Origin of the sequence: Cobetia sp. D5 (assembly GCF_035666195.1) — a bacterium.
Classification (GTDB): Bacteria; Pseudomonadota; Gammaproteobacteria; order Pseudomonadales; family Halomonadaceae; genus Cobetia; species Cobetia amphilecti.
In genome coordinates this window covers 1,323,051-1,553,736 of the sequence record NZ_CP142020.1, presented here as the reverse complement: position 1 = coordinate 1,553,736, position 230,686 = coordinate 1,323,051, and the positions used below count along the sequence as shown (strand labels likewise).

General features: G+C 59.6%; 187 protein-coding genes, 3 tRNA genes, 2 pseudogenes and 1 riboswitch (2 of these 193 only partly in view). Of the genes and pseudogenes, 83 read left to right on the top strand and 109 right to left on the bottom strand.

Going from position 1 to position 230,686, the window contains the following annotated elements; translation table 11 throughout:
* From U0O11_RS06555 to U0O11_RS06515, 9 genes are all read left to right on the top strand, one after another.
* Positions 1 to 380 carry the 3' portion of a carbohydrate ABC transporter permease gene (locus U0O11_RS06555; RefSeq protein ID WP_324692242.1) on the top strand. It extends 595 nt beyond the left edge of the window, so 380 of the gene's 975 nt are visible here — the last part of the coding sequence; its start codon lies off the left edge, out of view; it ends in the stop codon at positions 378 to 380.
* Positions 377 to 1,234 (top strand): carbohydrate ABC transporter permease, encoded by an 858-nt coding sequence (locus U0O11_RS06550; protein WP_170877360.1) that lies wholly within the window; start codon positions 377 to 379, stop codon positions 1,232 to 1,234. Before U0O11_RS06555 ends, U0O11_RS06550 begins: the two co-directional genes overlap by 4 nt.
* Positions 1,235 to 1,260: 26 nt before the next feature.
* A complete protein-coding gene (locus tag U0O11_RS06545) occupies positions 1,261 to 2,901 on the top strand; it encodes an alpha-glucosidase (protein ID WP_324692497.1) in 1,641 nt (546 codons plus the stop codon).
* Between the two features lie 45 nt (positions 2,902 to 2,946).
* Positions 2,947 to 4,053 carry an ABC transporter ATP-binding protein gene (locus tag U0O11_RS06540; protein WP_215824241.1) on the top strand — a complete coding sequence of 369 codons (1,107 nt, stop codon included), beginning with the start codon at positions 2,947 to 2,949 and terminating at the stop codon, positions 4,051 to 4,053.
* A gap of 151 nt (positions 4,054 to 4,204) precedes the next feature.
* On the top strand, positions 4,205 to 5,854 hold the full coding sequence (locus U0O11_RS06535) for an alpha-amylase family glycosyl hydrolase (protein WP_052384621.1): 1,650 nt from the start codon (positions 4,205 to 4,207) through the stop codon (positions 5,852 to 5,854).
* Between the two features lie 38 nt (positions 5,855 to 5,892).
* Positions 5,893 to 7,560: an alpha-amylase family glycosyl hydrolase gene (locus U0O11_RS06530; protein WP_209443803.1), complete on the top strand. Its 1,668-nt coding sequence runs from the start codon at positions 5,893 to 5,895 to the stop codon at positions 7,558 to 7,560.
* Between the two features lie 125 nt (positions 7,561 to 7,685).
* Positions 7,686 to 8,957: an ABC transporter substrate-binding protein gene (locus U0O11_RS06525; protein WP_442872646.1), complete on the top strand. Its 1,272-nt coding sequence runs from the start codon at positions 7,686 to 7,688 to the stop codon at positions 8,955 to 8,957.
* Between the two features lie 136 nt (positions 8,958 to 9,093).
* Positions 9,094 to 10,812: an alpha-amylase family glycosyl hydrolase gene (locus tag U0O11_RS06520; RefSeq protein WP_324692236.1), complete on the top strand. Its 1,719-nt coding sequence runs from the start codon at positions 9,094 to 9,096 to the stop codon at positions 10,810 to 10,812.
* Positions 10,813 to 10,957: 145 nt separating this feature from the next.
* Positions 10,958 to 12,013 carry a LacI family DNA-binding transcriptional regulator gene (locus tag U0O11_RS06515; RefSeq protein WP_324692234.1) on the top strand — a complete coding sequence of 352 codons (1,056 nt, stop codon included), beginning with the start codon at positions 10,958 to 10,960 and terminating at the stop codon, positions 12,011 to 12,013.
* A gap of 200 nt (positions 12,014 to 12,213) precedes the next feature.
* On the opposite strand, the gene U0O11_RS06510 is transcribed toward U0O11_RS06515, so the two are convergent.
* From U0O11_RS06510 to rhmD, 20 genes are all read right to left on the bottom strand, one after another.
* Positions 12,214 to 12,939, bottom strand: a complete 726-nt coding sequence (locus U0O11_RS06510) for a FadR/GntR family transcriptional regulator (RefSeq protein WP_084589475.1) — start codon at positions 12,937 to 12,939, stop codon at positions 12,214 to 12,216.
* 408 nt (positions 12,940 to 13,347) lie between these two features.
* Positions 13,348 to 14,370 (bottom strand): Ldh family oxidoreductase, encoded by a 1,023-nt coding sequence (locus U0O11_RS06505; RefSeq protein WP_324692232.1) that lies wholly within the window; start codon positions 14,368 to 14,370, stop codon positions 13,348 to 13,350.
* A 43-nt stretch (positions 14,371 to 14,413) separates the two neighbouring features.
* Positions 14,414 to 15,211, bottom strand: a complete 798-nt coding sequence (locus U0O11_RS06500) for an NAD-dependent epimerase/dehydratase family protein (RefSeq protein WP_324692230.1) — start codon at positions 15,209 to 15,211, stop codon at positions 14,414 to 14,416.
* A gap of 92 nt (positions 15,212 to 15,303) precedes the next feature.
* Positions 15,304 to 16,173: an amidohydrolase family protein gene (locus tag U0O11_RS06495; protein WP_324692228.1), complete on the bottom strand. Its 870-nt coding sequence runs from the start codon at positions 16,171 to 16,173 to the stop codon at positions 15,304 to 15,306.
* The gene (locus U0O11_RS06490; RefSeq protein WP_324692226.1) at positions 16,174 to 17,310 is read right to left on the bottom strand and encodes a mandelate racemase/muconate lactonizing enzyme family protein; all 1,137 of its coding nucleotides are present in this window, start codon (positions 17,308 to 17,310) and stop codon (positions 16,174 to 16,176) included.
* Positions 17,311 to 17,353: 43 nt separating this feature from the next.
* A complete protein-coding gene (locus U0O11_RS06485) occupies positions 17,354 to 18,634 on the bottom strand; it encodes a TRAP transporter large permease (protein WP_191236837.1) in 1,281 nt (426 codons plus the stop codon).
* A gap of 2 nt (positions 18,635 to 18,636) precedes the next feature.
* Positions 18,637 to 19,197, bottom strand: a complete 561-nt coding sequence (locus U0O11_RS06480; protein WP_324692222.1) for a TRAP transporter small permease — start codon at positions 19,195 to 19,197, stop codon at positions 18,637 to 18,639.
* A gap of 59 nt (positions 19,198 to 19,256) precedes the next feature.
* Positions 19,257 to 20,264: a TRAP transporter substrate-binding protein gene (locus U0O11_RS06475; RefSeq protein ID WP_043334065.1), complete on the bottom strand. Its 1,008-nt coding sequence runs from the start codon at positions 20,262 to 20,264 to the stop codon at positions 19,257 to 19,259.
* 556 nt (positions 20,265 to 20,820) lie between these two features.
* The gene (locus tag U0O11_RS06470) at positions 20,821 to 22,398 is read right to left on the bottom strand and encodes an aldehyde dehydrogenase (NADP(+)) (RefSeq protein WP_324692496.1); all 1,578 of its coding nucleotides are present in this window, start codon (positions 22,396 to 22,398) and stop codon (positions 20,821 to 20,823) included.
* A 47-nt stretch (positions 22,399 to 22,445) separates the two neighbouring features.
* The gene (kdgD, locus tag U0O11_RS06465) at positions 22,446 to 23,360 is read right to left on the bottom strand and encodes a 5-dehydro-4-deoxyglucarate dehydratase (protein WP_324692220.1); all 915 of its coding nucleotides are present in this window, start codon (positions 23,358 to 23,360) and stop codon (positions 22,446 to 22,448) included.
* Between the two features lie 75 nt (positions 23,361 to 23,435).
* On the bottom strand, positions 23,436 to 23,591 hold the full coding sequence (locus U0O11_RS06460; protein ID WP_324692536.1) for a hypothetical protein: 156 nt from the start codon (positions 23,589 to 23,591) through the stop codon (positions 23,436 to 23,438).
* A 67-nt stretch (positions 23,592 to 23,658) separates the two neighbouring features.
* Positions 23,659 to 24,833 (bottom strand): IS3 family transposase gene (locus U0O11_RS06455; protein WP_324692218.1). Its coding sequence is split into 2 segments (ribosomal slippage): positions 23,659 to 24,578 and positions 24,578 to 24,833, totalling 1,176 coding nucleotides; the frame shifts between segments, so codons are not numbered across the junction.
* 258 nt (positions 24,834 to 25,091) lie between these two features.
* Positions 25,092 to 26,447, bottom strand: a complete 1,356-nt coding sequence (locus U0O11_RS06450; RefSeq protein ID WP_324692216.1) for a GntP family permease — start codon at positions 26,445 to 26,447, stop codon at positions 25,092 to 25,094.
* Positions 26,448 to 26,763: 316 nt separating this feature from the next.
* Positions 26,764 to 28,293, bottom strand: coding sequence for a purine-cytosine permease family protein (locus U0O11_RS06445; protein ID WP_324692214.1), 1,530 nt, complete (start codon positions 28,291 to 28,293; stop codon positions 26,764 to 26,766).
* Between the two features lie 57 nt (positions 28,294 to 28,350).
* Complete coding sequence (gene aldA, locus U0O11_RS06440) at positions 28,351 to 29,790, bottom strand: aldehyde dehydrogenase (RefSeq protein WP_043334070.1); 1,440 nt, start codon at positions 29,788 to 29,790, stop codon at positions 28,351 to 28,353.
* A 41-nt stretch (positions 29,791 to 29,831) separates the two neighbouring features.
* Positions 29,832 to 30,632 (bottom strand): HpcH/HpaI aldolase family protein, encoded by an 801-nt coding sequence (locus U0O11_RS06435; RefSeq protein ID WP_131431773.1) that lies wholly within the window; start codon positions 30,630 to 30,632, stop codon positions 29,832 to 29,834.
* Positions 30,633 to 30,667: 35 nt separating this feature from the next.
* Entirely contained in the window at positions 30,668 to 31,438 is a 771-nt protein-coding gene (locus tag U0O11_RS06430) for an SDR family NAD(P)-dependent oxidoreductase (RefSeq protein WP_043334072.1), read from the bottom strand.
* Positions 31,439 to 31,507: 69 nt separating this feature from the next.
* Positions 31,508 to 32,398: an amidohydrolase family protein gene (locus U0O11_RS06425; RefSeq protein ID WP_324692211.1), complete on the bottom strand. Its 891-nt coding sequence runs from the start codon at positions 32,396 to 32,398 to the stop codon at positions 31,508 to 31,510.
* On the bottom strand, positions 32,398 to 32,724 hold the full coding sequence (locus U0O11_RS06420) for an L-rhamnose mutarotase (protein WP_043334074.1): 327 nt from the start codon (positions 32,722 to 32,724) through the stop codon (positions 32,398 to 32,400). Before U0O11_RS06420 ends, U0O11_RS06425 begins: the two co-directional genes overlap by 1 nt.
* 34 nt (positions 32,725 to 32,758) lie before the next feature.
* Positions 32,759 to 33,943, bottom strand: a complete 1,185-nt coding sequence (gene rhmD / locus U0O11_RS06415; RefSeq protein ID WP_043334075.1) for an L-rhamnonate dehydratase — start codon at positions 33,941 to 33,943, stop codon at positions 32,759 to 32,761.
* A 244-nt stretch (positions 33,944 to 34,187) separates the two neighbouring features.
* Here rhmD and U0O11_RS06410 point away from each other — a divergent pair, with 244 nt between their 5' ends.
* The 8 genes from U0O11_RS06410 to U0O11_RS06380 all read left to right on the top strand — a co-directional run bounded on the left by U0O11_RS06410 (position 34,188) and on the right by U0O11_RS06380 (position 44,776).
* A complete protein-coding gene (locus tag U0O11_RS06410; RefSeq protein ID WP_324692207.1) occupies positions 34,188 to 35,129 on the top strand; it encodes a LysR family transcriptional regulator in 942 nt (313 codons plus the stop codon).
* A 456-nt stretch (positions 35,130 to 35,585) separates the two neighbouring features.
* On the top strand, positions 35,586 to 35,666 hold the full coding sequence (gene kdpF / locus U0O11_RS17625) for a K(+)-transporting ATPase subunit F (protein WP_064503340.1): 81 nt from the start codon (positions 35,586 to 35,588) through the stop codon (positions 35,664 to 35,666).
* Between the two features lie 10 nt (positions 35,667 to 35,676).
* The gene (gene kdpA, locus U0O11_RS06405; RefSeq protein WP_324692205.1) at positions 35,677 to 37,395 is read left to right on the top strand and encodes a potassium-transporting ATPase subunit KdpA; all 1,719 of its coding nucleotides are present in this window, start codon (positions 35,677 to 35,679) and stop codon (positions 37,393 to 37,395) included.
* 13 nt (positions 37,396 to 37,408) lie between these two features.
* Complete coding sequence (kdpB, locus tag U0O11_RS06400) at positions 37,409 to 39,448, top strand: potassium-transporting ATPase subunit KdpB (RefSeq protein WP_215824235.1); 2,040 nt, start codon at positions 37,409 to 37,411, stop codon at positions 39,446 to 39,448.
* Positions 39,449 to 39,458: 10 nt separating this feature from the next.
* Positions 39,459 to 40,076, top strand: coding sequence for a potassium-transporting ATPase subunit KdpC (gene kdpC, locus U0O11_RS06395; protein ID WP_215824234.1), 618 nt, complete (start codon positions 39,459 to 39,461; stop codon positions 40,074 to 40,076).
* Entirely contained in the window at positions 40,051 to 42,765 is a 2,715-nt protein-coding gene (locus U0O11_RS06390) for a sensor histidine kinase KdpD (protein ID WP_324692201.1), read from the top strand. The genes kdpC and U0O11_RS06390 overlap by 26 nt, the downstream gene beginning before the upstream one ends.
* Positions 42,755 to 43,453, top strand: a complete 699-nt coding sequence (locus U0O11_RS06385; protein ID WP_324692199.1) for a response regulator transcription factor — start codon at positions 42,755 to 42,757, stop codon at positions 43,451 to 43,453. The genes U0O11_RS06390 and U0O11_RS06385 overlap by 11 nt, the downstream gene beginning before the upstream one ends.
* Before the next feature lie 330 nt (positions 43,454 to 43,783).
* Positions 43,784 to 44,776: a nucleoid-associated protein gene (locus tag U0O11_RS06380; protein ID WP_324692197.1), complete on the top strand. Its 993-nt coding sequence runs from the start codon at positions 43,784 to 43,786 to the stop codon at positions 44,774 to 44,776.
* A 105-nt stretch (positions 44,777 to 44,881) separates the two neighbouring features.
* Here U0O11_RS06380 and U0O11_RS06375 read toward each other — a convergent pair whose 3' ends face one another.
* Positions 44,882 to 45,760, bottom strand: coding sequence for an ABC transporter substrate-binding protein (locus tag U0O11_RS06375; RefSeq protein ID WP_324692195.1), 879 nt, complete (start codon positions 45,758 to 45,760; stop codon positions 44,882 to 44,884).
* Between the two features lie 361 nt (positions 45,761 to 46,121).
* On the opposite strand from U0O11_RS06375, the gene U0O11_RS06370 reads away from it, so the two are divergent.
* Complete coding sequence (locus U0O11_RS06370; RefSeq protein ID WP_324692193.1) at positions 46,122 to 48,149, top strand: TonB-dependent receptor domain-containing protein; 2,028 nt, start codon at positions 46,122 to 46,124, stop codon at positions 48,147 to 48,149.
* 127 nt (positions 48,150 to 48,276) lie between these two features.
* Here the strand turns inward: U0O11_RS06370 and U0O11_RS06365 are convergent, their stop codons facing one another.
* Positions 48,277 to 48,882 carry a short chain dehydrogenase gene (locus tag U0O11_RS06365; protein WP_324692191.1) on the bottom strand — a complete coding sequence of 202 codons (606 nt, stop codon included), beginning with the start codon at positions 48,880 to 48,882 and terminating at the stop codon, positions 48,277 to 48,279.
* 170 nt (positions 48,883 to 49,052) lie between these two features.
* Between U0O11_RS06365 and U0O11_RS06360 the strand changes: the two genes are divergently transcribed.
* Positions 49,053 to 49,946, top strand: coding sequence for a LysR family transcriptional regulator (locus U0O11_RS06360; protein WP_324692189.1), 894 nt, complete (start codon positions 49,053 to 49,055; stop codon positions 49,944 to 49,946).
* Between the two features lie 76 nt (positions 49,947 to 50,022).
* On the opposite strand, the gene U0O11_RS06355 is transcribed toward U0O11_RS06360, so the two are convergent.
* Both U0O11_RS06355 and gcvA read right to left on the bottom strand, forming a co-directional pair.
* Positions 50,023 to 50,475, bottom strand: coding sequence for a DUF417 family protein (locus U0O11_RS06355; RefSeq protein WP_324692187.1), 453 nt, complete (start codon positions 50,473 to 50,475; stop codon positions 50,023 to 50,025).
* A gap of 233 nt (positions 50,476 to 50,708) precedes the next feature.
* Entirely contained in the window at positions 50,709 to 51,650 is a 942-nt protein-coding gene (gcvA, locus tag U0O11_RS06350) for a transcriptional regulator GcvA (RefSeq protein WP_324692185.1), read from the bottom strand.
* 157 nt (positions 51,651 to 51,807) lie between these two features.
* Here gcvA and U0O11_RS06345 point away from each other — a divergent pair, with 157 nt between their 5' ends.
* The 7 genes from U0O11_RS06345 (at position 51,808) to U0O11_RS06315 (ending at position 58,158) form a co-directional block, all read left to right on the top strand.
* Positions 51,808 to 52,527, top strand: a complete 720-nt coding sequence (locus tag U0O11_RS06345) for a cupin domain-containing protein (RefSeq protein WP_324692183.1) — start codon at positions 51,808 to 51,810, stop codon at positions 52,525 to 52,527.
* Positions 52,524 to 53,648, top strand: coding sequence for a flavin monoamine oxidase family protein (locus U0O11_RS06340; protein WP_324692181.1), 1,125 nt, complete (start codon positions 52,524 to 52,526; stop codon positions 53,646 to 53,648). The genes U0O11_RS06345 and U0O11_RS06340 overlap by 4 nt, the downstream gene beginning before the upstream one ends.
* Before the next feature lie 126 nt (positions 53,649 to 53,774).
* Positions 53,775 to 54,161 (top strand): DUF1360 domain-containing protein, encoded by a 387-nt coding sequence (locus tag U0O11_RS06335; RefSeq protein WP_324692179.1) that lies wholly within the window; start codon positions 53,775 to 53,777, stop codon positions 54,159 to 54,161.
* Positions 54,162 to 54,377: 216 nt separating this feature from the next.
* Positions 54,378 to 54,965 carry a carboxymuconolactone decarboxylase family protein gene (locus U0O11_RS06330; RefSeq protein WP_324692177.1) on the top strand — a complete coding sequence of 196 codons (588 nt, stop codon included), beginning with the start codon at positions 54,378 to 54,380 and terminating at the stop codon, positions 54,963 to 54,965.
* Positions 54,966 to 55,230: 265 nt separating this feature from the next.
* The gene (locus tag U0O11_RS06325) at positions 55,231 to 56,355 is read left to right on the top strand and encodes an ABC transporter substrate-binding protein (RefSeq protein ID WP_324692176.1); all 1,125 of its coding nucleotides are present in this window, start codon (positions 55,231 to 55,233) and stop codon (positions 56,353 to 56,355) included.
* Positions 56,348 to 57,415 carry a FecCD family ABC transporter permease gene (locus U0O11_RS06320; protein ID WP_324692174.1) on the top strand — a complete coding sequence of 356 codons (1,068 nt, stop codon included), beginning with the start codon at positions 56,348 to 56,350 and terminating at the stop codon, positions 57,413 to 57,415. Before U0O11_RS06325 ends, U0O11_RS06320 begins: the two co-directional genes overlap by 8 nt.
* Positions 57,409 to 58,158 carry an ABC transporter ATP-binding protein gene (locus tag U0O11_RS06315; protein ID WP_131431749.1) on the top strand — a complete coding sequence of 250 codons (750 nt, stop codon included), beginning with the start codon at positions 57,409 to 57,411 and terminating at the stop codon, positions 58,156 to 58,158. Before U0O11_RS06320 ends, U0O11_RS06315 begins: the two co-directional genes overlap by 7 nt.
* On the opposite strand, the gene U0O11_RS06310 is transcribed toward U0O11_RS06315, so the two are convergent.
* Entirely contained in the window at positions 58,136 to 59,035 is a 900-nt protein-coding gene (locus tag U0O11_RS06310) for a DMT family transporter (RefSeq protein ID WP_324692171.1), read from the bottom strand. The two genes, U0O11_RS06315 and U0O11_RS06310, sit on opposite strands and share 23 nt — an antisense overlap.
* Before the next feature lie 737 nt (positions 59,036 to 59,772).
* Here U0O11_RS06310 and U0O11_RS06305 point away from each other — a divergent pair.
* The 6 genes from U0O11_RS06305 (at position 59,773) to U0O11_RS06280 (ending at position 69,817) form a co-directional block, all read left to right on the top strand.
* Positions 59,773 to 60,552, top strand: coding sequence for a hypothetical protein (locus tag U0O11_RS06305; RefSeq protein WP_324692170.1), 780 nt, complete (start codon positions 59,773 to 59,775; stop codon positions 60,550 to 60,552).
* Positions 60,549 to 62,114, top strand: a complete 1,566-nt coding sequence (locus U0O11_RS06300) for a DEAD/DEAH box helicase (protein ID WP_324692168.1) — start codon at positions 60,549 to 60,551, stop codon at positions 62,112 to 62,114. Before U0O11_RS06305 ends, U0O11_RS06300 begins: the two co-directional genes overlap by 4 nt.
* A gap of 332 nt (positions 62,115 to 62,446) precedes the next feature.
* Entirely contained in the window at positions 62,447 to 63,394 is a 948-nt protein-coding gene (locus U0O11_RS06295) for a site-specific integrase (RefSeq protein ID WP_324692166.1), read from the top strand.
* Positions 63,395 to 63,758: 364 nt separating this feature from the next.
* A complete protein-coding gene (locus U0O11_RS06290; protein WP_324692164.1) occupies positions 63,759 to 64,592 on the top strand; it encodes a hypothetical protein in 834 nt (277 codons plus the stop codon).
* A gap of 18 nt (positions 64,593 to 64,610) precedes the next feature.
* The gene (locus U0O11_RS06285; protein ID WP_324692162.1) at positions 64,611 to 67,208 is read left to right on the top strand and encodes a hypothetical protein; all 2,598 of its coding nucleotides are present in this window, start codon (positions 64,611 to 64,613) and stop codon (positions 67,206 to 67,208) included.
* Complete coding sequence (locus tag U0O11_RS06280; protein WP_324692160.1) at positions 67,205 to 69,817, top strand: site-specific integrase; 2,613 nt, start codon at positions 67,205 to 67,207, stop codon at positions 69,815 to 69,817. The genes U0O11_RS06285 and U0O11_RS06280 overlap by 4 nt, the downstream gene beginning before the upstream one ends.
* Positions 69,818 to 70,254: 437 nt before the next feature.
* Here the strand turns inward: U0O11_RS06280 and U0O11_RS06275 are convergent, their stop codons facing one another.
* The 5 genes from U0O11_RS06275 to U0O11_RS06255 all read right to left on the bottom strand — a co-directional run bounded on the left by U0O11_RS06275 (position 70,255) and on the right by U0O11_RS06255 (position 75,556).
* Positions 70,255 to 71,028, bottom strand: a complete 774-nt coding sequence (locus U0O11_RS06275) for a nuclease-related domain-containing protein (protein WP_324692158.1) — start codon at positions 71,026 to 71,028, stop codon at positions 70,255 to 70,257.
* Positions 71,029 to 71,280: 252 nt separating this feature from the next.
* Complete coding sequence (locus tag U0O11_RS06270; protein ID WP_324692156.1) at positions 71,281 to 71,622, bottom strand: DUF427 domain-containing protein; 342 nt, start codon at positions 71,620 to 71,622, stop codon at positions 71,281 to 71,283.
* A 78-nt stretch (positions 71,623 to 71,700) separates the two neighbouring features.
* Positions 71,701 to 73,020: an ergothioneine biosynthesis protein EgtB gene (gene egtB, locus U0O11_RS06265; RefSeq protein WP_324692154.1), complete on the bottom strand. Its 1,320-nt coding sequence runs from the start codon at positions 73,018 to 73,020 to the stop codon at positions 71,701 to 71,703.
* A 288-nt stretch (positions 73,021 to 73,308) separates the two neighbouring features.
* A complete protein-coding gene (locus tag U0O11_RS06260; RefSeq protein ID WP_324692152.1) occupies positions 73,309 to 74,346 on the bottom strand; it encodes a TauD/TfdA dioxygenase family protein in 1,038 nt (345 codons plus the stop codon).
* 214 nt (positions 74,347 to 74,560) lie between these two features.
* Entirely contained in the window at positions 74,561 to 75,556 is a 996-nt protein-coding gene (locus tag U0O11_RS06255) for an ion transporter (protein ID WP_324692150.1), read from the bottom strand.
* Between the two features lie 213 nt (positions 75,557 to 75,769).
* On the opposite strand from U0O11_RS06255, the gene U0O11_RS06250 reads away from it, so the two are divergent.
* Both U0O11_RS06250 and U0O11_RS06245 read left to right on the top strand, forming a co-directional pair.
* Positions 75,770 to 76,243, top strand: a complete 474-nt coding sequence (locus tag U0O11_RS06250; RefSeq protein WP_324692148.1) for an META domain-containing protein — start codon at positions 75,770 to 75,772, stop codon at positions 76,241 to 76,243.
* Positions 76,244 to 76,353: 110 nt separating this feature from the next.
* Positions 76,354 to 77,188, top strand: a pseudogene (locus U0O11_RS06245) (IS5 family transposase).
* Between the two features lie 401 nt (positions 77,189 to 77,589).
* On the opposite strand, the gene U0O11_RS06240 reads toward U0O11_RS06245, so the two are convergent.
* Positions 77,590 to 79,116 (bottom strand): tripartite tricarboxylate transporter permease, encoded by a 1,527-nt coding sequence (locus tag U0O11_RS06240; RefSeq protein ID WP_324692146.1) that lies wholly within the window; start codon positions 79,114 to 79,116, stop codon positions 77,590 to 77,592.
* A 181-nt stretch (positions 79,117 to 79,297) separates the two neighbouring features.
* On the opposite strand from U0O11_RS06240, the gene U0O11_RS06235 reads away from it, so the two are divergent.
* Positions 79,298 to 80,299 (top strand): IS481 family transposase, encoded by a 1,002-nt coding sequence (locus U0O11_RS06235; RefSeq protein ID WP_324692144.1) that lies wholly within the window; start codon positions 79,298 to 79,300, stop codon positions 80,297 to 80,299.
* Here the strand turns inward: U0O11_RS06235 and U0O11_RS17620 are convergent.
* The 4 genes and pseudogenes from U0O11_RS17620 to U0O11_RS06220 all read right to left on the bottom strand — a co-directional run bounded on the left by U0O11_RS17620 (position 80,186) and on the right by U0O11_RS06220 (position 84,917).
* Positions 80,186 to 80,620: a tripartite tricarboxylate transporter TctB family protein gene (locus tag U0O11_RS17620; protein ID WP_442872645.1), complete on the bottom strand. Its 435-nt coding sequence runs from the start codon at positions 80,618 to 80,620 to the stop codon at positions 80,186 to 80,188. The two genes, U0O11_RS06235 and U0O11_RS17620, sit on opposite strands and share 114 nt — an antisense overlap.
* A 179-nt stretch (positions 80,621 to 80,799) precedes the next feature.
* On the bottom strand, positions 80,800 to 81,780 hold the full coding sequence (locus tag U0O11_RS06230; RefSeq protein ID WP_324692142.1) for a Bug family tripartite tricarboxylate transporter substrate binding protein: 981 nt from the start codon (positions 81,778 to 81,780) through the stop codon (positions 80,800 to 80,802).
* Positions 81,781 to 82,259: 479 nt separating this feature from the next.
* Positions 82,260 to 83,036: pseudogene (locus tag U0O11_RS06225) on the bottom strand (SDR family NAD(P)-dependent oxidoreductase).
* Positions 83,037 to 83,120: 84 nt separating this feature from the next.
* Positions 83,121 to 84,917, bottom strand: a complete 1,797-nt coding sequence (locus U0O11_RS06220; RefSeq protein ID WP_324692140.1) for an NAD(P)/FAD-dependent oxidoreductase — start codon at positions 84,915 to 84,917, stop codon at positions 83,121 to 83,123.
* Between the two features lie 400 nt (positions 84,918 to 85,317).
* Here U0O11_RS06220 and U0O11_RS06215 point away from each other — a divergent pair, with 400 nt between their 5' ends.
* From U0O11_RS06215 to U0O11_RS06200, 4 genes are all read left to right on the top strand, one after another.
* Positions 85,318 to 87,369, top strand: coding sequence for a sigma-54-dependent Fis family transcriptional regulator (locus U0O11_RS06215; RefSeq protein WP_324692138.1), 2,052 nt, complete (start codon positions 85,318 to 85,320; stop codon positions 87,367 to 87,369).
* Positions 87,370 to 87,911: 542 nt separating this feature from the next.
* Positions 87,912 to 88,901 carry a DUF1852 domain-containing protein gene (locus U0O11_RS06210; protein ID WP_324692136.1) on the top strand — a complete coding sequence of 330 codons (990 nt, stop codon included), beginning with the start codon at positions 87,912 to 87,914 and terminating at the stop codon, positions 88,899 to 88,901.
* Positions 88,902 to 88,998: 97 nt separating this feature from the next.
* Positions 88,999 to 90,033 carry a methionine synthase gene (locus tag U0O11_RS06205; protein ID WP_324692135.1) on the top strand — a complete coding sequence of 345 codons (1,035 nt, stop codon included), beginning with the start codon at positions 88,999 to 89,001 and terminating at the stop codon, positions 90,031 to 90,033.
* 289 nt (positions 90,034 to 90,322) lie between these two features.
* On the top strand, positions 90,323 to 90,847 hold the full coding sequence (locus U0O11_RS06200; RefSeq protein ID WP_324692133.1) for a flavin reductase family protein: 525 nt from the start codon (positions 90,323 to 90,325) through the stop codon (positions 90,845 to 90,847).
* A gap of 212 nt (positions 90,848 to 91,059) precedes the next feature.
* On the opposite strand, the gene brxL is transcribed toward U0O11_RS06200, so the two are convergent.
* From brxL to U0O11_RS06150, 10 genes are all read right to left on the bottom strand, one after another.
* Positions 91,060 to 93,120, bottom strand: coding sequence for a BREX system Lon protease-like protein BrxL (brxL, locus tag U0O11_RS06195; protein ID WP_324692132.1), 2,061 nt, complete (start codon positions 93,118 to 93,120; stop codon positions 91,060 to 91,062).
* Positions 93,121 to 93,134: 14 nt separating this feature from the next.
* Positions 93,135 to 95,468 (bottom strand): BREX-1 system phosphatase PglZ type B, encoded by a 2,334-nt coding sequence (gene pglZ / locus U0O11_RS06190; RefSeq protein ID WP_324692131.1) that lies wholly within the window; start codon positions 95,466 to 95,468, stop codon positions 93,135 to 93,137.
* Entirely contained in the window at positions 95,465 to 96,073 is a 609-nt protein-coding gene (locus U0O11_RS06185) for a hypothetical protein (RefSeq protein ID WP_324692129.1), read from the bottom strand. The genes pglZ and U0O11_RS06185 overlap by 4 nt, the downstream gene beginning before the upstream one ends.
* Positions 96,070 to 97,365: an AAA family ATPase gene (locus tag U0O11_RS06180; RefSeq protein WP_324692127.1), complete on the bottom strand. Its 1,296-nt coding sequence runs from the start codon at positions 97,363 to 97,365 to the stop codon at positions 96,070 to 96,072. The genes U0O11_RS06185 and U0O11_RS06180 overlap by 4 nt, the downstream gene beginning before the upstream one ends.
* 3 nt (positions 97,366 to 97,368) lie before the next feature.
* Complete coding sequence (locus U0O11_RS06175; protein WP_324692126.1) at positions 97,369 to 98,049, bottom strand: DUF4276 family protein; 681 nt, start codon at positions 98,047 to 98,049, stop codon at positions 97,369 to 97,371.
* Entirely contained in the window at positions 98,046 to 99,158 is a 1,113-nt protein-coding gene (locus U0O11_RS06170) for an AAA family ATPase (protein ID WP_324692125.1), read from the bottom strand. The genes U0O11_RS06175 and U0O11_RS06170 overlap by 4 nt, the downstream gene beginning before the upstream one ends.
* A complete protein-coding gene (locus tag U0O11_RS06165) occupies positions 99,155 to 102,595 on the bottom strand; it encodes an Eco57I restriction-modification methylase domain-containing protein (protein ID WP_324692124.1) in 3,441 nt (1,146 codons plus the stop codon). Before U0O11_RS06165 ends, U0O11_RS06170 begins: the two co-directional genes overlap by 4 nt.
* A 111-nt stretch (positions 102,596 to 102,706) precedes the next feature.
* Positions 102,707 to 106,150 carry a BREX system P-loop protein BrxC gene (gene brxC / locus U0O11_RS06160; protein WP_324692122.1) on the bottom strand — a complete coding sequence of 1,148 codons (3,444 nt, stop codon included), beginning with the start codon at positions 106,148 to 106,150 and terminating at the stop codon, positions 102,707 to 102,709.
* Positions 106,151 to 106,202: 52 nt separating this feature from the next.
* A complete protein-coding gene (locus tag U0O11_RS06155; RefSeq protein ID WP_324692121.1) occupies positions 106,203 to 106,754 on the bottom strand; it encodes a BREX protein BrxB domain-containing protein in 552 nt (183 codons plus the stop codon).
* Positions 106,741 to 107,487, bottom strand: a complete 747-nt coding sequence (locus U0O11_RS06150) for a hypothetical protein (protein WP_324692120.1) — start codon at positions 107,485 to 107,487, stop codon at positions 106,741 to 106,743. The genes U0O11_RS06155 and U0O11_RS06150 overlap by 14 nt, the downstream gene beginning before the upstream one ends.
* A 721-nt stretch (positions 107,488 to 108,208) precedes the next feature.
* Here U0O11_RS06150 and U0O11_RS06145 point away from each other — a divergent pair.
* Positions 108,209 to 108,562, top strand: a complete 354-nt coding sequence (locus U0O11_RS06145; protein WP_043335079.1) for a hypothetical protein — start codon at positions 108,209 to 108,211, stop codon at positions 108,560 to 108,562.
* A 267-nt stretch (positions 108,563 to 108,829) separates the two neighbouring features.
* Here U0O11_RS06145 and U0O11_RS06140 read toward each other — a convergent pair whose 3' ends face one another.
* The 6 genes from U0O11_RS06140 to U0O11_RS06115 form a co-directional block, all read right to left on the bottom strand.
* A complete protein-coding gene (locus U0O11_RS06140) occupies positions 108,830 to 109,744 on the bottom strand; it encodes a LysR substrate-binding domain-containing protein (protein ID WP_317292931.1) in 915 nt (304 codons plus the stop codon).
* Positions 109,745 to 109,882: 138 nt separating this feature from the next.
* Positions 109,883 to 111,427, bottom strand: coding sequence for an amino acid racemase (locus U0O11_RS06135; RefSeq protein ID WP_324692118.1), 1,545 nt, complete (start codon positions 111,425 to 111,427; stop codon positions 109,883 to 109,885).
* 91 nt (positions 111,428 to 111,518) lie between these two features.
* Complete coding sequence (locus U0O11_RS06130) at positions 111,519 to 112,841, bottom strand: dicarboxylate/amino acid:cation symporter (protein WP_324692117.1); 1,323 nt, start codon at positions 112,839 to 112,841, stop codon at positions 111,519 to 111,521.
* Positions 112,842 to 113,155: 314 nt separating this feature from the next.
* On the bottom strand, positions 113,156 to 114,115 hold the full coding sequence (locus U0O11_RS06125) for an ABC transporter substrate-binding protein (protein ID WP_284892439.1): 960 nt from the start codon (positions 114,113 to 114,115) through the stop codon (positions 113,156 to 113,158).
* A 341-nt stretch (positions 114,116 to 114,456) separates the two neighbouring features.
* Complete coding sequence (locus U0O11_RS06120; RefSeq protein WP_054555772.1) at positions 114,457 to 115,158, bottom strand: pseudouridine synthase; 702 nt, start codon at positions 115,156 to 115,158, stop codon at positions 114,457 to 114,459.
* Positions 115,158 to 116,072: a nitrilase family protein gene (locus tag U0O11_RS06115; protein WP_153635444.1), complete on the bottom strand. Its 915-nt coding sequence runs from the start codon at positions 116,070 to 116,072 to the stop codon at positions 115,158 to 115,160. The genes U0O11_RS06120 and U0O11_RS06115 overlap by 1 nt, the downstream gene beginning before the upstream one ends.
* A gap of 330 nt (positions 116,073 to 116,402) precedes the next feature.
* On the opposite strand from U0O11_RS06115, the gene U0O11_RS06110 reads away from it, so the two are divergent.
* The 3 genes from U0O11_RS06110 to U0O11_RS06100 are packed head-to-tail and all read left to right on the top strand — an operon-like array spanning position 116,403 to position 118,827.
* A complete protein-coding gene (locus U0O11_RS06110) occupies positions 116,403 to 116,756 on the top strand; it encodes a DUF1904 family protein (RefSeq protein WP_215824197.1) in 354 nt (117 codons plus the stop codon).
* Positions 116,753 to 117,703 carry an EamA family transporter RarD gene (gene rarD / locus U0O11_RS06105; protein WP_324692114.1) on the top strand — a complete coding sequence of 317 codons (951 nt, stop codon included), beginning with the start codon at positions 116,753 to 116,755 and terminating at the stop codon, positions 117,701 to 117,703. Before U0O11_RS06110 ends, rarD begins: the two co-directional genes overlap by 4 nt.
* Positions 117,704 to 117,750: 47 nt before the next feature.
* Positions 117,751 to 118,827: a YihY/virulence factor BrkB family protein gene (locus U0O11_RS06100; RefSeq protein ID WP_324692112.1), complete on the top strand. Its 1,077-nt coding sequence runs from the start codon at positions 117,751 to 117,753 to the stop codon at positions 118,825 to 118,827.
* Positions 118,828 to 119,007: 180 nt separating this feature from the next.
* Here U0O11_RS06100 and U0O11_RS06095 read toward each other — a convergent pair whose 3' ends face one another.
* Positions 119,008 to 119,439, bottom strand: a complete 432-nt coding sequence (locus tag U0O11_RS06095; RefSeq protein ID WP_324692110.1) for an OsmC family protein — start codon at positions 119,437 to 119,439, stop codon at positions 119,008 to 119,010.
* Positions 119,440 to 119,860: 421 nt separating this feature from the next.
* On the opposite strand from U0O11_RS06095, the gene U0O11_RS06090 reads away from it, so the two are divergent.
* On the top strand, positions 119,861 to 120,358 hold the full coding sequence (locus U0O11_RS06090) for a hypothetical protein (RefSeq protein WP_324692109.1): 498 nt from the start codon (positions 119,861 to 119,863) through the stop codon (positions 120,356 to 120,358).
* Between the two features lie 399 nt (positions 120,359 to 120,757).
* Entirely contained in the window at positions 120,758 to 121,921 is a 1,164-nt protein-coding gene (locus U0O11_RS06085; protein ID WP_324692107.1) for an NADH:flavin oxidoreductase, read from the top strand.
* Positions 121,922 to 122,036: 115 nt separating this feature from the next.
* Here U0O11_RS06085 and U0O11_RS06080 read toward each other — a convergent pair whose 3' ends face one another.
* The 9 genes from U0O11_RS06080 to rloA3 form a co-directional block, all read right to left on the bottom strand.
* Complete coding sequence (locus U0O11_RS06080; protein ID WP_324692105.1) at positions 122,037 to 123,203, bottom strand: NAD-dependent epimerase/dehydratase family protein; 1,167 nt, start codon at positions 123,201 to 123,203, stop codon at positions 122,037 to 122,039.
* A gap of 2 nt (positions 123,204 to 123,205) precedes the next feature.
* Positions 123,206 to 125,047, bottom strand: coding sequence for an ArnT family glycosyltransferase (locus U0O11_RS06075; RefSeq protein ID WP_324692103.1), 1,842 nt, complete (start codon positions 125,045 to 125,047; stop codon positions 123,206 to 123,208).
* A 56-nt stretch (positions 125,048 to 125,103) separates the two neighbouring features.
* On the bottom strand, positions 125,104 to 126,795 hold the full coding sequence (locus U0O11_RS06070; protein ID WP_324692101.1) for an ArnT family glycosyltransferase: 1,692 nt from the start codon (positions 126,793 to 126,795) through the stop codon (positions 125,104 to 125,106).
* Between the two features lie 101 nt (positions 126,796 to 126,896).
* Positions 126,897 to 127,373 carry a lipid-A-disaccharide synthase N-terminal domain-containing protein gene (locus U0O11_RS06065; RefSeq protein WP_240548732.1) on the bottom strand — a complete coding sequence of 159 codons (477 nt, stop codon included), beginning with the start codon at positions 127,371 to 127,373 and terminating at the stop codon, positions 126,897 to 126,899.
* Positions 127,373 to 128,257, bottom strand: a complete 885-nt coding sequence (locus U0O11_RS06060; RefSeq protein WP_324692099.1) for a glycosyltransferase family 2 protein — start codon at positions 128,255 to 128,257, stop codon at positions 127,373 to 127,375. The genes U0O11_RS06065 and U0O11_RS06060 overlap by 1 nt, the downstream gene beginning before the upstream one ends.
* 331 nt (positions 128,258 to 128,588) lie before the next feature.
* Positions 128,589 to 129,770, bottom strand: a complete 1,182-nt coding sequence (gene rlmF / locus U0O11_RS06055; RefSeq protein WP_324692097.1) for a 23S rRNA (adenine(1618)-N(6))-methyltransferase RlmF — start codon at positions 129,768 to 129,770, stop codon at positions 128,589 to 128,591.
* A 166-nt stretch (positions 129,771 to 129,936) separates the two neighbouring features.
* On the bottom strand, positions 129,937 to 130,818 hold the full coding sequence (gene fhuF / locus U0O11_RS06050; RefSeq protein ID WP_324692096.1) for a siderophore-iron reductase FhuF: 882 nt from the start codon (positions 130,816 to 130,818) through the stop codon (positions 129,937 to 129,939).
* A gap of 141 nt (positions 130,819 to 130,959) precedes the next feature.
* Positions 130,960 to 131,355, bottom strand: a complete 396-nt coding sequence (locus U0O11_RS06045) for a thiol-disulfide oxidoreductase DCC family protein (protein WP_225347842.1) — start codon at positions 131,353 to 131,355, stop codon at positions 130,960 to 130,962.
* Positions 131,356 to 131,424: 69 nt separating this feature from the next.
* Positions 131,425 to 132,021, bottom strand: a complete 597-nt coding sequence (gene rloA3, locus U0O11_RS06040) for a retropepsin-like aspartic peptidase RloA3 (protein WP_052384744.1) — start codon at positions 132,019 to 132,021, stop codon at positions 131,425 to 131,427.
* Positions 132,022 to 132,301: 280 nt separating this feature from the next.
* On the opposite strand from rloA3, the gene U0O11_RS06035 reads away from it, so the two are divergent.
* The gene (locus U0O11_RS06035; RefSeq protein ID WP_324692092.1) at positions 132,302 to 132,988 is read left to right on the top strand and encodes a DUF4396 domain-containing protein; all 687 of its coding nucleotides are present in this window, start codon (positions 132,302 to 132,304) and stop codon (positions 132,986 to 132,988) included.
* Positions 132,989 to 133,191: 203 nt separating this feature from the next.
* Here the strand turns inward: U0O11_RS06035 and U0O11_RS06030 are convergent, their stop codons facing one another.
* The 6 genes from U0O11_RS06030 to U0O11_RS06005 form a co-directional block, all read right to left on the bottom strand.
* Entirely contained in the window at positions 133,192 to 133,920 is a 729-nt protein-coding gene (locus U0O11_RS06030) for a YebC/PmpR family DNA-binding transcriptional regulator (RefSeq protein ID WP_054557332.1), read from the bottom strand.
* Between the two features lie 205 nt (positions 133,921 to 134,125).
* Positions 134,126 to 134,479: a TusE/DsrC/DsvC family sulfur relay protein gene (locus tag U0O11_RS06025; protein ID WP_043335059.1), complete on the bottom strand. Its 354-nt coding sequence runs from the start codon at positions 134,477 to 134,479 to the stop codon at positions 134,126 to 134,128.
* A 56-nt stretch (positions 134,480 to 134,535) separates the two neighbouring features.
* Entirely contained in the window at positions 134,536 to 134,826 is a 291-nt protein-coding gene (gene tusB, locus U0O11_RS06020) for a sulfurtransferase complex subunit TusB (RefSeq protein ID WP_043335056.1), read from the bottom strand.
* A gap of 121 nt (positions 134,827 to 134,947) precedes the next feature.
* Positions 134,948 to 135,358 carry a sulfurtransferase complex subunit TusC gene (tusC, locus tag U0O11_RS06015; RefSeq protein ID WP_240548730.1) on the bottom strand — a complete coding sequence of 137 codons (411 nt, stop codon included), beginning with the start codon at positions 135,356 to 135,358 and terminating at the stop codon, positions 134,948 to 134,950.
* A gap of 52 nt (positions 135,359 to 135,410) precedes the next feature.
* Positions 135,411 to 135,800, bottom strand: coding sequence for a sulfurtransferase complex subunit TusD (gene tusD / locus U0O11_RS06010; RefSeq protein ID WP_043335054.1), 390 nt, complete (start codon positions 135,798 to 135,800; stop codon positions 135,411 to 135,413).
* Between the two features lie 127 nt (positions 135,801 to 135,927).
* Complete coding sequence (locus tag U0O11_RS06005) at positions 135,928 to 136,596, bottom strand: Bax inhibitor-1/YccA family protein (protein WP_054557334.1); 669 nt, start codon at positions 136,594 to 136,596, stop codon at positions 135,928 to 135,930.
* A gap of 254 nt (positions 136,597 to 136,850) precedes the next feature.
* Between U0O11_RS06005 and U0O11_RS06000 the strand changes: the two genes are divergently transcribed.
* The 3 genes from U0O11_RS06000 to U0O11_RS05990 all read left to right on the top strand — a co-directional run bounded on the left by U0O11_RS06000 (position 136,851) and on the right by U0O11_RS05990 (position 138,685).
* A tRNA-Ser gene (locus tag U0O11_RS06000) sits at positions 136,851 to 136,941 on the top strand.
* A 219-nt stretch (positions 136,942 to 137,160) separates the two neighbouring features.
* A tRNA-Ser gene (locus tag U0O11_RS05995) sits at positions 137,161 to 137,251 on the top strand.
* 222 nt (positions 137,252 to 137,473) lie between these two features.
* Positions 137,474 to 138,685: a DEAD/DEAH box helicase gene (locus U0O11_RS05990; protein ID WP_225347839.1), complete on the top strand. Its 1,212-nt coding sequence runs from the start codon at positions 137,474 to 137,476 to the stop codon at positions 138,683 to 138,685.
* 180 nt (positions 138,686 to 138,865) lie between these two features.
* Here the strand turns inward: U0O11_RS05990 and U0O11_RS05985 are convergent, their stop codons facing one another.
* From U0O11_RS05985 to U0O11_RS05975, 3 genes are all read right to left on the bottom strand, one after another.
* Positions 138,866 to 139,990, bottom strand: coding sequence for a GGDEF domain-containing protein (locus U0O11_RS05985; RefSeq protein ID WP_324692087.1), 1,125 nt, complete (start codon positions 139,988 to 139,990; stop codon positions 138,866 to 138,868).
* A 191-nt stretch (positions 139,991 to 140,181) separates the two neighbouring features.
* Positions 140,182 to 141,891 (bottom strand): potassium/proton antiporter, encoded by a 1,710-nt coding sequence (locus U0O11_RS05980; RefSeq protein ID WP_131431696.1) that lies wholly within the window; start codon positions 141,889 to 141,891, stop codon positions 140,182 to 140,184.
* 137 nt (positions 141,892 to 142,028) lie between these two features.
* Positions 142,029 to 142,994 carry a hypothetical protein gene (locus U0O11_RS05975; protein WP_054556746.1) on the bottom strand — a complete coding sequence of 322 codons (966 nt, stop codon included), beginning with the start codon at positions 142,992 to 142,994 and terminating at the stop codon, positions 142,029 to 142,031.
* 200 nt (positions 142,995 to 143,194) lie between these two features.
* A riboswitch (TPP riboswitch) is annotated at positions 143,195 to 143,308 on the top strand.
* 58 nt (positions 143,309 to 143,366) lie between these two features.
* On the opposite strand from U0O11_RS05975, the gene U0O11_RS05970 reads away from it, so the two are divergent.
* The 3 genes from U0O11_RS05970 to U0O11_RS05960 all read left to right on the top strand — a co-directional run bounded on the left by U0O11_RS05970 (position 143,367) and on the right by U0O11_RS05960 (position 146,334).
* On the top strand, positions 143,367 to 144,119 hold the full coding sequence (locus U0O11_RS05970; protein WP_200906787.1) for an ABC transporter ATP-binding protein: 753 nt from the start codon (positions 143,367 to 143,369) through the stop codon (positions 144,117 to 144,119).
* A complete protein-coding gene (locus U0O11_RS05965) occupies positions 144,116 to 144,883 on the top strand; it encodes an ABC transporter permease (protein ID WP_054556747.1) in 768 nt (255 codons plus the stop codon). Before U0O11_RS05970 ends, U0O11_RS05965 begins: the two co-directional genes overlap by 4 nt.
* A gap of 146 nt (positions 144,884 to 145,029) precedes the next feature.
* Positions 145,030 to 146,334 carry an ABC transporter substrate-binding protein gene (locus tag U0O11_RS05960; RefSeq protein ID WP_324692084.1) on the top strand — a complete coding sequence of 435 codons (1,305 nt, stop codon included), beginning with the start codon at positions 145,030 to 145,032 and terminating at the stop codon, positions 146,332 to 146,334.
* Between the two features lie 138 nt (positions 146,335 to 146,472).
* Here U0O11_RS05960 and U0O11_RS05955 read toward each other — a convergent pair whose 3' ends face one another.
* The 3 genes from U0O11_RS05955 to U0O11_RS05945 all read right to left on the bottom strand — a co-directional run bounded on the left by U0O11_RS05955 (position 146,473) and on the right by U0O11_RS05945 (position 149,639).
* A complete protein-coding gene (locus U0O11_RS05955) occupies positions 146,473 to 147,741 on the bottom strand; it encodes an MFS transporter (protein WP_215824181.1) in 1,269 nt (422 codons plus the stop codon).
* Positions 147,738 to 148,562 (bottom strand): alpha/beta fold hydrolase, encoded by an 825-nt coding sequence (locus U0O11_RS05950; RefSeq protein WP_324692082.1) that lies wholly within the window; start codon positions 148,560 to 148,562, stop codon positions 147,738 to 147,740. Before U0O11_RS05950 ends, U0O11_RS05955 begins: the two co-directional genes overlap by 4 nt.
* A 168-nt stretch (positions 148,563 to 148,730) precedes the next feature.
* Positions 148,731 to 149,639, bottom strand: coding sequence for a LysR substrate-binding domain-containing protein (locus U0O11_RS05945; RefSeq protein ID WP_324692080.1), 909 nt, complete (start codon positions 149,637 to 149,639; stop codon positions 148,731 to 148,733).
* A gap of 215 nt (positions 149,640 to 149,854) precedes the next feature.
* On the opposite strand from U0O11_RS05945, the gene U0O11_RS05940 reads away from it, so the two are divergent.
* The 3 genes from U0O11_RS05940 (at position 149,855) to U0O11_RS05930 (ending at position 153,323) form a co-directional block, all read left to right on the top strand.
* Positions 149,855 to 150,907, top strand: a complete 1,053-nt coding sequence (locus tag U0O11_RS05940; protein WP_233593462.1) for a YeiH family protein — start codon at positions 149,855 to 149,857, stop codon at positions 150,905 to 150,907.
* 177 nt (positions 150,908 to 151,084) lie between these two features.
* Entirely contained in the window at positions 151,085 to 151,351 is a 267-nt protein-coding gene (locus tag U0O11_RS05935; RefSeq protein WP_043335038.1) for a GrxA family glutaredoxin, read from the top strand.
* A 214-nt stretch (positions 151,352 to 151,565) separates the two neighbouring features.
* Positions 151,566 to 153,323 (top strand): monovalent cation:proton antiporter-2 (CPA2) family protein, encoded by a 1,758-nt coding sequence (locus tag U0O11_RS05930; protein ID WP_107335164.1) that lies wholly within the window; start codon positions 151,566 to 151,568, stop codon positions 153,321 to 153,323.
* A 147-nt stretch (positions 153,324 to 153,470) separates the two neighbouring features.
* Here the strand turns inward: U0O11_RS05930 and U0O11_RS05925 are convergent, their stop codons facing one another.
* Entirely contained in the window at positions 153,471 to 154,370 is a 900-nt protein-coding gene (locus U0O11_RS05925; RefSeq protein ID WP_442872640.1) for a DMT family transporter, read from the bottom strand.
* Between the two features lie 116 nt (positions 154,371 to 154,486).
* On the opposite strand from U0O11_RS05925, the gene U0O11_RS05920 reads away from it, so the two are divergent.
* Positions 154,487 to 155,269, top strand: coding sequence for a DUF1338 family protein (locus U0O11_RS05920; RefSeq protein ID WP_043335032.1), 783 nt, complete (start codon positions 154,487 to 154,489; stop codon positions 155,267 to 155,269).
* A 473-nt stretch (positions 155,270 to 155,742) separates the two neighbouring features.
* On the opposite strand, the gene nhaD is transcribed toward U0O11_RS05920, so the two are convergent.
* Complete coding sequence (gene nhaD, locus U0O11_RS05915; RefSeq protein WP_324692075.1) at positions 155,743 to 157,032, bottom strand: sodium:proton antiporter NhaD; 1,290 nt, start codon at positions 157,030 to 157,032, stop codon at positions 155,743 to 155,745.
* A gap of 271 nt (positions 157,033 to 157,303) precedes the next feature.
* Between nhaD and U0O11_RS05910 the strand changes: the two genes are divergently transcribed.
* The 5 genes from U0O11_RS05910 to U0O11_RS05890 all read left to right on the top strand — a co-directional run bounded on the left by U0O11_RS05910 (position 157,304) and on the right by U0O11_RS05890 (position 161,961).
* A complete protein-coding gene (locus U0O11_RS05910; protein WP_215824176.1) occupies positions 157,304 to 158,206 on the top strand; it encodes an acyltransferase in 903 nt (300 codons plus the stop codon).
* Positions 158,196 to 159,149, top strand: a complete 954-nt coding sequence (locus U0O11_RS05905; protein ID WP_215824175.1) for a LysM peptidoglycan-binding domain-containing protein — start codon at positions 158,196 to 158,198, stop codon at positions 159,147 to 159,149. The genes U0O11_RS05910 and U0O11_RS05905 overlap by 11 nt, the downstream gene beginning before the upstream one ends.
* 236 nt (positions 159,150 to 159,385) lie before the next feature.
* Complete coding sequence (locus U0O11_RS05900; RefSeq protein ID WP_043335027.1) at positions 159,386 to 160,543, top strand: glycosyltransferase family 4 protein; 1,158 nt, start codon at positions 159,386 to 159,388, stop codon at positions 160,541 to 160,543.
* Positions 160,515 to 161,066, top strand: a complete 552-nt coding sequence (locus U0O11_RS05895) for a phosphatase PAP2 family protein (RefSeq protein WP_324692071.1) — start codon at positions 160,515 to 160,517, stop codon at positions 161,064 to 161,066. The genes U0O11_RS05900 and U0O11_RS05895 overlap by 29 nt, the downstream gene beginning before the upstream one ends.
* Before the next feature lie 85 nt (positions 161,067 to 161,151).
* Entirely contained in the window at positions 161,152 to 161,961 is an 810-nt protein-coding gene (locus U0O11_RS05890; protein WP_324692069.1) for an alpha-ketoglutarate-dependent dioxygenase AlkB family protein, read from the top strand.
* Positions 161,962 to 162,104: 143 nt separating this feature from the next.
* Here U0O11_RS05890 and U0O11_RS05885 read toward each other — a convergent pair whose 3' ends face one another.
* Positions 162,105 to 163,001 (bottom strand): LysR family transcriptional regulator, encoded by an 897-nt coding sequence (locus tag U0O11_RS05885; RefSeq protein WP_324692067.1) that lies wholly within the window; start codon positions 162,999 to 163,001, stop codon positions 162,105 to 162,107.
* A 372-nt stretch (positions 163,002 to 163,373) separates the two neighbouring features.
* Here U0O11_RS05885 and U0O11_RS05880 point away from each other — a divergent pair, with 372 nt between their 5' ends.
* The 3 genes from U0O11_RS05880 to U0O11_RS05870 all read left to right on the top strand — a co-directional run bounded on the left by U0O11_RS05880 (position 163,374) and on the right by U0O11_RS05870 (position 165,708).
* Complete coding sequence (locus U0O11_RS05880; RefSeq protein ID WP_279831014.1) at positions 163,374 to 164,075, top strand: CoA transferase subunit A; 702 nt, start codon at positions 163,374 to 163,376, stop codon at positions 164,073 to 164,075.
* Between the two features lie 127 nt (positions 164,076 to 164,202).
* Entirely contained in the window at positions 164,203 to 164,865 is a 663-nt protein-coding gene (locus tag U0O11_RS05875) for a 3-oxoacid CoA-transferase subunit B (RefSeq protein ID WP_324692064.1), read from the top strand.
* Between the two features lie 636 nt (positions 164,866 to 165,501).
* Entirely contained in the window at positions 165,502 to 165,708 is a 207-nt protein-coding gene (locus tag U0O11_RS05870; RefSeq protein ID WP_043334489.1) for a cold-shock protein, read from the top strand.
* A 264-nt stretch (positions 165,709 to 165,972) separates the two neighbouring features.
* Here U0O11_RS05870 and gcvT read toward each other — a convergent pair whose 3' ends face one another.
* Complete coding sequence (gene gcvT / locus U0O11_RS05865; protein WP_054556755.1) at positions 165,973 to 167,106, bottom strand: glycine cleavage system aminomethyltransferase GcvT; 1,134 nt, start codon at positions 167,104 to 167,106, stop codon at positions 165,973 to 165,975.
* Between the two features lie 240 nt (positions 167,107 to 167,346).
* Positions 167,347 to 168,708, bottom strand: a complete 1,362-nt coding sequence (locus U0O11_RS05860) for an alanine/glycine:cation symporter family protein (RefSeq protein WP_442872644.1) — start codon at positions 168,706 to 168,708, stop codon at positions 167,347 to 167,349.
* An 884-nt stretch (positions 168,709 to 169,592) separates the two neighbouring features.
* On the opposite strand from U0O11_RS05860, the gene gcvH reads away from it, so the two are divergent.
* On the top strand, positions 169,593 to 169,985 hold the full coding sequence (gene gcvH / locus U0O11_RS05855; RefSeq protein WP_043334495.1) for a glycine cleavage system protein GcvH: 393 nt from the start codon (positions 169,593 to 169,595) through the stop codon (positions 169,983 to 169,985).
* A 311-nt stretch (positions 169,986 to 170,296) separates the two neighbouring features.
* Positions 170,297 to 173,191, top strand: a complete 2,895-nt coding sequence (gene gcvP, locus U0O11_RS05850; protein WP_324692058.1) for an aminomethyl-transferring glycine dehydrogenase — start codon at positions 170,297 to 170,299, stop codon at positions 173,189 to 173,191.
* A gap of 182 nt (positions 173,192 to 173,373) precedes the next feature.
* Here gcvP and U0O11_RS05845 read toward each other — a convergent pair whose 3' ends face one another.
* From U0O11_RS05845 to U0O11_RS05815, 7 genes are all read right to left on the bottom strand, one after another.
* Positions 173,374 to 175,026, bottom strand: coding sequence for an ABC transporter substrate-binding protein (locus tag U0O11_RS05845; RefSeq protein WP_225348116.1), 1,653 nt, complete (start codon positions 175,024 to 175,026; stop codon positions 173,374 to 173,376).
* A 312-nt stretch (positions 175,027 to 175,338) separates the two neighbouring features.
* Positions 175,339 to 177,396, bottom strand: coding sequence for a DUF4955 domain-containing protein (locus tag U0O11_RS05840; RefSeq protein WP_324692056.1), 2,058 nt, complete (start codon positions 177,394 to 177,396; stop codon positions 175,339 to 175,341).
* A 167-nt stretch (positions 177,397 to 177,563) separates the two neighbouring features.
* Positions 177,564 to 177,836, bottom strand: a complete 273-nt coding sequence (locus tag U0O11_RS05835; RefSeq protein WP_043334560.1) for a DUF2160 domain-containing protein — start codon at positions 177,834 to 177,836, stop codon at positions 177,564 to 177,566.
* 73 nt (positions 177,837 to 177,909) lie between these two features.
* Positions 177,910 to 178,710, bottom strand: coding sequence for a carbohydrate ABC transporter permease (locus tag U0O11_RS05830; protein ID WP_043334505.1), 801 nt, complete (start codon positions 178,708 to 178,710; stop codon positions 177,910 to 177,912).
* Between the two features lie 11 nt (positions 178,711 to 178,721).
* Positions 178,722 to 179,591 (bottom strand): carbohydrate ABC transporter permease, encoded by an 870-nt coding sequence (locus tag U0O11_RS05825; protein WP_043334509.1) that lies wholly within the window; start codon positions 179,589 to 179,591, stop codon positions 178,722 to 178,724.
* Entirely contained in the window at positions 179,591 to 180,829 is a 1,239-nt protein-coding gene (locus tag U0O11_RS05820) for an ABC transporter ATP-binding protein (RefSeq protein WP_324692053.1), read from the bottom strand. The genes U0O11_RS05825 and U0O11_RS05820 overlap by 1 nt, the downstream gene beginning before the upstream one ends.
* On the bottom strand, positions 180,829 to 181,983 hold the full coding sequence (locus tag U0O11_RS05815) for an ABC transporter ATP-binding protein (RefSeq protein WP_324692051.1): 1,155 nt from the start codon (positions 181,981 to 181,983) through the stop codon (positions 180,829 to 180,831). The genes U0O11_RS05820 and U0O11_RS05815 overlap by 1 nt, the downstream gene beginning before the upstream one ends.
* A gap of 694 nt (positions 181,984 to 182,677) precedes the next feature.
* Here U0O11_RS05815 and U0O11_RS05810 point away from each other — a divergent pair.
* Positions 182,678 to 184,582, top strand: coding sequence for a sigma-54-dependent Fis family transcriptional regulator (locus U0O11_RS05810; protein WP_324692049.1), 1,905 nt, complete (start codon positions 182,678 to 182,680; stop codon positions 184,580 to 184,582).
* 187 nt (positions 184,583 to 184,769) lie between these two features.
* Here U0O11_RS05810 and U0O11_RS05805 read toward each other — a convergent pair whose 3' ends face one another.
* From U0O11_RS05805 to U0O11_RS05780, 6 genes are all read right to left on the bottom strand, one after another.
* Positions 184,770 to 185,621, bottom strand: coding sequence for an ABC transporter permease (locus U0O11_RS05805; RefSeq protein ID WP_324692047.1), 852 nt, complete (start codon positions 185,619 to 185,621; stop codon positions 184,770 to 184,772).
* 3 nt (positions 185,622 to 185,624) lie between these two features.
* Positions 185,625 to 186,926 carry an ABC transporter permease gene (locus tag U0O11_RS05800; protein WP_324692045.1) on the bottom strand — a complete coding sequence of 434 codons (1,302 nt, stop codon included), beginning with the start codon at positions 186,924 to 186,926 and terminating at the stop codon, positions 185,625 to 185,627.
* Positions 186,927 to 187,100: 174 nt separating this feature from the next.
* Positions 187,101 to 188,237 (bottom strand): extracellular solute-binding protein, encoded by a 1,137-nt coding sequence (locus tag U0O11_RS05795; RefSeq protein ID WP_225347830.1) that lies wholly within the window; start codon positions 188,235 to 188,237, stop codon positions 187,101 to 187,103.
* Positions 188,238 to 188,412: 175 nt separating this feature from the next.
* Entirely contained in the window at positions 188,413 to 189,561 is a 1,149-nt protein-coding gene (locus U0O11_RS05790) for an ABC transporter ATP-binding protein (RefSeq protein WP_082388792.1), read from the bottom strand.
* A gap of 368 nt (positions 189,562 to 189,929) precedes the next feature.
* Positions 189,930 to 190,091 (bottom strand): YqaE/Pmp3 family membrane protein, encoded by a 162-nt coding sequence (locus U0O11_RS05785; protein WP_043334518.1) that lies wholly within the window; start codon positions 190,089 to 190,091, stop codon positions 189,930 to 189,932.
* A 132-nt stretch (positions 190,092 to 190,223) separates the two neighbouring features.
* Positions 190,224 to 190,502: a hypothetical protein gene (locus U0O11_RS05780; RefSeq protein ID WP_216059876.1), complete on the bottom strand. Its 279-nt coding sequence runs from the start codon at positions 190,500 to 190,502 to the stop codon at positions 190,224 to 190,226.
* Positions 190,503 to 190,877: 375 nt separating this feature from the next.
* Between U0O11_RS05780 and U0O11_RS05775 the strand changes: the two genes are divergently transcribed.
* From U0O11_RS05775 to U0O11_RS05760, 4 genes are all read left to right on the top strand, one after another.
* Complete coding sequence (locus tag U0O11_RS05775) at positions 190,878 to 191,627, top strand: glutathione peroxidase (protein ID WP_107335176.1); 750 nt, start codon at positions 190,878 to 190,880, stop codon at positions 191,625 to 191,627.
* A 113-nt stretch (positions 191,628 to 191,740) separates the two neighbouring features.
* On the top strand, positions 191,741 to 193,225 hold the full coding sequence (locus U0O11_RS05770) for a dihydrolipoyl dehydrogenase (protein WP_324692043.1): 1,485 nt from the start codon (positions 191,741 to 191,743) through the stop codon (positions 193,223 to 193,225).
* Between the two features lie 158 nt (positions 193,226 to 193,383).
* On the top strand, positions 193,384 to 193,803 hold the full coding sequence (locus tag U0O11_RS05765) for a CBS domain-containing protein (protein ID WP_043334523.1): 420 nt from the start codon (positions 193,384 to 193,386) through the stop codon (positions 193,801 to 193,803).
* A 615-nt stretch (positions 193,804 to 194,418) separates the two neighbouring features.
* Positions 194,419 to 195,846 carry a D-serine ammonia-lyase gene (locus tag U0O11_RS05760; RefSeq protein ID WP_324692042.1) on the top strand — a complete coding sequence of 476 codons (1,428 nt, stop codon included), beginning with the start codon at positions 194,419 to 194,421 and terminating at the stop codon, positions 195,844 to 195,846.
* 4 nt (positions 195,847 to 195,850) lie between these two features.
* On the opposite strand, the gene U0O11_RS05755 is transcribed toward U0O11_RS05760, so the two are convergent.
* Positions 195,851 to 196,435 (bottom strand): YqaA family protein, encoded by a 585-nt coding sequence (locus tag U0O11_RS05755; protein ID WP_131431669.1) that lies wholly within the window; start codon positions 196,433 to 196,435, stop codon positions 195,851 to 195,853.
* Positions 196,436 to 196,592: 157 nt separating this feature from the next.
* Entirely contained in the window at positions 196,593 to 197,408 is an 816-nt protein-coding gene (glcC, locus tag U0O11_RS05750; protein ID WP_324692041.1) for a transcriptional regulator GlcC, read from the bottom strand.
* A 411-nt stretch (positions 197,409 to 197,819) separates the two neighbouring features.
* Between glcC and glcD the strand changes: the two genes are divergently transcribed.
* The 4 genes from glcD (at position 197,820) to U0O11_RS05730 (ending at position 202,476) form a co-directional block, all read left to right on the top strand.
* Positions 197,820 to 199,319 (top strand): glycolate oxidase subunit GlcD, encoded by a 1,500-nt coding sequence (gene glcD, locus U0O11_RS05745; RefSeq protein WP_324692040.1) that lies wholly within the window; start codon positions 197,820 to 197,822, stop codon positions 199,317 to 199,319.
* 117 nt (positions 199,320 to 199,436) lie between these two features.
* A complete protein-coding gene (gene glcE / locus U0O11_RS05740; RefSeq protein ID WP_324692039.1) occupies positions 199,437 to 200,639 on the top strand; it encodes a glycolate oxidase subunit GlcE in 1,203 nt (400 codons plus the stop codon).
* Between the two features lie 28 nt (positions 200,640 to 200,667).
* Complete coding sequence (glcF, locus tag U0O11_RS05735) at positions 200,668 to 201,990, top strand: glycolate oxidase subunit GlcF (RefSeq protein ID WP_324692038.1); 1,323 nt, start codon at positions 200,668 to 200,670, stop codon at positions 201,988 to 201,990.
* A gap of 78 nt (positions 201,991 to 202,068) precedes the next feature.
* Positions 202,069 to 202,476 (top strand): GlcG/HbpS family heme-binding protein, encoded by a 408-nt coding sequence (locus U0O11_RS05730; RefSeq protein ID WP_043334532.1) that lies wholly within the window; start codon positions 202,069 to 202,071, stop codon positions 202,474 to 202,476.
* A 126-nt stretch (positions 202,477 to 202,602) separates the two neighbouring features.
* Here U0O11_RS05730 and U0O11_RS05725 read toward each other — a convergent pair whose 3' ends face one another.
* Positions 202,603 to 203,508: a LysR family transcriptional regulator gene (locus U0O11_RS05725; RefSeq protein WP_324692036.1), complete on the bottom strand. Its 906-nt coding sequence runs from the start codon at positions 203,506 to 203,508 to the stop codon at positions 202,603 to 202,605.
* Between the two features lie 194 nt (positions 203,509 to 203,702).
* On the opposite strand from U0O11_RS05725, the gene mgrA reads away from it, so the two are divergent.
* Complete coding sequence (gene mgrA, locus U0O11_RS05720) at positions 203,703 to 204,731, top strand: L-glyceraldehyde 3-phosphate reductase (protein WP_213114295.1); 1,029 nt, start codon at positions 203,703 to 203,705, stop codon at positions 204,729 to 204,731.
* Between the two features lie 124 nt (positions 204,732 to 204,855).
* Here the strand turns inward: mgrA and xylB are convergent, their stop codons facing one another.
* From xylB to U0O11_RS05670, 10 genes are all read right to left on the bottom strand, one after another.
* The gene (xylB, locus tag U0O11_RS05715) at positions 204,856 to 206,373 is read right to left on the bottom strand and encodes a xylulokinase (protein ID WP_324692035.1); all 1,518 of its coding nucleotides are present in this window, start codon (positions 206,371 to 206,373) and stop codon (positions 204,856 to 204,858) included.
* A gap of 24 nt (positions 206,374 to 206,397) precedes the next feature.
* Positions 206,398 to 207,099, bottom strand: a complete 702-nt coding sequence (locus U0O11_RS05710; RefSeq protein WP_324692034.1) for a nucleoside/nucleotide kinase family protein — start codon at positions 207,097 to 207,099, stop codon at positions 206,398 to 206,400.
* Between the two features lie 59 nt (positions 207,100 to 207,158).
* Complete coding sequence (locus tag U0O11_RS05705) at positions 207,159 to 208,004, bottom strand: L-iditol 2-dehydrogenase (RefSeq protein WP_324692033.1); 846 nt, start codon at positions 208,002 to 208,004, stop codon at positions 207,159 to 207,161.
* A 21-nt stretch (positions 208,005 to 208,025) separates the two neighbouring features.
* Positions 208,026 to 208,796, bottom strand: coding sequence for an HAD family hydrolase (locus U0O11_RS05700; protein ID WP_324692032.1), 771 nt, complete (start codon positions 208,794 to 208,796; stop codon positions 208,026 to 208,028).
* The gene (locus tag U0O11_RS05695; protein ID WP_324692031.1) at positions 208,793 to 210,040 is read right to left on the bottom strand and encodes an ABC transporter ATP-binding protein; all 1,248 of its coding nucleotides are present in this window, start codon (positions 210,038 to 210,040) and stop codon (positions 208,793 to 208,795) included. Before U0O11_RS05695 ends, U0O11_RS05700 begins: the two co-directional genes overlap by 4 nt.
* A gap of 221 nt (positions 210,041 to 210,261) precedes the next feature.
* Positions 210,262 to 211,146, bottom strand: coding sequence for a carbohydrate ABC transporter permease (locus U0O11_RS05690; protein ID WP_043334580.1), 885 nt, complete (start codon positions 211,144 to 211,146; stop codon positions 210,262 to 210,264).
* Positions 211,147 to 211,177: 31 nt separating this feature from the next.
* Positions 211,178 to 212,065 carry a carbohydrate ABC transporter permease gene (locus U0O11_RS05685; RefSeq protein ID WP_043334545.1) on the bottom strand — a complete coding sequence of 296 codons (888 nt, stop codon included), beginning with the start codon at positions 212,063 to 212,065 and terminating at the stop codon, positions 211,178 to 211,180.
* 219 nt (positions 212,066 to 212,284) lie between these two features.
* The gene (locus U0O11_RS05680) at positions 212,285 to 213,628 is read right to left on the bottom strand and encodes an ABC transporter substrate-binding protein (RefSeq protein ID WP_324692030.1); all 1,344 of its coding nucleotides are present in this window, start codon (positions 213,626 to 213,628) and stop codon (positions 212,285 to 212,287) included.
* A gap of 878 nt (positions 213,629 to 214,506) precedes the next feature.
* Positions 214,507 to 215,463 carry a sugar-binding transcriptional regulator gene (locus U0O11_RS05675; RefSeq protein ID WP_324692029.1) on the bottom strand — a complete coding sequence of 319 codons (957 nt, stop codon included), beginning with the start codon at positions 215,461 to 215,463 and terminating at the stop codon, positions 214,507 to 214,509.
* A 181-nt stretch (positions 215,464 to 215,644) separates the two neighbouring features.
* Positions 215,645 to 216,238: a Yip1 family protein gene (locus U0O11_RS05670; RefSeq protein ID WP_082388794.1), complete on the bottom strand. Its 594-nt coding sequence runs from the start codon at positions 216,236 to 216,238 to the stop codon at positions 215,645 to 215,647.
* 322 nt (positions 216,239 to 216,560) lie between these two features.
* On the opposite strand from U0O11_RS05670, the gene U0O11_RS05665 reads away from it, so the two are divergent.
* Complete coding sequence (locus U0O11_RS05665) at positions 216,561 to 217,574, top strand: TRAP transporter substrate-binding protein (RefSeq protein WP_324692028.1); 1,014 nt, start codon at positions 216,561 to 216,563, stop codon at positions 217,572 to 217,574.
* A 168-nt stretch (positions 217,575 to 217,742) separates the two neighbouring features.
* A complete protein-coding gene (locus U0O11_RS05660; protein WP_324692027.1) occupies positions 217,743 to 218,741 on the top strand; it encodes a TRAP transporter substrate-binding protein in 999 nt (332 codons plus the stop codon).
* Between the two features lie 108 nt (positions 218,742 to 218,849).
* Here the strand turns inward: U0O11_RS05660 and U0O11_RS05655 are convergent, their stop codons facing one another.
* Positions 218,850 to 219,488 carry a LysE family translocator gene (locus U0O11_RS05655; RefSeq protein ID WP_324692026.1) on the bottom strand — a complete coding sequence of 213 codons (639 nt, stop codon included), beginning with the start codon at positions 219,486 to 219,488 and terminating at the stop codon, positions 218,850 to 218,852.
* Between the two features lie 351 nt (positions 219,489 to 219,839).
* On the opposite strand from U0O11_RS05655, the gene U0O11_RS05650 reads away from it, so the two are divergent.
* Positions 219,840 to 220,295 (top strand): HIT family protein, encoded by a 456-nt coding sequence (locus U0O11_RS05650; RefSeq protein WP_324692025.1) that lies wholly within the window; start codon positions 219,840 to 219,842, stop codon positions 220,293 to 220,295.
* 911 nt (positions 220,296 to 221,206) lie between these two features.
* Here U0O11_RS05650 and U0O11_RS05645 read toward each other — a convergent pair.
* The 3 genes from U0O11_RS05645 to U0O11_RS05635 all read right to left on the bottom strand — a co-directional run bounded on the left by U0O11_RS05645 (position 221,207) and on the right by U0O11_RS05635 (position 224,073).
* Positions 221,207 to 222,196 carry an IS481 family transposase gene (locus U0O11_RS05645; protein ID WP_324689533.1) on the bottom strand — a complete coding sequence of 330 codons (990 nt, stop codon included), beginning with the start codon at positions 222,194 to 222,196 and terminating at the stop codon, positions 221,207 to 221,209.
* Between the two features lie 604 nt (positions 222,197 to 222,800).
* Positions 222,801 to 222,874, bottom strand: a tRNA-Gly gene (locus U0O11_RS05640).
* A gap of 158 nt (positions 222,875 to 223,032) precedes the next feature.
* Complete coding sequence (locus U0O11_RS05635) at positions 223,033 to 224,073, bottom strand: adenosine deaminase (RefSeq protein ID WP_324692024.1); 1,041 nt, start codon at positions 224,071 to 224,073, stop codon at positions 223,033 to 223,035.
* A gap of 322 nt (positions 224,074 to 224,395) precedes the next feature.
* Between U0O11_RS05635 and U0O11_RS05630 the strand changes: the two genes are divergently transcribed.
* A complete protein-coding gene (locus tag U0O11_RS05630) occupies positions 224,396 to 225,463 on the top strand; it encodes a Bug family tripartite tricarboxylate transporter substrate binding protein (RefSeq protein ID WP_324692023.1) in 1,068 nt (355 codons plus the stop codon).
* 118 nt (positions 225,464 to 225,581) lie between these two features.
* Here U0O11_RS05630 and U0O11_RS05625 read toward each other — a convergent pair whose 3' ends face one another.
* Positions 225,582 to 227,234, bottom strand: coding sequence for an MFS transporter (locus U0O11_RS05625; protein ID WP_324692022.1), 1,653 nt, complete (start codon positions 227,232 to 227,234; stop codon positions 225,582 to 225,584).
* 617 nt (positions 227,235 to 227,851) lie between these two features.
* Between U0O11_RS05625 and U0O11_RS05620 the strand changes: the two genes are divergently transcribed.
* The 3 genes in view from U0O11_RS05620 to U0O11_RS05610 are tightly spaced (each overlapping or abutting the next) and all read left to right on the top strand, a layout consistent with a single transcriptional unit that may run on beyond the window.
* Positions 227,852 to 228,826, top strand: a complete 975-nt coding sequence (locus U0O11_RS05620; RefSeq protein WP_248379136.1) for a Bug family tripartite tricarboxylate transporter substrate binding protein — start codon at positions 227,852 to 227,854, stop codon at positions 228,824 to 228,826.
* On the top strand, positions 228,826 to 229,263 hold the full coding sequence (locus tag U0O11_RS05615; protein ID WP_043335453.1) for a tripartite tricarboxylate transporter TctB family protein: 438 nt from the start codon (positions 228,826 to 228,828) through the stop codon (positions 229,261 to 229,263). Before U0O11_RS05620 ends, U0O11_RS05615 begins: the two co-directional genes overlap by 1 nt.
* Positions 229,263 to 230,686, top strand: partial view of a tripartite tricarboxylate transporter permease gene (locus U0O11_RS05610; RefSeq protein WP_043335451.1) — the 5' portion only. It continues 97 nt past the right edge of the window; the window shows 1,424 of its 1,521 coding nt (coding positions 1-1,424); the start codon lies at positions 229,263 to 229,265; its stop codon lies beyond the right edge, outside the window. The genes U0O11_RS05615 and U0O11_RS05610 overlap by 1 nt, the downstream gene beginning before the upstream one ends.

Here is a 230,686-nt window from a genome sequence, read left to right as displayed (position 1 = left end):
AGACCATCCCGTTCGTGGCACTGCTGGTACTCGCCGCGCTGCAGATGCTGCCCAAGGATTGCTATGAAGCCGCTGAGGTCGATGGCATCCACCCGGTGAAGGTGTTCTTCCGCGTCACCCTGCCATTGATCACCCCGGCCCTGCTGGTCGCCGTGATCTTCCGCCTTCTCGATGCACTGCGCGTCTTCGACGTCATCTATGTGCTGACCTCCAACTCGTCCAGCACCATGACCATGTCGATCTACGCCCGCCAGCAACTGGTGGAGTTCCAGGACGTGGGCTACGGCAGTGCCGCCTCCACGATGCTGTTCCTGATCATCGCGCTGGCCGTCGTGGTCTACCTCTACCTTGGCCGCCGCCAACTGGGAGTGGATAAATGAATCAGCATCCGATGAATCGCTACCAGATGACCCGACTCGCCAAGCTGGTCGGTAAATGGGCCTTGATCGCCATCATCATCGTCTACGCCGTGTTCCCCTTCTATTACGCGGTCATCACCTCACTGAAACCGTCCAGTGAGCTGTTCGAGGTCAACTACTGGCTGACCTCACTGGACTTCAGCAACTACGCCCAGATCTTTGCGCAGAAGAGTTTCCTGCAGGCGATCGGCAACTCGATCCTGATCGCCTTGAGCGTCGTGTTGATCGCGCTGCTGCTGGGCATCACCGCCTCCTATGCACTGGGACGCGTGCGCTTTCGCGGCCGCTCCACCGTGATGCTGATCATCCTCGGGGTCTCGATGTTCCCTCAGGTCGCGGTGCTGTCAGGGCTGTTCGAGGTGATTCGCAGCCTGAATCTCTACAACAACCCTGGTGGCCTGATTCTCAGTTACACCATCTTCACGCTGCCCTTCACTGTCTGGGTGCTGACGACCTTCATGCGACAGCTGCCCATGGAGTTGGAAGAGGCCGCGATCATGGACGGCGCCACGCCGTGGGAGACCATCACCAAGGTCTTCCTGCCCCTGATGTGGCCGGCCATGGCCACCACCGGGTTGCTCGCCTTCATCGCGGCCTGGAACGAGTTCCTGTTCGCCTTGACCTTCACGCTGACCGACAGCGAACGCACCGTGCCGGTCGCCATCGCCCTGATCTCCGGCGGCAGCCAGCATGAGCTCCCCTGGGGCCCCATCATGGCCGCCTCCGTCACCGTCACCATACCGCTGGTCATCCTGGTGATGATCTTCCAGCGCCGCATCGTATCCGGCCTGACCGCCGGCGCCGTCAAAGGATAATCTTCATGTCATTGCTCGAAGCCCAAATGCAGACCTCCTCCAGCTGGTGGCGCGGTGGCGTCATCTACCAGATCTACCCGCGCAGCTTCCTGGACAGCAACGGCGACGGGATCGGGGATCTGCCGGGCATCACCGCCAGACTCGATTACGTGGCCTCCCTGGGCGTGGATGGCATCTGGCTGTCGCCCTTCTTCACCTCTCCGATGCTCGACTTCGGGTATGACATCAGCGATTACCGTGATGTCGACCCGATGTTCGGCACCCTGGAGGACTTCAAGGTGCTGCTGGAGCGCGCTCACTCGCTCAATCTCAAGGTCATGATCGACCAGGTGATCAGCCACACCTCCGATCAGCATCCCTGGTTCCAGCAAAGCCGTCAGGACCGTACGAATGACAAGGCCGACTGGTTCGTGTGGGCAGACCCCAAGCCCGACGGCACGCCGCCCAACAACTGGCTGTCGATCTTCGGCGGCTCGGCCTGGACCTTCGATTCACGTCGCCAGCAGTATTACCTGCATAACTTCCTGACCAGCCAGCCCGACGTGAACTTCCACCACCCAGAGGCCCGGCAGGCACAGCTCGACAACATGCGCTTCTGGCTGGAGCTGGGCGTCGATGGCTTCCGACTGGATACCGTCAACTTCTACTTCCACGACCAGGCCCTGCGCGACAATCCCCCGGTGCCGGCGGGCGAAGCCAAGACACTGGGCGCCCCGGATTCCAACCCCTATACCTGGCAGCGCCACGTCTATGACCTGAGCCGCCCGGAAAACCTCGACTTCCTGAAAGACCTGCGCGCCCTGATGGATGAATACCCCGGCACCACCACGGTCGGGGAAATCGGCGATGACAAGCCGCTGGAGCGCATGGCGGAATACACCGCTGGGGGTGACAAGCTGCACATGGCCTACGGGTTCGATCTGCTCAATGCCCCGCATTCCGCAGGCTATATCCGCGAAGTCATCGAGCGCTTTCAGCGTCTGGCCGGTGATGCCTGGCCATGCTGGGCCCTGTCGAACCACGACGTGGTGCGCAGCGCCACCCGCTGGGGTGCCGATGAAGACCCGGTGGCCTACCCCAAGGTCGCCCTGGCCATGGTGTTGTCACTGCGCGGCAGCGTCTGCCTCTACCAGGGTGAGGAGCTGGGCCTGCCGGAAGCCGAGGTGCCCTTCGAGCGCATTCAGGACCCCTACGGCAAGGTGCTGTGGCCGGAATTCAAGGGCCGCGACGGTTGCCGGACTCCCATGCCCTGGCGTCAGACGGCCCGGGGGGACTTCTCGAATGTCGAGCCCTGGCTGCCGGTCGATGAACGCCACCTGCCGATGGCCGTGGCCAATCAGGAAGACGACGCCAACTCGGTATTGCATGCCACACGCACCCTGCTGAATTTCCGCCGCCAACACCCGGTCCTGCGCGAGGGGAACATTGAACTGGTGGACGTGGGTGACGAGCTGCTGGGCTTTCAGCGCGAGCACGATGGCCAGCGCATGCTGTGTCTCTTCAACCTGACCGGCAGCGAACGGACCACCGCACTGCCGCAAGCCTACACAGGCGACGCGCGCCTTCTCGAGGGCACGGGTTTCACTGCCGAACTGGATGAGGCTCAGTCCCAGGCAGCGCACCTGGTACTGCCGGCCTATCAGGCTGCCTTCCTGGCACTCGACTAACCTTCTTTCGAATGCCGGTGCCGAGCACCGGCTGGGAGTCGCAAGATGACAAGCGTAACCCTCTCCAAGATCAACAAGACCTTCGGCAGCACGCACATCATCAAGGATCTGGACCTGAAGATCGGCAGCGGAGAATTCGTGGTCTTCGTCGGGCCGTCAGGCTGTGGCAAGTCGACCTTGCTGCGCCTGATCGCCGGGCTGGAATCGATCACCGAGGGTGAGATGCATATCGCCGGCGATCTGGTCAATGACCTCCCCCCGCGTGAGCGCGGCGTGGGCATGGTCTTCCAGTCCTATGCGCTCTACCCGCACATGACGGTGTACGAGAACATGGCCTTCGGCCTCAAGCTTGCCAAGGCCGACAAGGACAACGTCGAACAGCGCGTGATGGAAACGGCGCGCATCCTCCAGCTTGAGGAGTTGCTGAATCGCAAGCCCAAGGAGCTTTCCGGTGGCCAGCGCCAGCGCGTCGCCATGGGGCGCGCCATGGCGCGTGAGCCCAAGATCCTGTTGTTCGACGAGCCGCTCTCCAATCTGGATGCCTCGCTGCGCGTCCAGATGCGCAACGAGATCGCCCGCCTGCACCATCGCCTGGGCTCCACCATGGTCTACGTCACCCACGACCAGGTCGAAGCCATGACGCTGGCCGACAAGATCGTGGTACTGCGTGATGGGCGTATCGAGCAGGTCGGCAGCCCCCAGACGCTCTATCAGGCGCCGGCGACCCGCTTCGTGGCCGGCTTCATCGGCTCCCCGACCATGAACTTCCTGCCGGCAGAGCTACTGCGAAGCGAGGGCAATGGCTGTCGCATCACGACGCCCGGGATCGGCGAACTGGATCTGCCTCGCGATGCCGGCGACGAACGCACCGGCAGCCGCCTGACGCTGGGGATTCGCCCCGAACACCTCTGCCTGGAAGAGGCCCGTGGCGACAACGCCTTCGAGATCGTCAACGTCGAGTACCTGGGCAACGAAGTCTATGTCTATCTGGATCCGAAAGACGGCGACAGCCTGCTGATCCACCGCAGTGAAGCCCCAAGTCAGTGGAAGATCGGCCAACGCGTCGCGCTGGTGCCGGACCTGGAGCACGTGCATCTCTTCGACAGCCAGGATCGTGCGCTGAGCCTGACCCAGCAAAGCCAGGCAGCCTGACGTTCAGGGCCTGTTCTGCAGGGCTTTTCCTCGAGGACCTGGCAGCCAGGACTGAGTATCCAGCGCCTACTCACGGCGCCTCAGGCCAACCGCTTCATTCTCCGCAAGGACCGCACGGGCGGGAGCCATGGCTCCCGCCCTGGAGACTCGCATGTCCACGATTCAAGACACCCAGGTGTCGGCCCACGATTGGTGGCGCGGCGCCGTCATCTATCAGATCTACCCGCGCAGCTTTCAGGACAGCAATGGCGATGGCATCGGTGATCTGCCGGGCATCCTCGAGCGCCTGGATTACATCGCCTCGCTGAATGTCGATGCGATCTGGTTATCTCCCTTCTTTACCTCCCCCATGAAGGACTTCGGCTATGACATCAGCGACTATCGCGATGTCGACCCGATGTTCGGCACCCTGGAGGACTTCGACCGTCTGGTCGAGGCAGCGCATGCGCGCGGCCTGAAAGTCATCATCGATCAGGTGCTATCACACACCTCCGACGCCCACCCCTGGTTCGAGGAAAGCCGCCAGAGCCGCGATAATCCGCGCGCCGACTGGTATGTCTGGGCAGACCCCAGACCCGATGGCGCACCGCCCACCAACTGGCAATCGATCTTCGGGGGCTCCGCGTGGCAATGGGACACTCGCCGCTGCCAGTACTACCTGCACAACTTCCTGATCGAGCAGCCGGACCTCAACTTCCATCACCCCGAGGTCGTGACGGCCATTCTTGAAGAAGTGCGATTCTGGCTGGAGCGGGGGGTGGATGGTTTCCGCCTGGATGCCATCAACTTCTGTACACATGGTGAGCTAAAGGATAACCCACCGCGGCGTGAGATCGCCGAGGGCTTCATTGGCGTGCGCCCGGACAACCCCTACGGCTATCAACAACATCTTCACGACAAGACCCAACCCGAGAACCTCGCGGTTCTCGAGCGGCTGAGGAGTCTGCTCGATGAATACCCCGGCACCACCAGCGTTGGCGAGGTCGGCGACGATGACTCCTTGCGCGTGATGGCCGAGTACACCCGGGGCGACCAGCGGCTGCACATGGCCTATTCCTTCGATCTGCTGACCGAGAACGCCTCACCTGACCACCTCCTGGCGACCCTGCAGACGATGGAAGCGCAGATCGGGGACGGCTGGCCGTGCTGGGCGCTGGGAAACCACGATGTCACACGCCTGGCAACGCGCTGGGACGCCGAAGCCTCGCCGGCGCGCCTGCGCCTCTATCTCGCCTTCCTGCTGACCCAACGCGGCAGCGTCTGCCTGTATCAGGGCGAAGAACTGGGGCTGAGTGAAGCCCAGCTACGCCATGACCAGCTGGTGGACCCCGCCGGCATCACCTTCTGGCCACGCTACAAGGGGCGCGACGGCTGCCGGACGCCCATGCCGTGGCAGGCCGGTGAGTCACATGCGGGCTTCTCTCGCGTGTCTCCCTGGTTGCCGGTTCCCGACTTCCACCATGCCTTGGCCGTCGACCATCAGGAACACGACCCGGCATCGCTGTTGAATGCCAGCCGGGAGCTGCTCGCCTTCCGCCGCCGTCACCCCGCTCTCAGCCGAGGGGAGATCCACTTCCACTCGCTGCATGAGGAAGTCATCTGCTTCACGCGTCACTCAGGCGGCGAGTCGTTGCTGATCGCGCTCAACTTCTCTGCTCAGGCCCTGACTCTGAAGACCGCCTGGCGAGCGGAAGCCCTCGAGGATGCCCCCGGCATGATCAATGGTCACTGGCAGGCAGGTCGCCTGACGCTGCCGCCCCACGGCGTTGCCATCGCGCGCTGTGTAGGCGAGGCGCACTGAATCTCCCGCTTGCCGATCACGCGACTCACAAGGAGGTCATGATGACCCTGTCTCAACTCGACCCTCACGCACGCCTCGACTGGTGGCGTGGTGCCACGATCTATCAGATCTACCCCCGCAGTTTCATGGATGCCAACGGCGACGGCATCGGCGACCTGGCCGGCATCATCGAGCGCCTGCCCCATGTGGCCAGTCTCGGCGTGGATGCCATCTGGCTATCCCCTTTCTTCACCTCGCCGATGAAGGATTTCGGCTATGACGTCGCGGACTATCGGGATGTCGACCCGATGTTCGGCCACCTGGAGGATTTCAAGCACCTGGTCTCGCAAGCCCACCAGCTGGGGTTGCGCGTGATCATCGACCAGGTGCTGTCTCACAGCTCCGATCAACATGTCTGGTTCCAGCAAAGCCGTCAGGACCGCCACAACGCCAAGGCCGACTGGTATGTCTGGGCCGACCCGCTCCCAGATGGCAACCCGCCCAACAACTGGATGGCGGCCTTCAGTGGCCGCGCCTGGACCTTCGATGCCAAGCGCCGCCAGTACTATCTGCACAACTTCCTGGCCAGTCAGCCGGATCTGAATTTCCATCATCCCGAGGTGCGCCAGGCGCAGCTGGACAACCTGCGCTTCTGGCTGGATCTGGGGGTGGACGGCTTCCGCTTCGACGTCGTCAATTACTACTTCCATGACCGCGCCTTGACCGACAACCCGGCGATGCCACGCGAAGGCGTCAACCCGGGCAACCCGCAGAGCTATCAGCGGATGCAGCACAATATCGAGCAACCGGAGAATCTGGCGTATCTGGAGCGCATCCGCGACCTGCTCGATGAGTACCCGGGCACCACCAGTGTCGGCGAGATCGCCGGCAATGACCCTCTCCCGACCATGGCGGCCTATACCGCCGGCCAACGCCGCCTGCACATGGCCTACACCTTTGACCTGCTCAACAGTGATGGCGATGCCCGCGCGCTTTACGACGTGCTGACGCGCTTTGCCGAGCAAGGCGAAGACACCTGGCCTTGCTGGGCCCTGTCCAATCATGACGTGGAACGCAGTGCGACCAGCTGGGGAGAATCGCGCGCCCTGCTCGCCCTGACGGTGTTGTGTTCGCTGCGTGGCAGCCTGTGCCTCTATCAGGGAGAAGAACTGGGGCTTCCCGAAGCGGAGCTGGCCTTCGAGGACCTGCAGGACCCTTTCGGCATCAACCTGTGGCCCGAGATCAAGGGCCGCGATGGCTGTCGCACGCCGATGGTCTGGGATGACAGCCTGAACGGTGGATTCAGCCGCTGCGCGACGAAGTCCGGCGTTGAGGCCACGCCCTGGTTACCGGTCTCCCCACGCCAGTTGCCATTGTCGGTGGCGCAGCAGGAAAACCGTGATGACAGCTTCCTGTCGCGAGCGCGTCGCCTGCTGCGCTATCGCGGCACCAGTCAAGTGCTGCGCGAGGGTGATCAGACCCTGATTGCCCCCGAGCGGCTCCCGGACGACGTCTTCGCCAGCGTGCGCCAGCATGGAGCGCAACGCCTGCTGTGTCTGGCACACCTCGGGACAGGCGATACGCCGAGCGTTATCGACCCGAGTCAACTGGCGCCAGACATCACCACCTGGACCACCCTCGAGATCGCCGGTGTCACGGCGACACACGCCTCTCACTACCCCCTGTCGCTGATGCCAGGCAGCGCCATGTGGCTCGCCCTCAACTGACGCCCGGCAGATTCGATGCTTCACGGGATGCTCGGTGGATGACGGTCATTCCGGACGCCGCAACAACAATCACAATGATGGAGTCGCACGCCATGCCTTCTGTTATCAGCACCCCACGCCAACGGATGCTCACGACCCTCAAGGGTAGCGCCGGTGCCCTGCTGTTGAGCGGGGCCTCATTGACGGCACCCCTCGCACTGGCCACCGAGGTCACGATTGCCTGTGGCCCCGGTGGAGATTCCGACATGTGCCCGGAGCTCGCCCAGCAATGGGCCGAGCAGTCCGGCAATCGTGTCAATGTGATCTCCACTCCCAACGACACCACCGAGAAGCTCTCGCTGTATCAGCAGCTGCTGAGCAGCGGTTCCAGTGACATCGACGTGCTGATCGTCGACATGGCGTGGCCAGGGCTGCTCGACGATCACCTGGTCGACCTTTCCCGTTACCTGCCCGACGATGCCACCGAGGGCTTCTTCCCCGCGCTGGTCGACAACGGCACCGTAGCGGGACGTCTGGTGGCCATGCCCTGGTACACCGACGCAGGCGTGCTCTATTACCGCAAGGACCTGCTGGAAAAATACGACCAGCAGGTGCCGGAGACCTGGCAGCAACTCACCGAGACGGCGCGCACGATCCAGGCGGCGGAACGTGACGCCGGCAATGCCGATTTCTGGGGATACAGCTTCCAGGGGCGCGCCTACGAGGGGCTGACCTGCAACGCACTGGAGTGGGTCGCAAGCCAGGGCGGCGGCACCTTGGTGGATGATGCCGGTGAGGTCACCATCGACAACTCGCGCGCCGCCGAGGCACTCGATCTTGCCGCCTCCTGGATCGGCAGCATCGCTCCGGAAGGCGCGCTGAATCATACCGAGGAGGAGTCACGTGGGCTGTTCCAGTCGGGCAATGCGCTGTTCCTGCGCAACTGGCCCTATGTCTGGAAGCTCAGCCAGGCCGAGGGCAGCCCGGTGGCAGGCAAGGTCGGCATGGCGCCCCTCCCGCATGGCCCGCAGGGCGAGTCACGCGCAACCCTGGGCGGTTGGAATCTTGCGGTATCACGCTACTCGGAGCACCCACAGGCCGCAGCGGAGCTGGTCGCCTACATCACCGCCGCTCCGCAGCAGAAGGCCCACGCCATGAAGATGGGGCGCAACCCCACCATCGAACACCTCTATCAGGATGACGAGGTGCTGGCGAGCAACCCCTCGATGGGCGAGCTCTATGAAGCGCTCAGAACCGGCGTCGCGCGCCCGGCCTCGGTGACGGGCGATGCCTACGCTCGCGTCTCCAATGCCTTCTTCAACCGCACCCATCAGGTGCTGTCGGGCGAGGAGACCGGTGCTCAGGCGGTGGAAGCGCTCGGGAGAGAACTCACCCGCATCGGACGCCGCGGCTGGTAACGCCATCGACCTGGCCCCGCCAAGCCTTGCGCCTGCAGGCTGATGACACTCGGAAGGTCTCGCTCAGAAAGCCGGGGCCTTCCCGGCGCTCTTGCATGCCCGTGCCCCGTACCGCCTTAACAACAAGGATCGTGTAATGACATCTACCCAACTCCATCGCCATACCGCACACGACTGGTGGCGTGGGGCAACGCTTTACCAGATCTATCCGCGCAGCTTCATGGACGCCAATGGCGATGGTGTCGGCGATATCGCCGGTATCATCCAACGCCTGGATTACCTCGCGACCCTGGAGGTGGACGCCATCTGGATCTCCCCCATCTTCACCTCGCCCATGCAGGACTTCGGATATGACGTCAGCGACTACCGCGACATCGATCCCTTGTTTGGAACGCTGGAAGACTTCTCGCGGCTCGTCGCCCGCGCACATGAGCTCGGGCTGGGCGTCATCATTGATCAGGTGCTGTCACACAGTTCCGATCAGCATGCGTGGTTCCGGGAAAGTCGCCAATCCCGGGACAATGCCAAGGCTGACTGGTATGTCTGGGCAGACCCGCGTCCGGATGGCGGCGCGCCCAACAACTGGTTAGCCGCCTTCGGTGGCCCGGCCTGGACCTTCGATTCACGGCGCTGCCAGTATTATCTGCACAACTTCCTCACCAGCCAGCCGGACCTCAACTTCCATCATCCCGAGGTGCGTCAGGCACAGCTCGACAATCTGCGCTTCTGGCTGGAACTAGGCGTCGACGGGTTCCGCTTCGACACCGCCAACTTCTACTTCCATGACCAGGCGCTGACGGACAATCCGCCGTCCTCGGACGACTACCGTAGCCGTGGCCACCCCCGCAGCTATCAACTGCTGAAACACAATGCGGATCAGCCAGAGAATCTCGACTATCTGGAAGAGATTCGTGCCCTGCTGGAGGAATACCCGGGCGCCACCAGCGTCGGCGAGGTCGGGGGCAGCGACCCGCTTCCCGCCATGGCAGCCTACACCGCTGGCCAGCACCGCCTGCATATGGCCTACACCTTCGACCTGCTCAACAGCACGGGCGATGCCGTGGCCCTGCACGCCGTTCTCGCACGCTTTGCCGAGCATGGCGAAGACGCCTGGCCGTGCTGGGCATTGTCCAACCATGATGTACCGCGCAGCGCCAGTCGCTGGGGAAGCGCTCGCGCCTTGCTGGCACTGACGGTTCTCTGCTCATTACGTGGCAGCCTCTGCCTCTATCAGGGCGAAGAGCTTGGATTCGAGGAAGCAAAGCTGAGCTACGCCGAGCTGCAGGACCCCTTCGGAATCGCACTATGGCCCGAGGTCAAGGGACGCGATGGGTGCCGCACGCCCATGGTGTGGAGGCCCCAACGCAATGGTGGTTTCTGCGCCGACTCCCTGTCGCCCTGGCTTCCCGTCCATGCCCCTCATCAGTCACACGCGGTCTCGCTCCAACAAGAGGCGCCCGAGAGCCTGCTGAATCGCGTTCGCCAGCTGCTGAAACTGCGTCGCGAGAATGCGATGCTGAAGACGGGGCAACAGACACTCATCTCCCCGTCCGTGCTGCCGAAGGATGTCTTTGGTGTGATACGTCACACCCCTCACCAGCAGATGGTGTGCCTGGCCAATCTGAAATACGAGACAGGTCACTACCCGGAACACGACAACGCCCCCGTCATGCTCGACCTGCCTACCCTGATGGGCTCGCAAATGCCTCATGGCTACCATCATGACCCGATAGAGGTCGTCTCGTTGCCCGGCATGGCAACGCCCTCGCTTGAAGCAGGCCAATTGAGTCTGGCGCCGGGGATGGCAGCCTGGCTGATCGTGCCAGCTGATACCTCGCAAGCGCAGAACCGCTAGCAAGCGTTGCCCGGCTGGACACCTTGTGCGCAGTTGGCCGTTCGGTCGGCCAACTCCGTCACTTTCTGGGCATTTCTGGTACGCGGCGATATGCTATCTCTGCACTTAATCGTTCAAGCTTTTCATCTTCAGGAACCCGACGCCTGTGTCATCGCCTCGCCGCATCACTCTCAAGGAGCTAGCCGCACAACTCGGCGTCTCCACCGCCAGCGTCTCCAACGCCTTCAACCGCCCAGACCAGCTCTCGCCAGCATTGCGCGAGCGGGTGCTCGAGGAAGCCAAACGCCTTGGCTACCGTGGCCCGGACGCCAAGGCGCGCAGTCTGCGCACGGGGCGTTCACGGATCATCGCCGTGGTACTCGCGGAGACGCTGACCTACAGCCTCAAGGATGCCGTCGCCAGCGAACTGCTGTCAGGCATCGCGGAAGTGCTGGATGCTCACGGCCATACCCTGCTGCTGCTCTCAGGCCGCCAGAATGCCTCCCAGGTGCCCGGGTCTTCCAGCATTGCCGATGGCTTCATCGTCTACGGGCTTATGGCCAGCATGGCGCTGGTGGAGGAACTCCAGAGCGCGGGTCACAAGCCCATCGTGGCGGTCGACTTCGATCTTGGCGACCACCCCGCCATCCATGTGGATGATGAGCCCGCCTGCTACGCCATCGCGCAACATGCCTTGAAGACGCCTACCCAGCGTATCGGCATCGTCAACCTGCGCCTGACCGACACGCCCTGTAATGGCCCCATCACCGATGCCCACGCGCTACTTCCGGCCGGTCGTACCATTACTCGCTCGCGACTGGCGGGGTTTCATCGCGCCTTGGCTGAGAAAGAGATTCCTTTGCAAGACGTCGCGATGTGGAACATCGAGGAAAACACCTATGAGGTCTGCGCGCCGGTACTGGCAGAGATACTCGACCTGCCGGCCAGCGAGCGGCCAGATCTCCTGCTGTGCATGTCAGACCGTATTGCTCTGACCGCCGTGACCCTGGCCGAACAACGTGGCATCCGAATTCCCGAGGATCTGCGTATCACCGGCTTCGACGGCATCGAGGAAGGACAATATCGGTCACCGCGCCTGACCACCGTCCAGCAGGACAGTACCGAGAAAGGCCGCCTTGCCGCGCGAATGATTCTAGGACTGGAGCCCGCTTCATCACACCGGCAATCGACACAGCTGATCCAGGGCGAGACTTGCCCGTAACATAATTTAATTACTGATTAACAAGGGTTACACTATAAGAACACTAAAAACTCAAGCCATATATTATCGGTATAAAATAAAGCACGATAACAATGCGAGCTTTTGACTTATTATTTATTAAGGGCTGACTGCGCAGATCAGCCCCCAACCACATGCTGAAAAGCTAATAAACTTAAAAGTCAAGTCAGATAAAACACTAACTATCCTCGGTATTTAGCATACATATCCCTAGCTCGTCCGAGATGCTGAAACATCGCTTTATGTGCACCTTCCTCGTCCCTATTCAAAATTGATTCCAGAATACGGGTATGCTCTTCGTGAACGAGATATAAATAACGCTGTGCTGCTTCAATGTCGATATCTGTACTTAAGAGTTTTGAGCGTGGAATGACGCTATCGCTCAGTGGTTCATAAAAGCGTTCAAAGAATGGATTATGAGTCGCTTTGATAATTGCGCGATGAAAGGCAAAATCTTGTGAACCAGAATGAGACTGCGTAGCACGTGGAGTCAAAAAGTCTGCATGTAGTGATTCCAATGAACGCTGATCGTTCTCGTCATAGCGAAGTGCGGCAAGCCTAGCGGCTTCGGGCTCTAATATCAGCCTTAACTCCAACACTTCCAGAATATCTTCGACTGTTGTTGCACTGATTTGTTTCGCAGGGCGCGACTCAGCCAATGTATTGCGCAGAACTGTCGTACCCACGCCACGGCGAGTTTCTACCAACCCCGAAGATTTTAGATGAGTAATGGCTTCTCGAATCACTGTTCGACTGACACCAAATGCATTACACAGTTCACCTTCGGTGGGCAACTTACTTCCTACAGGCACTTCTCCCGAGGTAATACGACGCTCAAGCTGCTCTAGGACCGCTTGTGACAAGCTGCCTTCACGACTGACCCGTTGAACCTCCCAAAATCTCGTCATTTATTCACCTTCCATCCACCTTACTAAAAATACATTGTCTAGCTTGACGCGCTAGGATGACGTTTACGGATTGCACTTATCATACATCATACTGAAAAAAAACCAATAATTGAATAGACCCGCCATGCTGCCCTGCATTGGTCACCATGTGAAGCAAGTCGAGTGTGAAACAGGAAGCCCTCGCTCCTTCCAAAAGGCATTCCTGAATAATGCTAAGCATATAACAAACTCCAACCAACGCTATACTAGCGACCTCAGTTGTAGCAAGAATACTGACGCGCTAAAAAATTAGCTTCGATCTTGTGCACTTTCAAAATAAGATAGCCATATTCAGATCTACGATTATCTAACTTACAAAGCAATAATAATAATAAAAGCCATTATATAATGATGCAAAAAACAACAAGCTTAAAGAGAAGTATTACGCAACATCGTTAATTCCTTATATAAAGCTTCTGGTATATTGATACCGGTTTCTTTACTTCTCATACGAGCCTCATACCGGCGCTGTGATGGTAGACGTGCTCCTTGAGATAGCACTTCCTCGAATAATATTTCAGCGTGTTCCAAATGATAGTGCATCGTATCACCAAGTAGTTTATGAGGATCGATCGCTATAAGTAATTCACCGTGCCATGGTCTTCCTGAGTTCTCTGTAGTGGCCGGTCGAGTCTCATGGCCCAACACATCGCCGATCAAAGGACCGGCGAGCAACTCAATCATCATCGACAGTGCTGACCCCTTGTAAGCGCCAAATGTCAGCATTGCTCCTTTGAGAGCCTCCTCGGGATCAGTAGTGGATAGACCATCTTCACCAACCGCCCAGTTGTCGGGAATCGACTTACCTGCACGACGATGTAGCTCGATCTCTCCTCGTGCCACCATGCTAGTAGCAAAATCAAACGTAAAAGGATCTCTTCCGGGACGTGGCCAGGAGAAGGCTAACGGATTGGTGCCTAACAGAGGCCGACTCCCGCCAGCTGGTGCCACAAATGCATGGCTTGGGGTCATAGCCAGCGCCACTAACCCCTCCTCAGCCAGTGACTCGACCTCTGGCCAGAGAGCAGAAAAATGAAAGGAGTTATTTATCGCTAGCAGAGCAATACCATTCGTCCCAGCTTTATCGATCAGTAATGGACGTGCTTGCTCAAAAGCCAATAATGAACAGCCATTATTGGCATCAGCTCTAACTACGCTTGGCGCAGTATCCTCTATTCGAGGCACTGCATCGGGACTCACACCACCGCGACGAAGAGCGTCGACGCAACTGATGAGTCGGTATAATCCATGAGAGTGCCCCTCATCTCGCTGAACCGCGACAATATTACGAGTAATAGCAGCTGCATGAGGCTGACTATATCCGTATCTCGTTAAAATCTCATGACTTAGTTGACTAGCTTCTTCCTGAGTCAATGTAACGAACGTAGTCATCGATCCCTCCCCTTTTGCAACGAGTCAATTAGTTCAGAGGCTGTCAATCATCTGGGTGCCCTAAAGAGGTAAACTTGCCACCTTGATATATTACAGCCGAATCATTAGGATCAATGTCTCCTGCAGCTGCCTCAACCTTTGCACGCCATGGCTCGGAATTATCTTTAGGCGCCCAGCCCAGGAACGAGGATTTACTATTATCCCACCAAGATTCGTGATTATTTGAAACACCATATATCACGGTGTATGCAAGCTTGGGCGCTACAAATGCACGCTCGAGCAAGGCAACAAAGTCATCTACGCTCATCCAAGTAGCCATCATGCGAGTATCGGCCGGCTCAGGGAAACAAGACCCAATACGAACACTCAAAGTTTCGATGCCGAACTTATCGTGATAAAGGCTAGCTAGATCCTCTCCAAAACACTTCGACACCCCATAAAGCGAATCGGGACGGTGTACACACTGGGTATCGATACGTGTAGTACGTGGGTGGAAGCCGATGACGTGGTTAGAGCTAGCGAACACGACACGAGCTTGTCTAAAATGTCGAACTGCCTCGTATAGATTATATACACCAATGATATTAGACTGAAGAATATCTTCCCATGGTCTCTCCACAGAGATACCACCCAAATGAATTATTCCATCACACCCCTCTACCAGCGACATTACCGCTTTGGCATCGGAAAGATCACAAGCCACAAGCTCTTCATGATCATCAGCCTCACCCAGATCCGAGATATCTGATAATCGTACACAGTGAGCTAAACGGGAAAGATGAGGACGCAAAGCCTGACCAAGCCCACCAGCAGCTCCGGTTACTAAAAGACGATTAAGCATGATGAATCTCCTTGTTAAAATATCAGCCAACTCACAATTATTACGAGACCGTAATATAAGCGAATTGAAGATACTACTTGTCATGTAAATGCTTAGTTAATGTCAAATCCATAAAGTCTTGCTGGATTATCGACTAGTATTTTTTCGCACTCCGATTGAGTGGCCCATTGGAGTAAAACATCCAATTGCATGGCATCATTCGGATACTGGGAACGTGGCACACCAACGTGTGGCCAGTTGGAGCCCCAAATTACTCGCTCGGGTGCGTGTTCAATCACGCGTCGTGCAACTGCGCCGACATCTGAGTAATCAGGGCCTCCTACTAAACTCGTTTCATAAGGTGCACAAATTTTAAACCATGCATTCCCGCGATCTAACAATCTTAATATTTCATCTACTCGAATATCTTCACTCGGGACCGGATCCATGAACTTACCGAGATGATCAATGATAAAATCAGTCTTCAAGCATTTCAATGAAGTTAAGTGATCATTAAGGTGACGACCATTGAACTGCACCATCATGTGCCAACCCAGCTCTCGTATACGAGGCTCGATTAATGCCATATCAGCACAACTCTGAGCTCCCCCTGGCAGATCCATAATACGTGCGCCTCTCACACCCTCTGAGTGCCATGCCTCCAACTCGGCTTGCGGAGTTTCCGGAGTAACCACGGCGACGCCACGTGCCTTTGTCAGTCCAAGTTCACCAAGCGCGACGAGTAAAGCACTGTTATCACATTGATAGGCATTAGGTTGAACCACGACGACACGCTCCAGCGAAAGCCACTTTTGAATTTGATAGTAATCCTCTACCGTAGCTAACTCAGGAATCGACGGACCACCTGGCTGGGACTCATACCCAGGTAGGTAGACATGCATATGACAGTCGGTAGCCCCTGGCGGTGCTTTTAGGGTTGGCTCTGTACCGATCAAAGGACGAGTATTGTTAGGGAGATTCAATTAAATACCCCTTAAAGCGAAATGGGTTAGAGCATTTCGATCAATTTCAATTCCAAGCCCAGGGCCATTGGGGATCTCGACCCAACCATTGGTGTGCTCTAACGGCCGGCTAACAATCGCCTGACGGAATGGATTATCGGTACGATCAAACTCCAGAATGGGTTCTATGGGTTCACGCCTGGGCGGATTAGGAGGCAAGGCCGCCATTACCTGAAGGCTCGCGGCAATACAGACAGCAGTCCCCCACACATGAGGAACTACACGGACACCATGCAACGCCGCCAAGTCAACCACACGACGCATTTCGGTAAAGCCACCTACTCCGCAAATATCTGGCTGGCAGATATCAACAGCTCGGCTAGCCAGAGGTTCCAGCATTGCGTAACGCCCATGCCAATTTTCGCCGCTCGCTACAGGCAATGGCTGACCCTCACGCACTGCACGGTAAGTAGAGATCTGCTCGGGAAGGACGGGCTCTTCAAACCAATCAACGCCATATATAGACGCCCGCTTACCAACCTCGATAGCCTCCAATAAGTCATATCCGTGATTGGCGTCGATCATCAATCGACATTGGGGGCCGATCGCCTCACGTGCAGCAGCGATAACGCGAATATCCTCATCAACATTGAAACCAATCTTGATCTTGACTCCGTAAAAACCCTCCGCGGCGTAGCCGGCGACCTCAGTAGCTACGCTGCGGATGCGATCCACTCCTTCGCGACGAAATGAGCCTGTCGCATATGCATGAACGCGTTCGCGGAATCGACCTCCCATTAGCTCGGAGATACTAGCGCTATAGTATTTACCTTTGATATCCCACAATGCGATATCGATGCCACTGAGGGCAGTCATGGTCAACCCGCGTTGGCCTTGATCACGTAGACGGTTATAAAGATCAAGCCATAACTTTTCATGCTCTCGTGGGTCCATTCCTATTAAAGATTTAGCATAGATTGCGACAACCGCAGCATTAGCTTGTGCCGGCCCCAGGCACTCGCCCCATCCTACAGTACCATCCTCACACGTGATTTCTATTAGACAATGCTGGCGACGAGTAAAGTGCATGGAAGCACTCTCGAAGGCTTCTTCAAGTGGATAGTCCAATATATGAGCTTCGACCTTAGCTATCTTCATCAGCGCGTACCTCCACTGATAGACGGTATGGTATTAATCATAGTCATCCGAGCCAATTTGGTAATGCCATTGACAATGCCGGTACATAGGTCACCAACATAAGAGCAGCGAATAACGCTAGGTAAAATGGCCAAATGGTACGTACAGTCTGCTCAATCTTGATTTTTCCCACCACACTCCCCACAAATAAGCAGGCCCCAACCGGTGGTGTACATAAACCAAGTCCGAGATTCATCATCATCATGATACCAAACTGGATTGGATCCATACCAAATTGAGCAGCAATTGGAAGAAAGATTGGTGTGCAAATTAGGATCAGTGCTGCCATGTCCATAATCATGCCGAGTGCAAGTAGTATCAGATTTAGCATCAGCAAAATGATGAGCGGATTATCTGAGATACCTACCAATGCTTCAATCAACAATGTTGGAACATCATAGAGAGCCAGCAAATAAGAGAAAGCAGATGCACAACCTACTAAAATCATTACCAATGCTGTAGTACGGACGGACTGATAAACCGCCACTTTAAATGCTGACCAATGTAACTCGCGATAAGCTAGACCAGTCACTATAATCGCATATATAGCTCCAAAAGCACCAGATTCTGTTACGGTTAAGATGCCAGATAGCACACCGCCAACAATGATAACGGCAGTCAACAGACCAGGTAGGGCAGAGAAGAAACTAATGACCAGTGACGACCAACCAGGAAAACGTTCTCCTTGATAGCCACGTTTGACAGCCACAACATAGGCAGCCAAAGCCAGCAGTACACACATCAATATCCCCGGCACAATTCCAGCCATAAACAGCTTGGTGATAGAGAGCCCACCACCTGCGGCTACTGCATAGAGAATCATATTATGGCTTGGAGGAATCACAACACCAGCAACCGAGGATGTAACAGTGACATTCACAGCATAGTCTGCATCGTATCCCTTCTCTTTCATTACTGGGATTAAGATAGAACCAAGAGCTGACGTATCAGCTACCGCTGAACCTGAAATACCACCAAAAAGCATTGATGAAGTCACATTGACCACCCCAAGGCCACCTCGTACGCGACCAACAGCGGCAGAGGCCAGGCGCACCAATCTCTGGGATATCCCACCATGCAACATTAACTCACCGGCGAAGATGAAAAATGGGATGGCCAATAAAGAAAACACCGAGATCCCAGACAGAATACGTTGAAAAGCCACAAACAATGGCAGCCCTTCATATAGAAAACCACCCACCGCCGCCAAACCAACAGCAAAGGCCACTGGTGCCCCCACAGCCAGCCCTAGCACGAAAAGCCCAAACACAATTGCTAATCCCATGGTCAAACCTCTTCATCGGTGGGTAAATGGGCATTATGACGCTTGACTATACTGGCTAGAGAGAAAAGCACCATCAGCACACCACAGATCACAAGAGGGGCAAAACGCCAACTTTCCATAAGTCCCAGCATAGGAATTGGACGCGAATTGTTACTTAATAGCAGTATCCCCCCCTGCCATGCCATGATAGCCCCGAATATAGTGACAATGAGATCTGCCACATGATGCATCAAGGTCCTAAATGGTTCTGGCATATTATCTCTAAGCAAATCGATCGACAGATGGCTATTATTGCGAACCCCTGCTGCAGCTCCCAAACATGTAATGTAAGCTACACTCAGAAGTGCAAATTGCTCAACCCAAGTCGGGGTGTCATTAAGTACATAGCGGCCGAAGACCAACCAGCCAAAGCTAATGATTAGTAGAACAAGCAAGACACCTGCGACTACGACACAGCTATGCGCAATGTTATCAAGAGTTCGATCAATCCATGCTTGTGGCATGCATTTCTGGTGATCTACCCTATCAACGCCTTCGTCTAATACTTTACTGGATATTTTCATGCCCCGCCTCCCTACCCGCTTTCCGAAGCTCAGAAAGCGGGCATTGAAATCAAATATAGTTATTTGGTTTGGGCCATTTGAATATCTTCAACCAGTGATGCAAGGTCAGGGTGATCTTCCAAGAAATCATCGTATACTGGTTTCATTAACTCCTGGAAGGCTGCCTTATTTGACACTTCGTTTATCTTAGCGCCAGCATCAAGTACTTTTTTGCGTCCTGCCGTCGTACGCTCTTCCCACAATTTACGCTGTTCAGTGACGGCTAGTTCTGCAGCTGCTTTCACAGAATTACGATCTTGCTCCGATAGTTCATCCCAACTGCTTTTCGCTACACATAAGCATTCGGGAATCACTAGATGATTGGTCAATGAAAAATAGTTGGCCACTTCATAGTGCCCACTAGCTTCATAAGTTGGAATATTGTTTTCCGCACCATCGATCACCCCGGTAGTCAATGACTGATAGACCTCACTGGCAGCCATGGGAGTTGCGTTTCCGCCAAGAGCCTCGATCATATCCACATAAAGATCATTATTCATCACGCGGACTTTCATACCTTTTAAATCTTCAGGCGTCTCAATCGGATGGTCGCTGTTATAGAGACTTCTAGAGCCCGCTCCAAACCATCCCAGAGCAATCAATCCTTGATCCTTCATTGCACTTGCAAAGCGTTGACCAATTTCTCCGTCCATTAATTTATACATGCTCTCTTCACTATTAAAAATGAAGGGAAGAGACAGCACATTAGCGGCTGGCACCATCGGACCCATCGGCCCCATATTAAAGTTCCCAAAGTCCAAGGCACCATTACGTGTTTGCTCAATCGCATCTGGCTGTGCCCCGAGCACACCATTGTTATACACCTTAGGTTCAATACGTCCTTCTGTCCTTTCGCTGACCTCGCTCGCGAAAGTCTCAAGAGCAACCGTATTAGGATAACCAGGCGGCTGTATGTTCCAGCCTCTCCATTGCTCTGCTTGAACCGGGAAAGCCGTAGCGGTCATCAAACCGGCAGCTGCAGCGATCTTGAGAGAATGACGGGGCAACAAAATTTTCTGGGTCAGCATGGCGATCTCCTTCCAGAAGTACTCTGGAAATATTGTAATTATTCAATTGACGCTAGTTGTAGAGCCTCATTGTCATACCAGACAGCAAAGGCGCGAGTGCCAGACAGCGATACCTCACAAAACCATGAGCGATCGGAAGTAACGAAAGCTGGCCATCAAACGTCATACATCATACTAATGAAAACCTAATCAAGCTGCGTGGTCTTTACAAGTCGCCTCTCTCACTTCGCGACCAAAGTGCAACGTCATGATTCGATGTGACTGCACTTTCAGCTCAAAGCAATACACCTCACGCCCAACAGGCGGCTCAATAAACTTGGTACATTACCGCACAGACCATAAACCGAGTCGCCTGACAGGATTATTGGCTTATCGAGGACACTCATTAAAGGCGCTGAATCTCTAATTTCCCTATGGAGTCCAAGGTTTGACTTTGAATAGGTAGACGGTGCTGTGTGGCAGAGGTGGGAGAAGACATTTGAATCGCTCTCGCATAAGACCTTGGTAACATCGCGTGCCCCCTCTCCATCCCAGCCACACTGCATTATCGCGACCTTTAGCTTTTGCGCTCACCATCGACAAGGCGGCTAACGCCATACGGATTGCCGTCTCGCAAAGCTGCTGGCAGCAAGACATCGGGGAGATTCTGATAGCATACTGGCCGCAGAAAACGATGAATGGCAGCACTACCTACCGAAGTAGTACGTGAATCAGAAGTCGCCGGATAAGGGCCACCATGTACCATGGCGTGACAAACCTCGACTCCCGTTGGCCAGCCATTGGCCATAACACGCCCCGCACGACGCTCAAGTATCGGTAGCAAGCCACGAGCGAGTTCCATGTCGGCACTATCCATTTGCAACGTCGCTGTCAGCTGTCCCTCGAGTTGCTCTGCTACACGCTCCACCTCATCTTGATCGTTACATTCAATGACTAGAGACGTAGAGCCGAAAACCTCTTCCTGCAAAACTGCATCAGACAAGAAATCGCTCGCAGAAGTCGCGAACAAATTAGCTTGACAAGCATTAGCCCCTTGCCCGGCAGGCCCATGCGCCACGACCCGAACCTTGCCACTAAGCGTAAGATTAGCAACACCTTGTGTATAGGCCTCGTATATTCCCGGCGTCAGCATCGTGTGCGATGCAGCCTCTTGGATAGAAGCGCCCGCAGCCTGCAAAAAGCGATTCAACCCATCGCTCTTCTGGGCAATTATCAAACCAGGGTTTGTGCAGAACTGCCCTGCTCCCATGTTCAAAGAATCGACAAAGGCCTCTCCAAGCTCAGCGGCACGTGACTCTAGAGCTGCCGGCAATAAAAATACCGGATTGATCGAGCTCATTTCTGCATAAACTGGAATCGGCTCTGGACGCGCTTGAGCTGCTGCCACCAGTGCAGTTCCGCCACTGCGCGATCCCGTAAACCCTACCGCTTTAATACGAGCATCAGTGACTAGTCCTTGTCCTACCTCACGACCAGAACCATAGAGCAAGGAAAACACACCCGGAGGGAGCTGGAATTTCTTTACTGCTCGCTGAATCGCGCGACCCACGAGCTCTGAAGTTCCTGGGTGCGCAGAGTGAGCTTTGACCACCACCGGGCAGCCAGCTGCCAGGGCGGAGGCAGTATCACCACCTGCGACAGAGAACGCTAGCGGGAAATTTGATGCCCCAAATACTGCCACTGGACCCAGCGCTATGTGCCGCTGCCGCAGATCGACCCGCGGCATGGGCTGACGCTCAGGAAGTGCAGAATCGATACGTACATCAAGCCACTCACCGGCCCTTACAACGTTCGCGAATAAGCGCAGCTGAGAGCAGGTGCGCCCGCGCTCGCCTTCGAGACGAGGCCTTGGAAGGCCGGTCTCAGCCATCGCGCGCTCTATCAGAAGATCCCCAATGGCCTCAACCTCGTCAGCGATCCCTTCGAGAAACTGCGCCCGTATCTCCAGCTCAGCTTCGCGATAGGCGTCAAAGGCTTCCCAGGCCAATGAGCAGGCTTGCTCTACCTCCACTGTGCCGCCCGCCGCATAGCCCGGTTCGAGTTGCTCATTGGTCTGCGGATTTACAGCGTAAATCATTGTACCTGTGGCTGCGATAGCTTCAGCACCCACCAATTGTTTACCCTCTAGCCTCATCATTTTTCTCCTGTTAAGGAAAATCAAAAATTCATCTAGTACAAATCTCAGGTATTAGCGACCGCCACCAGTTCCTTCAAGACTCGCACTTCATTCTCAGTGGGCATTTCTAATGGCGCACGTACACTACCGGCAGGACGTCCAATAATATCGGTTCCAGCTTTAATCAAACTGACGGCATAGCCTGACTTGCGGTCTCGCAAGTTGACGAAAGGCAGGAAAAAATCTCGCGAAATATGATGTACGGTTTCAGCATCACCGGATCGCAATGCTTTATAAAATCTGACGGCCATGTCTGGCACAAAGTTGAATACAGCACTCGAATATGTGTTCACGCCGACGGCAAGATATGCTTCAGCGATGATTTCGGCCGTAGGAACACCGCCCACATATGCCAAACGGTTGCCTACCGTCTTAATGATTCGATTTAGGGCCTGCATATCGCCTTTGCCGTCCTTTAGCCCGATAAGATTTGGGCAAACGTTAGCCAGGCGCTGCACTGAGTTGGGGTTCATCACTCCATTACCACGGTTGTAATAAATTACACTGATCGAGGTAGATTGGCAGATCTGTTGAGCATAATCCACGAGCCCCTCTTGTGGGCACTCTGTCAGATAAGGAGGCATCAGCAGAATTCCATCTGCACCCTCTTCCTCAGCGATACGTGCAAACTCACTCCCCATCTCTACACTGAGACCGGCACTAGCTATAACAGGCAATTTCCCATCAACCGTCTGAACAGCCAAACGTACAATTTCTCGAAACTCGTCGATGGAGAGGCTGAAGAACTCACCTGTACCGCCTGCAACGAATACAGCGGAGATCTCGTGACTAATAAACCATTCCAAACGCTGTCGATAGCTTTCGGCATCAAAACGTCCCTGAGCATCGAAATCGGTTACGGGGAACGATAGCAATCCATCGCTGATCGCCTGCTTGACCTCTGTGTGTTGAAAATGCATTGAATCATCCTCTTGTCTTGTTTTCGAATGCCCGATGGGGAATCGGTGGTACAGGTAGCCTTCACCTCGTTGTTGTCATACATCATACAAACGGAATTGGAGAGCAGCCAACTTTTTGTGCGTCACCTTGACTAAAGTATCAATCCAAGGGAAATACGGCTCTTCGACGTTTCGTGTGGATTTAACTTCGTCCAGCGTGCGATCCACGAGGCTGCCGATCAGGTAGATCATTGCAATGAAATTGCTTTCGTTTCGGTAGCCGCGAGCCCGAGATCTGGCAGCCTGAAAGATGTAGTGGTCAAGTGCTTTTGGCCACCGAGCTTTGAGCATTCCAGTAGTTCTTTTCTGCCAAATTCGGCGGTATCCCATCGTTATGCTTGTGCGGCCGGAGGCTGCTGTAGTAACCGATCATATAATCAGTGACAGATCGCTTCGCCGCAGCAACATCGGGATAGCCGATCTCTGGTATCCATTCCGTTTTCAGGCTTCTGAAGAAGCGCTCTGTTGGGGCATTGTCCCAGCAATTGCCACGGCGACTGAGACTCAGTGTCATTCGGTAGCGCCAGAGCATCTGCCGGAATGCCCGGCTGGTGTACTGGCAACCCTGATCCGAATGAAACAGGATATTCCGTGGCTCTCCACGCGATTCGTAGGCCATGGTCAGCGCTTTCTTTACCAGCTCCGTGTTCGGCGATAGGGACAATGCCCACCCCACGGGTTTACGAGCATACAAGTCGATGACCACTGCCAGATAAGCCCAGCGTGCCCCTGCCCAAATATAGGTAATGTCGCCGGTCCATACCTGATTGGGCTGCTTTACATCGAACTCCCGATCAAGAACATTCGGTATATCCAGGTGTGGCTGATCAGCCTTCTTGTAGGCGTGCCTCGGCGGCTGCGAACTCATCAGCCCCAGTTGCTTCATCCGCCTGCTGGCCCGATAACGACTCAACTGTATTCCTGCCTGCGTGACCATTTTTGCAATGCTGCGAGCGCCGGCAGAGCCGTTACTGACGGTATGCGCCTCGACAACCTGATCCAGCAGCTTCTGCTCAGTCTCACAAGGTCTTCTATCCCGACTACGCCAAGCCCGGTAGCTACTGCGATGCACCCCAAACACCTGACACAAGTGCTGCACCGCGTAGCTCTCTTCAAGTCGCTCGATTATCGAGAATTGCTCAGGGAGTCCGACATCAAGAGAGCGGTAGCCTTTTTTAATATTGCCTTCTCTTCTTCCACTCGCCGCAGCTTGCGCTTCAGTTCCTGGATCTCACGCTGTTCCGGCGTCAGAGCCTCACCTTTCAGCGGCGCCTTGCCTGCCCGCTCAGCGCGAAGCCTGCGAACCCAATACTCCATGGTGGATTTGCCAACCCCCATGGCCTCACACGCCGCCTTCAGCGTGTAGCCCTGGTCGACCACGAGCTGGGCCGCTTCCAAGCGAAATTCCGGGCTAAACGTTCTCTTCTTCGTCATCATCTGCACCTGATTGTCTCTGTGAGCCATCATACACTCAAAGTCAGGTGGCCAGATTCACTGTGCCACTACAATCCAGATACTGGTCCTTGAGTTTCCAAGGCGCTTGCAAGCCCAAACCAAGGGTCAGGATCTGAGTACCGTCCATGTCAATTCTCCAGCCTGTTCGGGGGCCCATATCCTGGACCCTTCAGGGCACTAATTCCACACCTGACGTCGAAGAGCCTTTCTTTAAGTGTACGCATCAGACTACTTATATTACGGCCATAATGCAGCACCTAACATCGTTAAGCATAAAATCATTAATGAGACCATAGCTTCGGCTAGAGTATAGGTTTTAAATCCACCCCGAACACTAAACCCTGCTAGTTGAGTAGTAATCCAGAACCCACTATCATTAACATGACCAATACTAATACCACCAGACAATGCAGCTAAAGCAATCCATAGTGGATCAACAACTCCTGTAGATGCCGCTCCGGACATAATAGTCATAGCAGTGATACCAGCAACAGTACCGGATCCTTGGGCTATGCGAAAAATTGCAGCTAAAGAGTAGGTAAGCAAGATCATACTAAGTGCCGACTGAGTTTCATGGAAAAGGCTGTCAACTAAAACTTTACCTATCTGTGTTGTCTCTATCACCTTCCCGAAAGCGCCTCCTGCTCCTGTTACCATCAGTACAACACCAGCCATTTGTAGCCCCCGTGAAGCTGAAACATCTCTCTCCTGCCCTACCATTTCTCTCGAAGCAACCAAATAGGCAACCAAAGCTCCTGTCATAAGTGCAACAATACGATCACTTAAGAACTCAATAATAGGAGGCAATTCTTTACCGGCAACTATACCCAATTGCTGGCAGTAACTATAACCGGTACCACTCAGGATCAATAAAATAGGCAGAATTACTGGAGCTAAAGCCATCCATAGAGGAATATCGGGAATACTATCATCACTTTTAGCATCCTCATTATAATAAAGGTTACTTACTTCATCTTTACTCTGGTTCCATATGCCACAGTCTAATAATATAAAATAAAGTTTCATAACAATTAGCGCAGTTACAAGCCCCACTCCAAGCCCTGCAAAAGTCATAACGCCAATATCGAAATTTAGTATAGTGGCTGCAGCCAACGGATTAGGCGTTGGGGGGACTATAGTATGTGATGTAGCAGCTCCGATAACCAATGCGCCAATTGCATAGGGCAATGGCTTACCAAGAGTCTTGGCTAACGCCACCCCAAGTGGTATTAAAATCACAAAGGTAACATCGAAAAATACTGGTATTGATAGAAGAAAACCTGTTAATCCCAACACATAGAGCCCAGCACTACGAGGTGCACTTGCAACTAGTGTGTATGCGATTTTATGTGCTGAACCTGAGTCACTCATCAATTGTCCAATGATTACGCCAAAACCTATCGGAAGACCGATGCCTGCCATAATCTCACCAAATCCATTACTTATTGCATCGACCGTCCCCGTCATACCTAGCTGCATGGCAATCCCTAAATAAAGACTACCAACTATTAGACTAATAGCGGCATTTATCTTCACATAAAGAATTAAAAATAAGATTAACGCGATTGATACTACCAGGTGCAATACTTCCATAGAGAACACTTCCTAATTATTTGGAACAATCGTTTTTATTGTCAGATATTTATCAAGCATATAAATTAGGCGAGGATCGGAAAACGTTAAACCCTCGCACTTAACATGATCAGCGACAAAGTGAGTCATTTACTACGGTTAGATGTTTCTCGCCCCATCCAAAAAGGAGTGACGACGAACCAGACTATTGTAACTCCTAGAATACTGGTTTTCATTAATGACGCATCGATAGCGTCGATAAGATACAGCACAGGAAACAATACTGTCAGGACCAGCATTAACATTGAAATTGTTTGTAATGCTTTTCGCATAGCGATCACTCCTTCATCGAAGCATGCATTGTCCCAACCTGCGCACTATTGGAGCTACTGTCTCTTCCAATAGATTGAGTCGAATCTTTTCTCTGAGCCAGATAGCTCAATCCGATAAAAAGTAATGCGGCGATGAACCAGCCTGGCAAGGCAACGAAGAAGATCTCGATTTCCGCGTATTCCACTAGTCCCAAGCAAATCGCCAACGTGATCAGCCAAGTCGCCAAGACTGGATAAGTGAACTTGCGATCTACCCCTTCGGCATAGAAGCTGTTGAGCCCCAGCTTGGGGAGCACCCAGTAATCGATGACAATTACCGCCCCGATGGGCATCAACAACAATCCATATAGCGCCACGAAACCAAGTAGCTGCATCGCCACTCCCGGAAACATCGCTACGAATGTGGTCAGCAGTCCCGTGCCCAGGGTCACTTTGAAGCGCGAAACATTAGGGATGATCGCCTGGAAGGCCAAACCGGCTCGATAAATAGTTGGGTTAGCAGTAGTCCACCCAGCGATGATTACACAGATCAACCCGGCAACACCCAACGCTTGATCAGCCAGTGGTCCTGGAAGTGGGTTGGGGATTCGTCCTGCCTCGGCAGCAGCGATCATGGCACTGTCCGTGGTCAAGCCCGCATCGTACATCTGGAAAGCGAACAGCATTGAGGCGGCAATCCATGCCATGAAATGACCTACATACATCCCTGCAGCCGAGGCGATGCTATACCAGCTCTTGCGAGCAAAGCGCAGCACTGAAAGATCAGACATCCCTACATGCATGGCCATGTTGGCAAACCAGGCGAAGAATATTACGTGCCATAGGGTGAAATCTGGTTGCCCTGGCACTCGTACCCCTGTCCAGATCGCCGTTTCAGCCAAGGTCCAGAGTTCGGTAGCCGATCCGATCTCTGCCCCCGTTGCATCCATGAACCACTTCAACGAGACAATCCCAAAGCCAAGGAAGATTAATACCATCCAGGGCGCAGCAATATTGGCAAACCACGAAACAAAACGATAACCGTAGGCGGCCACCAAGGTGATCACTCCTCCGACACCAAGCACACTCAACACCCAGCCAATACTGTTAGGCGTCAGATCTGCAAGTGTTGGCAGTGGGAATCCGAACCAAACCCCGACGGCAGTAGCGGATACCGTGATCATGGCGCCTGCCAAGAAGCAGAATGCCAATCCGTTTGCCAGATTGTAGAGTACGACTGTATAGCGCCCGGCTATTCTCTCGATGTGGTAGTAAAGAGTCAGGCGTACTCGAGTCGCGATGGGCGCGGTAAGTAACAACCAACTCAATACCGCCAATGCATTGCCGATCAGCAACCCAACAACGACGTCGAATGCGGCCACCCCCGCCAATACGAACAGCGGCCCGATCATCAACTCAGTACCAGCAGTATGCTCCCCAGCGTACATGCCGAGAAAGCTCTTGAACCCCATTCTTGCTTGGTCAGGAACGACCTGTCGTTCGTATTCGCTACTAACGTCAGAGCCGCCCCCAGCAGCTTGTATATTATCGCTCATGGCGCGCACCTCTCATTATTTTAATAGCAGAAAGCCACTATTTCAGCGTTTAGGCTTTCAGGCCTCGAGGTAGACGACATGGCTATGGGTATACTCATAGAGTCCATGCTTTCCGTCGGCGCCCCCCATACCTGACTTGCGAACCCCTGCATGAAATCCTTGCATAGCCTCGAAGTTCTCGCGATTGACGTAGGTCTCCCCGTAGTCGATCTCGCGACAAGCTTGCATGGCACTAGAGAGGTTTCGGGTGTAGATAGACGATGTCAGGCCATAGTCGGAGTCATTGGCAAGCGCGATGGCCTCCTCCATATCCTCGACTACCTGGATTGGGAGTACGGGACCAAAGATTTCCTGACGCATAATTTGCATGTCATTGTGGCAACCGGCCAGGACAGTAGGCTGGTAATGATGGCCACGCGGCAAATCACCGAGCGCCCCGCCTGTTACCAGGTCTGCTCCGTCAGCGAGAGCTCGTTTGACCATAGCATCGACCTTGTCGAGACCGGCCTGATTGATTAGCGGCCCCATATCCACATCAGGCTGAGCCAGCGGATCACCATAGGTCGTCGTTCGCATGATCCGCCCCATTCGATCAATGAACTCGTCCGCGACACCTCGCTCGACGTAGACGCGTTCTGCACAATTGCACACCTGACCACTATTAATGATGCGTGATCCATGAATCGCCTTGACCGCCAAATCAATGTCGGCATCAGCGAGGACAATCGCGGGCGCCTTCCCCCCCAGCTCGAGGTTAAGCTTTGTGATGTTGCCAGCTGCACTGGTCATGATTCTCGACCCGGTAGCCACACTACCGGTAAAACTGATCATATCGACCTCGGCGCTTTTGGTCAGAGCATTGCCAGTGCTGGCGCCACTGCCGCTAACCACGTTGAACACGCCTGCGGGGAGCCCCACCGTGTCGAGCAACTTGGCGAACTCGAAGCAGTTATTGGGTGTCTCTTCACTAGGCTTAATGACGATTGTATTGCCGGTCACCAGCGCTGGGGCCATCTTTCGCGCAATAAGGAAGAACGGGAAATTCCATGGCAAGATGCCAGCCACAACCCCGAGCGGTTTACGAAATAGGAAGATATTTTCATTGGGGCGGTCACTCTCGATGATTTCTCCTTCAATACGCCGTGCCCACTCTGCCATGTAGTCCAGGTAGTCAGCCGTGAAATTGACCTCCGTCTCAGCAAGTGCCGAAACCTTGCCCTGCTCCTCGGAAATAATACGTGCTAGGCGTGGTACATTCTCTCTGATGCACGCAGCAATTTGGCGCAGGTAGGCGGCTCGCTCGACGGCGGGCTTTGCGGCCCAGCCTTTTTGGGCGCTGCGTGCCGCCGCCAAAGCACGATCAACATCCTCTACGCTTGACTCTGGAACCCGCGATATCTTCCCGCCGGTGGCGGGGTTGAAGACCTCGAGATGATCACTAGTGGTCTCGAAGGTGCCATTGATATAGTTCTGATAGATAGGCTGATGGCTAGACATGATGGCGTCTCCATTATTGTTTTTCGATCTGACTTTCTGGTTTAGTAGGTACTTGAGGGCACGCAGGACTTATCTTGTTTCCGATAGCGACTCAGGTTCGCGATGGCGGCCTGTCGCATCAGGCTGATATCGATACTGACGGCAATAAAATGGCAGCCTAGAGAGAGATAACGGTGAGCGTCGTCTTCTACAGGTGCCAATATACCGACCGGTTTTCCGGCATCGCGTACGCTATGAATGACCTTTTCAATAGCTTCCTGAACATCGGCATGCCCTGGGTTTCCAGGATGTTCTAGGCTCACCGACAGATCCGCTGGTCCGATAAAGACAGCATCGACACCTTCTACCGCTGCGATTGCCTCAGCATTCTCAACCCCTTGTTTAGACTCCACTTGGACGATCAGACATAGCTCCTCATGAGCGATCGCCAGATAGTCAGCGATACCGTCCCAACGTGTGGCACGAACCAGGCCACCGCCGACACCACGAATGCCATGCGGCGGATAACGCATGGCGCGCACTAGCTCCCGGGCTTGCTCTGCAGTCTCCACCATAGGAACCATTAGGGTCTGAGCCCCGATGTCCAGTAATTGCTTAATCAGTGCAGGATCTTGATTGACAGCCCGAACCACTGGCGCGGTGTCATAAGGGGTTACCGCCTGAAGCTGCTCAAGAAGCGACCTCACGTTATTAGGTGCATGTTCGCCGTCGATGAGCATCCAGTCATAACCAGTCGTGGCACAGATTTCTGCAGCGTACCCGGTACCGAATCCGGCCCATATGCCGTACTGTGGTTCCTGTTGACTCAGGGCAGCTTTGAAGGTGTTCGTTGGTAAGTGCATCAGGCATCCTCGATCCATGGTCTCGCGTGCGTGAGTTACTGCAGATTGACGAACATGCCACCGTCGACAAGAAGCGAAGCGCCGGTGATATACTGCGCCATATCGGATGCCAGAAAGACGATTGGGCCCGCCAAGTCGTCTGGGCGGCCCAATCGCCCCAGGGGAGTACGACTCACCATGTACTGGCGCTTCTCTTCGTCAGCCAGGTCATCCTTGTTAATGTCAGTCTCAATAGTGCCTGGCAATACAGCATTGCAACGGATGCCATAGCCCCCCAAGGCGACGGCACAGGATTGCATCAGCGAGACGAGCCCAGCCTTGGTCGGCGTGTAGTGGGTCTGCATGCCGCCACCGACCAGTGCACTGATGGAACTCACAGCGATGATCGAACCGCCCCGCCCTTGAATCTTCATCTGATTGGCAGCCGCCTGAACGGCGAAAAAGGCTCCATTCAGGTTCGTATCGACCGTTTCTTGATAGAGCTCTTTGGGCATATCGAGAAAGGCATGGAAAGGACAAATACCAGCGTTGTTGACAAAGATATCAACGCCGCCGAAGTGCTTTACTGCGGCATCGACCAATAACTCGCCTGTCTCGGGGTCACCTGCTGGGGCTCCTATAGCACAGGCACGACGTCCTAATGCCTCGATCTCGGCGATCAAAGCCTCGACACCGGGGCGACTGGATTCACTACCGCTGTAGCCAATGACTACGTTGGCCCCCTGGCGAGCACACTCCAGAGCCGCGGCACGCCCGATACCTCGGGAAGCCCCGGTGATGATGACGGATTTCTCATTGAGCAGCATAACGGCTCCTGAATCTGACAATGGCTCCCTGCCTTTGGCAACGAAACTTACAGGCAGGATAAGGTTGGCTTAAAGGCGATAAATACGCCGGGCATTCTCTACAAATAGTGCTTGCACCTCACTTGACGAAGCATCGACCACAATCTCGGCGTAGGCTTTCCAGATCGTTGGGTAAGAGGCATACAGGCTGTCTACCGGAAAGTTGGAAGCAAACATGCTTCTGTCCACACCAAAGGCATCAATAGCCTCAAGGATCAGGGGGCGGAGGCTACCAACTGTCCAGTGATGATCCAGCATGCCGAACCCGCTGAGCTTGAGGCTGACATTGTCACACGCGGCCAGGCGACGAAGCCCATCACGCCATTCTCGCCAACCGGTCATGTGATGACGGTCTACGTACATACCAGCATGATTCAGTATTATCGGGACTTCAGGATGATCCTCGGCAAGACGTGCCGCCTGTGACATCTGCGAGGGATAGATTTGTAGGTCAAAGGAAAGCTCGTAGCGCGCCAATAGAGCAAAATTGGCGCACCAGGTCGGCTCACCCATGTAATGACGACCGACATAGTCATACAGCGGATCGGCATGGACATTGAGGATCTGACGCACGCCTCGTACCTTCTCGGAGGCCTGACATTGCGCCGCGAGTTGCTCATCGGCATCCTGCCGCGACAGATCAGCACCTACTACCAGGGCAGATGGCAGCCTCGGCGCTCGTCCTTCCTCAATGCGCCCAGCCAACCAGTGGGTTTCGGCCAGTGGATCGACGGCATCGGCCTCAATGTGAACCGCACCGAGAAGTTCGATGTCGCCTGCGTCAACCAAAAGATCTTCCGGGCCGTAGTCCCGTGCCATCGGTGTGTAGTCACCAAGCAAGTTAGGCGATGGATGATCAAGCCAGGGCTGATTGCCCTGGCCAAGATTCCAGAAATGCACATGAGGGTCGATCACTTGCATCAGAGCTCTCCGGGATGGAACGCAAATACCTGGTCGAGTGGCACGCTGACAGGGGCATGGTCCTCGTATGTTTCCATGATATCGGCCATGTACTCCCACCAGCGACGCATTACCGGAAGGTCGGATAGCGCATCGACATGGTGATCTTCTCTTGAAAACATGATGGCAAATAAGTGACAGGTCTCGTGATCCAAGAAGATACGATAGTCTTCAATACCCGCCTCCTCTAACGCCGCCGCGAGCTCAGGCCACAATGTTTGATGCCGGCGCCAATACTCGGCTTCCTGTCCCTTATGTAGGTTCATGCGAAACGCGTGGATCGGCATCTTTAGCCTCCTTTAACTCTCGTGATCAGCTAACTCAGTGAGTGTAGGGACGCGCGAGCTCGCACTCGGGATTCAAACGAACCCCAAAACCTGGCTTATCCAACTTTGAGACTGACATGCGGCCGTTTTCCGGGACCGGCTCGTCGAGCAGCAGTGGATTGAACATCGGCACTACTTCATCTGCCTTGGGCGCCATCATCAAAAACTCAGCGAAGGGACTATTGTGACGAGTGATCACGAAGTGATAGCTGTAAACCGAGGAGCCATGGGGAACCACCAGCTTGTTGTGGGCATCCGCCAGCGCTGAGATCTTGATCAACTCAGTGATGCCACCACACCACCCGACGTCAGGTTGGATCACATCACAGCAATCCATCTCCATAAGCATCCGGAATCCCCAGCGCGTGGCTTCATGTTCGCCGGTATTGACCAACATGCCCTTAGGCACATCTCGCTTGAGCTGGGCATATCCCCAATAGTCATCAGGTGGAAGCGCCTCCTCGATCCATTTCAGACCATATTCCCGTGCACCTTGAGCCAGACGAGTCGCGTAGTTGAGATCAAGGCTCATCCAGCAGTCATACATCAGCCAGAAATCTTCGCCCACAGCACTACGCATCTCAGCCAAGTGCTCGAGATTACGTCGCAGTCCTTCTTCCCCCTCAGCAGGACCATGAATCAACGGCATCTTTCCGCCAATGAACCCCATGTCCTTGGCAAGATCAGGCCGTGCACCAGTGGCGTAAAAAGTCAGCTCGTCACGCACCGGGCCACCCAATAGTTGATGCACTGGCTCGCCACGAACTTTCCCCAGTAGATCCCATAGCGCTAGGTCAACACAGGAAATGGTGTTGATCACGACACCTTTGCGGCCATAAAACAGCGTGGCGTTGAACATCTGATCCCAGATCTTCTCAATATCAGTGACTCGCTGGCCTTCAATAAAACGAGCCAAGTGCTTCTCAACGATCCATGCACCGATCTCGCCACCAGTCGTCACCCCGAAACCGACGGTCCCATCGCTGGCTTCCAGTTCGACGACCAGGGTGCCGAGCACATTGAGCCCGAAGCTACGACGATTCATCCGGTACTCAGGATACTTGCTCATTGGCGTAGCAATCTGGGAATCGATCCAGTGCCCTTCAGTCTGATCGTGATAATCCGCCCCACCGCCTCGGACAGTAAAGGCGCGGACTTGCTTGATAACAACCTCACTCATGAACTTCTCCTCAGGGCTGAATGCAAAGAGATACTGAGAGAAGTTCTACCCAAGAGTCTTGAGTGAGACCAATGAGATTCACGCTTCTCCTGATACCTTTTCGGTATCGGAACGCTGAACCCCGCATGCTAGGCTGGTTGTCGGTGGCAGCTTAACCGCGGCTGGCCTTTGGTTGCACGACCAATGTCGCAGTCTAAAAACCTTGATCCGACGTCATAACGGATAGGTATCGATAAGGAGCACAATGGAAGGCTATCAGGCACTACTGGCAAGACTGCGCTACAAACATCTTTTATTGGTAGCAACACTGGGACGATTGCGTAATTTGCATCAAACCTCGACCGCTATGCACATGTCACAGCCGGCTGCTACCAGAATGCTCGGCGAGATTGAGAAAGTATTTGGCTGTCGGCTATTCGAACGGGGGGCTCGCGGGATGACGCCTACCACTATAGGTGAAATGCTCATCGACTTTGCCAACAATGCGCTCACACGCCTAGATCGCTGTGCCGAGGAAATTAATCGTTATCAGCTCGGTGGTCGTGGACAACTCACTGTAGGGACCATCATGGGAGCTGCACCGGATCTCGTCGCAAAGGCCGTGATTACGATGAAGCGCGACCGCCCCATGCTTCAGTTCCGCCTAATGGGCGAGACCAGCGACCAGCTCGTTGAATTACTCGAGCAAGGCAAGGTCGACATTGCCATAGCCCGTTATGTCACCTCTATTCAGCATAACCAGTTCGACTTTGAACCGCTGGGCAACGAGACGCTTGTTACTGTGGTGCGTAAAGATCACCCTTTATGTCGACAACAGCTTCCACCGTTGGCGAGTCTGATTGAGGAATGGCCTTGGATATTGCAGCCGACTTCTACGCCAGCACGACAGGCACTGGAGAAAGAATTCGAAGCGGCTGGCCTAGTGTCACCCCGCGATATCATCGAATGTGGTTCGATCTTTGCCGCTTTACAACTAGTACAGCAAAGTGATTGCTTGATGGTGATGGCAGAGACCGTATTACGTGATTATTTAGATGCAAATCTGATTACTCGTCTATCGCTATCACTGGGTCGCACTCTAGCCCCTTTTGGTCTACTAACGCGAAAAAACACCATATATGAAGAACCAGTCAACGAATTTTGTGAAATATTGCGCCAAACGGCTGTCGATTGGCCATCAGCCTGATAACAAATGCGGCCTTCACATTAGAAGCAGATACACTTACAATTTCTAATAATATCTTAATGACACTCTGGCCAACAATTATCTTACAAAATAATAGGTACACAAAAAAAACGACTCGACTACTGACTATTGATTAAAATACGAAAAGAAGTGAAATGTTTTGAGAAAAATCAATGGCGATAATAGAGCATATAGCTTGCTATATTCACATACATCGCCCTTAACTTCGTTTGAGAGCAAAAATAATTCTGCTTCATATGCTGCAAGGTACTCTTCAATGAGAGATACAAGTAAGACTAAACCAAGCACGGAAGGACATGCTTTGGACAGCTTATTCTAGATAGCGCAACACATCGTTAGTTTTTACGTTTTTTTTACGCCAATACTTCTAGAACACCGTAGATTTTTTACGCCTCACCTTTCTAAGCTTGCCTTATCCATCAAGGAGACAAGGCAATGCAAATACTGTTACTCGTAATATCCATGGCGCTAGGGGGTTATCTCCTCGCTGCTTTACTCTGGCCGGAACGGTTCTAGGGGAGGCACCATGAACGAGGTAATACTCTGCTATGTGCTGGTCATTGGGCTAGCGCTTCCTCTGGGTCATTACATGGCCCGTTCCTTGGATACTGAGTCCAAGGCCCCCTTTGACAACTTCTTCGGCCCCATCGAGGCGATACTGTATCGCTTGTCAGGAGTAGATGCCCGATGCGAAATGACTTGGCAAGGCTATGCTTGGGCCGTAACAAAACTACACGTCATACTGATTCTACTGGCTTGGGTCGTATTCATGTCACAAGACATGCTACCGCTAAATCCAGACGGGATACCCGGCATGCCATGGGATACAGCGCTTCACACAGCCGTCTCTTTTGCCACCAATACAAATCAGCAGCATTACTCGGGCCAGGCTCACCTATCATACCTTAGCCAGACTCTCGCCGTCGTGACTCTGCAGTTCATTACACCGGCAACGGCTCTCGCAGTGCTGTTGGCGATAGCGCGCATTCTCTTCAAGAAGCCATCGACTATCGCAGCCTCAGATGGGAATAGCACAGTGGTCAGCTTGGGCAATTATTATCGCGATCTCATGCGTACATTATTGCGTGTCATGCTACCAGTCGCCATCGTGGTCGCACTGTTACTGTCGTGGCAAGGCGTGCCTAGTACCTATCAAGGTGCACAAACGCTAGAGCCACTGGACAGCCAGGTCACCACCACTCAAGTCATTCCACTCGGCCCAGTCGCCTCGATGGTCGCTATCAAGCAGCTCGGCACTAACGGGGGTGGCTGGTATGGCGCGAACTCAGCCGTACCGCTGGAAAACCCCACCCCACTTTCCAACATGATTGAGACGGTTTCAATATTGCTGATCCCGATGGCTCTGCTTGTGGCTATTAGCATCCTGACGGGGCGACATAAGCTGATGCTCGGCATTGCCTTTATTATGCTTACTTTTTCTATCGTCTCGACAACATCAACAATCCTCTCGGAACGAGCGCCCAACGCCGCTTTTATAGGGCTATCTACTCCCGGCGCCTCCAACATGGAGGGAAAGGAGGTACGCTTCGGCCATGACATGTCGGCGCTGTGGGCTAGTTGGACGACACAAACTTCCAATGGCTCAGTCAATGCCATGCATGACAGCTTCAATCCATTGGGTGGCGCAATAACATTAATGGACATGTTCGTTAATGTAACCTTTGGCGGCATCGGAGTCGGTCTGATTGGCTATTTCCTCTACCTCATGTTGGCGGCTTTCATCGGTTCGCTGATGATCGGGCGAGCGCCGGAAATATTAGGTAAGCCCTTGGAAGCTCGTGAGATACGCTGGATCTCGCTGGCAATCCTCGCTCAGCCACTGGTGATTCTCAGTTTAACGGCGCTGACGGTATCTTTCCCTGATTTAGCTATCAGCTCTAACCCGGGATTTCACGGCCTGACTCAAATCCTTTACGAATATACCTCATCGTTCGCTAACAATGGTTCTGGATTTGAGGGTTTGGCTGACGACTCTCTCTGGTGGAATCTCACTGGCGTAGTCGCGCTTCTGATAGGACGCTTTCTCCCCCTCTTTGCTCCATTAGCGATCGCAGCCTGGCTTTCAGCTAAACGTACTGCCCCCTCTGGACGCGGCAGCTTGGATATGGAAAGCGGCGCCTTCGTCGGTCTCACAGCGGGTGTGATTGTCATCGTCAATCTTCTGGGCTTCCTGCCTGTACTCATGCTTGGCCCTGTGGCCGAACAACTTACTCTCGGCTTCTGAGGAGAAGGTTCGTATGTCTACTGCATCACAAACGCCTCGTTCTTCACACCGCGAAGATTGGCGACCTGATTGGAGCAATCTGGTCAAAGAGATGTTCCTCAGGCTAGCGCCACGAGCCATGTCCCGAAACCCAGTAATGGCCGTAGTCGGTGTAGGTACCCTGGTCTGCGGCCTATATACAGTGCTGGCTGCTACTCAAGGCAAGAATCTCGTTTTTTCGTTGGCCGTCACACTAGTACTGCTCGCGACCCTATTGTTCGCTAATGGAGCGGAAGCCTTAGCAGAATCACGAGGAAAAGCGCACGCTGGCAGCCTGCGGGCAACACGAGGTCAACTCAAGGCACGTAAGCAGGAAAAGGATGGTAGTGAAACCATGGTGGCCGCCGATACGCTGCGCCGTGGTAATTACGTTAGGGTCATTGCCGGCGAGTTAATTCCAGCCGATGGCGAAATCATTGAGGGCGCAGGCTCCATCAATGAATCTGCCGTCACCGGTGAGTCTGCACCAGTATTACGAGAATCCGGTACCGATAACAGCGGAGTTAGTGCCGGTACTAAGTTGCTCTCTGACGAGCTGGTGATAGAGGTCAGTGTCAATCCAGGCGAGTCACTCCTGGATCGTATGATCGCCCTTGTGGAAGGTGCCAACCGTCAGAAAACGCCAAGTGAATTAGCTTTATCAGTATTGATTACTACCCTCACACTGATTTTTCTGATTGTCGTTGTTACCTTGGTGCCCATGGCAGAATTTGTCGGTATCACACCATCGCCAGTCATGTTGGTGGCACTGCTAGTATGTCTAATCCCAACCACCATTGGCGGATTGTTACCGGCCATCGGTATTGCCGGGATGGAGCGGGCAATGCGCGCCAACCTCATTGCCAAATCGGGCAAGGCCGTCGAAATTGCTGGTAGCATCGATACTCTGCTGCTCGACAAGACCGGCACTATTACGCTAGGTGACCGCCAGGCTACTGAATTCACTCCTTGTGATAATGTTCCCAACGATCGGTTACGTGATATCGCGTTCCTGTGCTCGCTGGATGACCCCACACCGGAAGGGAAGTCCATTGTCAATCTGGCTCGTGATAAGGGTGCCGCACTCTCTCTAGACAATCGAGCCACATTCATACCCTTCTCGGCCTCGACACGCCTTTCCGGCATCGATTCTCCCGATGGTAGACAGCTACGAAAAGGCGCTACAAATGCCATCGCGACGTTCGTACAAGAACAGGGCGGCCATGTACCTGCCTCGTATCAGCGTCTTATAGAGCGTATTTCTCGCGATGGGGCTACGCCACTAGCAGTAGCCGAAAACGACCAACTGTTAGGGATCATCGCCTTATCCGATGTTATTAAGGACGGTATCGCGGAACGCTTTGCCCAGCTTCACGAGATAGGAGTCAAGACGGTGATGATCACCGGCGATAACCCAATCACGGCAGCAGCGATCGCAGCAGAAGCTGGGGTAGACGATTACGTAGCGGAAGCCACCCCAGAGCGCAAACTGGAGATCATTCGAAAGGAGCAGGCTTCGGGACGCTTGGTGGCAATGATGGGGGATGGCACGAACGACGCTCCGGCACTGGCCCAGGCCGATCTTGGCCTTGCCATGAATTCAGGTACCCAAGCAGCCCGTGAAGCCGGCAATATGGTGGATCTCGATTCTGATCCAGGCAAACTCCTGAGTGCGGTAGAGATCGGCAAGCAGCTACTCATTACCCGAGGGGCGCTGACTACTTTTTCGCTCGCCAATGATATCGCCAAGTATTTCGTCATATTGCCAGCACTCTTTGCCGCCAATATCCCGGCCCTACAAGCTCTGAACGTCCTCGAGCTGCATTCACCGCAGACTGCTGTGTTATCCGCTGTGATCTTCAATGCTCTCGTCATCCCGGCACTGGTGCCGTTTGCGTTGCGAGGCGTACGCTTTAACGTCTCTTCAGCGACAGAACTGCTTCGTCGAAACCTGCTGATCTATGGACTCGGTGGTATCTTGCTGCCCTTCCCTGCAATCAAGCTGCTCGACATGCTAATGGCTAGCTTTTACTAGGAGTTCGATCATGAACGCTATACCTATGACACGTATTTCAATGCTAGCGTCGCTGCGGCTAGTGATTGTACTGGCCAGCTTACTGGGATTGTTTTACCCCTTTGTGGTTACAACGTTAAGTGGCACCTTCTTTCCCCACCAAGCGACTGGCAGTATGCTATATGGTCCTCAGGGTAAGGTGGTGGGCTCAACGCTGGTGGGCCAGTCATTCAGGGGGGCCGAGTACTTTCATGGGCGTCCTTCAGCAGCCGAGTATGCCCCTAACGAAGTCTCAGGCTCCAACCTTGCACCGAGTAACCCCGCCTTACGAGCACGTGCTCTAGAGGAGGTACACCAACTGCATTTGCGCGATGGGCTTAAGCCTGGAGAAATCCCTATCGACTTGCTGGCCGCATCGGGTTCAGGTATCGACCCGCACATCTCTCCTGCTGCCGCCATGGCTCAAGTCCCTAGGATCAGCCGGGAGCGGGGCCTACAAGCATCGTCGATAAAACAGGCGATTCAGGCGGCAACTCAGTACGAAGGCTTTCTTGGCAGACCTTCCGTTAATGTCCTGACTTTGAATCTTGCCCTGGATACAGGTGCACTCGAGGGTACCTCAGATGAGCTACAAGAATACGACGAGTGACACCACGATTTCACGCCCTACCCCAGAAGCTTTTCTAAAGATCGCGCGCCAAGAGGGGCGCGGTCATCTACGAATTTTCCTCGGCGCCGCCCCTGGTGTCGGGAAGACGAGCGCCATGCTCCGAGCGGCCCATGAGCGAGCCGCCGAAGGCGAGAATATCGTGATAGGAGTTATTGAGTCTCATGGGCGGACGGAGACTGAGCAACTCTGCCATGGCCTCGACCGCATTTCGCTCGTTACGCGAGAACATCGGGAACATCAGTTTCAGGAGTTCGATTTAGATGCCACTCTCGAACACGCACCAGCAATCGTATTGGTCGATGAATTAGCCCATCGCAATATACCCGGCGGCCGTCATCCACGTCGCTATCAAGATATCGAGGAGCTTCTCGATATAGGCATTGATGTCTGGACAACTCTGAATGTCCAGCATATCGAAAGCTTGAATGACGCTGTTGCTCGTATCACTAACATTCGAATGCGCGAAACGATTCCTGATTCTCTCATTACCCGCGCCCGCGATATTACACTCATCGATTTGACACCCGAAGAGCTTATCCAACGACTAAAGCAGGGCAAAGTCTATATTCCCGAGCAAGCACGCGCGGCGTTAGATGGGTTCTTCAACATAGCGAATCTAACCGCACTGCGCGAGCTAGCGATGCAGACCATGGCAGAACGCATCGAGAACGATGTACGCGATTCCATGGGCATACATGGCGTACCTGGCCCATGGCCGGTACGTCCAAAAATTCTCGTTGCCTTGAGAGGCAGCACCGATGATGCCACGCTGATTCGTGCAACCCACCGCATGGCTGAACGAGGTAACGCTACTTGGCAAGCTGTGTATGTGGACATAGGCAATGCCGATTCTTCAGAACGCTCGGAACTTGAGAAAAGTAGCCAGTTGATCGAGCGCCTCGGTGGCGAAATTACTGTATTGTCCGGAGAAAGCCGTGTTGGCGAGCTACTTGATTATGCTCGTCGTCTAAATGTTACCACTCTCATGGTCAGTCGTTCTGAGAACTCTTTTTGGTGTAACTGGCAGCGCTCCTTCAGCAAACAACTTTTGCGGAAAGCTCATGAGTTCGACCTGATCGTCATCGCCGAAACTGAGCGATATAAGCCCTTGCATCGTATGAAGCGATCACTAGCACGATTGTCTATTCGTGAATGGCTCCTTCCAATATGTATATTGCCTATTACGCTGGGCTTGTCATTACTTATCGATCATATGATGGCACTTGCGAATCTATCGCTAATCTTCTTGACAGGGGTGCTAGTAACAGCTGTCTATAGTGGCACACGGTCTGCCATGCTTAGCGCTCTACTCAGCTTTCTGGTTTATAACTTCTTTTTCACCGAGCCTCGTTACACCCTAGCGATGAGCCATCGGGATCAATTTATTACAGTATTCTTCTTTCTTGTCGTAGCCCTGATTGGTGGCCAATTGGCAGGACGAGCTCGTCGTCAATTAGTTGCCTTGCGGGAAAGCCGTGACCAAACTCAGCGACTTTTGCAGTTCTCACGTGCTTTAGCAGTAGCAGCAGATCACGCCAGTGTCCGTACTATTGGCATGAGCACTCTAGCCGATTGGTTACAAGTCCCCACAGTCTACCTAGAACTAAGTCCAGAAGATGAAGCTCCGCAAGTGACCGAGTCATATCCCGGCTTGATAACGCTGGATAATACCGCCAAGCAAGCGGCTGCGTGGTCTTATCATCAACGGAGGCGGAGTGGCCACGGATCTCATACACTAGCGATCCAGCGGTGGCGATTTATCCCATTGGTCGAGGGCGATACTACCCTAGGGGTCGTCGGGTTGGCTCTAGGAGACAGGGAGGCCCCGCTCGACCATAGTCAGGAAATTTTGACCGATACTCTGATCAACCAGCTGAGCATGGCTCTCGGACGAACACGACTGGTCAATGACCTTGGTACAGCGAAATTGGCGGAGGAGAATGAACGGCTACGCTCAGCCTTGCTCTCCTCTGTATCTCACGATCTACGTACTCCTCTAGCATCTATCATAGGGTCAGCCAGCTCTCTGAGAGATCTCGACGACCAGCTCTCCCAAGATGACAAGCGCGAACTACTCGACGGAGTACTGAGTGAAAGCGAGCGTCTGAACCGCTATATTCAGAACCTGTTGGACATGACGCGTTTAGGCCATGGCTCTTTGAAAATCGAACGAGATTGGGTCAGCCTCAGCGATCTGATCAATGCCGCCTTGAACCGCTTGGGGTCAGCACTAAGTGATATCAGAGTCGAGCGAGACTGGGCCGATAACTTGCCCCTACTCTATGTTCATCCCGCGCTGATCGAACAGGCACTAGTCAACGTTATCGAGAATGCAGTCCGATTTTCACCTTACAATGGGCGGATCCACATTAATGCCGCCCGCCAGCACGATGATATGATTATCCGTATTACCGACGAAGGACCTGGTATTCCCGAGTACCTGCGCGAACAGGTTTTTGACATGTTCTTTACCGGTGGTGAAGGCGATCGTGGTAAACATGGAAGCGGCTTAGGATTGGCTATTTGCCGAGGTATGATCGGTGCGCATGGTGGCTCTATCGACGCCGAAGCCAATTCAGGAGACACAGGAACTCGTATTGTGATACGCCTACCATTGATTGATTCAGAAGGTATTAAACAGAAGACCGAGGGCGAGCATGGGCGCTGATCATCCCCGCATACTGGTTGTCGACGATGAAATGCAGATTCGACGATTTTTGCGTATCAGTTTAACCTCACAAGGCTATGTCGTGTCCGAAGCTGAAACAGGTGGCTTAGGACTACTCATGGCTATGAGTGACAAACCAGATCTTGTCTTGCTTGATCTAGGCTTGCCCGATATTGATGGCCAGGAAGTGCTTCGCACTATTCGCGATCAAAGCGATATTCCAGTCGTAGTCGTCTCGGTCCGTGCCTCAGAGAATGAAAAGGTCGCATGCCTCGATGCGGGTGCCAATGACTACATCACCAAACCATTTGGCATTCAGGAACTTCTCGCTCGAGTTAGAGCAGTACTGCGTCAGCGTCGCATTGTCAACGAAGTAGATATTTCGCGACGTCTGCAAGCGGGTGAGCTGATCATAGACCTCGAGACACGAAGGGTGACACTCTCCAGCCACCCGATCAAACTCACACCCAAGGAATACGCTGTGCTCACCATGCTCGCTGAGCATCCGGGGCGTGTCATTACTCAGACACAACTTCTCAAGCAAATCTGGGGCCCGGTACATGTAGCGGATACACATTATCTCAGGATCGTGATCAGTAAGCTTCGACATAAACTCGGCGACTCTTCTGATAATCCCCTGATTATCCAGACAGAACCGGGCGTAGGGTATCGACTTTCAAACGTCTAAATCGTCATACAAGTGAAGGCTCTCCTTTCCATGTAATTCATCAACTCTATAGAGATTAACTCACCAATACATAACAATTTAAATAGCCGACATGCCTAAGCATTAAAATATATAAACCCAGGATATTTAAACTAAAGAACTCCTGAAGACTATATTTAAACCCCAAAGATTGGTTGTATGGTGCCGGATGATCGGATTTAGAGTTGTCTGAAAGCGACACATCCAAACTGGTTCATGATAAAACTTACGCAAAAGAGGCGCGTAGAGTGACGCAATGGGGCGTGACGGGTATCATCCCCAGCCCGTTCATCGCAGCCGAGGGAGGTTTCCATGCCGATCCTGCACAGCATCATTCACCGCATCGACAAGGGCAACAGCGAGACGCCGGCCCAGCTGTTGCCTGCCGACAACACCTTGCCGGCATCCGATGCACTGGAGGATCTGGTGTCCGGGCTCAATGATGCCTACCACGGCAAGGCCAAGAACTGGGGGCGTTTCAATGAAGACGCGCCGGCCGCCTTCCCCACCGAGCTGGCGTCTTTCCTCGCAGGGGATAGCGATTTTGCGAGCCTGACCCAAACGCTTGCCGGCCGTCTCATGCCGTTGATCGATGACAACCTCCCAACCGGCGGGCATCTGCTGGTCGTGGATCACCAACAGGGAGAAACGCGTCATCTGTTCATGGCGTTGCTGCACCATCGTGATGGCTTTGCGATCGACGAGACCCTCGCGGTAACGCCTGCCCGTCAGCTAAACCTGACCCAGATGTCGCTGGCCGCACGACTGGATATCAGTCAGTGGCAAGGTAGCTCCACGTCTCACCCCTATCTGTCATGGGCACGTGATCGCGGACGCACCAAGCTCGCCGAGGCCTTCGCCGAAACGCTGGGGGCACAGGAGCAGCGGGATGCCGGTCAGGAAACCCGCACCCTGCTCAAGGCCTTCAGTGACTATGTCGAGAAGGAAGATATGGCCGAGGAAGCCAGCCGCGAGAAGACCGACACGCTGGTCGACTACGCCACTGACCAGGCCAAGCTCGGCGAGCCGATCACGCTGGATCAGCTATCTGAGCTGATCGATGAGGAGCGCCCGCAGGCCTTCTACGATCACATTCGCAACAGTGACTACGGACTGTCACCGGAGATCCCGCCGGACAAGAAAACCCTTAACCAGTTCAAGCGCTTCACCGGGCGCGCGGCAGGGGTCTCGATCAGCTTTGATTCGCACCTGCTGGGCGACTCGGTGGAATACGATGACGCCAGTGACCGACTGATCATCAAGCAGGTGCCGACGGGTCTGCGTGACCAGCTAAAGCAGCGCTAAAGCCTCTGATCAGACAGCATGGCCCGATGCATGTCCGTCACACACACGAAGGCCAGGCATTTGCCTGGCCTTCGTGTGTGTGACAGGAGCCATGTGCCCTGGCTTTTACAGGCCTTCGAGAATCTCATTCATCTGGGCGCGCACACTCTGCAAGCCATTGCCAGAGAGATACCAAAGCCCCGGGGATAGCACTGTGACACCAATATCCGCACCGCCCGCATCGGCCAGCGCGGCTTTCAGCGTATCAACATCCATCGGGGTCTGACCGATGGCAGCACTGCGATCAACCACATACAGTGCATCCGGTGCCATTGCAGCGATATTTGCCGGTGACAGCGGGTAGAAGGTCCGCTCGCCACGGCTGACCGGCTTCACGGAATCCGGCAGTGCCGGCTGGTCGATCTGGAGAAGCTCTGCCACGATCGGCTCTTTACGCAGGACATAGCGACCGTCGTTATGGATCACGACCAACGCTTCAAGATCTTCCGCCAGCCCATCACGAGCCGTCGCGATATCCGATTCAAGCGCTGCCAAGTGCTCACGTGCCTTTTCCTCAGCATGATACGGAGACGCCAGGCTCAGTACGTTGCCGCTTAGTGCTTCGAAGTAGTCGCCTTCTTTGAGAGTGACATCACGCGTTTCTGCCACAGCCTTGAGCGCCTCAAGTGATCCGGACTGACGGCCGGTGACGAGAATCAGGTCCGGCTCCAATCCCGCGATCGCCTCGACATCAGGCTCCTTGAGCCCGCCGACATCTGCCCGATCTTTGACCAGATGCGACACATAGGCGGGCGCAGACTGGTGTGGAAGCCCGACGAGATGCTCGGCTAACCCCAGCTCATCCAGCGTATCGGCAGCGCCCCAGTCCAAACTCACGACGGAAGGGCCATGCTCTCCCCCAGCGACTTCGTGTGCCTGTGCACTCAAGGGTAAAGCAGCCAACAACAGAGTAGAGACAGATAAGGTGAGCCCAGCGACGTTCATCGACATCCCCTTTATTGAATAATAATTAATATCATTTGCGTTTGCGATCCTAGCACGGCTTTTCCTCAAAATCATGCAACTGCGCGTTGCACAACCTGCAATTCATGAACGACCCCATGCCGCTGCAGGGGGTTGCGAAAAACGCAACCCTGTCAGTAATGAAACATGCCTAAACTAAAAAATACGAATGTTTATCATTTGTTTTCTCAATAACCAGAAGCAAAGATCGACGCTGATGCGATAGCGCCTGTCGCATCCCCCCCTATGCAAAGTCGACGTCAACAGAGCACGCACTGGCCAATAACATAAAAAATCTCGTGGCCCAATAACGACATAATCGCGACCTCAAGGATCCAGGAACATGACAGCCCCCGCACTCCCCTTTGCTCGATCAGCCTTGGCTATCGGTATCGCCGCCGCTTGCCTACCTGCCGGCGTACAAGCTGATGACTCCAGCCAGTTGGAACCGGTAGTGGTAACAGCCTCAGGCTACGAACAAGTGATCTCAGATGCCCCCGCCAGTATCTCGGTTATTACCGGCGAGCAGCTCAACAAGCAGTCGTATACGGACATCACGGATGCCGTCGATAATGTGCCTGGCGTCTATGTCACGGGGGGCGGGAATTCTCAGGACATCAGTATTCGAGGGATGGATAACAGCTACACGCTTTACATGGTCGACGGCCGCCCTCTCTCGGCTGGCCGCTCCGTCAATACCAACGGCAATGATGAAGGCAAGCAGATCGGCCTCCCCCCGATCTCAATGATCGAGCGAGTGGAAGTTATTCGCGGGCCAATGTCATCCCTATACGGCTCACAAGCCATGGGCGGCGTCATCAACATCATCACCAAAAAAGTGGCCGATGATTGGTCTGGGTCTGTCACGACGGAATATACCCACTCGCTCAACGACATCAGCAATGACGGTCAGCAGCTGAGTTTCTATACCAGCGGGCCGCTCATCGAAGGTCTGCTCGGCCTCAAGGTCCACGGCAACTGGACCGGTTATGAAGAAAGCGATTATCAGGGCAGTGATGACAATGCCGAAAGCACGCCTGACAGCGATATACGTCAAGGGGGAGCCGAATTCACGCTGACCCCAGATGAGGATAATGCGTTCACGCTCGGCTATACCGCGTCCAAGAAGGAATATACCCACAATGCTGGCGTGAGCATCGCAGATGACACCGAGACCAGTCGCTACCGCTATGACAAGGATGTCTACACTCTCGGTCACAAGGGGAATTACGGTAGTTTCCTTACGGACACCTATCTGCAGCACGACATCTCGGAGAACGTGCTGGACTCCGATGACGAAAAGCGCGAAGAAGTCACCACGTTCAACAACCAGACCACGTACTTCTGGGGCGATCACATGCTGACCTTCGGCGGTCAGTACAAATTCGAGCAACTGACCGATGAGACCAACGGCTTGCTGGACTCAAATGTCCCGGGGGCTGTTGATAATGTCGATCGCTGGATTGCCGCGCTATTCGTCGAGATGGAATGGAGTCTCACCGAAGATCTCAACGTCACCACCGGAGTCCGCTACGACGACGATGAACTGTTTGGGGGCCACCTCTCGCCACGCGTCTATGCCAATTATCACCTTGACCCGCAATGGACACTCAAGGGCGGGGTCTCCACGGGCTACAGTCAGCCGAGTCTATCCGCTGCGACAGAGGGCTTCGGACGTCGAACTGGCCAGGGCAGTGCCATCATCATCGGCAACGAGGAGCTGGACCCGGAAACCAGCACCAACTACGAGCTGGGTACCGTCTTCCAGAACCAGTCAGGGACGCTCAGTGCCGGTGCTACCCTGTTCTACACCCAGTTCAAGGACAAAATCTCTGAAGATCGCCTCTGCCAAGGTCCGGATGCAGGTTTCTCCGATCCTGCCTTCCGCGAGTGCAGCTATGCCGGCACTGATTACTATTTCGTCAGCACCTACCGCAACATCGACGAAGCTGTCATGCAGGGCATCGAGCTGTCACTGGACTATGCCATCACGCCAAGCGTGAACCTTAGCTCCAGCTACACCTACACAGACTCCGAGCAGAAAAGTGGTGAATTCAAGGGCGAGCCCTTGAACAAGGTCCCGGAACATATGCTCAACGTCGGGCTGGACTGGCAAGCGACTTACGACCTCAACCTGTGGGCACAGGGGAACTACCGTGGCGAAACCAGTGATTACCTGTCACGTACCAGCATGAGCGAAGGCACGCCGAGCTATACCTTCTTCGATGTGGGTGTCGTCTATGCCTTGAACGAGAACGCTCGCGTCAAGGCAGGCCTCTACAACATCGCCGACAAGGAAGTCACCAATGACACCTACGGCGTGGTGCTGGATGGCCGCCGGTTGAACCTTGGGCTGACCATGGACTTCTGACCTTCGATTAGATGCATTCATGCTTACACGACAAGGGGAGCCTCGGCTCCCCTTGTCGTGTTTCAGTTCAGAGCATCAGAAGGGACCGTCAGCCACGATGACAGGTGCCTTTACCAGCCCTCCCCTATCAGGCATCCACGAAGATCACTTCCCCGGTGATGAAGCCATCGACGGAGCGCTCGAATGCCTTGCCGACCAGCGCGCCAGGCACTGGCTGGAAGCCCGGCATCATCTCGCCATACACTTCCCAGGCCTCTTCCAGCACGGTGGGATTGATGGCGTTGATGCGCATGCCACGTGGCAGTTCATAGGCGACGCACCTGACGAAGGTGTCAATGGCACCGCTGGTGGTGGCATCCGCTATCGCCATGGGGATCGGCTTCACGTTGAGAATGCCGCTGATCAAGGTGAAGGACCCACCCTCGGCGATGTAGCGCTGACCAATGCGCACGAGATTGATCTGGCCCATCATCTTGCTCATCACGGTGGTCATCCACTGGGATTCGCTCATCTCGCCAAAATCCGCGTATTCGCAATAGCCAACCGTGTTGACCACTGCATCAAAGTGCCCCACCTGCTCGTAGAGATTGATGATCGACTGCTCGCTCGTGATATCGACGATATGGTCGACCTCCCCGGAACGCCCTGCGGTGATGACCTTGTGATTCTTCAGCCCGGTCAGTGCCGCTTGCCCCATCTTGCCCAGTGCACCGATAACGATGACGGTTTTCATATTGCGCTGCCCCTGTGGTTATCAAGTGATGTCTCCATCGAGTTCGCACAGTGTAAGAAGGCAGCAATACAAACAGAAACAAGCGTTTTATGTACATGCTACAAGCTATACTGGTATCACAAGCACCTCAGTGCGATTGCCCTGAAGCCACTGACACCACGAGGCAAACCATGGCCAAGCTGGAACGACTGGAAATCAAGCAACTGCGCGTCTTTCAAGCATTGCTTCGCGAGCAGAATGCTTCCCGGGCAGCGGGTCAGCTGGGACTGACGCAGCAGGCAGTGAGCGAACAACTCAAGAAGCTGCGCGATATCTTTGGCGATCGCCTATTCCTGCGCAAGACACACGGTCTGGTGCCGACCCCGCATGCACAGTCCCTGGCGCCCCAGATCGATGCGATCCTGCTCGAGCTTCAGACCCTGCTCACCCCCCAGAAGTTTGACCCGGCAGCCGCACGCGGCACCTTTGTCATTTCGGCAACCGACTACGCGCAGCAGATCGTACTACCGGCGCTTCTGGCTGAGCTGCGCCGTGACGCCCCGGGGCTCAAGATCGTGGTAAGAGATTTCGAGATTGATAGCCTGCATGCCCTGATGGAGAGCAATCACGTCAACCTGGCCATCGCTTTCCCTGACTATCTGCCGGAATCCTATCCCACTCAGCATCTCTTCTCCGATCGCCATATATGCATGACGTCGCGCCACTCCTCGATCGCCGACAAGGCCGTCACGCTGACGGATATCGCGCGCCATCCCAATATCATTGCCTCGCCCTCACGCCCGAACTTGAAAGGATCATTGGATGACTGGTTCAAGGCGCGCGGCCTGACACGCAATGTCGCGATCTCCGCCCCCTGCTTCTCGGTTGTCCCCGCCTACCTGGAGGCCACAGACTCAGTAGCCTTCCTGCCTGCCAGAGCCGTGACCGAGAGCGAATTGGTGGAGTTAGCACTCGAAGCGCTGCCGGAACCTTTCGAGGTCACCGCCGCCTGGCATCCTCGCTATAACGACGACCAGCTTCATCAGTGGGTCGTGACCAAGCTGATTGATGTGACTGGCTCATGACCTGCCAGGTAAGCATGAGGTAATCAAAAAGCGCCCGGCAATATTGCCGAGCGCCTTGAGGGTTTAGAGAGAGAAATCAGTCAGCGTTAATTGGTCGATTTCTTTCAATCATGCTGATGGAGATTGCCAGGAAGAGGATGTCCTTCACCAGGAAGAAGTTGGCGATCAGTACGCCATCCGTGACCTTCCAGACATCAGGTGTCGTGAACAGAAAGCTCAGGGTGGACAAGAAGATGATACTGCCGGCAATCCCTGCATAGTAGCCCACCTGGCGATACTTCAGACCGACAATCATGGCGATCGCCACCAGGATTTCTGACAGCCCGACCAGATTGGAGACCATCTGAACCGACATCACGTCATACAACCAGCTCATGGCAAAGTGATTGGCCACCAGCGGCTCGATCAATCCCGCCTCCGTGGGCGTAAACTTGTAGATACCCAGCCAAAAGAGCAGGAGCACTACGCCAAATACACCGACGTAGTAGCCATAACGTCCCTGATTCACTGCCTGAGAACCCTGCTGCATGCTGATATCTCCAATTGCATCACTTCGTGATAGAAGTCGATTGAGTATTCCGACAAGGCTGTCAGGTCAGCGTGTTGCACGGGCTGTCTCCATGACATCTTGCGTTCGATGCAGGGAGATACGGGCTTGCCGTACAACCGGATGCAGCGAAATAGGGTTTTCACCTTTCTCTTTATATCAGAGGACATCAGGCACCTTGGAGGCTCCCCCTATGTGCTTGACCACAGAGCCACTCACGACGCTGACGTCGAGGGTATTCGGCAGCTAAGCCCGGCTTCTTCCAGCAACCATTCCCGGAATGCCTGTACCTTGGCCACATGAGTGACCTCGGGTCGGTGGATCACGTAATAGGCTAGAGAGGAGGCACACATCACCTCATCAAACAGCCTGATCAGACGCCCCGATACAATGTCATCGTGAACCATTACCCCACGTGCCAACGCAATGCCCTGACCATCGATCGCGGCCTGCAGCACTGCGGCAGAGTTGTTGATCTGCAGACCACGCGATGAATCGGCATCTGCGAGACCAGCCTTCCTGAACCAGCCGCCCCACGATGGAAAGCCGTCATAGCCTTCCATGGACAAGTCATGGATCAGGGTCTCGTCCAGCAGGGCTGCGGGACTTTGCAGGCGATGAGGGTCACGCAACAATTGTGGCGAGCAGACGGGATAGACCGCTTCATGCATCAACGCCTGCGCCACCACGCCTTTCCACTTGCCAGGCCCGTAACGTACCCCGATATCCACCCGCTCCCGCGAGAAATCGACCGGCTTGTGGTTGGTGTCCAGGTGCACATCAATGTCCGGCCACGCCGCCTGGAACCGGTGCAATCGCGGCAGTAGCCATTTGGCGGCAAAGGCGGGGCTGACCGTCACCGTCAGCACACTACGCCGAGTGCCATCCTTGAGGCGCTCCACCCCGAGTGACAACTTCTCGAACCCGTCGCGGATGTCCGGCAATGCCTGCTCTGCAAGCTCTGTCGGGATAAGGCGTGTCTTGCCACTGCTGGCACGATGAAACAGCGAGTCACCCAGCCACTCCTCCAGTCCCCGCACAAGTTGGCCAACAGCGGCAGGGGTCACGTGCAGTTCCTCTGCCGCAGCGGCAAAGCTCTTGTGGCGGGCGCTCGCTTCAAAGGCACGCAAGGCATTCAGATGGATAGGCGATGTCATGTCGGTAAAGTTTTTCTTTCCCTATAGCCTAGTTAATCTCGTTTGTTGAATGTTCGATCAGCTTCCAGAATACGCCGCATTGACGGATCGTGACAGCTCATAGGTGTCTGTCCTGCCCTGCTCATGCCATGGCGCTCGAATGAGATGACCGCCAAACATGGAAAAAGGTTTTCTTCCCTCTCTCGCCTTCGTGGAGATGCCCTACATGCACCTCAATGCCGACTTCTCACAACGTGCCAGCATCACACCGGATCATTACCAGTGGGTTCCGTCCCCTGAGGGTGGGGTCGAACGCATGATGCTGGACCGTATCGGAGAAGAGAAAGCGCGGGCCACCAGCCTGGTTCGATATGCACCAGACTCCCACTTTTCAGCGCATGAGCATCCACAAGGCGAAGAGATTCTCGTGCTATCCGGCACCTTCACGGAAAATGGCTCGCTCCACTTCCCTGCAGGCTGGTACCTGCGCAACCCGCCAGACTCGCGACACACCCCCAGCAGCACCGACGGCTGCGTGATCTTCGTCAAACTGCGACAGATGCAGCCCGAGGAACAGGACGCGGTACGTATCAACACTCAGGACCCGGCCAACTGGCATGAGCAGGATGGCCGCGAGGTCTGCCCGCTGTATAGCAGCGCCACCGAACAGGTGAGCCTGCAGCGCTTGCCGCCACATGCCGAGCTTCCACTGATGACACACACTGGCGGTGCTGAACTGATGGTGCTGAAGGGTAGCCTGCACCCGGGACACGGGTCCTGCCCTGCCGGCAGTTGGCTGCGCTTGCCAGCTACCGAACCGCTGGCGCTCTCCGCCGGCACACAGGGTGCGACCTTCTACCTCAAGACGGGGCATCTGACCGCCATGGAGGATGCATGAACACGCCTTCGCCACGCATTGCCATCGTCGGGGCGGGGCTTTCAGGCCTCTATGCTGCCTGGCAACTGGAGCTGCACGGCATTCATGACTACCGGGTCTTCGAAGCCCAGCAAGTCATGGGGGGCCGTATCGCCTCCGTCGCGCCGCTCCTTGCCGAGACAGGGCAACAACACCGCCTGGACCTGGGCCCGACCTGGTTCTGGCCTGAGCATCAGCGCGAAATGGGGCAACTGATACAGACACTGGATCTGGAATGCTTTGCACAACATACAGCAGGCGACAGCATCCTGGAGCGCGCCACGGACAAGAGCCCTCTGCGCACCGCTGGCATCAGGGATTCACTGACCGCCATGCGTGTAGTGGGGGGGATGGAAACGCTGATCGAGCGACTGCGTCGCGATATTCCCGCGAACAAGGTACTGACTGGGCAGGTCGTCCGTCATCTCGAGCGCTTGCCAGTTGGGATTACGCTGAGCGCCGAGGATGGCAGCGGGCAACGCATGAGCTGCGAGGTGGAGCAGGTCTTGTTGGCCGTCCCGCCACGCCAGGCACTCCAGCATATCCAATTCACGCCGGCACTCCCGAGCACCTTGACAGCACGGTGGCAGCAGACCGCGACCTGGATGGCACCTCATGCCAAATACATCGCGGTCTACGATCGTCCCTTCTGGCGCGAGGCCGGCTTGTCCGGCACCGCACGCAGCGCGCGTGGCCCGATGGTGGAGATTCACGATGCCAGTCCAATGGAAGGCCTCGGTGCACTCTTCGGATTCGTGGGGGTACCAGCTGGTCACCGACGTCAGATCACACCGGAGGCATTACGTCAGCACTGCCGCGCACAGCTGGGTCGCTTGTTCGGTCCTCAGGCGGCCAGCCCCCAAAGCGATGTCCTCAAGGACTGGGCAACCTCACCGTTCATCGCTAGCCCGGCAGACCTGGAAGGCGTGGCATCCCATGTCTCGGTCCCGCCACCGGAAGCGAATGACGGTCCTTGGCATCAACACCTGTTCGGCATTGCCAGTGAATGGTCGCCGCAATTCCCGGGTCACCTTGCGGGCGCCATCGATGCCGCTACCCGGGGTGTCGAGCGGATGCTGGGCGCTCGCCAGTCAGGCACTTAGCCAGACACACAGAAGAAAGACACAGACAGATTCGGAGAGACCACCGGACGCACACCCAGACAGATATTGAGCAAGACCCTCTCACTTTTCTCACACATCTTTAGACGAAGACACACAAGGACTCACATGACTGCTGTATTTTCCCCCGAGACACTGAACGCGCTATGGACCTGCTTCGTGATGGCCCTGGCGGCCAGCAGCATTGCAATCTCGATCACCCAAGGTGAACTGTTCGCACCACTGCGCCAGCACGCACAACGCTTCGGCCACATGATCGGCCACCTCTTCCAATGCTTCTTCTGCATCAGCCACTGGGTGGTTTTCGCTGGCATGGTGTTCTATCACCCGACCCTGACTCACAGTGGCTTCGTGCTGGTGGACTGGATCCTGGCCGGTTTCTTCACCTTGACCCTCTCCACCCTGGTAAGCGGCCTGCTGTTCAAGGTGCTGCTGACCGGCATGGCAAAGAAAGTGCGCGACAAGGAAGTAAAGGAAATCTTCGCGGCTAAATGACCACCTGGTCATGCCCCTGAATACATCACACCAACTGCCCTGCGCAGCCAGATAATCCGTTTCATAGCTTACACGTGGCGATGCTCACACCACATCGCCCATCCCCGCAATGGCTACTTCCCACCATCATTGCCTCGCCCAACGACAAGCGCCACTACGACGTACGTGCGTGCATCCGTCCCGGGGCATGGCATTTTTCTAGACACAGGAAGCCCCATGTCACAGTCAAATTCCTTCCCGCAATCAGGCACCACCCTATCCTCCTCCTCCATGGCGGCAGGTCTTGAGACAAAACCACGTGTCACTCCCTGGCAAGACGGCGATGCCGTCCCTGCTGATCTGTTGGAAAGCATGCAAGCACGCCGCCCCAATCGAGAGCTGATCGGTATCGATCGTTATCTGCTCAAGAGTGTGCCTCTCGCCACGGGCTGGAATGGCCTGCTGGGCCGTGTACGAAAGGACTTCACGCTCAGTCTGGAATATCGCGAGTTGATCATGTGTCGCGTGGCCGTGCTCAATCGGGCCGAGTTTGAATGGCAGGTACACCAACCCGCCTACCTGGAGGCCGGCGGCACACAGGAAAAATGTGACGCGCTGCGTGAGGAAGGCATTTCATCTCGTTTCAATGAAGAAGAGCGTGCACTGCTGGCGCTGACCGATCAATCGACCCGCCAAGTGGAAGTCGATGGCGACATCATCGAGACACTCAAGACGCTGTTCGGTGAACAACAGACGGTCGAAGCCGTCGCCACGGTTGCCGCCTATAACATGGTCTCTCGCTTCCTGGTGGCCTTGGCGATCTGAGAGAGCTGCTGACACGAAACGCTCAGCAAGCAGTGCTCGTCGTGACAGGGGCCATGCCCGTGATGAGAGGTGAGTTGCCAGTCGTTACCGAGAAGATTTTCCTCTGCAGGCAAGCCGTCGCCCTATATCGACGCTCATTGGGAATTACTTCATAATCGCAACGCTGATGATAATGATATGCAACTGCTGGTGATGTGAACTCCTGTGCAAAAGTCAGCATCTCCCCATCGCTAGCGCTGTCCCTCCACTTCTCAACGAGCACAACATGAAGCCCTTTCTCACCACGGCCACCTGCGGCCTGTTACTAGCAGTCAGCAGCAGCGTCTCTGCCGAAGCCATCACTTTGACCGACATCGCTGGCCGTCAGGTTACCGTCGATGCTCCCGTGAAGCGCATGATTCTCGGTGAAGGCCGCCAGGTCTATCTGCTGGGGGCTCTGCAACCCGAAGCCCCCTTCGAGAACGTTGTCGGATGGCGAGAAGACTTCTCTCAGGCGGATCCCGATAACTATGCCCACTATGCCGAGCGCTTCCCCGAACTCGAGAAGATTCCAACCTTCGGTGGCTTCAAGGATGGCACCTTCGATGTCGAGCAGGCGGCAGCCCTGAAGCCGGATGTGGTGCTGATGAATCTGGAAGCGCGTCAGGCAACCGAAGACGCAGCCTATGACGACAAACTGGCCCAGCTGGACATCCCGATCGTCTATGTCGACTTCCGCGAGGATCCACTTGAGAACACCACGCCTTCCATGCGCCTGATGGGCCAGTTGCTGGGCAAGGAAGACAAGGCGGAGGCGTTCATCGCCTACACCGAAGAGCAGATGGCACGCGTCACCGATGTCATCGCGAAGCAAGACCCACAGCGCCCTGACATCTTCATTGACCGTGCCGGCGGTTACTCCGACGACTGCTGCATGAGCTTCGGGCCGGGCAACTTCGGCGAATACGTTGATCTGGCCGGCGGCCACAACATTGCTGAAGGCATCATTCCTTCCACCTTTGGCACCCTGAACCCCGAGCAGATCATTGCCGCCAATCCTGAGCATGTCGTCGTGACAGGGGGAAGCTGGGACGCCTATGTGCCGGGCGGTAAATGGGTCGGTGTCGGCCCGGGGGCCGATCAGGATCTCGCTCGCGAGAAGCTTCAGGCCCTGACCCAGCGCGTGGCCATGACGGGCATTCAAGCCGTCGAGGACGACAACTTCCACGCCATTTGGCATCAGTTCTACAACAGCCCCTACTACTTCGTGGCGGTTCAGAAGATGGCCAAGTGGTTCCACCCGGAGCTATTTGCCGATCTTGACCCGGAAGCCACCATGCAGGAGCTGCACGAACGCTTCCTGCCCGTGGACTATGCACCTGGCTACTGGATATCGCTGAAAGATGAATGATGTCACCTCTTCCACTCCCCTCTCTCAAGGGGGGAGTCACTACCGCGCCTCGGTGGTCAAGCGGCAGCTGATTCTGGTGTCACTGGGCGTGGCACTGTTATTGAGCCTGTGTCTGGATCTATCGCTCGGTCCGGCACGCTTCCCTCTCGACGAGGTCATCGCGGCACTGATCTCACCGGACTCCGTCAGTAATCAGGTGCGTGTCATCCTGTGGGAAATCCGCATGCCCGTCGCGCTGATGGCACTGGTGGTCGGTGCCAGCCTGTCGGTGGCTGGCGCCCAGATGCAGACCATCCTGAGCAACCCCCTGGCGAGCCCTTTCACTCTGGGCATCTCGGCAGGCGCAAGCTTTGGTGCAGCATTGGGACTCGCCTTCGGTGTCGCGATCATCCCGGCGGCCCTCGACTATGTCGTGCCGATCAATGCGTTCGTCATGGCCATGATCACGGCCTTCTTCATCCACGCCTTGAGCATGAAGCGTGGCGTGACGATCGAGACCATCGTGCTGCTCGGCATTGCCATGGTCTTCATCTTCAATTCGCTGATGGCCCTGATCCAGTTCTTCGCCAGCCAACAGGCCGTAGCCGCCGTGGTCTTCTGGACCATGGGCAGCCTGACCAAGGCCACCTGGCCCAAGTTCTGGGTCTCGCTCGGCGTTCTGGCGGTCGTGTTACCGCTGTTGGCGCGTCATGGCTGGGCACTGACGGCTATGCGCCTGGGAGATACCAAGGCGGAAAGCATGGGGGTCAAGCCCAAGGCGCTGCGTCTGGAAGTGCTGGTACTGGTCTCGCTACTGGCTGCCATCGCCGTGGCCTTCGTCGGCACCATCGGCTTCATCGGTCTGGTCGGTCCACATATCGCGCGACTGCTGCTGGGGGAAGACCAACGCTTCTTCGTACCCGGCTCTGCCCTGTGCGGGGCGCTGATTCTCTCGATCGGCTCGGTGCTGTCGAAGATCATCCTGCCGGGTACGGTGATCCCGATCGGTATCATCACCTCACTGGTCGGCATTCCCTTCTTCCTGTTCCTCATCCTGCGACAGAAGTCATCCTCATGGTAACGCTCACGCTTGATCGCTTGTCCGCCCACTATGGTCGCCGCCAGATTCTGGCGGAGGTCACGACGCCCTGCTTTGAAGGGGGCCAGGTGGTCGCCTTGCTGGGCCCCAACGCCGCCGGCAAGTCGACCTTGTTCCGGCGCATTCTCGGGTTGATCGACGGCGGTGGGGAGGCACGCGTCGAGGGCGCGACTCGTCAGCGCCCCATCGGCTATATGCCACAGGACACCGGCGTCAATGCCGTGCTGACGGTCTATGAATCAGTGCTTCTGGCGCGCATGCAGGGCCGCAGCCTGAAGGTCCAGCCTGAGGACATGGCCGAAGTGGAGCGTGCGCTGGACGATCTGGGAATCAGTGCGCTGGGCGAGCGGGATATCGGTGACCTGAGCGGGGGCCAACGCCAGTTGGTGGGCGCGGCCCAAGCACTAGTGCAATCACCGGAGATTCTGCTGCTGGATGAGCCAACCTCCGCACTGGATCTGCATCGCCAGCTGCAGCTGTTGACCATTCTGCGCCGCCTCGCCCGCGAGCGAGGCATGCTGATCATTGCCGCGCTGCACGACCTGGGCCAGGCACTGCGCTTCACGGACCAGGCCATGCTGCTTCAGAACGGCCGCCTCATCGCCAGCGGCCCGACCGCCGAGGTGGTCACCCCGGAGCGGCTACGTGAGGTCTATCGCGTGGCTGCCCGCATCGAACCCTGCTCCCAGGGGCAGCCACAGCTCATCGTCGAAGAGGCCATCTGATCTGACGCCCTTCGAAGGCGGCCAGCCCTGCTCCTGCCAGCATCAGGGGCAGGGCGAACATGAAACCGCTCGAGATGGGGGCATGGAAGATCAGCAGGTCTGCCAATATCGGCCAGAGCAACGCGACATACTCGAAGGGTGCCAGGCGGGAGGCTTCGGCGTAGCGCAATGCCAGTGTCATGCAGATATGCGCGGCCCCCCCGAACAATCCCGATAGCACCAACAATCCCAACGCCTCTTGGGAAAGCGGCGCCCACCCCATCGGTAGTGTCGCCAATCCTGCCAAGGCCGAGACCAGGATGAAGTAGAAGGCGATCGCCCCGGCCGTCTCGGTACGCGAGATACGCCTTACCGTCAGCAGCGCGCCAGTCGTCAGCAGTGCCGAGAGTACCCCCAGCACGTAGCCGGTCACATTGCCGGTACTGCTCTCGAAGTGCAGCGACGGCAGAATCAGCACCAATACTCCCACCAAGGCCAACCCCAGCGCCAACGCCCGCTGACGACTGAACCGCTCCCCCAGCAAGACCACACCGCCCACGGCCATCATGACCGGGGTCAGCTGTGCCAGTAGCGTCGCCTCCGAAATGGGCAGCAAGGCAACCGCCGCAAAGGAGGCAAACATCGCAGCCGCGCCAAAACCGGAGCGCAGCAGATGCCCTCCCGGTCGACGGGTCGCCAGACCACGCGGGAACTCCTTGCGCCACATCATGAAGATCAAGATCGGAATCAAGGCAAAGGCCGAACGAAAGAACACCGTCTGCCCCACTTCCACCGTCTCGCTGACCGCCTTCACACACACCATCATGCCGGTGAACAACACACCGGACAGCAATCTGAGAACAATTCCGGCCAAAGGCCGATCCGCCAACTCCGTCATGACTATCGATTCGCTACGCGGCTGAAAGAAAGGCAGCATTCTCCCGATTCCCTCGACGGAATGCCATGGCAAAGTGCCATGCTAGTGGCGAGTTTTCGCGGTAATGAGGCCGACCCAGTGCGAACGCCCCTTTTCCACCACTTTCATTCTCAGCCCTACCACGGATTAGAGAGAAATTGCTCATGATGCTGTCACATGGCCGCTCTCCCCTCATCGTGGTCACACTGCTTAGCAGCCGACAAGTCATCTCGCTAGCCAAGGCAGATCAATGGTTCTCGGACACTCAACATTCTCCAATGCCTCTGACGAAATGAAGTAGCGCACGAAACGAACCGACGGGTGATATTTACGACCTCTCATTCTTCTGCTAAATTTAGTTTATCGAGGCAAAATCCTCGATCGGGTTTGGCGACTCGAAACCACAAAGGCGCATAAGCGCCCCAAACCATGGTTGGCGCTTTTTTTGTGCCTGCCATGCGTTATGGCGGTCGTGCGCGGGAGACCCTCGGGTCTGCCGGTGTCCTTTGTGGCCGGTTCGCCAACCTGCGTACGGCCGCCCCCATCACTGTTTGGCGACAGCGGGAGCGGCTCCAACACAAAGGAGCTTCAACCATGGTCATTCAGACTACGGCATCCCCGCGTAGCCCCGATTTGCCTACCCCCTATGGCGGCTATCCCGATCCCCCTTCCCGAGACTGCCGTGCATGCGTCGTTAGCGACTGCAGCGAGGTGCTGTCATGACCTCGAATCCCTCTCACACCATCCCAACATCCTCATCTTCTTCTCTTGCGCCCTATGCTTCGGGCAAGACGACAGCTGGGTCTACCAAGACGCTTGAGACTTCAGCGTCACCTGATGACTCGTCATCTACTGCCATTTCAGAAAGTCAGCATCGCTCTCCTCCCTCTCACACCTCGAGCACTCCCACATTCCAAGGCTCCTCGGCTGCAGCAGCTTATCGACGAGGACAGTTGATCAAACAGCACTTCCAGCAGTGGCTGAAAGCACTGAAGGATAAACCGACTCATTTCACGAAAGTCAGCTGCCGCAACGAGCTGATGAAACATCCAGAGTTGGCGGGCTATAAACCCATTATTGTCCTGCAGCGTGTCGGTGACCTGATCGATCGCCTGGTTATTGATGGTCATGCTGTCCAGTCCGACACCATCGGCAAGCGTCGCCGCGTCTATCAACTCATCGATAGCACTTCGGAGCGTTCACCGGATATCCCACTGCCGAGCAATCGACAGGATCTTCGCACGTCGAAAACCGATGGCACATCGCACCTGTCACTTGATGAAGCACTGCAGGAACAACGTCGAGTCTTGAAAAAATCCATGCGGGCCGCGAAGGCGGAAGCCGAGCACCTCTATCAGTTGGCAAAGAACTATCCAGAAGCGAAACCAGACATCGTTCCACTTCAGGAAGATGCGATTCAGCGCGCCTGTGAACTTCAGGGACAACTATCCGCCGTGCTAGCGCTCTCTGCAAAACGCCATGCTGGAGGTGCATTATGACGCCGCGTCAGATCAATCGATTACTGCCCTCTCTGACAAGCCCGACACTCAGAGCCTGGCAAGCGCGTTGTGTTGAGACAGCGCTTCAACGCCTTTCGGATCAGCAGCCCCATTTCCTGTGCCAGGCCACCCCGGGTGCGGGCAAGATGCTGATGGCAGCCGTCCTGACTGAGGAGCTGATTCTCAACGGGAGCATTGATCACGTCATCTACCTCGGCCCCACCTCCGCCGTGGTAGAGCGTGCACGTGAGACGTTTTCGCAAATTCTGGGGCGCCCCATGCAGGGCCGGCTGGGGGATGTCGGTATCGCGCTGACCTATCAAGCGCTCAGCTTCCGCCTAGAGGAGCTCAAGCAACTCTGTCGCCAAGGACGTGTCCTGCTGGTCTGGGACGAAAGCCACCATGCCGCCGGCGCAACAGCATGCGCCGCAAAAAACGCCTACACCAGCTCGGCAGCCACCGGCGCCAATCAGTGGGGATTGGCGCTCTTGGCATTGGAGCGCGATGTTCGCTTTACGCTCGCCTTGTCAGGCACTCCTTGGCGCACTGATGGCAGCTGTCTCCCCATGCTGCGTTATATGGCGCCGAGTCATGAAGTCGCCACGACATCCGAGCAAGCGGTGCCAACACTGCCATCGGCTGACAGTGACCGCCTCGCGCTGATCCCAGACTTCACTTATACCCTGCGTGATGCCATCCAGGATGATGTCTGCCGTACTCCCCAGATATACCTGATAGATAACGACGACATACGTCTGGTGGCAGAACAGCAGGCGCAGCGTGAGACACTGTATTACCAAAGCATCCCGGCCTTGTTACGTCATCCCGGGGTGCATTACGCCGCCTTGCTGCGTCACCCGGGGCCTCAGCAGCATTTGCTGGACGTCAGCTGCCAACGCTTGCGACAGCTTCAGGAGAAAGACCCGACCGCCGCAGGATTGGTGGTGGCATCCAATATTTCTCATGCAGAAGACATTGCCGATTGTCTGAAACAGATGGGTCAGACGGTGTGCCTGGTAACCAGCCAGACGGAAGGAGCGCACGCACGACTTGAGGCGTTTCGCTACGGCCATACCTCGTGGATTGTCTCCGTCAACATGGTCAGTGAAGGGATCGACATTCCCCGCCTGCAAGTATGTTGCTACCTCAGCCACGTCAGAACCGAGCAGTATTTTCGCCAGGTACTGGGCCGAATCATTCGGCGTCGACATGCACAGGATGATGCGTGCTATTTCTATGCGCTCAACGAAAGCACGATACGGCACTACGCCTACCGGCTGTTTGACGACTTGCCCGACGAGCATGCTGCGATCCAACTAAATCCCTTCTCCTCCCCGACAGTACCCGCCCCAAACGTCTCTCCAGCCAATGATTCGATAGGCTCCAACAATCCTGGCACGAGCGTAGAACTACCCACGATTGAAATGAATGGCGCGCTACATGCTCAGGCCCCCATGAGTGAGTGTGTGAGCCTGTCAGAGGGAATACGAGAGATGACTCTCGATCTGGCAAATGATGTGGCGTTCTCCAACGCCTTCTTGGCGCGCCTGGTATCGCTTTGATCACAGGAGACGATTCGGCAGCCCCGCCTGCACAAAAAGCAGATGATTTAACTTTTTTATAGTCTATATACAAATATAACACTCATAATTTATGCGCCTGATAGTGGAATTACCCAAATAATCCTAAGCACACGTGACTCTCGACTCTCCATGCCTTTTGAGGCATGCATTTCGGGTTGGCTGATTTACGAAGGGTGATAGCGTGAAATTCGATGGCCGCCTCACAGCGCATATAGGCCATCATTCCAACTTTTCGACATCGATGGAGATCCCTCATGGTGTCCAGACCACCGACAGGTATCCACCCGCCTCAAAGACGGAGACATCAGGCAATGCAAGTGCTCCCCTATCAGGGAAACCAGGACTCTCTGCCGGGACTTTGCCTGACGGTCTCGGCACGAAAGCTGATCATGGCAAGCCTGGCACCGAGTACCATCCGAGCCTTCCAAAGCGACATACGGATGTTTCTCAGACGTGGCGGTACCCTCCCCAGCACCGACACGGAGATTGCCAACTACCTCACCCGGTGTTTCGAGGACGGCTATAAACCGAATACGCTCAAGCGGCAGCTGTGCTCGTTACGCCGTTGGCACCTTGTCATGAATTGCCCCACCCTGGGCAATGAGCAAATGATCAAGGGGGTCATGCGCGGCTGCGCACGCCTCAATAAAGTTCCGGTGAAACGGGCTCCAGCCTTGATGAGAGATGATCTGCATCAGCTGTTGAATAGCCTTGATTTGAGCGATTTGCGAGATCTGCGCGACGCCGCCATGTTCTGCCTGACGTTCTATGGCGCATTTCGTTACAGCGAAGTCCTCAATCTTCGTGTCGAACATCTCACATGGGATGCACGTGGCGTGCTGGTCAGGCTCGCCCGCAGCAAGACCAATCAAGAGGGACGACATGAAGTCAAAGCCATCCACCATGCGGATACCTCGCTCCCCTACTGCCCCGTCAATCTACTGTATCGCTGGCTGGAAGCCGCCCATATCCAGAGAGGTGCGGTATTTCGCAGCGTCTCGCTGGGCGGCAGGCCAGGAGGCTCGAAACTCTCTCGAACTGCCTTTCAGAATGCCTTGATCAGAGGTCTTGAGCGGTCAAACCTGGCCTCACGTGGATTTAGCACACATAGCATGCGTGCTGGCCTGATCACTGAAGCTCATCTGCGGGGGAAGAGCCTGGAGCAGATACAACGCGTGACAGGTCACAGACATCTCAGCACCTTGACGGAGTATATTCGGGTCGCAGACCCTTTCGAAAACAGCGCCAACGACTTTTGATGAACATGAGCAGCATATTACCGTTCAATAATCGATGAATTGACAAAAGCAATCGCTCAAGAACTCGTAATACAAAATATCTACCAAGTTTGACGTCAAAAAGCCCTAATGCTCTCGAAACGGTCGATTTTGACGGTTAAAAGATACCTTAGATTCTTGCCACTTGAGTTATGCTATTAGTACACACTGATTCAGCTTGGATATATCAGGAGGCGGCACTCCCAGAAATATCGTTCTACAGGTCGGGTGTATTGCTCGACTGATCATCACTACTCAAAGTTACTCGCGTTTGCTGGACATGAACTCGACGAATGATTCTCTCATACGTCTCGGCCCCCCTTTGCCTATCGTTGGAGTCATCAATATGCCAGATGCTACCTATACACCGTCACTAGTGAAAATCAGCGCTGACAAGACGCTTGTCATCCATCAGCGAGTACTCGAGGTGGACACCGCCGAGCTTATGAACGAGGAGCATGCTTTTCGACCAACGGTCGCGACAGAGAGCCTGCCCCTAGCGCCTGTCCGCTTCCGCAGCAACGTTCAGTCGACTCACACTTCCGAGGAGTTCGTGAATTTTCATGTCATCAAAGCCATCGTATCCACACATAAAGTGCCCGTCTCACAAAGTGTATTTTGCATCGAGATCGATATCGGCAGACTCAACGAAGATGAAGTCCAGGTGCTGAGATTCTATTACCAGATGCTACAGCCTCTGCTTGAGCTTGGCTGGGAATGGATCAATATCCACAACCTACATACCACTGGCGATATCAAAATTAACGAAAAGAAGTTATGGAACAATATACTCAGAAACTTCATTAGTGATGGAAGATTACAATACGCATGGAGCAATGTAGTCACTCAACAAAACTTGCCAATAAAATGCAAGCAAATCTCATCAATGTTCAGGCATCGTTATTCTGTTGACTCGATCAGGAAATTTATGAACGAAATAAATAAAAACACAAATACTCACCAAAGCGGTGTATCTAAAGATAGGAATACGGTACACGCCGCTACTGCCGCTGAAACAAATAATAAAAACGCTCATAGTAAACGAAAAGATAATAGGAAGCAGCAACCAGATATCAATAAGAAAAGCAACGCTAAAGAAAAAAGCAAGCACTCGAATAACAAGGAGGAAACCGACTCGAATCCGCAAATGGGACTTGCACTTTCAAGTTCGCTTGACTGATAAACAGGAGGCTTTCACGTGAGTGAACACCAACTACCTGACCAAATATTGGATAATTACGACCTCAATGCGATCGGGTCCCGCTGGCCCCTTATACCGGAGTGGCTCAAGGGGAGCCTCCCTCCCTTGATTGCCTCAGAATATCGCCTCAGCGCTCGACTCTTTGCCAACGATTACTCGGTGCCAGACCTTGTGTCCCAAGTAGAGGAGTTCCTAGGAAGCCAATTTTTTATGGAGGACGAGACACATCGAAATTATAGAATGTCTCACTGCCTTCATTATACGGTAAATTACCGATTTAAGTCGCTCACTGACCCTCGCGTAAGCAGTATCCGAAAGCTGCTTAGACTGATTTTCGGTCAGCCTTATCATACTGTGACACGTGGCTCTGCCATAAAATACTACACCCAGATACTTGAGCTTAGAAAGACGCTCAAGCGGCTACTTAACTGGGGTGATCTGGATGATATTCAAAACAGTTTCCCCAGACCCATTTCCCCTACCCTGGGGGAGCAGTTAGTTCCTCCTCCCGAGCATTTTTCCGATGCTGATTTGGAGCTGCTCGAACAGTTTCTTCATGCCTATGATACAGCAACTGATCGCCCATCGGAGCATCCCAACCATCTGCGCAATAAGGAAGCAACACGCGCTTTGCTTGACGAAATTTATCAACCGAGCCAGCTCACTCGTAGCCCAATAAGAAAACAGCATAGAGCTCGCAATGAAAATCAAAAAAGACGCCAACATGTCGACACCATTCTTCGTGATTCACCACTCTGGCTCAGTGAAGAATCTCATCAAATTCACGCTGAATATACCGACTCTTTCTCATTGGATAGGTCAATCCAAGCACTTGATAAAACCTTCATAGAAGATGATGAAGAGCTCACGTATGGCAATGAACATCAGAATGAATCATCATCTGATGACCTGAACCAAAGCAGCATCTCGCCCCTTGACCCAACGAAGGAGATATTCCATAACACGCTGCTTTCACAAGGCGATCAGGCGCTTCACCTTGAACGCGTTCAGCTCTTGCAACAGGCCCGCAGTCTCAAAACATCTGCAGACATCAGCATACGCCCACAAGAAGAGGTTTTAGCAGCTTTACGTATCTTCCAACCACCGAAAGATGAGGAATTTCTCATAGAATCTGAGAGTGCCATTGCAAACCGACAAGCCTTGGCATTTCTTAGCATTCTACTTTGCAGTGGACTAGCACCTGAGCGCTTGCTGCAGACGACGGTAATTTCCCGATCCCCCAAGCTGCCCCTCAATAGCGATAGCAATCGTGAGTGGATCATCTGCCAGACACTGGATCAAATTCCCAGCTGGTCACCGGAGGAGGGGCTACTCCATTACTCTGTCAACAAGGCACCTAACGAAACCATCATCACATTGCCCTTGCCCAACGCTCTCAATCAGTCACTCATGGCCGAAAAGGCATGGCTCCCCGGCGCCCAGCCCTTCAAAGCACTGAAATCACTGATCGAGAAAAAACTCAAGCGCTGGGGGGATAACCGTCCCGGAAGTACTCTGACGTTGAGACGCGTGTCCGCCAGTCATCATCATTGGGTGATACCTGCCTGTGAAGATGAAGTGATCGCGACTTGGTTGCGAGGCGAGCTCCCGCTTTCGCTCTCTGCCCCGGCAACGTATCGAACGATACCTTTGCACAAGATTCAGAAGGCTTTTCTCTCGGCTCAAGCTGCGCTTGGCCTATTCCCTTTGTTAGAAGAAGACTGTCGTACACCTCGCGAAGATCACACCGTGGGATCCACAAAATCCCAGGAGCCGAGCTATTTCAAACGGCCGCTTTTTTTGCTGACGCAACTTACCAAAAATCACGCCATGCTGGTTACCTCATTGATTACCTCGCAAAGGAAACGTAGTAGCAATTTACAAGCAGTCGGCGAAGCCATTGCCCGACAAGGTCAGATATTGGGGGCGCTGACCTTACTTGCATGGCAGCTCTGCACCTTGGCTCGCCCAATTGGATCCAAAACCCAGTGTGAGCTGCTGGAAAATACGCTCTGGCTACGTGACAAGGATTCGGCTCGAGCACAGGAAAGCCGCCAGATTCCACTTGTCCCTGCCCTTGGCGCGTTGCTCCGGCTTCAGCATGAGTGGCGGGAGGAATGGCAGCGATGGTGGAAACGCCACGGTGGCAAAGCAGACTTTCTTAGGCATGAGCAAGTCGCCTACCCCGTTCAATGGAAGTTCAATGCCTCGACAATGATGTTGACGCAGCAATGCATGCAGCATGCTGACTGGCGACAGTGGCTCAAGGATCTTCCGGCCTTCATGTCATCGCCTTTGGCAAGTGAATTGAGCCAGTGGAGCCGCCAGCCTTCCAATATCACGCGCCACAGCATGATCACCGCGCTCCAATCGCGACTTTCTCACGCTGAATTTAGTGCGCTCGCTGGGCACACCACCCAGGGACATTCACTCCAATCCCCGTCCAGTGATCGGAGCCTGATTCAATCGGCGACACGAAGCGCACTAACCGACGTTGCCAAACGATGCGGCTTGACGCCGGATCTGCTTCACAGAGACGACCTCCCATGGCCCATTGAGTACGCCACACCAGCCATTCAAGGAGATAGAGAATGAGCGCTGTTACCCCCATTGACCTTCGGAAGAAAACCGATGTACCTGCCCATGCCACGTTCCAAGAGTTTACAACTCCGAAGCTGTCTCCGATCGAACTTTCAAAAACACTAGGTAGGATATTCCGTCGCTGGGATGATCCAGATCATCGCCTTTTCTCCTCCTCTGAAGAGCTCAGACACTTCCGCAAGAATGTCGCACGCTACGCTTGGCGACGGCATAAGAAAAAGGTAACCAGGGCACAAGCCAGAGCGCAAAGTGCGTCCTCCACCAAGCCGTCTCGCGCTCGGCACAATACCACACGCTTGAACCAGCGAGATGTACAAGCCTTGATTCGCAACGCCATCCAGCTTGCCAAGGAAGCTGAACTCGACTTCAGCTCCCGAAAGGTCACCAAGGAAGTCGCGCTTGTACTGACTCACCTCAACCGAGAGCCTGACTTCGAAGCTACGATTCCGACCAGTATCAAACGCCCGGTCAGACCCTCATCCGCGGCTACCTCATCACGGGATATCAAGGTTCAGCAACGGGTGCTGGATTCGGTACGCGCCCTGCAGAGCATTCCCGCCAACCAATGTACGCCAGAGCAGTCTCTTCTCTTCCTGGCCCTGAGCATGGGTACTCTGCTAGGGATGGAGGAAGAAGTGATTCGCCATACTTTGCTGAACTTGAGTCCAGAGCATCTGCCACGCCTGAACACCAAGCGCGGCCCCCACCATTGGTTCATCGGCTGTCTCCCAGGGCTATCTCGAACACATCCTGCCCATTACCGGCTAAAAATCCCGAATCATCTCAGGAGGCTACTCAGGGCTTGCCGTCAGTCCCCTGCCCCATCACCAGCCCCCTCCTCCCAGCGAGCAGATGTATGGTGGTTCTCCTCGGATGCTACGCTGGATCTGAACAGTCCATTGGAAGCGCGAGCCGCCCATCTGGATCAGCTCTTGGTCACCGGTCTGTCACAGCTACTAGATAGCCAGGCACCACGCAGGACTGGTTCCTCCGCTTCGCTGAAGAGTGTTCGATCATTGCTTCGTCATGCCTTTCGGTGCACGACATTGTTGGGCCCTGCGCCCCTCTGGTCACAGCTGCTTCGACGCTATCCCCTGCCAGTGTGTAGCTGGCGTTCTCCTTGGCAGCATGACGAAAGCCTCTTTTTTTCGCCGGAAACTCTCCCTACCTCCAGTACGTCGAGCGCTTCCGGCGCAATGGATGCCTCTGAACCGGAAGACATCGAGACCGATCTTCACACCCCTGAACTCCTTATGGGAGGAGGTGCCAGGAGTAACGAATCGTCACCATCTACCTCTCCTCGGTACTGGCAGGATCAACTATCAACAGACTGGTATGTGAAAGCAGGCAATCAACTGTATGCGTATATCACCGAACTGGAGCATGAAGGTCTGATAACCCCCAGAGGGGAATCCGCGATCCAGCGGCATGACGCCATTACGTCTCGCTACGCGAAGAAGCTGATACACATGCTGGGCGAAGACAGCTACCCACTCTGGATACTGCTATGGCTGTCTTATCAATCGAGCACTCAAGGCAACAAAGCCAGCACGCTCAGGACTTACCTGAGTCGACTGACGCCCACCTCCATGATGATGTTGCCCGATATCCCATGGTTGACGCTCTGGGATGGAGAACTGATGGAGGCGATCAGCGAACAGCTACCGACTCAGAAAGGCTGGGACACCTCGACGTCCCACAACTTCTTCCAGACGTTCAATCAGTTCATCAGCTTCTGCCAAGGTAACGATCGATTAACGGGTATTCCCCCCGTACAGGGTGAGGGAGGTCGCTTCATCAGTACATTGCGTACACATCTGATCATGCCGCACGAGGCGGAACATCTGACCCGGGCGCTCTCCCGAAGACGGAGTGGATTGCGGCGCAGCTGGCTGATCGCCTTCCTCCTTGGCTACTACGGGGGCCTGAGAGCTGGAGAAGTCATGGCATTGACACTGCATGACGTCATCATCAATCAGCCGGGAGATGACGGCCCCACCTACTGTTACGTAGAAATCCATGCTGGGAAGACCGCAAATGCTCGTCGCAGCGTTCCTCTTCACCTTTTGATATCCCCAGAATTGATGACGCTGGTGAAAGAATGGATTGATAGGCGCCGAGAGTCCTTTGCTGGCCAGCATCGTTTGAAGAACATTGCCTTGCTGGGGCCAGAAAGCTCTCCGCTGGGCTATTCAAGAGAGAGCCTGCTGACCCCGCTCATGGCATGGGCCCGGCAGTCTCTCCGAGGTGCCCTCACGCCCGGACTGAAGTTGGAGGACATCCACTTCGATTTTCATCTCTTGAGGCACAACGCGATCTCGTGGCTCGTACTTCGTCTCTACAGCGACGACTACCCTCAGCTCCTGGATCGTCTTTCCTCCGCCTGCCGAGGGCATTGGTCCTTCACTCCCCCAGCACTGGCGAACTGCCGCCGAGCGGTCTACGACGTACTGGAAAGAGATGCCAAGGCACGAGGTCACCGTCTCGAGTTACTCGCCAAGTTGATCGGGCACCGCAACTCTCAAACACTGACACATCACTACACGCATGTGCTGGGTGAGATACATGGTGAGGTACTTCTAGAGCTGATGAAGCGACGCTGAAGGCGAAGGCCGCATACTCGAATACTGGCTGTCGTCTATCGAAGCCGAAGCGCAGGTGATCGGCGGGCTAGAGATAGCCCAACGCCGATGCATCACCCTCCATCACTTGCGGTGTTGCACTCAGAGTCTACCTGCGCCATCTCACGCTCGGCGGTCGGGATGAATCAGGAGGTGCAGTAGGCCGTCCGAGCCTGTACGCACGGATGGAGCATTAGCAGTTCATGCGTGGTGCGATGATCTCCTTGATACTTTGACAACCTGATCGCCCTCAATTGTCCTGAAAGCGAATAATCAAAGCGCACACAGCCCGCATACTAACCATTTTCCCTGCAGGGAAAATTTATGGATAGCTTCGCTATGTCTGGCTAATTATCCCTATAGGGATAATTTTCTGGATTCATAGAATAATTGCAGCACTTTTTCCCTAAATCCAAGCATCACAGTGCCTGGGTCGCACGACACTCCGGATAGCCCGAGCATCCCCAGAACTGTTGGCCCTCACGTGCACCTGCTTTGGCAGTGCGCAGCACCATCCGGCTACCGCATTTCGGGCATTCACGTCTCGCCTGTGGATCATTGCGCTGCTTGAGGTGCTGTACATGGGCGCGCTGCGTCGCCCGAGTCGATGCAAGACGACCCGTCAGCAGCGCCTCATGCATTGCCTCGACTTGTGCCTCGCTGAAGACGGGAATCTTGAACGACTGTACGAAGGGAACGAAGTTAGTCCCGCGCGTCACGTTGGCTGGCATTTCGCCCTTGAGCCTGGCACTGCCGACGAAGATGATCACCGAATGCAGGTGTTCGAATGGCACGCCAAGCGTCGTCTCCAGCGCCTTGAGATGCTTGTAGTTCTGACGTAGCGGGTTCTGGAAGCTGAACGACTGGCGGGGAAACTGCTGGGTCCAGTTCGCCTCGTGCTCACTGCCGAAGATCCAGCCTTTCATATTCTTGGTTTCCAACACGAAGCAGCCGAAACGCGACAGCAGCACATGATCGATCTGGGTGGTGCCGTTGGCGGTCTTGAGGGTGACATTGTGCAAGGCCCGATAGCCCTGCTTGCCGAGTCGGCGCGCCATCCAGCGCACTCGCCACTCGCCAATGCGACCTTTCATGCGGGGAGACTTAAGATAACGACTGACGCAGGAGGCCAGCACGAGGCATAGCAGTACACTCATCACCGGCGCGATGTTCGAAGGGACAACCACTGTCATGACTCCTGGTGCAGCCTGTACGGAAAGGAATCAAGCGAGGTGATTCGTCCAACCGGAGTACTGAGTCGTGATAAGGGAAAGGTAAGGCTGCACCGCACCCGATGGATGAGCGCAGTGCAGCAGGATGCAGGATTCTAACTATCTAGCGAATGCCAAGCTACTGTTCTCTATCGGTTTATCTCTGAAGCAGAGCACGATGGGACCTTTTGCATCGACGAGAGAATCACGTTGGCCGCGAGTCATTCATCTGGATCACTTTACTTCCAATGTGACCTTGTCAGTATCGAACGCCAATCGCCCGGCGATCGCCTGCATCTCCTCGATGGGCTGGTCGTAACTCCAGGCGATATCGGCAAGATCGGGCGAGGAGTAATAGGTGCTATCGCCCTTGAAGGGACAATGGGTGACGGTGTGAGAGACCGAGAGCTTCGCCATCGCCACATCGGCGCGCGGCAGGTAGAACCTCGGCGGATAGCCCTTCTCGCGCAATTCCAGCGCGTTGGCGGTGTCAGCGATCACTGTCTCACCGACTAGGATTCGCACCCGCGAAGATAGCGGGTGCAGCGTGATACGCGGTTCGGGGTGGCCGGCCATGAACACTCCTTTACGGATTGGCAGATGAAAGCGGCAGATGAAGGTACTTGGCAACGCGTTCTAAAGGGGGTCAGCCCATCATGCCCCACCGTCCCTGGCGAGACGGAAGCCGGAGAACGCCCAGCGCGCCTCGGGCGGGAAGAAGTTGCGATAGGTCGCGCGGATGTGGTCGGCCGACGTGGCACAGCAGCCTCCGCGAAGCACCATCTGACCGGACATGAACTTGCCGTTGTACTCGCCCAGGCTGCCCGGCAACTTGCGAAACCCCGGATACGGACGATAGGCGCTGCCCGTCCACTCCCAGACATCGCCGAACATCTGACCCGGCGTGCCTTCGGCTCTCGCGGCCGCGACTGGCTGCAGATGATCCTGATCGACGAAGTTACCCGTGAGGGGAACATCCTGGGCCACCGTTTCCCACTCCGCCTCGGTCGGTAGGCGAGCCCCCGCCCACTGCGCATAGGCGTCGGCCTCGAAGAAGCTGACATGGCAGACCGGCGCGCTCAGATCCACTGGCACCAGGCCGCCCAGGGTGTAGTGATGCCAGACGCCATCGCGTTCGACCCAATAAAGCGGTGCCCGCCAACCCTCGGCCTTGACCGTCGCCCAGCCATCCGCCAGCCAGTGCTCGGGAGTGGCATATCCGCCGTCCTGCATAAAGGCGATAAACTCGCCATTGGTCACCGGACGATCCGCCATCTGGAACGCTTCGACGAACTGACGGTGGCGGCCCATCTCATTGTCGTAGGCGAAGCCGCCTCTAGAGGCATCATGGCCGATCTCGCGAATCCCGGCTGGATAGTCCAGCCACCCCAGCGGCGGCACCTCCTGCGCAGGGGCTGGTGCCAAGCCTGGCGCCAGATCATCCCGATAGGCCGGACACAGCGGGGTCTGCGCCAGGATGTGCTTGATGTCCATCAACAACAGCTCCTGATGCTGCTGCTCATGCGGTAGGCCCAATTCCAGACGGCGTAGAATCTCCGGCAGATGTTCCTGGGGTGGATTCTCCAGCAAGGCCTGCATGGCCTGATCGACGTGTGCGCGATAACGATAGACGTCGTCGACGGTCGGGCGCGAAAGCGTGCCACGCTCAGCTCGCGGGAACGGGACGCCATGGGTCTCGTAGTAGGAGTTGAAGAGGTGATCGTAAGCGGGATCGAGCGTCTGATAGCCGGACTGAAACGGCTTCAGAATGAAGGCTTCGAAGAACCAGGTGACGTGAGCGATGTGCCACTTGGGCGGACTGACATCCGCCATGCTCTGCACCATGTAGTCTTCCTTGTGCAGCGGCGCACAGATCGCCTCGGTGGCGGCTCGTACCCGCTGGTAGGCGCGTAACCACTCCTTGGCATGCAGGCTATCGGGTCTTTCGATGACGGTGTCATGGGCAGATGACATGATGGCTTCCTTTGCGAGTCTGGTTCTTTCCATGAAACGTGATCGGACAGGGTCGGGTGGCCAGCATTACTGACGCGCCTGCCCTGTCCTGTCAGCGCTTGTCCGGAATGATGTTTCCACCCTATCACTCGTGCGGCTGATGCCAACTTTTCATGGAGCTCTGTCCTTTGATCGGCGCTTTGATCTGAACAGTAAGCTGCACATAAAGCTGCCTCTTATGCTGCCCTTGGTCTGCACTCCGCCCTGAGGAATATGCAGCGCCGGATTGCTTGCCTGAGAGCGCCTACCTCAGTTCTGCATCGGGATGTTCTCTTCCCAGCGAAAGCCGATACCGCCACCCTGCCACACCCCATGCTCCAGCGGACTGGGGCCATGGATATCCACCTGCAGCGGTAGACCGAAACCTGGCGCCAGATCCTGGGTGCCGCGCACAGTACTGCGATGCATGATGCGCAGGCCTTGTTCTTCCGCGGGCAAGTGAGCACCGGGCGCAGCGCGATGAGCCACCGCCAGGTTATCGATGAAGACGCAGTCGTTTTCCTGATACTCGAAGTCGAGGGCGTAACCCTCGGTGAAGCCGGCATTCAGGATGGCGTTGTACTCACGGCAAAGCTGCGTCAGCTCCTCGGCGGTCAGCAGCCGAAAGGCTTCCTGGTCGGGTAGCTTCTCGATCACTGCCCCGGTCATGCCCAGATGAAGCCAGATGCACTTGCGCCCGGTGATGGGATGCTCGTGTACCACGGGATGTACGGCGCCGGAGGAGGAATTCACGGAAGCAAGACGGCCCCAGTAGGCCTGGCGCTCGGCAGACAAGGCGTCGTGGGCCGCGCCCTGATGGGCAAAGCAGGTGCCGCCACCTTTCTCAGCCGGGCGAATGATGTGATAGCCCGAGTGCGAAAACGTATCGGTATTGAAGCTGCCGTCGTTATGCCATTGCGGCCCGACACCGGGGATGCCGTGGCGGCGATCGTTCGACAGCCGAAAGATATGCCGATTGCCGTCGGGGGTAGCCGGATGCATCCCATGGGTACAGTGCAACTCCTTGCCGCCCCACCAGCAACTGGCGCGCAGAAAGTCAGCGGCCTCCAGAGGCGTATCGCGCTTGAAGACAAGAAAACCGCGCTCGGCCATGATCTGCTCCAGCGCTTCCAACACTGGCGCGGGCGGCGCGTCCTGAGCGGACAGGTCGATCCCCCTCACCTCAGCGCCTATCGGCTCCAGCGGTGTGATACGGCCACCGAATTGCTCGATGACAGCCACCTGAGCCGGGTTGAACGGAACGCCCGGCGCTGACTCGGCTACCTCAGTGCGTGTTGGATTCGCCATGACACTGACCTCCTGTCGCGGCTCCCACGCTGGCGAGACGCTGATGTGTCATCAAGCAGCGCTATCGCGTTGTGACGACACCCGCGGCTCGCAGACTCGCAGCGTGAGATGAATGTATCAACATTCTCGCAAACACATTCCCGTGCGCCAAACCTCAGCCCTTCTCATCCCGAACGACGCGAGTGGCCCACCAAGATAATGCTGGTGGATCACGTCACTGATATTTCTTCTGCCAACTCTTCACGGCGATCCGCTCCTTGAGCAGATCCAGCATGTCGATCAGCACCTGCTCAGTGATCTGCTCCGTCCTGGGATCAGTGCGTGACCAGGCATCGAAACCACTCTCGGCCAGGTGTCCCACCAGCGCCGAGAACTCCTTGGAACGCAGACCGACCAGCGCTTCATCGACGAGATGGCAGGCCAGATCCGACAGCGAGCTCTCCAGCCCTTTCGTCAACTGGGTGCCCATGGGCAGGCGCGAGACACGCTGGAGCTCCGGGCTCTCCGCAAGCGTGCGACTGACCAGCCCCCGCACATAGCGCAGGGTATCGTCGCGATTCTGGGTATAGATATCCCCTGCCATGGTCTCGAGTCGTAGGCTGATCTCCTGGATCAAGGCCTGCTTGCGAGGCTCCACGACACGCTCGATCACCGAGGACGAGAGGTCATCGCTGTCGCGCAACTGCTGCTGCACGTTGTCGAGCATGCGCAGGGAGATACGGTCCGTCAGCTCTTCCAATAGAATATCGAGATACTTGGCCGCCACTCCGTAGACATACCAGCGGCGAACATCGATCAAGCCGAGGCGTTGCAGGCGGAACAGTAGCGAGATCACACGCAACACACGCAACAGGCGGAACCCGCTCAGCGGGATACACCCCAGCACGTCATACCAGTGCACGAAGGGATAGAAGAACCAGCGGTGATAGCGCCGCTCCGCAATGGCGACGGCCCACCCCGCCAACACATCCAGCAGAAAGACGGCGACGAACGCCAGGTCGATGGAGAGGAAGTTGGCGTGGATGTTCTGCTCATAGGCCGCATGCAACCCGGGTGTCACGGCCTCGAAGGCCGTGTTCAGCGGGGGAATCAGGAAGAGGCTATCGAACAGCAGCAATGCCAGATTGGCGATCACGAGCACGATGATGAACAGATCCCACCACAGATGTATCCGCTCCCTGGCGGACGAGGGCGTGCGGGTGGCTGGCATGACAACTCCTTGGCGATTGTTTCAGAATGCGTAACGCGTCTTCCTGACTCAGCCTACAACGCTTCCGATGACCACGCTTCTGATGACCACGTTGGCGATGAGGCTGTCTGCGAGAGCCTTCAATGCTCTCGGAGCACAGTCCTTAAAAGCACAGCCCGAAAAGCACAGCCCCGAAATCGCCGTAGACAACCTATTAGTGAGGGAGAAACCCGCATGAAACAAGCGCAAGTGATGACATGGGCTGCCGTGATGAGCGCAGTACTCACCCTGGGCGGCTGCGCAGGCGCTCAATCCTCTGAGGATTATCAAGGCGTCGACGAGCCGCTAGAGAACACTTATTGGAAGCTGGTGGCGCTCGATGAGCAGCCGACACCCGTAATGGAAGGCAAGCGTGAAGCCCATATCGTCTTGCATACCCCTAACTCTTCGACACAGAACTCGCGGGTGGCCGGTTCCACCGGCTGCAATCGCCTGATGGGTGAGTATCACCATGACGAGCACGAACTCAGCTTCGATCGCCTAGCCACTACGCGCATGGCATGCCCCGGTGAGGTAGCAGCGCTCGAACGCGATTTCCTCACGACACTCAACGACGTGTCGGGCTGGCAGATAGACGGCAAGACACTGACGCTGACCGATGAGAAAGGGGCGGCGCGAGCCCGCCTAGAGGCTGTTCACCTGTACTGATTCTTATCCATAGCAGCCCGGTATCGGTGAAATGGTGCTGATCACCCTAGGTTTTGTACGAAAAGTCATTTTTGCTAATGTGACCCATGCACATCCAGCATAGGTACGGTATGGCAGGACGCTACGAAATCTCGGATAGCCAATGGCAGTTGATCGCAGACATTGTGTCACCGGCTCAATCGATGGCCCAGGAAAGACGATAGACAGATGCTGAACGGGATCTTTTGGGCCCTCTGCTCTGGTGCCAAGTGGCGCGATATTCCCGAACGTTATGGCCCTTGGAGCACTTCCTACGCCAGATTCCGATGACGGCACCTTTGAGGTGGTCTTGTCGCGTCTTCAACTTCGAATTCGCGAAGATGACCTGATGGAGCTCGAGACCTAGATGATCGACTCACCCGCCGTTCGTACAACACGCGCCTCCACCGGTGGGAGCAAAAAGGGGGATCTGAAGGCCCCCTAGATCATGCATTGGGTAGGAGTCGAGGCGGCATCACGACCAAAATCCATTTGAGCTGTGATTGTCTTGGCTAGCCCATCGCTTTCACACTGTCAGGAGGGCAAGAGTCGGATACCCGGTACTTCATGCCCACCCTAGAAAAAGTTCATCTACCGAGGAGTCTCGGTCGGCCATGAAAGCGTTGCCGCTACATCGTGGCAGACAAGGGCTATGACAGTTATGAGTTGTGCCGTTATTGCGACCGCGTTCGAATCAAGCCGATCATCACTCAACGAAGGATGAAGCGAAAACCCCGTCCCGGTCTCCCACGGGGTTTCGATAAACCCATGTACCGTCAGCGAAAGATCGTGGAGCGCTCTTTCAATTGGCTGAAAGAGTTCTGCCGTACTACGACGCGATATGAAAAGCTGGCCCGTAGTTTTTATGCGAGGGTATGCGTAGCTTGCATACGCCGCCTACGAGCCGGCTTTTCGTACAGAACCTAGCCGAAAACACCGACATCAGAATATTGTAACGACTCATTAGAGCATCGAAGCCCAAGATACGACTACTACGATAACCTTTCTAGCCAACCACATGTAAGTGAAATATTGCACTAAGTTGAAACCCTAGATAGCCTCCCGACCTTCTAGTAATAGTACGGTCATAACAGCGGCCGGTGGCCGTAGCTGCCTGGAAAACAATAATTAGTTCTAACGCTATGGAAATATTAAATAACTACGTTCATTAAATATATCAACGCCATCGCAACAAGTGTAATAATCCTATGGTCAGAAGCCACTGAAACAGTGGCTTCTAGCCGTCTTAACAAAGCTCAGCGAATAAAGTTAAACAATAATCGCAACAAATTCAGAATAAATCGTTCACTTTTCAAACAACCATGTTTTTAGCTAGACATCGCGTTAAGAACACCTCGCCTGGGCTTGCGAATCACCATAAAGTAAAAGAATACCGCAGTAAGAGCAATGAAGAACAGGCTATCCGGACTAGTAAGAAAGATTAGTGGGCTTCCATCATTGATGGAGAGCGCACGACGGCAATATTCCTCAAGACTCGGCCCAAGCACAAAGCCCAAAAGCAGAGAGACAGTAGGATAATTCTGTTTACGTAGGAAGTAGGCAAGCAAGCCAAAAACCAGCGCTAGCGCCATCTGGAATGTTGAGTAAGTAGCAACATAGCTCCCTACCAATGCTACTACAGCAATGCTCGAGTAGAGAACGTCGCGACGAATTGATACAATTTTTAAGAAATAAGGTCCCAGTAAATAAAGCGTCAGGGGTATCAGAATCAGAGCACTTACCAATAGCGAGGCGAACATCGGTGCGATCATGTCCAGTTGCTGGGTCATGAATTGTGGCCCAGGCTGAAGACCATTTATAACCAGTACCCCGAGAACAATAGCCGTGGTTGGATCACCGGGTATTCCAAATGTCAGCATCGGGACAAATGCACCACCACACATCGAATTATTAGCGCACTCAGAGGCGGCGATTCCCTCAGGATTCCCCTTACCATACCGTTCAGGGTGCTTCGAGGAACGCATCGACTCGGCGTAAGAGACAAAAGCCGCCATCGACCCTCCAGCACCAGGTAAGATACCAACCGAATAGCCGATGAGTGCACTTTTCAGATAACGCAGAACGCCAATTTCCCGAACTTCAGACAATGATGGAATGAAATCACGACGCCGTACATTGGCAGCTTGAAGCTTGCTGGGATCTACGGTTCGCTCACTTCGGCTATCGGCTTGAATCAGTAACTCACTGATAGCAAACGTACCTATAATCAGGGGCATCATATCAATTCCCTGTATCAACACGCGACTATCAAATGTAAATCGAGCCAGCGGCTGCACCACATCGATCCCAATAGTGGCAATCATCACACCTAGCATAGTAGCGATCACTCCCTTCGTGACCGATCCACGTTGTGAAATGATAATCACGATCAGCGCAAAGGCAATCAAAGAGAATTTACCGGGGGTTCGAATTAGTAATGCTACATCGGCAGCCAAGGGTGACATTACCATTAATAAAAGTGCCCCAATAGAGCCGCCGATCATAGATCCTAATGCAGCATGCCCCAGCGCCTTGGCACCTTCACCACGTTGTTGCATCGGGTATCCCTCCAGCGCTGTCATCATCGACGATGGGGCACCAGGGATATTAATCGTCGTAGCCGTAATACTACCGCTACACATACCCGCCATGAATATGCTAGCACATGCCACCAATGCAGTAGTGACGTCAAGGCTATAAGTCAGAGGTAGCAATAGTGCAATAGCCAGAACCGACGTCAATCCAGGCACGGCTCCGAACAAGGTACCTATCAGAAAGCCGCCTATCATATAAAGAAAAGTAATGGGGTTAGCGAGAGCCGAGAACCCACCTAATAGTCCGTACAACGTTTCCATTATCATCAACTCCCTAAGGTTGGAAGACGCACTTGGAAAAAGACTTCAAACAAAACATATCCGGCACTAGTGATCGAAAGAGCTGCTATCTGTAGGGTGCCGGATGATCGGATTTCACAACGAAGCTATCCTTTGTTAGCCTCTCGTGAGCTCATCAAGCAATTGATTCAGGAAAAGCTTCATGGACATCAAGCTGCATAAGCAAGCGACGACGACACCGAAAATCCGTGCCGACATCCAAGCAGCTCCCTCCAGCATGACGAACAAAGATCTCGCTCGTCAGTTCGGGGTCAGCGTCTCAACTATACAGCGCTGGCGCTATCGTGATGATGTCCTGGATCGTTCCCACACACGTCATAACCTACTCGCGACTCTGACCTCAGAACAGGAAGAGATCGTCATCGCCGCACGTGAACTGCTTCGCCTGGGGCTCGATGATCTACTTGTCGTTGCTCGGGAATTCCTGAACCCCAATCTGTCGCGTTCCGCACTTCAGCGCATGCTCAAACGACGTGATGTGCCGACTCTCGCCAAGTTGGCGCGTCAAGATGCGAAGGAGGACGAGAAGCCCAAGCATCGGCCTTTCAAGGATTATGAGCCCGGGTATGTGCACATTGATATCAAGCACCTGCCCCAAATGCCTGACGAAGATCAGAAGCGTTATCTCTACGTCGCGATTGATCGTGCCACTCGGTGGGTGTATCTGGAGGTCAGATCAAGTCAATCTGCAAAGGATGCCCAGGCGTTCATGAAGCGTGTGGAAGAGGAGGCTCCCTTCACGATTCGAACCGTGCTCACGGACAACGGTAAATCCTTTACCGATCGCTTTACCGTGGGTGGCGAACGTAAGCCCAGTGGAAATCATCTTTTCGATCAGGAATGTCAGCACCATGGCATTGAGCATCGATTGATCAGGCCAGGCAGACCCCAAACGAACGGGATGGTGGAGCGCTTCAATGGGCGTATCAGCGATGTTCTGGCGACTCGGCGTTATGACTCAAGTGAGGATTTAGAACAGACACTCGAGCGTTATTGCTGGCTCTATAACCACCACATTCCTCAGAAGGCACTACACCACAAAGCGCCTATAGCAGCAATGAAGGAGTGGCAGGTCGAACGACCGGAGCTGTTTACGCAAGCTGTAGTCAATCAGACGGAACCCGACAGCTATCAGCTTTATTAGCCAGTTATTCACAGATCGATTGCCAAATTGGAACATGAGTAGTAGAACGTAAAAAAATGTTGAGACAAAATATCCAACGACATCAAAAGCTAAAAGGTAACCACATGTTAGAAGTGCAACTTTTATGGCACCAAGAGAAATACCACCATAATTTTTATACGCTTGGGCTGGGTCTCCTCCGCTATCATCACCCTTAGATTCATTAAGATCATCCTCGAGAGATCGCCGGACTTCCTGAACTATCACACAAGCCAGAGCAATCAACATAATCATCGCAGCCATCATGGGAAAAAAAGATGCTGTCATGTTCCCTTTTTCCATTGGCGACCCTAGCTGCATTGCAGAGAAAAGGTAACCAATAGTAATAAGAGCTAAAGCCGTAGGTACGTAGACTTTGCCACCTAGAAGAGCTCGTTTATAAGACATATAGCAACCTATTAAATAGACACTGCGTCAAGCGAAAAATATAACGCAGTGCTTGAAAAAATTTTATGAGGTTCTTACTTTTCCAATACTCCCTTTTCGGCCAATCCATCCATAGTTTTGAAAAGGTGCTGCTGAGTATCACGCGACCACTGCGTAACATCCTCAGCCCCCAACCAAGCAGGTGTTACGCCGACTTTTGTTAGCCATTTCTGAAATTCTTCACTTTTATAAGCCTTATGGTAGGTAGCTTCTAGCTTTTGTATAACATCATCCGGTGTACGCTCAGGAGCTACCAGAGTGATGAAGCTACCCATTTGAAGATCCAGTCCGGTGTTAGTTTCTGTCACAGGAGGCACATCTGGAAAACCTTCGTTCTGTGTATCGGAAAATTCGACAAGACCACGCGCCTGACCGGATTCAATTAATTGTGCAAGATCACCCAAGCTGGTGACAACTGCATCGACTTCTCCGTTAAGGAGTGCCTCTTTTTGGGTGGCTGCACTATTATCATAGGAAACTATTTTAAACTTGGCACCGGTCAGGTCCTGCAACTGCAATAATGTTAGATGAGTTCTAGCCCCCATGTTCTGAATACCAATGCGTATGGTGGCAGGTTTAGCTTTAGCGGTAGATATCAAGTCTTCAAATTTCTTGTAAGGCGCATTATCCGCAACAGTTATGGCATCTGCTTCCTGAGTAATGCGAGCAATCATTCGCATTCTATCCATATCGAAGCCAGGCAACATACCTTTCCAAGGTATAGTGATAATGCTGTCATATGTAATAGCAGCAATCGTCTGCCCATCTGGCCGCGCATCTATTAGTTGCAGGAGACCGGTGGCAGTCATACCACCAGCGACATTCTCCACGTACATAGAGACAGGCATACTTTCTTCAGCAAGATTGGATATCTTACGTACTATCGCATCGGTACCACCGCCAGCAGCTGCCGGAACGATGACACGAACGTCTCGCTTAGGATATTCGGCTTGAGCAGTACTAGCAGCAAATGTTGCCATACAGACAAGTCCTAAAAGTGCTTTTTTTAATTTCATCTTTAACCCTCTCTATGTCGTAAATTTTCAAACACCTTATAACAAGGTACTCGCACCACCTTCGAGCTAATTGTTTAAGCACGATAAAGAACAGCACAACCTAGAGAGGTTGGTGCTCAGCTTCAAAGGCTAAATTTTTGTTTCGAAAGTCGAGAAATCATTTTACCAACCGAAACATAATACATCATACAAACAAGTTAGAGCCCACTACTCAAGATAACAATACGCCAAATGGCTTATCTAGACTAAAGCAGCATCAAGCGATGACATGAAGACAGGAGCCTCCAGTGCCTAGGAAGAAATTGTTAACTGAATGGCTGATATTATTTACTCAATCAGCAGACCAGATGGATCTTACAGATATGAACGCCGCCTCCCGTTGCCAGAAGGCGGCGTTGTGTGATGCGATCACCCCTTGACGTCAGCCACTGAGCTCAACCTTGCTCTCTGTACTGACTCAACGCTGACTCATTGCTGTCTCATAGCGTGAAGCCACCATCGACGGCGATGGCCTGCCCTGTCACATGCACGGCCTGGGCGAGGTATACCACCAGCTGCCCCATGTCCTCAGGCGTCTGGGCGACTCCCTGGGGTAGCAGGCTCTTCTGCAGGCGCTCCCATGCAGCGGGCTCGCTTTCGCCTTCTTCGCTCCAGCGCGCGGAGAGTCCGCTTTCCCCCCGCCACATGCCGGTACCCACGACACCCGGACATATCGCATTGACGGTAATGCCTTCCGCTGCAACCTCCTAGGCGACAGCATTGGTAAAGCCGATGACCGCGAACTTCGAAGCGCAATAGTGCGACAGATCAGGGAAGCCGACCTTGCCGGCCATCGAGGCCACGTTGATGATTCGCCCAGCCCGGCGAGAGCGCATCACGGCGATCTCGGCCTGGGTGCACAGGAAGGTACCTCGGGCGTTGACGTTCATGACCCGGTCCCACTCCCCCACTGTCAGCGCATCGATGGAGTGGATTCCGATGATGCCGGCATTGTTGACGGCGATATCGAGCGGGCCGAGTCCGGCTTCGGCCTCTTCAATCAAGCGCCGCACGGACGCCGCATCCGCGACATCGACCCGTAGCGCCAGACACCGTCTACCCAGTGCCTCCACTTTTGCCGCCGTCTCGCGGGCGATGGCGAGATCCAGATCCGCCACCACTACATCTGCGCCCGCCTTGGCCAACGCCAACGCGATCCCCTGACCGATACCGCGCCCACCACCAGTCACCAAGGCAATCTTGTCGTTCAGTTGCATGAGTCGTCTCCTGAATCTCTCACTGAATTCTGCAAATGCTGCGCCGCTGCCATGACGCTGGAACACGGCCCAGCGCCACTGGCCTCAGCTCAGGTGGTGGACTTCCTGAAGGCCGTAGACCGGCGTCGGGATACCCTCGAGCCGCGCCTTGAGCTGCAGCGCCAGATACTGGGAGTAGTGACGGGACTGGTGCAGGTTGCCGCCGTGGAACCACAACGCCTGCTGTTGGGTCGGCTTCCACATGTTGCGCAGCTCCCCCTCCCAGGGGCCGGGGTCCTTGAGCGTATCGGAGCCCATGCCCCAGCATTTGCCGACCTTGTCAGCGACCTCCTGCGAGATGATTCGTGCCGCCCAGCCATTCATCGAGCCGTAGCCGGTGGCATAGACGATCAGGTCGGCGGGCAATTCCGAGCCGTCGGTCAGGGTGACCGAGCGCGGATTGATGCACTCGATGCCGACGCCACTGCGCAGCTTGATGTCACCATTGGCGACCAGATCACAGGCGCCCACATCGATGTAGTAGCCGGAACCGCGGCGGAGGTATTTCAGGAACAGGCCAGAGTCGTCATCGCCGAAATCGAGCAGGAAGCCTGCCGCCTCCAGCCGACGGTAGTAGTCGGCGTCGCGCTTGCGGATCGCCTCGAAGATCGGCCGCTGGAAGTCGGGCAGTACCTTGTAGGGAATCGAGGCAAAGATCAGGTCGGCCTTGTGGTGGTCGATGCCGTTTTGCACCGCCTGCTCGGAATAGAGCGGCCCCAGCGCCTCTTCCATCAGCGAGTTGGACTTCACCACATGCGTGGAGGAGCGCTGCAGCATGGTCACATCCGCGTCGTGCTCCCACAGCGCGGCACAGATATCGTGAGCGGAATTGTTGGCACCCACCACGACCACCTTCTTGCCACGATAGGCATCCGGCCCCGGGTGCTGACTGGAGTGCTGCTGCTCGCCTTCGAAGGTTTCGGCCCCCGGGAAATGCGGTACGTTGGGCATGCCTGACATGCCCGTGGCCAGCACCAGCTGTTTGGGCCGCAAGGTCACGGGCTTGCCATCGCGTACCAGCTCGACCACCCACTCGCCGCTCGCCTCATCGAACTGAGCACTCTCACAGGTCGTGGAGTTCCAGTAATTGAGCTCCATGATCTTGGTGTACATCTCCAGCCAGTCCGCGACCTTGTCCTTGGGCGCGAACACCGGCCAGTTTGCCGGGAAGGGGATGTAGGGCATGTGGTCGTACCACACCGGATCATGCAGACACAGGGACTTGTAGCGATTGCGCCAGGCATCGCCCGCACGCGGATTCTTGTCGATCACGATGGTCGGCACATCCATCTGTCTGAGCCGCGCGGCCAGCCCGATGCCGCCCTGACCGCCGCCGATGATCACGCAATACGGCTGGAGCTCGTAGCCCAACTCAGCCTCTTCGCGCTGACGCGACTCAAGCCAGGTCTCACGTTGCTTGTTGGCGCCATGCTCGGCCCCCTTGGCACGTTGCATGCCGAGAGGTTCGGGGAATTCCTTGAGTTCGCGCATGGCGGTCAACAGTGTCCAGCAGCGCCCTTCCTTCAGGCGCAACAAACCCTTGCCGCATGCATCGGCGGTCTCGAAGGTGAACCAGGCTTCGACGATGCCGCCGGCCTCACTAGCCTCACCATCCAGTTGCCAGCGAGAGGGAGCGACATGCTCGAGGGTCGCCGCGAGCATCGACTGGATCTCGTCCTTGCCCTCCGACGTCTTGAGATTCCAGGTGAAGGCGATCAAATCGCGCCAGTAGCATTCCTCGCCAAACAACGAGAGAACCCGGGCGATATCGCGCTGAGTCAGGGAGGACTCGAAATCATCGAGCCATTGCTGAGCGATCTGAGTTGGCGTGCGTGCGGTCATGGCGTCTCTCCGCGTGTTGTTGGATGTTGTAGTCACGCCTTCCATCCAAGGCATCAAGCATGCCAGCTTCGTCATGCACGACTGACAAAGCTCGTAACCACTTGTCGTCAATGACAAATATTCGCCACTACCGCATCACCACCGTCCTCGCCTTGCTGGGCATTCCCCCTTCCTCGTGACAACTGTACCCCGTACGCCTGACACGTCGCGTTACACCTGTAACGCCCCGACCAAGGATGCAGGACAGGGTGATTGACGCTCCCGCCACACCGCATACGCTTGAAGGAGCACACGCCGCTTTCGCTATGGCCGCTGCTGTGACAACCGCGATTGCTACTTTCACAAGCGCCATAGCCACTATCAAAAGAGCCGTCTCAAGACGGCCAGCGCCGAGGCAGCCATGATCCGCCAACTCGACACGATGCCGCCCGACAAGCGGCAGCATATCCAGACCCTGATGCAACTGGGCGAAGGCCGCGACGTCTTCCCTGAGACTCAGCGCGATGTCATCCAGCGCTCGTGGCAGCGCTGTCTGGAGGAGTACCAGCTCGACCCCAGCCGCCCTCGCCCGGTCCGCGTTCTTACCCAGCAGGCGCTGCGTGATCATCAGGAATCGGCGGATGAGCTGCTACACGTGGCGCGTGCCGGTGTCGAGCGGCTCTATAGTCAGATCGCAGAACATGGCTATGCGTTGATCCTCACCGATCAACGCGGCATCGCGGTGGATTTTCGGGGTCAACGTGATCAGTTGAGTGAGCTGCGGCGCGCCGGCCTCTATCTCGGCTCGGACTGGAACGAGCGCTATGCCGGCACCTCGGCGGCGGGCACCTGTCTGCACGATGGCGCAGCCGTCACCTGCCACCAGCGTGAGCACTTCGATGCTACCCACATCGACCTGACCTGCACCGCGGCCCCCATCACCGATCCCCAGGGCCGTGTGATCGCGGCCCTCGATATCTCGGCGCTGAAATCGCCCCGCCCGCAGGAAAGTCAGACCTTTGCACTTTCCTTGGTCACCCTGCATGCCCGCATGATCGAGGATGCCTACTTCCTGCATCGCTATCGGGATTGCCTGATCCTGCGCTTCGATACGGCGCGGGAATTCGTGCACCTGAATGGTCGTGGTCTATTTGCCATTCAGGAAGATGGCAAGGTGATCGCCGCCAACCACGAAGGCCGGCGCCTGATCGATGCGCATCTGGCGCGCTGGCCACCGTGGACGGTCTCTACCCTGCCCGCCGTCACGCAACTGTTCGATGGGGAGCTCAATGAGCTGTTGAGCATTCCGCACGCCAACCTGGATCAGATCCGCGCCTTCCGCCTGCGGGCAGATGACGCCATCGTCTTCGTAACGCTGATCGAGCCACGCGGCTATCCGGTGCGGCCCCTCCCCACCGTCAGTCAGCAGGATGACCCGGTGCCCGAGCTGGACCAGCTCGCGGGAGACGACCCATCCATGCATCGGCTGCTCAAGCTGGCGCGCCGCATGCGCCATGAGAATGTGAGCATCCTGATTCGTGGCGAGACGGGTACCGGCAAGGAAGTCTTGGCGCGGGCGCTGCATGACAGCGGGCCACGCGCCAAAGCCCCCTTCGTGGCGGTGAACTGCGCCGCCATTCCGGAATCGCTGATTGAAAGTGAGCTCTTCGGCTATCTGCCGGGTGCCTTCACGGGAGGAAGACCCAAGGGCATGCGCGGCCTGATCCAACAAGCCGACGGTGGCACGCTGTTCCTGGATGAGATCGGCGATATGCCATTGCCGCTCCAGTCACGCCTGTTGCGCGTACTCGCCGAGCGGGAGGTGTCACCCCTGGGGGCTGAGACGCCCATCAAGGTGGATATTCGCGTCATCACTGCCACGCATCGTGATGTCACGGAGCTGATCGCCAGCGGGCAATTCCGCGAAGACCTCTACTACCGACTCAACGGCGCCGAACTCCTGCTACCCGCGCTGCGTAAGCGCGCCGACCGCCATTACCTCATTCGCAAGCTGCATGCGGAACTGCAGGCCGAACGCGACCAGACACTCCACCTGCGCGCTGACGCCATCAGTGCGCTGTTGAGTCATCACTGGCCGGGCAACATACGCCAACTGCGCAATGCAATTGCCTTCGCGATGGCCACCGTGGAGGGCGATGAAATCACCCTGCATGACCTGCCGGAGGTCTGCCAGGCCAACAACGGCAGCGCCCGCGGGACAACCAGTCCGCTTGCCGCTGCCTCCCCCTTTGCATCCGGCGCTTCCTCGCCCCCTGCCTCTCCAGCGTTCGCGTCTACAGGGGCTGATGCAGGGACTGATGCGTACGCCAGCGAATTGCTCGATCTATTGCGCCACACGGATTGGAACATCAGCCAGGTCGCCCGCCAACTCGGCGTCTCGCGGCCCACTATCTACCGCCGCATGCGCCGCCACGGCCTGGTGGCACCCAATCATCAGCCGCTCGCCTCATGAGCCAGCCGCATCTTCATGGCCGAGTGTAGAGAACATGAAGAGTGCATGAGGGTGTCGTGCTCTGAAGCGTCAGGTGCTTGCCACACACACAGGCCCGAGCGGAAGTTCGGGCCAGCGTGTGTGTTTTCCATTCTTTCCCCTCTTTCCCTCTTCCCCCTCTTACCTACTCCTCGCGTCAACGTCTCTGCGGCTCACGTTGCGCGCTTGCTGAGCCCGCCTATCCCCGCTCGATTCGCCGGCCTTCACAGCGCCCGAAATGACGCCCGCCCTCATCATGAATTTCACTCAACTTGAACATTAAAAAATCCAGTTTGTCTCATGAAGCCATGGAATAGATACTCACCTGCATCAGATCGTTGATGAAGACTTCCCATGACGCTGCACTTCACAGCCAACACACGGAACGTGATGGCGAGCAGCGTGCCTCTCCCGGCATGGATGCGTTCTCAGAGAGAGCAACCCGCTCACGAGACGCCTGAAAAATCACGGGAAGATGTCGACGACACAGTGAATTATCTCTCTCAGGATCAGGGTGAACGACCATGAGCAACGAATTCGGTTTCAGCATCAACAGTCTGCGCTTCGACGAGAACTACACTCCGGCGGAAAACACCCGCCTGACCACCAACTTCGCCAACCTGGCCCGTGGTGAGAGCCGTCAGCAGAATCTGCGCAGCACGCTGAACATGATCAACAACCGATTCAATGCGCTGGCCAACTGGGACAACCCCAAGGGCGATCGTTACTCCGTCGAGCTGGACATCATCTCCGTCGAGCTGAATCTCGATGCCGCACGTTCCGACAATGCCCTGCCGATCATCGAGATCCTGCAGACCACCATCGTCGACCACCAGACGAATCAGCGCATTGATGGCGTGACCGGCAACAACTTCTCGTCCTACGTGCGCGATTATGACTTCAGCGTGCGCCTGCTGGAACACAACAAGGGCAAGGAGTCCTTCAGCGTTCCGGAGCAGTTCGGCGTACTGCATGGCAACCTGTTCCAGGCCTTCGTGGGTTCCCCCGCCTACAAGGAATGCTTCAAGAAGCCGCCGATCATCTGCATCAGCGTCTCAACCACCAAGACCTACCAACAGACCGAGAACGTGCACCCGATCCTCGGGGTGGAATATCGCCAGGACGACGATTCCCTGACCGATGCCTACTTCAGCAAGATGGGCCTGAAGGTACGTTACTTCATGCCGCCGGGCAGCGTTGCGCCGCTGGCCTTCTACCACACCGGCGACCTGCTCAACGATTACAGCAATCTGGAACTGATCAGCACCATCAGCACCATGGACACCTTCCAGAAGATCTATCGTCCCGAGGTCTACAACGCCAATTCCGTGGCCGGCAAATCCTATCAGGCGAGCCTGAAGCAGCAGGACCATTCACTGACGCGCATCGTGTACGACCGCGAAGAGCGCAGCCAGCTCGCCATCGAGCAAGGCAAGTTCGTGGAAGAGAGCTTCATCAAGCCCTACCAGAGCCTGCTCGAGCAGTGGTCCGCCAACTGGTCTGCCAACCGATAAATCCATCATTGGTCAGCTCACTGATCCGCAAACAGCGCGCGCTGATCGACGAACGACATTCGCTATCTGAACCATTCCAAGGACAAGGTTATTCATCATGACGAGATTACTCCCGACTTCCACCGCTGGCAGCCTGCCGAAACCGTCCTGGCTCGCCGAACCGGAGGTCCTGTGGTCCCCCTGGAAGCTCGAAGGTGAAGCACTGGTCGCAGGCAAGCAGGATGCCCTGCGCGTCTCCCTGCAGGAGCAGCAACGCGCCGGGATCGATATCGTCAGCGATGGCGAGCAATCGCGTCAGCACTTCGTCACCACCTTTATCGAACACCTGAATGGCGTGGATTTCGAGAAGCGCGAAACCGTCAAGATCCGTGATCGCTACGAGGCCAGCGTGCCATCCGTGGTCGGTCCGGTCTCCCGCCAGAAGCCGGTATTCGTCGAAGATGCCAAGTTCCTGCGCTCGCAGACCGATCAACCGATCAAGTGGGCACTGCCTGGCCCGATGACCATGGTCGACACCCTCTTCGATGGTCATTACAAGAGCCGCGAGAAGCTGGCGTGGGAATTCGCCAAGATCCTCAACGAGGAAGCCAAGGAGCTCGAAGCGGCAGGCGTCGACATCATCCAGTTCGATGAACCGGCCTTCAACGTGTTCTTCGATGAGGTGAATGAATGGGGCATCGCCACGCTGGAGCGTGCGATCGAAGGCCTCAAGTGCGAGACCGCCATCCACATCTGTTACGGCTACGGCATCAAGGCCAACACCGACTGGAAGAACACCCTGGGCTCCGAATGGCGTCAGTACGAAGAAGCCTTCCCGAAGCTTCAGCAATCCAACATCGATATCGTCTCGCTGGAATGCCACAACTCCCACGTGCCGATGGAGCTGATCGAGCTGATCCGTGGCAAGAAGGTCATGGTTGGCGCCATCGACGTTGCCAACAATACCGTCGAGACGCCGGAAGAAGTCGCCGAGACCCTGCGCAAGGCGCTGCAGTTCGTGGATGCCGACAAGCTTTACCCCTGCACCAACTGCGGCATGGCCCCGCTCTCCCGTGAGGTCGCCCGCGGCAAGCTGCAGGCACTCAGCGCCGGCGCCGCCATCGTGCGCAAGGAACTCGAAGCGCAGCGCTGATCGCTTGGCGAAACACTGAACTAGCCAAGGTACAGCGCGGGCCAAGACACAGCACTGTCACATCGCACTAGGCTAGTTCTGAACCGAGTTGGCCCGACGAAAGTGCTCGAAAGTGGAAGCAGCAGCGGCTGACACCGCCGCAAACAAAAATGGCCATCGTGAAGGATTCACGACGGCCATTTTTTCATCACTCTCCCGCCTGTCACCCAAGCACTCAGTCCCGCGCTATCGCTGCAGCCCCTCCCCAACGGCAGATTGCTACCACCTCCCCACTCCCCCAGGACTTGCCATGTCACTCTCCGATACCGACACCAGAACTGACACCACCATCGACCCCGCCAGTTTCCGTGAAGCCCTCGGCCACTTCGCCTCCGGCATCACCATCATCACCACCCAGGTCGACGACGAACCGATCGGCTTCACCTGCCAGTCGTTCTACAGCGTCTCGATGAATCCGCCGCTGGTCTCCTTCAGCGTCAAGGCAAGCTCGTTCAGCTACCCGAAGATTCGCCAAGCTGAGCGCTTCGCCGTCAACATTCTCTCCAGCGAGCAGAGCCACGTCTCCAACCAGTTCGCCATGCGTGGCGCGGACAAATGGCAAGGCATCGACTGGCAGCTCTCCCCTCTCGGCAACCCCGTGATCAATGACAGCCTGCACTGGCTCGACTGCAAGATTCACGCTGAGCACCCCGCAGGCGATCACCTGATCGTGATCGGGGAAGTGAAAGGACTGAATCTGGATGTTTCAGCGACCGCGCGGCCACTGCTGTATTTCAAGGGGAAGTACGGGGAGTTGGGTGGGAAAGAAGAATAAGATTGAGGTACTGATCGGCTGAAACCTTTAGGATCTAGTGGCTTTACCTCACCGCGCAGCAAGCGGTGAGTCTGATTGTCCGGCACCCTGCACCTGAAGAAAACATAATTTTTAAACTAATGGTTCTGAGTGCAACTTGAATTGGTCAGATGCTGCATTCAGAACCAGCGGCCAAGCTTGAATCTACGATCAGAAAATAAACAACAACAACTCTACTCGCCCAGCGACTTCAAGAGTGCATCTCGGGCATCCAGATAGAACTGAATATCCACCTTCGTAGCCATCTCATCTGAAAGATCAATCAACATTTTCCGGCAGGTTACCGGCATTAGAATAGATGCGGCCCCTTTCTCTACCGCGATCTCTACTAGGGTCACCGGATTGTGGACTGGCTCGATGGACCCACCGAGGTTGATCTCACCGACTACGATCAAGCCGCCACGCAGACTACGCTTAAGCAGTGACGAGCTCATGGCGATCAGGGATGCCATCCCCAGCTTGGTGCCAGCCTTGGCAGCATCAAAAGCACGCAGCTGCACTGTGAACTCATGCTGGCGTGGTTCCTTGTCACCTACCAGCTGACAGGCACGAGTATAAAGGTTCTGCTCGGCGTAACCGATACTCTCACGGAACGCAGGTGGCACAGGCTTGTTGAGGATCTTTACGCCGGTGCCGGGACCTTCGTTAACCTCGATGCGGAACAGGCCAGGATACTCTTCCTGACCACTGCCCCCCTGACCGCCAGGGCTGATACTCCATACCTGACCAGGCTCCAGCGGGTCGTTGCCAATATTGTTGTCGCTCTGCAGCTCTGGTGTGGCAACAAACTTCTCTACACCATCTTCTCCCATGGTGTAACTGAAATGGGTGTTTCGGAACTCTGCCGCACCAATGCGTTTCTGCTGCTCCTTGACCCGCCGGCGGGCCTCCATGGCGATATGAATGGCCCACTCGAGGTCATCGTCGCTGGGCGCGAGGTCATCGCCAGGGTAGAGCAGCTTCAATAAACCGCTGGCAGTCTTGTTGACCGCATTAGTGTCACGCCCCGATAGCGCGCCTCCGAAGAACACCCGTCCCTGCCACTGTGAGACGCGGCTCTGGTTCCGCAACTGGCTCCAGCACTCCGAAAGGAAGTCACTGACCAGACCGAAGTGATCGGTCAGTAGCTCCTTGCTGACCTTGGGTACATCCCAGCCCGGCAGGAAGGCGTGGATGCGATCCATGAAAGCGGTGTCCTGCCGCATCTCCTCCGGCAGCGGACCAAATAGGTGCCCGATGCGCTGCTGGTGTTCCACGTCTACGTCGAAGTTGCCTACCAACACGATGGAACCATCGGCCCGGATGCTCTCCTTTCCACGAGAGAACTCACCGCTCTCCATGTAACCCTTCATGATGTTGACGCCATCCTTGCTATCGAAGGAGATACCAGATACCTCGTCGAAGCAGACGACATCGTACTGGCACACTAGTCCCCGCTGACCGTTAGCATTATTGACGAACATCTTGGCGACTGTGGCCTTACCGCCGGAGATCAAGTGTGCGTAAGGCGACACCTGCTGGAATAGATGGCTCTTGCCAGTGCCACGGGGCCCCAACTCCACAAGGTTATAGTTACGTTCCACGAAGGGCACCATGCGCAGCAAGATCGCGTCCTTCTCGCGTTCACTTAAGCCCTCAGACTCGATTCCTGTAGAGCGCAGGAGGAAAACCTTCCACTCCTCGGTGGTAAATTCACGGCGGGCACGAGACAGTTCGTCTAACACATCGCGCTTGGAGAGCTGAATTTCACGTAAAGCACGGATACCGAAGGGACGTCCTCCCTGTTCTTGGGCGATGCTGGCGTCGTATTCCAGCGTTAACTCGGCATAAAAGCCTCCAGTGAGCATGCGCTCATGCTCACTGACTAACTCATCCGGAATACGCACGTCGTTCAGGCGCAGGCTAGGCAGGCTGGCCATATAGGTGTCGTTCTTGGTGTCGAGCCGCGCTTGGATCAGGTCGATGATCTTGATCTCGCCCTTCTCACGAGTACGCGCCTTGAACAGCTCTTCCTCTCCAGCCTTGATCGTACGTGACTTGAGCTGCCGCTGTACGACTTCCAGGCCCTCCTCGATCTCCTCAGGATCGGTACTGGCACAGTAGCGGCCCAGCAGGAACTCCACTACGTAAGTTGGTACCGGGAACTGGCGGGCAAAGGTGCGCACCAGGTCCTTGCGAACCAGAAAGCCATCTAACTGCTCGGCGGACTTGCGATCCAGGTCATCGAGTTCCATGACACCCTTCCTTATCAGTTATCACCGCCGATGGTGGTGGTACGTTGGGCGATGACCTGCCCAGCGCTGTCCAGAATGACGGCCTGGGCCGTCTTGCCTTCGAGGTCGTCATCTTCGACCACCACCGATGACTTACCTCCTACCTTGAAGGGCTTGGCTGACAACACCAGGCTGCTGGCTGAATCCGCGGCATGTCGACGTAGATCCAAGGTCAATCCGTCACTGTCTCCCTCTAAAGCCAGTGTACAGCGCAGGCCTTTCCAAACCAGGTCATCGATCACAACAGTAGACTTGAGACCAGCCGTGCCCGTAACCACGAGCTCCGGCGTCACACACTCCTGCAGGCTCAAGCCGCCATGGGTATAAGTTTCCCCCGCCTTGAAGCAATCAATGCTTTCCGCCAAGGCGAAATGTACCTGTTCATTCCAGTACCAAGGGAAACGGGCCACTTCTGTGTGAGCCCCCTGCTTGAGCGCCGCACAGCGCCCCCATTTGGTATCTACCAGGCTGGCCGGCAACTCAGTCTTAGACAGTTCCCCCGGTAGCAGTAGCCAGCCATGATCTGTCACCACCCGGACCTGGGGCCATCCCTGAGCCAGCAGAGCTTGGATGCGCTCAGCCACTTCCGCCAGCATGTCGTCTAAGTGCTGCGCGAGCTTCCAACCGCGATCGTGCCCTGCATGGTCGATATCACCAAACTCGCACCAGGCAGGCTTAGAGGTATCCAGAGTTTCCTTGTGCAGCTGCTCCACCTGACGGCGCTCCAGCACCTGCCAGCCGTGATCACGTAATAGCTTCTTGAAGAGGTGGTGTGTAATCGGGGTGAACTGATAGCCCTCCGGCTCGTCATTAATGGCCTCGCTGCCCAGGATCGGCGCGACCGCATACTTGCCGGTGCCTGTCACACTAGGCAGCGCGGACCAAGTAGTGTGCTCCTGGATTTCCAAACCTCGCCTGGCTAGCCGCTGAGCTAGCCGTTTTCCGCAATCCAGACGCAGACCATCAACGAAAAGCACGCACTCCCCAAGGCGCGCGTGGGAAGAGGCTTCACCACGCTTGAGACCATCTACTCCCGGCTTCCAGACTTGCTGCAGGTGGCGAGCAGCTTCATCGGACCAGTGGTAATAAACGCTACGAATCGCCGTGAAGATGGCTTCCTGCTGGCGTTGGCCGGTCACCTCGGCCAGAGCACGGAGCACGGCATCATCGGCCCTCCAACCCTCGGAGGCGTAAGACTTGCGCATATCCTCGGCCTGACCACCCGCTAGGCTGCGCTGAGTGACTTTTGCCAGAACGGCAAGCGGCGCCAGAGCCATGGCCAATGGGCTTTCCCCCAAGTCGGCCCATACCCAGTCGCGACGCATGCAGTGCTCACTCTCCAGCGCCTCTAGTCGCTCGCGCGCCTGGTGGGCCGGCTTGTTGTCTAGCTCGCACAACGCGTAATAGAGCCTCTCCTCCTCTTGCTGATTGAGCTGAGGCCAGACCGCTATCTCCTCCGGATCGGGGAAGAGCCCCAGATCAGGCGGTGGGAGCCGACGAAGTTGTTCGATCAGCTGTGGATAACGATGGGGTGCCTCGGTGAAGCGCAGCCACACCGTCTTCCAGTTACCCTGACGCTGGGTTAGCTTTTCCGCGGCTTCCAAAGCGCTGTCCCGATCAGGGTGGATGCCAAAACGGGAGTGGCACACCTGGCAGAATGCTCGCCATTCGTGACTAGACATACCGTCCTTCATGGCCTCGGGCTGATTGAGCCAATCCAGTAGGTCACGCACCGGATCGCCACCGGTCAGCAGCGTGTTAAAAGCATCAGCATTCAGGTGGCGGCTCTGCAGGTCGGTTATCGCTTCCTTGAGCAAACGAGGCAGCGCGGCGAGAAGTGCCTGACGAGTGGCACTATCCCTGGAGATATCGAGACCCAGGCCACCCTGCTGGGAGGAAAGAAACGCCAGCGGTGTCCAGTCCTTGGCATTCACCTGGGTCCAGATCACTCCCCGATACTGCAGTTCAGCCAATGGCTTGAGCGCTTCCGGGCACTCGCTGACGGCACGCAGATCCTGGCGGCCCACGCCGGGCAGGTAGAGGATCGGTGGCGTCTCGGCGTCGAATGTAGTGTCCTCGAGGGTGCCGGCAATGGCGCACCTCAGCCAGATGGCGGGGCCACTGCGCTTCTCGGGGGCGTAGTCACCCAACACCAGGAGCTCAGGCAGATCCGCCTGGATTTGTGTGATCACCGGCTCCCACAGCCGCTCACGGTCAGGCCACAGGATGCAGGCTGGAGCGGCCTGCACGTCCGGGTTGTAAGCGGCGGCACCACGAATGGCTCGCTTGAGCTGATCCAGCGGGGTCATGTCAGCAGTCCTTGTAGCATGGCTTCCTGGTACACGAAGGGAGAGCGTTTGCGCAAAAACTCCGCAGTGTAATCGCCTTCTACAAACCCCTGAAAGTGTCTGGCTCGCATTTCGCAGTTACCCGGATCGTCCAACTTTAACTGGGCAATAGTCTCATCGACCCGTTGGCGCGGGGCTCCTTCCAGTTCAGGTGAGGGATAAATGTCGCCGCTGACCAGCTCCAGGCGGAACCAGCCATCTTCTACTTGGAAGGGATCGAGCACCTTGTTGACCTCACCCTTGCGGCTGTTCATCACCGAACAGGCCAGGCGATAGTTGTCCCATTCATAGGCGAGATCCGGCCGCGGCGACTTGGCCACGAAGTGATCCACCGTGGCGCCGCCGGTCACCCGCTCGATATGCACACAGAGATAGGCGCAGATGCCACCATAGCACTCATGCAGGTCAGTCAGGCACTCTCGCCAATAGGTCGGGAGCTCACGGCTCTTGCCGGCAGGCAATGGTTGAGGCCGGAGCCAACCGCGCCCCTGTAGCCAGGCACGGCCACGCTGCCGCACGCGCCCATCGAATTCGGCAGGTTCTGGCTGAGGCGCGACATGAATCATTCCAGCCACCCCTTCTGCTCCGCCACAAACCGCCAGCGCATCCAGAAGGGGTCGGTATCGCCGAGAACCTCGCGTAACCGCTTATCGAGTTGCAGTGCCTCCTGCTGGCTCAGATCCCCACTCTTGAGAGCCTCGGTGGCATCATTCAACGCCTGCTCGGCCTCTTCAGAGCGTGCACTAGAAAGATCGAAGGCCTCACTAGTCAGCCAACGACTGGCATCCCCGCGACGGATAAACTCACGCCGAGTCAACTTTACCTCTGCCGTCTGGTTTTTCCTGTCCTGACAGATATCCAAGTCAAACCAGGCATCTTGCTGATGATCGAACCAGGGCTCGACAGAGGCCATGATCAGCGGCGAGTGGGTCGCGGTGATCAGCTGGGTCTCAGCGTCCTGTGCCAGGCTATCCATCAGATTCAGCAGAGCCGGCACGATCTTGCGCTGCCAGCTCGGGTGCAGGTGAGACTCCACCTCATCGATCAGGAAGATGACCTGATGGGCCTCAGGTTGCTGGAGCAGCTTTGCGGCTTGACGATGCTCCTGCCAGGCCCAGACCAGGAAATAGGCCAAGGCCATGATGCGACGCATGCCTGATGAGGCGTAGATGACCGGCACATCTTGCTGATAAGGCATGCGCACCGTCGGGATGTCCCGAACATCATCCAGGCTCACGCGTGTCAGCTCGCCAGGAGTCAGAAGCTCTTCGGGAGAAGGAGAGAGCACTTCCAGCACCTTTTTCAACTGTTGGAAGGCCTGACCATTCTCCTTCTGCCAGCTTGCCCAATCACGGATTAAGCCGTTACTTAGCCATTTTTCATCATCAGTACGCAGGCCATCCCAGACCTCAGCCGGGCTGAAGACATAGGCGGGCTGTCGCTCCTGGGTATCCAGGTTCTTATGCGCTACCCAGTAGTTGCGTGCCGGATCCCAGACGGCAAAGCTACCGTCGGACATGGCATAGAGCACCAGACCAGGGTTGGAGGGGCGACCTGGCCGCCCCGTCCAATCCTGATCTTTGGGCTTAAAGATGCTGGTGTAGTGCTCGGCCTTAGCCTTGCCGGTGAACTCGAAAGTGATCTTCCCTTCGCCTTTTGTGGGTCTGGCCATATTGCCCGATGTCAGCTTAGGGTTGATCTGCGCCGGCCACTTGCGTGTCAGTGCCCACCAGGCGATATCCAGCAGGAAGCTCTTGCCAAGTCCATTGTCGCCGGTCAGTAGGTTGAGCCGCGAGCCGAAGTCCAACTTCATTTTAGGCGCAGGGCCTATGCCTACGGTTTTTAGTGACTTTAACATTGCCTAACATCCAGCCATTTGCGTTACTTTATCTTCAATACGCTCAAGCCAGTCAGAGAATAGCGGACAGGCTTGCCTAATGCTGTCAGTGCCCATTTCAAGTGCTGCCAAGGTGCCGTGAAGTGGCTTGTCATATCTAGGGTAAATGCCTTGAATTCGTTTACTGGGAGCGGTTTGCGGACTATTATTGATCTCTTCGGGTGACGTAAAGCTGTTCCGGATCTGTTGCAGAGGTGCCAGTGCTGATCTGTCTAAATTATTTGACAGAGCTTCCGGATCACTAAAGAGCAGTCCTTCAAATTCATGCATTTGAATGTAGGGAATGAAGCGACGTAAGGGAGCTTCTCCTAGCTTCTCACATAGAGCCTCTATCATTGCATCTAAGACTGTACAAGATCTTTCTGCCGCAAAGCGCTTTTGTGAGGCTTCCTGCTTGCCTGGAAAATCCTCGGGGAGGCCATAAAAATCAAAAAAAGTGGTACACAGCGCGTCCTTATCGCCGAGCAAACGCAACTCTATGTCGCGATAAAGGCGCTCGAACTTCAGGTTGCCGCCCTTGTGGCCTGGTCTACCGATCAGTGCTGGCTGTAAGTAAATGCCTTTTGGCCAGAACGCCTCCGCCAGTACTTCACTGATAAATTGTTCTTCGGTCTGGCCTTCGCAGATTATATGCACACGTGTCATTTGCGCGGCCTCCCGCCTAGAATATTCTTCTGCCACAACTCGCCCACTGAGTACTCTTCAAGCCAATTTTCAAACTCTTCTTCATTGTGGCGTTTGAAAACCGTACTGCCCTTTTCACGCTCCACTACTACCAAGTCTTCGATAGAAAATTCGTTGACCAGTGGCACGGACTGAGTCGAGACAATCACCTGTGTGCGTTTGGAGGCCGACCGCAGCAAGCTCGCGAGAAGGGTCAAGGCAAAGGGATGCAACCCCAGCTCCGGCTCGTCGATGATAATCGTTGATGGCGGGTCGGGCTGTAGCAGCGCAGTGGCAAGGCAGATAAAGCGGATGGAGCCATCGGAGAGCTGACTTGGCCACAGCGCATAGTCACTATCGGTTTGCTGCCATAGCAGTCTTATCTGTTCTTCTTCGGTTTTGAGCGCCCTGGGCTTCAGTATAAAGTCGTCAAAAAACGGGATGGCAAGCCGAACCGTTTTGACAATCTTCTCATAGAGCTCGGAATTCTCCTCTTTCAATCTATACAAAAAAGCGGCAAGGTTGGAGGCATCTGGCCTTAGGTACGCATTGTCGTGAAGTGTTCCCAAGCGCTTGACTCCAGCCGTATCGCTGGTGTCGTGGAAGTGATAGACACGCCAGCTTGCAATAGCGCTATAGCAGTAATCCGCTTCGCTACTTGATTTCGATCTTGTATATGTTTCTTTTAGCTTGGCCTCCGAGTGCCCCGTACCTAAACTAATCCACTTCTTTCCATAGTACGGACCATTAAAAAAGAGTTTTTCACTCTGAAAGGAGAACCCTCCTTCTACGGTAGGCGTAATCTCAAACTTATAGCCGTTCAAGCCAAACTCAACAAATGACTCAATCTGATCGGTTTCCTTAACGCCAAAGCTAACAATTCGATCCGCAGATCCTTGCTGGGCTGTCCAGTGTTGAAGGCGACCTTCGGCCATTTGTCCGAGCATTTGAAAGTATTGGACCAGATTGCTTTTTCCTACCCCATTGGCACCAATCAGCACATTGAGCGCCGATAGCTCGAAAGCATCAAGCTGCTTGATCGACTTGAAGCCTTTTATTGTCAATCGATCAATCGGGTTTTTCGTACTCATGAAGCTTTCTCCCGCACCGCCTTCTTAGACGCCAATGTCAAGTGGTAGTCGTTTATCCTTGCTCCCCTGGCTTCGCCAAGCTGGGGACCAAGATTATACCAAGGCGCAGACTCCACATCCTTACCACGATCCTTCTTCCAATGAATGTTGGGCTTGTGAACGAGCAAGCCGGCACCCTTCTTCTTAACATCGGGAACAGACAGGAAGGGGCGGATATTGAGGCGCACGCCGTCGTTAAGATCAGGGTGCCAGCCGATGGGCTGCTCTTCCAGCGGCTTCCAGCGCACGAAGATGTCGTAGGGATCTTCGCCTTCGAGAATCAGCTCCAGGCTCTTCTGAAGAGACTCAGCGGCGGCGAGGCGGGCCTCGGCACCATCGACGCCTTCGCTGATCTGCTTTTTCTGCCGGATGATCCAGTCACCCAGGTAGGTGTAGGTGAGGGTTTCCAGGATCTTGTAGTCGAGCTGGTGGTAATTCACCAACGCAGAGAAGCCATCCCTAAGGCCATCCCAGATGTGCCAGATAAAGGGGCGGTTCTGGAACAGCTTACAGTGCTGGGCGAAGAACTTGTCACGCAGCCAGCTCTCCAGGTCCTTCCTGGGGTGGTCGACGCTCTCAAGCAGCTTGCTGCGGGTGGTGGCGGACCACTGCTCGCCATAGGCCTCGGCCAGCAGGGCCTCCAGGCGATCCACGGCGCGGCGCTCGCCGCGGACGGCGGGCAGGCAGACGATACCGTCGCGGTCGGCATGGCCCAGCAGCGCCTCGCAGCGGTTGACCCACTCGCGCTGCTCCTCGGCCAACTCCATCTCGGGGTCCAGCTCCGCCGGCCAGCGGTAGCCGAGTAGGCGGGCCACGGCCACCTGCAGCACGGTGTCGTCGGTGCGCAGCGGGCCATGGGCAGTCCATTTGCCCTCCTCCCCCCAGACCACCGAACCGCAGGGGTGACCGTGGAAAATCCACTGGATGGGATCATCAGAATAGGGCCTTGGGAGGCCGTGAGGGTACCATTTTTCAGACTTCTGTGACCAATAAGCGTGATCATATGGTATTTTAACAAGCGTGTTGTTAGTTACTTTTAAGCTTTGGTCATATTGCCTTACTGCGTCATTAAATTCATTGCTTGAGCAAAAGCACCAAATTGGCCCCATCATAATTTCAGATTCCGGAAGGACTACTGCAACATTTTTGTCAAATATCTCTCCTGTATGTATTGAAGCAGGGAGAGCCCCCATTTGACTTACAGCTATGCCTTTTTTTGACCATGCCATTTCTCCTGCGGGTATGGCAAGTCCTTTTTTTCCTAGCTCTGCAAGCACCCCCTTTCCTTCTTGCCAATAAACAATTTGCTCTTTTCCTGTAAACTTTGATGTTTTAGAGAAAGTTGTTGACATGAATTGCCAGTCATTACTTAGCTTTATTATTTCCCAGAAATTTTTGAAAAACCTGGGGGAGTCTTTACTCCCAAACCCATGCACTCCATGTGCAAAATTTTGAAGCAGATGCATCGTAGCATCATTCTCTAATGAAATTCTTGAGTCAGGATTTTCCAGCTGTGCAGACTGTCTCACTTCTTTTATATCATGTCGCTGTAGTTTTTCTGCCTTCTCAGCCGCTTCGCCTCGTTCAGAAACATCCACTCCCCTCAACAAGTTGTCTTGGCTATCTGAATGCAGGAGGTCTGCTGGCTGGCCTACTTCATGACCATGGCTCAGGTTGACCAAAATCGCCTTGACCACTTCGCCGCTGATGGTCTCGAATGCCCCAGCTCCCAGCCGCGCAATCAAGTGCCAGCGTTCATTCTTCAGTAACTTTTCTCGAAAAGTTTTATACCGGGGCTGGAATAACCAGTTCTGTGGCAACACATTGCTGGTGGTACCGCCTTCCACGCAAAGCTCCAGGCAGCGATCGAGAAAGACCGTCGCCAGATCATTCTTGGCCGCCGGGTAGTAGTCGGCGCAGAACTCCTGAAGTCTAGGGTGCTGCTTGCCGCGAGCTAGGTAGGGCACATTGGTGATTACCCAGTGGTAGCGATCCCCCAGCAGTGTCGCCGCCTTGGCCAGGCCCTGGGCGGTGACGGCAGCTTCATGCTGCTCGTCGCTGTTTTCCTGAGAAAGCGCCTGGTTCAGCGCCTCGGAGAGCTCGCCCCACTGGGCAATCTTGGCGGCGCTGGTGCGGGTGGGGTCGAGCAGGCTGCCGAGGATGGGGGCGTCCTTGAAGCTGTCATAGAGCCAGTCCAGGGCGATGGTCAGGTTCTTCTTGCCGAGCCCGAGGGCCTTCCACTCCTCCTTGGCCACGCTGATGGGCAGACCAGAGCAGGCAACGTTAAGTTCGGGCAGCGAGCGGTAGCCGCCGGCTTTCGGGTAGCGCCAGGCAGTCAGGGCCAGGGCAAAGGCGGCGAGCTCCACGCAGCGCTGGTCGATCTCCAGGCCGTGCAGGTTGTCGCGCAACACCGCGTCAATGGCGTCGCGGGCAGAGAGGCCCTCCAGCTCCATGCGCATGGGCACCAGCATCAACAGGGCGGCGACCAGGAAGTGGCCGCTGCCACAACAGGGGTCAAGGGTCTTGAGCTCGGCGAGGCTCTGGGGCCAAGCATCGAAGGTGCCGGCGGCGGGGGTCCAGTGGCCGTTTTCCTCGTCCTTGACGAAGCGCAGGTACTCTAGCGGTACGCCTGGCAGGCTGGACTTGTCGCGCAGCTCCTGCTCGCTCTCGGCACTGGCCAGATCGGTTTCCGACAGGCGGTGGGCGGCCCACCAGGCCCCCAGGCTGTTATCCAGCAGAAAGCTGACCATGTAGGGTTCGGTGAACAGCTGGGTGACGGCGGGCAGCTCGTCGGCGCCGATCTTCACCTCGGAGCGCCTGATGCGCTCCTTGTTGTCGGTTTGCCAGAACTGGTAGACCCACCCCAAGCTGTCGCTGGCTTGGAATACCTCCACGGACAAGTCAACCAGCAGGCCTTCCAGGTCTTGCTGATACTCGGCCGCCAGGGTCAGCTCGAACACCGGGCTGTCGACGCGAAAGACCTGGGGCAGCATGGTGCTGGCCAGCCGGGCGGCTAGGGCCCAGCCGCTGGGTTGGCCCTCCTCTTCTGCCAGCTCTTCGCATTCCTCTAGCGTGACGGCCACGCCGTCATACATCAGCAAGTCGTTCTCGGCCAGGAAGCGGGCGAACAGCATGCGGTGCCAGTGCTCATAGGCGATCTCGCCAACCAGATGGACCACCGCCTGGGCGCCATCCTTGAGGGGGTCACCAAGACTTCGGGCGTGGGCCCGCAGCCGGCGGCGCAAGGCGCGCTGGTCCTCGCTCAGATAGCTGGGCGGGTTCTCCTCGCCGACACCAAGCTGTTCGAGGGCAGCTTCGGCAGCCTGTTCGGCGACCGGACGGGCCTTGCGAATGGTACGGTCGAGCTGATTGCGGAGCGTCTTTTCGAGTGGCTGCATGCCGATTCCTTGCGTAAGCGTTTCCGTTGCACGCGAGCATGGAATAACAAACAGATAAATGAATACTCACGTGCATGCGATGATTTTTTGATCAGTGGCTGACGACAGGAATCAGCCGGGTGACTGTGTGATGACTGGGCCCTTCTCCAGCGCCTCATGGAGCAGCTGTCGAACCTCTTCCAGCCAGGCATCAATGTCGGCATTACTCTTGAGAGTCCGACGCGGCAGGTCGACGAACTGGATCGCAGGCTCCATGGCCTCGGCAGCCGCCACCAGCACTTCGTCGAAGCGGCTAGACAGCGCGGCGATACGATCGGCCAGCGCATCGGGCCGAACATGACTTAACGTCTCCAATACTTCATGGGTTGAGCCAAGCGCGATATCGGGGGCTTGGGCGGTCGTCAGACGCTTGTTTGCCAGAAGGTCACGTCTCTCATCGGGGGAGAGCTGCTGCCAGTTGTCATCCGCGTCCAAGCGCTGCATACCGCTAGCATGCTCAGCTTTATAGCGCTGCTGCAGTTCGTTGAAGGTCTCACGGAACTGCTGGGTCAGGTTGGCCAGCAGCGGCTGGACGGGGTCGGGGTCATCCAGCAGGGAGCGATGCTCACGAATCTGGTCGACCTGAGCGAGCAGCGGTGCTGCACCCTTGATGCCCTTGGCATGATCGGCTAGACGGGTAAGCGTCGCCCAAGCGTGACGGCGCTGGGTAACCTTGTCGGCAATGACCTGCCAGTCATCGATGGCAACCAGCAGTGCTTCCTGGTTGGTGACGATCGCCTTGAGTTGGTCGTTGCCACTACTCAGACGCACCGCTTCCAGTGCCTCGGACTGTGGCGGCGCAGGCAATGGGGCGCCGCCTCCGGCACGTTCCGCCAGGCTACGAAGCGCTTCCACGAACTCGGGCGCCTTGGCTGACTCCTCGCCGGACTTTGCCTGGACACCGAGCTTCTGCATCACCTTACGGATCTTGATGCGCTCACCAGCGGAGATGGTGGTAGCTTCCATCCGGAAGTCGGTCTTACCGATGGCACGACGTTCGAGTTCTTGCGGCGCCACGCCGTCGGCGGTACGAATCTGCCCAGCCACTAGCAGTGCCTGCAGGGCGCCATCCACGGCGTCTTGCGGCCAGCCATACTCACCGTGCTCGAAGTGATCGCGGATCTCGCTGCCTCTCTTCCCGTTGCCCAGGTAGCTGAGGATGGCTTTACAGACCGGGTGGTTCTGGGGCTCGCCATCAAAGCCAATGGCCTTGAGAGCATCAGGAGCCCCCTGCTTGGCTTTCGCGTAGACCTTGTCCCAGCTGGCATGGTCGGCTTGGGGAAACTTTGGGTGCAAACGGGCCAAGGCGTTCTCGGCACCTTCCAGGATGGCATCACGCAGAGTGGCACCAACGATCTCGTTGCCACCGCCCTGGAAGACCTGAGCACCATTGAAGGCTTCATCCAACAGCTCGCGGATACGCCGTTGGACGGCATCACGGGTGGTCTGCATGGCTGCCTGGGCTTCTTGGCCTTCGGGAGTGCCTGGCGTGCCGCGGGTTTCCAGTGTTGCCGCAGCCGCCCTGAATTCGATCAGCTGGTTGCGCAATTCATCGGCAGAGCGCTTGGGAATGAAAACGAACAGTGTAGGCGACTCAGACCCGGCCTGGCGGGCATCGGCGCGTACCTGGCTGATATCGTCGGACCAACCGTTACGCACCCAGACATACAGCTTTTCATTCGCATCATTGGGTAGCGTGGTGTCAAACACAGGGGACAACGGCCGCGGCACCTTGGCCTCACCATGGGACAACGACAGGTTGCCGACCTGCTTGGCAAAGTGCTTATGAATCAGGTCATCGCGCTCGGTCTCGACCTGGTGAGTCGCATTGCCGAGCGTGCTCTTGTGGCTTAGGAAGGCATCATTCCAGGCGGCGCTCTCTTCGGTCTGGATGCGGTACTCATCGCCCACCTTGATGATGAACTCACACGCATCGAGTAACCCAGGCAAGCGACTGCGCAGCGAGCTACTGCCGGCCTTGAGATCATCGACCAGCAGGTCGGCAATATTGCTCAGCGTGGGCTTCAGGCCGAGGTCGGTATTGGTACTGGCAACCTTATTGATCAAGAACACGACCGCACAAGCACGAGCCATCAAACGCTCATCATCACTGCCGTTCCGCCATTGCTGGGTGGCGTCGTGCAGCTTTCGCGGCAGCATGCGGAATTGAAGCAACTTGTCGGTGGCATCGAAGAACAGGTAATCGCCCGGGATGATGTGACCCAGCGGCTCATCCAAGTTGGTCTGAATCGCCTTGTGGATCATGCTCAGCTGGTTACGCAGCTGGCTATCGGTGCCTGTCTGGTCGAGTACGCGCAGGGCGACGTCCCAGAAGCGGCGGCGCACCGGCAGGATGGGATAATCCTGGGCGAAATGGTGGGTGTCCTCCTGGCGGTGAGCGATGGAGGTCTCAGAGAGATGGCGAGAGATCTCTCCCACATTGTCTTCCATCACCTCTTTGACCGGCCCCTTGGCATCCGGCTTTTTGGCCAGGACGACCTGCCGGATCACCGCATCCACGTCCGCGTCAGATAATTCGATACGAGTGGTAAAGCGCCCCTGAAGACGCGCAAGATTACTGGTCCCAGTGATAGCCGTCTGGCCTGTGCCGATGAACATCAGCCGACTACCAATCTCCTTGCAGCAGGCCTCTACCGCTTCCTGTACGTCGATGGAACGCTGACCATCGGTGCCAATGTACTGTTGTACCTCATCCAGCACCACCAGGGTCAGCGGCATCTTTCCATCCTGACTAAGTGCCTGACGAATGGTTTTGAGCATTTCGTCGCTGCTGACGTCGTTGACGTGGGGGTAGAGGTGGCTGAGGGTCTCGGTGAAGGACTCAACGCTACCGAAGCTCCTTGGCTTGGCCTTAGCAAGCGCTTCATGAAGCGACTCGGCGACGTAGAAGTTATCGAGCTCTTCCTGCCAGTCGTCACCGCGACTGATCACGTCGTCGCGTACCTGATCGAGGATCTCCTCGTCGCGGAGCCACATGACGAAGCGAGCCACGGGATACTGCTGCGGCAAGCCGGCGGCGCGAAAGATCACCGAGAGCAGCGCCAAGCGAACGCTCTTATCGCGAGAACTGGCCCCCAAGGTGCCGGAAGCGGCGAATAGGCCCCCATGACGCTTGCCCTGAGTGGAGAGCTCCTTGAACAGGTCCTGGATCTCCTGAGGCAGATGGACAAGGCCCCGGGCGGTGGCACCATCATCGAAACCGACATCTTTCCACAAGTTGCGTAGCATCTTGGCCATGTGCGACTTGCCCGAGCCAAAGAAGCCGCTAATCCATACCCCCGGCTGCTGGGAAGTACCACTACTCAGGTTGCGGAGGAAGGTGTCGAGGATATCCTGCATCCCCTTGGCGTACTGGCCGTCGCAGACGAAGGACTCCAGTTCATAGCGGAGCACGGCCTGGGCGCGGCTGCTGGTGTCGTCATTGACATACGCCACCCCCTCGTTCATCAAATGCTGATGTGACGGATCCTTGGCATAAATATCGCGATTGCGCATGCGTCCTTTCCCCTGCGATAGCGTACTGCGTTCAAAAAATTGTTGATTTGACTTACCTAGCACCGTCGGCGGTGATTGGAGTGGCGAGGTAGTTCCATCCATCGTAGCCGTCCAGCAACCGGTAGTTATTGTTCTCGAAGCTGCCCGGGAAGAGCACCACCAACCTGCCTGGCACATGGGGGGCTAAGCGGTCGACGACTTCCTTGACCTTCAGCAACCCAAATAGACTGCCGACACCATAGAGCGCGATGACGTGGTGATCGCCCACACCCTCGCTGCTTAGCTCTGTTATAAACCTCGCCTCTAACCAATCAAGGTAACGATGGATGACAGTCGAAAGCTTTGATGGGGATTTGAAATAGGCTATGGCGTATTTCTGTTCTCCCATCCACAGGGCAAAGGTGTCGGTCAAATCGAAGGGTATCCAGTCATGGCTATGCTGCCGAGTGACAAGCTCGAGCTCGCCTAGATTGGCACGGACTCGTAGCTCCTCCGTCTCTGGATATACGCAAAAGATGACTCGCTGGGCAGCCGCAGCGTCACCTCGCCACGGTAGGGCAATGAAACGACCATAAGATTCGATCAGGCGTTTAACTTTGCTCATGAGGGAGCTCCCTGTCTAAAGCGGCGTCCTTGCCGGCTTGTATGGCTCTCGCGACAACCGGGGCTAGTACTGGGTAGTCAACATCCACCACATTATCCACGCGCCGCATGACCATCCACCCCCTCGCCGAAGCCTGGGTAGCCAATTCCAACAGCCGATCACTACCCACATCTAAAACCCGACAGTAGAGGCTTTGCAGCAAGAGCTCGCCTCTGCCACCTTGCAACCAAGCAAGATAGAGGGCATAGGCGACAGCACCCGTCGCAGGCTGCAACTGGGTGCGTATTTTGTTTACACGACCCTCAAGATGACCAGACTTGGTGAGGCTGCTGTTGATATTTTGCGCCGCCGACTTTCGTGTCGCTGGACTGAATCTCTCAGGCCAGAGGACTTCGATCCTTTCTTCAAGCCACTGCCGGGACACAGACTCTCCAAGTGACTTGACGAGAACCACTGGAATAGTGTCACGGAGTAGGCTGTCACGCGCGATGGCCGCGAGCAAGGCCAACTGGGGGCGAGCCGCTTCGTCGCGTGACCAAAAGAAGCGCAGACCAGCATGAACCGGATTTACAGGATCAAGTCCGTAAAGCTCTGCCAGATGCCGAGCTGTCAGCTGACGGGTGCGGCCAGAGCGCTTACCCAAGCAGTTATGTTCACGCACCGCCGCCTGATAAGCTGCCGGTGGCGCGTCCGCTTCCACTTGGCCGAAAAGTGTTGTCAGCTCATCAAGCATGATGGTGCGTGATGAGTGCACTCCCCCCAAGTGATACATAAACCCTAGCCCTTCGAGTAGATCGTTGGCCCGCATTATCAATCCAAGTCCTAAGTATGTGAATCAAGCATCCTAACAAGTCTTGGCAGTGCACCGATTTGGGATGGTGGAGCTGGTTCCATTACAAATTGCATCCGGACACGGCTACCGCACGGCATCCCCGCAAGGTGGGCTCCGGCTTACACTTCTCACCTACTAGGGCAATGACACCAATCACAGCCTCACCACTTCTTTTTGCGGGCGTAAATTGTACCGACTTTCAGTGACTACCGGTATCCATGCCGGATGCGCCTGCGCTTTCCGTCACATGATCAAAGTACTGCTGATCCCCCCGAGCTACCCCTAGTCCGTCACCAGCGGAAATTTCCACCGCTGCGACAATGACTGACGCCCGAGCAAGTGAACCTCTGATGCTCTACATCGCGGAACGCTCACACCTGCGTAAGACATTGCCAACAAACCCCAAAAATCCACTTTCCCCAGCCCCACGGGAAATTTCCGCCCCAGCACGGAAAATTCCGGTTTTTCTGACCCTCACTACCGATAACTTACTGATTTATAGAGAAAGTGGTGATAATGGAGGCTCCGAATCGCCCTATCTCATCTCACAGCCAAAACTCATATTGCACTGCAACAAAAACAGGCGTATCAATGTACCCAGGTTCCTTACTTGGAGAGCACAATGGCTAAACAACCTGCCTGGTCAGAGTTGGTCCCGACGACGCCGGCTGCAATGTTCGATGTCTGGAAACTGGGCACGACGTCGGTAGAGATGTGGTCGACGGCCATGTCGACCATCATGTCGCGCACTCAGTTGTGGGGAACCCAGTCGCCGCTGGACCCGAAGATGATCACCGAGAACCAGAAGATGGTGTCGGAGAAGATCGCGGCCAGCTGGGAGATGTGGTTCGTGATGCAGAAGGCGTGGATGAATGCGATGACGGGCGGCAAGGTGGCGCCGTGGTGGACGACGGGCACCCTCTTCATCAAGCCGTTGCACAAGCGTACGACGGCCAACTCGCGTCGACTGTCGTGAGAGGCGTTGCATGACTTGCAGCTGCGGCCAATAAGCTGTGAGCTGAGATGCGCTCAGATATGGTCGGATGCGCTCAGATGCGCTCAGATGCCACAACGCAAGACGGGAGCCCTGGTGGCTCCCGTCTTGCGTTGTGCTCTGGCGATGATGTCAGGTCATTGCCCTGCTCTTTGCTTTGCGTGCTCTTTCCATTGCGTGCCCTGTCTGGACTCTTTCTTCTCCGGGCCCTTTCTTTCCCTATCCCTGCCTTGGCACGCCGCGAGCGGACTATTGGCCTGGCTCGAGGGTTTCGTCTTCGGCGGTCAGGCAGGCTTGCCAGATGCGTTCGGCCACGCGTTGGTCGTGCTCGGCGTGGCGGAAGAGGCAGATGTCAAGCGGTGCAGTGTGGCTATCATCGCTGATGATGACGAGGCGCCCGGCGGCCAGCTCGTCGCGCACGGCGCGTTCCGGCACCCAGGCGATGCCGCTACCGGCGAGAGCGCCACGCTTGAGCACGTCAGACATCGAGCATTCGTAGCGGAAGTTGAGTCGCGCGGCGAGGTTCTGGCGACCGATGATCAGTGCGGTCAGTCGGCCGAGATAGCTGTCACTGGAGTAGCAGAGATAGGGTTGCGGCGTGTCGCTGTCGAGGGAGTAAAACGCCTGGCCTGTGTCATCGACGGCACTGACGGGCACCAGTCGCTCGGAGCCGAGCACGATGGAGGGGTAGCGCACGATGTCGGTGAGCGTCGGGAGTAGCGGGCTGTTGTAGGCCAGCATCAGATCACAGTTGCCGCTGATCAGGGCATCGACACAGCCGGCAACGTGGTCGGGCACGATACGTGCCTTCAAGTTGCCCAGTCGGCTTTGCAGCTGTTCATGCCAGTCGACGAAGAAGCTGACCGCCAGCGTGTGCGAGGCGGAAATCGAGACGACTTCTTCTATCTTGGGCACGAAGCCGAGCGCCTCATCGCGGCCGACGCGCAATACCGAAAGCGCATCCTGGGCGGTGCGCTGGAAGGATTCGCCCGCAGGGGTCAGGCCGACGGGGAACAGGCTGCGGTCGATCAGGGTGGCGCCGACCCAGTATTCCAGATTGCGAATACGACGGCTGAAGGCCGGTTGCGTCACGTTGCGCAGGGTGGCGGCGCGCGAGAAGTTACGCGTCACCGCCAGGGTGAGGAAGTCTTCCAGCCAGTTCATTTCCACGGCGAGCACCTGAAGAGAGGCATGAATGAGGCAAAGGCACACAGCGGGCCTGCGTGAACGCAGTATATCGCGTCACTGCGTGTCTTTTCTTCAAGCTCCCTTCACTGGCTGATCGGATGCATACAGCGCTGATCAGGCCTCGGCTTGCGCCAGTGCCACACAGCGCTGCGCGAGTATTTCCGCGGGATCGAGCAGCGCTACCCGCTCACGTAGTGCCGCATCGAGCTCGATCAACGGAAGCTCGGTACAGCCCAGGATGATCACTTCTGCGCCCCGTGCCAGCAGGTGGGAAATGGCAGCCTGCAGATGCTCGCTGCACTCCCCTGTCGTATGCCCCGCCTTCACGCCGTGATGCCCGTAGATCGCCTCCATCACCCGGGTCTGACAGCGCGCATCGGGCACCAGCGTTTCACGCCCCGAGGCCTCGATGATGTCGTGGTAGACACGACTGGTCACGGTGCCGCTGGTCGCGAGCAACCCGACCCGCGCCACCGGCGTCTGCATCGCCGCGATATGGTCAACCACCGCCGTCAGCATGTTGATGATCGGGATGCCGATATAGGGCTGGATACGCGCCACGAAGGCATGCGCGGTATTGCAGGGAATCGCGATGGCATTGGCGCCATCGGCCTCCAGCCGCTGACAGGTGGCGAGCATCGGAATGCTCGGATCTTCGCCCTTGCCGATCAGATTGGCGGTGCGATCGGGAATCTGCGGATTTTGCTCCACCACCATCTTGAGGTGGTCCTGATCGCGCTCGGCACGCGTCAGACTGACCACCTTGCGCATGAAGTCCACCGTGGCCGCCGGCCCTACCCCACCGAGCACGCCAAGCTTGAAGTTGCGATTCTCGCGCTCGCGGTCCACGCCTAGGGCGTATTCGGCGTAGATGAGATTGGAGTCAAGCAGGGGCACCGGTACCAGCGGCTGCAGCGATTCCATCAGCACCGGAATCTCGCTCAGGCCCGGCACGATGATCTCCGCGCCCTGACTGACCAGGTCATCACAGGCCTCGAGCAACAGTTGCAGACACTCGCCACCATGATGGCCGCTCTTGATGCCGCTCGGCCCATAGATGGCCTGCATCAGGGCATCACGCTGCAGCGTGGCATCGGGGTAGATGACCTCGAGTCCACCAGCTGTCGCGAGGCCGTCACCTCCCACGAGGTGACCGTCTTGCGTGACGTGCGTGACGGCCATCGTGGCATCCGGCTCACCGAAGCGCTGCTCGAAGATACCGGAGGCGCGCACGTAGCTTGAGGTCAGCACGCCGATCTTGCGCACCTCGGGATAGTCGCGGCGAATGCGCGCCAGCAGCGCATCGAAGATATCGACGACGTTGAAGCTGATTTCCGGGGTGATCTCGGCCAGAAAGGTGTGGGAGAGAAAGCATGGCACCATCGCGTTCTCGACCTTGCCCTGCATGTCCTTGAGCACGTTGTAGACGTAGAACTTGCGCCGCAGCGGGTCGTAGGCCTCCGCCGCGATTCCTGGCCCATCATCGAAATGGCGTTGCTCGAAGGCGATATCCACTCCGCCCGGCGGCTTGCAGTACTGCGCCGCGCGCACCGTCTTGAGCAGGACATCCGCGCTGCCGATCGCCCCCAGGCCACCCACGACGCCGTAGCGAACGACAGAGGGGCTGGCTTTATGTGAAGGTGCGTTGGGGCGTTCCATGACGATGTTCTCCTGATGTCTTTGACACGCTTATCACGCGGATGCCGACAAGCCGATGATGATAACGCGGTTGGTGTTCAGACAAGAGCGCTCAACTGAGCTCTGAGCGCATGACGTGGGGCGTATTGAAGACTTCCTCGTCCAGCTCGCCTTCGCTCTTGGCGACCAGGCAGCTGACCGCGCAGTCACCCGCCACGTTGAGGCCGGTACGCGCCATGTCGAGCACACGATCGATGCCGGCGATGATGGCAACGCCTTCCAGCGGCAGGCCGACGGAGGTCAGCACCAGCGAGAGCATGATCAAGCCGGCACCCGGCACACCGGCGGTACCGATGGAGCCCAGCGTCGCGGTCATGATGATGGTGACGTATTCGGTCATGCCCAGATCAACGCCATAGGCCTGGGCGATGAACAGCGCGCAGACGCCCTGATACAGCGCGGTGCCATCCATGTTGATGGTCGCGCCCAGCGGCAGCACGAAGCTCGAGACACCCCGCTTGACGCCCAGGTTCTGCTCGGCGGCCATCATGGTCACCGGCAAGGTGCCGGAACTGGAGGTGCTGGTGAAGGCGAGCATGATCGGCTCGACACTGCCCTGGAAATAGCGCAGCGGGTTCAAGCGCGCCAGAAAGCGCAACATGCCGCCATAGACCACGATGGCATGCACGAAGCAGCCGAGATAGACGATGCCGATCACCTTGGCCATCGGCGCGAGCATTGCCAGGCCATAGGTGCCGGCCACCCAGGTCATCAGGGCGAAGACACCGTAGGGCGTGAAGGCGATGATGATGCTGGTCATGCGGTAGATGATTTCCGCCGCGGATTCAAAGAACACGCGTACCGGACGGGCTTTCTCCCCCACCAGCGTGATGGAGAGGCCAAACAGGATCGCGAAGACGATGATCTGCAGCACATTGCCTTCGGCGAAGGCCTCGACGGCATTGGTCGGTACCAGCCCGAGCAGCGTATCGACGGCAGTCGGCGCTTCACGCACCTCGACATTGGCCGCGCTGCCCAGGTCGATCCCGACGCCCGGCTGGAAGACAGTGGCCAGCCCCAGGCCGATGGTGATGGCGACCGCCGTCATGCCCAGATAGAACACCAGCGTCTTGACGCTCAGGCGGCCGATCTTGGAGAGGTTGTTGAGCGAGGCCACACCGGTGACCAGCGAGATGAAGACCAGCGGCACGATCAGCATCTTGATGCCGCGGATGAACAGGTCACCCAGCGGTTTGATATCGGCGGCGATATCGGCACGCCCGGTCTGGTTGAGCACGATACCCAGCCCCAGACCCAGAACCAGTGCGATGAAAATCTGCTTCCACAGCGCCAGCCGTGTCCAGGGAGACAGAAAGCGCGCAATGGGCCCGGGAGAGCGTGGCAACGGGGCGGAGGAAGAGCCTGAATCAGCCATGAGTGTTTCCTTCTTGTCATTATTGTTGGCTGCGCGTGGAAGCAGCGCAGAGTGCAGACTGATGGTGATACAGGCCCCTATCCCGCGACCAATTCTTTATTTGGATTTTCCATGCAAGATTTGCATGACGACGAATTCACCCCCTACTGCGCGGCACGCCAGAGGCCATTTTCGTCCAGACGCTGCGCACGCTTTTGACACGTTCGCTGCTGTAGAACGCACGAAGCCCGCTCAATGAGCGGGCTTCGTGTTCTTACCACTATATTCAAGGTGCTGCATCCGCAAAGATCAGCGGCACCTTTTCAAGCTGTCGATCATGCTTCCGGCAGGCCGAGAGCCTCCTTGACGGCCGGCCAGGCAGGTTCGCCATCACGGGTGGTCACACCTTCCAGCCAGGCCTTGACCTTGGCCGGGTTGGCCTTCATCCAGGTTCCCGCCACCTCTTCCTGCGGGCGCTCTTCCTTGCCATAGCCATAGATGAGTTCACTCTGCTCCTCGGAGGTGAAGGAGATCTGATCCAGGAAGATGGATGCATTGGGATGTGCTTCCGACCACGCCTTGTTGGCCAATGTCTTCACATCACTGGCACCACCACCCGGGCCCCAGAGGTCTTCCGGGTCATCGAGGAACACCATGTCGTATTCGACGCCCATCCAGTGCGGAGTCCAGCCGACGAACATGACCCACTCATCACGCTTGATGGCATTGGCGACTGTCCCAAGCATGCCGGCAGTGGAAGACTCCTTGAGGTCCCAATCGCCGAGACCATAGATATCCTCATCGACGGCACGGTTGGCGATTTCACTGGAGCCCGAGCCGATCTCGATGGAATAGATGGTCTTCTCGAACTTGTCGGCAAATTCCGGCTTGTCGACGTCATGCAGTGAGGTGACACCGGCTTCGGCCACGTAACGTGGCACGGCGAAATTGGCACGTGCGCCATCCACGTTGTTGCCGAAGTCGACCATGGCATCCTTTGCCATAGCCGCCTTGTACATGGTGCTCTGCCCCGGCAACCAGGCGGCCAGGTAGACATCGACTTCCCCGAGCGAGATGCCTTCGTAAGTGATCTGCGCGCCCAGCTGGCGGGTGGTGGGGGAGTAACCCAGTGCCTCGAAGACTTCGGAGGCGATCTCGGTCTTCATGGTCACGCCCGGCCATGGCGGCGCCGCGAACACGACACTGGCATCTTCCGCGGCAGACGCCGGCGCCGACAGGGTTGCCAGCAGCAGACCACTGCCCGCCAGCGCCATGCGCAGCGGCAGGGGTTTCATCAGGTGGGACCTGGTGAAGGGAGACGACTTGAAGAAGGGGGACGACATAGTGGACTTTCCTCGTTGTTGTTATGAATACGTCATTGTCATGAATATACTGGAAACAAGCGTTTGATTGAAGACGGCCTCTGCATAAATACCACTTCTGCAAAACCCACTTCCAGCAAAGAATTCACAATACGAGCAGGCAATTGCCTACCTTAAGCGCGATCGTTGGATCGATACAAGGCTCGGCGGCCAACGACGCGCATGAAAAAGCCCCCGCCATTCGTGAAAAATGACGGGGCTTTTTCATGACGCATGCGCTGATGAATCCGAAGCTAGCGACCAGAAGCGAATGATCAGAAACTGGCGATCTCTTCCGGACGCAGGAAGCGACATTCGCCCGGCTCCAGCTCCGGGTCCAGCTCGACAGCCCCGATGGCTTCGCGATGCAGGGCTTCGACGTGATTGCCGATGGCCGCGAACATGCGCTTCACCTGGTGGTAACGGCCTTCGGTGATCCACAGCAGACCCACGGTGGCGGTTTCCATCTCGAGACGCGCCGGGCGCGTCGGCTTCTCTTCGCCATCCAGCATCAGGCCGTGATCGAAGTCCTCCACGGCGCGCGCCAGCTCATCGCCTTCCAGCGGACGCGCCAGAGTGACGCGATAGCGCTTGGCACAGGCCTTCTTGGGCGAGGTGACGCGGTGGTTCCACTGGCCGTCGTCTGTCATCAGCACCAGACCGGTGGTGTCGACATCAAGACGCCCGACGATGCTCAGGCGCTCGACATTGGGCAGATCGATCAGGTCATGCGCGCGCTCATAGAGGCCCGGCTTGCTGGTGCATTCCACATTGGCCGGCTTGTACAGCATCAGATAGCGCAGCCCCATCAGCTCCAGGTGCTCGCCATTCCATTCGACGCGCATGCCATCCTTGACGGCGCTCGCGGTGTTCTTGACTACCTCACCATCCACGGTGACATCGCCGCGGTGCACGACCTTCTTGGCATCGCTACGGCTGAGATCCGTGGTTTCGGTAAGGAATTTGTCCAGGCGCATCAGGCCTCCAGAGTGAAATGATCGGCGTCCATCCACGCCGGAAACTTGGTTCGAAACTCGTCGAGCGCGCCGCGTTCAAGCGTCACGGTCTCGATGAAGGGCTGGTCTGGCGCAGGGTCGAGGATGGGCTCGCCCTTGAAGTCGCAGACCATGGAGTCGCCGGTATAGTGCAGCCCGTTGGCGTCGTCACCCACACGGTTGACGCCCACCACGTAGGCCAGATTCTCGATGGCGCGCGCCTGCAGCAGCGTACGCCAGGGGTGACGCCGTACGCCCGGCCAGTTGGCCACGCACAGCAGCAGGTCATATTCAAAGGCGCTGTCGGCGGCGGTCTCGGCAGCACTCACGCCACCGATGACAGGACGCTGACGCAGCCAGGTCGGGAAGCGCAGGTCATAGCAGACCGAGAGCTGGATCCGAAAGCCGTTGAGCTCGACCAGCACCCGCTCATAGCCCATGCCATAACGCTCATGCTCACCGGCCATGCGGAACAGATGGCGCTTGTCATAGTGCGTCACCTCGCCGTCGGGCGTGGCCCACAGCATGCGGTTGTAACACTCGCCGTCATCCAGCACCGCGATGCTGCCGGTCATCACGCAACCACGGGTGATGGCCTGTGCCTTGAGCCAGTCGACGCTCTCGCTGGACTCCATCGGCTGCGCCATCTCACGCGAGTTCATGGTGAAGCCGGTGGCGAACATCTCGGGCAGCACGATCAGATCGGTTGCGGCATTGCGGCCATCGGCGCCCATGACCAGGCCAGCGGCATCCAGCTGCTCGCCGAGCAGACGGCAGTTCTCCGCCGGGTCTTCCCAGCGCAGGTCCGCCTGCACCAGGCTGACACGCAGTGTCGCCCCTCGCGAGGCATCACCAGCATTCGCTTGCGAGGAAGTCGCCTGTGGCTGTGTCGTCATGGTCGTCGTGCCTCCCTGCTGACTGAATGGACGCTTGAGTGGCGACTGGCGGATTCGCGGCGGCGTGAGCCTTGCCCACCCTGCCGCTGGTCGTGCCACGCCTTGAAAGCGCTCATTCTACCGTCTGTGGCGATCAGATGTGAGAGGCAAAGCATGATCTGTCACCACCGCACTGCTCAGCACGCACACGAATCCCTGGCGGCGGGTGTGAGCATCAGAAGCCAGTGATATATTGGCGATGAACGCAAAGCCGCCACGCCAGGTTGCGGCGACGTCTGTTCACCGCGAGCTTGCTCGCCCCCTTCCCATCCCGACTCACAGGAGAGCTTCATGCCTCAGCTTCGCTTCCACGGTGTCACGCCTGCCCGTCTTGCCCCCGTCTCGCGCGCACTGATCGATCAGCTGAGCGAAGCGACCGCCACCGCGCGCGACGAATTCACGCTGGAATGCATCACCACCCAGTATGTGTTCGATGGTCAGCTCGTCGACGCCTTCCCTTTCGTCGAGGTGCTGTGGTTCGAACGTGGCCAGAAGGTGCGCGATCTGTGCGCCCAGTCCATTGCACAGGCCATGAACGAGGCCGGCTACCCGGAGGCCGAAAGCTTCTTCATCGCCCTTGAGCCTTCTGGCTACTACATCGCAGGTAAACCGCTGGCGCAGGATGGTTCGAGCGACTCCGCATGAGGCGGGAGCAGGCAGGCCCCTGCGCCGAGAGTCTGGCGCAGGCGCGCCGCGAGAGCGCCAAGGGCGTCGGTTTCGGACTGGGCGCCTATGTGATGTGGGGCTGTTTTCCGCTCTATTTCGCGCTGTTCGAGGGTATTCCCGCCTGGGAAGTGCTGCTGCACCGCATCCTGTGGAGCTGCGTGTTCATGGTGCTGCTGATCAGCGTCATCCGGCGCTGGTCGCCGGTGCGCGCCGCCTTCGCCGAACCCCGCAAGCTTGTACCGGTGCTGGCCTGCTCGATCCTGATCGCGCTCAACTGGGGCATCTACATCCACGCGGTGGAGGTGCATGAGGTACTGCAGGCAAGCTTGGGTTACTTCATGACGCCGCTGGTCAATGTCGGGCTCGGCATGCTGTTCCTGAAGGAGCGCCTGACGCGCGTGCAGCTGTTCGCGCTGGGGCTGGCCGTTCTCGGCCTGAGCCTGCAGCTGATCGGCCTGACGAAACTGCCGTGGATCACGCTCTCGCTGGCTGTCACCTTCGGCACCTACGGGCTGCTCAGAAAGCGCATCGCGCTGGATGGCCTGTCGGGCCTGCTGGTCGAGACGATGATGCTCGCGCCACTCGCGCTGCTGCTGATCGGCGGTCAGTGGTTCTCCGGCGAATCGCACTTCACGGCCAGCGATGTCGGCCCGCTGGGGCTACCCGCCAGCGTGCTGATGATGTCCAGCGGCGTGCTCACCGCGCTGCCGCTGCTCGCCTTTGCCGGTGCGGCGCGTCGCCTGCGCCTCGCCACGGTCGGCTTTCTGATGTACATCAACCCGACCATGCAGTTTCTGATCGCGCTGCTGGTCTTCAAGGAAACCCTGCATCCGACGATGCTGATCACCTTCGTGCTGATCTGGACCGGTCTGGCGCTCTATACCGCCTCGACGTTCTTCCAGCATCGCGCCCGGCAGCGCGGCTGATATCACCCTTGAACTGACTTAACGAACCAAAGCGAGGATGCCCAGTCATGCCAGACCCTGCTGCAGACTCCGTGAGCAGCCGCCTGTTGCGCTTTCTGCCGCGCCTGCTGGCCTTCGCCCTGCGCGTCATCGGGCAGTTCATCGCCAACCGTGGCGTGCTGCTGGCCGGTGGCGTCGGCTACAACATCCTGCTGTCCAGCGTGCCGCTGTTCGCCTTGCTCTGCGTGCTGCTGACGCACCTGGTGGATGAAACGCGCCTGATGAGCATCATCGCCATTCAGGTCCAGCATCTGGGGCCTGGCCAGGAAGATATCCTGCTGGACGCGGTGCGCAAGCTGCTGGCCAATCGCGAGGTGATCAGCTGGATCGGCATGGGCGGCTTGCTGTTCTTCGCCGGGCTGGCCTTTCGCATGCTGGAAGACGCCATCGCGCTGATCTTCCATCAGCATCCGGTGATTCGTAAGCGCAGCGCCTGGATTTCCGCCCTGCTGCCCTACGCCTTCGTGATGGTGCTGGGCGCGGGCCTGCTGGCGCTGACCCTGCTGGTGGCGCTGGCCTCGGCGATGAATGACGCCCTGACGCTGCTGACCGGTATCGAGTTGACTCTGGGCGATGCCGGCAGCGAGGTGATCTATCTGATCAGCATCGTCGGCATGTTCGGGCTGTTCAGCGCCATCTACAAGATACTGCCCCAGACCCGCGTCTCGACCCGCCGCGCGCTGGTCGGTGGCCTGGTCGCGGCCACCCTGTGGGAGCTGACACGCCTCGCCTTGAGCTGGTACTTCACCCACCTGTCCTTCGTCGGTGCCGTCTACGGCTCGCTGGCGACGCTGATCGTGCTGCTGCTGGGGCTGGAGATCGGCGCCGTGATCCTGCTGCTCGGCGCCCAGGTGATCGCCGAGCTGGAACAGTGCTCACGCGAGAACATTCGCTGGTACCGCACGCCGGATCGCAAGCCGCTGACGCGGCTGCAATCGCGCCGCAATGCCATGCAGCATGCCGGCGAGGTCAGCGAGGAGGATGAGCTGGCAATGAGCCCAGACAGAGGGTCAAGCAGTGGTTCAAACAAGGTTGCAGAAAACGGCTCAGCAAACGGTTCAGAAAGCGGCTCAGACAAGCGCTAGTGCACGCCCTCGGAAAGCTCACCGCGCACACAACAAAAAAACCGCCCCGAAGGGCGGTTTTTTATGCTCGCGTCGCAGAGATGATGCCTGCGGTCACGCGAGTCGCTGTCGTTATCGTTGTCGTCGTGGTCGACGCCTGACGGCTATTCGCCCGCGACGACTGGGTCGACAAGCGACGCCTCAGTTGACCAGCGAGGCTTCCAGCGAGATCTCGGCGGTGAAGAGCTTGGAGATCGGGCAGCCACCCTTGGCCTTCTCGGCGGTGGACTGGAAGTCTGCCTCGCTGATGCCCGGCACATCGGCCTTGGTCACCAGGGCGACCTTGGTCACGCTGAAGCCGCTGTCATCCTTGTCCAGATGGATGGTGGCGGTGGTGTCGATGGCCTTGGGCTCATGACCCGCCTCGCCCAGCATCATCGAGAGCGCCATCGAGAAGCAGCTGGCGTGAGCCGCCCCGATCAGCTCTTCGGGATTGGTGCCGGCGCCATCTTCAAAGCGCGTATTGAAGCCGTAAGGCTGATCCTTGAGCGCACCACTTTCACTGCTGACAGTGCCTTTACCCTGCTTGACGCTACCTTCCCAATGCGCGGAACCGGTTTTCTTGATCGTCATGCCTGTCTCCTTGACCTGGGTGAACACTCAGGGCCGTTGCCCTGTACCACTCACATTGTCATGGCGCGTCGCGACTTCAAGGGGCGTCTGCCCTTTTGCCATCACAAGTGTCTGATCGATCGCATGCCGGCTGCGCCTCAATCGAGTGAGCAAGACACGCCACCCACCCCGGCGAGTGCGCCCGTCGCCACAGCCAATTATTGAACAAGAGTTGAATTCCCGCCGTGTGCCCCGATAACTGTTCTATCGATTACCTGGTGCGCAACGCCGAGTTGCAGTCACTCACGTCACCCTCTCATGTCTGGCATCGTGCGCTCGCAAGCTGGCGCAGCATTCGCCGACACCTCATACGTCGCCGGTGAATCCCTCACCCGCGCGGCTGCCGACACCGGCAGCCAGACCCGCAAGGAGTCCCCTCATCATGTTCTACAAGACCTCGACAGACATCACTGACGTCAACGCCTCTCTCCATGGCCAGCGCTCTGATCTGCTCTCAGGCAAGCGTCATGCCGCGAGCACCCGCCTGCGCCGTGGCATCGGCGCCGCCGCAGTGATGCTGGGCCTGCTGGGCCTCTCCCCGGCCCAGGCCTTCGACGAGATGAACACCGAGACAGGGACCAGCGGCGCGGCCTCTTCCCAGCATTCCTCGCAGGGCCAGCCAACGCCCAGCCACTCCAAGCGCACCGCAGACGGCGCAGCTGACAACGGCGCGCACTATCAACAGAACGAACAGCCCGAGGCACGCCAGCAAGCCAAGGACAACGCCACACGCCAGGTACAGAAAAGCCTCGATGGCGGCGAGATCGGCAGCCAGGGTGGCCGACACGCCAACACTGGCCAGGCCAAGCCGACCGAGAACTGGTTCGGCTGCCCGCCCTCCGGCAGCAGCAAGCAGAACGCCCAGTGCGACGGCAAGTGATCGCCAGCACTGAGCACTCGCCATAGGCACGATTGGCGCTGATGACGCAGGCCCCGCAACCCACGGTTGCGGGGCCTGCGTCGTTGCGCGCATATGCTTATGTGCATGGAAAGCAGCACTGCGTTGCCACTTCATGCAGCAACCCTGAATTATTTGAGAAAAAATCTCGTAAATTCAGTCAATTACATGCACAGGTTGTCAAAACGACAACACTCTCCTTCCAGCGTTCCGGCTTGTGACACCCAGGTGCGGCAGGCACGATATAGGGCATGCAGATGATCCGTCGATCATTCATTCAGGCCACCGCACTGCGTCGATCTTCACCTCTTTGTGCACGCAGACGCTCAGGGCCTACGACCGGATACCACAGCGGAATGCTTTCCGCGGGAGACGTACTAGATGACAGACACCACCGCACTGTTCACCCCCCATGCCTTCGCAGGGCTTGAGCTCAGCAATCGACTGGTGCTCGCCCCGATGACGCGTACCAGCGCGCAGGATGACGGCCAGGTGCACTTTGACATGGTCGATTACTATCGCGATTTCGCGCGGGGCAACTTCTCGCTGCTGATCACCGAAGGCATCTACACCGATGAAGCCTTCAGCCAGGGCTACGCCAACCAGCCGGGGCTGGCCAACCAGGCGCAGCAGGACAGCTGGCGTCCGGTGGTCGACGCCGTGCATCAACAAGGTGGGCGTATCATCGCCCAGCTGATGCATGCCGGCGCCCAGACCCAGCACAACCGCTTCAAGGATGAGGTCGTCGCCCCCTCCAAGAGCCGCGCCAGTGGCGAGATGCTCAGCTTCTACGGTGGCTCCGGCCCCTTCCCGCTGGCCCGCGAGATCAGCGAAGCGGAGATCCATGACGCGATCGCCGGCTTTGCCACCAGCGCCCATCGCGCCAAGGAAGCCGGCTTCGATGGTATCGAGCTGCATGGTGCCAACGGCTACCTGATCCACCAGTTCATCAGTGAGCGCTTCAATCAGCGTGACGATGCCTGGGGCGGCGACGCCATCGCGCGTCTGGCCTTCCCGCTGGCAGTCATCCGCAGCGTGCGTGAGGCGGTCGGCGCCGACTTCGCCATCGGCATGCGCCTGTCCCAGGGCACCGTGACCGAACCGAACCTCACCTGGCAGGGCGGACCTGACGAGGCCCGCGAGCGCTTCGCCAAGCTGATGGAGGCCGGGCTGGATTTCCTGCACCTGACCGGCAGTGATGTCGATGCCCCCGCCTTCCCCGAAGCAGACGACGAGCGCGAGCGCAGCCTCAGTCTGACCGCACTGGCGGCACAGGTGCGCAGCGAGAAGACCGCCGAGGTGAGCCTGATCACCAATGGCAATGTCGCCAGCGTCGCGAAGGCGCAGGCCGCCCTGCAGCACGCGGACCTGGTCGCCATCGGCCGCTCGGCGCTGGCCAACCATGACTGGCCCAAGCGCGTACAACGCGGCACCTGCCTCACCGAGTTCGACTTCTCTATGCTGTCGCCGCTGGCCACGCTGGCCAACGAGGAAGACTGGCGCATCGCCAATGACAAGCCTGCCAACTGCGAGGGTCGCTGCTGATAGCGGCTGACAGGCAAGACACAAAGAGCCCCGCCAGTTCACTGGCGGGGCTCTTTGCGTTGGTAGGCTGGACGCTCCTCGACCTGAACTCAGATATACAGCCGTTGAATCCCACTCAGGCCTTCAAGAGAGTTCCACTACTGAAGGCCAAGGCCGTCATGGCGGACATGCCGGCCTTTGTCATGCGTCCAGAATGTCCACCTGCAGCGACGCCTGCTTCGTCAGGACATCTCACCCGGGGCAATTGCTCATCATCGGTTTCTCTCAGCAATGATGGATACTGCTGCGCCCACTCAGCCAACTCCTCAAGCCCTGTGGCAAGACTGACACTGGGGCGAAAGCCGGTCAGCGTCTCGAGTGCCGAGGTATCTGCCCAGGTACGCTCGACATCCCCTGGCTGCATCGGCAGCAGACGCTTGCGAGCCGGGACACCCAGCGCTGCCTCGAGGCCATTGATGAAGTTCCCCAATGCGATGGGCTCGCCACGCCCGAGGTTCAGGACACGCGAGGGAGCGGCATTCATTTCCTGCGTCGGCGGCAGGTGCATAAGCCGGTAGATGCCCTCCACGATATCACTGACATGGGTGAAATCACGTGCCATCTGTCCATGGTTGTAGACATCGATCACCTCGTCGGCCAGCAGCTTGCGTGCGAAACGAAGTGGCGCCATGTCCGGGCGCCCGCGGGCGCCATAAACGGTAAAGAAGCGTAGCCCTGTCACCGGTAAACCATAGAGATGCGCGTAGCTGTAAGCCATCAATTCATTTGAGCGCTTCGTGGCAGCGTATAGCGAGAGCGGGCGTACACCCGCCTGGGATTCCTGCAGAGGCTGACGGGCATCATCCCCGTAAACGGAACTGCTGGAAGCATAGAGCAAATGGCTCGGAGCCGTGTCACGACAAGCCTCAAGAAGATTGACGAAGCCGACCAGGTTGCTGTCGACATAATCAAAAGGCTGAGTGATGGAGTGGCGCACCCCAGCCTGGGCCGCCAGATTGACGACGACATCAAACTCCTCTTCCTGCATCAATGTGCGAAGCGCCTCACGTTCGACAAGATCCAGCTTGACGAAGCGAAAGCTGCCCAGCCGGCGTGCATTCCCGGGGGCAGCAACGCACTGCCTGGCAAGTGCTTCGAGACGTGTCAGGCGGTGCTGCTTCAGCGCCAACGGATAGTAGGGGTTGAGATTGTCGAGACCGACGACCTGCAGGCCTTCCTTCAAGAGTCGCTCACACAGAGCAGCACCAATGAAACCTGCAGCCCCAGTTACCAGTATTTTCATGCTCATCGTTTCTCCTGAGCGGTCATGACCAACACCGTTGGTGCTGATGAGGGGCCGCCCAATGCCGCTGCGGGTACCGTCAATAATCGGTGGCGTCCCTGATGAAAGACCGGCGTGGCATTGGCTCCATCGTCTACTGCCGCCTGACACCAATCACGCATGCCGGCCAGAGGGCCTCGCGTGTCGGGTAGACGCAGACATTTGTCAGCCTCGATTATCAGCCAGCCATCGGGATGCGCTGTCTGCCAGGAATCCAGCTGACTCGAATCGCGCTTCAACTGCTTCAGCGGTTGGGTCAGTCGCCCCAGAAATTGCCAGGTTGCCTGATAGTCCCAGCCAACGACGGCCACCTCCTGGCCTTCCTGTTGATGGTGCTGAACCCATTGAGCCAGGGCAGTCTGATCCAGACGTGGCCATAACGGACGCAATGTCAGGGCCAGCAAGCAGGTCACCAGCAACACGCTGCCCAGCGCCAGTCGCCGCTGAGCATTCAGCGCGCTATTGCCCAGTGACTCAGCGGCAGGTGTTTGAGCCGTGATGGAGCGTCTCGCCTCATCCACGGAAGGCCATAGCCATACCATCAAGGCCAGCAAGCTACCTCCAGCCATGAGACACGCAAGGCTTGCGTTGCCCGAAGCCACCAGCGCTGCGTTGGTCGGCAGAAATGAGGCATCAGTCAGCCAGCCTGCGGGCATGACGATGACCGCCAACGCCAGGCTTGTCAGTCCCAGGCCACCGCTGATCATCGCCAGCAGTTTCAGCGATGTGCGAGCCGGAGGCTGGCGCAGAGCAGCCCAGGCCAGCAGCAGACTCACCGGTACCAGTAGCGGCATCAGATAATGCACTTGCTTGCCGGAGATAAGTGAAAAGACCAGCAGTGCGCCCAGTGCCCAGAAGCGTCCCAGCTTCAGCAAGGGTTGCTCTGACGTTGGCCGCCGAGCAACCGAGGCCAGAAACCCCTCGATCAGCAATCGCGGGCGCAGGCTGAGCGGGAAGATCAACATCGCCAGCCACGGTAGATACCACCATGGCGGTCGAGCATGATCCTGCGCGGAGACGACGCGGTTTGCCGTCTGGCCCCAAAGCAGATCCTCGACATAGTCGGGAGGGCCAGTGATGACGGCGGGAAGCAACCAGATGCACAACACCGCGATGCCCAGCAGCAGGCTCAACACCCAACCGCGCCACTCACAGACCCACACCTCGCGGGCTTGTGCTTGCGTCCACCAGGGGCGCGAGCCGACCACCAACAGAAACCACAAGAGTGCGACCGGCCCTTTGGCCAGCAAGGCCAACCCCAGCCACACACCACTCTCGAGCACGACGCTCAGGCTGAACGGCTGCCCTCCCTGTGGTGTACACCAGGGCCGCAACGCGCCCAGTAGACACGTCGTCAACAGCACATCGAACATCAAGGCCTGGCTATAGAGCACCCACATCAGACAACCGGCGAGTATCCAACGCACCATGCGTACCCAAAGTTCATGTCTCTGCCATTCGGCATCGGCCAGGCCAGTGGCCGGCCACAGGGTGCGGGCGACACGCCCTATCTGCCAGATACCCAGCAGACTGACCAGTGGCATCACCAATCTTGGCCAGACATCATTGACTCCGAAGACCACCCATCCGGCGTGAATCAACCAGAACAACAGTACCGGCTTGTCAGCGTAGGCCGCCCCGTTCATGGTCGAGACGAACCCACTGCCGGCATGCCACATCTCCCATGCCACCGAGACATAGCGAGTTTCATCGATGGGCAGATAGGGTCGTGCCAGCGCTGCTGACATCAGCAACACTCCCCATAGCGTCCAACATATTCGTTCGCTGGCATTCAGGTTGATCAACGAATGGGAGCCTCTTCCCACCAGGGATATCGCACATGAAAGTTGCTTCTGACACTTCATGGCTGAACCTCCGGCATCAGAGTATGTCGCTGGGGAAGTCCGATCAGCTGTGCCGCTTCATTCGAGACCGAGGTCGGCGCCAGATACATCGGCGCAGCATCGGGACTGCCCTGACATTTCACGGCCGCGCTACCAGGTAGCAGTACCCATTGCTCATCCGGCTCATTCAATGTGATGGCCTGTGCGCCATCCAGACAGGCATGCCGCTTGAGCTTGTGGGGTGTCAACAAGACCCAGCGGTTCTGCGGGGCCTCCTTCAGCCATGCATGGAGGCGCGAGAATTGGTCTTCCTCCGGCGTCTTGTAACCGAAGTGCCACAATGGCTGGCCCGCCTGCAGGATGTATTGCTCACGAAAATCGGGAATGGCCAATGCCTGGTAATCGCTCTTCTCGGCAACCTGCGCCATCAGTAGGGCAGGATTGCGAACCGGGTCCATCAATCGTGCCCCCCAGGTGCCCCACAGACTCCAGAACACCACGAGCCAAATCCCCAAGGCCAACAAGCCGTTCCGTGGTTTCAGACAGGTACAGAGCGCGATACCGCTGACACCCAGCAGCCCCCACCACCCCCACGGCACCACCCCCTCCTTTGCAGCAAGCGTCACCAATGCCGGGCACCCGAAGACACCGAGCAGTGCCGCGATCAGGAAGATGCCTGCCAGTCCGGCGCAAAGTGCAAACCCCAGCCAGGAGACATGAGGCTTACGTGACAACCCCGGCAACATGGGTGCCAGGCCGATCACCAACAGCGGCAGCGCCGGCAGGATATAGACTCCCCGCTTGCCTGGAGACAACGAGAAGAAGACCACCATCAATGCCGCACCCACCAGGGGCAGCCAGACTCGTAGATCGCGGCGCGAGAAGCGGCGAGCGAGTGCCTTCGGCCACGAGGGTAGCGTCAGCAGCAGCGGCATCCATGCCCAGGGAATCACACTGGTCAGGAAGTAATGCCAAGGCTTCAGATGATGCCAGCTGTCGGTGTATCGCTCAGCGGTCTGCTTGAGCAGGATGTTGTCGCGATAGGCGGCAAGCTCCGAATCGCCGGACACGAAGGACATCACCAGCATCGGCCCTACCCAGAGCAGCGGAGCCGCCAGTATCCAGCAGAGTCCGATCAGCAGCTCGCGTGATGTCAGCTGCCCTGCGCGACGACCACTGCTGCGCCAAGTCGATGCGTGACGCGCAGCCATCAGCCAGAAAGGCAACATCAGCAACGGCAGGAACCCGACCCCCTTGGTGAGGATGCCAAGCCCCATCGCAAAGCAGCCGAGATAGAAATAGCGCACGCCATCATTGAGCAATGCATGCCGCAACAATCCCCAGCTACCCAGCAGGATGAAAGCCGTGACCAGCATGTCGATCTGAGCCGTACGGGCCTGCAGGATGAACTGCACTGACGCGAGCAACCACAGCCCGGCAATGAAGGCTGTGTGCGGGCCATGCAGGCGACGAATCAGGTCCACGCTCAGCCCCAGAGTCGCGGCCCCGGCCACCAGCGATGGCAGGGCAAAGCCGATGCGGATATCCCCCACCAAGCCAGTGGACAAGGCACTGAGCCACATGAAGATCGGCGGCTTGTCGGGATAAAGCTCTCCCGCGCGGTGTGGCAACCACCAGTCCCCCGTGATCCACATTTCGAGGCCATTGAGCGCGAAGCGTGGCTCATCGGCAGGCCACGGCATGCGCATGCCAAGCCCGATGGCAGAGACAGATAGATACAACGCCCCCAAGACCCACCAGGGATGGCGGGAAAGTCTTCGGTACACACCGCCAGCTGGCGTCATTGCCTTCATGCGCCTGTCCCTTGGTGCTGAACGGGATTGGCATGGAGGCGTGCCACTTCAGTCTTGAGTCGGGCGTTTTCTATCTCCAGCGACGCGAGCCTGGCCTTCAGGGAGTCGTCAGTGCCCGATTCGCATTCTTCCGTCTTGCCACAAGCGTGTTCGACGACAGTGGACTCCTGCGGTGCCTGGGACGACGCTTCGCTGCCAGGCGACGTGAGTGACCGGCGATCCCGCTTGATCAAGCTCAGATTACGCAGATAGATGAAAAGCCCTGCGCCCTGACCGGCAATGAATACCGGGTCCTCGCGATGGATGGCATACGCAAGCAGCGTCATGCCACCGGCAAGCGAGAACCACCAGAAGGCACGAGGAACGATGGAACGACGTGCCTTCTCACTGGCCAGCCACTGAATGATGAAACGCGCCGAGAACAGCGCCTGGCCTCCAAAACCGACAGCGACCCACCACGGACTGACATCCATCAGCAGGCACCCCGCGCCACGTCGGCCTGGTCCGGGTTGCTGTCACCTGCTGCTGCATCGTGACCGTCAGCCTGATATCTAGAGGGGGAGTCAAACAGGCTTGTTGGCGCGGATGCAGAGGGCGTCGACACGTGCGTCCCCACCAACGGCAGCGAACCATGGTCGATGGCCTCACTGGTAGCATGGCCAAAGATATTCTCGAGCGGTGACGGTAGACGTGAGCGACGCACCAGCCACATCACTCCGACGATATCGGCAATACCGACCCAGAGCCGATCGAAGAAGCCGTACTTGGACACTCCTGCCACACGTTCGCGGTGACGGACTGCCAATGACTGCACCTTGCCACCCTGAGCGCGAACCAACGCCGGCAGAAAACGGTGCATGTGATCGAAATACGGCAGCCGAAGGAAGACGTCACGACGCATGACCTTGATTCCGCAGCCGGTATCTGGCGTGTCATCGTGCAGCAGCGCTTGTCGGATGGCATTGGCCAAGCGTGATGACACACGCTTGACGGCATCATCGCGGCGTTGCGTGCGATGACCAGCTACCAGGTCGAGCTTTTCGAGCGTTGCCAGTGACAACATGTCCGGCAAGTCCGCTGGATCATTCTGGCCATCGCCATCCAAGGTCGCCAACCATCGACCGCGCGCCAGCCGGGCAGCCTGCCACAGCGAAGTACTCTGTCCGAAACTGGTGCCGTGGTGATAGGGACGCAATCGTGAATCTTCCTGCGCAGCCTGCTTGAGCCAACTCCAACTGCCATCACTGGAACCATCATCCACCACGATGATCTCGTAGCGCTGCCCCGCAAGCGCCTCATGCACCTCGGCAATAAGGCCCGGCAAGTTGTCACGCTCATCACGAGCCGGTATCAACACCGAAACTCCTCCGCACAAGGGCTCCTCGCCCTGCGCCGAGGGGTGGTCTGGACCAGGCGATGTCATGGTGATCGCGGACTTCATGGAATAACTCCTGAGCAATGACTGGGCGTCGAGCAAGCCGGATAAATGTCAGATCCTGCAGCGATCGGAACCGGCAGGCTGCGCGTTTCTGGCAGAAAGTTTGCCCGCAAACTATTAAGGCAGGCTTAAGTGAAGCGCGGATGACAACCGCCAATGCAAGAAGCCCCCGTCGCGCTGGGCGACGGGGGCTTCAATGCAAAGACATCATTGAGTCGAAGACTCTCTTGATACGGCTATGACAGACGCTTCACTTCCCTTGCCAGTGATCCCGCCCCCACTGCCGACGCTGGTCGGGCGTGAGATACGACCAGGCGACGAAGCGACTGACCTTCTGCCCCTGGGACATCTCGATCACCCTGACCTCGCTGGCGCCACTGCGCTTGAGGGCTTTCCTGATGCCGGTCAGGCTCGCCGAATGCGCGACCAGCGAGGTGAACCACAGGCACTGCGTGGCGAGGTTGCGGCTCTCCTGGATCATGCGGGTGACGAAGGCTTCTTCCCCGCCCGGACACCAGAGCTCGGCCGCCTGACCCGCGAAATTCAGCGCTGGCGCGTTGCGTGCACGCCCCTTGCGTGAGGCATTGCCGCGCTGCTGGCGCGACTTGTCGAGCCCGCGCCATTTGCGCTGCGATTCCCGCGCCATATCGGCTTCACTGGCATGGAACGGCGGATTGCACAGCACCAGATCAAAACGCTCATCCGCACCCCAGATACCAGCGAAGTGGCGCGTGCGATCGGCCTGCAGACGCACCTCGATCTGGCCCTTGAGGCGCACATTGGCGCTCACAATCGCGCGAGCCGAGTCGATCGCCTGCGCGCTGATATCACTGCCGACCATCTGCCAGCCAAAGCTGCGATTGCCCAGCAGGGGGTAGATGAGGTTGGCGCCGGTGCCGATATCCAGCGCGCGCACGTGCTCACCCGCCGGCAGCTGACCGCCATTCACTTCACTGATCAGGTCCGCCAGGTAATGCAGATAGTCGGCGCGCCCGGGGATGGGCGGACACAGATAGCCGGCGGGAATATCCCAGTGGGCGATGCCGTAATGGCGACTCAACAGGGCCCGATTGAGCGCCTTGACCGCCACGGGATCGGCGAAGTCGATGGACTCGCTGCCAGCGGGTGTCTTGATCACGAAGGCCGCCAGTGCCGGGCTCGCCTTGACCAGCGCGGCCATGTCATAGCGCCCACGGTGCGGGTTGCGGGGGTGCAGCTGACCCTTGCGAGCCGGAATCACCTTGATGGAAGGCGCCTTGATGGAAGGCGCTTGGACGGAAGGTGCCTTGGCCGCGCTGGACTTCGCGCGGGCGGCCGGATCACGACGGTCAGCCGGGGTGGCCTGCTGACGACTGTCAGACGAGTCGTGTCGGGAGGATGCGCCGGACTTGGCGAGGGAAGCACCGCGTGGGCGGCGCGAAGACGAGGACATGACGACATACCGGACAATGACAGGGGACGCCATCTTAACAGAGGGCGCCGATCAACACAGACCGCTGACGCTCAGGACGCTACCTATCAAGCCCCTAGCTATCAAGCCTCTAGCTATCAAGCCTCTAGCTATCAAGCCTCTAGCTATCAGAGTGGGCCGCTACTGCTCAGGACAGGTCGCTACCGATCAGCGCCGCGCGCGAGTTGGCACGCTGATCGACCCGACGTGTCTGGGCGCGACGTGCCGTGGCGCGCTCGATGCTCAGCGGACAATTGCTGCAATAGCCCAGACACTCGATGCGATAACGCACGCAGCACACCTTGCGCGGCGTATGCCGTTCGCCGTGGCGGTCCATCACGTCGCTGACCGGCTGATAGAGCGGATTGCGCCGCCCGTCGGCCAGAATTCTGGTCGCCATCAGCTGACGTGCCGGCGCCGCCTGCGCGACCCAGCCCTGCTCTTCCAGCATGCCGACGATATAGACGAAGTAATGCGCCGCGTTGCTCCAGAAGACCTTGGGCCCCAGCGCAGTGTGCGGCACGAGGCGCTCGATGACGGCCTCAAGATGCGCCAGGTAGCCCTGAAAGCGCGCCTGGAGGCGCGTCGCCTCATCGGCCGACTCGATCTCCGCCGGGAGGCTTGTGCCCTGCCCCGCCGCATCATCGAGTATCAGCTGCGTGACCACGCCATGCTCGCCAAGGCGCAGCGAAAGATGTCGCAGCTCCAGCGGCAGTTGATGATCCAGCAGCAGGTTGGCCGCCAGCGGCAGCGATACCATCGAGGACAACAGGTACTTGGACCACTGGGATAGCAGCGCCTGTTCATCGGGGGCGCTGTGGTGGGAGGCGGCGTCTGCCGGGCTGGCCTCGTACTGCATGCCATGCGCGGCGATGCACGCCGCCAGCCACCCGGGGCTGAGCACATCGCGCGCCGGCACGACACGCTGGAGCGACGCCTCATCACCTGCCTGCACCTGAGCGTAGGTAGTGATCAGGTCCCGATAGGCAACCATCGGACCGGCAAAGAGCGGGGAAAGCGCGTCGATCATCGGGAAGCTCGCAGACGTGAAGAAACAGACAATGCCTCACATACTAACGAAAATTATTAGCATTTGCATATCAAAAAAGCATGATGAACAAGCAGGTCTTGCAACGGAGGTTCCAGCTCGCTGCGTCGGGCTCGCCAGCACTCACAGCCTGCCGTCCCGACACAGCCGACGACGCACCCAGGCATCGTAGACTCGCGTCAGCGCCGGCTCGATCAGCGGCCGCGTGATCAGCCACCCCAGCCAGGCAAGACCGGGGATGCGCGCAAGCAGCAGGCGATACGCCGGCATGCCCTCGCAGATCTGCCCTTGCGCTGTCTCGACATGCAACGACAGCAATGCCTGCTTGAGGCCGATGCCGCGAGCGGCGAGATGCTCGGCGTTATCCGTCGCATCCCACCACTCGACGTTGGCGTCTTGGCGCGACAGCCGCTCGTAGCGGGCGCGTTCACGACGACACACCGGGCAGCGCGCGTCGTAGTAGATCCTGATGAGTGGCAAACCGTCACGCTGAGGTCGCTGGCTGGCGATGTCCGACATGCTGGCCTCCCTCTTGTGATGAATGTGCGCGGTACGCGTTCCTCAATGAGCGTTCAGAGCGACATAAGATCAGGACGCCGCGCCGATGCGATCGGAATACTCCTTGTCTTCATAGCGATGCAGCGGCGCGTCCTCGGCACAGTCCGGGCTGGTCTGGAAGGTCTTGCGCACATCGAGTACGCCCAGGCTCTGGATGGTGCGGCGCCCCAGCAGCACCGGATAATTCATGCCGTCACGATCGCGCAGACTGAACTGCTCCTCGTAGCGCTCGCCGCCCATGCACAGTGTCATCAGCACCACCGGGCGCGTATCGCGTCCGCCTGCGCCGGACACCGTCAGGTCGCGATACAGGGGGCGCTCAAAGGTGTTCTCGACCTTGTCACCCTTGGCTTCGTCCTCGACTTCCACATCGAAACGCACCCACTCCTCGTCATCACGCTCGAAGGTCTCTATATTCTCGGCATGCATCGAGGAGGTCAGCGCGCCGCTATCCAGCTTGGCCTTCACCATCACGCCCCACGGCTCGATGGTCGCCTTCTCCACCCAGCCGAAGACCTTGTCGTCTGCCGCCTGGGCCACGGCTGGCGCGGCGAGCGAGGCAATCAAGCCGACGCCGGCGAATTGACGGGCGGCGCGCGCAAGGGATGTAGCAGCGTGTCTCGACATGGTGACTCCTGGGAAAAGTGGCGACATTGCAAGGGCAATGCCCGACATCCTTCACCATGGAGGCTTGCGCCAAGGTTAACAAGGCGTGAGAACACACCCTCGCCTGTCACCCTGTCAGGCGAAAGCAACGGGCGGTTGCGAGCAGGCGATGACCAGCCACCCTTGATATGATGCGCTGCCCCCACCAGCTATCAAGGAGGGCCGCGTCATCAGCGTACTGCTATCAGCGTATTGCTATCGGCGCACGGCCATCTGCGACATCCACTCGACGGGGGTCACCATGCAAGATCTATTACGTGAGTCACTTTCCCACTGGAGCCTGCTGCTGTGCTGGCTGTTGCTGATGGTACCGGCGCTGATCTGGGTCGTGCGTGACCTGACCACGAAGAATGCTCACCTGGCCCCGATGATGAAGTGGGTGTGGGGTCTGACCACGCTCTACTCCGGCGTCGTGGGCCTGCTGGTCTATCGCTTTGCCGGTCGTCGCCAGATCGCCGCCAACGGTGATGCCCGCAAGGGGCTGAGAAGCGTCGCGCACTGCTATTCAGGCTGCGGACTGGGGGAATTCGTCGGCGTCAACCTGGCGGTGGGCCTGTTGGCCATGGGCAATATCTCCACCGCGATCATCACCTTCATCTTCGCTTACCTGTTCGGCTTCCTGCTGACGGTCGGCCCGATGCTGCAGGGCGGCAGTGATGACAAGCCGCAGGTGATTCGTGATGCCTTCAAGAGCGAGACGGCCTCCATCGTGGTGATGGAAGTGGTGGCGATTTCCGTGGACCTCTGGCTTGCGGGCGGCGCCGGCATGCATCAGCCGCTGTTCTGGAACTCGCTGATCATTTCCCTGAGTCTGGGGCTGCTCGCCGCCTGGCCCGTCAACGTCTGGCTAGTGAAACACGGCGTCAAGGGGGGCATGGCGGACCCACGCGAGACGGACCCGCAAGCGCAGCACCATGCACACTGCTGAAGCGCGCGCACTGCTGAGGCGCGCGCACTGTCGATACGTGCAGAGTGTCGAAACGTGCAGGGTGTCAAAACGTGCAGAGTGTCGAGACATGAAAAAGCCCCGTCGGCATGCCGACGGGGCTTTTCTCTGACTGAGTTTTCACACTGACATTCGCATCCCAGTCAGCGTGAAGCTGTCAGTCGCATCACGTTCAAGACGCTGGCCTAGACGAACTCGCCGTTGTGATAGACCTGCTGCACGTCTTCACAATCATCCAGCAGCTCGAGCATCTTGTTGAGCAACTCGGCGTCATCGCCGCCGACTTCGGTATGGATCTGCGGAATGAAGCTGATCTCATCGACTTCGAAGTCGAGGTCTTCACCGTAGATGTCGGTCAGCGCACCCTTGGCCTTGAAGTACTCGGTCGTCGGCGCGAGAACCGTGATGATGCCTTCGTCGAGCTCGATGTCACTGACATCGACGTCGGCTTCCATCAGCGCTTCCAGGACCTTTTCCTCGTCCTCTTCCGCGCCCTTGAAAGCCAGGATGGCGCGGTGGTCGAACATGTGCGACACCGAACCCTGCGCGCCCAGCTTGCCCTTGCCCTTGTTAAAGCAGGTGCGGACTTCGCCGAAGGTGCGGTTGTTGTTGTCGGTCAGACAATCAACGATGACCATGACGTTGCCCGGACCAAAGCCTTCATAGCGCGCCAGAGCGAAGTCTTCGCCGCCGGTGCCCTTGGCCTTGTCGATCGCCTTGTCGATGACGTGAGTCGGCACCTGGTCCTTCTTGGCCTTCTCGATGAGACGACGCAGGCTCAGGTTGCCGTTGGGGTCGAGGCCACCGCTCTTGGCCGAGACGTAAATCTCGCGCCCGTAACGTGAATACACGCGTGCCTTGTTGAGAGAGGTACGCGCCATTGATTCTTTACGGTTCTGGAATGCTCTTCCCATGCAAGTCGACTCTTGTCCGCCTGAATTCAAATGCCCTTGCGACCATGTCGCGGGACCTGAAGCAGCATCGGCCTCCTGGCCGACACTGCAACGCTGTGACGAATAGTAACGCAGACAACGCCGTACGTCGCCATCCCTGCCGGGTCTTGCGCGTTGAGCGCAGCGCACCACGACGGGCAAGGCGACGCATGCATGCGGCTGGCCGTCACAGACAGTTGGTCGGCTTGGGCAGCCCGGCGATGCGCGCGCCCACCTTGGGCGGGCTGTCCGGGAACAGCCGCATCAGATGCAGCGAGCGGCCCTTGTCGGGGCCAAAGCGCTGGGTCATCGCCTTGCTCAGCGGGCGCATGGCCGGCGAGAGCGAGAAGCGCTGATAGAAGTCGCGCAACACCTCGATCACCTCCCAGTGCTCCGGCGTCAGTTCACGCCCCTCCTCGGCGGCCAGCATTTCCGCCAACGCCGGGCTCCAGTCATCCAGATCGACCAGATAGCCTTCCGCATCCAGTCCGATATCACGCCCATCAAGCGTCAGTGTGCGCACCGCTTCACTACTGGCCATACAGATCCTGATTCACTGTCTTGCATGAAAATTGAAAGGGAGAAGCGCCTGGCGCCTCAGAACCAGCTGACGGTCTTGTCGGCGGCCTCGGTCAGGGCGACGAAACCGTCGACGTCGACCACGATGACGTTCTCCGCGCAGCGCCCCAGCAGGCCGCGGGACTCGAGGTCTTCGCGCAACGCGAACAGCCGCCCCTCAAGCCCGGCAAGGTGCTGCTCGGCGTTGTCGAGGGCGCCATTGACGCCATCCTCGATCAACAGCAGCTGATCTTCCGGCCCCATGGCATTGAGCACATCATCATGGATGCGGCTGGAGAATGGCGAACGATTGAGTAGATGTAGATTCATGCAATTATCCAGGCAAGGGAAGCTGGGACTGCCACTGGCCATCAATCAAGAGATATCAATGACATGGCATCAGGAAACTGATGCGAGCATATCAGTCGCCAGCGTTGGCGGCAGTGACGTGTCAGAAGCTCAGCACGCGCGAGAACGCGGTGGTCAGCGCGACCACCTCGTCATGCTCGAGCAGCGTGACCGGCAACAGCGTGACATCCTGCGCTGTCAGGCCCCGTGCGCGCAGCGCCGCCGCATCGACGTAACAGCGCTCGACGTCATACATCTCAAGCGCCGCCAGCAGGTTGTCACTGCCCTTCTGCCCCAGCGGCCCGACCTGCTGCCCTTCCAGCAGCGCCATCACGCCATCGCCGGTGAACAGCAGCCCGACCTCGCGCCCGAAGGCCGCCGCGACCATCGCCGCCTCCAGTCCCTCGCGCAGCCAGCTGCTGCCATGCGGGCCATGGCGCAGCATGACCAGCAGATCACCGGCGGCTATCCCGGCGTCATCGCCTGCCAGGGGCGCCGTCATCACATCGCTCATGGTCTGCTCCTCACTCGATAAGTGACATCATCAGTGACGACAAGAAATGACGTCATGCAAAGGTGATCAGGTGGTCATTGTCCAGCGTCGCCTCGACCAGCTGGCCCAGTCCCGTCAGCTCGAACGGCGCCTCGAGGGTATGCCCCTGCTTGCCATGCCGCGCCGCTTCGCGCTCATCGAGCATGCCGCGTCTCAGGCCCGCCGCGACACACACCTGCAGGCGGGTGGCGTGATTCTCGGCAAGCGACAGCCAGCGATCGCGCAGATGCGGCTCGTCCTGGGGCGGCGCCATCATGTTGGCGGCGTTGTAGACGCCATCGTGATAGAAGAACACCGTGGTCAACTGATGGCCGCGCGCCAGCAGGGCGTCGGCAAAGCGCAGCGCCGAATGGCTGGCCTGCTGGCTGTAGGGGCCGCCGTAGACGGCCAGAGCATAACGCATGCGAACCTCGTGTGACTGCTCATGAATGGGCGCCATTCTAGCGCGAGTCACGCCACCTGACACCCGAACGCAAACGACCCCGCCGAGGCGGGGTCGTTTGCAGGTCTCATGTCCCTTCGCTTGACGATCAATCGTCGGAAGCGAAGCCCAGCAGGGCCAGCAGGCTGACGAACATGTTGTAGATGGAGACGTACAGGCTCACCGTCGCCAGCAGGTAGTTGGTCTGCCCGCCGTGGATGATCTGGCTGGTCTCGAACAGGATCGCCGCGGAGGCGAACAGCACGAAGCCGGCGGAGACAGCCAGTGCCAGGCCGCTGATGTTGAAGATCATCGCTGCCAGCATCGCCAGAATCAGCACGATGGCGCCGGCGAACAGGAAGTTGCCCAGGAACGAGAAGTCCTTGCGCGTCACAAGTGCCACCGCGGACAGGCCGGCGAAGGTGATGCCGGTCATGCCGAGCGCGGTCATCACCAGCTGGCCACCGTTGGGCAGGCTCAGGTAGGCATTCAGTACCGGGCCGAGCGTGAAGCCCATGAAGCCGGTGAAGGCGAAGGTCGCGAAGATGCCGGCGGTGGAGTTCGCGGTCTTGTGGACCAGGAACATCAGGCCGTAGGCACCGATCAGCAGCACGAAGATGTTCATGCGGCCGACGCCCATGCTCATCGCCACGCCAGCGGTCAGCGCGGAGAACAGCAGCGTCATTGCCAGCATCATGTAAGTGTTGCGCAGTACCTTGTGAGTACTGAGCGAGCGGCTCGCGGTATCCTGCGAGACCTGCCAGGAGCTGTTAGCCATGGTGTCTATCCTCAGGTTGCTACGATGGATTCATCGATTTGACCCCAGCATGCCCTCAGGGGTTTGCCTAATCAAGAGACAGAACGATGAAAAGCCCTATTGAGGCAACCATCCGGCGCGTGCAAGGCAACGACATCGTCAGTCTCCGCAGCCATTGTGGCATGTGCGACCTTTCAAGCATCTGAACGACAAGGAAATTTACGCCAAGTCCTTGACCCTACCTGAAAAATCCGTAGTATTTCATCCCGTGAGTCGGAGGGATGGCAGAGCGGTTGAATGCACCGGTCTTGAAAACCGGCGTAGGTTAATAGCCTACCCAGGGTTCGAATCCCTGTCCCTCCACCACCTTGATTCCGAAAGCCCCGTCTACCTCAGGTAGGCGGGGCTTTTTCGTGGCCTGACACATGACCTGAGTCATGCTCTGGTGCCAGCAGGCGGCTCCGGCGGCCTCACCCCGGCGCCATCCTGCTGCAAGTGATTGTCCGCGATGGCTTTTCCGAAGATTTTTCTTCGCCTACCCCTTGCTATTCTCATCAGGTTCGGTAGTATTTCGCTCCGTGAGTCGGAGGGATGGCAGAGCGGTTGAATGCACCGGTCTTGAAAACCGGCGTAGGTTAATAGCCTACCCAGGGTTCGAATCCCTGTCCCTCCACCACCTTGAATTCCGAAAGCCCCGTCTACTTCAGGTAGGCGGGGCTTTTTCATTGTTGCCGCGCAGCGCCCATCGCCGCCACTTCGCTACCCTGCCTGAGCAGCGATGGCCAATGATGCGCCGGGCCGTCAGCGGACTTTCGGCTACAGTGAGCATCACTGCGCCAGACATTCCTTGCCGCAGAATGTGCGCTTGCCCCTCCCCCTTTAGACAAGTCGAGACACCATGCCATTTTCTGCCCTTGGTTTGAGCGATTCCATCGTCAAGGCCGTCACCGAGCAAGGCTACCAGACCCCGACTCCCATCCAGGAGAAGGCGATCCCCGTCGTGCTGGCCGGTGACAACCTGATCGCCGCCGCCCAGACGGGTACCGGCAAGACGGCAAGCTTCGTGCTGCCCATCCTGCAGACCCTGCAGCAGGCGCCCAAGGTGCGCGCCAAGCGCGTACATGCCGTCATCCTGACGCCGACGCGGGAGCTGGCGATCCAGGTCGAAGACAACATCCAGCACTACGCCAGGTATCTGGAAGTCAGCTCCATGGCGATGTATGGCGGCGTGGAGATCGAACCGCAGCAACAGCGTCTGATCGAGGGCGTGGACATCCTGGTGGCGACGCCTGGCCGCCTGCTGGACATGCTGACCCGCCGCGCGATCCATCTCGACGAGACACGCACCCTCGTCATCGACGAAGCGGACCGCATGCTCGACATGGGCTTCATCGCCGACATCAACAAGATCGTCGAGAAGCTGCCCAGAGAGCGCCAGAACCTGCTGTTCTCGGCCACGCTCTCGGCCCAGGTGCGCGTACTCGCCAAGACCGCAGTGACGGACGCCGTCGAGATCATGGTCGCACCGGAGAACGTCACCGCGCCGGATATCAGCCAGTATCTGATCACGGTCGACAAGGAGTTCAAGTCCGCCCTTCTGAGCCATCTGATTCACGAGAAGCAGTGGCAGCAGGCGCTGATCTTCATCGAGACCAAGCGCGGCGCCGCCAAGCTGGTGAGTCAGCTGGAGAAGCGTGACATCGCTGCCGAGTCCTTCCACAGCGGTCGCAGCCAGGCAATGCGCGAGCAGCTGCTGGCCGACTTCAAGGCCGGCACCATCAAGTATCTCGTGGCCACCGGCGTTGCCGCGCGGGGCATCGACATCGATGACCTGCAGCGCGTGGTCAACTACGACCTGCCGGACGCCGCCGAGGATTATGTCCACCGCATCGGGCGTACCGGCCGTGCCGGGGCCAGCGGTGAAGCCATCTCGCTGGTCTCGCGTGATGACTTCCGCAACCTGTGCGCCATCGAGCAGCACCTGGGCTATTTCGTGACACGCGAAGTCGTGGAAGGCTTTGCGCCCAAGCTCGCGGTGCCGGCCTCGAACAGCGACTACGCCCCCAAGTCCGCAAGCAAGAGCCGTCGTCGCCAGTCCAACCGCCGCTGACTCTTCTCAGGGCAAGCCTGATGCCCCCTCGCGCAGTCCTGATAACGCCCTGACATACGCACGCCCCCGGAGACAGGAATGTCATTCTCCGGGGGCGTGCTGGGTTGTATACCAAGCTTTGTTCGCAAATCTCTATGCGCAAACCTCTGTGCACAAAACTCTGCGCGCAGTGAATTGCGCTCAATTGATGGCGGCGATACCCGGCCCACCCACGGTTCCCAGCTGGGTGTCACTGACGAAGCCGTTGCCGCCGTCCTGCTTGGCGCGGAACAGATTGACGTCGGCCTTGGCGATCAGGCCTTCCAGGTCCTTGTCGCCGGACTGACGCTGGGCGACACCGATCGACAGATTGACATCCAGACTGTTGAGGCCGTCATTGATGACGAACGGCAACGCCGAGGCGCCCTTGCACAGACGCTCTGCCACCTGATCGACGCGCTCGCCATGCAGCCCCGGGCATAACAGCACGAACTCCTCGCCGCCATAGCGCCCGACCAGGTCCTCCCCGCGCAGGATGCTGCGCATGCGCCGCACCAGCTCCTTGAGCACCTGATCGCCGGCCTGGCGACCCCAGGTCTCGTTGATCAGCGCCAGATGGTCGACATCCACCATCATCACGCTCAGCGCCCCGTTGTTGATCAACATGCCACGCCCGCTGTCGACCAGCTCGGCGCGACTCAGGGCGCCGGTCAGCGCATCGAAGCGCCCTCCCGTCTCGAAACGCTGCTGCAGGCGCTCCACCGACCAGCCCATCTGCACCAGCACCAGCGTGAAGAAGATGGTCAAGACGCCCAGATTGATGATGCGAAATGCCAGCATCCAGCCGGCGGGCAGCGGATTGGTCGGCCCTTCCAGCATCAGGATGATGCAGGCCAGCAGCGGCATGCTCAGGCAGGCGGCGCACAGAAGAACGCGCCGCATGAACGACATGCGGATCGAGTAGATGCACAGCAAGGCGCCGAAGTAGAAGTAGTCGAACCCGGCTTCCGAGCCGAAATAGCGCAACGAGAAGCTGATCTGCGCGCAGGTGCCCAGCGCCATCAGCGTGGCCGCCAGGGCTTCACGGCGAGCACGGTGCAGCTGCAGACAGACCAGATCGACGATCAGCATCGCCAGATTCAGCGCCAGAATGCCCATCTCGCCCAGCCACAACAGCAGGATGGCGTAGAGCAGATGGCAACTGACCGCCAGCACGTAGACCACGTTGAAGGTGGCATGAAAGGTCTTCTCATCCGCCGTGAGTCCGAGCGGGAATTGCTCGAATCGTCGCAGAAAGCCCGCGAGATGAGGGTGTGGGCTGGCCATGTAGTCACCTCCTTGTCGCTGGCCACAATCGGTGGCCAGGCGCTGTCACGGACAAATTGGCCTGACATCAACAGAATACGATATTGATGAGTCCAAACACGACGCCCCCATTACACGCAGTGCAATGGGGGCGTCGTAGTGTGTGAAGCGCAGGTGCAGGCCCTGACACAGATTCAGGCTCAGACACGGACTCAGTGCAGTCGCAGGCCGACCTTGGTGATGCGATTGCCTTCCACCTCGTTCACCACCCAGTGGATGCCATGCCAGTCGACATCGTCGCCGACCACCGGCACCCCGCCGACTCGACGGGTGATGAATTCGGCGATGGTCAGGTGGTGCTCGCCCTGGGAGAGCGTCAAGCCGTAGACATCGGCGATATCCTGCATGTTGGCATCGCCTTCCAGCGTGAAGGTCCCGAAGAAGGCACGTTGCTCGTGCTGCAGACTCTCGCCATTGAACATGCGGTTGAGGCTCGGCACATCACAGGAGCGCCCCACCACGCACAGCACATCCTGCTGATGCAGACAGGTGCTGCCCTTGGGGTGGATCAGCACCTTGTTGCGGAACAGCGCCCCGACCTTGGCCCCCGACGGGAAGCGCAGCATGCGCAGCGCCACGCCTTCCAGCGCCGTGTTGTCGACGCGATAGACCAGCATCTCGTAGTCATTGACCGGCATGATGCCGAGCAGGTTGCGGCGACTGGGCTGTGCGCCCGGCGGCACCACCACCCGCAGCTTGCGTGCCATCGGCGCCAGCGACGAGCCCTGCACCAGCAGCGAGATGATGACCACGAAGAAGGCGACATTGAAGTAGAGACCGGCATTCTCGACCCCGGTGATCACCGGGAAGATCGCCAGCACGATCGGCACCGCCCCTCGCAACCCGACCCAGCTGATGAACCACAGCTCACGCCAGCGGAAGCGGAAGAACGGCTTGAGACACAGGATGACCGCCAGCGGGCGCACCACCAGAATCAGCGCCACGCTGAGGATGGCGGCCGGCAGCGCGAACTGCAGCATGGTCGAGGGCGAGACCAAAAGGCCCAGCATCAGGAACAGCACGATCTGCGAGAGATGCGCCAGGCCATCATGCACCGGCAGGATGTGCTCCAGATGCCGCCCGGGGTGATTGCCGATCATCAGGCCGCACAGATAGATGGCAAGGAAACCGCTGCCGCCCATCTCGTTGGTGGTGGCGAACAGGCTCAGACCCAGCGCCAGCGCCAGCAGCGAATAGAGGCCGGGCGCGAGGTCCAGATAGCGCATCAGACGGGCGATCAACCAGCCGCCGGCGATCCCCATGGCGGCGCCGACACCGAACTGCAGCAGGAAGCTCATGATGCCCGACGCGACGCCGGAGAGCTGACCGGTCAGGATCTCGGCCAGCGTGATGGTCAGGAAGATCGCCATCGGGTCGTTGGTGCCGGACTCGATTTCCAGCGTCGCACCGACACGTTCATTGAGGTGAACGCCCTGACCGCCCAGCAGCGAGAAGACCGCCGCGGCATCGGTGGAGCCGACGATGGCCCCGACCAGCAGGCCTTCGATCAGGGTGAGATCAAACAGCCACATGGCCAGAAGGCCCACCAGACCACTGGTCATGAAGACCCCGACGGTGGCCAGCACCAGCGCCGGTTTCAGGCCGGCACGAAACGTGGACAGCCGCGTGCGCAGGCCGCCGTCGAGCAAAATGAGCGCCAGCGCCAGGTTACCGATCATGTAAGCGGATGAGGCGTCGTCGAACTGGATGCCCAGTACGCCATCTTCACCCGCCAGCATGCCAAGGCCGAGGAACAGCAGTAGCAGCGGCATGCCAAGACGCGCCGAGACGCGGCTGGCCAACACGCTCAAGGCGATCAGCGTGCCTGCCAGCAAGAAATAATAATTCAGGTTCTCTACCACGAGTGCTCCCCCGCCAAGCCCTACATCAGATCTCGAGTGACGTCCACGACGACTCACCCACAGTATTCCATGTCAGCGATGGGGCTGCAGAGAAATTTCACACCTTTCATGTACTTGCAGCGTGCAGCACGCGGATTTCACGCCAGGCTGCGCGGCGAGACCCAGGCAGGGGCTGCCGCAAGCTCAGCATAGGACCGCGGACCGAAGGCCTCCATCGCCCACAACAGCGCACGACACAGTTCACGCTGGCCATCGAGATCGATCATGCGCCCATGGCGCGAATAGCCCTTCATGAAGGCCTGACGCTGCTCCGGCGTTTCCAGCAGCAACTCCACCAGCGCCCAGTCGAACTCGATCGGCGCCCACACCAGCGCCTCCCAATCGCTCCATACCCAGCCGGTGGCGGCGCACAGGTATTGATCGGCACGCATGTCCGGCAGACACCACACCGCGCGAGTCGGTGCCGGGAAGGTGCGCTTGAGCAGCGTGCCAAGCTCCGCGCGACGCGGGTGATGGGCGAGAAAGCGCGTGACGCGGGTATTCCAGTGCAACAGCGGCATCGGCTGCGCCAGCGGCTGACCGAAGCCCGACACCGTATCCTGATGCAGGCGACCGAGCTGGTCGCCGAGCAGCTCACAGAAAGTGATGCTGAGATCGCTCGGCTGCCCGCTGGACCACGGCAGGTGCCAGATGGGCGCGCCATCGAGACGCCCCAGAAAGGTCAGGGGCAGTGGCGGAATCGGCAAACGCGCGGGCAAGGCGCCCGCCAGTCGCGTCAGCCCCTCCGGCGTCGCCCAGCGATCGGCGCCGAAGACCCCGCGCATGGCGCGCCAGAAGGGGTCATGGTCTGGGCCGGTGCGCGCCAGCTTGATGAGGCCGGGCGTGCCGCCACGCTGGCGCCATAGCCAGTTGGCGCTATCCGGCCAGGCGAGTGCCAGCGGCTCGAGCGGTTGACCCAGATAGGTCGAGAGCCGTCGGGTCAGTGACTCCTCGGGCCAGCCCCTGGGCACGGGACGCGGCTCGCCCACGGCCTCAGCCGTGCTCGGCCGCCGTGGGGGAACGGGATAACTGGAACAGGTCGAGAGATCCGGTGTGTCGGGCATGATGATCTCCTAGGGCTATACGTCTTGTTACAGTAAAGCTCAGCATACCCAAGGCGTGGCACATCGGCATAGTCCGTTTCGCACGCCACCTCTGCCCTGCCCACCTCTGCCCTGCCCACCTCTGCCCTGCCCACCGGACTCGCCCCCCGCCCCTGACCCGCGTCGGACAAGACACCAGCAAGAGAGTGACGTTACACTGTCGACCTGGATGGGGGTGCCCGAGGATGGGCTGAGAGCCGCAGCGATACGTCGCGCGACAACCCCTGGAACCTGATCCGGTTGATACCGGCGGAGGGAATCCCCGACGCGTGCCCTGCATGGCGCGTCACCTGCTTCCTCCTGCCGGCACGCCGCCTGACCACGGAATTGCCTGTGTCGCTGGGACTCACCCTCAACAACGCACGAATCGATTACGCCGGCCACACGCTGTTCCGCGATATCTCCGCACGTCTGGAAGCCGGTAGCTGGACGGCACTGCTGGGGCGCTCCGGCTGCGGCAAGAGCTCGCTGCTGCGCCTGCTGGCCGGCCTGGAGATGTCAGACCTCCATCAGCTCGACCTCGCCACCGATGACGGTCAGCCGCTGACCGACCGCGTGGCCTGGATGGCGCAGCAGGACCTGTTGCTGCCGTGGCGGCGCGTCATCGACAACCTGTGGCTGGGCGATGACCTGCGCCGGCGGCCGCGCAATCGCAAGCTTGCCCATGAACTGCTGGCCGCGGTCGGGCTTGAGGGCCGTGAGCAGGCCTGGCCGGACGCCCTCTCCGGCGGTCAGCGCCAGCGCGTCGCCCTCGCTCGCACGCTCTACCAGCAGGCACCGGTCGTGATGATGGATGAGCCGTTCTCGGCGGTGGATGCCATCACCCGTCTGGAGCTGCATGATCTGGCCAGCCGCCTGCTCAAGGGCCGCACCGTCCTGATGGTGACCCATGACCCACTGGAGGCATTGCGCCTCGCCGATCAACTGCTGGTGCTGCGCCCATCGAGCCTCCCGGGCCACGGCGCCGAGCTGGAACGCCTGCCGGGGCTTGGTGCCGCACGCCCTGTGCCACTGGATGACCCGGCCCTGCCACCGGCGCAGGCGCAACTGATCGCCCGCCTGCGCGATAGCGAGGAGGCCGCATGAAACGTCTGCACGCCATGCGTCACCTCGTCATCAGCGCGCTGCTCCTGCTGGGGCTGTGGCAGCTGATCATTGCCGTTACCGCCGTACCGCCCTACATTCTGCCCACGCCGCAGGCCGTGCTCGAGGTGCTGATCCAGAAGGCGCCGCTGCTGGCTCATCACGCTGGCGTCACCATCAGCGAGATACTGGCCGGGCTGGTGCTGGGCATTCTGCTCGGCCTTGCCACCGCGCTGGCGCTGGCCTTCATTCCCCGCCTGCGCCGCACGCTGCTGCCGATGCTGCTGATCAGCCAGGTGATACCGCTGTTCGCGATCGCGCCGCTGCTGGTGCTGTGGCTCGGCTATGACATGCTGTCCAAGGTGGTGATGGCGACGCTGATCATCTATTTCCCGGTCGCCTCCACCGGCTACGACGGCCTGCGCCAGACCCGACAGGGCTGGCTGGATCTTGCCCATACCCTGGGCGCCAGTCCATGGCGCCGACTGATCCACATCCAGTTGCCCGCCGCGCTGCCGGCACTGGCCTCCGGCATACGCATGGCCGCGACCGCCGCCCCCATCGGCGCCGTCATCGGGGAATGGGCCGGTGCCAGTCAGGGGCTGGGCTATCTGATGCTCAATGCCAACGCGCGCATGGAAATCGACCTCATGTTCGCCGCCCTGCTGGTGCTGGTCGCCTTCTCCCTGCTGCTCTATTTCTCGCTGGATGCGCTGCTGCGCGCCCTGATGCCCTGGCACCGCGACCGGCTGACACGCCTGAGCTGACACGCCTGGGCTTCGAGTAACTACCGCAAGACCGCAAGATCGCGTAACCGAAAGACGCAACGACGCTCGACACAAATTGCATGAGCCTGACGACTGCCGCCCACGAACGGCAGCACCACTACCCTGTGATCACAAGGAACTCCGCCATGTCTCTTTCGTCATCGGCGCCACGGCGCAAAGCGCAGCCGACACGTTCACCGCGTGCCTCGCTGCTGTCCACCGCCTTCGCCACCCTGCTGACCACGCTGTGCCTGAGCAGCCTGCCAGCCACCGCCATGTCGGCCCACGCCGCCGAGGCAGAACCCGCCACCAGCACCCAGTCAGCGCCGGAAATCGTCGCTCAGCAGGCCGAGGTCGGAGTGAACGGTGACTCGGCCGCCTCCGCGCCGGTGGCAAGCCAGGAAGCCGTCGAAGCGACCGCCGGCGCCGCCGAGCAGGCCAAGAACGGTGCTGAACCGGCCGCGGATGCCCCGCCAGCCGCCAGCGACGAACAGAGCGCTGATGCTGACTCGAAGGACGTCGTCGAGGACAACTCCAAGGACGCTGCCACCGCCGAGCAGCCGCTGACACAGTTCAAGGTCATGCTCGACTGGTACACCAACCCCGGTCACGCCCCGCTGGTGCTGGCGCAGGAGCTGGGCCTGTTCAAGAAGCACGGCCTTGATGTCGAGCTGATCGCCCCCGCCGATCCGAGCGTGCCGCCCAAGCTGGCCGCCGCCGAGCGCGTCGACATCGCCATCAGCTATCAGCCGCAGCTGCACCTGCAGATCGATCAGGGCCTGCCGCTGGTGCGTATCGGCACCCTGGTCGCCACGCCGCTGAATGTGGTGGTGGTGCGCGCCGACAGCGACATCCAGTCGATCGCCGACCTCAAGGGCAAGCGGGTCGGCTACTCGGTGGGCGGTGTCGAGGAAGTGCTGCTCTCCACCATGCTGCAGCACAGCGGCCTGACGCTGGATGACATCACGCTGACCAACGTCAACTTCTCGCTGACACCGTCCCTGCTGACGCGCAAGGTCGATGCCGTCACCGGCGCCTTCCGCAACTTCGAGCTGGCCCAGATGGCCCAGGAAGGCGTCAAGGGCCGCGCCTTCTACATCGAGGAAGAAGGCGTGCCGACCTATGACGAGCTGATCTTCGTCGCCAACAGCGACAGCTACGAGCGCAAGCAGGCACAGTACGCCGGCTTCCTCGCCGCCGTCGGCGAAGCCACCGCCTGGATCATCAATCACCCGGACCAGGGCTGGGAGATGTTCCGCGATTCCGATCCGGCACTGGATACCGAGCTCAACAAGGAAGCCTGGTACGCCACCCTGCCGCGCTTCGCGCTGCGTCCTGCCGCGCTGGATGCCGGCCGCTATCGTGACTTCGAGGACTTCCTGTTCGAGCGCGGCATGATCAAGAAGCGCCAGTCGCTGAGCCACCTGGCCGTCGACGTCAACGCGCCCTGAGGCGTTGAGCGCCCAGAGCCCTTGAAACGCTGAGCGCTTGAGCGCGGCCAATGCAAAACGCCCTGCCGGAGATTCCGACAGGGCGTTTTGGGTTCAGGACCGGCTCACTCTCGCCGTCTTGTGCCTATTTGACAAGCGCTAGCGGCGTGCCAGGCGACGCGACAGCCACAGGATCTGCAGCGGCTGGATCACCAGCGCGATCATCAGCACCGCGACCAGCAGCGGCATGCCTTCCAGCGCGCCGCTCGGCGTGCTGACCAGCAGCCCGGCGCCCACATAGCTGCCGGCGGCGGAGCTCAGATGCTGCACGGCACTCTGGGTGCTGGTGAAGGCCGCTCGCTCGTGGTCGGCGGGAATGAAGCTGTTGAGCGTATTCTGGGTCACACGCCGCGCCGACGAGAACAGCATGTAGGCGCCGAAGCCGATCCAGATCAGCGACGGCCCCGGCGAATGCAGCAGGAAGGCCCAGCCGACCAGCGCCGTCATGAGGCAGGTGATGGTGCCCGGCCAGACACAGCCATAGCGATCACACAGCCGCCCCGTGAGTTGCATGCCGACCAGCGACAGCCCGCCACCGATCATGTAGAGCCCACCGAGATCCTCGCGCGGCAGGCCCAGATTGAACAGCAGATAGCTTGCCAGGTTGGGAATCACCAGGAAGTTGCTGAACATCGCCGTGGCGATCAGCGCCAGCCCCAGCCGATGGTCGGGCTGGGCCAGGATGTTCAGGATCGTGGTGCCCTTGCGGCTGCGCTGACGCGTCTCGGGATTATCGAGATGACCGCGGATCGGCGGCAGTATCCAGGCCAGCAGCCCGCACACCAGCAGTGCCAACAGCGCCACGGCGCGAAATGGCGCCTGCCAGCCGAAGCCCTGCGACAGCCACAGCGCAAACGGCAGCCCCAGCACCGAGGCCACCGAGAAGGCGCCCATCACCAGGCCCATGGCGCGCCCCCGGCGTACTCCCGGCACCACGTCGATCACGATGGCCAGCGCCGTCGCTGCCGCCGGCCCGCCGAACAGGCCGCCCAGCATGCGCGCCGCCAGCAGGGTCTCGAAGTCGGTGGCGAAGCTGGCGATCAGGTGACAGAGCGCCGCGCCGAACAGGAAGCCCAGCACTGCCCAGCGGCGATCGAAGCGATCGGCGTGTCGCGTCCACAGCAGAGTGCCCACCGCGGCGGCCAGCGGATAACTGCCGACGATATAGCCGAGGTGGTCCAGCGGAATGCCCAGCGAGGTGGCAAAGTCGGGACCCAGCGCCATCACCATGGTGAAGCCCATGATGACGGCGAACTGCAGCAGGGTGACCAGCGCCACCACCAGGCGCTCGTGGGTGGTCACCGGCGGGATGACCCGCTCGCTCGCGGCCGGCTGACGATTTTCGGAGTGGCGGCTCGGCGTACTCAAGCGCGCGCGACGCGATCAAGGAACGCCACCACCGCCTGCTGGAACTCGCTGGCACGCTCGGCGTGCAGCCAATGGCCGGCCTCCAGCGAGTCATCTTCCAGCGCAGGGAAGTGCTCGCGCATCGTCGCCAGGCCCTCGGACTGCACATAGTTGGAGCGCGAGCCCCACAGCAGCAATGCCGGCAGCTCGATTGGCCCCTGACCGTGCGGCGCCTCGACGATCTGCGGGTAGCCCGCCGCGATATGGTCCAGCCCGACGCGCCAGCCCATGGCGCCATCGTCGAGACGCACCAGATTGGTGGCGAGGAACTGGCGAATGGCCGGGGTATCGACATGCTGCGCCATCACCGTGTCGGCCTCCTTGCGTGAGGCCGGGCGCGCGTCACGCACTGCCTCGAAGGCGGCAAAGATATCGTCATGCCCGTGGCCATAGGCGACCGGCGCGATATCGGCGACCAGCAGGCTGCGCAGACGCTCGGGCGCCTCGAGCGCGACCTGCATGGCGACCTTGCCGCCCATCGAGTGGCCCAGCAGGTCACAGCGCTCGATGGCGAGGCGGTCGAGCAGCGCGATGACATCCGCGGCCTGCTCGGGGTAGCTCATGCCGGCCACGTGCGGGCTGCGGCCGTGGTTGCGCAGATCCACCGCGATCACGCGGCGTGTCCGCGACCAAGACTTGATATGCGAACGCCAGTTGTCGGCACTGCCGAACAGGCCGTGAAGAATGACCAGCGGCGTCGCGTCCTGCTGGCTCGTTGTCTGTTCCTCGGCGCCATCACGAGCATCGCTCTCGTGGTAATAAAGCTCGACCGTTGTGCTCATCATCATCTCCATGGACGCTAGACAGACCGTTACGCTCCCCGTGGCTCAGGCGCAGTAGCTCAGGCGCAGTAGCTCATGGCTCAGCGGCGTGGCTCGGCGGCAGCCGGCTCGCGGGGAGCGCCTATGTTAGCAAACTATCAAGCGCGCGGCGGCTCCGTCCTCGACGCCTCAGCGCGGGCTGGCTTCCAGATAGACCTTGACCGCCTGCCACAGCGGGCTGCGGTAACGCTCCGGGTGCCACAGCATCGAGAAGCGCCGCTTCAGGTTGAGCTGGGGCGTGGCCAGCACCACCAGCTCGCCACGCGCGATCTCGGCCGCCACTGACAGCCCCGACAGACACCCCAGCCCCAGCCCGGCGAACACGGCCTGCTTGATGGCTTCGTGCTGGCCCAGCTCCATGCGCACCTTGAGGCGCTCGATCCGCCCGTGCAGTGCACGCTCGAAGACCGCCCGCGTGCCCGAGCCCCCCTCGCGCAGAATCCAGTCGGCGGTGGCGAGGTCCTCATCGCTGAGCGCCACGCCACGCACGGCCAGCGGATGGCTCGGCGGCGCCACCACCACCAGCTCATCCTCACGCCAGGTCTGGCTCATCAGGCGTGGCGCATGGCAGTCGCCCTCGATCAGGCCGAGTTCGGCGTCATAGTTGAGCACCGCCTCCACCACCTGATGGGTATTGCGCAGACGCAGGTTGAGCTCGGTGCCCGGATGTTCGCGCATGAAGGCCCCCGCCAGCCCCGGCAGCAACCAGGTGCCGATGGTGGCGCTGGCGGCGATTTCCAGCTCGCCGCGCAGGTTGCCATCCACCACGCCGGGCTCACGCGCCTCCAGCTCCAGCGCGTGGGTCTGCTCCAGCAATTGCTCGGCGCGCGCCAACAGGCGGCGGCCATTGGCGTTCAGGGCCAGGCGGCGACCGAGGCGCTCGAACAGCTGCACCTCGAGATGACGCTCAAGCTCGGACAGCCCCTGACTCGCCGCCGATTGCGACAGGCCGATCTCGCGCGCCGCGGCGCTGACGGAGCCGTGGCGGGTCACCGCCACGAACACTTGCAACTGGCGCAGCGTGATGTGGATCTGCATATCGGTTTTTCCGGTATGTAATAAAAGAATAATCGACTAACTGCCGAATAATATTCCCGAATAGACTAATCATCAAACCAGAGACACTAAGCAAGCGACGGCAGACTCAAGCGCCCTTGCCGATGACAGCCGTGCACCCCACGCCAGCGCACGACCCATAACAAGACAGGCCATGTTCCGCACGGGATAGGCCACTTTCCTCAAGGAGAATGCTCATGGACGCACAGACCCTGACTCCCCCCGCCACTGCCGAGCGCTTGCGCCGCATGTTGCCGGGCCTCGCCCTGTGTGGCGGCCTGACCCTGGTGGGACTGGCACTGCATTCCATTCCGGCGCTGGCCTCCACCGGCATCAGCCCGCTGGTCTTCGCCCTGCTGTGCGGTATCGTGGTCGGCAACCTGCCGATCACCAGCCGGCACGCCGCGGCGCTCTCCCCGGGGCTGCATATCGCGACCAAGAAGCTGCTGCGTCTCGGCATCATCCTGTTCGGCCTCTCCATCACCCTGCAGCAGATTCTCGGCCTGGGCTGGAGCGTCGTCTTCCTCGATGTGCTGGTGATCACCGCGGTGCTGAGCAGCGGCTACTTCATCGGCACGCGCTGGCTGGGGCTGGACCGCGACACCGCACTGCTGACCAGTGCCGGTTCCGCCATCTGTGGCGCCGCGGCGGTACTGGCGACCGAATCGATGATCAAGGCACGCCCGGCGGCCACCGCCATGGCCGTCGCCACGGTGGTGCTGTTCGGCTCGCTGGCGATGCTGGTCTACCCGCTGCTCTACCCGCTGAGCGGCATGCATGAAGGCCTGTTCGGCATCTATATCGGCTCCACCATCCACGAGGTCGCTCAGGTCGTGGCCGCCGGTGAAGCGGTCGGCCCGGACGCCCTGGCCAATGCGCTGATCGTCAAGTTGATGCGCGTGATGATGCTGGTACCCTTCCTGCTGCTGTTGCCGAAACTGTGGGCCATGCGTGCCCGCACCGAGGGCGATGACCGCGAAACCGGCGGCAGCATGACGATTCCGTGGTTCGCGCTGGGCTTCATCGCCATGGCCGGCATCAACAGCACCGGCGCGATCCCGGCGGCAGTGCACTCAAGCCTCTCTACTCTCGGCAGCGTGGCACTGACCATGGCCATGGCGGGCCTGGGCGTCGAGACTCGCATCGATCGTCTGCGCTCACTGGGCATGAAGCCTTTCCTGCTCGCGCTGATCCTGTTCACGCTGTTGATCGTCGGTGGCTTTGGCGCCAACCTGCTGCTGATGGGCTAGTCCACAGCACGGCAGCGATTGATTGCCCCAATGACTTTGGTAGTACGGCTCAATTGGCAAACCCGGGCAGGCTCAAGCACAATGGCGGTCATCCATTACTCACCGGCAGTGCCGGCGCCATTTTCTCGGCCCACCCAGTACGGGCTTAACGAGAGTCACGAACCTTAGGAGAGTCTCATGCTTGCAGTCATTTTCGGTCGTCCGGGTTGCCCTTTCTGTGTCCGCGCCAAGGACCTCGCGGAAGAGCTCACCGCCAAGCGCGATGATTTCGACTTCCGCTACATCGATATCCATGCCGAAGGCATCAGCAAGGCCGACATGGAAAAGACCATCGGCAAGCCGGTCGAGACCGTACCGCAGATCTTCGTCGATCAGACCCACATCGGTGGCTTCACCGAGTTCAACCAGTACGTGCAGGACGAAGCTCTGATGCCGCAGGCCTGATCGCCGCCATCAGCCGCTTCACTGCTGAAGCCCCCGCCATTGGCGGGGGCTTTTTTGTGCCTGCGTCACCGCCTCCCGCCCCTGGTCACGACACTCACCCGCACCACCACGCTGTACACAGGGTCGCGCCTTGCGCACCTTGCCGCTTGCGACAAAAGGAGGGGGCAGCGACAATCGCTGCCTTCTCCGCCCATGTATGCACAAGGACACGCACATGAACATGTTGATGGAAGGCGCCGTGCTGCTGGGATGCGCGGTGGTTGCCGTGCCACTTTTCCAGCGTCTGGGCCTCGGCTCCATCCTGGGCTATCTGGCCATCGGCGTACTGCTGGGTCCGTCGTTGATCGGCTTCATCTCGGAGCCTGGCGAAGTGCTGCACTTCGCCGAATTCGGGGTCGTCATGCTGCTGTTCATGATCGGACTGGAACTGGAGCCCAAGCGCCTGTGGGACATGCGCCTCAAGCTTGCGGGCCTGGGCAGCGCCCAGATGCTGCTGTGCGGCGCCCTGCTCACCCCTGTCGGCCTGTGGCTGGGGCTGGAATTGCCCGCCGCCGTGTTGCTGGGCCTGATTCTGGCGCTGTCCTCGACCGCCTTCGCGCTGCAGGTATTGAGCGAGAATCAGCAGCTGGCGACGCCGCACGGCCAGTCGACCTTCGCCATCCTGCTGTTCCAGGACCTGGCGGTGATCCCGCTGCTGGCCCTGATGCCGCTGTTCGCTGACAACTTCGATGCCTCCACCGGCACCAACTGGATCGGCATCGCCAAGGGCATCGGCATGATCGCGGCGGTCATCATCGTCGGCCGCCTTGTCGTGCCGCGCCTGCTCAAGATGGTCGCGCGCAGCGAGATCCACGAGATCTTCACCGCCGCGGCCTTGTTCGTGGTGATCAGCACGGCGCTGCTGATGGAATGGGTGGGGCTGTCCATGGCCCTGGGCGCCTTCCTGGCCGGGGTGCTGCTGGCCGATACCGTCTACCGCCACGAGCTGGAAGCCAACATCGAGCCCTTCAAGGGGCTGCTGCTGGGGCTGTTCTTCATGGCCGTGGGCATGTCGGTCGACGTGTCGCTGGTGATGGAGCGTCCGCTGACCGTGCTGGCGCTGACGCTGGCGCTGATGTTCGGCAAGGTCATCGTGATCACGCTGGTCGGACGCGTCGCACGCCTCAAGATGGCCGAGGCCCTGCCGCTGGCCGCGGTCCTGTCACAGGGTGGTGAGTTCGACTTCGTGCTGTTGACCGCCGGCATGGCCGCCGGCATCTTCGATCAGACCCTCACCAGCCTGGTGATCAGTGCGGTGACCCTGTCGATGGCTGCCACGCCCTTCCTCTATCGCTATGCCCGCCACCTCGGCGCCACCAGCGAAGCCAAGCGTCCCTATGATGAGGACTTCGGTGAGGAAACACCGCAGGTGGTGATCGCCGGCTTTGGCCGCTTCGGCCAGATCAGCGCGCGCATGCTCAAGAGCCAGGGCATCAACTTCACCGCGCTTGACCCCAACATCACCCAGGTCGAGTTCGTGCGTCAGTTCGGGTCGCGCATCTTCTATGCCGATGCCAGCCGCGCCGAATTGCTGCGGGCGGCGGGTGCCGAGCAGGCCAGGATCATGCTGGTGGCGGTCGATGATGCCGAGACCTCGACAGGCATAGTGCGCATGGTGCGCCATCAATTCCCGCACCTGAAGCTGTTCGTGCGTGCCCGTAACCGCCACCACGCCTGGGAGCTGATGGAACTGGGCGTGGAACACGTGATTCGTGACACCTATGCCAGCAGCCTGGAAATGGGCGGAGAATTGCTGGTGGCGATGGGCTACCCCAGTGCTCGCGCGGCGGAAGTGGCGCGTGCGTTCCGGGAAATGGATGACAACATGCTCAAACAGAACTACGAGCACCGTCACGACCAGAAAGCGCTCGTCAACAGCGAGCAGGCCGCCATGGTCGAGCTCAAGCGTCTGTTCCAGAACAATCAGGACTGACGTCGCACGACTTGCCAGAGCGCTACGTGGCGCCTGAAAAGACACAAGGGCCGCCCCGGCAGGGGCGGCCCTTGTCGTTGGGGCACTCGGCAAGGCCTTGCGTACTGGCCCGCCTCCCGAGGGGCAGGCGAGCGGCCCGAGTCCTGCTCAGCCCTGCGACAGACGGCGGGACGTCAGGCGCGCCCGCCACTGCGGGCCGAACAGATAGGCGCACAGCCCGATCACGATCAGCAAGGCCCCGGCGAGCACGCGGCTGGAGATCAGCTCATCATTGAGCACCGCGCCCAGGCTCATGGCGAAGATGGGGGTGATCAAGGTCGCCAGCGCCACCGTACTGGCCGACAGGCGTGACAACACGAAGTAGTAGCACAGGTAGCCGATCAGCGAGCCAAAGATGCCAAGGTAGAGGATGGCCGCCATCGGACGCCCCTCCGGCAGGGCCTGCGGCACGCCATCGACGATCAGCGCACACACCAGATAGAGCGGCAGCGAGACCAGCAGCGCACCCTCCGTCTGGACCAGCGGATGCAGCCCTGCCCGCTCGCGCTGCACCAGTACCCCCGAGGCCGCGAAGCAATTGACGGCCAGCAGCATGGTCAGGACTCCCTTCCAGCTGCCCGGTGGCAACGCCAGGGAATCCGAGACCGCGACGGCCAGTCCACTCAATGCCAACGCAAACCCCATCCACTGCAACTTGTCAAGTGGAGCACTTTTCAACCACCAGCGTGCATAAAGCCCTGATAGCAAAGGTGCCAGTCCAAACAGTAACGACATGATACCGCTTGGTAACCAGGCCGCAGAGAGGTAGGCGAAGTACATGCCACCCCAGATACCCAGAGCGGCTGCCGAGTAGCTGCGCAGTGCCCCACGCGAAAGGTCCATTTTCAGCCCCATTATGCGTAACAATGGGTAACCGAGGCATGCGGCAATTAACATTCTGCCCATCGCCGACCAGGCAGGCAGCCAGCCCGAGGCGCTCCACGAGATGGCCAGCGGTGTCGTCGACCACACCATGAGAACCACGCAATACGCCACCAGCACTGGCATTTTTACTCTCCGATCAAGAAACGCGAAAAAACGGATAATGGCGTTGAATACCCCTTTGCACGACTACCTATAATCGCTCCAGCACTGAGGTCATAGGGGCCGTCCAAGGAGGCATCATGCAACGCAAGGAATTCCAACAGCAGCTATGGCTGGACTTCGTCCATCGCCATCCCGACATCGGGGCGCTGGATATCTGGCCAGACAGCATCAACCCTGAATATCTGATGTTCCTGACGCTGAATCAGGGGCCTTTCAGAAGCGAGAAACTGTTACCCAGCCTGTATCACCAGGGCTATCGCCGCGTGAAACAGTACGCCATGGCCGACCGCGGCCTGCTGGTCGATCTGCTGCTTCCCCCGGATGGTGGCGCTGCCGTCATGCTGGCGGAACTGCAGGCCAACAGCCTGCCGCCGATGCACCGCGACCTGCTCAAGCGCCTGATCAGTCAGAGTCATCGTGATGACTGCAAGGGACAGAACCTGCTCGCGCCCTGCCGTCCGTGGGACATGCCGGACTGGCCGACCTTCGAGCGCCTGCTCGAGGCCAACCCGCTGGCTGCCTGGCTCTCCGTGATGGGGCCGCGCCTGCACCATGTCGGCTTCAATGCCGAAGAGCTTGGCGAAACGCTGGAAGCGGTCTGCGAGGGCATGCTGGCCTACGGCATGGCTCCACAGACCGGGCGCCATCATGCGGTACTGCCCATCAACCCCAAGCTGCAGTATCACTACTACCCGGCCCACGCCCAGCGCATGGTGTTCGCGGATGGTGACGAGCATATGGTGGTACTGGGCGGCATCGCCCTGCTGGCGACGGCACCGGTGACGACTCAGCAAGAAGGAAAGCAGCGTCCCGCAGAACAACTGCTGCCGGAACATACGCTGTGCCAACTCAGCGCGTAATGGCCTCTTGGCAGCACTGCGCAATGAGATGAGTCGCATTCAGCCCCCTGCGCATGCGTAGGGGGCTCTTGTGTTCAGAGAGTGACATGACCTGTCATGCCATACCCTTCACACCCTCTCTTGCCATCACTCTTCATGGCATCACCTCATGATGTCATCACTGCACGACTCGCCGCTTCCCCCGCCGCTTTCCCCCGCCATGCCTGCGCCTTGTGCCTGATCCTCTAAACCTAACGTCGCAGACAGGTTATCAACAGAAGCTGTGGAAAAAGCTGTGAAGAATCTCTGTACATCTAGGTATCGCCATCGAGATCAGGCGAGCGCAGACAGATTGATCAAAAAATGATCAGCCGACCGCAAACAGCGCCAATTCCCCTTCCGACCACGCATCTGGCAGTGCATCAGACGGCCACTGTGGCAGCGACTGCGGCAGGGGCTGTGGCCGTAGTGAACCCCCCCAGCAACCACCCACATCAGCTCAGAGACGACAGCGCCAATGTCACTGGCGTATTCGTGATCTGCCCGCCCAGCCAGTATGCCCCCAGATAGCCCACGCTGTAGGCCAGCAACAACGCCGGGAAGAAGCACAGATAACTCATGAAGCTCACCTCGCGCACCTTGGAAAGCGCGATCACCCCGGCGGCGGAGCCAATCACCAGCAACGAGCCACCCACGCCTGCGGCATAGGTCAGCGCCAGCCACTCCGCATCATTCATGCTGACATCCGCCTTGAGCACTGCGGCGGTCAGCGGCACGTTGTCCACCAGCGCCGAGAGCAGCCCGACCAGATAATTGGCCTGCATCGCCGGCATCAGGGCGTAGAGCTGTGCCAGGCCTTCCAGCAGACGAGCTTCCTTGAGCGCCCCGACCATCAGCAGGATGCCGAGGAAGAATAGCAATGTATCGAATTCGATAATACGAATGTAATCAAGTATGCGGCGCTCTTCGCTGTCGCTGCGTCGTTCGGCGACATGCCCGAGCAGGAACATCAACGACATCCCGAACAGGAAGGTCAGCAGCGGCGGCACGCCAAACAGCACGTTGAGCCCGAGGGTCGACAGGATGGTGGCCAGAAACAGCCAGGCGACCAGACGATCAAGACGCCGGGTCTCGCGCGGCTCGCGCACCAGATTCACCTCGCCTCCCAGCCCGGGCAGCAGTAACGTCGCCAGCAGCATCACGCTGAGGAAGGACGGCAGCGCCAGCAGCATCAGCTCGCTGATGCGCACCTTGCCCGCCAGGAAGATCATCAGCGTGGTCACGTCCCCGGTGATCAGCGCCACGCCGCCGGAGTTGACGGCGAATACCGCCAGCACCGCAAAGCGCAGCGTCTTCTTCGGCGCCAGGCCCAGCGACAGCACCAGGGTCAGCGATACCAGCGTCGCCGTGATGTTGTCGGCCAGCGATGAAAAGGCGAAGGCAAAGAGCCCCGTCAGATACAGCAGGCCGCGCTCCCCGATGCGTTTCGGCAGCAGGCGGTAGATCAGATTGGCGATCAGCCCCTTGGCATTGAGGAAGGCCACGAAGGTCATCGCCGCCATCAGAAACAGCCACAAGGTGGCGATCTCGAGCAGGTTCTCGTTCAAGGCCTCGGGGACATCATCCACCGCCAGGGCCGCGGGGCCGAAGATGAACAGCAGCAACCAGCTGAAGGTGCCCAGCAACAAGGTCGTCTTGGCCTTGTTGAGATGGATCACATCCTCGATGGCAATCAACACGAAGGCGGCCAGCGCCAGCCCGATCAACAGTCCCTGCAACCACATGCCACTCTCACTCCCTGAGATATCGTCGCGCAGCGGCGGCGATGATTGACGGTGCCCGGCGTGACTTCAACGTGAACCCTGCCACGACCTTTCCCTTGCACCGACCCGTCACACGACCGGCAATGCATCTCATCACAGCTGCGTGCGCCCCGCCATTCGACCTGAGGGGCGTTCGATTCGTGCAACGCAGGGTTGCCATCCCCCACGCAAGCGGGGTGGGCATCCACTCCTGGGTGAATTACGATGGCGCCACCTGATGAAGGAGTCATGCATGTCGAGTATCAGAGGTGTCATCAGCCTTGTCTTTCTGATCATCAATACCCTGTGCTGGGCGCTGCCGCTTTACCTGCTGGCCGCACTCAAGCTGATCACGCCATCGCGTCGCCTGCAGTTGCACATGCTGGAGGGGCTCAACCGCCTCGCCATGGGCTGGATCGGCACCAACAACCTGTGGATTCGCCATGTGCTGCGCCCGCGCTGGGACATCCACGTGCCGCCATCGCTGCGCGATGGGTCCGCCCGACGTCGCTGGTGGCTGGTGATCGCCAATCATCGCAGCTGGACTGACATCTTCGTTCTCCAGTACGCCCTGCATCGTCGCACGCCGATGCCCAAGTTCTTCCTCAAGCAGGAGCTCATCTGGGTACCGGTGATCGGCCTTGCCTGGTGGGCGTTGGAATTCCCGTTCATGCGCCGTTACAGCCGGCAGAAACTGGCCAGCAATCCGCGGCTCGCCGAGCGTGATCGCGAAGCGACGCGACGCATGTGCGAGCGCTCGCGTCAGGCGCCGATGGCGATCTTCAACTTCGTGGAAGGCACTCGCTTCACGCCCGCCAAGCACAACCAGCAGCAAAGCCCTTTCCAGCACCTGCTCAAGCCGCGTGCCGGCGGCAGTGCCCAGGTGATCAACACGCTTGGCGATCGACTTTCCGGTATTCTGGATGCCACCCTCGATTACCGGCATGCCGATGCCAGTTTCTGGCAGTTCCTGTGCGGTCACGGGGGCGACATCACGCTCGTCATCACTCAGCGGCCCTTGGAGCCCTGGATGCTGGACGGCAACTATCATGCGGACGCCGCCTATCGCGAGCGCTTCCAGCAATGGCTCAATCAGGTCTGGAAGGACAAGGATGCCCGACTGTCACGTGCAGGGAATGACATTGATGAACACTGAATACGGCCTGAATGCCGCGGACTTCTCGGCACGAGCGCAGGCCGAACCTGACGTGAACCGTCCACTTCTGCAGCATGCCGGCCTCGCGCTGCGCTGGCTGGCGCTGATCTGTCTCGGCCTGTGGCTGAGCGGCTGCGCGACCGGCAGCTACTCCGGCTCGCCGGCCGGCCAGTGGGTCACCATCCAGAAGGGCGATACCCTGGGGCAGATCGCGCGCGATGCCGATATTCCCCTGCTGCGCCTCACGCGCTTCAATCCGGGCGTCAAGATTCGTGACCTCAAGGTCGGTCAGCGCATCCTGGTGCCCACCGCGCGTGAGCGGGCGCCCTCCGGCGGCCCGTATCGCTATCAGCTTCGCCCCGGCGACACCTACTCCAAGGTCGGGCGCTATTTCGGTGCCAGCCCGCAGCGCATTCAGGCCGCCAACCCCGGCAAGGACCCCAATGATCTCGATGTCGGCATGCTGATCTCGGTGCCGCTCAACGGTGGCCCGAGCCGCAGCGCCCCGGCCGCGCGCGCCAGCGGTGGCAGCCTGGTCGCCCGCCCGGACCCCGGCCCGCTGCAGAAGCCGGGCCAGTCATGGCGCTGGCCTGCCGCCGGCAGCGTGACGCGTGAATTCGGCACCAACGGCAATGGCCAGCTGGCGCCCATGCAGATTCGTACCGCCGCCAGCGGCATCGCCAGTGCACCGGCGCGGGGCGAAGTGCGCTTCGCCGACTCCATGCGCCAACTGGGCAACGTGGTCATCCTGCACCACTCCGGCAACCTGCAGAGCGTGCTGGCCCAGTGCGGCGAGATTCTGGTCAAGGTGGGTCAGCAGGTCACTCCGGGCACGCCGCTTTGTCGCGTCGCACGCGGCAACAACGGTCAGCATGAATTGCTGTTCGACGTGCGCCACGGCGGCAAGCCGATCGACCCGCGCGAGATTCTCGAGAAGCGCTGAACCAGCGTTGCTTCACGGCGCCAGCCCGACATGGCGCCACCTCCAATCCCCGCCAGATGACGACAGCGCCGGTGCCACGCCGGTGACTGTCGTCCTTGCTTGACGATTCATGAGACAACCCTCATACCTCTGAGTTGTGAGGGGTTGAGGGTGTGTCATCGCTTCGTCACCTGCTTGTTATGCCGCCGTCACTCCCTCTCTCGATAATGACCACAATAGTCATCTAGGGAGACGTCATGGAGCGCATTGCCTTCGTCAGTGAAACCTGGCATCCGGAGATCAATGGCGTGGCTCATACCTTGAGTCATCTGTGCGATCAACTCATCGCACGCGGCTGTGAGCTCCAACTCATTCGTCCCGCCACCCGAGATGGCAGCCTGGAGCCGCGTGTCCAGCAGGAGCTTCAGGTACGCGGCTTCCGCCTGCCCGGATATGACACCGTGCAGGTCGGCGTGCCGGCACCGCAGCGCCTGATGCGCATGTGGCGCGAGCATCGCCCCTCCGTCGTCTACATCGCCACCGAAGGCCCACTGGGCATCAGCGCACTGATGGTCGCCCGCCGTCTGGGCCTGCCGGTGGTCGCGGGCTTTCATACCAATTTCGATCAATACAGCACCCACTACCGGCTCAAGGCGCTACGCCCGCTGGTGCGGCGCGGCCTGCGCCGCTTCCACAACGCCGCCAACATGACGCTGGTACCGACGCGCACCCAGGCAGACAGCCTGATGCAGCAAGGTTTCGAGCATGTGCAGGTGGTGGGACGCGGCCTGGATTGCGAGCGCTTCTCGCCCAGTCATCGCAGCGAAGCATTGCGCAAGTCATGGGGCGTCAGCTCACAGCAACCCGTCGCGCTGCACGTCGGGCGCCTGGCCGCCGAGAAGAACATCGAGCTGCTGATCCGCACCTATGAGGCCATGCTGGCCGTGCAACCGGACCTCGCCCTGGTGCTGGTCGGAGACGGCCCGCTGCGCGAGCGTCTGGAGCAGCGCCTGCCCGAGGCGATCTTCGCCGGCTTCCAGACCGGTGAGGCGCTGGCCGCCCATTACGCCAGTGCCGACCTGTTCGTCTTCCCGTCACTGTCTGAGACCTTCGGCAATGTGGTGCTGGAAGCCATGGCCAGCGGACTGGCCGTGATCGCCTTCGATTACGCGGCGGCCGCCGAGGTAATCCGCGATGATCACCAGGGCTTGCTGGCGCCCTGCAGCCAGCCGGAGCGCTTCATCGAACAGGCGGTGGAGGCCTGCCAGCGGCCGGCCCGCATCGCCAGACTGGGACGTGCCGCCCGCGTGCGCGTCGAACCATTGGGCTGGAGCCGCATCGCCGAGGGCTTTCTGACCTGCCTGCGTCACGCCGAGGAGAAGCCCGATGCACGATCGCAGCCTTCCCGTCTTTGAGCGACTGGACCTTCTGGAGTGGCGCCTGTGCCGCCAGGTCGCGCGCCTGGCGCTGTTCCGGCCGATACTCACCCTGTTTCGTATCGTCTCGCGGCTGGGCGACTGGCCGGTATGGGCGCTGCTGACGCTGAGCCTGCCGCTGCACCATGCCATGGGCGGCTGGCTGTTTCTGGAATTCGGTCTGGCGGCCGGTGCCGGGGCACTGCTCTACCGCGCGCTCAAGACGCGGCTATGTCGGGAACGCCCGTTCATCACCTTCAATACCATCAACTGCACCATGCCGCCGCTGGACCGCTACAGCTTTCCTAGCGGTCACACCCTGCATGCTGCCCTCTTCGCCAGCCTGACCGCTCAACAGCTGCCGGAGCTTGCCATCCTCGTCACGCCGCTGGCGCTGCTGATCGCGCTTTCCCGGGTGATCCTCGGTCTGCATTACGTCAGTGATGTGCTGGCCGGCGCGCTGCTGGGGCTGGGCCTTGCCGATGTGGCCATCCTGACCTTCGAGGCGCTGCTGACGACCTGATGCTCGCGAGGCATGCGTCAGCCCGGGGTCGGCGCGAATCGAGAGCCACTTGCCCAACCTGACGCAGCTCTGGCACTCTCGCCGCATGACGACTCCTTCTGCTGGCAATGATCTCTTCGCCGCCCTCTCGACCTCTGATTCGACGTCCGCGACTGATGGAGCTGCGCGCCAGACGGCGGCGGATGGCTCGGCCTTGGCAGCTCACCCGCGCGAGCTGCCCGATGACTGGCTTACCCTCGCACACGGCTGGTACCGCCATCCTCTGCATCCGCTGTATCTCAAGCCGCGCGCCCTGACGCCACTGCAGGCCGATCAGGCCCTCGTCACGCTGGAGGGCGATCTCGACTGGCAGCGCCCCAGCCTGAGCGTGCATGGCAAGACGCACCCGATCCCACGCCGTCAGGTGTGGATGGGCGATGTCGGCGCCCGCTATCGCTACTCCGGCAGTCTGTTCGAACCCAACCCCTGGCACCTGACCGCCTGGCAGCTGGGCGAGCTGTCGCGACATGCCATCAATCACGAGCTCAGCCCGCAACGCGATGACCTGGGGCGCAGCGAGCCCGTGATCCCGGAGCACTTCAACAGCCTGCTGGCCAATCGCTACGCCGATGGCGCCGACCGCATGGGCTGGCACAGCGACAACGAGCCGGAACTGGGCACACGCCCGATCGTGCTCGCCATCTCGCTGGGACGAGAGCGCCCCCTGCGCTTCAAGGGCCATCCGCGCAGCCCCTATGCCGACACGCCGGCGTTCAATCTGTGGCTGCCGCACGGCTCGCTGCTGGTGATGGGCCGTGGCTGTCAGGACCGCGTCCATCATGCGCTGCCGCCGCGCAAGCTGGAGGGACTGCGCATCAGCCTGACCTATCGCCAGCTGCTGACGCCCTCGCGCTGAGGCCATCTTTATTGTGCACTCTGCTTTCTCTCTTCTCGCTCTCCTCTTGCCCTCTTCCTGCTCTCTTCCTCCCCACTTCCTGCTCTAACCCCTTCTTTGTTGTCCCTTTTTGTTGTCCCTTCCAGCGTCACTGCGCCCCGGAGTCAGTCCGCCGACGGGTAACGCGCGCGCAGGGTCTCCAGCATCGCCTGTACCGCCACCGACAGCTCATGACGACCGCGACGAATCACCCCGACCAGCTGTTGAATCTCGGGGCCTGTCAGCGGCAGGCACTGACAGCCCAGCGCACTCATCTGCGCCGCGCTCATCGCCGGCACCGCGCTGACGCCCAGGCCTTCCGCCACCATGCGCCCGCAGGTGACCAGCTGGTGAGTCTCGAAGGCGACATGCAGCGCCATACCCGCATCCTCTAGGCGTTTCTCGAGCATGCGACGCACCCCCGAGGGCCGCTGCAGCGTGATGAAGTCTTCCTTGAGCAGCCGTGACCACTCGATGGAGGTCGGCGCCTCTGCCAGCAAGGCATGGCCGGGGGGAATGATCGCCACATAGCGGTCTTCGAACAGCAGCTCGAACACCAGGTCCTGGCGCACGCCGGGGTCGAAGCAGATCCCCAGCTCGACACGGCCATCGGTGACCCGCTCGACCACCTCTTCGGCGATGACGTCGTTCACTTCGATGGTGATCTCCGGATATTGGCGGCGAAAATCGGCCAGTACCCCGGGCAGCAGATTGCCGGCGAAGGTCGGCATCGCGGCCAGGGCCACGCGGCCGCGCCCGAGGCTGAAGCGCTGGCGCATCTCATCCTCGGCATGCTCCCAGTCCGACAGCAGGCGCCTGGCCAGCGGGAAGAAGGCGCGCCCTTCCGGCGTCAGGCTGACCTGTCGGGTCGAGCGCTGAAACAGGCGCCCGCCCAGCGACTCCTCCAGATTCTTGACCGCCAACGACAGGGCCGGCTGCGAGAGATGTACCAGCGTGCCCGCCTCGGCGAAGGACAACGTGCGCGCCACGGCCACGAAGGCCTTCAGCTGTTTCAGAGTCATGTCGTGTCCTGTCCCGGAGTTGTTTCAAGAGATGTCACAAGAGGTGATGCGGCGCAGCTCGTCGTCTGTCGCTCGCAGGGCAGGCGCTCACAGGGCATCTAGGCCATTGGTCATAGATGACAGCCACGAAGCTCCCACATGACTGACCGCTCAGCTCAGGCCATTCCGCCCCGTTACCGCGTCAACCGCTCCAGTATGGGGTTTGGCGGGCCTTTGCCTTGCGAGCAGGCTCGATAAGCAGCAGATCAATTCTTATCAAAAACTGATCAATGGATAGAAAAAACAAACTTATTAAATATATACAGGCTCAGGATTGTCGGCAATGATGAAGACATCCCGACAACAACAGCTTGGATACTCAAGGAGATTCGCATGGCAGGATTCAACAAGGTGGTGACCAGCTACGCGGAGGCCATGGCAGGCCTCGAAGATGGCATGACGGTAATCGCCGGTGGCTTCGGCCTGTGTGGTATCCCGGAGAACCTGATTGCAGAGATCAAGCGCCTCGGCGCCAAGGACCTCACCGTGGTATCCAACAACTGCGGCGTCGATGGCTTCGGGCTCGGTGTCCTGCTGGAAGACCGTCAGATCAAGACCATGATCGCCTCCTACGTCGGCGAGAATGCGCTGTTCGAGAAGCAGCTGCTCGACGGCGATCTGGAAGTGATCCTCACTCCCCAGGGCACGCTGGCCGAGAAGATGCGTGCTGCCGGCGCCGGTATCCCCGCCTTCTTCACCGCCACCGGTTACGGCACACCGATCGGCGAGGGCAAGGAAGTGCGCGAGTTCGATGGCCGCCCCTACATTCTGGAAGAGTCCATCAAGGGCGACTTCGCCATCGTCAAGGCCTGGAAGGCGGACCGCTACGGCAACGTCGTCTACCGCCATACCGCGCGCAACTTCAACCCGCTGGCCGCCACCGCCGGCAAGATCACCGTGGTCGAAGTCGAAGAGCTGGTCGAGCCGGGGGAACTGGACCCCGCCGACATCCACACGCCCGGCATCTATGTGGATCGCGTCATCAAGGGCAACTTCGAGAAGCGCATCGAGAAACGCACCGTCCGCTCGCGTTGAGCCCAGGGCTCCGCCGGCATGAATCGCCGCCATCAGGGCGACAGGCCCCGCGGCGAACTTTCTCGACCGCCTTCACGACACGGCACAGTGCCTCATGGTTGATGGCACCCAAGACAAGGAAACAATCATGGCTTTGACACGCGAACAGATGGCCCAGCGAGTGGCTCAGGAAATCCAGGACGGCTCCTACGTCAATCTGGGGATCGGCATCCCGACACTGGTGGCCAACTATATCCCCGACGGTATCGAGGTGATGCTGCAGTCCGAAAATGGCCTGCTCGGCATGGGCCGCTACCCCTATGAAGACGAAGTCGACGCCGACATGATCAATGCCGGCAAGGAAACCGTGACCGCCATCGATGGCGCCGCCATCTTCGATTCGGCCGAATCCTTCGCCATGATCCGTGGCGGCCACGTCGATCTCACGGTGCTCGGCGCCTTCGAGGTGGATGTGAACGGCAACATCGCCAGCTGGATGATCCCCAACAAGCTGGTCAAGGGCATGGGCGGCGCCATGGACCTGGTCGCCGGTGCCGAGAACATCATCTGCACCATGACCCACGCCTCCAAGAACGGCGAATCCAAGCTGCTCAGCCAGTGCGAACTGCCGCTGACCGGTGCCGGCTGCATCCGTCGCGTGCTGACGGACCTCGCCTTCCTCGAGATCAAGGATGGTGCCTTCCACCTGCTGGAGCGCGCGCCAGGCGTGAGCGTCGAGGAAATCGAGCGTCTGACCGCAGGCAAGCTGGTCGTCCCGGAACACGTGCCGGAAATGCAGCTGGACGCCTGAGGCACCTTCTGCCCCCGGGCACTGGCCACCCTCGCGCCGCTTTTGACCATCGAGCCACTTTTGACTCACGAAACAATTGCGCTCGAGGGTGGCAAAACACGGCCCCGACATCCCACGGATTTTTGCCGACTCTTTTGAGGAAAATCTCTCATGATGTGATGGGCGCATCACATCCTCTCTCCGAGAGCCTTGATGGCTTCGACGCCATCCGCCGGCAGCGCTGCCATCGCTGCCGGCTTTTTTGTGTCCATCGCCCGCCATACGGGGCTTTGCGCCATTCAACCCCCTATACAAGCAAAGCCGCACTATGGTCTTTTTCCTATAGGTGTCATCGCTCACACCAAGATAACGGGATAAAAAACAAGCGGACTCCTTGCCCTCGGTGTGGCGAAATTCTCAGCACTATTGGCACGGCTTTGCGGGCGAATTCTGCGCACGATTATTAGGCAAAAGGATAAGTTTTTGATATTTCATTTGACCTTGCCGCCCGAGCAGCGCAGTATTGCTCTCGTTGGTTAGCAAGTCGAATATCGTCAGTCGTGATCGAAGCACTTCGGTACCTGGTGTATATCCTCCTTGTTTTACCCACGTTTATCGGGTAACTCCCGGCAATATCATCAGTAAGGAATTACGATCATGGCAACTGGCACAGTCAAGTGGTTCAACGACACCAAAGGTTTCGGCTTCATTTCTCCGGACGACAACGGTGACGACCTGTTCGCACACTTCTCCGAAATCCAGGCTGAAGGCTTCAAGTCTCTGCAAGACGGTCAGAAGGTCTCCTTCGACGTCACCCAGGGCAAGAAAGGCCTCCAGGCCGCTAACATCAAGCTGATCGACTAAGCTTTGATTTTAGCTGGAAGAGGCTAACCCCTCCTCCGACAGAAAAGCCCGCTTCGGCGGGCTTTTCTGCGTCTGGCGTTCGCGCACGCCGCGGGGTATCGCATCCCTCCGCATGCCCGAGTGCCAGACATGAAAAAAGGGACTGCCTGGGCAGTCCCTTTTTCGTTTCTCTTCCTTTTCGCATCTCTTCAAGGCGCTGCTACCCGCGACGGAGCGTCACGCCTCGCAGCGAGCCTGACTGTGGCTCACCTGACCACGGCGCGCTTACCCCCGATAGTAGCGCTGCTCGACGAACGGCATCTTCGTCACCGTCATCGGCAGGCGCTTGCCACGCACATCGGCAAACACCTCGGTCTCGAGTGCGCTGTGAGCGATGCTCACGTAGCCCATCGCCACCGGCTTGCCATAGGTCGGCCCGAAGCTGCCGGAGGTCACCACACCGATACGGTTGTCCTGGGCATCATAGAGCTCAGCCCCTTCGCGGATAGGCGCACGCCCCTGGGCGACCAGCCCCACCCGCTTGCGGGTGTGATCCTTGTTGGCGATCTGGGTCAGGATGACATCGGCCCCCGGGAAGCCGCCTTCACGCTCGCCGCCCTGACGACGCACCTTGCCCAATGCCCAGATCAGACTGCCTTCCACCGGCGAGGTGGTGGTATCGAGATCGTGACCGTACAGACACAGCCCCGCCTCGAGACGCAGCGAGTCCCGCGCGCCAAGACCGATGAACTCCACCTCCTCCATCGCCAGCAACAGACGCGCGAAGCGCTCTGCGTCGGCATCGGGCACGGAGATCTCGAAGCCATCCTCGCCGGTGTAGCCACTGCGGCTGACCCAACACTCGATGCCCTCGATGGTGACGTGGGCATGATGCATGAAGGTCAGCTCGCAGGCCTCGGGCGACAGACGCTGCATCACCGCGTGAGCCATCGGCCCCTGCAGTGCGAGCAGTGCCCGATCATCCAGCACCTCAAGCTCGATATCCATCGGCAGGCCGACCCGCAGGTGCGCGATGTCCTGATCCTTGCAGGCAGCGTTCACCACCACGTAGAGGTGATCACCGCCATTGACGATCATCAGGTCATCCAGGATACCGCCAGTGTCGGAGGTCAGCAGGCCATAGCGCTGCATGCCCACCGGCAGGTCGATGATATCCGTCGGCACCAGGGCCTCCAGCGCCGCCTGCACATTCTCGCCCCGCAGGATCAACTGCCCCATGTGCGAGACATCGAACAGCCCTGCCTTGGCGCGCGTGTGTTCATGCTCCTTCTTGACGCCAAGCGGGTACTGCACGGGCATGGAATAGCCGGCGAACTCGACCATCCTGGCCCCCTGCTCGACATGCAGGTCATGAAGGGCGGTCTGCTTGAGACCCGTCACTGCGGCGGAATCGGACATCGTCATTCTCCAGGTTGGCTTGCGATGACTCTCAGAGATGGCACCCGAACGGCACACGCTCTCTGGAGGCTTGTTATCATGGGCACTGCTGTCAGGAGCCCTGCCGGCATGGGCACTGCTCTCAAGAGCACTGCCGACTTGAACAGGGCGCCCTGCGCCTGCACCGCCCGGGTCAGGTGACCCGAGCGATGCAGAAGGCAGTCAGTGGCACGGTAGGACCAGGCGAGTCATCAGCGTCGTTCAGCGATCTTCGCCAGCCAGCACTTCCTTGCCATCAAAATAATCACGCGTCAGCTTGAAGACCACTGGCGACAGCAGCGCCAGACCGATCAGGTTCGGGATCGCCATCAGCGCATTGAAGGTGTCCGCCATCAGCCAGATCAGGTCGAGCTTGGCCATCGCGCCCAGCGGAATCGCGATCACGAACACGATGCGATACAGCATGATGGCACGCGTACCGAACAGGTACTGGAAGCACTTCTCACCATAGAAGGACCAGCCAAGAATGGTGGTGAAGGCGAAGACCGCCAGCGCGATGGCCACCAGGTGGTTGCCCACGCCCGGCAGCGCCTGATCGAAGGACATCGAGGTCAGGGCCGCGCCGGTTTCCCCGGAAGACCACAGGCCGGAAGTGATGATCGCCAGCGCCGTAATGGTGCAGATGATGATGGTATCGATGAAGGTCCCCAGCATCGCGACCAGACCCTGACGTACCGGGTTCTTGGTCTGCGCCGCCGCGTGGGCGATGGGCGCACTGCCCAGGCCCGCTTCATTGGAGAAGATACCGCGCGCCACACCGAAGCGGATGGCGGCCATCACCGCTGCCCCGGCAAAGCCGCCGGTAGCCGCGACCGGATTGAAGGCATAGGTGAAGATGAGACCGAAGGCATGGCCGATCTGGTCGGCGTTGACCACCAGGATGATGATGCCGGCCAGGAAGTAGGCGATGGCCATGAACGGCACCAGCTTGCCGGCCACGCTGGAGATACGCTTGATGCCACCGAGAATCACGGCGCCGGCCAGCACCATCATCACCACACCGGAGACCCAGTGCGGGATGGCGAAGGACGTTTCCAGCGCATCCGCGACCGAGTTGGACTGCACGGTGTTGCCGATGCCGAAGGCCGCGAAGCAACCGAAAAAGGCGAAGGCACCGCCCAGCCAGCCCCACTTGGCGCCCAGACCGTTGCGGATGTAGTACATCGGGCCACCGACATGGTTGCCGGTGTCATCGACTTCACGATAACGCACGGCACACACGGCCTCGGCGTACTTGGTCGCCATGCCGACCAGCGCGGTGATCCACATCCAGAAGATCGCCCCCGGGCCACCCAGCGCGATGGCGGTTGCCACGCCCGCGATGTTACCGGTACCGATGGTCGCCGACAGCGACGTCATCAGGGCATTGAAAGGAGAAATCTCGCCGTCGCCATCCTTGCCCGGCGCACGACCATTCCACAACAGCTTGAAGCCGGTACCCAACTTGCGAAGCGGCATGCCCTTGAGGCCTGCCTGAAGATAGAAGCCGACCCCGAGCAACAGGATCAGCATCAATGGGCCCCAGACGACGCCATTGATGGCACTAAAGACGGAACTGATCATTTCCACGCAGATTTCCTCCGCTGAATTGTTGTTATCACACGATGCGCAGTGACTCGTGGCGGTGCCATCCCCAGGCGGGTGATCGACCCGCGACGAGCCTCCCACGGCATTTTCACCGTTGGGACAGATCACATTAGCGGAAGCTATCTCACTTCACTAGCCCAACAGGGCTTTACGCTGGCAGGTGAGGCAATCATTGCGTAAAAAGTACGATGAGACTGCGCCAACTCGCATGTTTCATCGCCTCATCGTGTCTTCTGGCAGCAGATCCTGCGCCGGGTGATCTCGAGACTGGCGTAAAAAGTCTCACAACAAGCCGAGCCGAATGTCGAGCTAGATGCCGAGCCACATGCCCGGCGCGGTCACGCTCAGGTGAAACTCGCTCAGCGCCACCAGCGCTCTCATGCGCTCTCATCAGGTTCGCTTTGCTTGAACGCATCAGGCATTGACAGCTGGGTCTTCACGACACAACATGGAAACAAGTTTCCGATAAGAAACTGTCGGCACCATAACGCGAGTTTGAGCGCCTCGCAACAGTGACTCGGACATCCTCGCCCACTGGCGCGACCGATCTCCCGCGCTGCTGCAATGCACTCAACCTCTCACGAGGTGTCACGGCGCGCTGGAAAGGCGCCGGGCGGGCTGGCCAGCGATGCACAGCCATGGGCCAGGCAGGCCCGTGATGGCGGGCTTCATGAGTGAACCACGCAAGACACTGGACGCCCGAAGAGTGACAGACCACGATAGAGGTACGGCCGTCAGCAATACACGCCCAAAGTCGTAGCATCACGCGGCAGTCTGCCACTGCCACACGCCGGGACCTTGGGGCATAATGACGTACCGATTCCCTGAATCAGAAAATCTTTTCACATAGGAAAACACTCATGAGCAATATTCCCGCCACGCTGAAGTACACCGAGAGTCACGAGTGGGTTCAGGACAACGGTGATGGCACCGTGACCATCGGGATCACCGACCACGCCCAGGAAGCGCTGGGCGATGTCGTGTTCGTCGAACTGCCGGAAGTCGGCCGTGAGCTGGCGCTGGAAGAAGAATTCGGGGTCATCGAGTCCGTCAAGGCGGCCTCTGATCTGTACGCGCCGCTGGCCGGTGAAGTCATCGCCGTCAACGAGAGCCTCGAAGACGCGCCGGAATCCGTCAACGAAAGCCCCTATGACGATGCCTGGATTCTGAAGATGAAGGTCGCTGACAGCGCCGAACTCGACAAGCTGCTCGACGCTGATGCCTATTCTCAGCTGGTCGAAAGCGAAGCCTGATCGCCGTCAACCTCCTGTCCATGCCGCAGATGCTCTGGGCAGGAGGTTTCAGCGCCTTTCCGCGCTCGCATACAGCCGCACTCGCGCACAGCCACCTTCGTGACTGCGCCACCCCGTTTCGATGGCACGACACCCCTGACGCGACTGCCCTTGCAGGTCGCGCGGCGAGTGAAGCAACTGCAGCATGCTCGGCAGTGATGTCGATGCCCCCATGATTCCCGACGCCCTGCCCGCCGCTTCCTCGCTGGCACGGTGATGTTCCTCCCGCGGACTGCCCTCTGCAGTCCCCGTTGCAGCACAGGATTTCTTGCATGGCTCACGAGACGCTTACCCTGGCCCAGCTGGCCGGACACGACGATTTCATCTCCCGCCACAATGGGCCGACCGATGCCAATGTGACGCGCATGTTGGCGACGCTGGGCGAAGAGAGCATCGCCACGCTCATCGACCGCACGGTGCCCACCGCCATTCGTCTGGGCCGTGAGCTGGATCTCGAAGGGCCACGCACGGAATCCGAAGCACTGGACTACCTGAAGCGCCTCGCGCGTCAGAACAAGGTGTTCAAGACCTATATCGGTCAGGGTTACCACAACACCCACCTGCCGGCGGTCATCCAGCGCAACGTGCTGGAAAATCCGGGCTGGTACACCGCCTATACGCCGTATCAGCCGGAAATCGCCCAGGGCCGTCTCGAAGGGCTGCTCAACTTCCAGCAGGCGGTGATGGACCTGACCGGCATGGAGCTGGCCAACGCCAGCCTGCTGGACGAGGCCACCGCCGCTGCCGAGGCCATGGCGCTGTGTCAGCGCGGCAACAAGAAGAGCAAGAGCAAGCGCTTCTTCATCGCCGATGACGTGCTGCCGCAGACCCTGGACGTCATGCGCACCCGCGCCGACTACTTCGGCTTCGAGCTGATCATCGATGCCGCCGAGAACGTCGGCGAGCACGACATCTTCGGCGCCCTCTTCCAGTATCCGGGCAACACCGGCCAGGTGCGCGACCTCGCGCCGCTGCTGGACGCCGCGCGCGCCAATGGCGCGATGAGCGTGGTGGCCGCCGACCTGCTGAGCCTGGTGCTGCTCAAGTCGCCGGGCAGCCTCGGCGCCGACATCGTCGTCGGTACCTCCCAGCGCTTCGGCGTGCCGATGGGCTTCGGCGGCCCGCACGCGGCCTTCTTCGCCACCACCGACAAGCTCAAGCGCTCCATCCCGGGCCGCATCATCGGCGTCTCCAAGGACTCGCGCGGCAACCCGGCACTACGCATGGCGATGCAGACCCGCGAGCAGCACATCCGCCGCGAGAAGGCGACCTCCAACATCTGTACCGCCCAGGCGCTGCTGGCCAACATCGCCGGCTTCTACGCCGTCTATCACGGTGCCGAGGGCCTCAAGCGCATCGCCACCCGCGTGCATCGCCTGACCAGCATTCTCGCCGAGGGCGTCAGCCGTTGCGGCATGGCACTGGCCCACGACAGCTGGTTCGACGCCATCACCGTGACCGGCGTGGATGAGGGCAAGATCCACGGTCGCGAGCTGACCCACGAGATCAACCTGCGCCACCACGGCGACGGCCGCATCACCATCAACCTCGACGAGACCACCACCGCCGCTGACGTCGGCGTGCTGTTCGACGTGCTGCTCGGCGAGGAGCACGGCCTGTCCGTCGCCGCGCTGGACCAGGACCTGCTGGCCAAGGGCGCAAGCGCGATTCCGGCGGCCTGCCAGCGTGACAGCGGCTTCCTGACCCACCCGACCTTCAGCCGCTACCACTCGGAAACCGAGATGCTGCGCTATCTGAAGCGTCTGGAGAACAAGGACCTGTCGCTGACCCACGCGATGATCCCGCTGGGCAGCTGCACCATGAAGCTGAACGCCACCACCGAGATGATCCCGGTGACCTGGCCCGAATTCGCCAACGTCCACCCCTTCGCACCGTCGGATCAGGTGGTCGGCTACAAGCAGATGATCGATGAGCTGTCCGCTTTCCTGGTCGAGATCACCGGCTACGACGCCATCTCCATGCAGCCGAATTCCGGCGCGCAGGGGGAATACGCGGGGCTGGTCGCGATCCGTCGCTACCAGGCCTCCATCGGCGAAGGCGCGCGCGACATCTGCCTGATCCCCAGCTCCGCCCACGGCACCAACCCGGCCTCCGCCGCGATGGCCGCCATGAAGGTGGTGGTGGTCGAGTGCGACGCCAACGGCAACATCGACATCGCCGACCTGCGCGCCAAGGCCGAGCAGCACAGCGACAAGCTGTCCGCGATCATGATCACCTACCCGTCCACCCACGGCGTGTTCGAGGAAACCGTGCGCGAGGCCTGTCAGGTCGTTCACGATCACGGCGGCCAGGTCTACATCGACGGCGCCAACATGAACGCCCAGGTCGGCATCTGCCGCCCGGGGGACTTCGGCGGCGATGTCTCGCATCTCAACCTGCACAAGACTTTCTGCATTCCCCACGGTGGCGGCGGCCCGGGCATGGGCCCGATCGGCATCAAGGCCCACCTGGCGCCGTTCGTCTCCAACCACGTGGTCACCCCGCTGGAAGGCGTGAAGCCGGAATGCACCGCCGTCTCGGCCGCAGCCTTCGGTTCCGCGGCGATCCTGCCGATCTCCTGGGCCTACATCAAGATGATGGGCGCGCAGGGGCTGCGTGAAGCCACCGAGCTTGCGATCCTCAACGCCAACTACATCGCCACGCGTCTCGATGGGCACTATCCGGTGCTCTATCGCGGCAAGAACGGCACCGTGGCGCATGAATGCATCATCGATATCCGCCCGCTGAAGGCCGCTTCCGGCATCAGCGAGGAAGACATCGCCAAGCGCCTGATCGACTACGGCTTCCACGCCCCGACCATGTCGTTCCCGGTGGCGGGCACCCTGATGGTCGAGCCCACCGAGTCCGAGTCGCTCTACGAGATCGACCGTTTCTGTGAGGCGATGATCGCGATTCGCACCGAGATCATCCGTGTCGAGCAAGGCGAGTGGACACTGGAAGACAACCCGCTGGTGCACGCGCCGCACACCCAGGCCGACCTGATGGACGCCGAGTGGACGCGCAGCTACTCCCGCGAGATCGGCGCCTTCCCCAGCGAGCACGTCAAGGCTGCCAAGCAATGGCCGGCGGTCAACCGGGTCGACAACGTGCACGGCGATCGTCAGTTGATCTGCTCCTGCCCGAGCATCGATCTCTATCGTGATTGAGAGCCGTGACTGAACGCGGTAATTAAAACCCGTAACGGTAAGCCAGCAATGAGAAAGTGATGAAACGCTGTCGCTGATCGCTCTGACACAAAAACGCCCCTGCCGGGAAACCGGCAGGGGCGTTGTCGTTGCTGCTGTCTTTCAGGAAACTGCTCGAAGGCGCAGTGTCGCGCCAGTCGCGTTTACTCCTTCCAGCTCTTGAGCAGCTCGTCGTAGGCGATGGTCTCGCCCTTGGGCTTCTCGTTGTCCAGCTTGGCCTTCGGCGCACCCGGCTGGGCGAACCAGTACTCCGCATCACGCTCCTCGTTGAGCTTCGGCCCACAGTTGTCCATCACCTTGGCGCGCTCGAGACGTTCGAGAATGCGGTCCTGCGCCTTGGCCAGACCATCGAGAGCTTCCTGCGGCGTGGCTTCGCCGCTGGCGGCCTGGGAGATGTACTGCCACCACAGCTGGGCAAGCTTGGGATAATCCGGCACGTTGGTGCCGGTCGGCGACCACTGAACCCGCGCCGGGCTGCGATAGAACTCGACCAGACCGCCCAGCTTCGGCGCGGCATCGGTCATCGCCTGGGACTGGATATCCGACTCGCGGATCGGCGTCAGCCCTTCCAGGGTCTTCTTGAGCGAGACGGTCTTGGCGGTGACGAACTGCGCGTACAGCCAGGCCGCGTGACGATTCTTCTCCGGGGTGGAATCGAAGAAGGTCCAGGCGCCCACGTCCTGATAGCCAAGCTTCATGCCCTCTTCCCAGTACGGGCCATGCGGCGACGGCGCCATGCGCCACTTCGGAGTGCCATCGTCGTTGACCACCGGCAGGCCATCCCGCGTCATGTCGGCGGTGAAGGCGGTGTACCAGAAGATCTGCTGGGCGATGTTGCCCTGGGAAGGCACCGGACCGGACTCGGAGAAGGTCATGCCCTGGGCTTCCGGCGGTGCGTACTTGCCCAGCCAGTCGACATACTTGGTGGTGGCATAGACGGCCGCCGGGCCGTTGGCCGCGCCGCCACGCGTCACCGAGGAGCCCACCGGCTGACATTCCTCGACACGAATACCCCACTCATCTACCGGCAGGCCATTGGGCAGGCCCTTGTCACCGGCACCCGCCATCGAGAACCAGGCATCGGTGAAGCGCCAGCCGAGTGACGGGTCCTTCTTGCCGTAATCCATGTGGCCATAGACCCGCTCACCATCGATTTCCTTGACGTCATTGGTGAAGAAGTCGGCGATGTCCTCATAGGCCGACCAGTTGACCGGCACCCCCAGCTCGTAGCCGTACTTGTCCTTGAACTGCTTCTTCAAATCTTCGCGTTCGAACCAGTCGGCACGGAACCAGTAGAGATTGGCGAACTGCTGGTCCGGCAGCTGATAGAGCTTGTCATCCGGGCCGGTGGTGAAATCCAGCCCGATGAAGTCGTCCAGATCCAGCGTCGGCGAGGTGAAGGCCTTGCCGTCGCCTTCCATCATGTCGCTGATCGGCACGACCTTGCCATAGCGGAAGTGCGTGCCAATCAGGTCGGAGTCGTTGACATAGCCATCGTAGATATTGCGCCCGGACTGCATCTGGGTCTGCAGTTTCTCGATGACGTCGCCTTCCTGGATCAAGTCGTGGGTCAGCTTGATCCCGGTGATCTCGCTGAAGGCCTTGGCCAGCACCTTGGACTCGTATTCATGGGTGGTCAGGGTTTCCGAGGCCACCTTGATTTCCATGCCGCGCAGCGGTTCAGCGGCCTTGATGAACCATTCGAGCTCGGACATCTGCTCGTCCTTGCTCAGCGTGGAGGGTGAGAACTCCTGATCGATCCACTTCCTTGCCGCATCCTGATACTGATCGGCCATGGCCTGACTGGAAAGGCCGGCGAGCCCTGCCGCCGTGGCGAAGGCGATGGCGTAACGCAGGCGTGCGGGTCGAATGATGTGCTGACTCATGGGATGTCCCTTCATTGGCGTTATTGTTGTGTCGCGTCTTCCAACAACCACTTCCGTCAATCACGTGTCGCGCGGCGCGATTCGCCGCCTTGCTTGCTCTCGGTGCTGCTCGTCCTCCTGCCGTTGCGATCGGCTGTCGTTGGCTGCTGCTCTGTTGTCCTTGCTGCCCTGCTTGCTCTGCTGCTCTGCTGCGCTGATGCCCTGATGCTCAGCGGCTTGCTGTCACTCTCGCGTCTCCTGCAGCAGCTCGTGCTGGGCGCGGTAGAGCGAGGCGGGCTTCACGGCCTCGCCCGGCGACTCGACGCGGGCCTGCAAGGCATCCATCGGCGGCAAGGGGTCATACTCGGTCACGCCCTTGGCATTCATCACCCGGGCATAGTCATGGCGATTGGCGATGCCCAGCGCATGTCCGGTCGCCCCGACGACCGTCGGCATGATCACCTTGCCGAAGTGAGAATCGGCGCGCATGAAGGGCCAGGCAGCATGCGGCTTGCCGGTATTGACCGGATTCCACAGCACCAGCCCGCGCAGATGATTGGGCTGATGGCCGACACTGGCGCCCCAGCGGTCGCGCACATGACCGCCACGCTTGCGATCGAACACGTTGTCGCGCGATTGCTGACCATGCAGCTCGATACCACTGTCACCGGCGTGCTCCAGTTCAAGGTAGACGTTATGGGTCGCGTAGCGGGCCACCCCGGGCGCATGCCAGGCATGACTTTGGTCGACTACCTGGCGGGCCAGTACCTGATTGCTGTCACTGATCGTCATCGCGATATGCCCGGGCTTGCCGGTCATCGTCACGTCTTCGAGCGTCAGCTGTGAGCTGTGGCGCACCTTCACCCCCTGATTGAAACTGTCGAGCCGTACGTCACGCACCCAGCCATCCGTGATGCCATCCAGGTCCAGAAGGCCGAAGCCGCTGTCGTCCTCGGCGCTGCGGTGATGCTTGAAGTGCCCCCGCCAGTTGCCCTTGAGCGTGATGCCCTGCACCCCGACTTCCCGCGCCGGGTGCAGGCGTGCGATGCGCCACTGCTCGCCGGGAAAGCGCTCATGCACCACCGGCAACGAGAGCGTGAGACGCTTGCCGTCACGTGCCACCACGCGATAGCGCGCCCGCTTGATCACTCCGTCACGCTCGATCAACCAGCGTGACTCGCCAGTGCTGGCGTCCTTTTCCATCTGATAGGGCGCCAGGGCACGCGCCACTGCCTCAGGCCGCTTGTCGATGCTCTCCAGCAACACCTCGTCGCCTGGCGCGAGCGCTGCGCCATCTGATTCATCCGACTGACCCGCCTCATCCACCAGCGTGATCGTGTCCTGCGTATCCGCCGGCTGCCGGTGGCTCGTCGGCGTGACGGCTTGCCATTCTTCCTGCTTGCCCCCCTCGGCCAGATTGCCCAGATGCAGCAGCCAGGGAGTGCTCCAGTACCAGCTGGCGTGCAACGGCAGCATCGGCCGGGTCTGCTTGAGGTGCGTGACATCACTGCCCGCGCCCATCAAGGTCCAATGACTGCCTGCCAGACTCAAACCCTGCATCTTGAGCAATGCCTCGCGCAGCGCCTGCTGGTGTTCTGCGTCCGCCACCGCGGCTTTCAGTGCCACCAGGCGGGAGTAAAACCAGTCGCGCTCGGCCGCCCCATACACCACGTAATCCCCCGCCGGGAAATAGAGCACGCCGCGGCGCGCCGGGCGGTCAGCGTCATCATTGCCCTGACGTTGCCAGTCACGCATGGCGGCATGCGCCTCGAGAATGGCGCGGCGATCACTCAGGGTGTCACTGCCATCCGCGCCGTAGGCCGTGACATCGAACCGGCGCAGCGCGCCCTTTTCGCTCTCACCTGCCGTGCCCTTTTCTTCCTCGCCCTTTCCTGGCGCTTCACCAGCATCACGCGGCTCAAGCTCAAGTGCCGGAAGTGCCTCGCCCTGGTGGTAGCCGGCGCGGGAAACGTCAGGCAGTGGCAGTGGCTTGCGCGCCTCGGGTGGGCGGGTCTGATTGGCCTGCCACACGCGCTGATACTGCTGCCACAATGTTGATTGCCCCGCCTCGCCATCCCCGACCTGCTGATCAGGCGTCGCGGCGTCCGGGTTGTCGAGCGGTGTACCGGCCCACCAACCGAGGGCGACAACGCAGGCAATGCTCAGTCCTGTCACGCCCGCCCAGAGACGACGGCGGTTCTTGCGGCCCGGCGAGGGACAGTCGCCATGTGAGGCGCCATGTAAAGCCCCCTTTGAAGCACTACCAGTAGACGAGCGATGCGGTGAACGAGATGACGACATGCAACGAGATTCCAGAGCGGCGAATGACACTGGCGGATGCCAGTCAGAACCGCTTGGGACTCCCCTCAGGCTGTCCGGTTCCGTGTTTCCACCGGGCGACGCTGCCTGTCGTCAGCGCTCTCTCCTCTTCACATCTCCCCGCATGTCATCCCCACTTCATCCCCACTTCATCCCCACTTCATCAACACCAGCATCCAGACGACACACACGATGCTGATCATCCACAGCACCTGATCGGTAAAGCCCAACCACAGCAGATGCAGCCAGCCGCTGGAGAGCAGCCCGATGAACAGTCTGTCGCCCCGCGTGGTCGCGATGGGCAGAAATCCCTGCCGACTCAGCGTCGGGGTCACGAACTGCCAGGCGGTCATGCCCAGCAGCAGGGTGCCGATACCGGCAAAGAAGAGTGACGTGGGCAGTGTCCAGGCCATCCATTCCATCATCATGTCCTCTTGTGGGCCGCCAGCAGAGACTTGCTGACGGCAATGACAGCGGCGCTCGGCCTGGTGCCGATCACACCCGACCCAGGGCGAAGCCCTTGGCGACATGGTTGCGCACGAAGTAGATCACCAGAATGCCGGGAATCAGCGTCAGGGCACCGGCGGCGGCCAGCACGCCCCAGTCGATGCCCGAGGCCGAGACCGTTCGCGTCATCACCGCCGCTATCGGTTTCGCCTCCGTCGAGGTCAGGGTTCGCGCCAGCAACAGCTCCACCCACGAGAACATGAAGCAGAAGAAGGCGGTCACCCCGATGCCCGGGCGAATCATCGGAATGAACAGCGTCAGGAAGAAGCGCGGGAAGCTGTAGCCGTCGATATAGGCCGTCTCATCGATCTCCTTGGGCACGCCGGACATGAAGCCCTCCAGAATCCAGACCGCCAGCGGCACGTTGAACAGACAGTGCGCGAGTGCCACCGCCAGCGGAGTATCAAAAAGCCCCACCGAGGAATAGAGCTGGAAGAACGGCAGCAGGAAGACCGCCGGCGGCGCCATGCGATTGGTCAGCAGCCAGAAGAACAGATGCTTGTCGCCCAGGAAGCGATAGCGCGAGAAGGCATAGGCCGCCGGCAGCGCCACCGCCAGCGAGATGAGCATGTTGAGCACCACGTAGCTCATCGAGTTGAGGTAGCCCATGTACCAGCTGGGGTCGGTGAAGATCACCCGATAGTTGTCGAAGGTGAAGTTCTCGGGCCACAGGGTCAGGCCACCGAGAATCTCCTGATTCGACTTGAAGGACATGATCAGCAGCCAGTAGATCGGCACCAGCAGAAACAGCAGATAGATCGTCATTACCAGACGCTTGCGTGTGGTCATCACTCGTCTCCTCAGGCGTCGTCACTGTCCTGATGGGTCATGGCGGTATAGAACAGCCACGAGACCAGCAGGATGATGAGGAAGTAGATCAGCGAGAAGGCAGCGGCACGTCCGAGATCGAACTGGCCGATCGCCATCTGGGTCAAGGTCTGGGACAGGAAGGTGGTGGTGGTACCCGGCCCGCCACCGGTGAGCACGAAGGGCTCGGTGTAGATCATGAAGCTGTCCATGAAGCGCAGCATGATGCCGATCAACAGCACGCTCTTGAGCTTGGGCAGCTGGATATAGCGGAACACGGCCCAGGGCGAGGCACGATCGATGCGCGCGGCCTGGTAATAGACATCGGGAATGGCACGCAGTCCCGAATAGCACAGCAGCGCCACCAGCGACGTCCAGTGCCAGACATCCATCACCAGCACCGTCACCCAGGCGTCAGCCGGATTGGAGGCGTAGTTGTAGTCGATGCCCAGCTGGCCCAGCGCCCAGCCGTAGAGACCGATGTCCTCACGACCGATGATCTGCCAGATGGTGCCGACCACGTTCCAGGGAATCAGCAGCGGCAAGGCCAGCAGAATCATGCACAGCGAGACCATGAAGCCCTTGCGCGGCATCGAGAGCGCCACGGCGATCCCCAGCGGAATCTCGATGGCCAGCACCGCGAAGGAATAGACGAACTGTCGGATCAGCGAATCGTGCAGGCGCTCGTCACGCAGGATCTCGCGATACCATTCGGTGCCGACGAAGAAGCGCGTGGAGGGATCGAAGATGTCCTGCACCGAGTAGTTGACCACCGTCATCATCGGGATGATGGCCGAGAATGCCACCACGATGACCACCGGCAGCACCAGCCACCAGGCGCGATTGTTGTGTGTGCGTTGCATCAGGCGTTACCTCCCGGCCGCTGGTCATCTTCCCCTCTGACAGAACCGCCACTCTCACCTCTGGCAAGGCTTTCCGCCTCGCCGCTGTCGGGCGCGCCGGCCTGTGACAGGTCCAGTAGATGTTCATCGAGATAGAAGCGTTGCCAGCGGGCGGGCAGGCGCAGACGCACGCGGCCTGTCGGCAGCGGCGCATCTTCCTCGATACGCGCCTTGAACAGGCAGCCGCCACCGATGTCGAGATCCACCACCTTGTAGGTGCCAAGGTCCTGCACCAGCGTGACCTGACCACTCAGCCAATGCTCACGGGTGTCGGGAACCGCCGCCGCTGGTGAACTGTCGCTGGCCTCGAGCTCGACGAATTCCGGCCGGATGCCCAGCTTGAGCTCGCCCTTGCGCTCCGCCAGTGTCGCCAGCAGCGGCCGTGGGAGATGCAGCAAGGGCGCATCCTCCCCCGTGCCGAGCCGCACGCCCTGCGATTCCAGCGTGATGCTGGCCAGGTTCATGCCCGGCGAGCCGATGAAGTAGCCCACGAAGGTGTGCGCGGGGTCCTCGAACAGTTCGCGCGGGGTGCCGAACTGCACGATGCGGCCCTCATACATCACCGCGATCTTGTCGGCGAAGGTCGAGGCCTCCAGCTGATCATGGGTGACGTAGACCATGGTGATGTTGAACTGCTCGTGGATCTGCTTGAGCTTGCGGCGCAGCTTCCACTTGAGGTGGGGGTCGATGACCGTCAGCGGTTCATCGAACAGGATGGCGGCCACGTCATCGCGCACCAGGCCACGGCCCATCGAGACCTTCTGCTTCTCGTCGGCCGTCAGGTTGCTGGCACGCCGCGTCAGCAGGTCTTCCAGCTCCAGCACCTGGGCGATCTCACGCACCCGGGACTGCACCTTGTGCTCCGGCTGGCGCTGATTGCGCAGCGGGAAGGCCAGATTGTCGAAGACCGTCATGGTGTCGTAGACCACCGGGAACTGGAAAACCTGGGCAATGTTGCGCTCTTCCGGCGGCAGCCGATTGACCACGCGATCATCGAAGCGCACCTCGCCCTCGGAGGGGGCCAGCAGCCCGGAGATGATGTTGAGCAGCGTGCTCTTGCCACACCCCGACGGGCCGAGCAGTGCATAGGCGCCGCCCTGCTGCCAGACATGATTCATGCGCCGGATGGCGTAATCACTGTCCGCGGTGGGCGCCGCCAGGTAGCTGTGCGCCAGATCATTGAGGTGTATTTCCGCCATCAGGCCAGCCCTCCGCCAGTCGTGGTGGGTCGCTCGGGCGAGCGGATCAGTGCCCCATCGCCATGCTGTTCCGCCCCGTCACCACCATCGGCGGCATAGACGAACAGCTTGTGGGCGGGGGCATAGACGCGGATGGCATCATCCACGGCGAAGTCGTGGATGCCGGCCAGATGCAGGACCAGCGAATGATCGGCATTGCTGACATGCAGGAAGGTCTCGGAGCCGGAGATCTCGGCGATATCCACCGTGACGGCGAACTCCAGATCATCATCGGCCAGCGGTGCCAGCCCCAGATGGCTGGGGCGGATACCGAAGCGGTAGGCCCCGCTCTCGATCCCCGCCAGTGGCGCGGGCAGCACGAAACGGCTGCCCTGCTCGCCGGCACTGGCCGCGCCGGAGAAAGCCAGCTCACGCCCGCGCACCTCGGCCTCGAACAGGTTGATCTGCGGCTCGGAGTAGAGCTTCGCCGCCTCGACACTCAGCGGATGATGGTAGACGGCTTCGGTAGGCCCGGACTGCAGCACCCGCCCTTCATGCATCAGGGTGGTGGTGCCGCCGAGTGCCAACGCCTCGCCGGGCTCGGTGGTGGCGTAGACGGCAATGGTGTTGCGGGTCGCGAACAGGCTGCGCATCTCGTGGCGCAGTTCTTCGCGCAGCTTGTAGTCGAGATTGACCAGCGGCTCATCGAACAGCACCAGGTCGGCGTCCTTGACCAGCGCCCGCGCCATGGCCGTGCGCTGCTGCTGGCCACCGGACAGCTCCGCTGGCTGACGCGCAAGAAACTGCTCGATATGCAGCATCTCGGCGATCTCGTGCACGCGGCGGCGGATTTCCTCGGGCGCCATGCGCGCCAGCTTCAAAGGCGAGGCGATGTTGTCGTAGACGCTCAGGCTCGGGTAGTTGATGAACTGCTGATAGACCATCGAGATGTTGCGATCGCGCACCGGACGTCCGGTCACGTCCTCGCCGTTCATCACGATGCGCCCGTCACTTGGCACATCGAGACCCGCCATCAGGCGCATCAGCGACGTCTTGCCGGACAGGGTGCGTCCCAGCAGCACATTGAAGGAGCCGGGCTCGAAGGTCAGGTCCACCCTGTCGATATGGGTCTCGCGGCCAACCCGGCGGGTGACCGCCTCAAGGCTCAAGGACATGGCGCTGTCTCGTCTGGTGAAAGTCATCGGGGCAAGGACACGGCCAACCACTGCCGAGTGTTCACACCCACCTGGTGACTATCCTCAAGCGAACCCTGTGCCAGCCGCGCGCAGCCCCCTGCCCACAGACACCCACCTTCAGCCCTCGGAGGGCGCCGGATTCCGCTCTTCTGTCTATCATTCAGCCACTTGCCAGATGCGACCAAGGCAGGGGCAGACCATGGTCTAGCCCGTCATCCGCCGCGTCTGCCGCTACTCTGATGAACAGTGTCTGAACACTGGAGTCCTCGGAACTGAACACTGGAGTCCTCGGAACTGAACACTCGCCACGCACAAGTGAACATTGCCGTGAACACTCCCCCAGGCCGATATCAGCACCGATAACAGCACCGATAACAGCACCAATAACAACAGAGGCCTGAAAGGCCCGCCGCACAAGGGACGTCGCATGCCACTACCCCACGCCGCCAAGCACTCAGCGCGCCACGCTGCTCATCATTCGGCCAAGCATCCAGCCCGCCACGCGGAGGATCAGGCGCTCGATCGAGACTCCGCCTGCGCAACGCCTGCGGCGGCTCTGCCCTCTGCTCCCTCCTCTTCTCTTCCCTCTTCTTTCCCCTCGGCGCTGCCGCCCTCAACCCTCAGGTGTCCGCCGGAGGAGCTCGTCTGGCGTCAGCGTCAGGCCGCCAGCCTGATGGCGACGGTGGCGTCAGCGGTGGCCGGTCATACCCTCAACCTGCTCGATCACTGGCAGGCGTGTCTGGTGCTGACCGACCGCGACGGCGTGGTGCTGGCAAGCTACGGCCATCAACAGCTGCTGGGCAATGACGCCGCCCTGTTGCACCCCGGCGCGCGCTGGCGTGAGGAGTCGCTGGGCCACAACGCCATCGCCGAGACCCTGAATGCGCCGCGCGCCAATCGCCTGGCACGCATCGCGCTCGAGGCGCATGACGCCGAATGCCTCAAGGGGCTGGCCAGCGCCAGTGCCGCACTGCTGGCGCCCGCCAGCTGGAGTGCCAGTCGCGGCCTGACGCCCGGCGCCTGCGAGGGCTGCCTGGGACTGATCTGCGATCCCTACCGTGTGCGCCAGTACAGCCTCGGCATGCTCGGCGTACTGGCGGATGACATCGAGCAACGCCGTCTGGGCGAGGCGCATGGGCACGACCATCACCTGTTGCGCCTGCATCTCAACCGCTCGCAGCTGGACTCGCCCAGCGCGGCCCTGCTGGCCATCACGCCGCAAGGTCAGGTCGCGGCTGCCAGTCGCCGGGGACTACAGCTGCTGGCGGCTCACCTTGAACTCACGCCCGCCTCCGACAGCGCAGACAACGCATCTCACAGCGCAGCCAACGCATCGAACAGCGCAGCCCATGCAGCGGACAGCGACAGCTGCGCCACCCGCGATGACATTCACCTGCTGCTGGGCCAGCCGCTGGCACGCTGGCAGCTGGACTGGGCGCCGCTGGCCCAGCTCGCCGAGGCGCAGTGTGTGACGCTCACGCAGCACCCTCGCTTCACCGGCTACACCCTGTGTGCAGCCCCGCCCAGGCCACGGGTCGTGGCCCGCGCGCCGGCCGAGCGCCCAGAAAGCCAGCCACCGGCCGAGGTAGCCGCTCGAGAGACTGCGTGCCACCCGAGCCTTGCGCGCCTGCATCATGGCGATGCCGGCTGGGCCAGGGTCTGCGAACTGCTGACGCGGCTGGTGAACGCCCGCCTGCCACTGCTGCTGCAGGGCGAGACCGGCGTCGGCAAGGAGGAAGTGGTCAAGGCACTGCACCAGGCCAGTCATCGCGCCCATCAGCCGCTGGTCGCCATCAACTGCGCCGCCTTGCCTGATGAGCTGGTCGAGGCCGAGCTGTTCGGTTATCGGCGCGGCGCCTTTACCGGTGCCGACCCCGCCGGACGCGAAGGCCGCCTGCTCGAGGCCAATGGCGGACGCCTGTTTCTGGATGAGATCGGCGACATGCCGCTGCATGTGCAGGCGCGTCTGCTGCGCGTGCTGCAGGAGCGTGAAGTCACCCCGCTGGGCGGCGGCAAGCCGCAGCGGGTCGATTTCGAACTGGTCGCCGCCACCCATCAGCCCCTCAGCGAGCTGGTCAAGGCCGGGCGCTTCCGGGCAGATCTCTACTATCGCCTATGTGGCGCCACCATCGCCCTGCCGCCGCTGAGGGAGCGTCACGACATCGCCGGTCTGAGTCGTGCCCTGCTGACCAGGCTGTGCGGGGAGCAGCAACGTGAGCTGCCGCGCATCACGCCCGCCTTCCTCGATCGCCTCACCCAGCATGACTGGCCCGGCAACGTGCGCGAGCTGGACAACGTGCTGCGCCTGGCACTGGCACTGTGCGATGGGCCGACCCTGGAGCCGTGCCATGTGATGCTGGCGGGCGACTGTCTCGCCTCACAGGGCGACTGTCCCGCATCAGAGGGCCAGATCGCCCGCCAGCCCTCGCAAGCGAGCGGCCAGCCCTCGCTGCATGACCTCTCCAGCGCCGAGGAGCTGCAGAGTGCGCTGGACGCGCTGGGCGGCAACGTCTCGCGTCTCGCGCGGGAGCTGGGCATCAGCCGCACCACGCTCTACAAGCGACTCGGCGCGGCCTGACGCAGCAGGCTTTTCCTCAAGCCCTGTCTCCAAGCCCTATCCTCAAGCCCTGGTCCTGAAACGCTCGTGCCCCCGCAGACAGACTCTGCGGGGGCACGAGCGTTTCTTGCGACTCCTGTTTCTCACCGCCATCAAGCGCTCAGCACTCAAGAGCAAAGGGCAGACGGCAGAGGGTCGAGGACAGTGCTCAGCTCGGCGCCAGGCCGCGCAGACGTTCATTACGCCGGCGAATCAGCTCCAGTGTCGTCAGCAGCAGGATCGAGACCAGCACCAGCAGCGTGGCCACCGCCAGAATCGTCGGGCTGATCTCCTCGCGGATACCGGACCACATCTGGATCGGGATGGTGGTCTGCGCCGGCCCGGCGATGAACAGCACCACCACCACCTCATCGAACGAGGTGATGAAGGCGAACAACGCACCGGACACCACCCCCGGCGTCACCAGCGGCAGGATGATGCGGAAGAAGGTGCGACTCGGACTGGCCCCCAGCGAGTGCGCCGCACGTGTCAGCGAGTGATCGAAGCCGGACAGCGTCGCCGTCACCGTGATCACTACAAAGGGAATGCCCAGCGCCGTGTGCGCCAGAATCACGCCCAGATAGGTCTGGGTCAGCCCCAGTTTCGAGAAGAAGAAGAACATCGCCGCGGCGCTGATGATCAGCGGTACGATCATCGGCGAGATCAGGATCGCCATGATGGTGTTGCGAAACGGCATGAAGCGGCTGGAAAGCCCCAGTGCGGCAAGCGTGCCCAGTACCGTGGCCAGCACCGTCGCGCACACCGCCACGATGATGCTGTTCTTGATCGAGCGCATCCACTCATCCGAGGTGAAGAACTCCTGATACCAGCGCAGCGAGTAGCCCTCCGGGTCCAGCGACAGCATCTTCTCCGAGAAGGTGAAGTAGGGTTCGGCATTGAACGAGAGCGGAATGATCACCAGGATCGGCCCGATCAGGAACAGGAAGATCAGCGCGCACAGCACGCAGAACACCCAATGCCAGATCCGCTCACCACGAGTTGCATAGGAAGGTATGGCCATCTGTCACCCCAGTTTGACCTTGTCGACACCGATCAGACGGTTGTAGACGAGATAGAAGAGGATCACCACGACCAGCAGTATCGAGCCAATGGCCGCTGCCAGCCCCCAGTTGAGCGAGGTCTGCATGTGATAGGCGATGAAGTTGGTGATGAAGCGGCCCGACTGCCCGCCCACCAGTGCCGGCGTGATGTAGTAGCCGATGGAGAGGATGAAGACCAGAATCGAGCCCGCCCCGATGCCCGGCAGGGTCTGCGGGAAGTAGACACGTCGGAAGGCGGTGATCGGCCCGGCACCCAGCGAGCGCGCCGCGTGCATGTAGCTGGGCGGGATGGTCTTCATCACCGAGTACAGCGGCAGGATCATGAATGGCAGCAGGATGTGGGTCATCGCGATGATGGTGCCGGTCTTGTTGTAGATCATCTGGATACGCGCCTCCTCGGCGAGTATCCCGACGCCCACCAGCATGTCATTGAGCACCCCCTGCTGCTGCAGGATCGCGATCCAGGTGGTGGTTCGCACCAGCAGCGAGGTCCAGAACGGCAGCAGCACCAGAATCATCAGCAGATTGCCGCGACTGGCCGGCAGGGTCGCCAGCAGCCAGGCCACCGGATAGGCCAGCAACAGACACAGCCCGGTGATCGCCGCGCTCATCCAGAAGGTGCGGATGAACAGCGAGACGTGGATCTGCAGATACTCCGGTTTCTCGACGATCTCCCCTATCGGTGAGAACTGGCGATCCACCGCCGCCAGATAGTAGGAAGCGGTGAGAGGCGACGATTCGCGCTTGATCAGACGCCAGATATCCGGGTCCTCCCAATCCTCATCGGCCTTGATCAGCGCGGCCTTGTAAGGGGCCTCCATGCGACCGGCACGGCGGGCGCTCTTCATGAACAGCGACCGCATGCCGGACTTTTCGTAGTTGAGACGCGAGGCGACGCGTCCGAGATTGCGCGCCTTGAGTCCCGCGGCCAGGTCCTGCGCCAGGGCGGCGTAGGCGGCCTCTTCCGGCAACCCTTCGCCGTCCCAGTCGACCAGCACCTCGCTGGTGCGCGGCAGATAGGTGGAGACTTCCGGGTTGTCGACACTGCGTGACAGCATGTCGAAGATGGGCATGACGAATGCCAGCCCGATGAAGACCAGCAATGGCGCCACCAGCAGCAACGCCTTGATGCGGCTGCGGCGAATGGCGCGATTGAGGCTCTGTTTCAGCGGTACGCCATCGGCGGTGGTCAGCGCCGCGCCGGGGGCACCATTGGGGTCATGTGCTGCGCTTCCGGACGTGGCCGGGGCGGAGGAATCGCTCATCCTGCACTCCTTGATCGGCTATCCGAGGATGCCTGGGCCGCCAGCCGGCTTCCGCGTGACAGTGACGGAAGCCAACCTGGCGGAATCGAGCATGGCCGACGGGCCATCAGGCATGATCAAAAAGGCCCCGGCGCGCGGGTGTGCGCCACCGGGGCCAGCGGGTCAGTGCAGGGGTCAGCGTGCCAGCCAGGCGTTGAAACGCTGGCTCAGCTCATCGAGGTTGTCGGCCCAGAATTCATCATCCTTGGGGATGGCGGTCTCGAAGTTGGGGCCATATGTGGGCATGTGCGGCTTCATGTCGATGCCGGTGTCCGCATGGGTCGAGACCAGTGCTGCGGAGGAGGTACGCGCAGGCCCGTAGGAGATGTACTTGGCCTGATCCGCCAGTCGCTGGGTATCGGTGGCGAACATCAGGTAATCCTTGACCTTGTCGAGCTTGCCGGTCGGCACCACCCAACCATCCAGCTCGAAGACCTGGGCATCCCAGACGATGGAGAATGGCTGCTTCTCGTTGACCTCGGCATCGAAGATGCGCCCGTTGTAGGCCGAGGCGAAGGCCACTTCCTTGTCCGCCAGCAGCTGCGGCGGCTGTGCGCCCTCTTCCCACCAGATCACGCTGTCCTTGATGGTATCGAGCTTGGCGAAGGCACGTTCGATGCCTTCCTCGGAATCCAGCATCTCGTAGACATCTTCCGGGGCAACGCCATCGGCTACCAGCGCCCACTCCATGTTGTTGATCGGCTTCTTCTGCAGCGCACGCTTGCCGGGGAATTCCTCGAGATTGAAGACGTCATCGATGGAATCCGGCTGCTTGTCCTCGGGGAACATCTCGGTATTGAAGGCCACGATGTTGGAGTAGACGATCTGCGGCACGAAACACTCGCTGAGCGAATTCTCGATGAAGTCCTCGCTGGCCGGCGTGCCATCCGGCGCTGCCGCGAACAGGGTGTCCGGGTCCAGCGGCTCGATCAGCCCTTCCGAACAGGCGATCAAGGCATCACTGGGCAGCATGTCGACCAGGTCCCAGGTGACGTTGCCGGCCTGGACCTGTGCGCGCAGACCGGAAAGCGCATTGGATGACTTGTCGATATTGACGACGGTGTCGCCGCTCTTCTCCTCCCAGGGCTCGTGATAGGCCTTGTTCTGGCTGTCGGTATAGGCGCCGCCCCACGAGACGATATTGAGCGTCTCGGCCTGGGCCGCTCCGGCGCTCATGCCGGCCGCTGCCACGGCAACCGCCAGCAGGCTGCGCAGCGGCATGCCCGGGCGCGAGGTAGTGAATGACGCGGTGAACTGATTGATGACTGACATGGATGAATCTCCCTGATTTCTTGTTGTTGTGCTGCACTCTTGTCGCGAAATCTGCTCTTGCTCTGCTGAGGAAGCGTGCTTCACCTCCCGTGCTGCTGTTCCTTTCTCGCCTGTCCTGTCTAGCCTGTCCTTTTCTAGTCTGTCCTTAACTGGCCTGTTCTGACCTTTGCTGGCCTCAGGCATCCAGCGCCCGGCAATCGCAGGCGTCCCATCCCACCTGCAAGGTCTGCCCGGGCCGCAAGGGCGGATAGCCCTCGGCGTTGGGTGTCTTGATGATGAATTCGTCACTGCCACATACCGCCACGCGCGTGCGTAGATGATCTCCAAGATAGATCACCTCGAGCACCTCGGCGGAGAAGACATTGTCGGGAGGGCTTTGCGTGCCCGCGGCGCCTGGCTCTTCCGCCGACAGCAGGCGTACCCGCTCCGGGCGCAGTGACAGCTGGGTGCGCTCGCCGACCTCATTGACGGCCACCTTGAGTGCCCGTACCTGCTCGCCGCTGTCGAGGGTCACCGTGCAATGCTCACCCTGAGCGTCGAGCTGCGATACCTGGCCGTTGAGGCGATTGTTCTCGCCGATGAAATAGGCGACGAAGGCATTCTCCGGCGCTTCATACAGCGCCTCGGGGGTCGCCAGCTGCTGGACGATGCCGTCATTGAAGACCGCGATGCGGTCCGACATGGTCAGCGCTTCCGTCTGATCGTGGGTCACGTAGAGCATGGTGACGCCGAGGCGCTGGTGGATGCGCTTGATCTCGAACTGCATCTCTTCGCGCAGATTCTTGTCCAGCGCCCCCAGCGGTTCATCCATCAGCACCAGCTCCGGCTCGAAGACCAGCGCACGTGCCAGGGCGACCCGCTGCTGCTGCCCACCGGAGAGCTGCCCCGGACGGCGATCGCCGAATTCGCCGAGTCGCACCATGTCCAGCGCGTTGGCCACCTTGGTCGAGATTTCCTCCTTGCTCATGCCGCGCACTTCCAGCGGGAAGGCCAGATTCTCGGCCACGCTCATGTGCGGAAACAGCGCATAGTTCTGGAAGACCATGCCGATACCGCGCTTGTGCGGTGGCAAGTCGTTGATGGGGGTACCGTCGAGGAGGATGTCGCCGTGAGTCGGCGTTTCGAAGCCTGCCATCATCATCAGGCAGGTGGTCTTGCCGGAACCGGACGGCCCCAGCAGGGTGACGAACTCGCCGCGCTGGACTTCAAGATTGAAGCCCTTGACCACCAGCGTTTCGCCGTCATAGCTCTTTTGCACATCATTGAAGATCGCGAAGCAGGAGCTGGTCTCCTGCGGCGCGTCGGGCTCAGCAGTCGTGACCATGCGTGGTATCCATACGTGTTGTTGTTATCGTGGAGCATGTGATCGAACAGGCTTCACCGACCCTGATCGCTGCCCTCAGTCCCATTTGACCCTACGGGGGCAAGCGAGAGGCGACAAGCGCCGCGCTCGCTGAAAAGCGTTGAAATCAGGCTATGCGAAAGTCTACATGTTGAACTACCGTCGCCTGCCATTCGCCGAGGGGCCTCGGCAAGCACCGCCGCTGGATCACCGACGCCACATGGCGCTTCCCCGGTGAGCGCCCACTGAAAAGCCCCCGCTGCGCACAAGGCAGCGGGGGCTTTGGGTCTTTCAACTCTGGGTTGCCCGAGTTGGGCAGCCATATCAGAGCCTCTGGGGCTCAGCGGCGGTCAGAACTTGGTAATGACCCACACCGCGTGGATGATCCCCGGCAGGAAACCGAAGCAGGTCAGGATGATGTTGATCCAGAAATGCTTGTTGGCGACACCCACCTGCATGAGAACGCCCAGCGGCGGCAGGATGATGGCCAGAATGATGCGAATGATATCCATGAGTTGCTCCTTGCGATTGTGACAACCGTGACTCCACGGAGGTCATGAATGTTCAGTACTCGTGTTGATCAGTGTCCTTCTTGATCACTGTCCTTCTATATCAGCTCCCGTCTTGAGGACTGACGGTCTTGATCACTGCCCTTCTCGATCAGCGTCAGCCTTGTCGACGTCATCGTCGTGCGCAGAGGCGGATCCGCCGGCGCGGGCCTGACGATCGATCTTCTGGGACAGCTTCTCGGAGTCCGCAGCCAGCTGCTCGTGGTAGCGCTCCCAGTCTTCCCAGTCATGCGGCGTCCCCGTGCGTGGCCGATGGCTGCCGGACTCACGTGCACGTGCCCAGGCATGTTCTTCCAGACTCTGAGGCTTGTCCTCCTCCTTGTCCTTGTCGCCGTCCAGGCCGTGCTTCGCCATGTACTCTCGTGCGTTCATCTATTGCCTCGCTTGCCAGACTCGACGCCTGACGATGCTGTGACGTACCCACTACTTATGGCTGACAGGGGCAAATATCAAGTCTGTATAACTATTTCCGGCAAAAAAGCCGCTTGCCGACCAGCACGTTCCTGCCGAGAACAAGGCCATGAGCCAGCACACGACTGACTGTCAGCAGTATCATCAAGAAAAGCTATCGCCTCGCTTGATGCAATCAAATTCACCCGCAAGAGGCTTGCCCCTAGACTGGCTCCAGTTTCGCAAGGCACTGATTTCTCATGCACTCGACATTGTCATCGAGCCTCAGTCGCCTGCCATCCCCTTTAGATACGTCTCATCGAGACCGGAGCCAATTTCATGCAACTCGAATCACACGAAGGCCAGCAGGTCCCGAACGTCAGCTTCAAGATCCGTCGCGACGGCCGTCTGGTCGAACGCACCAGCGAGGAGATCTTCTCGGGCCGCAACGTGGTGGTCTTCGCCCTGCCGGGCGCCTTCACCCCGACCTGCTCCTCCACTCACCTGCCGCGCTACAACGAGCTGGCCGATCGCTTCTATGCTGTCGGCGTCGACGAGATCGTCTGCCTGTCCGTCAATGACGCCTTCGTCATGGAATCCTGGGGCGAGCATCAGGAAGCCGAGAACCTGAGCCTGATCGCCGATGGCAACGGTGACTTCGCCGCCGGCATGGGCATGCTGGTCGACAAGAGCGACATCGGTTTCGGCAAGCGCAGCTGGCGCTATTCCATGCTGGTACGCAACGGCGTGGTCGAGAAGCAGTTCATCGAGCCGCAGAAGCCGGGCGACCCCTTCGAAGTCTCCGACGCCGATACCATGCTCGACTATCTGGACCCGGACGCCGGCCGTCCCAGCTTCGCTACCCTGTTCAGCAAGCCGGGCTGCCCGTACTGCGCACGTGCGAAGCAGATGCTCGACGAAGCGCGCATCAGCTACGAAGTCATCGAAGTCGGCACCCGCGGCGTGACCTCACGCACCCTGCGCGCCATGACCGGTCAGGCCACCGTGCCGCAGGTCTGGATCGACGGCGAGCATGTCGGCGGCAGCGATGAAGTCGCCCGCTACTTCGGCAGTCTGACCAGCGCTTGAACGCTTCACGCTGACAGGCCCCGATAACTTTCTCTTTTCATCACGCGCGGGCCACACTCGCGCCTGAGACCCCATTGTCAGGTGCGCCACTGGCGCGCCTTGAGGAGTACGACGTGAACGAACGCCAGGTTGAAGTCGCCATCATCGGTGCCGGCAGTGCCGGTCTGGGTGCCTATCGCGCCGCCAAGGCACACACCGATTCCGTGGTCATGATCGAAGGTGGCCCCTACGGCACCACCTGCGCCCGTGTCGGCTGCATGCCTTCCAAGCTGCTGATCAGTGCAGCCGAAGCCGCGCATCACGCCCGTGATACCGCACCGTTCGGCATCAATATCGAAGGCGAGGTCAAGGTGGATGGCCGCGCCGTGATGGACCGCGTCAAGCGTGAGCGCGACCGCTTCGTCGGCTTCGTGGTCGAGTCCGTGGAAGGCATTCCCTCCCACGACAAGCTGCGCGGCAATGCGCGCTTCGAGACCGCCAACAGCCTGATCATCGGCGACAACGAGACCCGCGTCACCTTCGAGCGTGTCGTGATCGCCACCGGCTCACGCCCCAGCTACCCGGGCTTCTTCGAGAATGCCGGTGACCGCCTGATCATCAACGACAGCGTCTTCGACTGGGACGACCTGCCGGAATCCGTCGCCGTCTTCGGCCCGGGCGTCATCGGGCTGGAGCTGGGCCAGGCGCTCACGCGTCTCGGCGTGCGCATCCGCATGTTCGGTGTCGGCGGCGCCATCGGCCCGCTGCGTGACGAGAAGCTGCGTGCCAATGCCGATCGCGTCTTCAACGAGGAGTTCTATCTCGACCCGGACGCCAAGGTCGAGAAGATCGAACGTGTCGAGGACGAGAACGGCGCCGGTGTCGAGATCACCTTCATCGAGCGTGGCAGCGAAGCGCTTCTCACCGAGCGTTTCGACTACCTGCTCGCGGCCACCGGCCGTCGCCCGAACGTCGATCGCCTCAATATCGAGGCGCTGGGCCTGAAGCTGGACGAGCGCGGCGTGCCGATCTTCAATCGTCACACCCTGCAGACTCGTCTGAGCGACGACACGCCGAGCCATGTCTTCATCGCCGGCGACGCCAACAACGACCTGCCGCTGCTGCACGAAGCCTCCGATGAGGGTCGTATCGCCGGTGACAACGCCGGTCGCTTCCCCGACGTGCGTGCCGGTCAGCGCAAGAGCACCATCGCCGTCGTGTTCAGTGATCCGCAGATGGCCACCATCGGCCTCTCGACCGCCGAGATCGAACAGCGCTACGGTGCCTGCGACTGCTACGCGGTGGGCGAAGTCGACTTCACCGGCCAGGGTCGCTCCCGCGTGATGCGCATGAACAAGGGCATGCTGCGCGTCTATGGCGAGCAAGGCACCGGCCTGCTGCTGGGTGCCGAGATCTTCGGTCCGCGTGCCGAGCACCTCGCCCACCTGCTGGCCTGGTCCCATCAGCAACGCATGACCATCGAGCAGATGCTGGAAATGCCCTTCTATCACCCGGTGATCGAGGAAGGCCTGCGCACCGCGCTGCGTGACCTCAACGCCAACCTGCAGCTGGGCCCGGCCATCGTCGAGCGTTGCATGGAATGCGGTCCGGGTGACTGATACCCCCTCAAGGCAACGGGACGCGCAGCTCACGCAGTGATGCCCTATGCTCTGAACAGATGTTGAATGTCGCCGGCAGTCACGAAAGTGGCTGCCGGCATTCATCGCACGACTCCCTCACCGGAGAGTCGAAGAGCAGTGACGCAGGAGATCTGCCCATGAAAGCCACCCAGCTCAAGGTGCCCTCGACCCTTCGCGACATCATGTCCCGCGACTGTTATCGCGTGAAGGCACGCACCAGCATTCTCGAACTCGCCCAGGGCCTGACCCACCACCGTCTGCCCGGCGTGCCGGTCGTGGATGACCTGGACCGCCTGATCGGCTTCATCTCCGAACAGGACATCCTCGGCAAGCTGCTCGACAGCGCCTATCACTGCGGCCAGCATGCCCAGGTCGGCGACCTGATGCGTCACGAAGTCCTCAGCGTCGGCCCGAATGACAGCATCACGGACCTGGCGCAGCACATGAATGGCCAGCGTCCCAAGGTCTATCCGGTGGTCGAGCAGGGCCGCCTGATCGGCATGGTCACCCGCCGCGATGTCCTGAGTGCGCTGCTGGTGATGCAGAACGGCTGTTGAGACAGTTCATCCATCAAGAAACTGCTTGGAGCCAGTCCTAACGTACAGAGCCCCCAGCGGTCATCACCGCTGGGGGCTCTGCACGTTAGGACTGAGAAAACCGAGTGCATCGAGAGCGCCTTCAGCATGCTTGCACCAGTAGGCCAACGCCTCGAAGATTACCCAATGGCTAATCAATCTCTGCCGCCAGCCTGACGCCCATCAGTTTACGCGCCGCAACCCGAGGCGGTGACAGTCGCAGGGAAGCGCTGTACCGCGCCCTGCCACCAAGGCTTCTGGCCACAGTGAAAGTCGCTGAAAGCTTGGGAGAATCCGAATGTCCCCGGCGACAACCTGCCAAAGCCCGCGTATTTCAGGCATAAAAAAATCCGCCAGGAAAACCGTGGCGGACCAAAGAACAGTTAAAGCCAGACATAACATCGCGATAACATCATGTCCTTGCTTACTATGACTGCACCTTTTGCATTTCTATCCCGACGGTTGCCAAAAAATTCGGTCTTTTTTGTCACTGACCTTTACGGAATGTGAAAGCTGGGCTACGTGCGTTGCCAGTGGAAGACGCGCTAACCTGTGATCTGACCTGATCGCTGGATCGAGCCCCCACAAGGACACCGCATGTCTGCCACGCCCCATGACCTCCACGCCCTGACGCTGCGTCACCCGGAAATCGCCAGCCTGATGGCCGGCCGCGAAATCGGCTGGCTCAATCCTGAACGCGTCGCGACCGCCCAGGCGCTCGCCTCACCGGCGCTGCAGGCGAGTGGCGTGGGAGTCCAGGACATCGAGGATGCCGACGCACGCCTGATGCGTTTCGCTCCCTGGATTGCCGAAGCCTTCCCCGAGACCGCCGCCGCGTCAGGGCGCATCGAATCGCCGCTGGTGGCAGCGCCCGGCTTGCAGCAGGCGCTGAGCGGCATAGCCTCGACCGCATCTCCCCTCAGCGCAACCGAATCCCCGCTGCCCGGCCGCCTGATGATCAAGTGCGACAACGCCCTGCCCATCTCGGGTTCGATCAAGGCGCGCGGTGGCATCCACGAGGTGCTCAAGCATGCCGAGCGTCTCGCCATTGACGCAGGGCTGCTGCATCAGGAAGACGACTACCGCGCCTTCCAGCGTGATGAGATACGTGATCTGCTGGCCGGCCAACAGGTCGTGGTGGGCTCCACCGGCAATCTGGGGCTCAGCATCGGCATCATGAGCGCGCGGCTCGGCTTTCACGTCACCGTGCACATGTCGGCGGATGCCAAGCAATGGAAGAAGGACCTGCTACGCGCGCGGGGCGCGGAGGTAGTGGAGCACAGCGGGGATTACGGCAAGGCTGTCGCCGCGGGGCGCCAGGAAGCGCAGCAGCCCAACGCCCACTTCATCGATGACGAAAGCTCGCGGGATCTATTCGTGGGCTACGCCACGGCGGCCAGCCGCCTCGCGGAGCAGCTCTCGGCGCAGGGCATCCCGGTGGATGCCCGCCATCCGCTCTGCGTCTATCTGCCCTGCGGCGTCGGCGGCGGACCGGGTGGCGTGGCCTACGGCCTCAAGCAGGTCTTCGGTGACGCCGTGCACTGCTTCTTCGCCGAGCCGGTCAACTCCCCCTGCATGCTGCTGGGCATGTTGACCGGCGAGCATGACGGCATCGCGGTGGAGGATATCGGGCTGGACAATCGCACCTGCGCCGATGGCCTGGCGGTGGGGCGCGCCTCGGCCTTCGTCGGGCGCGTGATGGCCCCCTTGCTCAGCGGCATCCATACCGTGCGCGATGAGCATCTGCTCGAACTGCTCGCGCTGGCATATGACAGCGAAGGGCTCATGCTTGAGCCGTCCGCGCTGGCCGGCGTGCCCGGTATCCGCCACGTGCTGCGCAATGACGCCCCCGAGTGGCACGCCTGGCGGGCGGCCAACGGGCTGGATGACGGCGAGGTGCAGGCCAACACCACCCATGTCGTCTGGGCCACCGGCGGCAGCATGGTGCCAGAGGCGATCTGGCAGGCCGACTATCAGCACGGCAAGGCGCTGCTCTCCCAGGCCAGCGCAAGCCGGCAAGACTGAGCGATCAGGCGATGAAGGCCTGCCACAGCCACACGCCGGTCAGCGCCAGCCCGATCACTCCCAGCGGGCGCGAGTAGCGCTGCCAGAGCGCCAGCGCCTGATCCTCGACCAGTGCCACCAGTGCTGCCAGTCCGAAATAGCGCACCCCGCGCCCGACCAATGCCGCCAGCAGGAACAACGCGACCGGATAGCCGCTGGCACCGGCGACCAGCATGGCGCTCTGGAAGGGGATCGGCACGATGCCGATCAGCATGATGGCAAGGAAGCCCTGCTCGCTGAAGCGCTGCTGGAAGGATTCGAAGGCCTGCTGCCCGCCGAAGAAGCCGATCAGCCCATCACCCCACGTCGCCAGCGCGTAGGCTCCCAGATAGAAGCCCAGCAATGCCGCGGTCAGGTTGCCGGCGAGTGCCACCGCGGCCACGCGCCAGCGGCGCTCGGGGTGGCGCAGCATCCACGGGATCAGAACGACCTCGATGGGAATCGGGATCAGCAGGGTTTCCAGCATCGAGGCGATGAACAGCCACAGCATGGCGTGGCGGGAGTGATTGAGGCGGTCGAGCCAATCACTCGCGGAAGAGAGTTTCCACATGAAGGCAGCACGTTGTCCTGGGCGATGAGCTGACCACTTTGCCTTGAGTCCGCCCCGCTTGCCAGCCAGCTTGTCCACCAGCGAGCACTCCAGCCCAGCGCCCATGCCAGCCAGCGCACACACCTGAGCCTGAGCCTGAGCCAAAAACCCTGACGCGCTACTCGAAGCCTTCCAGCCGCATGGCCGAGCGCACCAGCCGCTCGTCCTCCGCCTCCAGCTCGCGCAGGTTGTCGCGAATGCTGTGCAGATGCTCCAGCGCCGCCTTCTCCGCCGCCTCCGGCTGCTGGTCCATCACCGCACGGTAGATGGCCGTGTGCTGGGCATTGATCTGGCCGCGGGGAATCGGGCGATGGTAGAGATTGCGCAGCGAGGCGAACACCGAGCTGAGCAGCAGGTCATTGATGCCCTTGAGCGTATGCACCAGCACCGGATTGTGGGACGCCTCACAGATGGCGTGGTGGAAGGCGTGATCGTGACGTGCCAGCTGCTGGGCATCCGGCAGCGCCTCATCGCTCGGCGCTGAGGACGCAAAGTCGGGCGGATACTCGCGCACGCAGGCCGCCATCGCCTCGTAATGACGCCGGATCAGTACTCTATCCGCCGGCGTGCCGCGCTGGGCGGCCAGTCGCGCCGACTGCCCTTCCAGCAGGGCCCGCACTTCCAGCAGGTCATACAGGGTGCGCGGCTGATCCCGAAACAGGTGCATCAGCGGGCTGATATCGCCGCTCGGCAACAGCGCCGCGACGCTCGAGCCCTTGCCGTGTCGCGTCTCGATGATGCCCTTGCCACGCAACAGCCTGAGCCCTTCGCGCAGCGAGGCCCGCGAGATGCCCAGCCGCTCACATAGCCGGCGCTCCGAGGGGATCATCTGCCCGGGCTTGAGCACGCCGTCCAGAATCAATTGCTCCAGACGCGCCGCTGCTTGATCCGCAGCGCGGGGATCCGCGCCTGACTCGGCGATGGTTCGCAGCATCCTGCCCCTCCCCTTTTGCTCGACCTTTGTGTGCTCGCCTTGATCAACCCGCTCGTGGCACTTGATCGACCCGCCGGCGGCGCGTCATTGACTCACTGCCGGCGCCTGGCGATTCCCGACTGGTCAGACCTGTCGATCAGCGGGCGCAAAGCCGCCTGATGGCTGCAGGCGTGAGGCCAGTAAAGCGTGGTTTTCCTTGCACAAACACTAGACGAATGTCTGGTCAGACCACTGGTGTGAGGCATGGACAAGGCCGGGGAGGCAGGCCAGATTGTGTGCAGATCAGGTGCGGCGGAATCGACAGGCGACTCGCTCGAACCCCGCATCAACCGACAGTAACGACAGACAGCACCAGCAGACAGAAACGACAGACAGCAGCCGCGCAGACCCCAACCTCCCGGGAGGCAGTGCATGAATATCCTCTATGACCCGACGCTGGATGGACCGCTGGCCCAGCACGACAAGGGCCAGGTGCTGGCGCATCTCACCACCCTGCTGCCGGACCTGACGCTGCTGCACCGCGAGGAGGACCTGCATCCCTTCGAATGTGATGGCCTGTCCGCCTATCGCGTCATGCCGATGCTGGTTGCCCTGCCGGAGCGGGTCGAGCAGGTCGCCGCCCTGCTGCGTGAATGTCATGCGCTGGGCGTGCCGGTGGTGACACGTGGCGCCGGCACCGGGCTGTCCGGCGGTGCCTTGCCGCTGGCGCAAGGCGTGCTGCTGGTGATGTCGCGCATGGCGCGGATTCTCGAGATCGACCCCGACGCCCGCACCGCACGCCTGCAGCCCGGGGTGCGCAATCTCGCCATTTCCGAGGCCGCTTCGCCCTTCGGGCTCTACTACGCACCGGACCCTTCCTCGCAGATCGCCTGCTCCATCGGCGGCAACGTGGCCGAGAATGCCGGTGGTGTGCACTGCCTCAAGTACGGCCTGACCGTTCACAACCTGCTCAAGCTCGAGATGCTGACCATCGAAGGCGAGGCGATGACGATCGGCGCCGACAGCCTCGACTCACCCGGGCTGGACATGCTGGCGCTGATGACCGGCTCCGAAGGCATGCTGGGGGTGGTCACGGAAGTCACGGTGCGCCTGCTGCCCAGGCCCGAGACCGCCAAGGTGCTGATGGCGAGCTTCGCCGATATCGACAAGGCCGGCCGCGCGGTGGGCGACATCATCGCCTGCGGCATCATCCCCGGCGGACTCGAGATGATGGACAACCTGGCGATCCGCGCCGCCGAGGACTTCATCCACGCGGGCTATCCGATCGAGGCCGCCGCCATTCTGCTCTGCGAGCTGGACGGCGCCGAGGCCGATGTCATCGATGACTGCGCGCGAGTCCGTGAGGTGCTGGAGCGCGCCGGCGCCACCGAGATCCGCCAGGCACAGGATGAGGCCGAGCGCGCGCGCTTCTGGGCCGGGCGCAAGAATGCCTTCCCCGCCGTGGGTCGCATGTCGCCGGACTACTACTGCATGGATGGCACCATTCCGCGTCGCGAGCTGCCCGCCGTGCTGAACGGCATCGCGGAGCTCTCGCGCCAATCGGGGCTCGCGGTGGCCAATGTCTTCCATGCCGGTGACGGCAACATGCACCCGCTGATCCTGTTCGATGCCAACCAGCCCGGCGAGCTGGAACTGGCCGAGGAGGTCGGCGGCAAGATTCTCGAACTGTGCGTGGCCGCCGGCGGCAGCATCACCGGCGAACATGGCGTGGGCCGCGAGAAGATCAATCAGATGTGCGCCCAGTTCAACCACGAGGAGATCTGCGTCTTCCATGCCGTGAAGGCCGCCTTCGACCCCGCTGGCCTGCTCAACCCCGGCAAGAACATCCCGACGCTGGCGCGCTGTGCCGAATTCGGTGCCATGCATGTGCATGACAACCAGTTGCCGCATCCCGATCTGCCGCGTTTCTAGACAGCTGCCGCGTTGCTGGACGGTTTCTCTATCATGGAAAGCTCTCGAATCCGCTGCCGCCTGACCTTTCGCTACCTGACGTTCGCCACTTCATCGCCACTTTAATAGAGACATGCCATGCCAGAGCCAGATGATTCTCTCCAGGATCAGGTGCCAAGCCATGCCGAGTGCGCTACGCCTGCCGCCAGCCAGCCCCCGCAGCAGCAGGACGCCAGCGAGGCACTCCGTGAACAGGTCCGCGCCGCCCATGAGGCGAAGCGCCCGCTGCGCATCGCCGGCAGTGGCAGCAAGGCCTTCCTCGGCCGCGAAGTGGCCGCCGAGGAAGTGCTCGACATGCGCGCGCATCATGGCATCGCCCACTACGACCCGGTGGAGCTGATGGTCTCGGTGCGCGCCGGCACGCCGCTGGCGACGCTGGAGGCCGTGCTCGCCGAGCAAGGTCAGCACCTGAGCTGCGAGCCGCCCCACTTCGGCCCCGCGGCGACCGTCGGCGGCACGCTCGCCTCGGGACTCAGCGGCCCACGCCGCCCCTGGAGCGGCAGCCTGCGCGACCTGGTGCTGGGCACGCGCATCATCAGTGCCGACGGCAAGGCGCTGCGCTTCGGTGGAGAAGTGATGAAGAACGTGGCGGGCTACGACCTGTCGCGCCTGATGTGCGGCGCTCAGGGCACGTTGGGCGTGATCAGCGAAGTCTCGCTCAAGGTCATGCCGCGCCCGGTGGCAAGCGAATCGCTGTGTCTGGAGCTCAGCCTCGCCGAGGCGCTGACTCGCCTGAATGCCTGGGGCCGCACGCCGCTGCCGATCACGGCGTCCAGCTGGCATGACGGCCGCCTCACCCTGCGCCTGGAAGGGGGCGAGCGTTCGGTCCAGGCCGGTTGCGAGCAGCTGGGCGGCGAGGCCCTGACGGCGGATCAGGCGACGGCGCACTGGACTGAGCTGCGTGAGCACCGCCTGCCCTTCTTCAGCGCGCGCGCACCGCATCAGGCGCTGTGGCGACTGTCGCTGCCGTTGGCGCTTGACCACCTCGAGTGGCAAGCCGCCGTCAGCGAACTGCTGGGCCCTCTGGGGGATGCCGACCTGCTGTGTGACTGGGCGGGTGCCCAGCGCTGGCTGGCAAGCGATGCCCCGGCCCAGCGCATCCGCTCGCTGGCCAGTCGGCTGGGCGGCCATGCCATCTGCTACACGCCGGGCACCGTCGCCGCCGAGGACAGCCCGCTGATGCCGCTGGCCGCCCCCAATGCCCGCTATCACCTTCAGCTCAAGCAGCGGCTGGACCCCCACGGCATCCTCAATCCCGGTCGCCTGTATGCCGAGATGTGACTCACGCCACGACAGGAGACGCACCTGAATGCAGACCCACTTCAGTGACGCCGCGCTTGCCAGACCGCATATCCAGCGGGCCGACAAGGTCCTGCGCAGCTGCGTGCATTGCGGCTTCTGCAATGCCACCTGCCCCACCTATCAGCTGCTGGGCGATGAGCGCGACGGACCGCGCGGGCGCATCTATCTGATCAAGCAGCTGCTGGAAAGCGACCCCGAGAGCCAGGACGCAAGCACCCGCCAGCAGGCCAGCGAGATCACCCGCGAGACCCAGCGGCATCTGGATCGCTGCCTGAGCTGTCGCAGCTGCGAGACCACCTGCCCGTCGGGCGTGCAGTATCACACCCTGCTCGATATCGGGCGTCAGGAACTGGAGCGTCGCGTCGGCCGCCCGTGGCGCGAGCGCCTGCTGCGCAGCGGCCTGCGCCATGCGCTGGTCGAACCCGCGCGCTTCAAGGCCCTGCTGGCACTTGGCGTGCGCTTTCGTCCCCTCGCGCCTGGCGCGCTGGCCGACAAGATCCCGCTGACCCGCGAGCGCGACCGTCAAGCCGAGCACCCGACTGCCCCCGTCGCCGCGACGCCTTCCGATCAGGCGCTTTCTCGCCAGGTGCTGATGCTGGAGGGCTGCGTGCAACCGGGCCTGGCCCCCAACATCAATGCCGCCACTGCCCGTGTGCTGGCGCGCTTCGGCATCGGCGTCACGCCCATTCAGGAGGCCGGCTGCTGCGGTGCCATCGACTATCACCTCAACGCCCAGCAGGCCGGTCGCGCGCGCATGCGTGCCAACATCGATGCCTGGTGGCCGGCCATCGAGGCCGGTGCGGAAGCGATCGTGCAGACCGCCAGTGGCTGCGGGGCCTTCGTCAAGGAATATGGCGAGATGCTGGCCGATGACCCAGACTATGCTGAGCGCGCCGCGCGCGTAAGCGCCCTGGCCCGCGATATCGTCGAGGTGCTCGGTGAGGAGATCGCCCGCGATGATCGACAGAGTCTCGCGGCCGCGCCCGACCAACAGCCGCTGGCCTTCCATTGCCCCTGCACCCTGCAACATGCCCAGGGACTGGGCGGCGAGGTGGAGAAGATCCTGTCGCAACTGGGCTTCACGCTGGCCCCTGTCATGGAGGGCCATCTGTGCTGCGGGTCCGCCGGCACCTACTCGATCACGCAACCGGAGTTGTCACGCCAGCTGCGAGACCGCAAGCTTGAGGCGCTGGAGGCCAACGGGCCTGCGCGCATCGCCACCGCCAACATCGGCTGTCAGACGCATCTCTCGAGCGCCGGACGCACGCCGGTGAGTCACTGGATCGAACTGGTGGATGACGCCCTGCCCGAGACGCTCCCGCAGAAATGAAGCGTCACTATCTGTTTCAGTATCTGTTTCACTATCTCTTTCACTGTCCTTTTCCCTCACCACTGCCAAGGAAGCCCGATGATCACTCGCCACGTACTGACCCTCGCTGACGTCAATCAGATGCTGGACGCCGCCCAGAAGGAAGCCGAGGCCAATGGCTGGGCCGTCTCCATCGCCGTTGCCGACGATGGCGGCCACCCGCTGGGTCTGCGTCGCCTCGACGACACCCCGGCGATGACCGGCTACTTCGCCCAGGAGAAGGCCAAGAGCGCCGCCCTGGGTCGCCGCGAGACCCAGCTGTTCGAGGACTCCATCAACGGCGGACGCACCGCCTTCCTGTCAGCGCCGCAGCTTGAAGGCATGCTGGGCGGCGGCGTGCCGGTGATGGTCGAAGGCCAGATCGCCGGCAGCATCGGCGTGTCCGGCGTCAAGCCGGAGCAGGATGCCCAGATCGCCAAGGCCGGGGTCGCCGCGCTGGGCCTCTGAGGCCCCGCCAGCCTGGATAAAGAGGCCCCGCCAGGCTGGATAAAAGAGGCGAATGAAAAGACCGCCGCGCCCATCAGGGCACGGCGGTCTTTTTGCATACGCCACTCTTGCGCCTGTGTCTTTCCTTCACGCACCGCGAGGTGGCATGGCGGCTTCCACCGCCGCCATGAAGGCGCGCAGCTTGCCCGACTGCGGCAGGCGCTGGGGATAGAGCATGTAGATGCTGTTGGGTTCGCCCTCCTCATGCGCCAGCAGACGCACCAGACGGCCCTCGGCCAGCTCACGATCGACCAGATAATGGGCGACCCGGATGATGCCGGCATGACCCAGCGCCTGCTGCTTGAGCAGACGGTGATCATTGATGGCCAATCCCCCCGCGAGACTGACCTCACCACTGGCCAGCGGCCAGCCGGACTGCCCCGACCAGACGTGGCAGCGATGATCGCCAAGCGCCGCGGCCGTGTGCGGCGTGCCATGCGCGGCAAGATACTCGGGCGAGGCGCAGCAGCAGTGGACGTAATCGAGCAGGCGACGCGCGATCATGTTGTCAGGTGGCGTGCGCGTGGCGCGAAATGCCACATCAAATGGCTCACGGGTCAGGTCATGGCTCTCGTAACTGACGTCCAGACGCAGCTCGACCGCCGGATGGCGTGCCTGGAAGGCATTGCAGACCTCGACCAGATAACGCTCGGCGAACAGTACCGGCGCCGTGATGCGCAACACCCCGCTGTAGCCCTGACGCTCCGACTCACTCGTCTGCTCCAGGTCGTGTTCAAGCTCGCGCTCCAGTGCCAGCAACTCGCCATGTACCGACTGCATGCGCTGGCGAATGCGCTCGCCCTCCTCGGTAAGGCGTACCGCCCGCGTGGTGCGGATCAGCAAGGGCGCCCCGATGTCCTGCTCCAGCCGCCGCACCTGCTCGGAAAGATGAGCACGCGACACGCCCAGCGCCTTGGCCGCCCGGGTGAAGCTGAGGGCTTCCGCCACCTGAGCGAACAACATCAGTCGCTCCACCTGCTTGTGATGCCGCATTCTGCCTGCTCCTCATGTCAGTCACCCGAGGTTTGAGTGATCGAGCCTGCCACAGCATTGTATGCTCTGGCGAACAATCTATTCGTTCGCATGTGCTTATCAGACCTGCAGACGCGACCTAGACTGAAGGCGTCATTCGATGTCACCTCACCCCTGTGAGACATCGACGCCTCCACTCGTGAAAGGACTCCGCCATGCGCTATACCCCGGCTGAAGATCGCTACGAACGCATGCACTACCAGCGCTGCGGCAAGAGCGGCCTCAAACTGCCCCGCCTGTCACTGGGGCTCTGGCACAACTTCGGCAACAACGCCCACGAAGACAATGCGCGCGCCATCTGCCAGACCGCCTTCGATCTGGGCATCACCCACTTCGATCTGGCCAACAACTACGGGCCGCCGCCGGGCAGTGCCGAGGAAATGTTCGGTCGCATGCTCAAGCGTGATTTCGCCGGCTACCGCGATGAGATGGTGATCTCCACCAAGGCGGGCTATCACATGTGGCCTGGCCCCTACGGCGAATGGGGCAGCCGCAAGTACCTGCTCTCGAGCCTGGATCAGAGCCTCAAGCGCATGGACCTCGATTACGTCGACATCTTCTATTCGCACCGCTTCGATCCGGACACGCCGCTGGAAGAGACGATGGGGGCGCTGGACAGCGCCGTGCGCTCCGGCAAGGCGCTCTATGCAGGCATCTCCTCCTACAATGCCCAACGCACCCGCGAAGCCGCCGCCATCCTGCGCGAGCTGGGCACGCCGTGCATCATCCATCAGCCCAGCTATTCGATGATCAATCGCTGGATCGAGGAAGACGGCCTGCTCGACACCCTCGATGACGAGGGCATCGGCTCCATCGTGTTCTCGCCGCTGGCCCAGGGCGTGCTGACCAACAAGTATCTGGGCGGCGTACCACAGGATAGTCGTCTGGCACGCGGCGGAGCGATCAAGGAAGACCACCTCACCGAGGACAATCTGGAGCGGGTGCGCGCCCTCAACGCCATCGCCGAGCGCCGTGGCCAGTCGCTGGCCCAGATGGCCCTCGCCTGGGCGCTGCGTGGCAACCGCGTCACCACCGCACTGATCGGTGCCAGCCGTCCGGAACAGGTCAGCGATTGCGTCAAGGCGCTGGATCACCTCGACTTCACCCAGGCCGAGCTCGACGAGATCGACCGCTACGCCATCGATGGCGGCGTCAATCTATGGGCGCGCTCGTCCAATGCCTGAGCTCGTGCCTGAGCCGCGACTGATGCAGTGAAGCGCATGAAACACATCGCCCCCGCCGAGTGAGACTCGACGGGGGCGATGTGTTTGGCGTGACATGCTGATGTATTGAGCTCTGACAACGTGCTCAGCCGCCGGCGGCAATGCCGTGCTCGCTGGCCAGCAGCGCGCGGTAATCGGCGTAGCCCTTGCGGTAGGCGGCTACTTCTTCGGCCTGGGGCCGGGCGAGTGTCGCGTGATCCAGCGCGACCAGCCGCTCGCAGAGTTGCTCAAGCGTCTCGCCGTGGCGGCCTTGCCCCTCATTGCCTGACTGGCCCAGACACCAGCCCGCCTGAATCGCGGCGCCCAGGGCGGCGGCCTCGGTCACCTGCGGGCAGACCACCTCGAGGCCGAGAATGTCCGCCAGCATCTGACGCCACAGCGGGCTTTTGGCGCCACCGCCCACCAGGCGGATCTGGCGCGCCTCACTGCCCTGCGGCCCCATGCACTCGAGAGCGTAACGCAGGCCGTAACTTGCACCTTCCATGGTCGCGCGGCACAGGTTGGCCGGGGTGGCATTGCGGCTGTCCAACCCGTGGAAACTGGCCTGGGCACGCGGCAGCATCGGCACGCGTTCGCCATTGAAGAACGGCAGCACCTGCACGCCCTCGGCTCCGCGCGGGGCGCTTGCCACCTGGGCGGAGAAGGTGGCGATGTCGAAGCCGAACATCTCGCGTACCCGCGTGGTCGCCGATGTCACATTCATGGTGCACACCAGCGGCAGCCAGCCACCGTCGCTGGCGCTGAAACTGGCCACCTGAGGATCGCAGCCGGCTGGATAGTCCGCCGACCAGGCGCACACCGTGCCGGAGGTGCCCATGCTGAGCGTCACCCGCCCCGGCGCGATGTTGCCGGTACCGATGGCACTCATCATGTTGTCGCCGCCGCCGCTGGAGACGATGACGTCGTCACGCAGCCCGAAGCGCGCGGCGATCTCGGGGCGAATGCGCCCGGCCGGCTCGTGGGATTCGATCAATCGGGGCAGCACGCGCCGGGCGTCAAGCTCCGGGGCAATCTGCGCGAAGACATCCTGATGCCAGCAGCGCCGCCGCGTATCGAAATAGCCGGTGCCCGAGGCATCGCCGTATTCGGCGACGCGCTCGCCGGTCAGCCAGAAGTTGAGATAGTCATGCGGCAGCAGGATGCTGGCGATGCGCTGGTAGCGCTCGGGATGCTGCTCACGCAGCCAGGCGAGCTTGGAAGCGGTGTAGCCGGTCTGCAGCACCAGGCCGAGCGTCTCCAGACAGCCAGCCTCACCTCCCAGCGCCGCGATCAGTGCGGCATTGTGCTCGCTGGTCTCGGTGTCACACCACAGCTTGGCCGGATGGAGCGGCACACCGGTCTCATCCAGCACCACCATGCCATGCTGCTGACCGGACACTCCGATCGCCGTGATGCGCTGCGGGTCCAGCCGCGAGGCGGCCAGTGCATCAGCGAAGGCGCCCTCAAGCGCCGCCACCCAGTCCTGCGGGTCCTGCTCGCGGCGTCCGTTGGCACCTTCCTGCAGCGCATGACTGCGCTGGCCCTGGGCCACGATGCTGCCGCAGGCCGGATCGACGATCACCACCTTGGTACTCTGAGTCCCACAATCAACGCCTACCCACATGGGGCTCTCCCTGCCATCCGTCATTCAGCTGTCTTCCCCATCGGGGCCGATGGGGGCATTCGCGAGGCGCCAACGCCAGTCGGCGTTGAGCGAGTCCTGCTTGATCAGGTGCGCGTTGAGCATGTCCTTGTGATGGGTGCGCTCGTGGGCACCGCGGGCATCCTGGCCCATCTCGCGCCAGCGATGCAACAGACGCGGCACCAGCACCTCATCCTCGATATCCAGAAAGATGCTGATGTCGAACAAGCCGAGCAGCGCGTCCCAGGGCGCGTGGCGCAGCAGCAGATAGTTGCCCTCGACCAGCACGATGCGATGGTGAGTCTCGACCACGCGGCCACCGGCACGCGCCAGGTCCAGCGGACGATCGAAGACCGGCACGGCGACCGGGCCATCATCGGCGCGCACCCTGACGAGATCATGATAGAGCCCGCGCGCATCGAAGGTCTCCGGTGCGCCCTTGACGTAGAGCAGGCCCTGCGGCGCCAGCACGGCGTTGTCGTAGTGATAGCCATCCATCGGCACCACCACGGCGATGCCGGGTTCCAGCGCATTGAGGGTCTCGCATAGGGATTCCGACAACGTCGACTTGCCCGCCGCCGGCGGGCCGGCGAGGGCCACGATGGTACGTGTGCGCTGACTGGAGGCGTGTTCCGCCAGCACACGGCTGGCCATGTCGTCCAATGAGGGCGACATGTGGGCCAGGCGAGAATCGGGTAAAGATGTCACGTGACTACCTCATTCATGGATGCGCACCCTTGCAGCGGGACGGAAGGTGTCTCTCATCCTTAGCTCATCCAGTTGCCACCGTCGACATTGAGTGTCTGGGCGACGACGAAATCGCTGTCTTCACAGGCCAGAAATACCGCGGCGCCGGCGTGGTCATCCGGCAGCCCCATGCGTCCATAGGGTACCGCCTCACCGACCAGACGTTTCTTCTCGCCCAGCGGGCGCTGTTCATGATGGGCGAACAGCGCATCGACCTGATCCCACATCGGCGTGTCGACCACGCCCGGCGCGATGCCATTGACATTGATGCCATGGCGGATGAGATCAAGCCCGCAGGACTGGGTCAGGCTGATCACGGCAGCCTTGGAGGCACAATAGGCGCTGACCAGCGCCTCGCCGCGTCGTCCGGCCTGCGAGGCCATGTTGATGATCTTGCCGCCCTGCCCGCGCTCGACCATCGTTCTGGCCACCGCCTGCAGAGTGAAGAACAGGCCTTCGACATTGACCGCCAGCTGGTGGCGCAGCATGCCCTCGCTGACCTCCAGCACCGGCGCCATGGCGAAGACGGCGGCATTGTTGACCAGGATATCGATCGGCCCCAATTGTGCCTGCACGCATTCCAGCATGCTCTGACGCGAGACGCTCGACGTCACGTCCAGCGTCACCGCCAGGACGCGTGCCTGCGGCCCGACCTGCTCGCGCAGCTGCTGGGCGGCGCGCTCCGCCGCCTCGCCGTTGATGTCCGCCAGCGCCACATAGGCGCCTTCGGCGACATAGCGAGTGGCGATGGCCAGGCCGATACCGCCCGCAGCGCCGGTGACCACCGCCACCTTGCCGGCGAGTCGGGCGCTGCGCGGCGAGGTCAGCGGCTCATTATTATTGGCCGACTCGGATAGCCTCTGCATGTTGTCACTCCCTGACGGTGCTCATGTGGCGCTCAGGTCGCTGGCCTGACCGATACGCAGCTGACTGATCAGACCACTGACCTCCTCCATGCTTGCACGGCTCTGCCAGGCACCCGCCTCCAGCTGACGTTGGGCGTGGCCCGGCGGAATATGCCCGGCGCCGGTGAAGCCGATCACGCGCAGACCGGCCGCGACCGCCGCGCTGACGCCGGCGAGGCTATCCTCGATCACCACGCACTCCTGGGCATCACGTCCCAGCTGACGCAGCGCCAGCTGATAGACGTCCGGCGCGGGCTTGGGTCGCGCGACCTGCTCGGCCGTGAAGAGCGGCACAGAGCCCAGCCAGCGATCCAGACCGGTGGCGGCCAGCGAGGCGCGCACCCGCCGCTCGGCGCTGTTGGACACGATCGCCACGGCCACGCCATTCGCCAACAGCCCGCCAAGCAGTTCCGCCATGCCGCTGATGGGCGCAAGTTCCTTCGCCAGACGTGACTCGATGGCGTGGTCGATGCGCTCCATCGCCTGCGGCGGCAGGGTGTGAGCACTCATGGCCTCCAGATGGCCCAGGATGGCCTCGGTGGTCATGCCCAGTGCCGCGCGCAGCTCGGCCTCGGTGTCGAGGTCCGGCAGCCACTCACCCAGCTGACGCGACAGCTCCTCCTCGGCCAGCACTTCGCTGTCCACCAGCACGCCGTCACAATCGAAGATCACCTGCTGCAAGGGTGTACTCATCTCATCATCCTTTCTGGCCTCAAGATCCCCGGCTTCCAGATTCTCGGCTGCGCGGTTCATGCGCGGGCTTCCTGTGCGGCGCTGGCACTGGACAGGGAATTGTCCTGACGCGTCAGGCTGGTCAGCGGGTGACGGTTGAGATTCTGCAGCGCCAGCCCTTCACGGGTGAAGAGATGCGCACGCTCGGTATCGAATCCGTAGCGGATGCTGTCACCCACGCGGCTGTTGACGTCGCCATCCGCCATCAGGATCCAGCCGCTGTCGGACTGCTCGTCGGACTTGAGGCCGCCGATCGGCGTGTCGCCGGAACCATCCGGAGTCGCCAGGTACAGGGAGGTCACCCCGCCCAGACGCTCGATGACCTGAACCTGGCCGCTGAACGGGCCTTGCGCGTCGAGCATCAGGTGCTCGGGGCGCACGCCCAGCGTCAGGCTGTCACCGACGATGACCGAGGCACCATCCTCGGTCTGGCTCGCCACCGGAATCAGGCGCTCGCTGCCATCGGGCAGGCGCACCGTGACGCCCTCGCCGGCCACGCCAGTGACGGTGATGTCGAGGAAGTTCATCTTCGGCGAGCCGATGAAGCCGGCCACGAAGCGGTTGCGCGGGTGATGGTAGAGCTCCATCGGCGAGCCGACCTGCTCGACCACGCCGCCCTGCAGCACGACGATCTTGTCGGCCATGGTCATGGCCTCGACCTGGTCGTGGGTCACGTAGATCATGGTCGCCTTGAGCTCGGCATGCAGGCGCGCCAGCTCGATGCGCATCTGCACCCGCAGCGCGGCGTCCAGGTTGGAGAGCGGCTCATCGAACAGGAAGATGCTCGGGTTGCGCACGATGGCGCGGCCGATGGCGACACGCTGACGCTGACCACCGGAGAGTGCCTTGGGCTTGCGGTCCAGCAGCGGCCCGAGCTGCAGCACCTCGGCGGCGGCGTTGACCTTCTCGGCGCGCTCCTCCTTGGAGACGCCGGCGAGCTTGAGGCTGAAGCCCATGTTCTCGCCCACCGTCATGTGCGGATAGAGCGCGTAGCTCTGGAACACCATCGCCAGGCCGCGCTCGGCCGGGCCGATATCGTTCATGCGCTTGCCATCGATCAGGATGTCACCGGAGGTCGCGTTCTCGAGACCGGCGATCATGCGCATCAGCGTGGACTTGCCGCAACCGGACGGGCCGACGAAGACCACGAATTCCTGGTCCTTCACTTCCAGGTCGACTCCCTTGATGACCTGGGTGGTGGAGGCGCTGGCGCCGCTGCCGGAGGTGAATTCCTTGACGATGTTCTTGAGCGTGAGTGTGGACATGGGAAGTTTCCTTATCCGCACCTGCCCGAGGGCAGGTGATGGCAAATTTGGGTGGCATGGCAAGGGTGCAACATGCGTGTGGCTCTCGGCCGCCTGCGCTGATCTGCTCTCAGTCAATGTTCATCAGCCAATGTTCATCAGCCAATGTGGCGCAGGCGGCGTACCTCTCTGTGGCTTATGCGTCTTGCGTGTGCGTCTTGCATGTCTCTGACTGGCGCGGGTTACTTGACGGCGCCGAAGGTCAGGCCGCGTACCATCTGCTTCTGGGTCATCCAGCCGAAGATCAGGATCGGCGCGATGGCGAGCGTGGAAGCCGCGGACAGCTTGGCCCAGAACAGCCCCTCAGGACTGGAGAAGGACGCGATGTAGGCAGTCAGCGGTGCGGCGTTGGAGGTGGTCAGGTTCAGGCTCCAGAACGCCTCGTTCCAGCTCAGGATCACGCACAGCAGACCGGTGGAAGCGATGCCCGGCAGGGTCAGCGGCAGCAGCAGGTGGAAGATCTCCTGCAGGGTGCTGGCGCCATCCATGCGCCCGGCTTCGAGGATGTCCTTGGGAATGTCCTTGAAGAAGGTGTAGAGCATCCAGACCACGATCGGCAGGTTCATCAGCATGTAGATGATGATCAGGCCGGTGCGGCTATCCAGCAGTCCCAGATCGCGGAAGATCAGGTAGACCGGCAGCAGCACGCCCACGGACGGCAGCATCTTGGTCGACAGCATCCACAGCAGTGTCCCCTGGGTGCGCTTGGTGGGCAGGAAGGCCATCGAGTAGGCGGACGGAATCGCGATCAGCAGCGCCAGCAGCGTTGCCCCGAGCGAGATCACCACACTGTTGAGGGCGTACTTGAAGTAGTCCGCACGTGCCTGGATCTCGATATAGCCCTCGACGCTGGGCGTGAAGAACAGGCTGGGCGGCGTGGCGATCGCCTCGGCCTCGGTCTTGAAGCTGGTGAGGATCATCCAGAAGATCGGGAAGAACATCACCAGCGCGATGGTCCAGGCCACCAGGGTCAGGACAAGCTTCTTGTTGATCACGCTGCGGCGCGCGCGACTGGCGCTGACGGCAGCGCTGGCGGCGGCCACGGAATTGGAAGTTGAAGTCGACATCATTGAGTCTCCCTGTGCTGAGCGCTTGTCATCAGTTCTCGAGATTCTTGGCGACGGTACGCACCAGGAAGAAGGCCACGATATTGGCCAGGATGATGGCGATCACGCCACCGGCGGAGGCACCACCCACATCGAAGTCCAGCAGGGCGCGGATGTAGATCAGGTACGCCAGGTTGGTCGAGGCAAGCCCCGGACCACCGGAGGTGGTGACGAAGATCTCGGCGAAGATGGTCAGCAGGAAGATCATCTCGATCATCACCACGACGCTGATGGCACGCTTGAGGTGCGGCAGGGTGATGTAGAAGAAGATCGCCACCGGCCCTGCCCCGTCCATGCGCGCCGCCTCGACCTGGTCGTCATCGAGTGACTGGATGGCGGTCAGCAGGATCAACACCGCGAACGGCAGCCACTGCCAGGTGACGATGATCACGATGGAGGTCAGCGGCAGGCTGGCGAACCAGTCGATGGCCGGCAGACCGAACAGCCCGGCGACCCAGGCCAGAATGCCGTTGACCGGGTGCATCATCATGTTCTTCCACACCAGGGCACTCACGGTGGGCATGATGAAGAACGGCGCGATCACGAACAGGCGCGCGACGCCGCGGCCGAAGAATTCCTGCTGCAGCAATACCGCCAGCAGCGTGCCGCCGACCACGGTGGCGACCAGCACCCAGCCCACCAGCAGCAAGGTGTTGCCCATGGCGGTCCACAGGGACGGGTCGGTCAGCAGGTAGTAATAGTTGTCGACGCCGGCAAAGCCGGACACCGACGGCATCATCAGGTTGTAACGCTGGAAGGAGAACCACAGGGTCATGACCAGTGGTACCAGCATCCACATCAACAACAGGCTTACGGCTGGGGCTTGCAGCGACAGGGTTCGCAATCCCCCGACGGTGCGTCCGGATGCTCTCGTGCGCATGGTGAGTCCTTCGATACGGTGAGGAAGTCAGGCAATGCGGTGGGCTTCAGGCCGAGGCTCCCCGTGCCACGCCGCGAGGGCGTTGCAGGAGTCTCGAGAGGAAGGGGGTACCGCGGGTGCCGGACGGGGCTCCCGCCGTGCTTCGAGTCAATCTCTGTTGAGGCTCTAGGCAAGACGGGAGGCCGTTGCAACGTTCAGATCAGATCGGTTGGGATCAGATCAGTAGCCCGACTGGCGCATGGTGCGCTCGGTGGAACGCTGGGCTGAGGACAGTGCCTGCTCGACCGACATCTGGCCGGCCAGCGCCGCGGCGATCATCTGACCCACCTGGGTACCGATGGACTGGAATTCCGGGATGGTCACCATCTGCACGCCGACATAGGGCACCGGCTCCAGCGTCGGATCGGTCGGGTCGGCACTGGTGATGGCGTCCATCACGAAGCCGGCGAAGGGTGCGGCGTCCTTGTAGGACTGGTTCTCGTAGGTGGAGACACGGGTGCCCGGCGGAATGCTGGCCCAACCTTCACGCTCGCCGACCAGGTTCACGTATTCCCGGGAAGTGGCCCAGGTGATGAAGGTCTGGGCGGCATCCTTGGACTTGGAGGATTCCGGAATCGCCAGCGCCCAGGACCACAGCCAATGCGAGCCCTTCTCCGTCTTGGCGATCGGTGCCGGCGCGAAGCCCAGCTTGTCGGCCACGGAAGATTCCTTCGGGTTGTAGAGCTTGCCGGCCGCCGAGGTAGCATCGACCCACATGCCGCACTTGCCGCTGGAGAACAATGCCAGGTTCTCGTTGAAGCCGTTGGAAGTCGCGCCCGGCGGGCCGTACTTGCCCATCATGTCGACGTAGAAGTTGATGGCCTCGCTCCAGGCCGGGGAATCCAGCTGCGGCTCCCACTCCTCATTGAACCAGCGACCGCCGAAGCTGTTGACCATGGTGCCCAACACCGCCATGTTCTCGCCCCAGCCCGGCTTGCCGCGCAGGCAGATGCCGTAGACACCTTCATCCGCGGAGTTGAGCTTGGCGGCCCAGTCGTTGACCTGGCTCCAGGTCGGCTGCTCGGGCATCTCGATACCGGCCTGCTCGAAGAGGTCCTTGCGGTAGTAGAGCATGGAGCTTTCGCCATAGAACGGCAGCGCGTAGAGGCCTTTCTTCTCGCCTTCGGTCACGCTCAGACCATCACGCACCGGCTTGATCAGGTCATCGACCTGATAGTCCTCCGGCAGGTTGTCGAGCTTGGTCAGCCAGCCATGCTTGGCCCAGATAGGCACTTCATAGGTGCCGATGGTCATGACATCGAACTGGCCACCCTGGGTCGCCACATCGGTGGTCAGACGCTGACGCAGCACGTTCTCTTCCAGTACCACCCAGTCGAGGGTGATGTCCGGATGCGCCTTCTCGAATTCGCTGGTCAGGCTCTGCATGACCACCATGTCGGCGTTGTTGACGGTCGCGACGGTGATGGTCTCGGCACTGACCTGGGCGCTGAGCGGCGCCAGGGCAGCGACACTGGCGAGCGAGAGCAGATGACGGCGGGACTTGGTGATGTGAGGTAGGCGCATGAGGGCACTCCATCGGGGCGTTATTGGCATTGTTCTTTTCGAGGGCAGCGGCGCCTTGAGCACCGATACCTTCCCATCAACCGGCTTGGTGAACGGATGTCCTGGCGAGACATCGCGACGCAAACACGTTCGATCAAAACGTCATTCAGTGAACAAATGATCGGATCAGACCTGTGAAAAAGCAAACCCTGAAGCGCTATACCTTGGGCTATACAACCTTGGGATCTGATCCTTTGGGTGTAGGCCACAAGGCGGCTTGGCCACTGAGCTTGCGTGCAGTTCAGCATAGACAGACATTAGCGTTAAACGAAACAACGCAGACCACGATTGCCGCCCCGATTCTTTATCATTGAGGCGAACAAACGTATTCGATTGTCAGACAAGAGAAGGCAGTGTTCGCCGCAAACGTCGTTCCTCCGACGCGAGGATGGGAGAACGAAGAGAAAATAAAGAGAGGACAAAGAGCGAACCAAGAGAGAGCAAAGAGAGAGCAAAGGGCAAGAAAAAACGCAGGTATCGCGAGGAAATAGCAAAGGAATGGCGAAGGAGTGACGGAGAAATAGCAGAGCAATAGCGCCGGGAAGGTAACGGAAGCGCCTGGGCATCGCGCGAGCATCGCGCGGGCTACGACAATGCTGAACCCTGGCTAAGATAACGACACCGCGAACGACACAAAGAACGACACCAGGCGCAAGGCATGGGGCCATGCGCCCCGCCCTGCTCCCGATGACTCGCTCGGCGCCTTGTACGGCGTCTTGTGCGGACTGTATCCACGGGAGCCTGTCATCGGGAGCCGATCGTCAAGCGCAAGCCATCAGCAGAAAACCATCAGGCTGCAGACATCTCGATGAAACTGTACGAAGACGGCAGTTCTCTGCTCACTCCTTGAGGGCCGAGCAGACCCGCTGGGCGGCCACCTCGTCGATGATCAGCCCCTGCAGCCAACCACCGCGCAACGCACTCAGGATGGCCGGCACCTTGTCGTGCCCGCCCGCCAGCCCGATCAGCGGCTGCGCCTTGAGCGAGGTCAGCGGCACACTGGTAATGCGCTGCGCCAGCGGGCAATCGATCAGCCGGCCATGGGTGTCCAGCGGCCAGCCCATCAACTCGCCCACGGCACCGACTTCCATCAGCTCATCGCGCTCGGCGGCGCTGATGAACTGATCCTGGAACAGCGTCGCCTGGGCATCGAGACGCCCGATGCCGATCATGCCCACATCGGCCTCACAGGCGACCTTGAACACCGCCTTGACCAGATTCTGCCCCTGCAGCGACTCCTTCTCCTCGATGCTGGCCGCCACCACGGGCGCGGGTAGCAGGAAGCGATCAGCGCCGATCTTGTCCGCCAGCAGCATCACGCCGTCATAGCGGTTGGATGAGCCATCCAGCGCCACATTGCCGACCAGTGACACGATGCGATGCTGGGGGCGCTCGCTGCGACTCAGCGCTTCCACCGCCGCGCGCACCGCACGTCCGGTGCTCAGTGAGATGGTCTGCGGCTGCTGGCGACCGAGATAGAACGCCAGACGCTCGGCACCCGCCACCGCCAGATACTCCGCGATGCTCTCCGGTGACTGGGTGTCAGAGGGCACCACATCGCAGAAGCTCAGCCCGAAGTGCTCCACCAGCGTATCCGACAGCGCCATGCTGCTGGCCACGGGATGATCGATGGAGATCTTGACCAGCCGCTCCTGGCGCGCCAACGACAGCAGGCGCTGCACGCCGGGGCGCGACACCCCCAGCTGAACCGCGATGTCGTCCTGGGTCCGTCCACCGACATATGACAACCATGCAGCCCGCGCAGCCTGCTCCAGTCGCTGTTCAAACTTGTCCATGCGCTTTCTTCCACACTGTCGATTGAGTCCAACACTTTCCACGCCGCCGCCACCGAGCACAAGTGCCACGCGCCAACCCGTGCACGAAACGACAACGCCCCGCCGATGAAGGCGAGGCGTTGCAGAGACGCTTTTTCGCGCCGATGGCATCAGCAGACTGACGCCTACGTGCCGCGAAGGACTACATGAACCAGCGTGCGCCATACCCCCACAGCAGCACGGTGACCGCCAGCAGGCCCTCGAGAACCAGCACCCCGATCCCCAGTGTCGACCCGGTGACGAGGAAGCCTTCCTTGTTGGAGATGTCGAGCAGTGGCGGAATGCCCAGATACAGCAGGTATGCGCTGTAACACAGGCCAATGGTGCCCGCGAGGATACACACCCAGATGACGGGATAGAGCGCGACCAGCCCCGCGAGGAACATCGGCGTGGCGACATAGCCCGCGAAGATGATGCAACGCCGGCGGCTGGGGTGCCCCGAGAAACGCTGCGATAGCATGTGGATGACAGTGCCCATGAAGCCGATCGCTGTCAGTATGGCGATATAGAATGCGATACCGGCGAAGAAGGCATCCAGTGGCTCCAGAAGAATGGCGTGGCCTTCCGTCAGGCTCCAACCGAACTGCGTGGTCCCGATATAGGCACAGATGACAGGCACCAGCGCCATGAGCAGCACATGGTGTGCGTAGAGGTGGGTGATGGATTCGTGTTCCTTGCGGATGGTCTGCCATTCCCGTTGCGGATGCGCCATCAAGCCCCATACGTGGGTCAGCATGTGGTCTACCTCCCGTTGACAGTCGTCGACAATCCGGCCATGCGGTCCCGGCGCGGAGTTCGTGTCAGGGCAGTTGCACAGCCATGTTCTGAGCGTAGACCACATTGCGCCAACTGGCAGTTCAACGCCCGTTGCTCCTGCCGAATCGTGCCGGTGCAGGCGTGAAACAGGCCAACGAGGGAAGCGTTGACCAAGACAGCGACAGCACGCCCTGCACTTTTGAGGGATACTTGATTTACCCCCTATGGATGGATGACGACGAATGCCAATCGGACAGCGTAGCGGTATGAAGGCAGTGCTTGTCATGCAGGGAGTGCTCGACATGAAGAGAATGTTCGGCATCAAGAGAACGCTCGGCGTGAGCCTGGCAGTGGGCCTTGCCACCCTGGGCACGCCCGCCCAGGCGGAGCCTGTCGAGCTGACCATGAGCCGCGAATACGGCCCCCAGACCATGATGGGCCAGCGCGCCCAGCAGTTCGTCGATCAGGTAGCATCGCTCAGCGGGGGCGAGCTCGCGATCACCTTCGGAGAGGGCCCGCTGAGTCGGCTGCGCTCGGTGAATCACCTCGAGGCCATCAACGCCGACATCATCCAGCTGGCCGATTCGCACAGCGGCGCGCTGGCCGCCGATATGCCGCTGTTCGGCCTCAGCTCGCTGCCGACTCTGGTCGATGACCCGCATCAGGCGCGCGAACTCTACCGCCTGGCGCGCCCCAGCTATGAAGCGCTGCTGGAAGAGCATGACCAGATTCTGCTCTACGCCCTGCCCTGGCCGCCCAGCGGGCTGTGGTCGCGCAAGCCGATCACCACACGCGATGATCTCCGGGGCGTGCCCGTGCGGGCCTACGACCGCAATACCCAACGCGTACTGCTCAACCTTGGCGCCATCGCCACCGTGCTGGGCTGGGAGCCGATGCAGCAGCAACTGGCCGAAGGCCGTATCGAGGCGGTGATGACCTCGGCCCTGGGCGGCCTGACGGCTGAGCTCAACCGCACGCTGGACCACTACACCGCGCTGCAATACGCCATGCCGCTCAATATCGTTCACATGAGCCGGTCACGCTTCGAGGCGCTCGACGACAGCCAGCGCGAGGCCCTTCTCAGCGCCGCGACCGAGATTGAAGACACCAGCTGGAACGCCATCGCCAGCGTCCTGGAGCAGACCCATGCCCAGCTGGAAGAGGCCGGCGTGACGGTCAGCAATCCGCTCTCGCCCGAACTCAAGCGCTCACTGGCACGCGCCAGTGTCAGCGTGATCGAGAGCTGGCGCAGCAAGGTTGACCTCGAGGAAAGCGAACTGCTGGATCGCTATCTCGCACAACGCGATGCCCTCTGAGTCAGGCGCGCGCCCACGCCACCGACCTTGGCCATGACGGCCACCCCACGCGGCAACCTCTCCCGACAGCGCAGGGAAAATGCGCGACGTCACGATTCACCTGAGCATAAACGCAGGCATGCACTACCCTAGCGGGCAAAGGTCAATGACAAAAAGAAAGGATTCCCCATGACGTCTTCCTCACGCATTTCCGCGCTATTGTCCGCTGGCCTGGCTACGGCAGGCCTGATCAGCGCACTCAGCGCGCACGCCCAGACGACCCTCAGCATGAGCAGCGACTACGAGCCCGACACGATGATGGGCCAACGCGCTGCCGAATTCAGCCAGCAGGTCGCCAGCCAGTCCGAAGGCGACCTGACGCTGACGCTGCGCTCGGACATTCGCTCCGCCAGTCACCTGCAGGCCACCGCCGGCGGTGTCATCGACATCGCCGCGACACTCAGTGGCGCGCTCGCCGAGGAAGCCCCCTTCTTCGGCATCTCCTCGCTGCCGGCGATCGCCTACGACCTCGATGAAGCTCACCGCCTGTACGTGGTCGCGAAGCCGCGCTACGAGGAACTGCTCGCCGAGTACAACCAGATCCTGCTGTATGCCCTGCCGTGGACGCCCAGCGGCCTGTGGTCGAAAGCGCCCATCGCTGACGGTGATGACCTGGAGGACATGCCGATCCGCACCTATGACCGCAATACGCAGCGTGTGCTGCTCAACCTGGGCGCGGCGCCTCAGGTCATGAGCTGGGGAGAGCTCAAACCCCTGCTGCCCGGTGGCAGCATCCACGGCGCGCTGACCTCCGCGATGGGCGGTGTCAGTGCGGAGCTCTACCGCTACATGCCCCACTTCACCACGCTCAACTACGCGATGCCGCTCAATATCATCCACATGAATCGCGATAGCTTCGACGACCTGACAGAGGCGCAGCAGCAAGCGTTGATCGATGCCGCGCATACCGCCGAGTCTGCCGGCTGGACGGCCACCCACAGCGTGCTGGACGAGGCCTACGCCATCCTGCAGGAGAACGGCGCGAAGCTGATCACGCCGGCCCCGCCTGAGCTGCAGGATGCCCTCGAGGAGGCCAGCCAGCATGTGGTGGAAAGCTGGAACCAGAAGGTCACCAATAAAGATCGCGAACTGCTGAGCAGGTATCTCGAATCACGTCCTGAGCGCTGAGCCCGAAAGCACTGATGATCGTCAGGCTCCAGACACGACAACGGCACCCTCGGGTGCCGTTGTCGTCTTCGTGCGCTTCACGTCTTGTGCAATAGAGCGGGGCTCTGCTCAACGATGCGACGCCGCCAGTCCCGCGCCGGCCACGACGAACAGACTGCCCGTGGTGCGATTGAACAGCCGCACGCGCCGGTGGCTATCAAACCAGCGACTGATGCTGGAACCCGCATGGGCGTAGGTGCTCATCGTCAGCAGGTCCACCACCAACCAGGTCAGCGCCAGTACCACGAACTGGGGCAGCTGCGGCTGGGCCATGTCGATGAAGTTGGGAAACAGCGCACCGAAGAACAGCAGGTCCTTCGGGTTGCTGATCCCGATACCGAAGCCCTTGCGGCACAGTTGCCAACGCGTGGCTCGGGCGCGCATCTGCCCGCCTTCCCCCACGGCATCGAACACCACCGGCTGGGATGGCGCCCGCCAGGCCTGAATGCCCAGATAGATGAGATAGAGCGCCCCGACGATCTTTAGCACCAGAAACCCCGTCTCGGACGCCGCCAATGCCGCGCCGAGGCCCAGCGACGACAAGGCCATCAACACCAGTGACGCCACCGCCCCGCCCGCCACCGTCGCGAACGAGCGGCGTCGGCCGTGGCGTAGGCCATGATCCATGCACAGCAACGCAAACGGTCCGGGAAAGGTGATCAAGGCGGTGATGACGCTGACATATGCCAGCCAGACGGTGAGTTCCACTGGGGTTCCTTGTCGTTCAACGAGTGACGAACTGCTGAAAGGTGACCTGCCAATATCGCGACTCTCCGCCACGTCAGCAACACTTTTTGCTCCGATCGGCTCGGCAAGGCATCCGCTCCCCTCTTTGAGCATGTTGTTGCTGCCGATAACCACTTCTGCGGGGGCTGCCTGGCATTGACAACCAGCCTCCATCACACTTCACTCATACAAGGAGGGTGCCAAGCTCTCTTTACAAGGGCGCTATTCACAAGGGGCCTGCTCACAAGGGCCCTGCTTACAAAAGCTCTGATCACAGAACTCTGCCCCAGATTCAGGACGAATCTGGCGACACTTAACTACCAAGGAAGAACCATGAGTGACTGCGTGTTTTGTCAGATCGTTGCAGGCCACAGTCAAAGCCATGTCGTGGCCGAAGATGAGCACTTCCTGGCCTTTCTCTCCATCTTCCCCTCTACTCCGGGCAACACGGTCGTCATCCCCAAACGCCACCTGGGCAGCTGCGTGTATGAACAAGACGATGAGGTAATTCTCGGCCTGATGCGCTTCACGCGCCGCGTGGCACGCAAGCTCGACACCTACTTCGGGGTAGCACGCACCGCCATCATCTTCGAGGGCTACGGCGTCAACCACCTGCACGCCAAACTCATCCCGCTGCATGGCACACAGCCAGGCGAATGGCAGGCCAGAAACTCGAAGATGAAGTACTACATGACCGAATACGATGGCTACGTTGTCAGCGCGGATGGCCCTAGCGGGGACAATACGCAACTAGCGGCACTGGCGGCAGAGATACGGCAACAAGTCTAAGGCCAAAAATGAGGTCGGTCGTGTAAATAACCTACACTCCACCTAGCCTCGGTTGCCGCCAAAGTTGCTCCAGGCCCGGAGCCAACACCAATGGCTTCGCATGAGGCCATCTACCATGATAGCGAGGATATCACTTGCGTCCTAACCCACGATATTGATTCATAAATATGATCGCTCACGGACCCAGAAAGTGTAAAATTCGCTAATATTCTCCCACATACCGAACATGCGAAAAATAACACTTACTTCTTTACAAAAATCAAAAACAATGTCATAAATCAACTATTACGCAATAAAAAAAGACACAATACTCAACCCAGCGATGTCAATTATCATTACACGCAACGTCATACTCTATCACTAAACCCACACTTACTCAAAGAGTAATACAAGTGACCACAAGAAATATAAAGATTTTAATGGCAACTACAATTTCATCAGTAATCTTCTTGGTTGCTTACTCTTGGAATTTCCATAGTACGGGACTGTCATTAAAAACTAGCGACTGGGGTGCCTTTGGATCTTATTTATCAGGCACTATAGGATTAAGCATCCTAGCTACAACTTTATATTTTTTATTCCAAACAACAAAGCAGCAGGAAGAGCTATTACTAAAGCAAGACGAAATCATAAAACTACAAGCTGAAGAATTTCACAAAAATGAATCATTTAGGGCTACAGAAATAGCGATCAATCATTACTCAGAAATAAACAGTACTTTTATAACCCACCATATTGATGCCGAACTCTCAATCAATAGCATCCTATTTGAAGACTCCAAGAATTTAGGTGACCAAGCCACTCGTTTTTTGACCAGAACCATATGTTTAAAAGAAATGACGAAATTAAGCCACCTCTACGATGAAGGTAACTTAACCGACCTAGAATGGCTAAATACAGGCTCGGAGTCACTAAATGTCGGGTTCCGTCTGATTGACTACAGCTTGCGTAAACAGCTCCGGTCGTTCGACCTGCCACTCCTTCATTGCTGCTATAGGCGCTTTGTGGTGTAGTGCCTTCTGAGGAATGTGGTGGTTATAGAGCCAGCAATAACGCTCGAGTGTCTGTTCTAAATCCTCACTTGAGTCATAACGCCGAGTCGCCAGAACATCGCTGATACGCCCATTGAAGCGCTCCACCATCCCGTTCGTTTGGGGTCTGCCTGGCCTGATCAATCGATGCTCAATGCCATGGTGCTGACATTCCTGATCGAAAAGATGATTTCCACTGGGCTTACGTTCGCCACCCACGGTAAAGCGATCGGTAAAGGATTTACCGTTGTCCGTGAGCACGGTTCGAATCGTGAAGGGAGCCTCCTCTTCCACACGCTTCATGAACGCCTGGGCATCCTTTGCAGATTGACTTGATCTGACCTCCAGATACACCCACCGAGTGGCACGATCAATCGCGACGTAGAGATAACGCTTCTGATCTTCGTCAGGCATTTGGGGCAGGTGCTTGATATCAATGTGCACATACCCGGGCTCATAATCCTTGAAAGGCCGATGCTTGGGCTTCTCGTCCTCCTTCGCATCTTGACGCGCCAACTTGGCGAGAGTCGGCACATCACGTCGTTTGAGCATGCGCTGAAGTGCGGAACGCGACAGATTGGGGTTCAGGAATTCCCGAGCAACGACAAGTAGATCATCGAGCCCCAGGCGAAGCAGTTCACGTGCGGCGATGACGATCTCTTCCTGTTCTGAGGTCAGAGTCGCGAGTAGGTTATGACGTGTGTGGGAACGATCCAGGACATCATCACGATAGCGCCAGCGCTGTATAGTTGAGACGCTGACCCCGAACTGACGAGCGAGATCTTTGTTCGTCATGCTGGAGGGAGCTGCTTGGATGTCGGCACGGATTTTCGGTGTCGTCGTCGCTTGCTTATGCAGCTTGATGTCCATGAAGCTTTTCCTGAATCAATTGCTTGATGAGCTCACGAGAGGCTAACAAAGGATAGCTTCGTTGTGAAATCCGATCATCCGGCACCCTACAACTAAAAATAAAATCAGAAGTATCGCTATTTTTACTCGAACCTATCCTCGGGCACCTTAATACAACAATAATGCTTATAGAGCAATCGATATACGCTGAAATGCATGTAAAAAATTTAGCTAGAGAATCGTCGTCATTTTTCCGTATAGCAGCATTATTCTACAAGTCTTACGCATCCCATTCACACACGAACAAATTAGCCAAAAAATACACTTACTTGAATATAAAAAATGATTACATGGAGAATTTAATTGCACCTGTTAGACAGAATAGCAAGGATGAATTTTGGAAAGCCCTCGGAATGCATGTAGCAGAATATGAGAACAAAACTCAAGCGAAACAAAGCTGACAAACCAAGAACTTATAGAAAAGATAAACCCATAATGCTATCTCAGTGAAATAATTTATTAAATTTTAACTAACACCATTCTCCACCAAAAATAGAGAGAAGCGGATATTTTTAATCTATTTAATGCAAAAAGCCTCCCATTCGGGAGGCTTTTTTGAAGAACCTGGAGCGGGTGAAGGGAATCGAACCCTCGTCTTAAGCTTGGGAAGCTTCTGCTCTACCATTGAGCTACACCCGCAGGGCGGTGCATTGCGCACGCCAGAACTGCATTGTACTCAACGACTTAGCGCGGTCAAGCAACATCTGATGGAGCGGTTGCCGCAGGCGGCGTCGTACTGGCGATGTTGGTGGCCAAGCCGTTGATTGCATTCAGTATTCAAGCGCCGGCGATAATTCTCAGCCAGCGCAGCTATCGAGTTGCGCCAGCAGCACGCCACGGCGGGCGTCACTCATGCCGAGACCTTCGGCACGCTGCGGGAAGGCGGCGTCTATGGCGTTGCGGCACAGGGTAAGCCACTGCGCCTCGCTGAGATCCAGCGCTTGCTGCACGGCGATGAAGTTGTCGAGCATGCCGCCGCCGAAATAGGCCGGGTCATCCGAGTTGAGGGTGATATTGAGGCCCGCCTCGATCAGCTTCGGCAGCGGGTGGTCTTCCATGCGCTCCACCACCTTGAGCGCGACATTGGACAGCGGACACACCGTCAGCGGGATACGCCGCTCGGCCAGCTGCGCGACCAGGGCGGCATCTTCCAGGCAGCGCACACCGTGATCGATACGCTCCACCCCCAGCACCTCAAGCGCCGTGCGGATGTACTCTGCCGGGCCTTCCTCACCTGCGTGCGCGACACGATGCCAGCCGCGCTCCCCCGCAAGCTGGAAGACTTCGGTGAACTTCTCCGGCGGATTGCCGATCTCGGCGCTGTCCAGGCCGACACCCACGAAGCGCGATTCAAAGGGAATCAGCGCGTCGAACAGCTCGCGCGCTGACGCCGCGGAATGACAGCGCAGGAAGCTCGGCACCAGCGCCGAGGTGATATCGAACTCCTTCACCGCCTCACGACAGGCACGCTCCAGCCCCGCGAACTGGGTTTCCAGACTCACGCCACGCGCCAGATGCGCCTGCGGATCGAAGAACAGCTCCAGATGCTTGACGCCATCGGCGCTCGCACGGCGGAAGTAGTCCTGCGCCAGGCGGTAGAAGTGTGACTCGTCATTCAAGACGCCCATGCCCTGGTAATAGAGCGCGAGGAAGGCAGGCAGATCCGCGAAGTCATAGGCCGCCTCGACCTCTTCCAGGGTGGCGTAGGGCAATGTGATGCCCTGCTCCGCCGCCAGCTCGAACATCAAGGCCGGCGTCAGCGAGCCTTCGATGTGCAGGTGCAGCTCCACCTTGGGCAGGCGGGCGAGAAAGTCGTGCATGCGCGGGGTAAGGGTCATGGCCCGTCTCCTCAATGAAAGGCGGCGGCTGGAAGATCGCGGAGCGCTCACCACAGCCTGATGGCGCAATTCTAGCAATCCCGAGACCACCTTGAGGAGAGACGGCGCGGGAAATGCGATTTCTCTGCGCGATGCCCGCCTGCCGTGCCTTTTCGCGACTCGCCGAAATAGGCTATTTTCGTTCATTCGCACTCTCGCAAGCTCACGACACCGGTTCACTACAACAGTCATGAGCGTGCGACAGCCAGCAACGCTCAGCCCCATGCCGCGCTGACTGACATAACCATAACGATCGACGCTGAACACCAAGGACACGATAGCCATGCACGCCATATCCCCTGCCCGCCATCCCTTCTCACGCCGCAAGCAATCTCGACAGCGTGCTGGCGCCCTGCCCGCTGCCCTGCTGCTCAGCCTTGGCCTGCTGGCGCCCTTGAGCGCCAACGCCGCCCAAGAGGAGCAGAACGAACAGACCGACTTCGCCCCGCAGGGCAAGACGGAGTGCATCGCGCCCGCCAAGCCCGGCGGTGGCTGGGATTTCACCTGTCGCAGCGTTGCCCGCCTGCTGGATGAGCAGAACCTCATCCCCGCCGGCATGCAGACCCTCAACGTGCCCGGCGCCAGCGGTGGCGTCGCCTTCGCGCATGTGAAGTCCAAGCGCCACGCCGATGAGCAGGTCATCGTCGCCGCTTCGAGCGCGACCACCACCCGCCTGGGCCAGCATGCCTATCAGGACGGCAAGGTCGACGACGTACGCTGGCTGATGACGCTCGGCGCCGACTACGGTGTGATTGCCGTGGCCGAGGACTCGCCCTACCAATCGCTGAACGAGCTGCTGGCCGCCATGCAGGCAGACCCCAAGGCGGTGCGCTTCGCCGGTGGCGATGTCGCGGGCGGCTTCGATCACCTCAAGGTGCTGATGGCGGCGCGTGAGGCGGGCATCGACAATCTGCGCGCCCTGCCATATCTCGCCTACGACTCAGGCTCCGTCGCCATCACCCAGGTGATGGGCGGCCACCTGGAAGCCTTCACCGGCGACATGACCGAGGCCCGCGGTTTCGTCGAATCCGGCCATCTGCGCCTGCTGGCAGTGTTCAGTGAGGAGCGTCTGCCCGGCCAGTACAGCGACATCCCCACCGCGCGTGAGCAGGGGATCGATGTGGTCGCACCCAACTGGCGCGGCTTCTACCTGCCGGGTGGCGCGTCGGATGCCGCCTTCGACTGGTGGGAGCAGACCCTCAACCGCATGGCCGAGACGCCTGAGTGGCAGCAGGTGATGCAGGACAATGGCCTGATGCCGTTCCACAAGTCCGGCAAGGCGTTGGATCGCTTCATCACCCAGCAGGTCAGCGATGTCGAGCAGATGTCGCAGGAGCTGGGCCTGCAGTGATCAACTGGCCCTGAGCGCCGCGCTCGCCCGGCAAAAGCTCATGGCAGCCCCAAAAAAGCCGCCACCCCGTTTGCTGGGGCGGCGTCTTTTTGCGACTGGCTGGTTTGTCCCAGCGTTCTCAGGGCATGGAGGGCCACGGCCCCTTGGGCGGCTGATGTTCGGAGTCAAACTGATAGGGCGATGCCTGGTCGCTCTCTTCGGGCGGCTCAGAACCTGTCTCTGAATCTGTCTGTGACCGAGGCTCTGTTTCCGGCGCTTCTTCTGTCTCAGTTGTCAGCTCCACTCCCGGCAACAGCTCAGACAACCGCTCGGTCTCGAACGCGATTTCCGTGTCTGCGTCAGCCTCGAGCAGCGGCTCTGCCACGTACTCGTGGTCCGGCTCCACCAGCTCCGCCTCCTCCAGTGGCGCGACGTTGGCCTCGAACGCCTCATCCAGCGCCTCTTCCAATGCCTCCTCGAAGGCTTCTTCCAGCGCGACCTCGAAGGCCTCTTCCTGCGCCGCCGCCTCGGCTGCCTCGGCGGCCAGCTGCTCATCCTCGGCGTGTTCATGCGCCCATTCCACCGCCACCTCGACCGCCATCGGTGACGCCGTCGGCAGGATGTTGAGGTAACTGTCGGTCTCCTCGACCGGCACCATCTCGCGCTGGGTGATCTGATAGAGCGCATACAGCGAGATGGCCACGAAGGTGGTCGCCAGCACCAGCCAGAAGGCGTAGGGGTCCATCACCTCCATCGCGCCACCTGCCGCCAGCGGCCCGACGATGGCACCCAGCCCGAAGGCGAACACCAGCCCGCCGGAGGCACCCGGCATCTCCTCGGCCGACAGCGAGTCATTGGTAAAGGCCAGCAGCAGCGCGTAAAGCGGTGTGGTCACGCCCCCGGCAAAGAAGGCCGAGGCGATCAACGGCCACAGCGCATCACCCGCCATCCAGCCGAACAGACATGAGCCGCCCCCGGCGGCGGACAGGCCGCAGATGAGCACGCGGCGGTCCATGCGGTCCGACAGCCAGCCGATCGGGGTCTGCAACACCAGCGCACCGGCGAACAGCATGGCGATGAACAGAGCGATATGTGAGCCCGACAGGCCCACCTGGGTGCCGAAGACCGCGCCCATCCCCGACTGGGTCGCATAGACACTGCCGAGCAGGAAGATGCCGATGGCGCCCAGCGGTGACGCCTTGAACAGTTTCGCGAACGACATGGCCCGCGACACCTCGACCACCGGTGCCACGGCCGCCGACAGCAGAATCGGCCCAAAGGAGATCGACACCAGGATGGAGGCACAGATGAACAGCACCGAGGTCGCGGCGTCACCCAGCGTCAACAGGCCCTGCGCGCCGATGATGCCCAGTGTCTGCGCCATCATGTAGGCCGACAGCACCTTGCCGCGCGTCTCGTTGCTGGCAGCCGCATTCAGCCAGCTTTCCGCCGTGACATAGATGCCCGACATGCAGAAGCCGATCAGCAGGCGCAGCAGCGTCCAGGCCCAGGGTTCGGTCAGCAGTGGCAAGGCGATCAAGGCCGCCGAGATGAAGCTGCCCAGCGCCGCGAACACCCGCACATGCCCGACCCGCTGGATCAGCACCGGCGTATAGCGCGCGCCGGAGAGAAAGCCCACGAAGTAGCCCGAGGTGACGATCGCCAGCTCCGCCGAGGAGAAGCCCTCGATGCCGCCACGCAGACCGATCAGCGTGAAGTGCATGCCATTGCCGAGCATGATCAGCACGATACCCAGCAACAACGCCCACACACTGCCCAACACCTTGGCCATGAGTCTTCTCCCCTCCCCTGTCCCCTTGCACGATTGCCGATGGCACCCGGTCAGCACGCAGTCTGGCCACCGGCTACACGCTAGACCAAAGCCCAAGGGCCACGCTTCTGCTGCAACGCCGCATAACGTTTCAAACACGACAAGCAAGCCATGACGCCCGTGAACGCACAGCTCACGCAGGCGACGCAAGCGCCCCGCTCAGGCCTGCCGGGAGAGGTGCGAGGGAGGCATGCAAGAGCAGCGAGAGAGAAACAGGAGAGGAGTGAGAGAGGAGCAAGAGAGAAACAAGAGAGGAGTGAGAGAGAAGCAAAAGAGAGCGCCAGACAGTGCCAGATTCCGGCACGACACCCAGCCGGATCATTCACAAAAATGCACCGCAAGGGTGCGCAAATACGCCTTTCGACCAAGGTCGGTGCGACGAATGGGTATCTTGCGAGCCATTGGGCGGCAGTCTAATTTCACCATACAGAATAAAGTTCCGCCTTACAGAATTGTAAGGTTGCTGTCAGGTTCGCGGCTGCAGGGCGAGTTTCTCGCTCAGCCGCTGCCAGCACCTGACTCACGACATGTGCCGCTACCACAATCCAATAACACCAGAGGTCGCCATGACACGTCATATGACACTCAAACTCCTGACAGCCGCGGTGGTCACCGCCATGTCCGCCCAGGCCTTCGCCTTCGAACCGAAAGGCAAGGTTGACTGCATCGCTCCGGCTGATCCGGGCGGCGGCTGGGATTTCACCTGCCGCAGCGTCGGCAAGATCCTGTCTGAGCTCGATTTCGTGCCGGGCAACGTGCAGACCATCAACATGGCCGGTGCCGGTGGCGGCGTCGCCTTCGCGCATACCGTCTCCAAGCGTGCCGGTGACGAGCAGCTGCTGGTGGCCGCCTCCACCGCGACCACCACCCGCCTGGCACAGGGCCAGTTCCCGGGCATGAATCAGGACCAGGTCGAGTGGATCGGCGCACTGGGCGCGGACTACGGCGCCATCGCCGTCTCCAAGGATTCGCCGTACAACACCCTGAGCGAGGTAATGGACGCGCTGAAGAAAGACCCGAAATCCGTCAAGTTCGCCGGCGGCAGTGCCGCAGGTGGCTGGGATCACCTCAAGGTGCTGATCGCTGCCCAGGCAGCCGATGTCGAGAACCTGCCCAAGGTCTCCTACCTGTCCTACAACAACGGCGGCGAAGCCATCACCCAGGTCGTCGGCGGCCACGTGCAGGCCTTCACCGGTGATATCTCCGAGATTCAGGGCTTCATGGAATCCGGCGACCTGAAAGTGCTGGCCGTGCTCTCCGAAGAGCGCCTGCCGGGCAAGCTGGCTGACGTGCCGACCGCTCGCGAACAGGGCATCGATGCCGTCGCCCCCAACTGGCGCGGCTTCTACATCCCGGCCGGTGTCAGCGACGATGCCGAGCAGTACTGGACCACCACGCTGGACAGCGTCTATGAAAGCGAAGAATGGAAAGACGTGATGACCAAGAGCGGCCTGATGCCGTTCCACAAATCGGGTGCCGAGTTTGATGCCTTCGTGAAGGCACAGATCCAGGACATCCAGACCCTTTCCAAGGACATTGGGCTGATTCGCTGATGAATGACCGCATCTTTGGTCTGCTGATGCTCACCCTGGCCGTCGCGTACGGCTGGGGTGCCCAGCAGTTCCCGGAACCCTTCGGCGGGGCCGAGTCCATCGGGCCCGAAACCTTCCCCACGGTGCTCTCGATCGTGCTGGCGCTGAGCAGCCTGTATCTGATCGTGCGCCCCGACCCGGACCAGCAATGGCCGTGGAGCCGCACCGGCGCCGAGATGGTGCTGGCCATCGTCATCCTGTGCCTGTACACCGCACTGCTTGAGCCGCTGGGCTTCATCGTCACGACCACCGCTGCGGTCGGCACCCTGTGCTGGCGCATGGGCTCCAAGCCGGTTCGCGCTTACGTGACAGGCCTGCTCGGCGGCATCGTCGTCTTCGCCCTGTTCAACTTCGTGCTTGAGCTACCACTGCCGCTGGGCATCCTGGAGGTGGCGTAATGGAAAGTCTTGGCTTCTTGATGCAGGGCTTCGGCATCGCCCTGCAGCCAGAGAATCTGATGTTCGCCGTGCTGGGGGCCTTCCTGGGCACCCTGATCGGCGCACTGCCGGGCCTGGGCCCGGCCAACGGTGTGGCCATCCTGATTCCGCTGGCCTTCACCCTGGGCCTGAGCCCGGAAACCTCGCTGATCCTGCTGACCTCGGTCTACGCCGGTGCCATGTACGGCGGGCGCATCTCCTCGATCCTGCTCAACATCCCGGGCGATGAGCCGGCGATGATGACCTGTCTCGATGGCTATCCGATGGCCCAGAAAGGCAAGGCCGCCGAAGCGATGGCCATCTCGGCGATCGCCTCCTTCATCGGCAGCCTGATCGCCACCATCGGCCTGATCGTGATGGCGCCGTGGCTGGCCAGCTTCGCGCTGACCTTCGGCCCGGCGGAATACTTCGCGCTGTTCGTGCTGGCCTTCGCCACCCTGGGCGGCATTACCGGCAAGAACCCGGTCAAGACACTGATGGCCGCCGCCATCGGCCTGATGATCGCCACCGTCGGCATCGATGGCTCCACCGGCACCCAGCGCTACACCTTCGATGTGCTGGAGCTGTTCGAGGGCATCGACTTCATCATCGCCATCGTCGGTCTGTTCGCCATCTCGGAGCTGCTGTTCTTCATCGAACAGCACGCCGGTGAAGGCAAGCCGATGATCGCCATGAACAAGATGACCCTGAAGCTGAAGGATATCGTCGCCATTCTGCCGACCTCCTTCCGCGGCGGTGTGCTTGGCTTCATTTCCGGCGTGTTGCCGGGTGCGGGTGCGTCGCTGGGCAGCTTCATCAGCTACACGCTGGAGAAGAAGATCCTCGGCAAGAAAGGCAACTTCGGTGAAGGTGATCCGCGCGGCGTGGCCGCCCCGGAAGCCGGCAACAACGGTGCCGCCTCTGGTGCCCTGGTGCCGATGCTGACGCTGGGCGTGCCGGGTTCCGGCACCACCGCGGTGCTGCTGGCGATGCTGATCTCGCTCAACATCACCCCCGGCCCGCTGATGTTCACCCAGCACGGCGACATCGTGTGGGGCGTGATCGCGGCGCTGCTGATCGGTAACGTCATCCTGCTGCTGATGAACATCCCGATGGTCGGCATCTTCGTCAAGCTGCTGTCCGTACCGCCCAAGTACCTGCTGCCGGTGGTGACCATGGTTGCCTTCGTGGGCATCTACTCCATCAGCCACTCGACCTTCGATCTGTACTTCATGGTCGCCTTCGGGGTCGCCGGCTACTTCCTGCGCAAGCTGGATATCCCGCTGGTGCCGGTCATTCTCGGCATGCTGCTGGGGCCAGAGATGGAAAAGAACCTGCGTCACGCCATGCAGCTGTCTGACGGCGACTGGACCATCCTGATCGGTAGCCCCTTGGCCGTGACCCT

Excerpts from the sequence above, each read along its gene's own strand:
- U0O11_RS06550 (WP_170877360.1), top strand. The coding sequence starts at position 377 with ATGAATCAGCATCCGATGAATCGCTACCAGATGACCCGACTCGCCAAG.
- U0O11_RS06545 (WP_324692497.1), top strand. The coding sequence starts at position 1,261 with ATGCAGACCTCCTCCAGCTGGTGGCGCGGTGGCGTCATCTACCAGATC.
- U0O11_RS06540 (WP_215824241.1), top strand. The coding sequence starts at position 2,947 with ATGACAAGCGTAACCCTCTCCAAGATCAACAAGACCTTCGGCAGCACG.
- U0O11_RS06535 (WP_052384621.1), top strand. The coding sequence starts at position 4,205 with ATGTCCACGATTCAAGACACCCAGGTGTCGGCCCACGATTGGTGGCGC.
- U0O11_RS06530 (WP_209443803.1), top strand. The coding sequence starts at position 5,893 with ATGATGACCCTGTCTCAACTCGACCCTCACGCACGCCTCGACTGGTGG.
- U0O11_RS06525 (WP_442872646.1), top strand. The coding sequence starts at position 7,686 with ATGCTCACGACCCTCAAGGGTAGCGCCGGTGCCCTGCTGTTGAGCGGG.
- U0O11_RS06520 (WP_324692236.1), top strand. The coding sequence starts at position 9,094 with ATGACATCTACCCAACTCCATCGCCATACCGCACACGACTGGTGGCGT.
- U0O11_RS06510 (WP_084589475.1), bottom strand. The coding sequence starts at position 12,939 with ATGACGAGATTTTGGGAGGTTCAACGGGTCAGTCGTGAAGGCAGCTTG.
- U0O11_RS06505 (WP_324692232.1), bottom strand. The coding sequence starts at position 14,370 with ATGACTACGTTCGTTACATTGACTCAGGAAGAAGCTAGTCAACTAAGT.
- U0O11_RS06500 (WP_324692230.1), bottom strand. The coding sequence starts at position 15,211 with ATGCTTAATCGTCTTTTAGTAACCGGAGCTGCTGGTGGGCTTGGTCAG.
- U0O11_RS06490 (WP_324692226.1), bottom strand. The coding sequence starts at position 17,310 with ATGAAGATAGCTAAGGTCGAAGCTCATATATTGGACTATCCACTTGAA.
- U0O11_RS06485 (WP_191236837.1), bottom strand. The coding sequence starts at position 18,634 with ATGGGATTAGCAATTGTGTTTGGGCTTTTCGTGCTAGGGCTGGCTGTG.
- U0O11_RS06480 (WP_324692222.1), bottom strand. The coding sequence starts at position 19,197 with ATGAAAATATCCAGTAAAGTATTAGACGAAGGCGTTGATAGGGTAGAT.
- U0O11_RS06475 (WP_043334065.1), bottom strand. The coding sequence starts at position 20,264 with ATGCTGACCCAGAAAATTTTGTTGCCCCGTCATTCTCTCAAGATCGCT.
- U0O11_RS06470 (WP_324692496.1), bottom strand. The coding sequence starts at position 22,398 with ATGAGGCTAGAGGGTAAACAATTGGTGGGTGCTGAAGCTATCGCAGCC.
- kdgD (WP_324692220.1), bottom strand. The coding sequence starts at position 23,360 with ATGCATTTTCAACACACAGAGGTCAAGCAGGCGATCAGCGATGGATTG.
- U0O11_RS06460 (WP_324692536.1), bottom strand. The coding sequence starts at position 23,591 with ATGATCTACCTGATCGGCAGCCTCGTGGATCGCACGCTGGACGAAGTT.
- U0O11_RS06450 (WP_324692216.1), bottom strand. The coding sequence starts at position 26,447 with ATGGAAGTATTGCACCTGGTAGTATCAATCGCGTTAATCTTATTTTTA.
- U0O11_RS06445 (WP_324692214.1), bottom strand. The coding sequence starts at position 28,293 with ATGAGCGATAATATACAAGCTGCTGGGGGCGGCTCTGACGTTAGTAGC.
- aldA (WP_043334070.1), bottom strand. The coding sequence starts at position 29,790 with ATGTCTAGCCATCAGCCTATCTATCAGAACTATATCAATGGCACCTTC.
- U0O11_RS06435 (WP_131431773.1), bottom strand. The coding sequence starts at position 30,632 with ATGCACTTACCAACGAACACCTTCAAAGCTGCCCTGAGTCAACAGGAA.
- U0O11_RS06430 (WP_043334072.1), bottom strand. The coding sequence starts at position 31,438 with ATGCTGCTCAATGAGAAATCCGTCATCATCACCGGGGCTTCCCGAGGT.
- U0O11_RS06425 (WP_324692211.1), bottom strand. The coding sequence starts at position 32,398 with ATGCAAGTGATCGACCCTCATGTGCATTTCTGGAATCTTGGCCAGGGC.
- U0O11_RS06420 (WP_043334074.1), bottom strand. The coding sequence starts at position 32,724 with ATGCCGATCCACGCGTTTCGCATGAACCTACATAAGGGACAGGAAGCC.
- rhmD (WP_043334075.1), bottom strand. The coding sequence starts at position 33,943 with ATGAGTGAGGTTGTTATCAAGCAAGTCCGCGCCTTTACTGTCCGAGGC.
- U0O11_RS06410 (WP_324692207.1), top strand. The coding sequence starts at position 34,188 with ATGGAAGGCTATCAGGCACTACTGGCAAGACTGCGCTACAAACATCTT.
- kdpF (WP_064503340.1), top strand. The coding sequence starts at position 35,586 with ATGCAAATACTGTTACTCGTAATATCCATGGCGCTAGGGGGTTATCTC.
- kdpA (WP_324692205.1), top strand. The coding sequence starts at position 35,677 with ATGAACGAGGTAATACTCTGCTATGTGCTGGTCATTGGGCTAGCGCTT.
- kdpB (WP_215824235.1), top strand. The coding sequence starts at position 37,409 with ATGTCTACTGCATCACAAACGCCTCGTTCTTCACACCGCGAAGATTGG.
- kdpC (WP_215824234.1), top strand. The coding sequence starts at position 39,459 with ATGAACGCTATACCTATGACACGTATTTCAATGCTAGCGTCGCTGCGG.
- U0O11_RS06390 (WP_324692201.1), top strand. The coding sequence starts at position 40,051 with ATGAGCTACAAGAATACGACGAGTGACACCACGATTTCACGCCCTACC.
- U0O11_RS06385 (WP_324692199.1), top strand. The coding sequence starts at position 42,755 with ATGGGCGCTGATCATCCCCGCATACTGGTTGTCGACGATGAAATGCAG.
- U0O11_RS06380 (WP_324692197.1), top strand. The coding sequence starts at position 43,784 with ATGCCGATCCTGCACAGCATCATTCACCGCATCGACAAGGGCAACAGC.
- U0O11_RS06375 (WP_324692195.1), bottom strand. The coding sequence starts at position 45,760 with ATGAACGTCGCTGGGCTCACCTTATCTGTCTCTACTCTGTTGTTGGCT.
- U0O11_RS06370 (WP_324692193.1), top strand. The coding sequence starts at position 46,122 with ATGACAGCCCCCGCACTCCCCTTTGCTCGATCAGCCTTGGCTATCGGT.
- U0O11_RS06365 (WP_324692191.1), bottom strand. The coding sequence starts at position 48,882 with ATGAAAACCGTCATCGTTATCGGTGCACTGGGCAAGATGGGGCAAGCG.
- U0O11_RS06360 (WP_324692189.1), top strand. The coding sequence starts at position 49,053 with ATGGCCAAGCTGGAACGACTGGAAATCAAGCAACTGCGCGTCTTTCAA.
- U0O11_RS06355 (WP_324692187.1), bottom strand. The coding sequence starts at position 50,475 with ATGCAGCAGGGTTCTCAGGCAGTGAATCAGGGACGTTATGGCTACTAC.
- gcvA (WP_324692185.1), bottom strand. The coding sequence starts at position 51,650 with ATGACATCGCCTATCCATCTGAATGCCTTGCGTGCCTTTGAAGCGAGC.
- U0O11_RS06345 (WP_324692183.1), top strand. The coding sequence starts at position 51,808 with ATGGAAAAAGGTTTTCTTCCCTCTCTCGCCTTCGTGGAGATGCCCTAC.
- U0O11_RS06340 (WP_324692181.1), top strand. The coding sequence starts at position 52,524 with ATGAACACGCCTTCGCCACGCATTGCCATCGTCGGGGCGGGGCTTTCA.
- U0O11_RS06335 (WP_324692179.1), top strand. The coding sequence starts at position 53,775 with ATGACTGCTGTATTTTCCCCCGAGACACTGAACGCGCTATGGACCTGC.
- U0O11_RS06330 (WP_324692177.1), top strand. The coding sequence starts at position 54,378 with ATGTCACAGTCAAATTCCTTCCCGCAATCAGGCACCACCCTATCCTCC.
- U0O11_RS06325 (WP_324692176.1), top strand. The coding sequence starts at position 55,231 with ATGAAGCCCTTTCTCACCACGGCCACCTGCGGCCTGTTACTAGCAGTC.
- U0O11_RS06320 (WP_324692174.1), top strand. The coding sequence starts at position 56,348 with ATGAATGATGTCACCTCTTCCACTCCCCTCTCTCAAGGGGGGAGTCAC.
- U0O11_RS06315 (WP_131431749.1), top strand. The coding sequence starts at position 57,409 with ATGGTAACGCTCACGCTTGATCGCTTGTCCGCCCACTATGGTCGCCGC.
- U0O11_RS06310 (WP_324692171.1), bottom strand. The coding sequence starts at position 59,035 with ATGACGGAGTTGGCGGATCGGCCTTTGGCCGGAATTGTTCTCAGATTG.
- U0O11_RS06305 (WP_324692170.1), top strand. The coding sequence starts at position 59,773 with ATGACCTCGAATCCCTCTCACACCATCCCAACATCCTCATCTTCTTCT.
- U0O11_RS06300 (WP_324692168.1), top strand. The coding sequence starts at position 60,549 with ATGACGCCGCGTCAGATCAATCGATTACTGCCCTCTCTGACAAGCCCG.
- U0O11_RS06295 (WP_324692166.1), top strand. The coding sequence starts at position 62,447 with ATGCAAGTGCTCCCCTATCAGGGAAACCAGGACTCTCTGCCGGGACTT.
- U0O11_RS06290 (WP_324692164.1), top strand. The coding sequence starts at position 63,759 with ATGCCAGATGCTACCTATACACCGTCACTAGTGAAAATCAGCGCTGAC.
- U0O11_RS06280 (WP_324692160.1), top strand. The coding sequence starts at position 67,205 with ATGAGCGCTGTTACCCCCATTGACCTTCGGAAGAAAACCGATGTACCT.
- U0O11_RS06275 (WP_324692158.1), bottom strand. The coding sequence starts at position 71,028 with ATGACAGTGGTTGTCCCTTCGAACATCGCGCCGGTGATGAGTGTACTG.
- U0O11_RS06270 (WP_324692156.1), bottom strand. The coding sequence starts at position 71,622 with ATGGCCGGCCACCCCGAACCGCGTATCACGCTGCACCCGCTATCTTCG.
- egtB (WP_324692154.1), bottom strand. The coding sequence starts at position 73,020 with ATGTCATCTGCCCATGACACCGTCATCGAAAGACCCGATAGCCTGCAT.
- U0O11_RS06260 (WP_324692152.1), bottom strand. The coding sequence starts at position 74,346 with ATGGCGAATCCAACACGCACTGAGGTAGCCGAGTCAGCGCCGGGCGTT.
- U0O11_RS06255 (WP_324692150.1), bottom strand. The coding sequence starts at position 75,556 with ATGCCAGCCACCCGCACGCCCTCGTCCGCCAGGGAGCGGATACATCTG.
- U0O11_RS06250 (WP_324692148.1), top strand. The coding sequence starts at position 75,770 with ATGAAACAAGCGCAAGTGATGACATGGGCTGCCGTGATGAGCGCAGTA.
- U0O11_RS06240 (WP_324692146.1), bottom strand. The coding sequence starts at position 79,116 with ATGGAAACGTTGTACGGACTATTAGGTGGGTTCTCGGCTCTCGCTAAC.
- U0O11_RS06235 (WP_324692144.1), top strand. The coding sequence starts at position 79,298 with ATGGACATCAAGCTGCATAAGCAAGCGACGACGACACCGAAAATCCGT.
- U0O11_RS17620 (WP_442872645.1), bottom strand. The coding sequence starts at position 80,620 with ATGGAAAAAGGGAACATGACAGCATCTTTTTTTCCCATGATGGCTGCG.
- U0O11_RS06230 (WP_324692142.1), bottom strand. The coding sequence starts at position 81,780 with ATGAAATTAAAAAAAGCACTTTTAGGACTTGTCTGTATGGCAACATTT.
- U0O11_RS06220 (WP_324692140.1), bottom strand. The coding sequence starts at position 84,917 with ATGACCGCACGCACGCCAACTCAGATCGCTCAGCAATGGCTCGATGAT.
- U0O11_RS06215 (WP_324692138.1), top strand. The coding sequence starts at position 85,318 with ATGATCCGCCAACTCGACACGATGCCGCCCGACAAGCGGCAGCATATC.
- U0O11_RS06210 (WP_324692136.1), top strand. The coding sequence starts at position 87,912 with ATGAGCAACGAATTCGGTTTCAGCATCAACAGTCTGCGCTTCGACGAG.
- U0O11_RS06205 (WP_324692135.1), top strand. The coding sequence starts at position 88,999 with ATGACGAGATTACTCCCGACTTCCACCGCTGGCAGCCTGCCGAAACCG.
- U0O11_RS06200 (WP_324692133.1), top strand. The coding sequence starts at position 90,323 with ATGTCACTCTCCGATACCGACACCAGAACTGACACCACCATCGACCCC.
- brxL (WP_324692132.1), bottom strand. The coding sequence starts at position 93,120 with ATGGAACTCGATGACCTGGATCGCAAGTCCGCCGAGCAGTTAGATGGC.
- pglZ (WP_324692131.1), bottom strand. The coding sequence starts at position 95,468 with ATGACCCCGCTGGATCAGCTCAAGCGAGCCATTCGTGGTGCCGCCGCT.
- U0O11_RS06185 (WP_324692129.1), bottom strand. The coding sequence starts at position 96,073 with ATGATTCATGTCGCGCCTCAGCCAGAACCTGCCGAATTCGATGGGCGC.
- U0O11_RS06180 (WP_324692127.1), bottom strand. The coding sequence starts at position 97,365 with ATGTTAAAGTCACTAAAAACCGTAGGCATAGGCCCTGCGCCTAAAATG.
- U0O11_RS06175 (WP_324692126.1), bottom strand. The coding sequence starts at position 98,049 with ATGACACGTGTGCATATAATCTGCGAAGGCCAGACCGAAGAACAATTT.
- U0O11_RS06170 (WP_324692125.1), bottom strand. The coding sequence starts at position 99,158 with ATGAGTACGAAAAACCCGATTGATCGATTGACAATAAAAGGCTTCAAG.
- U0O11_RS06165 (WP_324692124.1), bottom strand. The coding sequence starts at position 102,595 with ATGCAGCCACTCGAAAAGACGCTCCGCAATCAGCTCGACCGTACCATT.
- brxC (WP_324692122.1), bottom strand. The coding sequence starts at position 106,150 with ATGCGCAATCGCGATATTTATGCCAAGGATCCGTCACATCAGCATTTG.
- U0O11_RS06155 (WP_324692121.1), bottom strand. The coding sequence starts at position 106,754 with ATGAGCAAAGTTAAACGCCTGATCGAATCTTATGGTCGTTTCATTGCC.
- U0O11_RS06150 (WP_324692120.1), bottom strand. The coding sequence starts at position 107,487 with ATGCTTGATGAGCTGACAACACTTTTCGGCCAAGTGGAAGCGGACGCG.
- U0O11_RS06145 (WP_043335079.1), top strand. The coding sequence starts at position 108,209 with ATGGCTAAACAACCTGCCTGGTCAGAGTTGGTCCCGACGACGCCGGCT.
- U0O11_RS06140 (WP_317292931.1), bottom strand. The coding sequence starts at position 109,744 with ATGAACTGGCTGGAAGACTTCCTCACCCTGGCGGTGACGCGTAACTTC.
- U0O11_RS06135 (WP_324692118.1), bottom strand. The coding sequence starts at position 111,427 with ATGGAACGCCCCAACGCACCTTCACATAAAGCCAGCCCCTCTGTCGTT.
- U0O11_RS06130 (WP_324692117.1), bottom strand. The coding sequence starts at position 112,841 with ATGGCTGATTCAGGCTCTTCCTCCGCCCCGTTGCCACGCTCTCCCGGG.
- U0O11_RS06125 (WP_284892439.1), bottom strand. The coding sequence starts at position 114,115 with ATGAAACCCCTGCCGCTGCGCATGGCGCTGGCGGGCAGTGGTCTGCTG.
- U0O11_RS06120 (WP_054555772.1), bottom strand. The coding sequence starts at position 115,158 with ATGCGCCTGGACAAATTCCTTACCGAAACCACGGATCTCAGCCGTAGC.
- U0O11_RS06115 (WP_153635444.1), bottom strand. The coding sequence starts at position 116,072 with ATGACGACACAGCCACAGGCGACTTCCTCGCAAGCGAATGCTGGTGAT.
- U0O11_RS06110 (WP_215824197.1), top strand. The coding sequence starts at position 116,403 with ATGCCTCAGCTTCGCTTCCACGGTGTCACGCCTGCCCGTCTTGCCCCC.
- rarD (WP_324692114.1), top strand. The coding sequence starts at position 116,753 with ATGAGGCGGGAGCAGGCAGGCCCCTGCGCCGAGAGTCTGGCGCAGGCG.
- U0O11_RS06100 (WP_324692112.1), top strand. The coding sequence starts at position 117,751 with ATGCCAGACCCTGCTGCAGACTCCGTGAGCAGCCGCCTGTTGCGCTTT.
- U0O11_RS06095 (WP_324692110.1), bottom strand. The coding sequence starts at position 119,439 with ATGACGATCAAGAAAACCGGTTCCGCGCATTGGGAAGGTAGCGTCAAG.
- U0O11_RS06090 (WP_324692109.1), top strand. The coding sequence starts at position 119,861 with ATGTTCTACAAGACCTCGACAGACATCACTGACGTCAACGCCTCTCTC.
- U0O11_RS06085 (WP_324692107.1), top strand. The coding sequence starts at position 120,758 with ATGACAGACACCACCGCACTGTTCACCCCCCATGCCTTCGCAGGGCTT.
- U0O11_RS06080 (WP_324692105.1), bottom strand. The coding sequence starts at position 123,203 with ATGAAAATACTGGTAACTGGGGCTGCAGGTTTCATTGGTGCTGCTCTG.
- U0O11_RS06070 (WP_324692101.1), bottom strand. The coding sequence starts at position 126,795 with ATGCGCATGCCGTGGCCTGCCGATGAGCCACGCTTCGCGCTCAATGGC.
- U0O11_RS06065 (WP_240548732.1), bottom strand. The coding sequence starts at position 127,373 with ATGGATGTCAGTCCGTGGTGGGTCGCTGTCGGTTTTGGAGGCCAGGCG.
- rlmF (WP_324692097.1), bottom strand. The coding sequence starts at position 129,770 with ATGTCCTCGTCTTCGCGCCGCCCACGCGGTGCTTCCCTCGCCAAGTCC.
- fhuF (WP_324692096.1), bottom strand. The coding sequence starts at position 130,818 with ATGATCGACGCGCTTTCCCCGCTCTTTGCCGGTCCGATGGTTGCCTAT.
- U0O11_RS06045 (WP_225347842.1), bottom strand. The coding sequence starts at position 131,355 with ATGTCGGACATCGCCAGCCAGCGACCTCAGCGTGACGGTTTGCCACTC.
- rloA3 (WP_052384744.1), bottom strand. The coding sequence starts at position 132,021 with ATGTCGAGACACGCTGCTACATCCCTTGCGCGCGCCGCCCGTCAATTC.
- U0O11_RS06035 (WP_324692092.1), top strand. The coding sequence starts at position 132,302 with ATGCAAGATCTATTACGTGAGTCACTTTCCCACTGGAGCCTGCTGCTG.
- U0O11_RS06030 (WP_054557332.1), bottom strand. The coding sequence starts at position 133,920 with ATGGGAAGAGCATTCCAGAACCGTAAAGAATCAATGGCGCGTACCTCT.
- U0O11_RS06025 (WP_043335059.1), bottom strand. The coding sequence starts at position 134,479 with ATGGCCAGTAGTGAAGCGGTGCGCACACTGACGCTTGATGGGCGTGAT.
- tusB (WP_043335056.1), bottom strand. The coding sequence starts at position 134,826 with ATGAATCTACATCTACTCAATCGTTCGCCATTCTCCAGCCGCATCCAT.
- tusC (WP_240548730.1), bottom strand. The coding sequence starts at position 135,358 with ATGAGCGATGTGATGACGGCGCCCCTGGCAGGCGATGACGCCGGGATA.
- tusD (WP_043335054.1), bottom strand. The coding sequence starts at position 135,800 with ATGCGTTATGCTCTGGCCGTCTACGGCGGCCCCTACAGCCAGCAGGCC.
- U0O11_RS06005 (WP_054557334.1), bottom strand. The coding sequence starts at position 136,596 with ATGGCTAACAGCTCCTGGCAGGTCTCGCAGGATACCGCGAGCCGCTCG.
- U0O11_RS05990 (WP_225347839.1), top strand. The coding sequence starts at position 137,474 with ATGCCATTTTCTGCCCTTGGTTTGAGCGATTCCATCGTCAAGGCCGTC.
- U0O11_RS05985 (WP_324692087.1), bottom strand. The coding sequence starts at position 139,990 with ATGGCCAGCCCACACCCTCATCTCGCGGGCTTTCTGCGACGATTCGAG.
- U0O11_RS05975 (WP_054556746.1), bottom strand. The coding sequence starts at position 142,994 with ATGCCCGACACACCGGATCTCTCGACCTGTTCCAGTTATCCCGTTCCC.
- U0O11_RS05965 (WP_054556747.1), top strand. The coding sequence starts at position 144,116 with ATGAAACGTCTGCACGCCATGCGTCACCTCGTCATCAGCGCGCTGCTC.
- U0O11_RS05960 (WP_324692084.1), top strand. The coding sequence starts at position 145,030 with ATGTCTCTTTCGTCATCGGCGCCACGGCGCAAAGCGCAGCCGACACGT.
- U0O11_RS05950 (WP_324692082.1), bottom strand. The coding sequence starts at position 148,562 with ATGAGCACAACGGTCGAGCTTTATTACCACGAGAGCGATGCTCGTGAT.
- U0O11_RS05945 (WP_324692080.1), bottom strand. The coding sequence starts at position 149,639 with ATGCAGATCCACATCACGCTGCGCCAGTTGCAAGTGTTCGTGGCGGTG.
- U0O11_RS05940 (WP_233593462.1), top strand. The coding sequence starts at position 149,855 with ATGGACGCACAGACCCTGACTCCCCCCGCCACTGCCGAGCGCTTGCGC.
- U0O11_RS05935 (WP_043335038.1), top strand. The coding sequence starts at position 151,085 with ATGCTTGCAGTCATTTTCGGTCGTCCGGGTTGCCCTTTCTGTGTCCGC.
- U0O11_RS05930 (WP_107335164.1), top strand. The coding sequence starts at position 151,566 with ATGAACATGTTGATGGAAGGCGCCGTGCTGCTGGGATGCGCGGTGGTT.
- U0O11_RS05925 (WP_442872640.1), bottom strand. The coding sequence starts at position 154,370 with ATGCCAGTGCTGGTGGCGTATTGCGTGGTTCTCATGGTGTGGTCGACG.
- U0O11_RS05920 (WP_043335032.1), top strand. The coding sequence starts at position 154,487 with ATGCAACGCAAGGAATTCCAACAGCAGCTATGGCTGGACTTCGTCCAT.
- nhaD (WP_324692075.1), bottom strand. The coding sequence starts at position 157,032 with ATGTGGTTGCAGGGACTGTTGATCGGGCTGGCGCTGGCCGCCTTCGTG.
- U0O11_RS05910 (WP_215824176.1), top strand. The coding sequence starts at position 157,304 with ATGTCGAGTATCAGAGGTGTCATCAGCCTTGTCTTTCTGATCATCAAT.
- U0O11_RS05905 (WP_215824175.1), top strand. The coding sequence starts at position 158,196 with ATGAACACTGAATACGGCCTGAATGCCGCGGACTTCTCGGCACGAGCG.
- U0O11_RS05900 (WP_043335027.1), top strand. The coding sequence starts at position 159,386 with ATGGAGCGCATTGCCTTCGTCAGTGAAACCTGGCATCCGGAGATCAAT.
- U0O11_RS05895 (WP_324692071.1), top strand. The coding sequence starts at position 160,515 with ATGCACGATCGCAGCCTTCCCGTCTTTGAGCGACTGGACCTTCTGGAG.
- U0O11_RS05890 (WP_324692069.1), top strand. The coding sequence starts at position 161,152 with ATGACGACTCCTTCTGCTGGCAATGATCTCTTCGCCGCCCTCTCGACC.
- U0O11_RS05885 (WP_324692067.1), bottom strand. The coding sequence starts at position 163,001 with ATGACTCTGAAACAGCTGAAGGCCTTCGTGGCCGTGGCGCGCACGTTG.
- U0O11_RS05880 (WP_279831014.1), top strand. The coding sequence starts at position 163,374 with ATGGCAGGATTCAACAAGGTGGTGACCAGCTACGCGGAGGCCATGGCA.
- U0O11_RS05875 (WP_324692064.1), top strand. The coding sequence starts at position 164,203 with ATGGCTTTGACACGCGAACAGATGGCCCAGCGAGTGGCTCAGGAAATC.
- U0O11_RS05870 (WP_043334489.1), top strand. The coding sequence starts at position 165,502 with ATGGCAACTGGCACAGTCAAGTGGTTCAACGACACCAAAGGTTTCGGC.
- gcvT (WP_054556755.1), bottom strand. The coding sequence starts at position 167,106 with ATGTCCGATTCCGCCGCAGTGACGGGTCTCAAGCAGACCGCCCTTCAT.
- U0O11_RS05860 (WP_442872644.1), bottom strand. The coding sequence starts at position 168,708 with ATGATCAGTTCCGTCTTTAGTGCCATCAATGGCGTCGTCTGGGGCCCA.
- gcvH (WP_043334495.1), top strand. The coding sequence starts at position 169,593 with ATGAGCAATATTCCCGCCACGCTGAAGTACACCGAGAGTCACGAGTGG.
- gcvP (WP_324692058.1), top strand. The coding sequence starts at position 170,297 with ATGGCTCACGAGACGCTTACCCTGGCCCAGCTGGCCGGACACGACGAT.
- U0O11_RS05845 (WP_225348116.1), bottom strand. The coding sequence starts at position 175,026 with ATGGCCGATCAGTATCAGGATGCGGCAAGGAAGTGGATCGATCAGGAG.
- U0O11_RS05840 (WP_324692056.1), bottom strand. The coding sequence starts at position 177,396 with ATGTCGTCATCTCGTTCACCGCATCGCTCGTCTACTGGTAGTGCTTCA.
- U0O11_RS05835 (WP_043334560.1), bottom strand. The coding sequence starts at position 177,836 with ATGGAATGGATGGCCTGGACACTGCCCACGTCACTCTTCTTTGCCGGT.
- U0O11_RS05830 (WP_043334505.1), bottom strand. The coding sequence starts at position 178,710 with ATGACCACACGCAAGCGTCTGGTAATGACGATCTATCTGCTGTTTCTG.
- U0O11_RS05825 (WP_043334509.1), bottom strand. The coding sequence starts at position 179,591 with ATGCAACGCACACACAACAATCGCGCCTGGTGGCTGGTGCTGCCGGTG.
- U0O11_RS05820 (WP_324692053.1), bottom strand. The coding sequence starts at position 180,829 with ATGGCGGAAATACACCTCAATGATCTGGCGCACAGCTACCTGGCGGCG.
- U0O11_RS05815 (WP_324692051.1), bottom strand. The coding sequence starts at position 181,983 with ATGTCCTTGAGCCTTGAGGCGGTCACCCGCCGGGTTGGCCGCGAGACC.
- U0O11_RS05810 (WP_324692049.1), top strand. The coding sequence starts at position 182,678 with ATGGCGACGGTGGCGTCAGCGGTGGCCGGTCATACCCTCAACCTGCTC.
- U0O11_RS05805 (WP_324692047.1), bottom strand. The coding sequence starts at position 185,621 with ATGGCCATACCTTCCTATGCAACTCGTGGTGAGCGGATCTGGCATTGG.
- U0O11_RS05800 (WP_324692045.1), bottom strand. The coding sequence starts at position 186,926 with ATGAGCGATTCCTCCGCCCCGGCCACGTCCGGAAGCGCAGCACATGAC.
- U0O11_RS05795 (WP_225347830.1), bottom strand. The coding sequence starts at position 188,237 with ATGTCAGTCATCAATCAGTTCACCGCGTCATTCACTACCTCGCGCCCG.
- U0O11_RS05790 (WP_082388792.1), bottom strand. The coding sequence starts at position 189,561 with ATGGTCACGACTGCTGAGCCCGACGCGCCGCAGGAGACCAGCTCCTGC.
- U0O11_RS05785 (WP_043334518.1), bottom strand. The coding sequence starts at position 190,091 with ATGGATATCATTCGCATCATTCTGGCCATCATCCTGCCGCCGCTGGGC.
- U0O11_RS05780 (WP_216059876.1), bottom strand. The coding sequence starts at position 190,502 with ATGGCGAAGCACGGCCTGGACGGCGACAAGGACAAGGAGGAGGACAAG.
- U0O11_RS05775 (WP_107335176.1), top strand. The coding sequence starts at position 190,878 with ATGCAACTCGAATCACACGAAGGCCAGCAGGTCCCGAACGTCAGCTTC.
- U0O11_RS05765 (WP_043334523.1), top strand. The coding sequence starts at position 193,384 with ATGAAAGCCACCCAGCTCAAGGTGCCCTCGACCCTTCGCGACATCATG.
- U0O11_RS05760 (WP_324692042.1), top strand. The coding sequence starts at position 194,419 with ATGTCTGCCACGCCCCATGACCTCCACGCCCTGACGCTGCGTCACCCG.
- U0O11_RS05755 (WP_131431669.1), bottom strand. The coding sequence starts at position 196,435 with ATGTGGAAACTCTCTTCCGCGAGTGATTGGCTCGACCGCCTCAATCAC.
- glcC (WP_324692041.1), bottom strand. The coding sequence starts at position 197,408 with ATGCTGCGAACCATCGCCGAGTCAGGCGCGGATCCCCGCGCTGCGGAT.
- glcD (WP_324692040.1), top strand. The coding sequence starts at position 197,820 with ATGAATATCCTCTATGACCCGACGCTGGATGGACCGCTGGCCCAGCAC.
- glcE (WP_324692039.1), top strand. The coding sequence starts at position 199,437 with ATGCCAGAGCCAGATGATTCTCTCCAGGATCAGGTGCCAAGCCATGCC.
- glcF (WP_324692038.1), top strand. The coding sequence starts at position 200,668 with ATGCAGACCCACTTCAGTGACGCCGCGCTTGCCAGACCGCATATCCAG.
- U0O11_RS05730 (WP_043334532.1), top strand. The coding sequence starts at position 202,069 with ATGATCACTCGCCACGTACTGACCCTCGCTGACGTCAATCAGATGCTG.
- U0O11_RS05725 (WP_324692036.1), bottom strand. The coding sequence starts at position 203,508 with ATGCGGCATCACAAGCAGGTGGAGCGACTGATGTTGTTCGCTCAGGTG.
- mgrA (WP_213114295.1), top strand. The coding sequence starts at position 203,703 with ATGCGCTATACCCCGGCTGAAGATCGCTACGAACGCATGCACTACCAG.
- xylB (WP_324692035.1), bottom strand. The coding sequence starts at position 206,373 with ATGTGGGTAGGCGTTGATTGTGGGACTCAGAGTACCAAGGTGGTGATC.
- U0O11_RS05705 (WP_324692033.1), bottom strand. The coding sequence starts at position 208,004 with ATGCAGAGGCTATCCGAGTCGGCCAATAATAATGAGCCGCTGACCTCG.
- U0O11_RS05700 (WP_324692032.1), bottom strand. The coding sequence starts at position 208,796 with ATGAACCGCGCAGCCGAGAATCTGGAAGCCGGGGATCTTGAGGCCAGA.
- U0O11_RS05695 (WP_324692031.1), bottom strand. The coding sequence starts at position 210,040 with ATGTCCACACTCACGCTCAAGAACATCGTCAAGGAATTCACCTCCGGC.
- U0O11_RS05690 (WP_043334580.1), bottom strand. The coding sequence starts at position 211,146 with ATGTCGACTTCAACTTCCAATTCCGTGGCCGCCGCCAGCGCTGCCGTC.
- U0O11_RS05685 (WP_043334545.1), bottom strand. The coding sequence starts at position 212,065 with ATGCGCACGAGAGCATCCGGACGCACCGTCGGGGGATTGCGAACCCTG.
- U0O11_RS05680 (WP_324692030.1), bottom strand. The coding sequence starts at position 213,628 with ATGCGCCTACCTCACATCACCAAGTCCCGCCGTCATCTGCTCTCGCTC.
- U0O11_RS05675 (WP_324692029.1), bottom strand. The coding sequence starts at position 215,463 with ATGGACAAGTTTGAACAGCGACTGGAGCAGGCTGCGCGGGCTGCATGG.
- U0O11_RS05670 (WP_082388794.1), bottom strand. The coding sequence starts at position 216,238 with ATGCTGACCCACGTATGGGGCTTGATGGCGCATCCGCAACGGGAATGG.
- U0O11_RS05665 (WP_324692028.1), top strand. The coding sequence starts at position 216,561 with ATGAAGAGAATGTTCGGCATCAAGAGAACGCTCGGCGTGAGCCTGGCA.
- U0O11_RS05660 (WP_324692027.1), top strand. The coding sequence starts at position 217,743 with ATGACGTCTTCCTCACGCATTTCCGCGCTATTGTCCGCTGGCCTGGCT.
- U0O11_RS05650 (WP_324692025.1), top strand. The coding sequence starts at position 219,840 with ATGAGTGACTGCGTGTTTTGTCAGATCGTTGCAGGCCACAGTCAAAGC.
- U0O11_RS05645 (WP_324689533.1), bottom strand. The coding sequence starts at position 222,196 with ATGGACATCAAGCTGCATAAGCAAGCGACGACGACACCGAAAATCCGT.
- U0O11_RS05635 (WP_324692024.1), bottom strand. The coding sequence starts at position 224,073 with ATGACCCTTACCCCGCGCATGCACGACTTTCTCGCCCGCCTGCCCAAG.
- U0O11_RS05630 (WP_324692023.1), top strand. The coding sequence starts at position 224,396 with ATGCACGCCATATCCCCTGCCCGCCATCCCTTCTCACGCCGCAAGCAA.
- U0O11_RS05625 (WP_324692022.1), bottom strand. The coding sequence starts at position 227,234 with ATGGCCAAGGTGTTGGGCAGTGTGTGGGCGTTGTTGCTGGGTATCGTG.
- U0O11_RS05620 (WP_248379136.1), top strand. The coding sequence starts at position 227,852 with ATGACACTCAAACTCCTGACAGCCGCGGTGGTCACCGCCATGTCCGCC.
- U0O11_RS05615 (WP_043335453.1), top strand. The coding sequence starts at position 228,826 with ATGAATGACCGCATCTTTGGTCTGCTGATGCTCACCCTGGCCGTCGCG.